Below are 230,686 nucleotides of genomic sequence, written 5' to 3'. Positions count from 1 at the left end.
GCCGGTAGCCTCGCGGATACCCGTGTGCAGGGCCGCGCCTTTGCCCTGGTTTACGGCGTGCTGGAGCAGGCGCAGACCCATCTCGGGGTAGCGGGCAGCGTAGGCATTGATTACCTCCGAGGAATTGTCGGAGGAACAATCGTTGACCAGGATTATCTCCTTGCGGATGTTATTGACCAGCTGCAGTTCCCGCAGCAAATCTAGAATTTGGTGGATTGTACGGGCCTCGTTATAAACCGGAATAACGATGGATAACGTTTGAAACTGAACGCTAGGTGCAAAAGGGGTAGAAGCTGAGGTCATCAAGGGGTCGGGCAAAGAATGAAGAGGCCATTAGAGCCCTGGCTTAGGCGTGCATCATATGCCGCTTCCACCAGTGCTGAAACACAATAAGCGCCCAGATACGAGCATGAACGTCGCCGGGGTTGCGCGAAAAAAGTTGAGTTTTCAGGGCCCTAATACCGTCTACGCTGAAGATTCCCTGGGCTTCAATGAAGTCATCCGAAAGCAGGTCGTCCTCAATCAGAGGGCGCAGTTCGTTGCGGAACCACTTGAGCAGAGGCACTTCGAAGCCGTGCTTGGGGCGCTTATAGAGTTCCTCGGGCAGCATGGGCCGGAAGGCATCCTGCACGATCTTCTTCTTCATCTTCGCGTCAATCTTGCTCTCGACGGGCAGCGAGAAGGCGAAGTTCACTACGTTGGGGTCCAGGAACGGGGGGCGCACCTCCAGGGAGTTAGCCATGCTCATCAGGTCCACCTTGGCCAGCATGTCGTAGGGCAGCACCAGATTCATGTCGGTGAGCAGCACTTCGTTCAGGTCGCCATCGGCGTGCAGATGCTGGAGAATATCCTTCCGGCGCTTCTCGGCCAGCTTCTTGCCCACCTTGCGGCGGCTGTCGACGCTGAGCAGGTTGCGGGCATCTTTCTCACTCACAAACGAAGCCCAGTCCCAGTACCGGTCTTTTGGCCCGCTGAGCATACCGCGCGAAAAACGCTGAAACTGCCGGATGCGGTTGCCGAAAAACGAGTTGCGCGACTTAGGCAGCACGTCCCAGAGCAGGTTCAGCCCCGTGACGGCCTCGGCCTTGAAGCCGCCCTGCCGCACCTGAAACTCGCCCATGTGCTTGTTGTAGCCGGCAAACATCTCATCGGCCCCGTCGCCCGACAAAGCCACCGTGGCCTTCTCGCGGGTCCGCTTGCTGAGAATGTAGACCGCCAGGGCCGAAGAATCGGCAAACGGCTCGTCGATGTAGTCGAGCACGTCGAAGATATGGTCGTAAAGGTCCTGGTTGGTGAGCGAGAAAACCGTGTGGTTGGTTTTGTAGCGCTCGGCCACCAGCTTGGCGTACTTGGTTTCGTCGAAGAAGGGCTCGTCGCGGTAGCCGATGCTGAACGTATTCAGGTGCTGGGTGTGGCGCGAGGCCAGGGCCACAATTACCGACGAGTCGATGCCCCCGCTGAGGAAGGCACCCAGGGGCACGTCGGCCACCAGGCGGCGGGCCGTGGCGTCGTCGAGCAGGGAAACCAGCTTTTTCTGCTGCTCCTCGTAGCTGAGCTTGGTTTTGGCGACCTTCTTGGGGTCGTACGGAATCTTGTAATAGCGCTTCTTGACCACTTTGCCTCCCTTAATAAAGAGGTAGTGGCCGGGCAGCAATTTCTTGACGCCCTTGAAAATGGTGGCCGGGCCGGGAATGTAGTTGAGCTGCAAATAATGGCTCAGGGCTACGTAATCGAGCTTGCGCGGTACGCCCAGGGCCAGCAGCGACTTCATCTCCGAGGCAAAGAACATTTTGTCTTCGTCGCGGTACACGAGCAGGGGCTTCTCCCCCATCCGGTCGCGGGCAATGAAGAGCGAATCTTCCTCCTTGTCGTAGATGGCCAAGCCAAAAAAGCCGTTAAGCTTTTTCAGAAAGCCCCGGCCTTCCGAGATATACAGGTTCAAAATTACCTCGGTATCGGTCTGGGAGTGAAACTTGTGGCCCTTCTTGATGAGCTTTTGGCGTAGCTCCTTGAAGTTAAAAATCTCCCCGTTGAAGACAATCGTGTAGCGGCCCGACTCGTCGGACATCGGCTGGTTGCCGTCGGCCGTGAGGTCGAGAATGGCCAGGCGACGAAAGCCCAGACCACAACGGTCGTACACAAAATGCCCCTGAGAATCAGGCCCGCGGCTAACAATAGCGTCGGTTGAGGCATGCAACGCGGACAGCGAGCGGCGTCCTGCGTCGGTAAAAGCGAATACTCCGGTGATTCCACACATAATTGGCGGGCAAAAGTACGAACTCTGCGCACTTACTTTCTGAAAAACTTAGCAGTGCGCCCCCGCAACCAAAGCCGTGCCATGCTAGTAAACTCATCTAACTCTTCCACCCTTTAGCTATTCCTGACCAATGGATCTTCAGCAGCAAATGGATTTACAACAGCAGTTTGAAGCCGCAGTAGCGCGCGTAGACGGCCTGCCGGGCGACAAAGCTGCCGCTCATATGACCGAGCTCTACGGACTCTACAAGCAGGCTACCGAGGGCGACCATGATACCAAAGGTGAAGTAGTCGGCGACGACTCGCCCGATAACCCGAGCGGCTACGCAGGCATGTCGCAGGCGCAGTGGGACTCCTGGAGCAAGTTTAAAGGCGTCAGCGAGGACGATGCCAAGCGCCAATACGTAGAGAAAGTAAATGCGTTGGCCGGCCCCGTTGGGGAGCAGCCTACCATTATTACCGGCAACGGCCAGCCCAGCACCGCTTCCATGGTAGGCGGCGCCGATGCGGCCTCCGGCCCCGAGGTAGAATCCGACGACAACTCCACTACTTCCCAGCAGCCCAGCACCCAGCCCGGCGTGTCGCAGGGCGGCCTGCGCGGCGACATTACCGCCGGAGCTCCCTACGGCGGCGAAGACAAACTCAAAGGCGACCAGTCGTAACCACGGGTTCGACGAATCTCTCGGATTTTGTGGCCGACACGGCCGTTTTGCACCGTTCGGCTCATTTGGCTCATTTGGCTTATTCGGCTTATTCAGAATCCAAACGAAAGACAAAGCCAACCAAAAAGGCCACCCGCTTGGGTGGCCTTTTTATATTGAAGTACCAGCCCCCAAATCCGGCTAGTGCGAGAAACCCGTCGAATCCGTGGATCAGGCTAGAAGATTTTGCCCGGGTTCAGAATACCGTGCGGGTCAAATACCTTCTTGATGCCGCGCATCAGCTCCAGGTTGGTTTCCTGCAGGGCAATGCCGATGTAGCCTTTCTGCACCAGCCCAATGCCATGCTCCCCGCTGATAGTGCCGCCGAGCTTGACGCAAAGCTCGAAAATCTCGGTAATCGGCTGGCGCAGGCCCACGTTCCACTGCTCGTCGGTCAGGTTGCCGCGGATGATGTTCACGTGTAGGTTCCCGTCGCCGGCGTGGCCGTAGCACACGCTCTTGAACCCGTAGCGGGCCCCAATTTCCTTCACGCCCCGCAGCAGCGTGGGCAGCTCAGCCCGGGGCACCACGGTGTCTTCCTCCTTATACACGGAGTTGTAGCGCACCGAATTGCCAATGTTGCGCCGGATTTTCCAGAGCTCGTCCTTCTGCGTAGCATTGTCGGCCAGCAGTATTTCGCCCACGTCGTAGCGCTCCAGCACCCCGTATACCTGCTCAGCTTCCTTATAAAGCTGGTCCATATCCTGCCCGTCGAGCTCGATGAGCAGGTGGGCCTTGATGTCTTCGGGTAAGGTGAGCGGGATTTTCAGATAGTCCGACGACCAGGCTATGGCCTCGCGCTCCATAAATTCCATGCCCGAAGGAATTACGCCGGCCCGGAACACGGCCGACACGGCTTCGGCGGCCTGCTCTTCCCGCCGGAAAGGCACCAGCATCAGAATATTGTGTTGCGGGTAAGGCAGCAGCCGAAACACAACCTTGGTGATGATACCCAGCGTGCCTTCCGAGCCCACCATGAGCTGGGTGAGATTGTAGCCGGTTGAGTTCTTGAGCGTATTGGCCGCCGTCCAGATAACGTCGCCGGTAGGCAGCACCACTTCTAGGTTCAGGACGTAGTCGCGGGTGGTGCCGTACTTCACGGCTTTGGGGCCGCCGCTGCTGTGGGCCAGGTTGCCGCCCAGTGAGCAGCTACCCTTGCTGGCCGGGTCGGGCGGGTAAAACAGGCCGACTTCCTTTACCGCCACCTGGAACGCCTCGTTGATGACGCCCGGCTCGACGGTAGCCTGCAGGTTGCGCTCATCAATCTGAATAATGCGGTTGAGCCGCTCGGTGCTCAGCACCACGCCGTGGTGCACGGGCAGGGCCCCGCCACTCAGGCCCGTGCCCGCGCCCCGGGCCGTGACGGGCACGTGGTGCTCGTGGCAGAGCCGCACAATTTTACTAATTTCCTCAACGTTGCCGGGACGAAGTACCACGTCCGGGGCAAAATGCAAATCTTCGGTGTGGTCACGGCCATAGTCGGCGTACACGTCGGCTTCTACGCGCTGGGCAGTAAGCACATACGCTTCGCCCACAATTTGCTCGAAGGCGGCCACAAGGTCAGGAGTCAGCGGTTGGAAATTCATATATAGACGGCAGAATGAACGATTCACGTATCTTTGTCCCGATGCGGGAACACCTTACGAAGGTACAGTATTCACTCCAACAGCTGCGTTGGTGGCCACTGCTACTGCTTTGTGTCTTAGTCCTACTGGCCAGCTGCGGGGGCTCCCGCCAGCTCAACCAGCGCAACGGCCGCTATTATTCGGCCCGCGAAATGGCCCGCCTCAAGGCCGAGGAGCGCCGCCGCCGCGGTGGGGCCCGACCCGTGGCCAAGGCCAAAACCAAAACCTCGGCCCCGACGGGTAAGTCCAAAATTGTGGTGAAGCGGGCCAGTACGCCCGCCACCGTCTCGCGCGACCTAGCCACGGTTATTGAAGCAGCCCGCTCCTACGAAGGCACCCCTTACAAGTACGGCGGCACCACCCGTTTGGGCATGGACTGCTCGGGGCTCTTGTGTGCCGCCTTCGCCGCCATCGACGTGCAGATTCCCCGCTCTTCCAATGAGCAAGCCGTGTGGGGCACCCCGATAAAGCCCCAGGACTTGCAAGCCGGTGATTTAGTATTTTTCGGAGCTTCACCTGGCAGCGGCACAATCACGCACGTGGGCCTAGTGACGGAGGCCAGCCCGGAAAGTGTGCAGTTCATCCACTCTTCCAGCTCGTTAGGAGTAGTTGAGAACAGCTTGGAGAGCGACTATTATCTGAGTCGCTTTATCAAGGCGGTGAGGCCCAGATTGTGAATTTCCCTCTTACCTTTGTGGTAGAAAACCCCTGGTACGGGTACCGTTCACCAAAGACAAAGATTTGGTAACGGACCCGGTGAAAAACGTCCTTACTTTTGCGTTCCTTTTCAGTTTAAGCCTCCTCTTTTTTCACCTACTTACCCATTTATGAAACACTCACGTTTACGCCTCTTACTCTTGCTGGTGTTGACGCTGTTGTCAGCCCCGGCGGCGTGGAGTCAGGTAACCACTTCGGCCATGAACGGTGTCATCACCGACAAGTCCGGAGCTGGTTTGCCAGGCGCGACGGTTATTGCCGTTCACACCCCAACGAACACCCAATACGTGTCGCCCACGAACTCGGAAGGCCGCTTCAACATCAGCGGCATGCGCGTAGGCGGTCCGTACTCCGTCCGCGTGACCTTCATCGGTTACAAAGACGCGGCTCGTGACGGCATTTTCCTGACGCTGGGTCAAAACCTGCGCCTGGATATCAACCTGAGCGAGGCAACGACGGAACTGGCCGACGTAGTAGTTCGGGGTCAGCGCGACAACATCCTGAACTCGGACCGCACCGGCTCGTTGACATCGGTACAGCGCGAGCAGATTGAGCGTCTGCCTTCGATCAGCCGGAGCCTGAACGACTTCACCCGCCTGACTCCCCAGGCCAACGGTGCTAACGTAGGTGGCGGTAACAACCGTCAGAACAACTTCACCGTCGACGGTTCCGACTTCAACAACAACTTCGGTATCGGCGGCAACCTGCCCGCCAACGGCTCGCCCATCTCCCTGGACGCCATTGAACAGATTACCGTCAGCGTAACCCCCTACGACGTGCGCCAGTCGGGCTTCGTGGGTGGTGCCATCAACGCCGTAACCCGCTCGGGCTCGAACAACTTCTCGGGCTCGGTATACACCTACTACCGCGACCAGAGCTTCATCGGCAACAAGATTGCCAACGAAACCTTCGACCTGTCTCAGTCCCGCTTCAACCAGTACGGCTTCCGTCTGGGTGGTCCCATCATCAAAGACAAAGTCTTCTTCTTCGTTAACGCCGAAATCGAGAAAAATACCGTTCCCGGCCAGACGCGCGTAGCGGCTACCGACGCGGCTCCTTATGGCTCGGCTACCAACATTGCCCGCCCGAAAGCTTCCGAGCTGGACGAAATCGGCAACTACCTGCGCAACACGCTCGACTACGAGCCCGGCCCCTACCAGGGCTACGACTTCGTCAACACGCGGAACAAGCTGCTGGCCCGCATCGACTGGAACATCAGCCAACGTCACCGCTTCAACGTGCGCTACAGCCAGACCGAAGGCAAAAACCCGAACTTCCCCAGCACCTCGTCGAGCCCCTTGACGCAGTTTGCCACCGGCACGGGCCGTACCGACCTGAACGCCCTGTTCTTCAAGAACGCCGGCTACTACCAGGAAGCTAACTTCTACTCGCTGGCCGCTGAATTGAACTCCACGTTCGGCAGCAACATGGCCAACACGTTCCGGGCTACCTACACCAAGCAGAACGACCCCCGCACCTCGGATTCGAAGATTTTCCCCTTCGTAGACATCCTCAAGGACGATGGCGCCGGCAACCTGACGCCCTTCACCTCGTTCGGTTACGAGCCCTTCACGCTGGGCAACCTGCGTAACGTAGAAATCTACTCGTTCCGCGACGACTTCTCCTGGGTTCTGGGCAAGCACAACCTGACCCTGGGTGGCCAGATTGACCTGAGCACCACCAAGAACGGCTTCCAGCGCTTCGCCGCCAGCTACTACCGCTTCAACTCGTTTGAAGACTTCAAAACGGCCAGCGACCCCAGCCTGACGCCCGCTCAGCGCGCCGCCGCTCTGCCGTCGGACTTCGCCATCACCTACTCGCTGGCTCCGAACTTCGCCCAGGCTTTCCCTTCGTTTAAGTTTGGCCAGTACTCGTTCTACGCCCAGGATGAATACTCGCTGTCGAACACTTTCCGCCTGATTGGTGGTTTGCGTGCCGACTACATCACCTTCCCCGAGGCCCTGAAAGAGCACCCCCTGGTATCGGCCCTGACCTTTGCCAACGGCGAGAAAATCAACACCGCTACCCTGCCCGCTTCGAAAGTTCTGTGGTCGCCCCGTTTGGGCTTCAACTGGGACGTAGAAGGCAACGCTACTGTGCAGCTGCGCGGTGGTTCGGGTATCTTCACCGGCAAGGTTCCCTACGTATGGATTGTAAGCCAGGCTGGCGACGCTGGTCTGCTGCAGGTAACCCGCACGTTCTCGGGTAATGCCGTAAAGGATTTGCGCGGCACTCCTAACTCGTACCAGGGCTTCCAGGCCGACCCCGGTTTCTACCGTCCCGAAACCGTTCCGGTGGCTGGTACGGTAATCCCGAACCCAATTTCGGCCGTTGCTCCTAACTTCAAGTTCCCCCAGACCTGGAAGAGCAGCCTGGCTGTTGACGTGAAGCTGCCCCTGGGCATCGTGGGCTCGATCGAAGGTATCTACAACAAAGACCTGAACACGGCCATCTTCCGCAACCCCAACCTGGTGGATCCTCGTCCGCTGAACGTGGGTGGCTACCCCGATAACCGCCTGATCTATCCTAGCGCTGCAACCGACAAGTTCATCAACCCAATCAGCAGCGCTGGTCAGGCAGTTAAAAATGGTACGGCTAACGGCCAGGCCTTCAACACGATTGTACTGGACAACGCTACCAAAGGCTACTACTGGTCGGTAACGGGCAAACTGGAGAAGCAATTCGACACCGGCCTGTTCGCCTCGGTAGCGTACGTGCGCAGCGACGCCCGCAACCTGTTCGACGGTGGTGGCGACCAGCCCCTGTCGTCGTGGCAGCAGAACCCCTCGGTAAACGGTTCGAACAACCCCCAGCTGAGCTACGCCAGCTACGTAGTGCCAGACCGCGTAATTGCTTCGCTCTCGTACCGCAAGGAATACCTCGAGCACCTGGGCACGACCGTGTCGCTGTTCTACGAAGGCAGCCAGGGTGGCCGTTTCTCCTACCTCTACAGCACCGACTTCAACCGGGACGGTGCCAACGCTGACCTGATCTACATCCCGAAGGACGCCTCGGAAATCACCTTCGTACCGAAATCGGTAAACGGTGTAACCGTATCGGCCCAGGAGCAGAGCGACCTGTTCTTCAAATACGTGGAGCAGGACAAATACCTGAGCAAGCACAAGGGTGAGTACGCTGAGCGCAACGGGGCTCTGCTGCCCTGGCGCAACCAGATCGACGTGAAGCTGCTGCAAGACCTGTTCGTGAACGTGGGTGACAAGCGCAATACCCTGCAGCTGAGCATCGACATCTTCAACGCCGGCAACCTGCTCAACAACACCTGGGGCACCACCCAGACGATCAACGCCAGCTCGGTTCTGATTCCGGCCAGCACCCTGACGCCCGGCAGCACGGCCAAGCCTACCTTCACGCTCCAGCTGGACCGTGGCAACTTGGTAAAGGAAACTTTCCGCCGCACGCTGAGCCCCTCGTCGACCTACTACTTCCAGTTGGGTCTGCGCTATATCTTCAACTAAGCTTTCTTCAGCCTAGTCCCAAAAGCGGGTGGAACAGTGTTCCACCCGCTTTTTTTGTGGCTTAGTATCAAGCTGATGTACTTTTTGTGCGTTTTTTTATTCCGTAACACTTGCACATTGTAAATCGGCCCTTACCTTTGCATCACAATTCCACGGTAGATGACTGCGGAATAAAACAAAAAGGGGGATTAGCTCAGCTGGCTAGAGCGCTTGCATGGCATGCAAGAGGTCATCGGTTCGACTCCGATATTCTCCACCAAAAGCCCAACCTGACCGGATGGGCTTTTTTGTTGCCCATCCCCTACGCCGCGTCGGCTAACGAGCCATAAAAAAAGCCCAACCGGTCAGGTTGGGCTTTTTTGGGACTAAAGCGCTGCTTTACACGAATAGGCCGTCGACCGACAGGTACCGCTCGCCGGTGTCGTAGCAGAAGGTCAGGACGCGGCTACCCTGCGGCATCTCGGGCAGCTTCTTGGCCACGGCCGCCAGGGAAGCCCCGGACGAAACGCCGATGAAGATGCCTTCTTCGCGAGCGGCGCGGCGGGCCATGTCGAAGGCTTCCTGCTGGCTCACCTGAATCGTACCGTCGAGAATTTCGGTGTGCAGGTTGGCCGGTATAAAGCCCGCGCCGATGCCCTGAATGGGGTGGGGTCCTGGGGCGCCGCCGCTGATAACGGGTGACAGTTCGGGCTCCACGGCGAAGGTCTTCATATTCGGGAACTCAGGCTTGAGAACTTCAGTCACGGCCGTGATGTGGCCGCCGGTGCCTACACCGGTGATGTGATAATCGAAGCCCTCGGGCGCGTCGCGCAGGATTTCCTGAGCCGTCGTTTCGGCGTGCACCTTGATGTTGGCCGGGTTTTCAAACTGCATGGGCATCCAGGCGCCGGGCGTGTCGCGCACTATCTCGTGGGCTTTTTCGATGGCGCCCTTCATGCCCTTTTCGCGGGGCGTCAACTCCAGATTGGCCCCGTAAGCGGCCATCAGGCGACGGCGCTCAATAGACATGGACTCGGGCATTACCAACGTGAGCTTATAGCCTTTCACGGCGGCTACCATGGCCAGGCCGACACCGGTATTGCCGGAGGTGGGTTCCACAATCAGGCTGTCGGGGGTGAGCAGGCCGTCTTTTTCGGCTTGCTCAATCATGGACAGCGCAATCCGGTCTTTAATGCTGCCCCCGGGGTTGGCCCGCTCCAGCTTTACCCACACTTCAACGTCGGGGCGGTCGGCAAACAGGCGGTTCAGACGCAGCAGGGGCGTATTGCCAATGGTATCAAGAATGGTGTTGGCTTTCATCTGATGAAATGGGGAAAAGATGAGGTTGGGAAAATGAATGAAGCAACAGGTTGAGACGGGAAGCGCAGAACCGGCAGGCCCGCAAGGCCCGGGCCGAGGGCGGCAAAGCGCCGTTGGGTCAAATGGAGAAGGTAATATCAGCTGAGGGGTCTTCCGAACGGGTCACGTGAATTTGGGCCCGGTGGTAGACGCGGGAGTGGGACGGCACGCTCTCGGTCAGCCACACGTTGCCGCCGATGATGCTGTGGCTGCCCACCACCGTGCTGCCGCCCAAGATAGTGGCCCCGGCATACACCACGGTATGGTCTTCGATGGTCGGGTGGCGCTTAATGTTGGCCAGGTGCTTGGCCACGCTCAGGGCCCCGAGCGTGACGCCTTGGAAAATCTTGACGAAGGCCCCGATGACGGCCGTTTCGCCAATGACGATGCCCGTGCCGTGGTCGATGCAGAACGAGGGACCAATCCGGGCACCGGGGTGAATATCGACGCCGGTGCGGGCGTGGGCATACTCGCTCAGCAACCGCGGTACCCGTGGCACCCGCAGTTGGTAAAGGGCGTGCGCAAAGCGGTGCAGGGCAATGGCGTAGAAGCCCGGGTAGGTGCTAATAACCTCTTCGCTGCCCTGGGCGGCCGGGTCGGCCGCCACAATGGCGGCCGCGTCCTGAAGGAGCAGCTCGCGCAGCTGGGGCAGGCCCTGCATGCAGGTCAGGGCAATGTCCTCGGCCTCGGCCGGGCGTAGTACGGAGCGCAGCAGTTCGGCCAGCTCGGTTTGGAGCTGGTGCAGCACGGCCTCAATGGCGTCGGTGCTGCTAAGGGGCCGCGGGGCCCGCTCCGGAAACAGCACCTGCAGCAGCTGGTCGGCGAGCAGGCACAATTCCTGTCCGGGTAAGGGAGCGGAGGCCTGCTGGTGGGCAGCAGCCAGGGACTGAATAAAAGCGGCGTGCATTGGGGAAGGCAAAAAAGGTGCGGCCCGGACGAAAAGGAGCTGCTTACGACGGCAATATAGGGTCCGGGGCGTATGCTGCAACCAAGGGCCGGCCGGAAGGTTTGCAACACAACCGCTCCGACCTGCCTTGCGTTAGGTCTACAATAACCTACCCGTTCCAACCTCTTCACCTTACCCCTACCCTATTATGGCTGATACCTCCATCACCAAAATCGACTCCCGATTCTCGCCCAAAGGCAAAGACGGCGAAAAATACCTGGCTTCCGGCATTCACGTGGCCATGCGGCTCTGGGAAAACGAGGAGCCTGGCGAGGCCAAAGAGGCCGTGACCCGGCCCTACGAAACGGTGGGCTACGTGCTCAGTGGCAAGGCCGAGCTACACATTGAAGGCCAGATGGTGCTGCTGGAGCCCGGCAACTCCTGGGTAGTGCCCAAGGAAGCGTCGCACGCCTATAAGGTGCTGGAAACCTTCACGGCCGTAGAAGCCACCACTCCACCAGCCCAGGTACACGGGCGCGAAGACGCTTAACAACAGCCTCACTTCGTCTATATTTGGGAAACGCCGGGCTCCAAAGAGTTCGGCGTTTTTTATTACAGCTATTTGCACTTATCCCATTAACAATTTAACTCGCTCGGTTTGTACAGCTAATTATCTTACCCTTTAGCCAGTGGCATTAGCCCTGAAGACCGGTGCAATTCAAATTATGGCGCTACATTCTTACAAATCTATATAACAATTACTTAGCTAAATCTTTTTGTTATATTATGGCGCCTCTCGCCGCCAGACTGGAGGAATACGCAACCGGCGTTATTCGGTCAAAATTCGGGAGGCGAAAAACAGAATTATTCCTAACCTAAATGGGCCAAAACCCGTTCAGGCCCCAACCGCTCTTTCTCAATCTGGCTATGAAACACTTCTTACCCCAAGCCATCTACGGCTTTTTCCTGGTTCTGCTTACCGGCAGCCTGGCTACGGCCCAGGCCCAGGCGCTGTACGTGAATGACGGCGCCCGAACTGGCGACGTGTATACCAGCGCCGCCGGCAACGACGCCACGGGCAACGGCAGCACGACGGCGCCCTTCGCCACCGTGGCCAAGGCCTTGGCCAGTGCCGACGGTGCCACAACTACCATCTTTATCGACGCGGGTACGTACCCCGAGCGGGTGGTGCTCAACAAGAACATCAACCTGCAGGGCGTGGACACGGCCCGCACGGTATTTGACGGCGGTCTAGCCCCGAGCGACGTGCAGACCCGGGAAACCGGCATTTTTATTACGGCCACCGGCGGCACCCCGGCCAGCCCCGTGACTATTGCCGACCTGAAAGTACGGGCCTACGACTACGGAATTCAGTGCGACAACCAGAGCAACCACGTCAACTTTCTACTCGAGGACGTCGCCACCACTGAAAACCGGCAGTTTGGCATTTACTGGAACGGCTACCCCAACTATACCGAGAATATCACCTTCCGGCGGGTGCGGGCCACCAAAACGGCCTTGGACCCAAACACGCGCAACAACGGCGCCGGACGGGGTCTGTTTCTGGTGAACGGCAGCAAAATCAACATCCTGATTGAGGACGGCGTGTTTGAGCAAAACCGCCGCGCCGGTATCGACGTCAACGACGGCAGCGTGAGTGGGCTCGTTATCCGGGGCTGTCGCCTGGGCTTTAACCTGGGGCCGGCCATTGCGGTGCTGGGCGCCGCCGGCCTGCGCGATGGTGACGGGAACTACACCACGCCCGCCGCCCTGATTGAAAACAACTTCGTGCGCAACAACGCCTCTAACGGCCTGGAGCTGAAATCGTGCACGGGCACGGGCCTGAGCAGCGGCCCGGGCAGCTTCGTGGTGCGCAACAACTACGTGGTGCGAACCATCGGAGCCCCCACCAACCTGACCGAGGACAACGCCGGTATTGCCTTTATTGACCGGGACCGGAACATCATCGTGACTGGTGGCGGGGTAACCAGCGACCTGAAAACGGGGGGCGCATACATTGCCAACAACATCGTGCGGGGCTACCTGGCCGATGCCCTGCGCACGTTTGTCAACATCAACGGCTTTGGCGTGGTGCTGGAAGGAGGTAATAACAAAGTATTCGGCAACGTAATAGCCCAGTGCCAGCGCGGCGTGCAGGTGCAGGACCGGCCGGCCAACAGTTCCAGCTCAACGCCGTTTTTCGACATTGACCGCAACGCCTCCCTGATTTCCAGCGCCGACAGCATCCGCAACAATCGGCTGGACTCGTGCACGACGGCGGTGCGGGCCGTGAACCTGGCCAATGTGCTGAATGCTTCGCTCAACTGGCTGGGCAAGGCCCAGGCCACCGCTATTCGGGGCACTAACGGGCAAAATGGCCTGGTTATCACCCTGGGTGGCCCGAGCACCAATTTCGCCCAAGTGTCGTCCCTGGCCGCTACGGGCCGCGTCGACTACTCGCCTTTCATGCATACCGGCACCGACGCCGCCGATGCCACGGGCTTTCAGTGCGACGTGAGCTACGTGCACGTGGATGGTTTTAGCCCCAATGCCGGCGCCAGTGGCCGGCTGCAGGAAGGCCTGACGGCCGTTAGTGAGGGTGGCACGGTGGAAGCCGTAGCCACAACTTACGCCGAAACGGCCACGATTGAGAAGAGCTTACGCCTGACCAACGACGGGGCAACGACCATTCAGAACCTGGTGCTCAATGCGCCCGGCAAAACGGCCACGCTGGGCGCGGCCTTCGACCTTTCCGGCGTGCTGACGTTGACCAACGGTCTGCTCAGCACCTCCCCCGCGGGCCTGCTGACGCTGCTGGCGGGGGCCAGCGCCACAACCGGCAATACCGGCTCCTACGTGAGCGGGCCGCTGCGCAAGCTGGGCAACACCGGCTTTGTGTTTCCGGTGGGTAAGGCCGGCGTGTGGGCCCGGATGGGCATTTCAGCGCCGGCTACGGCCGCCTCGGCTTTCACGGCCGAGTATTTTGCCGCCCCTTATGCCAACCAAACGGCCACTGACCCGCTGAAGCGAGTTAGCGCCGTAGAATACTGGACTCTGGACCGCACTGGCTCCACGGATGCCGTCAGCGTGCAGCTGTTTTGGGAAGACGGAGGCCGGAGCGGCATCGACGACTTTTCCAGCAACCTGCAAGTAGCCCGCTTCGACGGCAGCACCTGGGTAACGGCGGGTAATGGCGGATTGGGTGGCTCACAGACGGCTGGCTCCGTGGCTTCGGCCGCCCCGGTAGCTACGATGGGCCCATTTACCCTGGGTTCGGCTACGCCCCCACTGCCGGTGGAATTGATCAGCTTCACGGCCCAGGAGCGCAAGCGGGGCACAGTTGTGCTGGATTGGCGTACCGCTTCGGAACGTAACAATAAAGGCTTTGCCGTAGAACGCAGCTTCGACGCCAAAACCTGGCAGCAGCTGGCCTTTGTGGCCGGCCACGGCACGACGAGCACGACCAGCACCTATTCCTACCTGGACCAGACCATCGGGGCCGCTTCCCAACTCTACTACCGCCTGCGCCAGATTGATTTCAACGGCCAGGTGTCTATTTCGCCGGTTGTCAGCCTCACCCGCGACGGTGGGGAAGCACGCACTACCACAGTGGCCCTGGCTCCCAACCCAGCCTCATCCTACACCGTAGTGCAGCTCTCGGCTCCCGCTACCGGGCCGCTGCAAGTCACCGTCACCGACCTGACCGGCCGCCTGGTACTGCAGCAGGCGCTGATTGGCGCCAATTCGCAACTGCGCCTACCCGCCGCCCTGCCGGCGGGCACGTATCTGGTACGGGTCAACGGCGCGGGTATTACCGGCAAAGCGCTGCGCCTGGTAAAGCAATAACCGGTTTCGCAAATGATTATCAACACTACGGGCCGCCTTCAGACGAAGGCGGCCCGTAGTGTGTAAAGAGGTAGCAGCCCCACTCAGCGCATCAGCTCGATACGCTCAATCCGGTCCCCGATTTCCAGGCGGCTTACCACGTCCATGCCACTTACTACCTGGGCAAAAATGGTGTAGCGGCCGTCGAGGTGGGGTGTGGGGGCGTGGGTAATAAACCACTGGCAGCTCTCGGTGTCCTTACCGGCCGAGGCCAGGCCCACGGCGCCTTCCCCGTAGCGGAGGTCGGCAAACTCGGAGCGCAGGTTGTAGTCGGAGCTGCCCCAACCGTCGCCGCGCGGGCAGCCGCCCTGGGCCACGAAGTTGGGCACCACGCGGTGGAAGTTTTTGCCATTGTAGAACCCCTGCCGCGCCAGGGCCACGAAGCTGGCCACCGAGCCGGGCGCCTCATTGACGAGCAATTGAAAAATGACCGGGCCCTTGCTGGTTTGAATCAGGGCGCGCTGCCCAGCCGGAATGGCCTGCACCAAGCCCCAGTCGATGGGGTGAGTAGCGGAAGTAGCCACCGGAAAGGGCGCCGTAGGCTTGTTTTCCAGGTAGTCAATGGTTTGCTGCAACGACTGCCAGGCTTCCAGGTCGCGGGGCAGCACCAGCTTCTCGCGGGCCAGCTTCAGGAAGTCGGCGTTGGCAAACACCCGGCGCATGTCCAGTTTCGGGTCCCGGATGGCCTCGGCGGCCGTACCCATCACGGCCACGTCGCCGCCGCGGATGGCGCGCTGCATGGCCAGGGCAAACGTGGACTGCTGCTCGGCCGGAAAGCTGGGCAGCCGCCGCATGGCTACCAGGGCCTCGATGCCGTAGGTGCCGATTACCAGGGGCTGCCCGGTAGCAAAAGTGGCCTGGGTTACGAAGTCGTAAGCGGCCGGGTCCTCGCCCAGGGCTTTGAGCAAATACCCTTTTTCGTAGGGATTCGCCGAGCCGACAAACCGCTCCTGCACGGCCGCCCGGATGGCATTCTGCTCGGGCCCGCCCAGTTTGAGGGCCGTGGCCAGCAGCGTGGCGCGGGGGCGCCAGGCGGTGAGCTTGTTGGCTTTTTCCAGAAAAATAGAGCCGGGCTCCCCCGTAGCGTGAGCCAGAAAAAACTCGGCCGCAGCCAGCGCCACGTGCTCGTGCGAATCGGTCAGGGCGGCCCAGGCGGCTTCTTTCACGGGCGCGTACTGGGCCGCCGTCATGGCCCGCAGGGCGCTGATGCGCACCCGGTAATCAGAGTCGCGGCGGGCCAGGGTGGCCAGCACGCCCGGCACCGTGGCCGACTGGTTGGCCTTGCTCAGGGCAGATGCCGCGGCACTGCGCACGGCGTAGGCGGGGTCGGCCTGGGCGGCGCCGGCAATAGCGCCAGCGTAGGAGTTTAGGTTCAGGCCCCGGGTGCGGGCCAGGGCATTGGCCGCCGCCAGGCGGGCCCGGTACGGATTGGCCGGGTTCAGGAGCTGAATCAGCCGGCCCACGGCGGCCTCCGACGTTACGCCGCGCAGCCCGGCCCGGTACAACCCCCAGGCCTGCCCATTGAGCGTAGCTGTATCGGCACCCAGGGCGGCGGGCAAGCGGGCAAGCATGCTCAGGCCGTTTTGCGACACGCAGCGCCCCAGGGCTTCGAGGGCGTATTGCCGGGCCAGGGCGTCTTTTTCCTGAAATATCCGTTCCCGCAGCGCTATTTCGGCCGTCGAGTCGCCGGTTTGGCCCAGGGCGTAGGCCGCCGCCACACGCACGGCCGGCTCGGGGTCGGCGAGGCGGGCGGTGAGGGCACTGATGGCCTCCTTATCTTGCACCGAAGCCAGGGCCAGGGCCGCTTCGCGGCGGTAGAGCACCTCGGGCCGGTCCAGGAAAGGCAGCAGGGCGGCGGTTTGACGCGCGTCCTGGGCCGTGGCAATCTGCCGCAGGGTGGCATCGGTAAACTTATTAGGGCCCGTGGGAGCCGTAGCGGTGCGGGCCGGAGCCGTGCAGGCGGCCAGGCCGGCGCCCCAACAACTTAAGATAACCGCAGTGCGGGCCAGCCGGCCCAGTGGTGAGTGGTTCATGGTTGCCCAAAATAGCCAATTTCCGCGGGCTGCCGGCCTATTTTACCTCCAAACTGCCAACTTCGGCAACCCAGCTGCTGCCGGCCTCAGGAAGTCGCCAGGGCCGGACCCACTTCGGCCAGCAATGCTTCGAGCTGACTGAACAGCACTTCGTTGCCGGTTTGGTGGTAGCTGGCCAGGGCCTGCTCGTAGCCGGTCAGGTCGTAGAGAAAAGCCTTGACGTTGTCGGCAGTAAGGGCCTCGAAGTGGCGGCCGTAGCCGAGCTTTTCCACCTCGGCCGCGTTGAGAAACTGCTCGAACTGGGCCGGAATCGGGATGGCGCAGATGGGCTTGTGCAGGTACACGGCCTCGCTGATCAGGGAAAAGCCGCCGTTGGTAATAATGGCCCGGGCACTGGCCAAATCCTCAATAAAGCCTTGCTCACTGAAAGCGCGCAGCTGCACGTTGCCGTGGGTTTCCTCCTTATTGAAGCCGTACACCCGGAATTCCTGCCCGGGCAGCTGCTGCAGCATGGGCACCAGGTCTTTCTGGTTGGTGGCCGACTGATACACCAGCACGTGCTGGCCAGTACGGGGCCGGGCCGCCAGGATTTCGGGGCGGATAATGGGCGGCACCAGGGTGGTATTGGCCTTGATGACGGGCAGCTGGAAAAAGGTCGTGACCAGGTAGTGGCGGCTGCGCGGCAGCTTGGCCCGCACAATCTGCCGGGCCAGGCTGAGGTTGCCCCGCTCGGGCCGGGGCACCGCAATATCGAGCTGGGCCCGGCTGATAATCTGCATGTTGTCGATGCTGATCAGCGGCAGGCGGCGCCAGCGGGCAAAGAAGTAGCTGAACGACTCGAAGTCGGAAATGACCAGGTCGGGCGTAAAGTCGCAGAGCAGCTCCCGGTACTTGGCAAAGTTGACACGCAGATTTTCCGGGGCCGCGCGCAGGGTCAGGGCCGCCGTGCGCGACTTCGACACCGTTAAATCCTTGTAGGCCAAATGGAAGCCGCGGATTTCGTGGACCCGGCCGGGAAAGTTGGCCGACAACACCTGGAAGGCCCGGGCGCTGCTGACCACGCACACGTTGTGGCCCTGGCTGAGCAAATGCCCGATAACGACCTTGCTGCGGGTGGCGTGGCCCAGACCTTCGCCGGGGACGCCGTAGAGAATATTCATGCGGGAGAGTTGGCTGCTTACGGAGGCCAAATAACTGAAATGTCGGGCAGAGCTTGGCAGATTCGGGGCCGGGTTCTTTTCTTTGACACCCTTCCGCGGCCCGGCGCCGTACTTTCGGCGTGGTTTTGGATTCGCGCCCCGGCTCCGGCCCTTCCCGATTTTTTTCCTTTCTGCCCTATGACCCGCCACTTTTTCCTTCGCTCGGCCCAGGCCCTGCTGGCCGCCGCCACCCTGCTTACCTCTGCCTGCACCGCCCCGCGCCTGATGACGATGTCGGGCAAAGTGACGCCCAAAGGCGAGTTCAAGGCCGGCGGCAACCTGGCCTTCAACGTGCCGACTTCCACCATCGGCAAAACGGGCTCGGCCGTGAAAGAAGCCGCCGAGCAGCTGCTCAGCCAGGAAAAAGTGGATTACGGCACCTCCGGCGAGCTGGTCGATAAGCTGCAGATTGCGGCCCTGGCCTACGCCCTGGACCCGGTGCAGCCCTCCTCCGACCTGTACGTGCGCTACGGCGTTATTGACCGGCTCGACGTGGGCTATAAATACGCCTTTGGCTCCCACGTCTTCGATGCCATGTACCAGTTTCTGGGCACTACCGGCACACCCGAGCGGCCCGGCGGGGCGGCCGGCGGCATGTACGGCAGCATCGGGCTGCAGTTTGCCACCCAGCGCGCCAAGCTGCCCGATTTGCCCTTCCTCGACAACATCAACAGCCTGCTGCAATTCACGGCCAACCGCAACGACCTGATGGTGCCGCTCGTGTTCAGCCATTCCTTCGGGCCGGAAGAGGAAATCGGGGCCATTTCCTACGGTGTAGTGTACGCGCACACGTTTTTGCGCTACGGCTTCGAGCCCCGGAACATTTACACCAACAACCAGCTGATTCCGAGCCTGCCGCTGGGCAAGCAGGATTTCTCCTCGTACGGCGCGTTCCTCAATGCCAAGCTGGGTTTCCGCTACGCCTACGTGGTGCCGGCCCTGGCCCTGTATTACCAGAACTACGGCCAGTATCAGCTGCTCAACAACAAGACTACCAAGCTCAGCGGCATCACTTTTATTCCCTCCATCGGCCTGCAGTTCCGCATCCCGACGGGCCGCCGCTAAGAACTTTAATCAGCCAGGCAAGCCCGCTGGCCCGTTTGGGGCGGCGGGCTTTTTCGTGCTTACTGAACCCGGCGGGCCCAGGGCCAAACCACGCGGTAGGCGGCCCGCCCGGCGCCGACACTTTACCGCGTGCCGACTTTTTACTAACTTCCGCTCTTGGCTTTGGTTTTTTTCTCTCCGCATGCTCCATTTTTACCTTAACAATCAGCGTATCCGCACCGACCAGCCCGCGGGCAGTACGCTCCTGGATTTTGTGCGCTACCAGCAGCACCTGAAAGGCACCAAAATCGGCTGCCGGGAGGGCGACTGTGGGGCCTGCACCGTACTGGTGGGCGAATTGCAGCCCGACGGCAGCTTGCAGTACCAGTCGATGACGTCCTGCCTGACGCCGCTGGGCAATGCCCAGGGCAAGCACATCGTCACGGTGGAAGGCATCAATGCCGCGGCCGGCACGCTCACGCCCGTGCAGCAGGCCATTGTGCAGGAAGGCGGCTCGCAGTGCGGCTTCTGCACCGTGGGCTTCGTCATGTCGCTCACCGGCCACAGTATGAGTTCCAAGCCCGCCACCACCGAAACCGGTCTGGCCGCCATCGACGGCAACATCTGCCGCTGCACCGGCTATAAGTCGCTGGAGCGGGCTACGGCCCAGCTCACCGCGCAGCTGGCCGAGCGCCCCGCCAGCAACGTGGTGGACTGGCTCAGCGAAAAGCAGTTTGTACCGACTTACTTCAAGGACATTCCCGCCCGCCTGCAGGCCCTGAAAGCCGAGCTGCAGAACCAGGCCAGCAACCAACAACCAGCAACCAACAACCAGCTCCTGGGCGGCGGCACCGACCTCCTGGTGCAGCGCCCCGAGCACGTGCGGGCCGTGCCCGTGCAGCTGCTCTACGACCAGCCCGATTTGCGTGGCATCCGCCGCGAAGCCGACGGCCGGGTGGTATTGGGCGCCGCTACCACGGCCGAAAACCTGCGCTCCTCCCCGCTTATGCAGGAGCTGTTTCCCGGCTTGCACGGCTACATGAAGCTGGTATCCTCCACGCCGATTCGCAACATGGGCACGGTGGCCGGCAACTTCATCAACGCCTCGCCCATCGGTGATTTGACCATCTTTTTCCTGGCCCTGAATGCTACCGTAACGGTGGGTGCCCTGGGCCGGCCGAGCCGGGAAATTCCGCTGCGGGAGCTCTACAGCGGCTACAAAACCCTAACCAAAACGGCCGACGAGCAGGTGCTGGACATTCGCTTTACAGCTCCCCAGCCCGGCGACTTGTTCAACTTCGAAAAAGTATCCAAGCGCACCCACCTCGATATTGCCAGCGTCAACTCGGCCATGTGGCTGCGGGCGGATAACGGCTTTGTGCAGGAAGCCCGGGTTTCGGCCGGCGGCGTCGGGCCCACGCCCCTGCTGCTGGCCCGCACCTCAGCCTATCTGGCGGGCAAGGAAATTACGGCCGACACCGTAGCCGCGGCCCACGAAATTGCCCAGACCGAAATCAGTCCCATCAGCGACGCCCGCGGCACGGTGGAATACAAGCGCCTGCTGCTGCGCCAACTGCTGTTTGCCCACTTCCTGCAGTTTTTCCCCGAGCGCCTCAGCTTCCGCGAGCTGGTGTAAACAGACTGTCGTTCCGAGCATTCTGCGCATCAAGTAGAGCCCGAAGAATCTCGCGTGCTGACGTTGTTTAGGCTGTCATCCTGCGGCGCAGCCGAAGGACCTGCCCCCCTAGCCCACTGAAGGTTATACCAATGCACCAATGCCTTTTGTTGCTGATGCGGCACTGGGCCTGACGTTGAAGGAAACTTGTCACCAAGGCCAGGAAGGACCTTCGCTTTGCTCAGGATGACAGAGGATATTGCCCGCAAGATTTCTCCCGCGGGCCTTTCTGACGCTCCAACCTTTTTGAACCACCCTCGAACGGCAGCTCCCACCGGCCTGCTTTTCTTCCCGACTACTTCCTCCCATGAATCACCTCGACCCGGTGCGCCACGTGCGCGGCGAATCCCAATACCTGGATGATGTTCCGGTGCAGCAAGGCACCCTGTACGCGGCCGTGTTCGAGTCGCCGCTGGCTCACGGTGTGCTCAATGGTCTCGACCTGAGCGACGCCCTGAACGCGCCCGGCGTGTACCGCATCCTGACGGCGGCCGACATTCCCGGCGACAACCAGATTGGTGGTATTGTGCCCGACGAACCTCTGCTGGCCGAGGGCCACGTCCACTTCCGCGGGCAGCCCGTGGCCCTGGTGCTGGCCGATACCGAGCACCAGGCCCAGGCCGCCCTGGCCCTTATCCGCGTCGATGTTGATCCGCTGCCCATCATCACCGACCCGCGCGTGGCCGCGGCCCAGGGCGAGCTGATCGTGCCGCCCCGCACCTTCAGCCTCGGCGACCCGGACGCCGTGTGGAGCCAGTGCGCCCACATTTTCGAGGGCGAAGCCGAATCCGGCGGGCAGGAACACCTCTACATCGAAACCCAGGGTGCCTACGCCTTCCCAACCGAAATGGGCGGGGTGCGCATCATTTCTTCGACCCAGGGCCCCACGGCCGTGCAGCGCCACACGGCCCACGTGCTGGGCGTGGGCATGCACCAGGTGGAAGTCGACGTGACCCGCCTCGGCGGCGGCTTCGGCGGCAAGGAAGACCAGGCCACGACCTGGGGCGCCCTGGCCGCGCTGGGCGCCTTCGTGGTGCGCCGCCCCGTGAAGCTGGTCCTCGACCGGATGGCCGATATGCGCATGACCGGCAAGCGCCACCCCTACTCGTCCGACTTCCGCATCGGCCTCGACGAAAACCTGCGGATTCTGGCCTACGAAGTCACCTTTTACCAGAACGCCGGGGCCGCCGCCGATTTGTCGCCGGCGGTGCTGGAACGGACGCTGTTTCACGCTACCAACGCCTATTTCGTGCCCAACGTGCGGGCCACGGCCTACAGCTGCCGCACCAACTTACCCCCCAACACGGCGTTTCGGGGCTTCGGTGGTCCACAGGGCATGTTCGTGATGGAGTCGGCCATTGTGAAGGCGGCCGAAACCCTGGGCGTGGCCCCCAGCGAGATTCAGCGGCGCAACCTGCTGCGCGAAAACGACCTGTTCTCGTACCGGCAGCCGGCTGAAATGTGCAACGCCGAGCTGGCCTGGGACACGGCCGCTCAGCTCTACGACCTACCCAAGCTGCGCGCGGAGGTAGACGCGTTTAATCAGCAGAATGAGCGTTTGAAAAAGGGCTTGTCGGTGATGCCGATTTGCTTCGGTATTTCCTTCACCAAAACGCCGATGAACCAGGCCCGGGCCCTGGTACACATCTACACCGACGGCTCGGTGGGCGTGAGCACCGGCGCGGTGGAAATGGGTCAGGGCGTGAACACCAAAATTGCCCAGGTAGCGGCCCAGACGCTGGGCATCTCGATTAACCGCATCAAGGTCGAATCGACGAACACGACGCGGGTGGCCAACACTTCCCCATCGGCGGCCAGCGCCACCGCTGATTTGAATGGCAAGGCTACCCAAATGGCTTGTGAGGCCCTGCGGGAGCGACTTTTGCGCCACGCCGTGCTGGAATACACGCTGAATTACGAAGGGCTGGAAATCCGGGACGAAGAGGTGCTGGCCGCCGGCATTCCGGCCGATACGAACTGGGACAAGCTGGTGTCGTCGGCGTACTGGAAGCGGGTCAACCTGACCGAAAACGCCCACTACGCCACCCCCGACATTCACTTCGACCCGGTCACGAACCAGGGCTACCCGTTTGCTTACCACGTCTACGGCACGGCCTACACCACCGTGACGCTCGACTGCCTGCGCGGCACCTATACCTTCGATGCGTTGCGCATCGTGCACGACTTCGGCGAGAGTATGAACCCGCATATCGACCAGGGCCAGATTGAGGGCGGGGCGGTGCAGGGCATTGGCTGGATGACGATGGAAGAGCTGATTTACAACGAGGAAGGCCGCCTGCTCAGCAACTCGCTCAACAGCTACAAAATCCCGGACCTGTACTCTGTGCCCCAGCGTATCGACGTGCATTTTCTCGATACGCCGGGCCACCCGCGGGCCATCCTGCGGTCCAAGGCCGTGGGGGAGCCGCCGCTGATGTACGGCATTGGGGCCTATTTCGCGGTGCGCGACGCCATCAGCGCCTTCCGGCCCAGCCACCGACCCGCATTTTCGGCGCCCATTACCCCCGAAAAGGCTTTGCTCAACCTCTACCCCAGCGGCGTGGCCGAGGAAGTGGTGCAGCTCACACCCGGTGCCACGGTAGCCTAGCGTTTCATTGTTGGCCCGGGCGGACCGGCTTTGCAAAAAGGCGGGCCGCCCGGGCCTTTTACTTTTGAGTCTAATTTTGTGGCGCCGTTTTCCGCTTCCCCTTCCCTCCCGCGCGACTTTCCCGTGTGGCAGCACGTGGCCGACTGTCTGCGCCGAAACCAGCCCGTAACGCTGCTGTGCGTGCTGAGCAGCTCGGGCAGCAGTCCGGGCCGGCAGGGCTTTAAGATGAGCGTTGCCGCCGATGGCATGGCCGGCTCTATCGGTGGCGGCATCATGGAACACAAGTTTGTGGAGCTGGCCCGGGCCCGGATGCAGGAGGCCAATGCGGAGTTAATGATTCGGCCCCAAATTCACCGCAAGGAAGCCCCCGAGGACCGCTCCGGCATGATTTGCTCGGGCGAGCAGGTACTGCTGCTCTACCCCGTGCCCTCCACCGATTTGCCACAAGTGGAAGCCACAGTAAATACTTTGGAGCAGTTCCAACGGGCTGCGCTACGCATCACGGCTACTGGCCTAGTTGTGGCTACAGCCGATGCTGGCGCTGATTTTTATGCCTACCGCCCCGGCCCCGACTGGGAATACCGCGAGCAGTTGGGTTTTCGGGACTTTCTGACCATCGTGGGCGGTGGGCACGTGGCCCTGGCCTTGTCGCGGGTGGCGGCCACGCTCGATTTCGAAATAACGGTGCTCGACGACCGGGCCGGACTCAATACCCACCAGCAAAACCCCTACGCCCACCACAAGCGCACCGTGCAGTACGACACCCTGGCCGAACAGGTGCCGCAGGGACTCAACCAGTACGTGGTGATTATGACCTTCGGCTACCGGCCCGACGAAGTGGCCCTGCGCCAGCTGCTAAGTCATCAGGTGAAGTATCTGGGCCTGATGGGTAGCGCGGCCAAAATAAAGGAGCTGCTGGGCAGCCTGCTTGCGTCGGGCTACTCTGCCGCGGAGCTGGCCCACCTGCGCGCCCCCATCGGAATTCCGATTCACAGCCGTACGCCCGAGGAAATTGCCATCAGCGTGGCCGCCGAGCTGATTCAGGTGCGCAACGGCGGTTGAAAGACCGTCATGCTGAGCACAGCGTAGCGCAGTCGAAGCATCTCTACCGCTTCGTTGCAGCAAAAAAGACCGTCATGTCGAGCCCTAGCGAGATATGACGGTTAATTAGTCTTACTACTGACTAGCTCCTTCGAGGTAGCCTTCGGTGAAGACGTGGTACTGGTCGAAGATGGAGCGCACGGAGCGGCGCAGTATCATCTCACCTTGGGGCCCGGGCGGCACGGTTACGCCCGAGGCGTAGCCATTCCAGACGGCGCGGTTGGTGCGGTTGTCGATGAGGGTGACCAACAGGGTGCCTTCGGCCAGCACCATGCGCACGGGTTGGTAGCCCTGCCGCACTTCTTTGGGCGTTTCGTCGTCTTCCACCATCCCCGAGGTCATCCAGCGGGTCATGTCTTCCTGGGCGTAGCCGCGGAACGCCATGTCGCCCTCAAAGAGCCGGAACATTACCAGCAAATCGGGACGGTTGCGAGCCGGCTTGTAGCCCTGCACCCGCATGCGCGTCCGGATAGCGTCGCGCAGAATCTCGCCCAGCTTACTGGAATCGGCGGCCAGGCCCTGGCCCGTAACAAACTCGTAAGTGCGGTAGCGGCGGAAGTTGCCGGTATAACTATAATCAGACTCGATACGGGCCTCCCGGGCCGCAAAACAGCCGGAAAGAGCCAGGGCAAGCCCGAAAAGCAGAATAGAAGTCCGTTTCATGCGCAGCAAATCACTTGGGGGGATGTTCATCCTAAGATACGATATCCTAGACCCTTATGTATTGATTTGCCGGCAAAAAAGTCGCAAAAAATTTTGTTTTCGGGCTTTCTGCCGTCGGCAGCGGGGTTCTAGCCCGGCAGTTGTATCCTACCGATACCCGGCGGCCTGCAGGGCAAACAGCTCGGCGTAGCGGCCATTGCGGGCCAGCAGCTCCTCGTGGGAGCCGATTTCGACAAACTGCCCGTTCTCAATTACCAGAATTCGGTCGGCCATGCGCACGGTGCTGAAGCGGTGGGAAATAAGCACGGCCGTCTTGCCCTGGGTCAGGTCGGCGAAGCGCTGGAAGACCTCGTGCTCGGCCCGAGCGTCGAGGGCAGCGGTGGGCTCGTCGAGAATCAGCAGCTGGGCATCGCGCATGTAGGCCCGGCCCAACGCAATTTTCTGCCACTCGCCCCCGCTCAGGTCCACGCCCCCGGCGAAGCGGCGGCCAATCATCTGCTCGTAGCCGGCGGGCAGCTTCTTAATTACGGTGTCGGCCAGGCTCTGGGCCGCGGCCGACTGAATCCGGCCCTGGTTTTCCTTTTCCTCGATGCGGCCCACGGCCAGGTTTTGGCTGGCCGAGAGCTGAAACCGCACGAAGTCCTGGAAAATCACCCCGATTTCCTGGCGCAGCTCGGCCGGGTCATACTCGCGCAAATCGTGGCCGTCGAGCAGGATGCGGCCTTCCGTGGGGTCGTAGAGGCGGCTGAGCAGCTTGACCAGCGTGGTTTTGCCGGCCCCGTTTTCGCCCACCAGGGCCAGCTTTTCGCCGGCCCGCAGCGTGAAGTTCAGGTTGCGAATGGCCCACTTACTAGAGCCACGGTACTGAAAGCCTACATTTTCAAATTCGAAGCCCCGCCGAATCGGCCGCGGAAACGGCCGCACCGCCTGGCCCTCGGCCCGCACGATGCGGGGCTGCAAGTGGAAGAAGTCGAAGAAATCCTGCAGGTAGAGCGCGCCTTCGGCCACGCTGCTAAACCGACTCAAAATGCCTTCCAGCAAGCCCCGCATCCGGGCAAAAGAACCCGACAAGAATGTGAGCTGCCCGATGGAAATATGGCCCCGGATGGCCTGGGCAATGATGTAGAGGTAGGCCGCGTAGTAGCCGGCCGCGCCCACGGCGGCAAACAGCGCCCCCCAGCCGGCCCGCCGCACCACGAGGGCTTTGTTTTTCTGGTAAAACTCGGCGGACAGGGTTCGGAACCGCTCAATCAGAAAGCCTGACAGCCCGAAAATCTTTACTTCCTTGGCCGTTTCGTCGGAAGCCCCGGTCTGGCGCAGGTAGTCCAGCTCCCGGCGCTCGGGCGTCCAGCCGTGCACCAGCGAATAGCTACGCTCATTAAAGTGCGACTCGCCCAAAAACGCCGGCACTACCGCCACCAGCAGCAACAGCAGCAGCCACGGATTGAAAGCGGCCAACCCCACGGCCAGAAACACCATCGTGATGATATCCTGGGCCTGAGACAGAACCTGCGACATGAGCACCGTGCGGGAAAGTGTCTGGCGGCGGGCCCTTTCGAGCTTGTCGTAGAACACACTGTCTTCGAACTGGTCGAGGTCGAGCTGGCCGGCGTGCTCCATCAGGCGCACCGAGGAGCGGTTGGCAAACAGGTCGCCGAGCAGACTATCGAGCAGAGCCACACCCCGGCCCAGCACGTCGGAGAGAATAGCCAAACCGAATTCCAGCCCCACCAGCCCGATAATGGGCGTAACCGAGCCGCCCGGCTGGCGCGAAAGGCCGATAACAGTATCCAGAATCAGGCGGGCCACATAGAGCATGGCCACCGGCAAGGCGGCCCGCAGCAGGCGCAGCCCGATGTTGCCCAGGGTCAGGCCCGGGCTGGTTTCCCAGATCAGGCGCAGAAACTCGGGCAGGTTTTTTAGGGCCGACACCCTTTCGCGCACACTCAGGGCCGGCTTGCCGTCGGGCCGGGGCCGCTTGGCCGATATTTTCGCAAACTTTTTGGATAACCAGGACATAGCCGGAGCTACGTCACACTTCGGGCCGGAGTTGAGAGGCGGCCGTTTTGGCAGGGGCAGCCGAAGGTATCCGAAGCTGCCGGGATGAGTGCAGCATGGGAGAAGCTGTATTACGATACTTTTTCTTTAAAGCTTCCGCCTCGTCCTTGTCCAGATTCTTTAAAGCGTTCCGGCTTGGCCGGAACAGTTTTTTAGTAGTGTTGGTGGTTTCTCAGCAAGCAGAAACCATAGCACGTTGAACGGCACACAATACTTACTTTAACGCAAACCCCCACTTCCATGGCCTGTGTAGTAATCCGTAAGTCCCACTAAAGGCCAGCGCCCGACCCTGGTATTGCCCAGATGCCTACACAGCAAGAGCGGACCAAATGGCCCGCTCTTGCTGTGTGCTGCGGTGCTGCCGCGTCGTGCCAGGAGCTTACTCCACCGTCAGGCGCAGAGCGCGGGTACCATTGCGCACCACGTAAATGCCCGCGGCCAGCCCCGCCGGCAGCTTCAGCGCGGCCGTACCGGCGGCATCAGTTGTGGCCGAAGTCACCGGGCGGCCCAGCGCGTCCAGCACCGTCACCACCGTACCCGGCTGGCCCCCCGTGAGGGTGGCCGCGCCGCCGTGGGTGGGGTTGGGGTACAAGGTTAGACTGGTCGCCACGGTACCTGTCAGGTTCACGGTGCGCACGGGCGAGTAACTGAACGTACCATCTAGGTCCACCTGCTTGAGGCGGTAATAGAGCTGGGTGGCACTAGCGGGCAGTTCGGCGTCCGGTAGCATGTAGCGGCGGGTAGTGCTGCTGGTGCCTGCCGCGGCCACCGTACCGATACGCTCGAAGCTCGTGCCGTTGGCACTGCGCTCTACGTCGAAGACTTTACTGTTCATTTCCGAGGCGGTGGCCCAGTCCAAACGCACGGTCCCGCTGCCCTGTGGCGTGGCTGTAAAGGCCTTCAACTCTACGGGCAGCGGGTTAGTGCTGCTGCCCAGCGTCCAGACCGAGAAGTCAACAATGCCGGTTTTGGTGACGACGTTGCCGGTGGCCGTGGTACCCGACTGCGTAATCCAGGGCGCCGTGCCACTCACTGACTTCAACAAGGCCAGGTTGGCAGCGGGAATGCCGTTGAGTTCGTGGGTGAAGTAGGCAAAATCCATTGTCACGTCCAGGCCCGTATTGGTGGCGGGCTGAATGTCGAAATTGCGCAGGATGCTCTGGCTCGTGCCGGTTAGGTCCAGGGCCGTGCCCGTGGTGCGCGTGACCAGCGTTGCGCCGGGTGCGGTGGAGCCGGCGGCTGGCGTCAGCGTCAGGCCCAGGCCGGCGAAAGTCTCGGCAGTGCCGGGGGCTAGCGTCCGGTTCACGGCCACCTTGCCTAGTACGTAGCCGGTTTCACTCTCGCTTAGGCTGGCCGTGCTGCCTAGGTTTACCTGGTAGCTGGTCGTCGTCAGGGTGCCGCTGGTCAGGGTTAAGGCCCCGGCCACGGTCAGGTCGCGGGCCAGCTGCACGGTGCCGGCGGGCTTGGCCACGGTGAGGGCGCTGAAGAGCGTGGCCGTGCTGCCGCCCAGGGTTTGGGTAGCGGCGCTGCCCACGAAAGCCACCGTGCCGAGCAGGTCCGCCGTGCCGTTGTTGAGGAAATTGCCGCTCACTTCCAGCGTGGCCCCGCCAGCCAGCGTCAGGCGACTGTTGACGTCGATAGTCAGGTCGTTGACGGCGGTGGTGCCGGTAGCCAGCGCGGGGTAGTTGGTCAGGCCCGTCGGAACAACGGCGCTGATGCCGGCCGTGGGCCCTTGCCCGTAGCTCCAGTTGGCGCAGTCGGCGGGGTCGGTGCTGGCCCGGCCGGTCCAGGTGGTGCTGGTCAGTACCGGAATGCCCACCGTCACGGTGGCCGGGGCGGTCGATATCGTGCCGTCGAGAGCCGTCACGGTCAGGGTTACAGCGTGCGGGCCCAGGTCGGCGCAGGTAAAGGTGTTCGGGGTCACGCTGCGTAGCGCGATAGTACAAGCCGAGGTGCTGCCGTTGTCGATGGCGGCGGGCGTGAGGGTGGCGGTACCGTCGGCGGCCAGCAGCAGGGTAGCCGCCTGGGCCACGGCCGTCACCGCGCAGCGCGGCACCGCCTCGTAGGCACCCTGGTCGTAAATGGCCACGCGGGCATTGCCCACGATGTCGGCGCCGGCGGTATTGGCCGTAGCCGGGTCGCTGGCATCAATCGCCGGGCTGCCCGGCAGCAGCGACAGGCCGTCGTCGAGGGTTCCGAAGAGGGCATCGGGACCGGCTGGGCTGGCCCCGTTCACAAACCGTGGGTCGGTCGTGCTGATGTTGGTGGCTTTGGCGGCGTAGGTAGAGGCCGTAGCCGAGTAGTCGCCGACCGTGGAATTGGCCACGGTGACGACGCTGGGAGTGGAATACTCAAACAGGTTCTCCTGGTTGGCCGGGCCGCCGGTGTTATTCCAGAGGATGCAATTGGTCAGCGTAATCGGACTATTGGTGGAAATGCCGCCCCCGCCATACGTAAAGCCGTTAACGGTGCCCACCTTGGTCACGCTGTTGCCGGTGAGTGTGCAGTTCGTCAGCGTCGCCGTAATTCCGGGATTTAGTTGGATGGCACCGCCCAAATTGGCGGCCACGTTATTGGTGAAGACGCAATTGGTCAGTATAAACTGGGTGCCGCTCACGGCGTCGATTGCCCCACCGGCTGCCGCGCTTCTGTTGCCGCTGAACGTACAGCCGGTCAGCGTCAGGGTGGAGTTACCGTAGCAGTACAGCGCACCGCCTTCGCTGGTCGCGGTGTTGTTGCGAAACGTGCAGCCCGTTAGCGTCGGCGAGGAGTCGTCATTGCCGAACATCGCGCCGGCACTCTGTGCGGAGTTGCCGTCGAACGTGCAATTAGTCAGCTGGGGCGAGGAAGCGTTATTGAATATCGCGCCACCGTAATAAGTGCAGGTATTATTGCTGAAGGTACAGCCCGTGAGCACCGGCGAGGAAGCCGCCTCGTTATACATGCCGCCGCCACCGTCGCGGAAATACCCCTGGAATCGGCTATAAAAGGAGGCCGTGTTGCCACTCAACGTGCAGGTGGTGAGCATCGGCGAGGAGGCATGGTTGTACATGCCGCCATACAGGTTGTTGTTAAGGATGCAGCGGGTCAGCCTGGCAGCGGAAGCTGCCTCATTATACATCCCGTTGTAGCGGTTGTTACTGAGTGTGCAGTCCGTCAGCGTCGGCGAGGAAGCGGTATTGTACATGCCGTCGCGCTGGTTGTTGCTCAGCGTGCAGCCCATAAGGGTGGGCGAGGCGCTGGCGTTGTACATTCCTTCGCCCTGATTGTTGCTGAGCGTGCAGTTGGTCAGCGTCAGCGAGGAGGACGTGTTGTACATCCCGGCGCCGGAAGAGGCCAAGTTGTCGCTGAAAGTGCAGCCGGTTATGGTCGGCGCGGCAATGTTGTACATCCCCCCGCCGCTGTTGTTGGGAAGGCTATTGCCGAAGGGGTCGACGTAAGTAGCGCGGTTGCCGCTGAACGTGCAATTGCTTAGGACCACCGTGGCAGAGGCATTGTACAGGCCGCCACCAATGAGCGCCGAGTTGCCGCTGAACACGCAGTTGGTCAGCGTCGGGCCCGAGCCGGAGGTGTTGGTGAACCCGCCGCCCCGGCTGGTGGCCGCGGTGCCGCCGTTGGCGTTGCCGCCGCGCACGCTCAGGCCGTCGAGCACGGTGGCCGGACTGACAGGAATGCTAGCGCCCGTGAGCACCGAATAGGCATTCTCAGCATTATTGCTGAACACGTACTGGTCGTTGCCGTTGAAGTCGCCGCTCAGCACGGTCTCGTGGCCGGCCGTGCGGTCGGCCAAGGCTGCCTCAGTGCCCGCGAAGCCGCCGTAAATGCTCACCCCACTCTTGAGCTGGAAGGTGCGGGTACGCAAGTCCGTGGGAACGGTGTTGCCGTTGTACGCGGGCGTGTAGGTGCCCTCGGCCACCCATATTTCGACGACAGTCGCACCACAACCGCCGGTGGTCTTCGCCAGCCGCAGCGCGTCGGACAGCCGCGCGATGGCCGTGGCCCAGGTGGCGCCATTGCCCGGCGTGGTCACGGCCGCATTCACGTACAGGCGGGTGCCGCCGGCGCATTGAAATTCATAGGCCCCGGCATCGGGCAGGCCGGAGCGGGGCGCCCCGGTAATGTCGGTAACGGGTGTGGTGGGGGTACCGCTGCTGCCAAGGTCCACGGCTGGGCCGGCTTGCAGGGCCAGTCCGTCGTCGGTGGTGCCGAAGATATTATCGGGGCCGTCGGGGTCGGCCGCATTTACAAAGCGCGGGTCGGCCTTGCTGATGGTGGAGCTGGAGCCCGAAATATTGGTGGTACCCCCGCCGAATCCGGCGACGTAGTCGCCCACAATAGAGTTGCTTACGCTGGGCGAAGCAGTGGTGGTCGCTTTGTAGATGTTCTGCTGGGCCGGTGTGGCAGCGGTGTTGGTGTTGTTCCAGAGAATGGCATTGCGAACCATCCCCCCGGTACTCGTATCAAAGAAGAGCCCGCCCCCGTTGCCAGTGGCGGTGTTGCCCGTGAGGGTGCAGTTGACGAGGGTGGACGAAGAAGAACTGCCCGTAAAATATCCCCCACCGCCCGCGGCCGCGGCGTTGCCGACAAAGATGCAGCTGAACAGTGCCGGCGAGGCGTTGATATTATACAGGCCGCCGCCGTTGGTGGCCGCAGTGTTGCCGCTGAACACGCAGTTAGTCAGCGTCGGGGCAGAGCTGCTGGCCGCTATGCCGCCGCCGAAGGTGCTCGTGGCCTTATTGCCACTAAAAAGGCACCCGGTTAGCTTCAGCGAAGTAAGGGTGCCGCCCGCGGTGTTGATGCCCCCGCCGCTGTTGGCCGCGTTGTTACTGAACGTACAGTTGGTGAAGGTGGAATTGGCGGCCGAAGAATTCGTGAGTCCGCCCCCGTTGGTAGCCGCCCGGTTGCCGCTGAACGTGCAGCCGGAGAGCGTCAGCAAGGTGCTCGTGCCGGAAACCATGCCGCCGCCCGTAGAGGTGGTGGCATTGTTGCTAAAGGTGCAGCCAATCAGCTTCAGTGCGGAGGAGATGCCGTATAGCCCGCCGCCGCTGAGAGCCGCGTTGCCGCTAAACGCGCAGTCGGTCAGCGTGAGCGTAGAGCTGTTGCTGCCGAGCCCGCCAGCAGAACCGGGCGGCAAGGTTGCCGTTCCCGCTACCATCGGCGCACCAACGGCATTGCCGCCGCGGATGCTGAACCCGCTGAGTCCGGTGGCCGGGCTGGCGGGAAGGTTCGTGGCCAGGAGCACATGGTAGGCGTTTTCGCTGTTGCCCGTAATAGCCAGGTTGCTGCCACTGCCAGTGGTTACGTCGTCGCCGTTGAAATCCCCGCTGAGGATGGTTTCATGGCCGGCCGTGCGGTCAGCCAAGGCCGCTTCGGTGCCCGCGAAGCCGCCGTAGAGACTCACCCCACTCTTGAGCAGGAAGGTGCGGGTGCGCGGGGCCGCAGTGGCGGCAGTGCCGGTGGCGTCGAAAGCGGGCTTATAGGTGCCCTCGGCCACCCATATTTCCGTCACGGTGGCGCAGGTACGGGCCTTTTCCAGCGCGTCGGCGAGACTGATATAGGCAGTGGTCCAGCTCTCGCCGGTGCCATTGACCGTCAGCGTAGGGTCGGCTTTCACGTACAGGCGAGTGCCGGTGGGGCACTGCGCCCGCGCCGCGCCGGGCAGCAAGGGTAGCAATAGACCGGAGCCGGCCAGGCAAAGGCGTAGGGAGTAGGCCGCGCGGGCGGCCCAAGAGTAGCGTTGTTGCATGCAGCGTGTGGGGTGCCAGGTCCAGGGGGAGAAGGCCAGGACGGAAGCAGTTGCTGCTAATGCCCAGTAGGGAGAAACGGTTTGGATAATTCCAGCAAATATACAACCCGCCCTATAGTACGACCTAAGCTTAAGCAACTTTCTACCAGCACTCTCGGCCCCTGTAGCAGACTAGTCCGGGAGGCGGCAGACGCAACAACGACGGTTTGAGGTTTGCTTGGCCCGTGGAAAGACACGACCCTTGGCGTGAACAGTATTACGTTCCGCGGTAGTGGGTCATATTATGCTTTGCTCCGGAGTCGGAAGGCGGCTGTTTTGGCAAGGGCAGCCGAAGTATCCGGCGCGGCCGGCACGAGTTCGGGCAGGAGAAGCAGTCGTACCGTTCCTTTTGCGGTAGAGCTCCGCCTAGTCCTTACCCAAATCTGCTCACGCGCTTCGGCTTATGGCCGTAAGGCTTTTTTAGCGTTGTTGGTGGCCTTTTCGAAAGTAGAACCTACAGCCCGGTGAGCGGCACCCGCTGCTCAACGTTAACGGCGACAACCGTTTTGCTGAGTACCTTACTGCCTCGATGAAACCGCCTTTGTCTTCTATTCTTTACGGGGAAGTGCTATTGACCAATGGCGTAATGCTGGCCATACTGGGAATATTGTACGGCAGCGGGTGGTTGTTTGAAAGCCTCGGGCTGCTCCTGGTATTTTTGTTGGTGGCGGTACTCTTTGCCTTCCTCGAACTGGCGCTTTGTCTGCGTGCTCTCCTCACCGGCCAGTTCCTGGTGGCCCGAATCTATGGTACCTTGTTTGTGCTAATCGCCACACTGGATTGGTGGCTGCTTGAGCAGGCCCAATAGATTAGCTTCGTTTTGTGCAGCGTGAAGGATGTAAACGCAGATACTGGCTCGGTCAAGTTCAGACGCGAATACCTAGATGGCGTCCAGCCCCGGCAAGCCGAGCAGACCAGCAGCCTGCTGCGCCACGGTTTTGACACTGGCGACGTCCGGACCGGTGATAGTCAGATGGCCCATCTTGCGGCCGGCACGCGCTTGTACCTTGCCGTACAGATGCAGGTGCGTCCCCGGCAGGCGCAGCACGGAGTACCAGTCTGGATCCTGTTGCTGACCGCTGGCGGCGAACCATACATCGCCCAGCAGGTTGAGCATGATGGCCGGGGAATGCTGGCGGGGCTGCGGCAAGGGCAAGCCCGCCATGGCATGCACCTGCAGGTCAAACTGCGACACGTCACAGGCATCGAGGGTGTAGTGGCCGCTGTTGTGCGGACGAGGGGCCATTTCGTTGACCACCAGACCGCCGTGCTCACTGCCGTCGTCCACCACAAAAAACTCCACGCACAGCACCCCGACATAGCCCAGGTGATGCGCTACGGCAACGGCCGCCTCGCGGGCCCTCGTTGCCAGGGCGGACGGCATATTTCCGTCGTAGGCGTGGGTCACGGCCAAAATGCCGTTGACGTGCACGTTGCGCTGCGGGGCGAAGCTGACGACTCGCCCGTCCCAGCCACGTGCCACGAGCACCGAACACTCGGCGGTAAGCGGCAGCATCTTTTCCAGCACGCAGGCCACGCCGCCCAACTCCGCCCAGGCAGCGGCCAGTTCACCGGCGGTCTTGACGCGGACCTGGCCCTTGCCGTCGTAGCCCATGCGCGCGGTTTTGAGGATACCGGGCAGCAAATCAGACCGCTCGGCCTGAACGGCCTGCAGCTGGGCCGGCGTTTCAATTACCGCATAAGGCGCGCAGCTTACCCCCGACACGGCCGCGCAGGCCGCGAAGTGGGCTTTTTCCTCGATGCGGTTTTGGGCAATGCCCACTACGGCCGCACCCGGCGCCACGGGGCGGGTCTGCGCCAGTGTTTGCAGGGCCAGGGCGGGCACGTTCTCAAACTCGGTGGTAATGGCCTGGCACAGGTGGGCCAATTGCACCAGCCCGGCCGGGTCGTCGTAGCCGGTCTGGATATGGTGGTGACTCACCCGCCCGGCCGGGCTTTGCGCGTCAGGGTCCAGCACGGCGGTAAAGTACCCCAGGCGCTGGGCGGCATGCACAAACATCCGGCCCAGCTGGCCGCCCCCCATCACTCCCAACGTCGCCGGCTGGCCAGCGGCGTCCACACTGCCCGGAAAAACGGGGGTCATGGCTGTAACGTGGCTACCGTCGTTCATACCGGCAGGGTCATGGCGCGAGCGGCTTCGGTCTGTTCGGCGCGAAACGCCTGCAGCTTGGTTGCCAGGCCCGGGTCGTGCAGGGCCAGCAGGCTGACGGCGAACAGCGCGGCATTAGCCGCCCCGGCATTGCCGATGGCAAACGTGGCTACTGGCACCCCTTTGGGCATTTGCACGATGCTGTGCAGCGAGTCCACTCCCTGCAAGTGGCGACTGGCCACCGGCACCCCCAGCACGGGCACGGTAGTTTTGGCGGCCATCATACCCGGCAGGTGGGCTGCACCGCCCGCGCCGGCAATGATGGCCTGCAAGCCGCGCGGACCGGCCTGTTCGGCGTAGGCAAACAAGTCGTCGGGCATGCGGTGGGCCGACACCACGCGCGCTTCGTGGGCCACGCCAAAGTCCGCGAGAATCTGCACGGCATGCTGCATGGTGTCCCAGTCGCTGCTGGAGCCCATGACAACGCCGATCAGTGGCGTGCCCGGGGCGGCGCTGGGAGTGTCAGATGTGGAATGGGTACTCATAGAGCCTCGTAAATGGGGCGGGGCCGCCCCGGGTGGTACATGTTTTTACGCCATTTCCCGACAATCTCATAGTTGGTAGCAGCCGTCAAGATGAGGGCGCACGATATGTGGAAGGGAGAAACAACGGTAGGAAGCGCTGATCGGCCGGGGTTAACCGGCCGGCGAAGCGTCTCGCAAAACTACCCTTTCCATAAACGGCATGGGGCTGGGGCAGATTCGGCCCTAAAGATAGGGAACCGATAGACGGGTAGGTAGGGCTGACCGCGGCCCGTAGCGACTTAGGCTGCCAGTACTAATTCGACCGTTTGCCTGAACGAGCATGCCTTGCCAGCACCTACTGCCTGATAACTGGTTAGAAGTAGTTACTCCTGCCGCTCCCCGCCTGGCCGCTGGGCCTTCGCCTCGCGGGTGACGCGGGTGACGAAATCGGTCTTAGCGAGCCGATACGCGACGCGCGCATGCCGGTGTTGGACCGCTAAGGCCTGCTTGAGTTGTGCATACTCCTGGGCCACGGCGGGATGCTGGCGCAGGTAGTCCCGAAAATAGAGCCGGTCCCACAGCGCATGCTCCGGTGGGGCCATATGCACGTGGTAGGTCTGCGCTTTCGGGTGGGCCGGGTCGTAGCCTCTCACGAACACGAGGTAGGGCGGATTACCGTCGGTCTGCCACATGAACTCGTAGCCGATTTCCTGCATCCGGGCGATGCAACCGGCGGGCTCGTTTGCTCCGGAAGGCTGTTCTATGAGTAGGTCAAGGGTGTCTTTCGCCGACAGGCCTGGTACCGCGGTGCTGCCAAAGTGCTCGATGCGCACATTCGCTGGGCCTAGGGCTGCCGCAATCCGCTGCCGCTCGGCCCGAAATAGGACCGGCCACTGCGCATCGTAAGGAGAAATCTCGACCGGATACAGCTGGCCAATTTCGTCTTGCGTTAAGTCAGCTAGTTTTTTCATCGCCGTAAATTACCCCCGTTTCGTTTTCCGACCGTTTTCTTGAACGCAGCTCCATACCTTGCGGCCCCCTTTTCGAACCCACCCAACCGGTTCAGAACCGTGCCGCGACCAGCCAGAAACGCAGAACAGACTACGCAGCAAGGCCCGCCTCCCCCACCATGAAACTACTCTTGAGTTGCCTCCTGTTTTTCAATTTGCTGTGCTTCCTGCTCTTCGCCCTGGATAAACGCAAAGCCCAACGAGGCCAGCGGCGCATTGCCGAAAAAACGCTGCACCTGGCTACGCTGCCCGGCGCAGCGCTAGGCGCGTGGGCAGCTATTTTATTGCTCCATCATAAAAACCGCAAAGCCGCTTTCTGGAGCGTTACCCTGGGGCTGACGCTGCTGCAAGGTGCCGTTCTCTATTTCACGTTGCCCTATTTTCAGGGGCAGTTCTAACCGGGTCAAACGGCCGCCTGCGCGAGGCTGGACCATGCGTAAGTTACGCACCGAGAATTCCTGCGCCGAAGCGGTTAGTTGATACGGTTCAAAAACCCTCCTTTCGCTGAGCAGGCAACAGTTAGCAGACCAAGCTCACGCTTAGCTTATTTAGATTGAGCGGCAGCTAAGGTTTCCAGATACGCCTTTATGGCGGGCAAGGCTGCTCCTTGGGTCATGTCTAGCACGGCCACGTGTTCGAGGAGAACGGCCTCATCGCACGCGGCATACAGTGCGAACCATAAGCACTCCTCCACGTCGTCGTGCCACGTCGTCATTACATCATGCGGTGGCAAGTATAGAGCTTCGACCTCTCGAAAAACAATTTCTTCGTCGAGCAAGTCGTGGACCCACTCGCCCGCTGCTCCGACGGAGCAGACCCACGCTACGTCGCGCAGCAACAGTTTGGCAACCACTTCATCGGCATAGGTGCGGCGCTTCTCCTCGGTCACTAGCACGCACAGCCACCCCCATTGCGGCAACTGGTCTAGCCAGTTGCGGTCGGTACGGTATTCGACCAAGGAAACCGTTCGATTGTTGATTACCATCACTTTCACATAAACCTACAAAGTCCCATAGCTAATGTTCAACCCCTCGTTTACCTTACTGGGCGGCTAATACGGTTTCCCACACGGCGGCGGAAGTCATGGCCAAAGCGGCTTCGCTTAGCTTTTCATAGGTATCAGTAGGCTGGTGATAATGCCTGAAAAGTGGGGCTTGCGCTAAAATTTCCCGAAGTGCCCATATGTCCGCCTGCTGCTCAATGGCCTGGAAATAGTGCTGCGCGACAGCAATATCTTGGTCCGTAATGCAGGTTATAGTAAAGGCATCACGCAGCCCGGCTTGGCGAAAGGGCACATGGTCGGCGGTATTGGTTATGAGTTGGCCAAACCGGTTGGTACTAACGCCCTGGCGGCGGGCAACTGCTTCAAACGTGCTGAGTAGTGAGCCCCTATGCGAAGTATCCACGGGCCACAACGCCAGTTTATCACCCATGCCAACCAATTCCAGGTTGAGCAACCCGGCTAAGTTCATGGTACCATAGTGGGCAACGTAGGCGTGCGACCCTTTCAACCCGGTTTCCTCTTCGTCGAAAAAGAATACCCGCAGACCGGCGCTGCTACGGGCTTCTTGGTGCTTGCGAATAACATCAAGGCAAACGGCAATGGCCGAGCCATTGTCATTAGCACCGGCTGAAGTAAGCACGCGGTCAAAATGAGAACCGACGCCGATTTTACCTTTGGTTCGGCCTAGATCGACCACCAGATTGTTACCACTCGCATAGGGCTGCTCAACATAGCGGACATCCAGCGCGTCGAGGTGTTCAATAATGAGTGCTCGGCGCGTGGCATTTGGCTGGTCATCGAGTACTTTGACGATTTCTTGAAGCTTCATACACTAAACGTAGTGTTTACTTTCCTCCTGCTGGCGCGGCAAGGAATTAGCAGGTGAAAATAATGCGATGCAGAAGTAAACCTAGTAGGCTGCATGCACTGTCAGTGTTTTTAGCGAAAGGGTAATTTTGCATAAGCCAGAGACCCTTTTATGGGCTATAAACCACGAACTAAGCCTTATTATAGCAGCGGGGGAATAAAATTACCCGAAAGTCTTTTGCGGACGTAACAGCAAGCCACTGCTTACCAAAACGACCGTTTGGCTGAACGGTCTAATGGGCTTTGGAAACACCACTTTGGGAACTATCACACACTTGCGTGGCGATGTCGCTGAAGTGCGCGAGGCAGTTGAGCGGAACCATGGGGTAACTCACATAGCCGTAGTCACAGGAGCGGAAAACGGCAAACTGAGCGGCGGCCCGGGCAATGCCATTGCCTTTTTCAGGGCACTGATACATCCAGATGGGCAAGGAAAAGTTGTTGGGCCAAGAGCCTAATACCGAGGTTTGCTTGTTGAAGTCCGCGTAGGCTACCACCTTCCGGTGGTACACAAATATTAGGCGTGTGAAGAGATTGGGCACGTCGGGACCGTCCCAGTGGGTGCCCATCTTGGCGTTAGCATACTCCCCGCCTTCCTCCCCCTTGAAGAAGTACACCGTGTCCCAGGCAAAGTCCGTTGCCTTGCTTAAGTCCAGCAGCAAGTGCCCTCCGCGCAAGGACTGTACCGGTGCCAGTTGCTGTCGAATCTGCTGGGTCAGCCGCTCGTTTGTTGGGTCCGAACACCCAGAGAGGGCAACTACAACCGACATCACCAAACCTAACCAGCATAACGGGAAAGCTTTCATGTCGGAAAGGTAAGAGGCTACCTGTTCAAGGATATGCTCCTTTGGGTGAACCGCTGCCCATGCACACCTGCTTGCATGGCAAAGTATCCCTACGGCCCAGTTTGAGTTCAAGAAACTGGTTCACTTTGCAAAGTTCAGAAAACTCGGATTGGCGATGAGTTTTCTGAACTCTTGGCTTTTCGGACGACTGGGGTAAAGGCAGGCCCGCCGCGGCGGCTGCTTCACGCCACGCCGTGCTGAACGTTGTACATCATTTTTTCAAATTCAAAAAATACATGTACAACATCGGCTTGTCACTTGTGCATGTATTTTCGAAAAGCTGATTATTTATGTACAAGCTTCTATGCCGCGCCGCGTACTTCCTTCTACCAATCTGCTAGCCCGGGTGCGGGCTTGGTTCGGGCTTAATCAGCCTGGGTTGGCACTCTATCTGGGCGTAAGCCTGGATATTGTTCGTTCCGCCGAATCGGGGCGGCGGGAGCTTACGACCAACTTGCGGCTGGCCCTGCGCCCCCTGCTGCTGCACCTGCCGCCGGGTGCCCCAGCAGCGGAGCCACCCCCAAAACGTGTTTTCGGATGAGCGGCCACCCGGGCTGCCCGCGTCATGTGCGACGAGGCCACGGCCGAAATTGACTTCCAAATCAAGACCTACACTACCCAAGAAGCCCAGAGCGAGCTGACCGATACCTGCGCCAAGTGGACGGCTACCCGCAAGGCCGCCAAGCTCGTCAAGATGAATGCCCGGATAGCTTCCCAGGACATTCTGCTGGCTACCCCGGGCCTAGATGCCGCAACCCTGCAGGAGGCCACCAACGAGCGGGCCGCCCTGCTGGTGCAGCGCACGGGCCTCAGCAAAACCAAGAGCCTGGCATCGGGGGTGACCCGCTTCTTTATCGGCGTCGATACCGAGCTGATGGCCCAGCAGGTAGCAAAGCTTACGACCGTGAAGCAGGGTATTGCCGTGCACCGGGACACGCTGTCGGCGTAGCACCTCACCAGTTAGCCTAATAGCACACAAAGAAGCTCCGGTTGCCGACGCAGCCGGGGCTTCTGCGTGGTTTCATGTTTCGGCTGGCCTTTTTTTCTTCTGTCATCCTGAGGCGAAGTCGAAGGACCTTCCTCGCCTACCCCACTAGAGCTAACACCAACGCAAAAAGCCCTTTGCCATATAACCGGCAAAGGGCTCTGTCAGGTTGAAGAACGTTGGTCACTGAGACGAAGAAGGTCCTTCGCACTGGGGACGCCCGATGAGGGATGACCGGCGGCGGACAGCCGAAGAAAGGCCAGCTCGCGCGAGGCTTTGCGCTGTTGGGCCTGACCTTTCTTCGCACCTACAACGGCCGCGCCCGGATTTTCTACGACCTTTGCGCCCGAATCGAGTTTGCCTGCATGCAGCCCACCCCCCCTAAAGTATACACGGCCGGTTTCTGGCTGATGTGTTTGTCGTCGTTCCTGTTTTTCATGAGCTTCAACATGCTCCTGCCCGAGCTGCCCGCCTTTCTGACGCGGCTGGGCGGGGCCGAGTACAAGGGCTTCATCATTGCCTTATTTACCCTCACGGCGGGGCTTTCCCGGCCCTTTAGCGGCAAGCTGGCCGATACCGTGGGCCGGATTCCGGTGATGGTATTCGGCTCGTTGGTGTGCTTCGTGTGTGGCTTTTTCTACCCTTGGGTCAGCACCGTGGTGGGGTTTCTGGGGCTGCGGCTGCTGCACGGGTTCAGCACGGGCTTCAAGCCCACGGGCACGGCCGCCTTCATTGCCGACATCATCCCCTACGAGCGGCGCGGTGAGGCCATGGGCCTGCTGGGCGTGGCGGGCTCCCTGGGCATGGCCGCGGGCCCGGCCCTGGGGCCCTACATTACGGCGGCCACGTCCTTGAACACGCTCTTTTATGCTTCGTCGGGCCTGGCTCTGCTGAGTTTGGCCGTGCAGGGCACCATGACCGAAACCCTGCCCCACGAGCAGCGGCAGCGCTTTAGCTGGAGCCTGCTGCGCCTGGAGTGGAACGAAGTGCTGGAGCCCCGGGTGTTGTCGCCGGCCCTGGTCACGATGCTCTGCCTGTTTCCGTTCGGCGCCATTCTGACCGTGGTGCCCGACCAGAGCGAGGCGCTGGGGCTCGACGCGGCCCACAAAGGCTTGTTCTACACCTGCTACACGCTGGCTTCCCTGCTGGTGCGGCTGGTGGCCGGCCGGGCCTCCGACAAGTACGGCCGCCTGCCGGTGCTGCGCCTTTCGACCACCATGATGGTCGTGGCCCTGGGGCTGCTGACGCTGGTGGAACACTCAGTGCCCCTGTTTCTGGGTGCGGCCCTGCTGTTTGGCCTAGCCACGGGCCTGAATTCGCCCACGCTCTACGCCTGGACCGTAGACCTGAGCCACCCGGCGCGGCGGGGCCGGGCCGTGGCCACCATGTACATTGCCCTCGAAGCCGGCATTGGCCTGGGCGCCCTGCTGGCCGGCTGGATTTTCGCCAACCAAACCAGCCACCTGCCCTACGTGCACGCTCTGAGCGCCGCCTGCACGCTAGCGGCCCTGGTCTACCTGCTGTGGGGCGTGAAGAAGCCGCAGCCCGTAACCGCCTAATATTCCGTTTGGCCGGCCGCGGGATTTACCCCACCTTTGAGGTTACTTTTCCTTGTCCGACAGTCTATTGCGTATGATATTAACCTCTACCCGAGTGTGGCTAGCCGCCGCCGTACTGCTTTTTACCACTCCCCTACTGGCCCAGAAGACGGCGCCGGCGCCCATCGTGTACGGCGGCGTCACGGCGGCCGACTTCACGCCCCTGCCCCAGGCCGACAGCACCCAGGCGCCGGCCGAGTACCTGTGCGACTACGGCACGTCCAAGATTGAGGGCGGCCGGGGGCAGTTTCAGGTAATCTTCGAGCGGACCACCCGGCTGCGGATTCACCGCAAAGCCGGCTACCGCTACGCCACCGTGCGGGTCCCGCTCTACATGCGCGACGGCAAGATTGAGCGCCTCGTGCGCCTGCGCGGCATGACCTACAACCTGCAGGATGGCCGCCTGGTTAAGACCAAGCTCAACCCGGATGCGCTGTTCCGGGAGGAGCTGGATAAGAACCATCTGCAGTACACCTTTACCATGCCCGAGGTGCGCGAGGGTTCCATCGTGGAGTTCAGCTACGTCATCAACTCCGACTTCATCTTCAACCTGCAGGACTGGCAGTTTGAGCACCGCATTCCGGTGCGTTGGAGCGAGTACCGCGCTTTCCTGCCCCAGTTTTACACCTACAAAACCATTACCCGCGGCTACCTGCCCTTCGTGGTGAATGAGTCGCTGACGGTGCCGTACGCCACCACGTATACCAGTGAGAGCGTGGGCATGATCCAGGGCACCGAGCAACACCTGATGGCCCTGGCCCAGCAGTTGCGCTGGGCCATGAAAGATGTGCCCGCCTTCCACGACGAGCCATTTATGACCACGCCCACCGACTATTTGCGCAGCGTGCACTTTGAGCTGGCCGGCGTCAATTTCGACGGCACCTACCGCGACCTGACCGGCCAGTGGCAGGGCATTTGGGAGCGGCTCAGCACCGACGACGAGTTTGGGGCCGCCATGACCAAGCCCACTCCCGCCCTGCAGGCCCAGGCCCAGGTGCTGCGGCAGCGCTTCCCCTCCGACTCGCTGGCCCGGGCGGCCGCCGTGCTGGCCCTGGTGCAGCGCAGCGTGGTCTACAACGACGAGCAGCGTATTTACGCCTCGCAGCCCCTGCGCCGCACCGTGGAGCGCCGCCTCGGCAACTCGGCCGACATCAACCTACTGCTGGTGCAAACCCTGCGCGCCGCCGGCCTGCCCGCCACCCCTTTGCTGCTGAGCACCCGCGACCATGGGCAAGTGCAAATGGACGTGCCCGTCATCAGCCAGTTTAACTACGTGGCGGCCCACCTGAAGCTGCCCGGCCGCCCCGATGTACTACTGGACGCCACCGAGCCTCAGCTGCCCCTGGGCATGCTGCCCGAACGCTGCCTCAACGGCGAAGGCCGCCTGGCCGACGCCTCCGGCCGCTGGGTGCCGCTCAAAGCCACCGGCCGCTACATCGACTACCGCACGGCCCGCCTGCAGCTTAGCCCCAACGGGGAGCTGACGGGCACCGTGAAGCTGGAATACGGGGGCTACGCTGCCGTGGCCGCGCGGCGGCAGATCCGGCAAACGTCGGCGGCCAGCTACCTGGGCCAGCTCAGCCGGCGCTGGCAGGACTGGCAGCCCACCAAGCCCGAGCTACTGCCCGACTCGCTGCCCAAGCCCCTCAGCGTGGAGCTGCACCTGCAACATACGCCGGCCAACGCGGAGGCGGCCCTACTGTATCTGCCCCTCTTGAATCTGCCCGACGCGCTGCCCTACGATTTCAAAACCGAAAACCGCATTTATCCGGTCAATTTCGGCATGGCCCGGGAGCATGTCACGGTGGTTACCCTCACCTTGCCCAAGGGCTATATCGTGCAGGAAATTCCGGCCAAGCTCACCATGGAGATTCCCGGGGGCACCGGCCGCTACGTGTACCAAGTGACCCAGCCCACGCCGGGGTCGGTGGAGCTGACGGCCCGGCTGCAGCTCAACCGGGCCGAGTACAGCTCCCAGGAATACGGGGCCCTGCGCGAACTGAACCGCCGCATTATCGCCAAACAAAACGAGCCCCTGGTCCTCAAGCGGGTGCCGTAGCCGGCTCTGGCCGGGCCCGCCGCATAAAAAATGCGGCGTGAAGAAGTCATGAAGCTTGCAGTATTCCCGGATTTCTGCATCTTTAACGTACAATTATCCGCCCTTTCCGCTTCGCCTTTATTTACTGTTTGATCCTGTTGCTTGGCCGCTAGTTCGGCTAGAGCCTTGACTGCTATTTTTCTCTTCTTTTTCTCCTGTACTTTCTTAGTATGATAACACGTTTACTGCGTCCTATGGCCGTGGCTGGCGTATTGGCGGGCTTTATTAGCCTGCCTGCCCTGGGCCAGAATGAGCCTATTAAATTCGGTAAGATTGATGAGCGGGACCTGACCGGCGCCAACTTCGTGGCCGACAGCGCCGCCGAAGCCGTGGTCCTCTGCGACTTTGGCCGCACCCGCTTCGAGGTTTTCGAGGGCGAGTTCCGCTACGTGCTGGAGCGCGTCACCCGCATCAAAATCCTGAAGAAGTCGGGCTATGACTGGGCTACGGTGCACGTACCGCTCTACCGCAAAGACGGCAACTCGGAAAAGCTCTCCAACCTGCGCGGCTTCACCTATAACCTGGTCAACAACCAGGTAGTGAAGGAAAAGCTCGAACAGTCGTCTACTTTCACCGAGCAAACAACCGTCAATAACTCCGTGCGCAAGTTTACCCTGCCCAACGTGCGCGAAGGCTCGATCATCGAGTACACGTACTTGGTTAGCTCCGACTTTATCTTCAACCTGCACGACTGGCGGTTCCAGCGCAGTATTCCAACCCGCTGGAGCGAGTACCGCGTTGCCATTCCCGAATACCTGGATTACAAAATGCTGCTGCAGGGCTACGAACCCCTCGCGACGCAGGAACGGGCCGAAACCAATACCCAGTACACCATTGCCGGCTCCGACCCCGTGGTGGCCCAGGTAACCAACTACCGCTGGGCCATGAAAGATGTACCGGCCATGCACCGGGAGCCTTTTATGACCACGCCCGACGACTACGTGGCCCAGATGGATTTTGAGCTAGCTGGTACCCGCATGCCGAAGCAGGGCTACCGCAGCGTGACTAACTCCTGGGAAAAAATCAACCAGATTCTGCTCGAAGACGACAATTTTGGGGGGCAACTGGGCCGCGGGGGCTTCCTGAAAGAGCAGCTGACGGCCCTGCTGGCCAAGAATCCTAACGCGCCGGAACGCATTGCCGCCATTCACGACCTGGTGCGTAAGGCGGTAAAGTACAACGGGGCGGACCGCATTTTCGCCACTACAACCGTCCGTAAGGCCTACGACCAGCACAACGGTTCGGCCGCCGACATCAACCTGCTGCTGATTGCGGCCCTGCGCGAGGCGGGGTTGCAGGCCAACCCCGTCCTGCTCAGCACCCGCGACAATGGCATGGTCAACCAGAACTTCCCGCTACTGTCCAAATTCAACTACGTGGTGGCCCACGTGGCCCTGCCCGAAGGCAAGGAAATGCTCGTGGACGCTACCGAGGAGATGATTCCCTGCGGCATGCTACCCCCGCGCTGCCTGAGCGGCACCGGCCGCCTGATTATGCCCGAAGCCGCTAAGTCGCGCTGGATTGATCTGCAGCCAACCCAGCGCCACATGGAGTACCGCCAAGTAACGCTGACCCTGGACAACCGGGGCGGCTACACCGGCAAGATTCACCAGGAACACGCCGGCTACTCGGGCGTCAGCACCCGGGAGAAGCTTCAGAAAAACGGGGAGAAGAAGTTTATTGAGGAAATCGTCAGCAGCCACGAAGGCTGGAGCATCCCGAAGTACACCTTCAAGGAGCGGGAGCTGCTGCACAAGCCCCTGGCCGTCGACTACGAGTTTACCATGCCCGGGGCCGACGCCCCGGTGGGCACGATTTACCTGAGCCCCATGCGGCAGTTTACGGACGAGAAAAACCCGTTCAGCCGCGAAGACCGCCGCTTCCCGGTTGACTTCGGAGCCCAGGTCGACGAAACGGTGATGTTGACCATTCAGCTGCCGGCCGGCTACCAGGCCGAGGAGTTGCCCAAGCCGTCCATCGTGGATCTGCCCGATAACGGGGGCCGCTTCTCCTACACCGTGGCCGACAACGGGCAGGGCACCGTCCAGATTGCCAGCCGCATGAGCCTGCGCAAGCCCGTGTACATGGCCGAGGAATACGCCTACCTGCGCGAGTTCTACAACCGTATGCTGGCCAAGCAGGCCGAGCAGATCGTCCTGAAAAAGAAGTCATGAGCCGGTTTTATGCATCCCTAGCCGCCCTGCTGCTGGCGGGCGGCTCGGCCGTGGCCGGGGGCAGCACGCCCAGCTACCCCGTGGCGGCGCTGCCCGCCGCCCTGCGCGAAAATGCCCACGCCGTAATTCGCAACCAGGAGCAGACTCTGGTGGTGAAGTCGGCGAGCCGCTCGGTGGAAACCGTGCGCCGGGCCGTTACGATTCTGGACGAAGCCGGGGCGGAATGGGCCACCCTGACCGTGTACTACGACCAGCTAAACTCGGTGAGCTACCTGCGCGGTACGGTATATAATGCCGCGGGCCAGGCGTATCTGCAACTGCGGCCGGCCAACGTGCGCGACTACGGCCTCTCCGACGGCTTCAGCCTGGCCTCTGACGGTCGGGGCCGCATTGCCGATTTGCGCCAGCCCACCTACCCTTACACGGTGGAATACGAGTACGAGGTAGTTTCCAATAATCTGCTGTTTTATCCTGCGTGGCACCCGCAGCCGGAAGAGCAGCTGGCGGTGGAAAAAGCCTCGTTCCGGGTGCTGACGCCCACCGAACTGCCCCTGCGGTTTCAGGAGCAGCACCTGCCCGCGGGCGTCACGGCCCAGCACACCCTGCAAGGCACTACCGACGTGTACCAGTGGCAGCTGCAGAACCTGGCGGCGCTGGAAGAAGAGCCCGACGCCCCGCCCATGCACCTGCTGACCCCGGCTGTTCTGACGGCGCCTTCCAACTTCGAGGTGCAGGGCCACCGGGGCGCGGCCACCTCGTGGCAAACGCTGGGCCAGTGGAGCTACGAGCTGAACGCCGGGCGCGACGAGCTGCCGGCCGCCGTGAAAACCAAGATTGCCGCCCTCGTTCAGGGCGAACCAGACGAGCGGGCCCGTATTCGGAAAGTATACGAGTTTCTGCAGGCCAACACCCGCTACATTTCCATTCAGCTGGGTATTGGCGGCTGGCAGACGTTTCCGGCCGCTACCGTTGCCGCCACCGGCTACGGCGACTGCAAGGCCCTGACTAACTACTGCAAAGCCCTGCTGCAGGCCGCCGACGTAACGGCCTACTGCGCCCTGGTCCGGGCCGACGCACCCGATATCCGCACCGAGTTTCCCAGCACGCAGTTCAACCACGTGGTGCTGTGCGTGCCCCTGACCAAAGCTGCCAAGGCCGACACCGTATGGTTGGAATGCACCAGCCAAACCAATGCCTTTAACTATATGGGCAGCTTCACCGGCAACCGGCACGCGCTGCTCATCACGCCGGCCGGGGGCAAGCTGGTGCGGACTCCCCGCTACGGCATGGCCGAAAACCGCCAGGAGCGGCGCGCCGACGTTTACCTCGATGCCCAGGGCAATGCCACGGCCACCATCCGGACGCTGCGCACCGGCCTCGAGCAGGAATATGCCAACGCGCTGCTGCACAACTTGTCGGCCGTTGAGCAGAAAAACAAAATTGCCGACCGCTTGCCGCTTTCCGGCTTTACCATCACCAAGTTCAACCTCGCGTCGGGAGTTGCTACTCCCATTCCCACGATGGTCGAAACCCTGGGCTTGACTGTGCCCAACCTGGCCCCGCCCAGCGGTAAGCGGGTTTTTCTGACGCCCAACCTGCTCAGTCGCAGCTCGTCCTTGCCCGCGGCCGTGGGCGAACGGCAGGCTGACATCTGGCTCGACAATGCCTTTGTGCATTCCGACACCATCCGGATTCACGTCCCGGCCGGGCTGAAGCCCGAAAGCCTGCCCGCCCCCGTCAAGCTGACGACTGCCTTTGGCACCTACACCAGCCAGGTGCAGACCCTGCCCGACGGCACCCTGCAGTACGTGCGGCAGCTGCGCATGCCCCAAACCCGCTTTGCCCGCACCGAATACGCGGCCTACGTGGAGTTCCGGCGCAAAATCAGCGCGGCCGATAAAAGCCAGCTGGTTTTCGTTAAAACCGAATCCTAACCTACCGCATAGACGCTGCGAAGCCCGGCCGGATAATACTTCCTGGCCGGGCTTTTTGCTTTTCCGGCTCTCCTTCTGCGGCCCCCAACGCAAACCGGCAAGGTTGTGGAATATGCCTCCATACGTTTACTCAGTCCCCACCTTTTTTCTTCTCGGTGACCATGACTACTGCCTGTGCCGCTGCTCTTACCGCCAGTTTGCTCTGGGCTCAAACCCTTGCCTTGCCCACCTCGCCGGCCTCGCCCGCTTACTGGCACGCCCTGACGCCAACCCAGGCCAGGCACCTCGGCAAGCCCCAAATCCAGCCGCGGCAGTACCGGGTATACCGGCTCAGCCTAAGTGCCGTGCGCCCCATCCTCGCGGCCGCTACCACCGCCCCGACCGGACCGGAGCTGCAGCTTCCGCTGCCCGATGGTACCCTGGCGACGTTCCGGATGCGCACCACGACGGTAATGGCGCCCGAACTAGCCGCCAAATACCCGGAGCTGCAAACCTACGCCGGGCAGGAAGTAAACCGGCCCACCAATGAAGTGCGCCTGGAAATCACGCCCACCGGCCTGCATGCGCTGCTGATTCGGCAGGGCCGCACCTATCTTATTGAGCCTTACGGGCCAGCCAACTCGCAGTACTATCTCTGCTTTGCCAAAGACAGTTTGCCGCCCGGCAGCAAGCAGCCGTTTGAGGTCCCACCGGCTTCTGCTCGCTAGAGCGCTGATTAGGAGGAAGGGAAATTCGCCCAGATGCGCCGGCGCACTGGCAAAAAGTCTATATTAGGGCTTCTGAATCACCTGCGAACATTCTTCATTCCCTTACTCTACTTTATGTTTTCACCCTTTACGAAATCACGGCGCACGTGGCAACCGGCTTTGATGGGCGGGTTGCTGGCGGTGCTGGGGGCTTCCCATGAAGCTTCCGCCCAACGCGTGCTGTGGGCCGATGATACGCAAGCCCCGCTTGCGGCCCACAAAACCACTTCTGCTCTGCGTCAGTACCGCCCCGTAACCTTCCAGCTGGAGGCGATGCGCAGCGTATTGCAGCAAGCCCCCGCCGAAAAAGGCGCCGGCGCCCGCAACTCGTCCACCGTGGTGTCGCTGCCCCTGCCCGACGGCTCGTCGCAGCGCTTCCGCGTGGTGGAAGTGCCCGTGATGCACCCGGCGCTGGCCGCCCGCTACCCCGAAATCAAAACCTACGCGGCCCAGGGCATCGACGACCCGGCCGCCACGGCCCGCCTGGATGTGTCGCCCGCGGGCTTCCACGCCATGATTACGCGCCCGCAAGGCCAAACCGTCTATATCGACCCCGCCGCCCAGGGAGACAATGTACACCACTTGGTGTTCGACCGGCAGTCGATGAACCCCTCGAACCTGGGCCGGGTGTGCCTGAACTCCGAGCAGCAGGACTTTGACCTGCCGCAGCCCGCATCTTTCCAGCGGATTCCCAACGGAACCCAGCTGCGCACCTACCGCCTGGCCCTGGCATGCACGGGAGAGTACGCCGCTACCAAGGGCGGCACCAAAGCCGGCGCGCTGGCCGGTATGGTCACGACCATGAACCGCGTCAACGGCGTGTACGAGAAAGAAGTGGCTGTTCGGCTGGTACTCATTGCCAACACCGACCAGGTCATTTATACCGACGCCTCTACTGACCCCTTTACCAACAATGACGGCTTTGTGCTGCTGAACGAAAACCAGCGCACCATCTCCACCATCATCGGCGACGCCAACTACGACATCGGCCACGTGTTCAGCACCGGCGGCGGCGGGGTAGCCCAGAAACCTTCGGTTTGCTTGCCGGTCAACTCTACCTACACCCAGGGCAAAGCCCGCGGCGTAACGGGCCTGACCAACCCCGTGGGTGATGCCTTCGACATTGACTACGTAGCCCACGAAATGGGCCACCAGTTTGGCGGCGACCATACTTTCAACAGCAACACCGGCAGCTGCGCCGGCGGCAACCGCTCGGCCGTTTCGGCCTACGAGCCCGGCAGCGGCGTGACGATTATGGCGTACGCCGGCATCTGCTCGCCCCAGGATTTGTCGCCCAACAGCATACCCTACTTCCACTCCCGTAGCTTCGACCAGATTGTGGCCCACATCACCGGCGCCGGCAACTGCGGCGTGGTAACGGCTACCAACAACACGCCCCCGGTGGTCAATGCCGGGGCCAACTACCGGATTCCGTTGCGCACGCCGTTTACGCTGACCGGCTCGGCCACGGATGCCAACAACGACGCGCTGACCTACTCCTGGGAGCAGTACAACCTCGGGCCGACCGGCGCGCCCCAACAGCCCGTGGATGACGCGCCGATTTTCCGAGTCTTCTCCCCCACGGCTTCGCCTTCGCGCACGTTCCCCAAGCTGTATAATATACTTACGAATACCGACACGATTGGCGAAGTTCTGCCGACGTACGGTCGGCGGCTGATTTTCCGCCTCGTGGCCCGCGACAACCGCGTGGGCGGGGGCGGCGTGGACTACGACTCCATGCACGTAGTTGTAGTGCCTACGGCCGGGCCTTTCCTGGTAACTTTCCCCAACGCTGCGTCTTCCACGCCCATCCGCTGGTTGGTCGGGGCTCCGCAGCAAGTCAACTGGGACGTGGCCAACACGACGGCGGCACCCATCAACGCGGCCAACGTGGACATTATGCTCTCGACCGACGGGGGCCGTACTTTCCCGACTGTGCTGCTGGCTAACACGCCGAACGACGGCAACCAACTGGTGACCGTGCCCCAGGGCGTAGCGGCCACTTCCCAGGCCCGGATTAAAGTACAGGCTTCGGGCAATGTCTTCTTCGATATCTCGAACAACGACTTCGCCATCGTGGTGCCTGCGGCGCCTACGTTTTTCCTGACGCCGACCACGGCCGCGGGTACCACGCCTTCAATTTGCCCCGGCACTTCCACGACTCTGAACGTAGCTGTTGGGCAGCTGCAAGGTTTCTCGGGCGCCGTGACCTTGTCGGCCGCCAACCTGCCGGCCGGGATGACGGTGAGCTACGCTACGCCCACGCTGAACCCGGGTGGCACTACCACCGCTACCATCACGACCACGGCAGCAACTCCTTCGGGCACGTACGTAATAAACTTGGTAGGCACCAGCGGCAGCCAAACGCAGCAGCAACAGTTCCTGATTACTGTTGAAAAGTCGGCTACGCAGGCGGCTACGCCCATCACCCCTACCGCGGCGGGTCGGGCCACTCTGCGGCCCCGCTTTACGTGGGCATCCGTAACCAATGCCACGAGCTACGAGCTTGAAGTAGCAACCAACTCGGCATTTACTACGCCAATTGTGGCTCTGACGAGCGTCACGGGCACGAGCTTCACGCCCAGCATCTCGCTGCAGCCCAACACGACGTACTACTGGCACGTGCGCGGCGTCAGCCCCTGCGGCGCGGCACCCTTCTCTGCTACGGCTCAGTTCCAGACGGGAGCCGAAGTATGCCAGACGATTGCGGCCACCCAAGTGCCCAAAGCAATTGCGGCGGGTGCCGTTCGCACCGTTACTTCGGTTATCAGCGTGGGTAGCTCCGAGGTAGTTTCCAACGTGCGCATCCGCAACCTGGTGCTGACCCACCCCGATGTAAGCGAACTGACGCTGACGCTAACCAATCCGGCGGGTCGCTCGGTCGTACTGGTAGCCAATGCCTGCCCCGGCACGGCCGACATCAACCTGAACTTTGACGATGCCGCTACGGCAGCCCTGAGCTGCCCGCTGAGCAGCGGCGCCACGGTGCGGCCGGTAGGCAGCCTGGGCAACCTGGCCAACGACCCGGCTTCCGGCAACTGGACGCTGACCGTCAACGACAACAATGCCTCCAACGGCGGCTCGTTGCGTTCCTGGAGCCTGGAACTGTGCACGCTGGGCACGGTGCCCCCCGCTCCCTTCTCGCTGCAGACGCTCTACAATACCTTCAGCAATGGTACTGGCAAAGTGGACGTACTCTGGTCGGCTGACCCCAACACCAACGCTACGTCGTATGAGGTGGAGCGCTCCTTCCAGACCAACGCCAACTTCCAGCGCATCGCTACGGTAGCAGCCCCTAGCACGTACTACGAAGATCAGGTGTCGACTTCCGGCCGCTACTTCTACCGCGTGCGGTCGGTAAACACCATCGGCGCCTCGGCCTATACCAACGAAGCCAACGTGCTCAGCAGCCAGACGGCTACTCTGCTCAAAGGCATTCAGGTGTACCCCAACCCCAGCACCGGTATCTTCAAGGTGAATGTGGACAACGCCCAACGCGGGGCCGTGACACTGCGCGTAACCGACGCCATGGGCCGCACCGTCGCCACGCAGGCCCTGAACAAGGCTGCCTCACTGCTGCAGTACGACCTGGACCTGAGCAAGCTCAGCACCGGCGTCTACCAGCTGCACATCGACATGCCCGAGGGCACTGCGGTGCAGCGCCTGCTGAAGCAATAAGCAGCTTCAACTAACGCCAAAAAGGGCGGCTCCAGCACTGGAGCCGCCCTTTTTGTTTGTCGTTTCTGCGTTTCGCACTCGGGCTTTTGGCGGCTAAAACTTATACCGGGCTTGCACTTTTACTTCTGAGCGGCGTGGCCCCTGCAACTCTTCCAGCCCCGAGCCCACGGTGTTTTGGTGGCGGTAGTGCGTTTCGGCGTAGCGCAGCCACAAAGTCAGATGCTTAGAGCATTTTACCTCGGCAATGGCGTAGGCCCGGGTGCCCTGCCCGCTCAGGGCCGGCACCGAAAAGGCGTAGAGCACATCCTGCTCAAACACGTACTGCCGGGTGTCGAAGTCGTCGGTGTCGAAGAGGGCGTAACGGCCGCTGAGCTGCAGCACCCGACCGATTTTGACCGAGGCGTCCTGGGCCAACACGTAGCCGCTGCGCTGCGGTCCGTCGTCTTCGCGGTAGTGCGTGCCCTGCAGGCGGGTGCGCAAGCTCAGAATCAGCGTGGGACTGGTGTCGTAGAACAAAAGCAGGCTGCGGCGTTGGGTGGGCGCGGTCAGGGGTAGGTTGCGGCCGGGTGCCGCTACATCGTATTCCTTAACGCGGGTCCGAATCTGGGCGTAGAGCAGGCTGGTTTTGGATGGCGAAAACGCCACCCGCACCAGCCAGTCGTGGCCTTCGGTGGGTGTGCCGGCCTGGAATTTCAGCCACGGAAAGCTGAACTGGTCGTAGTAGGCCGACACTTCCCAGCGCGACACGGGCCGCACTTTCAAGCCCACGTACAGGCCTTTCTCGTTGATGTTACGGGTATTTTCGCTGAGCGCATTGCCATAAAAGGTGTGAAAGTCGCGGGCGTAGTTGCGGTAGAGCACCGACACGTCCACGTTGGTAGCCAGGCTGGCCAGCAGGCCGTTTACCGTACCAATACCGCCGCCGCTGGAGCGGGCCGTTTCGCCGAACAAAATGATGTTGCGAATTACGTAGCTGTAGTTGACGCCGATAGCCAGATTATGCCGCCCGCGAAACTCGAAGGCGTTGTAGAGCTCCGGCTGGCGCTGCAGGGGCTTGTCGAAGTGGGTATCAACTGCGGTGAGGCCGGCGCTGAAGTTGCTGCTGCGGCTGGTGTAGGTCAGGTTGCCGCCCCCGATGGTTTCGCGCAAGGCCTGACGGTTGGCCAGCTCGGTGGCCGTGCGGTGGAAGCCCGTAATCAGCAGGCCCGACGAAAACTCGTCGAATTCGGCCAGGGAGTCGGCGCTGGTTTGCACGTTGGCATCCACCCGCTTGCGCGACACGAAAGCCGAAGCCCGCAGCGTAGACGTCAGGTTGAAAGTGGCTGCCGCCCCGCGGAAAAACGTACTTTCCAGCACCGAGGAGTAGGGCCGCACACCCAGACTGCTGCGCCGGATGGTGGTAATGGTTTCGGCCCCCTTGCCCACCTGCAACCCCGACGACAGCAGCAGGCCTTGCCCAAATTGCAATTGATAGTCGCCCAAAGCCAGAGTTTTGAGCTTGCCCCGCTCCTGCAGCACGAAGTGGCCGGAGTAAAAGTCGGCGCCGTAGCGGCGGGTGCCCGGGCTCCAGGTCAGCGGCTCCCCGGCGTCCTTTTCGGCGGTGATGCCCAGGCTGAAGTCGCGCTGGTGGCTCACGCGGTAACGCACCAGCAGCTTATCCGGGGAGCCCAGGTAGCGGCTGGCGGGCTTGCCGGTGCTGGTCGTGTCGGGCGCGGCGTATCCTTGCCGGTCCTGCAGCACCCGCTCGTAGCGCACAAACAGGGCGTTATTATCTTCCTGGGCAATCCGCTGCCAGAGCGGGCCACGGGCGGCGTTGCCCAGGTTGCTTTGCACGGCCACGAAGGGCGACACCCGGTAAATGGTGCGCAAATCGAAGCCGTCCACGCTTTGCAGCTCGTAGAGGCTGATCAGGTTGCCCTGGGCCGCGCGGTGGTCGAGCAAAGCCGTAATCTGGGTTTCCGACAGCAAGAGCAATGCCCGCAGCTCTTCGCGGGTAGCGGTGTTCAGGTTCAGCGGCGTCTGGTAATAGAGCAGCAGGGTTTCGTAGAGGTCCTCGTAGGGCACCTGGTCACTCTGAATTTCGGCAAACAGCTCCTGCACCAGCCGGTCGAGGTCAGCCGGGGGGCGCACGTATTCCTGGGCCTGGGCCGGACGGGCGGCCAGCAGCAGCGTCAGGGCCGCCAGAGAAAGAAACGTGCGTTTCATTTCGCGGCCCGGTTAAGCTGCACCCCGATGGCCAGGTGCTGACTCAGCCCCAGGGCCGTGTGCCAGGCCGCGGCGTAGTCGAAGCGGAACTGACCGGCCTGCAGCCCCACCCCGCCGGTAGTCTGGCGGCTGAGCGTGGAAAAACCACCGCGCACGGCCAGCGCGTCGATTACCTGGTACTCGATACCGGCTTTGAAGTCGGCGGCCTGGTCCACGTCCTTTTCGGTTTCGGCGTTGAGCATCACCTTCCCGGTGGGCCGAAACGAGAGGCCGGCCTTGAGCACGGTAGGCACCCGCTCGTTCTGGTATTCGGCCAGCTTGGCCTGGTTCAGGTTGTACAGATACGCCCCGAAATACAGCTTTTTGGGCAGCACTTCGGCTTGCCCGCCCAGGGACACCGCTACGGCCCGCTTGCTGCCCAGCCCCTCAATACTGACCTGCAGCACGTCGAACCGGGCGCCCACGCTGATCAGGCTGCCGCGGTAGCCGTAGCCGGCCCCCAGGCGCTGCTCAGAGTAGAGCTTGTCGCCGAAGCGCTGGGCTTCGAAGCCGACCACGCCACGGGTGGCCTTGCCGTCGGTGGCGGGGCCGATGGGCAGGGCCGCGGCCAGCACGGCCGTGTTCAGGGCCCGGCTCAGGTAGCGGTTTTCGGCGTAGAAACCCACGGTCGGGCTGGTTACTTGGCCCAGGCCAGCCACGTTGTTGCCAATGGCCCAGACGTCGGTCAGCGTTACGGAGGCGTTGCCCAGACCGGCCGCGCGGGCGCCGCGCGTGCCGGGGCCGTTGCCTTGCGCGCAGGCCAGCGCGGTAGGGAGTAGCAAAGCAGGTAGAATAGCGTAGATTTTTAGCATAGGCCGCGGACAGACAGTTTTTTAGCTCCCTAAGTAGCTCAATGTTCAGCTAAAATGACGCATGTCCGGCCCGCTATTTTCCGGCCATCCGCAAAAAGGCCCCGACGCACGACGCGCCGGGGCCTTTGGGGCTAACAGAAGCAGTTTTGGGGCTTACATGCCCGCCGCAGCTTCCTCTTTTTCCTTGCCTTTTTTCTTCTTGACCTTGGTCTTCTGCCCGTCGTCGGTCTTGACTTTCATCTTGTCGACGTCGCCGAGCTGGTTCAGGGCCGAACCGCCGTTCTGCGGACCCACGCCGGGGTTGGGGCCGTTGTTGACGATGGTCATTTCATCGACCAGGGCCTTGGCACCACCCAGCTTTTCCACGCACCAGAGCACGTAGCGAATGTCCACGTTGATGCAGCGCTTCAGGTCCTTGTCGTAGGCCAGGTCGCCGGTCATGGCTTCCCAGTTGCCGTCGAAGGCAATGCCAATCAGCTCCCCACGGCCGTTGATAACCGGGGAGCCGGAGTTGCCGCCGGTGATGTCGTTGTCGGTGGTGAAGGCCACGTGCAGGGTACCGTCCTTGTCGGCAAAGCGGCCGTAGTCCTTGGCCCGCAGCAACTCATTTTCCTTGGTGGGCACCACGAATTCGGGGTTCGTGGGGTCTTCCTTGTCCAGAATGCCCTGGGCGGTGGTGTAGAACTTGTAGTCCACGGCGTCGCGGGGCGAATAGTCGCGCACGGTACCGTAGCTTAGGCGCAGGGTCGAGTTGGCGTCGGGCGAGTACACTTTGTCGGCGTTTTTGGCCCGCAGCGCAGCCACGTAAGCGCGGTTGGCCCGGGCCAGCGTGGCCTGGTAGCCCTGGATTTTGGGCACAATGTTCTGGCTGTAGTTGGTGTACACCGAGTTCCAGGTCTTGAAGGCCGGGTCGACCTCCAGCTTGGCTAGCGTCGGCGCGGCCAGGAAAGCGTCGGTCTTGGCCTTCGAGGTCAGGAAAGAGTTGGCAAACACGTAGTCGGCGTACTTGCTCATCGAGCCGCCGTACTGCTTCTGCACGGTCTGGAACACGTCGGGCAGCTGGGCCTTGGGCACGTCGGTGGCGTAGAGCTGCAGTAGGGCCACGAAGACCTTCTTATCGGTCGGGGCGTTATAGTCCTTGAAGTGCTCCTCGGCGGCTTCCTTCAACTCGGCGGCGGCTTTCTGCACGGCGGCTTTGTCGGCCTTGGGGTCTTTGAACAGGTTGTAGAGCGGGGCCATTTTGGCGGCAAAAGCCACGATTTCAGTGCCGTAGGCCGCTTCGTTCACGTACACCGAGCTCAGGTTGTACTCGCGCAGCCCAGCGTAGGCCTGGTTGATGTCATTCAGGGCCGAGCCGTAATTTTGCCCGCGGGTGGCGTCGGCCGCAATCCACTGCATGAGGGAAGCTTCCTCGGCCTTTTTCTGGTCCACGGTTTTGAGGCGCTTCATGCCCTCGTTCTGGCCGATGTAGTACTTCCAGTAGTTGGCAATGTTGGCATACTTGGAAGCGTACTTCAAGCGAATGGCCGGGTTGGCGTCCGAATCTTCTTTCCACAGCTTGAGCCGGGTGTCGCGCAGCTTGATGCGGGCCGGGTTGCTTTGGTCGAGGGTCAGCTGCAGACCGGCGGCGGGCAAGAAGCGCTGGGTGCGGCCGGGAAAGCCGAACACCATGGCAAAGTCGCCCTCACTGACGCCCTGCAAACTCACGCTCAAGTGCTTTTTGGGCACGTAGGGCACGTTGTCGGCCTGGGGGCCGGCGGTGGGCTTGTTGTTCTTGTCGGCGTACACGCGGAACATGGAGAAGTCGCCGGTGTGGCGGGGCCACTCCCAGTTGTCGGTGTCGCCGCCGAATTTGCCAATAGCCTCCGGCGGGGCGCCCACCAGACGCACGTCGCCGAAGCGCTGATACACGAACATGTAGTACTCGTTGCCGGCGAAAAAATCGCGCACGTAGGCCACGTACTGCCCGTTTTCCTTGGCGGCATCCGCCAGCTCCTTCTGGCGCTTCTGAATCAGCACGGTGCGCTCCACTTCCAGGGTCTGGGGCGTGATGCCTTCGAGCACCTTGCCCGTCACGTCTTCCATGCGCACCAGAATGTCCACGAACAAACCTGGATTGGTCTTTTCCTCGCTCTTGGTGGTGGCGAAGAAGCCTTTTTCCAGGATGTTGTTTTCCGGGGTGCTGTGGCTTTGCAGCGCGTCGTAGCCGCAGTGGTGGTTGGTCAACATCAGGCCCTGGCTGCTCACAAACTCGCCGGTGCAGAAACCGCCCAGCTGCACAATGGCGTCCTTGAGGCTGGCGTTGTTGATGTCGTAAATTTCGTCGGCCGTCAGCTGGAGGCCTTTTTTCTGCATGTCGGCGTAGTTGAGCCGCTTCACGTAGAGCGGCAGCCACATGCCTTCGTCGGCGCGGGCCGCTACGGGCAGCAGCAAAGCTACCAGCAGGAGCTTCGCCCAGAGTTTTTGTAACATGGGTGGGGAGTGGGAAAGTGGAAAAGAAACCCGGCCGGAGGCGGGGCTGTTTACTAAGCCAAACTTACGAAAAGGCCCGGCAGTTCTTTTTTCACCGGGCCAGTTCGCTCTTATCCCCTACTTTCGCCCTGCCGCGCATGTCCTACTTATTCCGTCAGCTTTTTCTGGGTTTGATCTGGGTGTACCGCAACCTGATTTCCCCCCTGACGCCGCCCAGCTGCCGCTACCAGCCCACCTGCTCGGCCTACGCGGCCCAGGCGGTGCAGAAGTACGGGCCCTGGCGGGGCGGAAAGCTGGCCCTGCGCCGCATCAGCCGCTGCCACCCCTGGGGCGGCCACGGCCACGACCCCGTACCCTAAGCCGGCAGGTTGCGTATAGGCTACTTCGTTTTGTTGGCCCTGGCCCGCCGGCCCGGGCTTTTTTCCGCTATACTTCTTTCACGCATGCGCTTATTTCTGCTAACGGCCTCTTTATCCACGGTTCTGTTTTCCACCAGCTGCTCCGAAGCCCAGAGCGACGACAAAAAAGGCAAGGGCGGCAAGAAAAAGGACCAAACGGAAGGCCTGGAAAATAACCTCATCGAGAGCAGCATTCCCGGCCTGCGCAAGGTGGGGGCCCTCAACGGCGGCGTGCCCGAAAGCTCGGGCCTGGCCCGGGCCGAAACGGCCGGCACCTTCTACACCCACGCCGACGCCGGCAACGAGCCCGTGCTCTACAAAATCGACATGACGGGCCGCCTGCTGGGCAAATCGACGCTGCCGTTTTCCAACGTGGACTGGGAAAGCCTGGCCCAGGACGACAAAGGCAACATCTTCGTGGTCGATGCCGGCAACAACAACAACAGCCGCCGCGACTTGGTGGTGTACCGCATCAACCCGACCTCAAACTCCCAGGACCTGAGCCGGTCCAACTTTAGCTACGCCGACCAGACCGCCTTCCCGCCCGGCAAGAAGGAGCGCAACTTCGACTGCGAAGCTTCGCTCTGGCACGCTGGCAAAGTGTACCTGTTCACCAAAGACCGGGGCGCGGGCCAGACCAGCAAGGTCTACACCCTCTCCGACCAAGCCGGCAACCAGAAGGCCCGGCTCCTGACCAAGCTGACCATTCCCGGCGAAGTCACCGGCGCCGACGTCAGCTCCGACGGCCACCGCATTGCCCTGCTGGCCCGCGAAGAGCTTTTCTTGCTGGAAGGCAACAGCTTCGAGGCGGCCCTGAAAGCCACGCCCCGCCGGATTTCGCTCAAGGGTGCCGGCCAAACTGAAGGCATCGTTTTCCACAAAGACGACAACAACAAGCTCTTCATCAGTACCGAGGAGGGCAACATCTACGAGTACTCGCTGTAGTAAGTAGCTAAGTTCAGAATCGTCCCCGTTGCACGTCAGGTCGAGCAGCGCGAGGCATCTCGCTCGGCTGACGTTGTTGGTATTATCGTTCCATAAAAAAGCCAGCGGCCGATTCAGGAGAGAATTGGCCGCTGGCTTTTTTTATGATTACCGGTTTTGATTACTGGACTTTGGCTACCGGCTTGTTCTCCTCCTGTCCCAGGTCACGCGGGGCGTAGCCATAGGGGTTATTCGGGTCCTTACCGGCGCGCAGCAGCACCCACAGGCCCACCAGAATCAGAGGGATGCTTAGGATTTGCCCCATGTTCAGCGGCAGGCTGTTTTCGAAAGCCACCTGATTTTCCTTGAGGTATTCGCCCAGGAAACGCTGCGTGAACAGGAATACTACGAAGAGCCCGAAGAGTAGCCCGCGGGGGGTGCGCTCCTTGGTGCGGTTCCACATAGCGTAGAGAATAGTCAGCAGCACGATGCAAAACAGGGCTTCGTACATCTGGGTCGGGTGGCGCAGCTCGTTCGGAATGTTGGTGACTTCGTGGTGAATCTCGTTGTAGCGCACGAATTTAAACGCCCACGGCACGTCGGTCACCTTGCCGATAATCTCGGAGTTAAACAGGTTGCCGGTCCGGATCAGGGCCCCGCCCAGGGCTACTACAATCACAATCCGGTCGAGCACCCAGAGGTAGTCGAACTTGTTGTTGCGGGCAAACAGCCAGCAGGCCAGCAGAATCCCGATGGTGGCGCCGTGGCTGGCCAGGCCGCCCTCCCAGATTTTGAGGATATCCAGCGGGTGAGCCAGGTAATAATCCGGGTCGTAAAACAGGCAGTGGCCCAGGCGGGCTCCCACTATCGTGCCCACCAGCATGTAGATGGTAATAACATCGACCCAGCGCGGCGATACCCGCTCCGACTTGTAGATGTGGGACAGAATGAAGGTGCCAAACACGAAGCCCGACATAAACAGCAGCCCGTACCAGCGCAGCGTCAGCGGACCGATTTGGGCAATGATGGGCGACACGTCCCAGGTGATAAAAGCAAGCATAGGGAGCATTGTTACGAAAAGATGGAAAGGACTCAAAGGTAGTCAGACATTCGGCTTGCCGGCAGGTCGGCTGCCGGGCGGCTCACTTGCTGACTTGGGCCAAGCCCGGATGCCGGGAGCAGCTCAGCGCGGGTCCAACGCGGCCGGCTGGCTCCCAAGATAAGGCTTGGCTTGATTGGTTGGGTTAGCGGAAGGCAGCACGGCACCGTCGCCGCTCAGCAGCAGGATTATTCCCAGCATGGCCGCGTAGCTGGGCCAGCGCAGCCACGTGGGCAGCAGCTGGCGTTCGGCAGAACCTTCACCAGCAAGCCGGGCGCGGACACGGCTGTAAAAAAAGGGCCGGGGCTGGGAAGGCTGCCGGGCCTGCCATTGGCGCAGCAGACTTTCCCATTCTTCGTCGGGGTTGGGGCGCGGGCGGGAGTTAGACATGACGCAAAGCGGGAGTTAGGTGGTGACGAAGGGTTTTGCGGGCCCGAAACAGCAAGGACTCCACCGCCGGCACGGTCGTTTTGAGCACGGCGGCTATTTCCTCGTAGCTCAGCTCCTGCTCGTGGCGCAGCGTAAACGCCACCTGCTGCTGCTCGGGCAGGCGGTCAATCAGGGCCAACAAGAGCGTCAGCTGCTGCTGCTCTTCCAGCTGCTGCTGCGGATGCCCCCGGTCGGCCGGCTCGTGCAGCACTTGGTTGTCGAAGCCCAGCAGACTCGTGAAGTAGGCGAAGCGCTTCTGGGCCCGGGCCCGGCGGCGGCTTTTCAGGGCCCGGGAGGTTGCCAGTCGGTAGAGCCAGGTGCTGAGTGCGGCCTCGCCCCGAAACCGGCCGATGGTCTGGTACACCTCCACAAAGACTTCCTGGGCCACATCTTCGGCCTCTTCCGGAGACCGAAGCAGAGCCAACACCGTGCGGTAAATCCGGTTCTGGTAGCGTTCCACCAACGTGCGAAACGCTACTTCACTACCCTGCTGCAGCTGCGCTACCAGTACGGCATCGGCCGCGGCGGCAGTACTTGGGGTAGTCGGCGGGGAACCGTGAACGATAGGCAGCGGCAGGGTATACACGGGGAAAGCAGGAACTGAAAAGATGGAAACGCTACTTGTTCAGTTTCCCGCGTTGGCCGTGAATACTGAGGGTATGCCTGCTTAGGTCACCTTGTTCGCTAAAACTTGCGCCCACCCTCCTACATTTCTTACACTCTTCTGTTAATCAATTAATTAATCTACTCAGAACCCGGCTCATCCTGGTACCCGGCGCTCAACTAGCTTCGGCCCGGTTCGGCTACAGGCTATTGAGTTCCTGGGTGAAGCCGCCGCTCAGAATCGGGAAGCGCAGCCACGAGCGGGGGTCCACGTTGTAGTCGTCGAGGTGGAAGGCCGGGGCAAACCGTTCCCGCTTCCACTGGTTGCGGGACCAGAGCGAGTAGAAGCGCTTCACGTAGGTCTTGAGCTGCTCCGGGTCGGTGTCTTTTTCCTCCTGCAGCAGCGTGGCGTACACCTGCTGCGGGCTTAGCCGGTTATAAAACGCTAGCCGCTCGATGCGGTTGAGCAGGATGTAGGGCATTAGGTCCCGCTCGTCGGTTTGGTTGTCTTCCTGGGGCCGCAGCTCGGCCGTGGGCTGCAGGGCATTCACGTGGCGCAAACCCGGGTAATTCAGCTCGGTTTCGGCCCAGCGTAGCCACTTTTTCACGAAGTCCTTATCCACGCCGGCAATGGGCGAGATGCTGCCAGCCGTGTCGCCGTCCATGGTGCAGTAGCCCACCGAGGCCTCCGAGCGGTTGGAGGTCGTGATGAGCAAGGCATTCTGCACGTTGGCCAGCAGCCAGATGGCGGGGGCGCGCACCCGGGCCTGAATGTTTTGCAGGGCAAGGTCGTCGGTTTGCCAGGTCAGCTCCCGGCCCAGGGCGTGCTCGATCTTACCCACGTAGCCGGTTACTTCCTCATCAATGCCCCAGTTGTAGAATACCGACCCGATGGAGTCGGCCAGCTCTTTGGCCGAGTTGAAAGTGTCGTCGGAGGAATTGACCGTGCCCTGGTAGGCACAGGTAAGCAGGTGGCCGGTAATTTCGCGCTGCCGCCGCCGCTGCTCCTCATCGGGCCGGCTGTGCGAGGCGTCTTTGGGGCCCGGCGCGGCCTGGTCAGGCTGGGGCGCGGCCGAGCCGGCAATCCGGGCAATGTCATCGGCGGTGAAGCAGCCGGAGCGGCGCATAAATTCGGCCGTCCCGATTTCCTGGGTGCCCAGGCGCACCATTTCGGCCACGCCCACGGCGCACATGCAGGAGTCGGCGCCCCCGCTCAGGCTGAGCACGAAGCCGCGGGTGCGGGCCTTGCGCATGTAGTCGAACAAGGCCAGACTCAGGGCCTGATTCAGCTCCCGGTACTCGTCGGGCGCGGGCAGCGGGGTAATGCTTTCAGCCGGCGCCAGCGGCGTGCTAAAGTCCACGTCCACGCACTCAATATCCACTTCTTTGAAGCTCAGCAGCTGGTTGCGCATCAGCAGATGACCGTTGCGGGCCACCAGAATTTCGCCATCGTAAATCATACGGCCCGCTTCGTTGCCGAGCAGGTTGGCGTAGAGGTAGGTGCAGTCGAAGTTGCGCGAGGCATTGAGCACCAGTTTATAGCGCACGTCGGTTTTGCTCATGGCAAAGTGGCTGGCCGACGGATTCACAATTAAATCCACCCGGCCCTTGAGGCGGCAGGCGGGCCGCTCGTTGTCGGGCCGCCAGGCATCCTCGCAGATTTCGAAGCCAAACCGCACGCCCTTGTGCTCAAAGACAAGGTCGCCGATGGGCCACTGCTGCCCTTCCCAGCTCACGGTGCTGGTTTCACCGGCTCGCCAGGAATTAAAGAAGCGGGGCTCGTAGTGCACTCCGTCGTTGGCCAGAAATTGCTTGGCCGCAAAGCCCAGGATTTCCCCGTCGCGCAGCACGGCCGCCGTGTTGTAGGTGCGCCCTTCGAGCCGCACCGGCAACCCTACGCACACCAGAATGCCTTCCGTCCAGGGCCGCACTTGCTGCAGATACTGCAGAGCCTCGGCGGCCAGCCAGTCGCTCAGAAACAGGTCTTCGCAGCCGTAGCCGGTCAGGCAGAGCTCCGGGAGGCACAGCAGCTCCACGCCGGCCGCCTTGGCCTGGTCCAGGGCTTCTTTGATGGTGCGCAGGTTGTGTTGCCAGTCAAACGGTATCTGATTAAGGGCGGCGCCGGCTAGTCTCATTATGCGAAAAACTTGGTTCTGGTTAACAACTGCTTTTGCTGGCGGTGGGTTGCCAAAAAATCCTTTGCGGACCTCTGCCAAACCACTGCGCACCGCTGCGGGAACCGTCGTTCAACGATATTTCCCGTAGCGGTGCGCAGTAGGTTCGCGGAGGTCCGCAGAAGGTTTACACGCCCAGCGCAGCCAGGGCCCGTTCGGCCGCCAGCTGCTCAGCCTGCTTTTTACTCAGGCCCATGCCCGTGGCCACCGGCTCGTCGTCCAGCAGCACCGTGGCCGAAAACTCCATTACGCCGCCCGAGCGGGGCTGCCCGGTCAAATCATAGCGGATGGTTTTGCCCTGGCGCTGGGCCCACTCAATGAGCTTGCTCTTGAAGTTGGCCGTGGTTTCAATCAACGATTTAACGTCGATAAATGGCTTGATCAGGCGGGTCAGCACAAACTTACGGGCCGCCTTGTAGCCCTGGTCGAGGTAAATGGCACCCACCAAAGCTTCCAGGGCGTTGCCGTTTACGGAGCGGGAGCGGGCGGCCCGGCCCTGGGCGGGGTCGAGCTGCACGAGCTTGTCGAGCCCGATTTTTAGCGCCAAACCGTTCAAACTTTCCCGGTTCACGATGCGGGAGCGAAGCTCGGTCAGGAAGCCTTCCTGCTCGTAGGGAAACTTCCTGAACAGGTACTCGGCCACCACCGCGCCCAGCACGGCGTCGCCGAGGAATTCCAGCCGCTCGTTGCTCTGGTGCCGGGCCGTGTCGCCCTGCTGCCGCACTACCGACGAATGGGTGAAGGCCAAATGGTAAAGCCGCACGTTGTCAGGCGTGCGGCCGATTACCGTAGCAATGGCTTGGCGAAAAGCTCGGTCTTGCCCCAGCAGCCGCCGGAAAAATCCGAAGAGCGGTAGTGGCTGACCTGGTCGCAGCATTAGTCGCGCAGCTTGCGGAATACCACCGACGTGTTGTGGCCGCCAAACCCGAAGGTGTTGCTCATGGCCACCGTCACGTCCCGCTTCTGGGCCTCGTTGAACGTGAAGTTCAAACGCGCGTCCAGTTCGGGGTCGTCGGTGAAGTGGTTGATGGTCGGGGGTACAATGCCGTGCTGGATAGCCAGAATGCTGGCCAGCGCCTCAATCCCGCCCGCGCCGCCCAGCAAATGGCCGGTCATGCTTTTGGTCGAGCTGATGTTGAGGTTGTAGGCGTAATCCCCGAACACTTTCTGGATGGCCTTGATTTCGGCCCCGTCGCCCAGCGGCGTACTCGTGCCGTGGGTGTTGATGTAATCCACTTCTTCGGGTCCGATACCGGCGTCGCGCAGGGCGTTTTGCATGACCAGCACCACACCTTCGCCCGTGGGGTCAGGAGCGGTAATGTGGTAGGCATCCGACGACAAGCCGCCGCCGATGATTTCGGCGTAGATCTTGGCGCCGCGGGCCTTGGCGTGCTCGTACTCCTCGATAACCAGGGCCCCGCTACCTTCCCCCAACACGAAACCATCACGGTCCTTGTCGTAGGGGCGGGAAGCCGATTCCGGGTCGTCGTTTCGCTCACTCATGGCCTTGAGGGCATTAAAGCCCCCTACCCCAGCCTCCGTAATGGCGGCTTCCGAGCCGCCGGTAACGGCCACGTCGGCCATGCCCAGGCGGATGTAGTTGTAGGCGGCCACAATGGCATCCGACGACGAGGCGCAGGCCGAAGTCGTCACGAAGTTCGGGCCCCGGAAACCGTTCTTAATCGAGATGTTCCCCGACGCGCTGTCGGCTATCATCTTCGGAATGAAGAACGGGTTGTAGCGCGGGGTGCCGTCGCCCTTGGCGAAGTTGAAGCACTCCTCCTGGAAGGTTTTCAGGCCCCCAATGCCCGAGCCCCAGATGACGCCGACGCGGTCCTTGTTGACGCCGTCAAGGTTGGCATCCTTGATGGCTTCGTCGCTGGCAATGACGGCAAACTGCGTGAACAGGTCCATCTTCCGACCTTCTTTGCGGTCGAAATAGTCGTCAGGATTGTAGTTTTTTACCTCGCACGCAAAGCGCGTTTTGAACTTGCTGGCGTCGAAGCGGGTGATGGCGGCCGCACCGCTTACGCCGCGCGAGAGCCCGTCCCAAAATTCGGCGACGGTTTTGCCCAGCGGGGTAATGGCACCAAGGCCGGTCACAACAACTCTCCGAAGAGACATAGGCGAAAGTGGAGACTGAATAAAAAGCAAAACGGCCGGCGGCGAGCCGGCCGGTAAGCACTAAAACAGGGTAGAAAGAAGCAAAGCCTTACTTAGCGTGCTCTTCCAGGTAGCTGACAGCCTGACCAACGGTGGCAATGTTTTCAGCCTGGTCGTCGGGGATAGACACGTTGAACTCCTTTTCGAACTCCATGATCAGCTCGACGGTGTCCAGGGAATCAGCACCCAGGTCGTTGGTGAAGCTCGCCTCGGGCGTTACTTCCGACGCTTCAACACCAAGCTTATCGATGATAATGGCTTTTACTTTTTCTGCAATTTCAGACATTTCCGTGGGGGTTTAGAGAAAACTCGGCACAAATAACACTAACTTCCCTAACATTGTCAAACCGGGGGCCTGTAATCTTGGCAGGGGAAGAATCTGGGGAAGGTGGTTTCTTTGGGCCTGTTGCGTGTGTAATTTTGTTCTTCCTTGTTTTTGGTAGTGCCTTATGAAAACGCTCACCCTGGATGTAGACTACGATTGTGACTTCGACTTGTTCGGCATTGTGTCGTCGAGCCGGGAGCACAAGCTGGCCTGGACGCTCAACAGCTCGCTGCGCCTGCGCCTGGTGAAGCAGCAGGACCTGATTTACGATTTATTTGCCCAGGGCCGCCTGGTCATCAGCAATTACCTGCACGCCACCGAAAACAGCACCCTGCGCCTGCTGCGCAACCGCTCGGTGGACCCTTCGCCGCTGAAAAAGCCTTTTTTGGCCCCCGATATCAAGGAGTACGACTACCTGATTCAGGTCAGCAACGGGGCCGGACCGCTGGCCCCGGAGGAATTGCTGGAGCAGCTCACCCGCCTGCCGGAGGTGCAGTACGCCTGTCAATTCGACCCGAATACGTTAAAATTCAAAGAAAATCTGCTCTTTTGAGCTCGCACAGTTGTGGCGGCTGGTTGGGCCGCACCGCAGGACCTTATTCCGTAGCCCTGATTTCCCGCAGAATAGCATTCTACCCGGGGAGTTTCAGTTCCGCGGGATGAGGTCCTTCGCTTGCCCTCCAACCGGCTCCGCTTTATAAACCCGAACCATACGCATGGAACCGACCCCTCATTTTAATAAAGTCAAAATCGTGGCCACCGTGGGCCCCGCCTCCAACACCTACGACAAGCTGGGCATGCTCATCCGCGAAGGTGTGGACGTGTTTCGCCTCAACTTCTCGCACGGTTCCCACGAAGACCACCTCTCGGTAATCAACACCGTGCGCCGCCTCAACAAGGATTTGCGCACGCACGTGGGCCTGCTGCAGGACTTGCAGGGCCCCAAGATTCGCCTGGGCGAAGTAGAAGGTGGCGGGGTGGAAATCAAGGCCGGCGACAAGATCAAGCTGGTGTGCGGCGAAAAGGAAATCACCACGGCTACCCGCCTGAGCACGATTTACCTGGGCCTGGCTCGCGACGTGAAGCCCGGCGACATGATTCTCATTGACGACGGCAAAATCGAGCTGCGCGTGCTGGCCACCGACCGCGACAAAGAGGTAGACGTGGAGGTAATCTACGGCGGCCTGGTGAAGCCGCGCAAGGGCATCAACCTGCCCGACTCGGAAGTGTCGGCCCCGTCGATGACCGAAAAGGACATTGAGGATCTGAAATTCGGCCTGGAAAACGACGTGGACTGGATTGCCCTCTCGTTTGCCCGCCGTGCCGAAGACATCCGCTTTATCAAGAGCCTGATTGCTGAAAGCGGCAAAACGGCCCGGGTTATTGCCAAAATTGAGACGCCGGAAGGCCTGCGGAACCTCGACGAAATCATTGCCCTGACCGATGCCGTGATGGTAGCCCGCGGCGACCTGGGCGTGGAGGTGAAGATGGAAGAGGTGCCGATGGCCCAGAAAATGATTGTGGAGAAGTGCAATAAGGCCGGCAAGCCGGTAATCGTGGCCACCCAGATGATGGAAAGCATGATTACGGCCCCCCGCCCCACCCGCGCCGAAACCAGCGACGTAGCCAACGCCGTTATCGACGGGGCCGATGCTGTGATGCTGTCGGCCGAAACGGCCGTGGGCGCCTACCCCGCCGAGGTAATCCGCTCGATGGTAGCTACCATTCTGAGCGTGGAAACCCGCATGCCGAGCCTGTTTAACCGCTGGCACCCCATCACGCCCGAGTCGCCCTCTTTCATGGTCGACAGCGTGCTGTCGGCGGCTTGCCACCTGGCCAAGAACACCGGCGCCAAGGCTATTACCGGCATGACGCACCGCGGCTACACGGCTTTCCAGATTGCCAAGTACCGGCCCAAAGCCAACATTTTCATCTTCACCGACAACCGCCCCCTGCTCACCACGCTGAGCCTGATTTGGGGCGTGCGGGGCTTTTACTATGACCGGATGCTGAGTACCGACGGCACCGTGTCGGACATCAAGTACGTGCTGACCACCACCGGCAACCTCAACAAGGGGGACGTGTTCATCAACACGGCTTCCATGCCCATCAACGAGAAGGGCAAGACCAACATGGTGAAAGTAAGCGTGGCCTAAGGCCGGTTTCCAGTTCTCATAAAAAGCCCGCCTGATAGTTCAGGCGGGCTTTTTTATGGGTATCAGCTTGGTTTAGGGCAACTTCTGCACCCGTACGGTGCGGGCAGCGCCCTCGGTAGTCTGCAACTGCACCAGGTAGATTCCCGCCGGCTGGTTACGCAACGAAACCGGTACGCTGGTTTGCCCGGCGGGCACGGCAGCCCGCCACACCAGGCGGCCTATGGCATCCTGCACCACTATGCTGGTTCCGGGCTGAGCCGGGGCTTCCAGTTGCAGCCACATGGTTTCGGTCACTGGGTTGGGGAAAGCCTGGAAACCGGGTGCCGACTGCGCCGGGCGGGCAGGTAGCAGCGTAGCAAAGTCGCTGCGGGTACCGCAGGTACTGGTGACGCCGCCGCGGGTGCGCGTGTAGTACCGCAGGGAGGTTTCGGCGGTGACCAAGTCACCCAGCCCGAGCTCGGGGGAAAAGCTTTGGCCGATGGTCATGGCATCCAGGCCGCGCCAGTACAAACCCGGGGTGTTGTTGTAGGTGTAAGGGTACATCAGTTGGTAGCCCACATTGCGGCTGGAGCCCATGCAGCCGCCCAGGGTTTGGTTCACTAGGCCCGTGCCAACCACCAGCCGGGGGTCGTTGCCAGTGGCAGAGGCCACGCGGTACTCGCCCGAAAGCATGGGCAGGGCCCCGAAAACAACGCTGAATTGTTTGGTTTGGCCCGTACGCAGCGAAATTGCCAGCCGCGCCTTCGCTACGTTCGTCATGCTGCTGCCCGCCGGAAAGCCGCACCCAGGCACGTTGTACGTTTGCGTGCGGCTCTGCTCCTGGTAGGTATAAATTAGGCTGTCGGCGGTTTGCTGCCGGGTTTTGATCTGGCGCAACTTGTAGGTGCGGGAACAGACCAAGCTACCGTAGCTGAAGGGCTCCTGCACGTAGCCCAGCTCGTCGCCAGGCTGCATATCGAAGATCTTGAGCGGGCTGTAGGCCGACTCCAGCAGGGGCGCGGGCAGCGCGGCCTGCACGTATTCCTTCGACGCACCCGAATACGGATATACCAGTTCGGTAGCCGACACCAGCCCGTAGCGCCGACTCAGGCGCACCACCTGCCCGTTGCTGAGCGTAATAGTGGCCAGAGTGTCGGCCACGGCCGGGCTGCCGAAACTCTGCAGGCCCCGGCTGCTGAGCGTCGCCGTGACTAGCGGACTCTGACTTGCCATCCAGGTGGTGCCTACGGCCACGCAGGGACGTAAGAGCAACGCAGTGGCACTCTGCCCCGCCGTGGGGTCGGCCGTGACCAGCAGCTGGTACTCAAAAGTGCCGGGGCGCCACTGCAGGCGGGCACCGAACAGGTTGTTGTGGCTCTTGTAGAAAGTACCCTCGTAGCCGCCCGGGGCCCGGCGCATCATGCGGTTAAAGGTAAAGACCGAGTCACCGGTGGTCGTAACATAGGCCGAGTCGACGCGGAACGTGTGTGCATCACTGCCGGCTTCGGCGCTGCTGGGCTGGTAGGCGTAGATCAGGCCCTGGCGGAAGGGTTTCCAGCTTTGGGCCTTTACAGTTAGTACGGAGGCGAAGAGGGCAGCTAATACTAACAGCTGGCGTTTTTTCATGGCTGCAGAAGTGGCAGAGACAAAACGTAATCTGTTGGCCAGCTTAGCGGCTGTGCTGCAGTTTTAGGTGTTGCACGCCTTCTGTGCCGCGCTGTACTTCGACTATATATAGCCCGGCTGCTACCTCGTGCAACGGCAGATTCAACTCCAGCTGCCCAGCCTGCAGGTCCCGAACCAGCACGCAACGCCCCAGCTTATCCAGCAGCCGGACGGTGGTAGCGGCGGCCGGGGCCTGTGCTAGGCGCAGCGTTACCAGCTCGGCAGCCGGGTTGGGGAATAAAGCCATAAGGGCTGCTGCCTGCGCCGCTTTGGTCGGCAGCAGTGTACCAAAGCTCGTGCGGCTGCCGCAGATCTGGTCGGCGCCATTCGCTGTGCGGCGGGAGTAGGTCAGCTGTTGCTCTGACTGCCGTAGGATGCCTACTCCGGGACTTAGTTCCTGCTTCCAGCCCGCCAGGTCAATTGCCGGAAACTCGGCATAGGTGCCATTCCCGCTTCTGTTACGATACAGCTCCTGCTGTCGTAGCAGAGCTGGAGCGCTGCAAGTCCCAGAACCCGTAGGCGTCGTTACGACTGGATAGCCAAGTAGCACCGTGTTGGAAGCGCCGGGCATCACCCGGTATTCGTAGGCCAGCAAGTCGGCACCGGCGGGAATCAGTGCTCCATTCGGCCTAGAACCGCCAGCCCACCGGCCCGTGCGCAGCGAAGCCGCCAGCCGTACCACCTGCACCGGCGAAACGGTTGGAAACCCAGTGCCGCCACAGTTCGGGGCCGAGCTATACGTGACCGAACTCTGCTGTTGAAAAGTATAAATCAGGCTGTCCGCCGTCAGCTGCCGGGTCAGAACCCGGCGCAACGACTGGCCGGTGTAGCAGGCAAACGTGCTGTAGATGAGTGGCTCCCGGTAGTAGCCCAGCTCGTTGCCGGGCTGCAGATCGAGCAGGGAGAGCGGGTTGTAATAGCTCCGGCCCGCCGGCGCTGGTCGGCGGGCCAGAGTCAGCACTTTGGCATTCGGTACGCCAAACAGCAAGTCCTGCGAAGCCGACACCACCCCGTTGTTCTTGCTCAGCACCACGGTAGTGCCCGAGCTACAGCGGAAAGTAGCCACGGAGTCCGTCACGCCGTCAAGCACCTGAGTACCGCGCGATACGAGCGTCGTGCTGACGCCATAATCGGTAAAATAGCTGCTCCAGGTGTCGCCTACCTTTGCAAACGGCTTCAGCACCAGCATCCGGTCCATCGTGTTGCCCATCGTCGGGCCGCCGTCCCAGTACAGGGCATAGGTACGCGCGGCCGGGTTGTAGCGCAGCTGCTGACCTAGTTTGTTGTTGCGCGACTTTTGCCACGGGTACACATCGAAGGGATTCGCGCGGCGCAAGGTGCGGTTGAAATAATACACTGAGTCGGCGCCCTGCACGCCGGCCGAATCTAGGCGCATGGTGAAGACGGTATCGGCGGAGGCTCCGCGGAAGGCGTGCACGTCTTGGTTGGGCCGAAAGGGTCGCCACTGCTGGGCCTGGGCGGCTTGTTGTCCCAAGCCAATACCGATAAGCAGTAAGGAGTATAATTTTTTCATCGACAAGGAGTTAAAGGTATCAATACCGGAAAATATAGAATAAAGCGCATAGCCGCACTATCAGCCTAAACTAAACAGAAAAGCCCCGGCGCTTGCGCGCCGAGGCTTTCATATAATAGAGCAGAAAAGTCAGTGGTGCTTAGGCAGCCAGCGACTTCACGAACTTAGCCAGCTTCGACTTGTTGTTGGCGGCTTTGTTCTTGTGAATGATGTTCTTCTTGGCCAGACGATCCAGCATCGACGACACTTTCTTCAGCAGCTCTTGTGCTTCGGTAGCATCGGTGGTGGCGCGCAGCTTCTTAACAGCGGTGCGGGTCGATTTAGCCTGATAACGGTTCAACACGCGCTTCGCTTCGTTGGAACGGATGCGCTTGAGGGCCGACTTATGATTTGCCATGGGTATGGTAAAATTGACGTTCTGCTCGAATTGGGTTCAATTGGGTTGGCAAAGGTAAGCCTTTGGTTTGAAATAACAAATACCTGTCCGGTATTTGCCTCTCCCCCACCCGATTTTGCTGGCAAGATACCTAATCCTGGCCCATTGCCAGCTGCTTTAGTGAGTATGGCCGCTGAGTTAAGTTAAAATCGGCTACTTGCGCAGACTGTGTTTTCCTCCGCTATGAAATTTCTCACCCGCACCATCTGGCTGCTTTCCCTGGTCAGCCTCTTTACCGATTTGGCCAGCGAAATGCTGTACCCAGTGATGCCCCTGTACTTGCGGAGCATTGGCTTTTCCATTGTCTTTATTGGGGTGCTGGAGGGTTTGGCCGAAGCCGTAGCGGGGCTGAGCAAAGGCTACTTCGGGCAGTGGTCCGACCGGCTGGGCCGGCGCCGGCCCTTCGTGCAGTGGGGCTACGGGCTCAGCGCGTTGTCCAAGCCCCTGCTAGCGGTGCTGGCCGCGCCGTGGTGGGTGTTCCTGGTTCGGGCCCTGGACCGGCTGGGCAAGGGGCTGCGCACCGGGGCCCGCGACGCGCTACTGGCCGATGAAGCACCGGCTGCCCAGCGCGGGGCTGTTTTTGGCTTTCACCGCGCCCTCGACACGCTCGGGGCCGTGCTGGGTCCGGCGGCGGCCCTGCTCTGGCTGAGCCATTATCCGGGACAATACCGGTTGCTGTTCGTGCTGGCCTTTGGGCCCGGGCTGCTGGCAGTCGTCATTACGCTGCTGGTGCGCGAAAAGCCCCAGCCGCCGTCGGGGCAGCCGATTCGGCCCTTCTGGGCGTCATTTGCTTATTGGCGGCGGGCCCCGGCCAGCTACCGGCGCATTGCCGGTGCGCTGCTCCTGTTTGCGGTGTTCAACAGCTCGGATACGCTACTGCTGCTGCTGGCGCGCCAGCAGGGCCTCTCCGACCAAGCCGTCATCGGAGTTTACATCTTCTACAACTTAGTTTACGCAGCCACGGCATTACCTGCCGGCCTACTGGCCGACCGCCTGGGTCCGGCCCGGGTGCTGACTGGCGGCTTGCTCCTCTTTGCCCTGGTATACGGGGGAGCTACTCAGGTGCATTCCTGGCTGGCATTCGGGATTTTGTTCGGCCTCTACGGGCTCTACGCCGCCGCTACCGAAGGCGTAGGCAAGGCTTGGCTAAGCCAATTGTGCGCGCCCACCGACAAGGGCGCCGCCCTGGGCACCTTTGCGGGCCTGAGCAGCCTGGCGGCGCTGGGCGCCAGCACCCTGACGGGCCTGCTGTGGCAAACGCTCGGGGCGCCGGTGGCTTTCGGCCTCTCGGCCGCGGTAGCCGGGGGCGTGGCCCTGTTTCTGGGCGCTGCGGCCCGCTCCCACAGCGCGTAGCCCCGCCGCGAAGCAAAGTTCACGACGGGGCTACGCCTTAATGGTTGGGTTGGCCGCACGCCTAATCCACCTTCTTCTCAATTTCGTTGGCCATGGTGCGGTGCGAGCGAAGCATGGGCAACGTTTTAGTTGCAAAAGACTTCACGGCCGGGGTTTCGGCTCCGTTGCTTTTCACCTCAAACATGGCAATATCCATCTTGTGGGCCATTTCCATGGCATCCATGTAGTCTTCGTCAAAGGCCTTGCCCGACTTGCTCATCAGCCGGTCGGCCATGGCCTGGTGCACCGGCATCATAGTCTGGGGCAGGGTTACGCCCAGGGGCGAGGCCACGGTTTTGAGCTCCTGAGTGGCTTTGGTATGATGGTCTACCATCATTTGCCCAAACCGCTTCACGTCGGCATTGGTCGACTTCTGGGTAGCCATCTGCCCCATCTGAATTTCCAGCAGGTTGCTGCTGGCCGCCGTCATCAGGAAAGTGGGGTCCTGCATGGTGGCGAAGGTGGCCATGAAAGCCGACATATCGGCCGCGCCGGCCGTACCACCCGCCCCGGCCATGCCGCCGGTGCCGCTAGCGCCCATTGAGCCCGAGGTAGAGCCAGTTGCGGAAGAACCCGAGCTCATGTCCGAGCCCGCCGCCCCGCTCGAACCCGCAGTAGAGCCAGAACCCATGCTGGAGCTCGTACCCGTGGAACTGCCCGACGTGGTACCCGAACTCATGCCCGTGTTGCTGCTGCTACAGGCGGCGCCCAAAAGCAGTACGGCGCCAACCAAAAGAGGGGGAATAGCTTTCGTGGTTTTCATAGCTAGATGGAATTGGTGATATTTTTTATACGAGCCATTAAATAATAAGCTGCTACTGTTCAGCATATTACCTGTATTTTACATCCTACCCCGACCAAGCCCCGGCGTGGGTTTCTTCGAGCTAAGCTGGGGCAACTTTCCACTGCTACCGGCGGTTTGCCGGGCAGGGACGCGTTGCCACGGTGAATATCGTATGCATGCCTACCATATTTGTACGTATCTTTCTGTAGCGGCTTGCGTCGCCGTTATTTAGTGCCTGCTTATGCCCCTTGTTGCTCACTCCCGCTACCAGCCCCCGTTTTATATGTTCAACGGGCACATTCAGACCATTGTGCCTAGCCTCTGGCGCTCCGTGCCCGACGTAACCTACCAGCGCGAGCGGGTCGAGACGCCCGACGGTGACTTCCTGGACCTCGACTGGTCGCGCCAACCCGCCGGAGTGGGCGCCGACACCCTGGCCATTGTTTCGCACGGGCTGGAGGGCGACGCCGGCCGGCCCTACGTGCGCGGCATGGTGCGGGCCCTCAAGCATGCCGGCCTCGATGCCCTGGCCTGGAACTACCGCAGCTGCAGTGGGGAAATGAACCGCCTGGTGCGCTCCTACCACCTCGGCGACACCGATGACCTGGACTTCGTCGTCCGCTACGCCCTGGCCACGGGCCGCTACCGCCGCATCTTCCTCACCGGCTTCAGCGCTGGCGGCAACGTGACGCTGAAATACCTGGGCGAAAACCCGGCCCGCGTCCCGCAGGAAGTGGCCCGGGCCGCCGTGTTTTCAGTGCCCACCGATCTGAAGTCCAGTTCCTACCAGATTTCCAAGCCCGAAAACCGCATTTATCTGGCCCGTTTCCTGAAATCGCTGCGGGCTAAGATGCGCCAGAAGGCCGAGCTGCTGCCCGGGCAGATTGACGTGGAAAATCTGGAGCTACTGCGCGACTTCCCGCAGTTCGACGACCGATTTACGGCCCCCATGCACGGCTTCAAGTCGGCCGACGACTACTACGAGCAGTCTAGCTCGGGCCGCTACCTGGCTTCCATTGCCATTCCCACGCTGCTGGTCAACGCCGAAAATGACCCGTTTCTGGCGCCCTCCTGCTTTCCGCGCGAAACCGCGGCCGCCTCGGCATTTGTCTTTCTGGAAACCCCGCCCGAAGGCGGCCACGTGGGCTTCGCCGAAGGCACCCCCGACGGCGAGTACTACTCCGAACGCCGCGCCGTGGAATTCCTGACGGCGGAAACGCCGGGGTAATGATTCATATGCTCAGGTGCTACTGTGTTTTGAATGTGCTAAATGTGAGAAATGTGGAACTAGGCCCTTACGAGCTTGCGAAGCCATCCGTCCTCTGAAATGTGCTGAGTGCCCCTAAGTAAAAAGCCCTTTCCCGTAGCAAACGAGAAAGGGCTTTCTGGTAAAAGAGCAGTTATCACTGGCAGAGGACGGATGGCTTCGGCTTGCACCTCGCAAGGACAGACAATTAGCACCTCAGCACATTCCGCACATGAGCACATTAAACCGTGTTGGGCACGAAAACTACTTTTTTGGTTTCGAAAAACTCCTCCTGGAAATAGTCACTCAGGTTGTGCACGTGCGCTACCAGGCCGGATTCTTCAATTTCCTCGGTCAGGTCGCCGCCTTTGAGGTAGTAGAGGCCGGTCGTGGCGTCGCCCGGGGATTTGTAGCGGTGGGCAATCCAGGGGTGAAAGGTGGCCAGGCGGGCCACGGCGCGGCTCACGACGTAGTCGTACTTGGCGCGCACCTGCTCGGCCCGGGTTTGCTCGGCCGTCAGGTTGTGCAGGCCTAGCGCCTGGGCCATGTCCTGCACCGCCCGGATTTTCTTGCCGATGCTGTCAACGAGGTGAAACTTCACTTCCGGAAACAGAATAGCCAGCGGCAAGCCCGGCAAACCGCCGCCCGTGCCCACGTCGAGCACCGAGGTGCCGGCGGGGAACTGCACCACCTTGGCAATACCCAACGAGTGCAGAAAGTGCCGCTCGGCCAGGTTATCCACGTCGGTGCGGGCCACGAGGTTGAGGCGCTCATTCCAGCTGCGAAACTCGGTTTCGAGTTGGGCGAAATGGCGTTTTTGTTGGTCGGTAAGGTCGGGGAAGTAGCGGGCCAGAATATCCATTGGGACAAAGATAGGCAGGCAAGGTGGTGACTGGTAAAATATACCTGTCCTCCTGAGCTTGCGAAGGACCTTCCTCCCCTACTCCACGGAAGGTTTTACTAATGTAAAAAAGGCCTTTACCAACGGTAGGCAGAGAGTCTTTTATGGTGAATAAAGCTTGTCACTCAGGGGAGGAAGGTCCTGCACTGCGCTACGCTGCGTTCAGGATGACAGGTATAATAAAAAAGCCCCGACTTACGGCGGGGCTTTTGCTCATCCTTAGATGATGTGCTTCTTGTTTTTTACCATGTCATAGAGCAGCTCCCGGGCGCGGTGCAGCTGGGCCTTTACAGTGCCGAGCGGGGCTTTGAGCTCGGTGGCAATTTCCTCGTAGCTCAGCTCATCGAAGTAGCGCAGCGTCACGAGGCGCTGGTATTTATCGGGCAGCCGCGAGACGACGTGCTGCATGATTTCGATTTTCTGGTTTTTGATGGCCGACTCCTGCGGGTTCAGGTTCTGGTCGCGGAAGTCGATGGTGATTTCGTCGCCGTTGTCGATCTTGATGGCCGAGTCAATCGACATCGTCTTGATTTTATTCTTGCGAATAAAGTCGATGCAGTTGTTGGTGGCAATGCGGAACAGCCAGGTGCTGAAGGCGTATTCCGGGTTGAACTTGTGCAGGTTGCGGAAAGCTTTGGCGAAGGCCTCGATGGTTAAATCCTCGGCGTCGTCGGGGTTTCGCACCATCTTGAGTACCACGTGGTACACTGGCTTCTTGTAGATCTGCATCAGCTCGGCGTAGGCCTTTTCGTCGGACTGCTCGACGGCAGCGCGAATCAGCTTGAAGTCGTGCTTGGCTTTGGCAGAGAACTGCTTCTGAATTTCCTGATTGTTTACTTCCATCGGAGGTTACGGTAGAGGAACAGCGAAATTCCCAGAGCTAGATAGTAAAAAAAATAAACAGCGTCGAGTACGGGCAGCAACATTACCGGCAGACGGTCGTCGAGGCGTTGTCCAAGCTTTGCGTACGAGACGCACATGACCGAAGTACGAATACCCCACAGGGCGGTCAAAGGTACCCAATCGGGGCGGGAAAACAGCAGCACCAACGTTGTGAAATAAAAAAGCAGATTAGTGCCAATAAAGTTTCCAATTCGCAATCTATCGGCCAGCCGGTAGCGCTTGCCGGCCGACAAATGCCGCCGCTTTTGGCGCCACCAGGCGGGCCAGGTTTGGGCTGGTTCGCTCAGCGTATGCGCCGCAGGCTCGGCCTCAACCGTCACCCGCTGCCCGTGGCGCACGGCATCCTGCACCAGCAGGTCATCGTCGCCCCCGAGGCTGCGGATGTGGGAAGCAAAGCCTTTGGTTGCGCGGAAACACTGCTGCGTATAGGCCAGATTTCGGCCCACGCCCATGTAGGGTTGCCCCCGCCACGCGAAGGACAAATACTGCGCTCCGGTGAGCAGGGTTTCAAATCGGATGAGTTTATTTAAAAATCCGGGCTCCGCGGCATAGGCCGAATACCCTAAAATTAAATCGGCGGGCCGGGCGAAGCCGCGCTGCATCAGCCGAACCCACTGATTAGTAGCCGGAATACAATCGGCGTCGGTAAAAAGCAGGTGCGGGTGGCGGGCTACTTTAATTCCGAGAGTCAGTGCATATTTTTTCGGCGACAACCCTTCCGGCGTCTTGTCGATGGTGACCAGGCGCACGTTGGGGTAGTACTGGGTGAGCTGCTGCACGTACAGGTACGTGTCGTCGCCGCTGCGGTCGTCCACCAGAATTATTTCGAAGCCGGCGGGGTAATCCTGCTGCAGCAAGAGCGGCAGCAGGCGGCGCAGATTTTCCAGCTCATTGTGGGCGCACACCAGGATGGAAACGGGCTCGGAGTCGATGCCGGGGCCGGGGGGCGGGGCGGTTTCGGGGCGCAGCGCGAAGGGCAGAAAGTAGTAGGCCGCGTAGCCCAGCTGCACCAGCACCGAGGCCAGCAGCAGCCAGATAGCGGGAGAAAAAGGAAGGGACAACGCGCAGAAATTGGGTAAGTGGGCAAAAGTACGGGTTCAACACGAGGGAACCGTGGTAAGGGTTTACCTTTGCAGATTATTACGACTTTCCCGCAGTGTCGCGGGGTGGTAAACCGCCGGGTCTCGCAGGGTCGTTCCACACGACCCGCGGCGCAACCCGGCGCTTGCCCCTGCGAAACGCTGCGGGAAACTGACTTGCCAGCATGACCTTCGATTTAGTAGCTCACGACCCCCAATCCAAAGCCCGCGCCGGGGTGGTGCATACGGCCCACGGTGCCATTCAGACGCCCATTTTTATGCCCGTGGGCACGGCCGGCACCGTAAAGGCCGTGCAGCAGCGCGACCTGAAAGACGATATCAAAGCCCAGATTATTCTCGGCAATACCTACCACCTATACCTGCGCCCCGGCCTCGACGTGCTGCGCGCCGCTGGTGGTTTGCACAAGTTCAACGGTTGGGACCGGCCTATTCTCACCGACTCGGGCGGCTACCAGGTGTATTCGCTCAGCGGCACGCGCAAAATCAAGGAGGAAGGCGTCAAGTTCCGCTCCCACATTGACGGAAGCCAGCACTTGTTTTCGCCGGAGGGCGTGATGGACATTCAGCGCACCATCGGGGCCGACATCATGATGGCCTTCGACGAGTGCACGCCCTGGCCCTGCGAGTACAACTACGCCGCCCGCTCCCTGGACATGACCCACCGCTGGCTCAAGCGCTGCATTGAGCGCTTCGACAGCACCGAGGGCCACTACGGCTACGAGCAGACCCTGTTCCCGATTGTGCAGGGCTCCACCTTTAAGGATTTGCGGGTGAAGTCGGCCGAGTTTATTGCCGAGCAAGGGCGCGAGGGCAACGCCATTGGCGGCCTGAGCGTGGGCGAGCCGGCCGAGATGATGTACGAAATGACCGAGCTGGTCTGCGACATTCTGCCCCAGGACAAGCCCCGCTACCTGATGGGCGTGGGCACGCCGGCCAACATCCTGGAAAACATTGCCCTGGGCGTGGATATGTTCGACTGCGTGATGCCGACCCGCAACGCCCGCAACGGCATGCTGTTCACGACGCAGGGCATTATGAATATTACCAACAAGAAGTGGCAAATGGACTTCGAGCCGATTGACCGGGAATTAGGCGGCTACGTGAGTACGTTTTACTCCCGCTCCTACGTTCGGCACTTGTTCCAGAGCCAGGAAATGCTGGGCCCCCAGATTGCCTCGATTCACAACCTGTCGTTCTACCTCTGGCTGGTGCAGCAGGCCCGGGAGCAAATTATTGCCGGCACCTTCCGCGACTGGAAAGACAAGATGGTGAAGCAAGTAATGACCCGGCTGTAATTTCTTAGTTGTTAGTTGTTGGTTGTCAGTTGTTAGGAGCAGACATCAGCATGAACTAACAACCGACAACCAACAACTAACAACTAAACTCCCAAGTGAAGCTCCTCGATAAGTACATACTACTGAAATTCCTCACCTCGTTTTTCTTCGTGGTGGTGGTGCTGGTGAGCGTTATCTGCGTGATTGACTTCACGGAGAAAAACGACGATTTTATTCAGCACAACCTCTCGGCGGGCAAGATTATTTCGGAGTACTACATCAACCTGTTTCCGTACTACGCCAACCTGCTCTCCCCCATTACGGTGTTTATAGCGGTGGTTTTCGTGACGGCCCGGCTGGCGGCCCGCACCGAAATTGTGGCGATTCTGGCCAGCGGCGTGAGTTTCCCTAGGCTGCTGGTGCCCTACTGGATGGGCGCTTTCGTCATTGGCGTCATCACCTTTGCTCTCATCGGCTGGGGCATCCCGATGGCCAACAAAACCCGGGTGGCCTTTGAGAAAAAGTACATCAAGAACCCCTACCGCTACGAGGCGCGCAACATACATATCAAGATCGGGCCCAAGGCCTACGTGTATATGGAGAGCTACGACAACGTGAACAACGTGGGCTACCGTTTCGCGCTGGAAACCATTGACGGCACCACGCTCAAGCGCCGCATGACGGCCGATGCCATTACCTGGGACTCGACGCGCCGGGCCTGGAAGCTCACCCCGCAGCTGGTGCGCACCTTTAACGGGCAGCAGGAAAAGCTGCTCACCCTGCCCGCCCGCGACACGACGCTGAACCTTTATCCCAAGGACTTTGCCAGCACCTGGCGCCTGTCGGAAACCCTGACCCTGCCCGAGCTCAACGCCTACATCCAGCAGAAAATTGACCGGGGCGCCGACGACACGCAGGTGTATTTGAGCGAAAAGTATGAGCGCTACGCCTATCCCTACGCCATTTTCATCCTGACCACCATCGGGGTGATTCTGAGTGCGCGCAAGTCGCGGGCCGGGGTGGGCGGGCAGATTGCGCTGGGTTTCGTGCTGGCCTTCGTCTTCCTGATTTTCGTGATTCTAAGCCGCAACCTGGCCCAGGTCGGCGACATGAGCCCCATGCTGGCCGCCTGGGTGCCCAGCATCATCTTCACCGGCATCGGCCTGGCTTTGTATCGTTTCGTCCCGCAATAACGGTGAATGAGTGAAGTGGTGAATGAGTGAGTTGTCTTGCGGAGTTGCGCCAATGGCGCCTCTGGCGCAAGTCGAACATTCACTTCACTCATTCACTCATTCACCACTTCGCTCTATGCTCAAAGACTACCTGCGTTTGCACTTTATTGTCCTGCTGTGGGGCTTCACGGCTATTTTGGGCAAGCTGATTTCGGTGCCGCCGGTGGAGTTGGTGTTCTGGCGCACGCTGCTGGCCTCGGCCGGGCTGGGCGTGCTGCTCACGGTGCGCAAGCAGGATTGGCGCCTGCCGCTGGCCCAGGCCCTGCGGCTGCTGGCGGTGGGGGCCCTGGTGGCCGTACACTGGATTACGTTCTTTCTGGCCGCCCGGCTCTCGTCGGTGAGCGTGTGTTTGGCGGGCCTGGCTACGCTGGCGCTGTGGACGTCCCTGTTGGAGCCGCTGCTGCTGTGGCGGCGGGTGCGGGCCTACGAGGTCGGGCTAGGCTTGCTGACGATGGTTGGACTCTACCTCGTGTCGCAGGCTGAGCTGGACCAGCTGCTGGGCCTGGGTGTGGCCATTATATCGGCGGGGCTCTCGGCGCTGTTTAGCGTGCTCAATTCCAAGCTGGTCAAGCAACACACGCCGCTCAAGCTCACGTTCTACGAAATGGCCGGCGCCTGCCTGAGCATTGGGTTCTTCTTCCCCATTTACTCGCGCTACTACACCGAAGGCGCCGGCCTGCAGCTGGCCCTCAAGCCGCTCGACTGGCTCTGGCTGCTGCTGCTGGCCGGCGTATGCACGGTATATGCTTTTTCCTCGTCGGTAGAGCTGATGAAGCGTCTCTCGGCCTTTGTTATCAACCTGACCATCAACCTGGAGCCCGTGTACGGCATTATCCTGGCCGTACTGATTTTCGGGGCCCGGGAAAAGATGTCGACTGGCTTCTACCTGGGCACAGTGGTCATCCTCTTCAGCGTGCTTATTCACCCCGTGCTCGACCAGTGGAATCAGCGGCGGGCCCGTCGCCAGCACGAGCCGGTACCGGAAGAAGTCGTCGTCACGAATCCGTAGCGCGGTTTTTAGTCGAGCGTACTGCCTCCCTGGGTCGCCAGCTCCTTGACGGGCACAATGAACCCTCGCAGCCACTGCGGCCGGGCCGGCGCCTGCCGGGCCAGCTGGGCCTGCCACTCTTCGTCGGTCAGCCGCGCGGGGCTGGTAAACTCGTAGTAGCTGAACACCCCACCCCGGGCCAGCACCGGCGCGCCCTCAATGTCGACTACCACGTAAAGAGCATCGACGGCGCCGACAGCCTCTTCCAGCACGGTTTGATTGAAGCTGTACACGTCGGCCACCAGCGCCATTTGCCGCTCCCGGTCGGGCAGCTGCTGGGTTTTGAGGATGCGGAACGTGAGGCTTTCCACTTCGCCGCCAATCCAGCTTAGCTTCTCCATTTCGTCGTACGTCAGCCGCTCGTGCTTGATTTCCTTGGCACTGAGGTCGCGCAGGCGGGTTACTAGCTCCCGGATTTCCTTGTTGAGCCCGGTTAGGTGCTCGGTGTTGGCCCGCAGGCGGGTCAGGCTGCGGTCCTGCTGGGTGAGCAAGGCCAGGGCGGCCTCCCAGAACGGCAGGTTGGGTTCCACGTAGCTCAGGTGGCGTGGGGACGGCGGCCCGCCGCTGGGTCCGCCGGCTTCGGCACCCGAAGGCTGCTCGGTGTAGAGCAATAGGTCGTGCTTCAACTCGGCCCAGCCGCCCAGGGCGGTGCTCAGGTTGCGCTTTTGCCAGGCCGGAGTGCGGGCAAACAGCGGCAGCTGCTGGGGTGCGGGGGCTGGCGCGTTTAGGGCCAGCAGCATCTGCATCGTTTTGGTGTAGAGGTTCTGGTCCCAGCCCTTGAAGCCGGCAAACTGCCGCTGCAGGGCCCGGAGCGTATCTGGGTAAGCGGGCCAATTAGCTGCTTCCTTATACTGGGTGAGCAGAATATCCTGGGCCGTGCGGTTACCAAAAGTGGCGAATACGTCGAGTCCTTTGGGAAACGGCCGCGGCGGATCTTGCCGGGGCTTGGACCGCAGCACGTTGGTGAGGCGGGAGAGAATTTCGCCGTCGAAGGTGTAACGGCCGGCCGTAAAGAGCAGCTTAGGCCGTTCTACAGCCACCATAGCATGGGCAGAAGCCCCCTTCACCCGGATTCGGTCGGAGCCGGCGGCAATGAGCTCCCGGCGGATGGCGGCCAGCGTGGCCGGAGCCGCCAGCTGGTCGAGCGACTGGCCGGCGTAGCGGGTTTTGAGCAGGCGCAGCAGGTGGGTCAACGAGCGGTTGTCCTCGTCGCCGACCAGCACATCCAGCACCTGGGTCAGGTTCTCAAAGCCCCGCTGCCCGCTTTTGCTGCCCGCCAACGCCTGGGCCAGCGCCACGGCCCGCAGCACGCCGGCATCGGAATCCAGGAATACGGGCGCCGAGTTCAGCCATTTCACCGTCCGGAAATAGCGGCGCGTGGTGTCGTTGCGGGTGTACATGCCCCGGGGCTTGCACACGGCGTAATCGAACAGAGAGTCCTGAAGCAGCACTGACTGTCGGCCTTCGGCGGCCGTGCACATGGCTACTTCCCGGGTCGCAGCATCGGCGTAGGCGCCGCTGGCCGGCAGCGGGGCCCCGGTAAGCAAAGCGCGGCCCACACTGTAGTACGCCACGGCCCACTCGGCCGCGTCCCGGGCCAGGGGCTGCTGGGCGCGTTGGGCCAGCTGTTGGGCCTGGCCCACGCCCTGGCTTAGCACCGTGGCCACCACCGGCCCCAGGCGCTGCTCTTCCACGTCGCTCAAAATGCCGTTGAGGTACTTATGCAGCAGCTGCAGCACCAGGTCGGTGGTAATAAAGTTGGGCGTATGGTCGTACTGGTTCTGGTCGTAGATGAAGAAGATCTGCTCCTCGCGGGTGGGCACCAGCACAAAGTTGTTACCGTTGAGCACGGTGCGCATGAGCGGCGTTACCAGCAGGTCGCGCTGGTTGACTACGTAGTCGAAGCCAATCATGGCATAGCCGTTTTGCCGGGCTTCGCGCTGCCGCAGCAGCTCGGTTTCGCGGGCGTGGACCCGTTGCACAAAGGCTAGCTCCCGGGGGTCCAGCGGCACCGGCAGCAGCGAGTCGGCGGGCTGCAGCTCCCGGCCGGTGCTGTCCGTAATTACCTCGCTCCACACGGGACGGTACCAGTTTTGTTTGCTGAAGTACTTGCGGGCCGTGGCGTTCAGAAAGCAGTAGCCATTACGGGCGTACACGGTGTTGCGCAGCAGCAGCAAGTCGAGGTAGGACTTGCCATCCAGGTTCTGGTCATAGTCGAACGTGGGCAGCGGGGCCTCGTGGGCGCTTTCGGGGCTGAATTCTTCGTAGTACTCTTCCGTATAATACTCTTTGATGTAGGGCCGCTGGTAGTAGCTGGTCAGCAGGCGCTTATCGGCGGCGGCCACCACGGGCACTATTTCCCCAAAGCCATTATCATGCGCCGAATCTGTGAGCTGGGGCGCGGGGGTGGCTGCTGCTTTTGCTGCCGCCGGAGCCGGGACTTGGGCAGCAGGCCGCCGCCAGAAAAACAACCCGGCGCCCAGGGCCACCAGAATTACCAAGGCCACTGCAATTATCGAATTACGATTCATAATCAACTAGTTAAATCTACACAAACTGCAAATATGCCGCGTCCAAGGAGCGGCTGTGGTACACAAATCGGTCGAGCACCAGACCAAACCCCTGCCAGTAATAGCGCCCCACCCAGTACTGGCCATCGGGCGCCTGCTCCAAGGTAAGCACAACGGTACGGGTATCCGGCGCGCGGGCCGGGCGGAAATATAGCAGGCGGTACACCACCCGGGAACCCAGCCAGCGGGGCACCCAGCGGCCTTGCCGGAGCTGGTACACGAACAAGCGCCGGCGCACCGTGGAGTCGAAGCGCGTGGCCTTTACGGGGCCCACCAGCAAATCAGGTTGTCCGTCGTTGTCCACGTCGCCCTGGGTGAAGCGGTACAGCGGAAAGCCCAGATCCAGCACCGTCGTGGTGGGCCCAATTGTCGTTTGCACCTGATATTCCCGGACGCGGGGCCGGTAGCGCAGCCGCACGGTAGCGCCAGCAGCCGGCAGCACCAGCTGGCGGGCAGTACAAGCGGCCGTAGTATCCGCTGCGGCTGCTACGCTTGGCAGCAATTGCCAGCCGGTACCGGCCGGGTCGGGCACCAGCCGTAGCGCGGAGGAAGCGCCTTGCAGCCGAGCGGCGAGCATAGCACGGGCGGTTTCGTCGGCGGGCTGGGGCACCGCGCCCCGCAGGCGCAGCGGCCGAATCCAGGTGGCCACCACGCGGCCGGCGCGCACGTCAAAATCGGCCTGGGCGGCCAGGTCGGCCCCCCGGCCCTGCTGGTCGAAAAGGAAATTGCCCAGGCTATAGAGAATAGGACGGCCCCGGTAAAACTCGGCCGCCTGCACCACGTGCGGATGCGCCCCCACCACGGCGGCGGCGCCGCAGTCGATAAGCATGCGTGCCTGCTGCCGTTGCTCGGGCCCGGGTTCGAAAGAGTACTCGGTGCCCCAGTGCAGGTATACAATGACGGCCCGGCGGGGAAACAGCGTTTTGTAGGCCGCCACCCGTTCGCAGAGAATTGTAAAATCCCGCCCGCACAGGCAGCCTTGACCCCGGGCGCTTACGTGCAGGGCCGAGTAGGCAAAAACGGCCACGCTGCTGTCGGGACCAAGCAAAGTAGGCAGGCAGCCAGCCAGAGAATCAGCCGCAAAGCCAAGCCCGACTAGCCCAGCTTGCCGCAATACCTCATGAGTTGTGCGCAACCCGGCCAGCTGCTGGTCGAGCGTGTGGTTGTTGGCCAAGGACAGCTGGGTAAACCCCAGCCGCCGCAGCCACCGTGCCGCCTGCGGCTGCCCCCGAAACGAAAACTGCTTGCGCACCGGCACCGCCGCGGAAGCCAAAGGGCACTCCAGGTTGCCGATTACGTAGCGGCTGGCCTCCCAGAGCCGCCGGGCAGTACGTTGCAGCCGGGCACTGTCGCGCCGCGCCGCCGCGGGTACGCCCCGGTCCAGGAGCACGTCGCCTACCACGCTGATGCGCAGCGGCGGCGGTTCAGCCGGCGCACAACCCGCCGCCAGCAGCCCGGCGGCTACCGGCAGCAGTTGGCACAGCCCGCGAAGCCGCTTTTCCAATGCTTGCCGGAGGCTACAGCGGCCCACTCCACACCTGATATTCCGACGACCACGTCAGCGGCGGCAGCTCACTATCCGGAAACAAGCCGTACACCGCCGAGCCCGAGCCCGACAGGCTGGCGTAGGTAGCGCCGGCGGCGTATAAGGCGGCTTTTATGTCGGCCAGCACCGGGTAATGCGGGGTCAGGGCGTCTTCAAAGTCATTGGTCACCGTGTCGCGCCAGGTGGCCATGGGCTGGGCCAGGCTTTGGCGCAGGTCGTGGCGGGGCGGGCGGGTGCCCACGCGGGCATACGCTTCGGCCGTGCTGATGTGCAGATTGGGGTACACCACCTGGCAGGCCACGCCCGTCAAATCAAGCGTAATGGGCGCGAATATGTCCCCTTTCTCGTAAGCAAAAACCGGCTTGTTCTCCACGAAAAAGGCGCAGTCGGAGCCCAGGCGGCGGGCGTACTGCTGGAGCTGCCCGGTGGTCAGGGGCAAGTCGAACAGCTCCCGCAGAGCCCGCAGCGCAAAGGCCGCGTCGCCGGAGCCGCCGCCCAGGCCCGCCCCGATGGGCACGGCTTTGTGCAAGTGCATCTGCACGGCGGGCAGGTCAAAATCCGCTTTGAGCAACTCGTAGGCCCGCCAGCACAGGTTGGTGGCCGCCTCACCCGGAATCGGGATGCCCGACAAAGTCAGGGCAGTGGCCGGGGCTTGCAGCACTTCCAGCGCGTCGCACCACGGCAGGGGCACAAACACCGATTCGAGGTTGCGAAACCCGTCGGGCCGCTGCTCCGTGACGTAAAGGCCCAGGTTGAGTTTGGCGTTGGGAAAGACGAGCATAAGCAGAACAGGCAGAGGCGGAAAGCAGAAAAATGAGCCCCAAACGGGGGCGGATTCAACCACCAGAAGCGGAAGTTGGACGCGCCAGGGCCCGGACACGCCGCAAGCTACGGCCTGCGCTGCATAAAAAGCATATTTTTGCCCTTAGCCCGCTCTCCGTGACCAGGGCTTTTATTACGCGTATGGCCGTTTCTGAATCCGCATCCTGGTACCCAAACTGGGGCAAGCGTGGGCTTGACCTTGTCGTGGCCCTGCCCGCGGCCCTGCTCACGCTGCCGCTGCTGCTGGGGGCGGCCCTGCTGCTGGCTTTCCAGAACCGGGGAGCCGTCCTGTTTCGTCAGCTCCGGCCGGGCCGGGCCGGCGCCCTGTTCACGCTCTATAAGCTCCAAACCATGTCCGACGCCCGCGACGCGGCCGGCCATCTGCTGCCCGACGCCCAGCGCCTCACCCGGTTGGGCCGCTGGCTGCGCGCTTCGTCCCTGGATGAGCTGCCCCAGCTCTGGAACGTGGTGCGCGGGGAACTGAGCCTGGTGGGCCCACGGCCCCTGCTGCCCCAGTATCTGCCGCTATACTCGCCCGAGCAGGCCCGCCGCCACGAGGTCAAGCCCGGCATCACGGGCTGGGCCCAGGTCAACGGCCGCAACGCCCTGTCGTGGGAACAAAAGTTTGCCTTCGACGTCTGGTATGTCGACCACCTGTCCCTGGCCCTGGACCTGCGCATTTTGCTGCTCACCGCGCGGCGGGTGCTCGGGGCCCAGGGCATTTCGGCCCCCGGCCAAGCTACCACGGAAGCTTTTACCGGCTCGCCGCCCGCTTCTTCTCCCCCTGTTGCATGACCCATTTCTTCACGCATAGTATTGCTGCATCCGACCCGCTGCCCAAGCTGGTGATATTCGGCGCCGGGGGGCTGGGCCGGGAAGTGCTGGTGCTGGCCCGGCAAATCAACGAAGCCCGCCCCACCTGGCAGCTAGCCGGCTTCTACGACGACCAGCGCCCGGCCACGGCCATCATCCACGACCTGCCCTACCTCGGTGACTCGGCCGCCTTGAATGCCACTACCGAGCCGCTACAGGTGATTATTGCCGTCGGCAACGGGCGCAGCCGGGCCACCATTGCCGGGCTGCTTACCTCGCCCCAACTCCGCTTTGCCACGCTGGTGCACCCGGCCGTGGCCTGCCAGCTCTACCAGCGTATTGAGCTCGGTGAAGGCTGCATCATCGGGCAGGGCTGCATTCTGACCACCGATATTCGCCTGGGCCGCCACGTGCTGCTCAACCTGGGCTGCACCATCGGCCACGACGCGGTGCTCGCCGACTTCTGCTCCCTGATGCCCCACGCCAACGTGGGCGGCGAAGCGTATCTGGAAACCGGCGTGTACTTAGGTACCAACGCCACCGTTATCAACCAGGTCCGCATCGGGGCCCGCACCATCGTGGGCGCCGGGGCCGTGGCCGTGCGCGACCTACCCGCCGACTGCACCGCCGTCGGCGTACCCGCCACCGTTATCAAAACGCATGCATAGTCAGGATTACGACCGAATCTTTCTTTCCCCGCCCCACCTCGGCCGTCACGAGCTCAACTATGTGCACAAGGCCATTGAGGATAACTGGGTGGCCCCGGCCGGCCCCAACCTTGCGGGTTTTGAGCAGGATATCTGCCAGTATACCGGCGCGGCCCACTGCGTGGCGCTGGCCTCGGGCACGGCCGCCATTCACCTGGGCCTGCTGCTGCTGGGTGTAGGGCCCGGCGACGAAGTGCTCTGCCCCTCGTTTACGTTTGTGGCTACGGCCAACCCGATTCTGTACCTGGGCGCCACGCCCGTCTTCGTGGATAGTGAGCCGACCACCTGGAATATGTGCCCCGACCGGCTGCGCGAGGCCATTGAAGACCGAATTCGGCTCGGCAAAAAGCCCAAGGCCCTGATTCTGGTGCACCTCTATGGCATGCCAGCTTTGCTGCCCCAGCTGCTGGCCATTGCCGAGGCTCACGACATTCCGGTGCTCGAAGACGCCGCCGAAGCCCTGGGCTCCCGCTTCGACGGCCGCCGCCTCGGCACGTTCGGCCACGTGGGCGTTTTCTCCTTCAACGGCAACAAGATTATTACCACCAGCGGGGGCGGCGCCCTAGTCACCAACCGGACCGACTGGGCCGAGAAAACCCGGTTTCTGGCCACCCAGGCCAAAGACCCGGCTCCGTATTATCAGCACTCCACGGTAGGCTACAACTACCGGCTCAGCAACATCCTGGCCGGTATCGGGCGGGGCCAGATGGAGCTTATCGACAGCCGGGTGAAAAGTCGCCGGGAAATCTTTGCCTGGTACGAGCAGAACCTGCGCGACGTGCCGGCCCTGCAATTTGGGCCCACCGAGCCGGCCCTGGGAACCTCCAACCGCTGGCTCACAGCCGTCACCCTCGACCCGGAACATACCTCCGTCACCCCCGAGCAAGTCCACCAGCACCTGGAAACCCACAATGTCGAGTCGCGGCCCCTGTGGAAGCCCCTGCACCAGCAGCCGCTGTTTGCCCACACGCCGCGCTACGGCCAGGCCGTCAGCGCCGATTTGTTTGCCCGCGGCCTGTGCCTGCCCTCCGGCTCGGCCATGACGGAAACCGATTTGCGCCGCGTGGCTGGAGCCCTGCGCGAAATTCTGCAGTCCTAATCTGGACTGTGATTTAGTACATACTCCGGCTACCCAGTACATAAAGTTCAGTGCCTAGCACAAGCCGTACAAAAAGCATGGCACGCAGTACAAACCTTAAGCCGGCAGTATATAGTGTCGAAGCCTGTGGATGGTGCTAAACGCGGCATTTTCCCCACGCATTGGGCAAGACAGCGTGCTTACGCGGCTAGGCGTCCCGTAACTTCCGAAGTACTGAGCCCTTTGGCACGTTGCATGGGGCTGCCAAACACTTTGCGCAGTACAAAATGGGTGGGCAGGTAGAATACGGCCAGCAGCGCCGTCATCCAGCACACCAAATATACCGGCGCGGGCAGCCAAGTCTGGGCGTGGGCATCATCGAAGCCGAAAACGTAGTTGATATTGACCGGGATTTTGGGGTCGGGCATGACGGTACCGGCAGCGGGCAGCAGGAAGTAGGCCACCAGGCACAGACTCCAGCCCAGGCCGGTCCAGGCCCAGAGGGCGCGCCGGTCGTACCCCAGGCGCTTCACCAGAAACAGCAGCAGAAACGGGAGCCAACCGTGGAAAAAGGAAAGCCCGCGCAGAAATAACGAGCGGTTGGGGTCAAACATGTAGCTCGTCATGCCCACCAAACGCATGCCCAGCAGTTCGCCCACGAAGTCGGCGCACCAGAAGGCCTGGGGCAGCAGGATGCCCACCGCGGCCATCGAGGCCGGCAGCGCCGACTCGGTCCACAAACTCACAAAGCAAAGGAGCAGGGCTACGTCGCAGAAGTAGAGGAAGTTGGTGGGGCCGTAGTTGAGGTAATACACCGGCACCATCACGGCCAGAAAGCCACTGACAACAAGCTTAAGCGAAAGAGGCAAGCGGGATGAAGCAGAAGCCATGAGCAAGTAAGTTGGGAAAGCGTGAAACGAAGCCGGACTAGCCAGCAATACACTGTTGTACTGCTGCGAAATACGACACCTTTCCGGCAAGCTTAACCCTAAAAAACAACTTTCCAGGACTTTTACTTTAGCCCATAATCAAACACAAAGGCCTTTATTTCAATGAATTACCCCTACTCAATCAGACTTAATAAATTGTATTCAACTATTAAATTGGGGCCGTTTATAGCTCAATCCAAGGCCTGCGCCAGGTCGGCTAGCAGGTCTTCCAGGGGCTCAATGCCTACCGACAGCCGCACCAATCCCACGGTAATGCCCAGCTCCCGCTGCTGCTCGGGCGTGAGGTAGCGGTGCGAAGTGCCCAGCGGATACGACAAGGACGAGTCGACCCCGGCCAGGGACGGCGCGAAGGGGAACCGTTTGGTGCGGTGCATCAGCTCGTTGACAGCTTCGGCTTCATCAGCCAGCAAAAACGACATCATGCCCCCAAACTGCCCGGCGCCCTGTTCCCGGGCCAGCGCGTGCTGCGGGTGGGCCTCCAGGCCCGGATAATTGACTTGCCGCACTTTGGGGTGGGCCGCCAGGAAGTTGGCAATGGCTAGGGCGTTGGCGCTGTGCTCCCGCATGCGCAGCCGTAGGGTTTTGAGGCCTCGCACGGCCAGCCAGCTTTCCATCGGGCTCAGCGTCAGGCCGTAAAACACGCCAATCTGCTTGAGGCGGGCCGCCGTTTCCGCGTCGCTGGTCACCACCACGCCAGCCGTTACGTCGCTGTGCCCGGCAATGTACTTGGTCACGCTGTGCAAGGTGATGTCGGCACCCAGCTCCAGGGGCCGGGTAATAATGGGCGAGGCAAACGTGTTATCCACCACCAGCTTCAGCCCGTGGGCGTGACACTCGGCGGCCAGGCGGCGCAAATCGGCTACGCGCAGCAGCGGGTTGCTGATGGTTTCGGCCAGCAGCAGCCGGGTAGTGGGCTGCACAAACTCCCCCAGCGTGTAGAGCTGCTCAAACGGCACGTAACTTACCGTGATGCCCATGCGGCTCAGCTCGGCATTCAGCAGCGACGAAGAGCCCCCGTAGATGTCGGCCGCGCACAGCACATGGTCCCCGGCCTGGCAGTAGGCCAGGATGGCGGCGAAAATGGCGGCCATCCCCGAGCCGGTAGCAATGGCCCCCACCCCGCCCTCGAGCTTGTTGACGGCCGCGGCCAGCTCGTCGGAGTTGGGGTTGCCGTTGCGCGAGTACATATACCGGCTCCCCGGCTCCCCAAAGTATTGCTCCAGTTCGTTCAGGTCGTCAAACTTGAAGACGGACGTCTGGTAAATCGGGGTGATTTTAGGGGTAATCTTCATGATTAGCGCGGAAACGGACGTATTTGGGGCCGCAAGATACGGCCGGGCGCAACGCCGGGCGCTATTTCATCTCCCGAATTTCCTTACTCAGGTCGGCCGCGGCCGGGCGGCCTTCTGGTAGCTTGCGCAACGCCGCCAGATATTGCTGGGCCTGGGTCTTATGGCCCAGTTCAATTTCTACCTTGGTCAGGTTGGCTAGGGTTTGCCAGTCGTTGGGCTTGCGGGTATTGGCCTGCTCAAACAGCTCCAACGACTTCTGCCACTCCTTTTTCTGGGCGTAGTACGTGCCCAGGTTGAAGGGCGCCAATGAGCTTTCGGGGTAGTATTTGCCCAGCAGCTCGGCCAGTTGCCGCACCACCTCGTCCGCTTCGGCATTTTGCATCTGCCAGTAGGGCAGCATGTACTCCTCCATGCTTTCGGGCACAAACACCTTCTCGGCCGCGGGCAAAGCCGCCCCATCCCGCCACCGCCAGGGTTTACCGCTGGCTTGCCGATCGGCTAGGGCGGCCGTCAGCACCTCGATTTCGGCGGCCGGTTCCTGGGTCATTTCGTAGGTTTTGGCTAGGCCAAAGCGCATGTCCAGCCGGTCGGGCGCCACCCGGATACCATCCCGCAGCGTGGCGCGGGCCGCCGCCAGCAGCGTGGGCTCGTAGCCTTTACTGATGGAGCCGGCGGCCTTTCCATCGGGCTTGCTGAACACCACCCCGCCTTTCTTGTCCGGGTCCGCGCTGACCACCACCCGGTAGGATTTCTTCAGTAGGTAGTTAAAATTGGCCACGTACCAGTCGGGGTCCTGGGGCTTTTTCTGCTGCCAAGTGGTCAGCACTTTCCGAACCTTGGCCGTATCCTGGGCCTGCATGGCCCGCCGATAATCAATCTGGTACGTCTGGGCGCGCCCGGCAACGGCAGTAAGAGCGAGCAAAGTGAAGGCAAGGAGCTTGCGCATAAATAAGGAATGAATACAAAACGGATGAGCACCGCAAGCTACTGATCCGTCGCACTTTTTTTCAGTTTGGCCGCTGCTTATTACCAAAAAAGTACGGCCACCAAAAAGCCCCGCACCTGTTGCCAGATGCGGGGCTTCCGTATTGTTGAGCCGTCAAGTAGCTTACGCCACTACGCCTTCGGCCAGTACAATCACATTGTTGCGGAGCACTTCCACCACGCCTCCTTCGATGCGGAAGGATTCGCGGCCGGCGGCACCCGTCACCGTGATGTCGCCCGACTTGAGGGCGCTGATCAGCGGAGCGTGGTTGTTGAGGACCTCAAACAGCCCGTCGGTACCCGGAAATTGCGCCGACACTACGTCGCCCTCAAATACCTTCCGGTCCGGCGTGATGATTTCTAAACGCATGGTATTAATGTGCTAATGTGGAAATGTGCTGGTGTGCTAATTAAATATGCTGATGTGTTAACCAGAAAATTCTGCCTTAGCACATCAGCATATTCAATCACATTCGCACATTAGATAAAATTACTTGGCTTCAGCCATCAGCTTGGCACCCTTGGCAATGGCATCCTCGATGGTGCCAACCAGGTTGAAAGCCGACTCGGGCAGGTGGTCGTAGGTACCGTCGATGATGGCGTTGAAGCCTTTGATGGTATCCTTGATGTCAACCAGTACGCCGGCCAGACCGGTAAACTGCTCGGCCACGAAGAAGGGCTGCGACAGGAAACGCTGCACCCGGCGGGCGCGCGTTACGGTCAGCTTATCCTCTTCCGAGAGTTCGTCCATCCCCAGGATGGCGATGATGTCCTGCAGTTCCTTGTAACGCTGCAGAATCTCCTTCACGCGCTGAGCCGTGTTGTAGTGCTCGGCACCGAGTACTTCAATCGACAGGATGCGCGAGGTGGAGTCCAGCGGGTCAACAGCCGGGTAGATGCCGAGCTCGGCAATCTTACGCGACAGTACCGTGGTAGCGTCCAAGTGGGCAAAGGTGTTAGCCGGAGCCGGGTCAGTCAAGTCATCAGCCGGTACATACACAGCCTGTACCGAGGTGATGGAACCACGCTTGGTCGAGGTGATGCGCTCCTGCATGGCACCCATTTCGGTAGCCAACGTGGGCTGGTAACCTACGGCCGAAGGCATCCGGCCCAGCAGAGCCGATACTTCCGAACCCGCCTGGGTAAAGCGGAAAATGTTGTCGATGAAGAACAGGATGTCGCGGCCGGCACCCGAGCCGTCACCGTCGCGGAAGTTTTCCGCAATGGTTAGACCCGACAGGGCTACGCGGGCCCGGGCTCCGGGGGGCTCGTTCATCTGGCCGAACACCAGGGTAGCCTGCGACTTGAGCAGCTCGTTCTGGTCTACCTTCGAGAGGTCCCAGCCGCCAGCTTCCATTGAGTGCTTGAACTCCTCACCGTACTTGATGATGTCCGACTCAATGAATTCGCGCAACAGGTCATTGCCTTCGCGGGTACGCTCACCCACGCCGGCAAATACCGACAGACCAGCGTAAGCTTTGGCAATGTTGTTTACCAGCTCCATGATCAGTACAGTCTTGCCAACGCCGGCACCACCGAACAAACCAATTTTGCCACCTTTTACATAGGGAGCGAGCAGGTCAATTACTTTAATACCCGTGAAGAGGATTTCCGACGACGTGGCCAGGTCCTCGAAGGGCGGGGGCTGGCGGTGAATCGGCAGCGGGCCGTCGCTCTTGGGCTGCGGGATGCCGTCGATGGCGTAGCCTACCACGTTGAACAGACGACCTTTCACGCCTTCGCCCGTGGGCATCGACATGGGGGCGCCCAGGTTCCGTACTACCGCGCCGCGGGTCAGACCTTCGGTCGAGTCCATGGCGATGGTGCGCACACGGTCTTCACCGAGGTGTTGCTGGCACTCCAGGATGACTACCTGGCCGTTGTCTTTCGTGACTTCGAGTGCGTCGAGGATATTGGGGAGCGTAGAGCCTTCACCCGCGAAGCTCACGTCCACAACGGGACCGATTACCTGGGTGATTTTACCGTTATTCGCCATTGCGAGTCTTTATGTAGATGGGTGCAACGTTTTCAGGGTGCAAAACTACGGCTTAATCCCGGCTTTGCCAAAGCCGGGCCGGAGTAAAGTTCGGGCCTTTTTTCCGACCCTAATCCACCCTGATTATCAACCTGTAAGCCCCAAAACGCAATATTTTGCGGGGAAGTACCCGAAAATTTCTGCAAAAATTTTTGCGGTAAAATTTGCCTTGAATGTTTCCCGTAGTACATTTGCACACCCAAACGGCACATCCACACCGATAGCCGCTTGGAAATTGTCCGATGGTGTAACTGGCAACACGCTTGATTTTGATTCAAGAAAGTCCAGGTTCGAGCCCTGGTCGGACAACCGACTACAGTAACGCGAAAGGCGCTGATCCTTCCTCCCCGGAAGAATCGGCGCCTTTCGCTTTTTCAGTTTCTTCCGTTTTCGCCCCCTTACCCCTCTCCATGGCTCAGCAGGTTAAAATCTTTGCAGGAAACGCTTCTCCTGAACTCGGCAAAGCAATTGCCGAAGCATACGGTACCCAGCTCGGTGATTTGAGCATTCAGCGCTTCGCCGACACCGAACTCGGCCCCAGCTTCAACGAAAGTGTGCGGGGCTGCGCGGTATTCCTTATTCAGAGCACCAACCCGCCGGCCGAAAACCTGATGGAGCTGATGCTGATGGTGGATGCCGCCAAGCGGGCCTCGGCTGCCTCGGTCACCGTGGTCATGCCCTACTTCGGCTACGCCCGCCAGGACCGCAAGGACAAGCCCCGCGTGAGCATTGGCGCCAAAGTCGTGGCCGACTTCATTCAGAGCGTGGGCACTGACCGCCTGATGACCTGCGACCTGCATGCGGGCCAGATTCAGGGTTTCTTCGACATCCCGGTGGATCATCTGGACGGGGCCACCGTTTCGGCTCCTTATATAAAGTCCCTGGGTTTGGATGATCTGATTTTCGCCTCGCCCGACGTGGGCGGCGTGGTGCGCACCCGCGCTTTTGCCAAGAAGTTCGGGGCCGAAATCGTGGTTTGCGACAAAATGCGCCTGCGGGCCAACGAAATTGCCTCGATGCAGGTCATCGGCGACGTGACGGGTATGAACGTGGTCCTCGTGGATGACATCGTGGATACGGCCGGCACCATCTGCAAGGCCGCCGAGCTGCTGATGGAGCGCGGGGCCAAGTCGGTGCGGGCCGTTATTACCCACGGCGTGCTCAGTGGCCCGGCCCACGAGCGGATCCGCAACTCGGTGCTGGAAGAGCTGGTCATCACCGACACGATTCCGCTGAAGCAGGAAAACCCCAAAATCAAAGTCATTTCCTTGGCCAACCTGTTTGCTCAGGCCATCCGCAACGTGGTAACCCACGAAAGCATCAGCTCCCTGTTTATCTAACGGGCAGCGTAGGTCGGGTTATATATAGCCGGAGCCAATTTTTGGCATGGTGTTGAAGAGGGGAGCTGAAAGGTTCCCCTCTTCTCGTTTTTATTTTCCGGCTATGAAATATTCTCTACTCCGTTCCGCCTGGGTTAGCCTGGTCTTCCTGGGCCTAGCCAGCAGTTGCACCACGACCGTTCACCTGGAGGCGCTGGCTCCGGCCTCGGTACCGATGCCCCCGACCCTGCAGCGTATTGCCACCGCCAACCGCATCCTGCCCGACAGCCGCCGCGACAAATTCTTCGACGTGCTGGAAGGAATTTTTACGGGGGAAGGGCCGATGGTGGACCGGGCCGGGGCGGAAGCCTGCGTGCTGAGTACCGGCGAGGCCCTGATGCGCAACAGCCCCCGCTTCCGCGTGACGCCGGCCAACCTGCAGCTCGTCGGCCGCACGCGCGAGTTTTTCCTGCCGCCCATGGCTCCCGACTACGTCCGGCGGGTCTGCCGCACCTCCCAGGTCGATGGGCTGGTGGTACTCGAAGCCTTCGACTCCGACATGCAGCTGCAGCGGCGCCAGGAAGAGCGGGTGATTAAGGAGAAAGACAAGCCCGACCGGAAAGTACTGGTAACCGTCGTGCACATGGACATGCGCATTGTGTCCGGGTTCCGCACCTACGGCCCCGAGGGGCTGGTGGTCGACCAGGCCCGGCAGGAAGACCATTTGGGCTGGAGTAGTGAAGGCGCCAGCTACCAGGCCGCGCTGGCCGGTCTGCCCGCCCCGGAGCGCTGCATCCGGGAAGTGGCCCTCCGCATCGGCGACCAGTATGCCCGCCGGATTGCGCCGTCCTACGTGCCGTTGTCGCGCAACGTCTACACCCGCGCCAAGAAGAATGCGCACATGCAGCAAGCCCGGCAGTGCGTGCAAGCCACCGACTGGACCCAGGCTGCGGCCCGCTGGCAGCAAGCCGCCCGCAACCTCAACCACGTCGTAGCGGGCCGGGCGTTTTATAATCTGGCCGTGTACGAGGAAATGAACAACCACCTGCCTGAGGCCATTGATTACGCCCGCAAAGCGGCTTACACCTGCCAAATGCGGCCGGCCGTAGCGTATCTGCGCGTGTTGCAGCAGCGGCAGCAGGCCGAGCAACTGGTGCAACAGCAAATGCTCCGCCCCTGAGCCAACCAGGTTGGTTTTGCCCGTGCTTGTCCCGACAAAGCGGAGCACGAGTTTTAATTGTCGGATAGTCCGTCTATCTTTGCGGCCCGTTTTGGGCTGATTGTCAGCTTGGCCGGGAAAACACACTTTTCTTTTTCTCAAAAACACAAGCTTATGAAAAGCCTCGAGATTGTAGGGTTTAAAAGAGCGAATCTCGGTAAGAAGGATGCGAAAGCACTGCGTCTTGACTCGTATGTTCCGTGCGTATTGTACGGTGGCAACGAGCAGGTGCACTTCTCGGCTCCGGCCATCCTCTTCCGCGAATTGCTGTACACCCCCGACGTACACGTTGTTGACGTGAACGTAGAGGGCACCGTATACCGCGCCATCGTGCAGGACGCTCAGTTCCACCCCGTGAACGAAATGCTGCTGCACGTTGACTTCCTGTTGCTGCAGCCCGGCAAGGAAGTGAAGATGGAAATTCCCGTGAAGTTCGTCGGCGTTTCGCCCGGCGTACTGGCCGGTGGTAAGCTGGTGAGCAAGCTGCGTAAGCTGAAGGTGAAGGCTCTGCCCGAAAACCTGCCCGACTACGTAGAAGTGAACATCTCGGACCTCGAGCTGGGCAAGTCCATCAAGGTAAGCAAGGTAGAAGCCCAGGGCTATACCATCCTGACCAACGGTGCGGCCCCCATTGCTACCGTAACCATCCCACGTGCCCTGAAAGGCCAGATGGCCGGCGACCGTTAATATCTCTCCGCGTTGCGGAAACCCATGGAAATCCTGTCCCGCTTCGGCGGGGCAGGATTTCTTGCGTTAAAACCCCGTATTTCGCCTTATGAAGTTTCTCGTTATGGCCCTGGGCAACATTGGGCCCGAATATGCCGACACCCGCCACAACATCGGCTTTATGGTGGCCGACTTTTTGGCCGCCAAACACGACGCCAAATTTGAGCTTAAGCGCCACGCCTTCGTCACCGAAATCAAGCATAAGGGCAAAACGCTAGTTTTGGTGAAGCCCACGACCTACATGAACCTGAGCGGCAAAGCGGCCCTGCACTACCTGACGAGCGAGAAGATTCCGAAGGAAAACATGGTCGTGGTAACCGACGATCTGGCCCTGCCCTACGGCAAGCTGCGGCTGAAAGGCAAGGGCTCGGCCGGCGGACACAACGGCCTGAAGCACATTCAGGAAACCCTCGGCACCGACGAATACGCCCGCCTGCGCTTCGGCGTGGATGCTAACTTCCCCAAAGGCCGGCAAGTGGATTACGTGCTGAACCCGTTTTCAGCCGACGAAAAAATCGACCTGCCCCTGCACGTCGAAAAGGCTGCCGAGGCTATCCTCTCCTTCGCCACCATCGGTTTGGAACGCACGATGAACGTGGTAAACACTCGATAAAATGTGCGAATGTGGGTAATGGGCTAAATGTGTCATTGTGAGACCGGAGGCCGAAGGCCAAAGCAATCCGTCCTCTGCAAGTAACTAATTCCCTTTTAGCAGAAAGCCCCTTACTACACGCTGTAGTAAGGGGCTTTTCGATTTAGAACACTCAGTCGGCACGTTTCCGGGGCCTAATGGCTTCGGCTAACGTCTTGCCGTGACGTGGTTTGCTTTACGCTACGTGGCTGCCGGGGCGTACGTGCTGGCCGGGCTGCATGAGTTGCAGGGCACCGTCGGCGTTTTCGGCCAGCAGCAGCATGCCCTGGCTCTGGATGCCTTTGATTTCGCGCGGCGCCAGGTTCAGCAGCACCAAGACCTGCTGCCCAATTAGGGCTTCGGGGATAAAGTGCTCGGCAATGCCGCTAACGATGGTGCGCTGGTCGAGGCCGGTATCCACGGTGAGCTTGAGCAGCTTTTTGGTTTTGGCCACTTTTTCGGCGGCTACCACCGTGCCCACGCGCAGATCCATGCGGCTGAAATCGTCGAAGCTCACGTCTTCCTTGGCGGGGGCAGCTACGGCGTTGGCCAGTTCGTTGGCTTTTTTGGTATCGAGCAGCTTCTGCACCTGGGCCTCCACGGTGGCGTCCTCAATCTTGTCGAAGAGCAGGGCGGCAGCGCCGATTTCGTGGCCGGCCTGTAGCGTATTGGGGCGGCCGGCCGTTTGCCAGCTGCCTTTTTCTACCCGCAGCATCTCGCCCAATTTCTCGGCTGAAGCGGGCAGGAAAGGCTCCATGAGCGTCACCAGGCCGGCGGCAATCTGCAGGGCCACGTGCAGCACGGTGCCGGTGCGGGCCTCGTCGGTTTTGATCAGCTTCCAGGGTTCGGTTTCGGCCAGATACTTATTGCCAACGCGGGTTAGGTTCATCAGCTCCGCCAGCGCGTCGCGGAAACGGTAGTTGTCAATCAGCTCCCCGATGCGCTGCGGAAATTCGGCCAGCTGGGCCAGGGCTTCCAGGTCGATGGGCTGTAGGTCGCCGCCGATGGTGGGCACTTTGCCGGCGAAAAACTTGTGCGTCAGCACCACGGCCCGGTTCACGAAGTTGCCCAGGTTGGCCACCAGCTCGTTGTTGTTGCGAGCCTGAAAATCCTTCCAGGTGAAGTCGTTGTCCTTGGTTTCGGGGGCGTTGGCGCAGAGGGCGTAGCGCAGCACATCGGCTTTACCAGGGAAATCAAGCAAATACTCGTGCAGCCACACGGCCCAGTTGCGGGAGGTGCTGATTTTGTCGCCTTCCAGGTTCAGGAACTCGTTGGCCGGCACGTTGTCGGGCAGGATATAGTCGCCGTGGGCCTTGAGCATCGCCGGGAAGATGATGCAGTGGAACACGATGTTGTCCTTGCCAATGAAGTGCACCAGCTTGCTGCCGCTGTCTTTCCAGTAGGTTTCCCAGGTGTCGGGCAGCAGATCTTTGGTGGCCGAGATGTAGCCAATGGGCGCGTCGAACCACACGTAGAGCACCTTACCTTCGGCACCTTCCACCGGCACGGGCACGCCCCAGTCCAGGTCGCGCGTTACGGCGCGGGGCTGCAGGCCTTGGTCAATCCAGGATTTGCACTGCCCGTAGACGTTGGTTTTCCAGTCGGCTTTGTGGCCTTCCACAATCCACTCGCGCAACCAGGGTTCGTACTGGTCGAGGGGCAGATACCAGTGCTTGGTTTCGCGCAGCACGGGCTGGTTGCCGCTGAGCATGGAGCGGGGTGAAATCAGCTCGGTGGGGCTCAGCGAAGAGCCGCACTTCTCGCACTGGTCGCCGTAGGCGTTTTCGTTGCCGCAGTTGGGGCAGGTGCCCACGATGTAGCGGTCGGCCAGGAATTGCTCGGCTTTCTCGTCGTAGTACTGCTGGGAGGTCTGTTCGATGAACTTGCCTTCCTCGTAGAGCTTTTTGAAAAAGCCGCTGGCTACTTCGCTGTGGGTTTTGGAGGAAGTGCGCGAATAGATATCGAACGAGACGCCGAACTCGGCGAAAGAGTCGCGGATGATGGCGTGGTATTTATCCACGACCTGCTGGGGCGTAACGCCCTCTTTCTGGGCCCGGATGGTAATCGGGACGCCGTGCTCGTCGGAGCCGCAGATAAACTTGACGTCGCGGCCGGCGGCGCGCAGGTAACGAACGTAGATATCCGCCGGCAGATACACGCCGGCCAAGTGCCCGATGTGCACGGGACCATTGGCGTAGGGCAGGGCCGCCGTGACGGTATAGCGCTGAGGATCAAGAGACATATGCAAAGAAAAAAGCGAAGGTTCAGTGAGTAAAAAAGCGGCGGCCCACGGGGGCTATTCGCTTGCGGGAGTGCAAAGAAACGAGGATTTGAAAGTATTAAGGTCGGGTTAAAACCTTAACATAGCCCAACAGGTAAATACATCTATATTTGAGCTGAACGGCGACGTTGCAAAACGCTGCATTTGTGTCAGCTTCTTACTCTTATTCCCCTTTGCCCCATGAAAAAGTCTGCTTCGGATCAGCCCGAGAAAAAGGCTAAAAAGGATCCAGCACAAAAAGCGCAGCGCAAAGCCGACAAAGCTACCGCCCGCGCCTCCAGTAGCCTGGTCGACAAGCGTCCCGAGAAGCAAGCCAGTCAGAAAAAGACTCTGAAGGCCGCTGCTAAGCAACTGCAGAAGGAGCTGGACCTGCGCATGAAGGAAGTGGTGGACCGCATCCGCAAAGAAACAAAAGCCAAGCTCAAGGAAGTGGTCAAAGACGCCACCAAGCGCCTAGACGTGGATACGGAGCAGCTCTTTAAAGAAGCCCTGCACACCATCGCGCGGCACTACGATGGCAAAGCCTCAGTAGCCGCTTCCGACAGTATTTCGACAGCCGATACCGCCAGTAAGGCTCCCGCCAAGCCGGCCGCCCCGCGCAACCGGTCGGTGGCCAGCACCAGCAAGCCCCGCCCCAGTGCCGCGCCGGCGGCGGTCCGCCCCAGCCGGGCGGCCAGCAATGGCAGCGCCCCGCGCCGGGACCGGAAGCGTCCGGCCTCGCCGGCCACTCCCAACGCCAACGCCGAGGCCAACGGCGAAAACGCCGCCAGCTAAGGCTGCCCTACTAATTTGCTGTTACCGGGCCGGTTTTCCTGCGGGAGAGCCGGCCCGGTGTGGTTTAGGGCAGGCGGCGCACGGTATCCACGGGGGCACCGTCGAGGCGGCGCAGGCGGGTTTCGGTGGTGGTATTGTTGGGGTCGTTGGTATTGACGTTTTCCACCCGCTGCCGACCATTGGAGCGGGCGGCCTGCTCCCGGATATCGACCCGGCCCGGGGTAGCATCCGGGGCCGAGCCGCCGTAGCCGGCGTTGCTGTTGTAGACCGCCTGCCGGTCGGCATCGGTGCGAATGGTGGCCGGCAACGGAGCCCGGTCTACTTCGGCGCTGCTTTCCTGGCTGGCCGTGCAGGCGGTAAGCCACGCGGCCCCCGCCACCAGGCAAAAGCGGCCGGCCGCGGCTAAAAATTGATATGACATGACGACAAGGTTAGGGCAGCCCGGCTGTGAGCTGCCCTTCTACAACGCGCAGCAAGACCCGGAAGTTAGCTTACCGTCGAAACTGGTACGACGGAGCTCATGGCCTGCCGGATTCCGTCCCACAGCGCCACCCGGGCCTGCATGCAGCGGGTAGCTACTTCGCGGCACTCTTCCCAGCTTTGCTCGGTGCTGCCGCACAGCTCGCGCACCATCTGCTCGGCCAGGGGCGTGTGCACTTCCTCGTCGAGCTGAATGTGGCGGTTGAGGTAGTAAATGAACGTTTCGAGCTGGCCGGGAAAGCGCTGGCTTAAATCAGCCACCAGGTGACGAAACATGTCGGGAATCACGTCCTCGCGGCCGAAGGTAAAGGCCGCGGCCACCGCGTGCGACTTACCCGAGTTGATGACGTTGAAGGTGCTGAGCACGAACTGCTGCACGGCGTAGGGCACGCCCGCGTGCAGCAGGGCCATTTCCACCGACTCCCCCACCGACAGCGCGTCGAGCAGCTTACGGATGGGCTGGGTGTCGGCCCCACACTCGTCCATGGCGCGCATGTAGAGCTCGAAGTGGCTGACGGGGCGGCCGTGCTGATCCACGTCGGTTTCTTCTTCCAGCACGATTTCGTTGATCAACCGGCGGGTAGCGGGATTACCGCGCGGCACCCAGGGTACCGTCACGCAGGTCAGGTCGCGCTGCAGGCTTTTGAGCAGCGACATAAAGTCCCAGACGGCAAAGACGTGGTGCTGCATGAACACGCGCAGGTCGTCGAGGCTCTGAATGCCTTGGTACACGTTGTGGGCCACCAACTGCTCCCGGGTGGAAGACAGCTGCTGCTGCAAGGTGTGAATTGGATCGACGGTGGTCATAAGTACGCAGTTAAAAGCGAAACAAAAGGCGGGGCCTGCCGGGCAAGAAGTCAGCCGGGCCGGATAACATAGCAGCCCGCCGAACGAGTCAGCGGGCTGCCTGGCACTACAAATATCGGGCACTTTTACTTGGCCTTTTCAAAAACCATTCCGTCGGAGTCCATGCAGTAGCGCTGGCCGGTGGGCTTGGGGCCGTCGTCGAAGACGTGACCCAGGTGGCCGCCGCACTTGGCGCACACCAGCTCGTCGCGACTCATGCCGTGGGAGTCGTCGGCCGTTACTTTCAGGCTGCTGTCGGTGGCCGGGGCCCAGAAGCTGGGCCAGCCCGTGCCGCTCTCAAACTTGGTGTCGGAGGTGAAGAGCAGGTTGTGGTCGGCGGCGCAGTAGTAAGAACCTTTTTCGTGGTTGTCGAAGTATTTATTATTGAAGGCCTGCTCGGTGCCCTGCTGGCGCAGAATGAAGTACTGGGCCGGGGTCAGCTGGGCTTTCCACTGGGCGTCGGTCTTGCGCACCGGAAACTCGTCGGGCCGGTGACTTACGGGCTGGGCCTTGGGGTAGGCTTTGGCCGCAGACGTGGGCCGGGTAGGTGCCTGGGGCTTCTCGGCGGCCAGATTCTGACGTTTTTGGGAGCAGGCCGAGCCCAGCGTCAGGGAAGAAAGAAGCAGGACCAGAAAGGAGGTGCGCATGAGTAAAGGAAGAAGGTGAACACAGCAAGAACAGCACCCTCAAGGCCGCCGCTCCTACCAGAAACATACGCGGCGGAGCTTCGGTTCGGTTTAGATAAGGCCGTGCCTTTCAGCCTGAATCAGCTAACATTTTGATAACTCGGACTTTTACGATTAGAAATGCGTACCTTTGCACCCGCAAAACCATCTGTATGCAGAACATTCGGAATATCGCAATCATTGCGCACGTTGACCACGGCAAAACGACGCTCGTGGACAAGATCATTCACGCCTCGAAGCTGTTCGACGAGCACCAGCAGTTCGACGACCTGATCCTCGACAACAACGATCTGGAGCGCGAGCGGGGTATCACCATCGTATCCAAGAACGTATCCGTCCGCTATAAGGACGTTAAAATCAACATCATCGACACCCCCGGTCACGCCGACTTCGGCGGCGAGGTGGAGCGGGTACTGAAGATGGCCGACGGCGTATTGCTGCTCGTCGATGCCTTCGAAGGTGCCATGCCCCAGACTCGTTTCGTACTGGGCAAAGCCATTGACCTGGGCCTGAAGCCCATCGTGGTGGTAAACAAAGTCGACAAGGAAAACTGCCGGCCCGACGAGGTGCACGAGCAGGTATTCGACCTGATGTTCAACCTGGGCGCCAACGAAGACCAGCTGGACTTCGTGACCCTGTACGGCTCCTCGAAGCAGGGCTGGATGAGCACCGACTGGAAAGTAAAAACCGACAGCATCATCCCGCTGCTCGACGCGGTAGTAGCCTCTATTCCCCCGGCTCCGACCCTGGACGGTACGCCCCAGATGCAGGTTACTTCGCTCGACTACTCCTCGTTCGTAGGGCGTATCGCCATCGGCCGCGTGCACCGCGGTACGCTGCGTGAAGGCGCCAACATGAGCCTGGTGAAGCGTGACGGCACCATCAAGAAAGTAAAAATCAAAGAGCTGCAGGTTTTCGAAGGCCTGGGCAAAAACAAGGTTTCCGAAGTTAGCTCCGGCGAAATCTGCGCCGTAACCGGCATCGAAGGCTTCGACATCGGCGACACCCTCGCCGACGCCGAGAACCCCGAGGGCCTAGCCGTTATCAGCATCGACGAGCCGACGATGAACATGCTGTTCACGATCAACAACTCGCCGTTCTTTGGTAAAGAAGGCAAGTTTGTGACCTCGCGCCACCTGCGGGACCGGCTGTTCAAGGAAACCGAGAAAAACCTGGCCCTGCGCGTGAAGGAAACCGATAAGGAAGACACGTTCCTCGTGTACGGCCGCGGTATTCTGCACTTGTCAGTCCTGATTGAAACCATGCGCCGCGAAGGCTTCGAGCTGCAGGTTGGTCAGCCCCAGGTTCTGTTCCGCGAGGACGAGAACGGCAACCGTCTGGAGCCCATCGAGCACCTCGTGGTCGACGTGCCGGAGGAAACTGCCGGTAAGGTTATCGAGCTGGTGACGATGCGCAAAGGCGAGCTGACCATCATGGAGCCCAAGGGCGACCTGCAGCACCTGGAGTTCAACATTCCGGCCCGCGGCCTGATTGGCCTGCGCAACAACGTGCTGACCGCCACCGCCGGTGAGGCCATCATGAACCACCGCTTCTCGGCCTACGAGCCCTACAAAGGCGTAATTCCCGGCCGTATCTCCGGTTCGCTGATTTCGATGGACACCGGTGCCGGCACCGCGTACACCATCGACAAGATGCAGGACCGCGGCGAGTTCTTCGTGGACCCGGGTGAGGAAGTGTACGCCGGCCAGGTTATCGGTGAGCACACCCGCCCCAACGATTTGACCATCAACATCCAGAAAGGCAAGAAGCTGACGAACATGCGCGCTTCGGGCTCGGACGAAAACGTGAAAATCGTGCCCAAGCGTCAGTTCTCGCTGGAAGAAGCCATGGAATACATCCAGAAGGATGAATACCTGGAAGTAACGCCGAAGTCGGTGCGGATGCGCAAAATCCTGCTCGACGAAAACGAGCGTCTGCGCTCGGCCAAGAAAGTCGACTAGTTTTCTAGTTAGTTAAGCAAAAGGGAGGCAGCCACCGGCTGCCTCCCTTTTTTGTTTTAGTGGCGCGGCGGGCAGCTACTTAACGGCCTTGGTTTGTTGTAGAGCTGCTTAGCTTGTTTCTCTGATGTCGTTCGAACCCTCTCTTTCCCCTCCTACCGGCTGGCCGCTAATGCGGCAGCGCTGGAGTCAGCTGCTGTTTGCACACTGGCCGGTGGCTCCGGAACTGCTGCGACCCTACCTGCCGGCCCGGCTAACGCTGGATTTGTTTGAGGGCCAAGCCTGGCTGGGTGTGGTGCCGTTTACGATGAGCCACATCCGGCCGCTGGGGCTGCCGGCCGTGCCCGGGCTGAATCATCTGCACGAGCTGAACGTGCGCACCTACGCTACCCTGGACGGCGTCCCGGGCGTCTGGTTTTTGTCGTTGGATGCCACCTTGAGTCTGGGCGTGTGGGCGGCCCGCACGCTGTTTCATTTGCCCTACCTGCACGCCCGCATGAGCCTGGCCGAAACCAGCGGCACGCTCCGGGCCGTGGCGCAGCGCACGCACCGGGGGGCAGCACCGGCCAGCTTCCGGGCCAACTGGACGCCGGGCGCGGCCCTGCCCAAGGCCTCGCCGGGCACCCTGGCTTACTTCCTGACCGAGCGGTATCATCTTTACACGGCGGGGCCCGATTTGCGCCGCGCCGTTGGCAGCCGTACGCTCTGGCGGGGGCAGCTCTATCATGAACCCTGGAGCTTGCGTGAGGCCACGCTCAGCGAGTGGGAGTCGACGGTGGTGGAAAGCCACGGGCTGCCAACGCCGGCGGGGCCGCCCCTGCTCCACGCGGCCGATACGCTGGACGTGTGGGTACGGGAGCTGCGCCGCATCTGAGCGGCAGCAGCCCGATACAGGTGACCTAGCGGGCAATGCTGAAGTCGGCAAAGCCCTGGACGGCTCCGCCGCGGCTCACCTCTACCCTATCGACGCGGGCGGCGGGCGGGCCTTGGTGGCACCAGGCCTCCAGAGCAGCCAAGGCGTCCGGAGTGCCTTCAGCCTCGATGGTGACGGTCCCGTCGGCGTTGTTGCGGGCGTAGCCGGTCAGGCCCAGGCGCTGGGCTTCGGCGCGGGTGCTCTGGCGGAAAAATACGCCCTGCACGCGCCCTTGAATTTCGAATCGACGGTGTTCTGCGGCCATAGCTGATAAAGCTCAAGAAAGTGCTTTTCCCTGCTACGGCTATTCGGCGGAATGGATGGGCTGCCGGCCGCGCACAAAAAAAGGTCTGGAGCAACTCCAGACCTTTTTTTTAACCAAGCAGAGCCGGGCGTATGCCGGCTACGCAATACTACTTGGCCGTAACGTCGGCCCGGATTTCGCCGCTGGGAGCCGCCGCGCTGTGCAGGTTGGCGTAGAGCTTATTTTCCAGCAAAGCCGCGGCCTGCTCGTTGCTGAGCGTAACCGTGCCGGTGATGGGCGACACGAAGCCGTTGTTGGTGCTGTTGTTGAAGCCGAAGGGCAGCGTAACCGGGCCCGTGGTGCCGGGAGCCCCGATGTGGAAGTGGCCGACGGTGGGCGTAATACCCGAGAACGTGACGGTGTACTTGAGCTCCTTGGTGGTTTTATTGTAGGTACCCGAAACCGTGCCGGTACCCGAAGACGTCACGGCCGGAACTTCCTGGGCGCCGCTGAGCGTGCCCGAAACCGTCAGGGGCGCGGGGGCCGCAGCCGTATCGTCGTCATCTTTGGAGCAGGCCGTAGCCGAAACCAAGCCGGCCAGCAGCACGAGGGAGTAGAGGAATTGCTTCATGAAAAGGGCAATAGAATTGAAAAGATGGGAAGTGTTTGATGCAAACCCGGCGGTACTGATAATGTTTAGCTTACCCTCCGCAGTTTCTTTTTTTTCGATTCTGCGGGAAGTGGTCGGCCTTCCGAAAATGCAATAGTCCGCCGGGCTGCCTACCGTACGAAAGGAGGGCGGCAGTCGGATTTCTCCCGTCTATTCTAACCCTTGTTGTGGTTGTGGGAGCCAGAGCGGCTACTGCCGCTGACGCACGGCCTCGAAGGTAAGCACGGCAGTGGCGATGCTCACGTTGAGCGAGTCGATGTAGCCGCGCATGGGAATGATGATGGTATGGGTGCAGGCCTCGCGCAGCTCGGGGGTCAGGCCGTCGGCTTCGGTGCCCATCACGAAGGCCGTGGGGCCGCGGAAATCATACTCCGTATAAGGCTGAGCCGTGGGCGTGAGGGCCGCGGCGTAGGTTTGAATTCCCTTTTCCCGGCACCAGGCCAGCACTTCTTCCCGGGTGGAGGCCACCGTGGGCACGGTGAAGATGCAGCCGATGCTGGAGCGGATGGCGTTGGGGTTGTAGAGGTCGGTGCGCGGGTCGCAGACGATGACGGCGTCGACGCGGGCGGCATCGGCGGTGCGCAGCACGGCGCCCAGGTTGCCGGGCTTTTCCACGGCTTCCAGAATCAGCAGCAGCGGGTTAGCGGGCAGCTCCAGGGTGCTCAGGCGGCGCTGCGGGGGCCGGGCCAGGGCCAGGATTCCGTCGGACCCTTCCCGGTAGGCCACCCGCTCAAAGACGGCCTTGGACACGGCAAACCACTCAACCTGGGCGCCCAACGTGGCTTGCAGCTCCTGCTGCCGCACCTCGCCGGCCAGCTCGGGGCACACAAACAGGCTGCGAATCTCGATGCCGGCCTGGTGGGCAATGGTCAGCTCCCGGTGACCTTCGATGATGGTGAGTTGCTGCTCGCGCCGCTCGGAGGCTTTTTGCTGCAGGCGCAGCAGGTTTTTGATGCGCGGATTCTGGGGACTGGTTATCGGGTCGAGGGCGGGCATAGGCTAAAGCGGGCAAGGACTGCCGCGAAGGTAAGCACCCGGCGGCGGTGTGACTTGCTGGGCGGCTCCCGAAGCGGTCATCTATTCTGCAAAGTGCTGGTCATAGATTCCAGAATAGATTCTGAATTTTCTGGTCGACGCCAGTGGCTAGGGCATCTGCCCCGAAGCCCGTAGGTTTGTAGCCTATGCAACTCAACCTGAACACCAAAATCCTGCTGGGCTTTGCCGTGGCGGCCGGCGTGCTGCTGCTCACGGCGGTGGCCTCATTTCTGAGCATCCGGCAGCTGGCCGTGCAAACCCGGCAGGTGGAGCATACCTACCGCGTAATTCAGGAGGCCGAGCAGCTCACCTCCCGGGTGCGCGACGCCGAGTCGCGGGTGCGGGGCTTTCTGCTCACGGCCGATACTTCCTACCTGCAGACCTACGAAACGTCGCAGGGGGAAGTAGAGCAGGGCTTTGCGCGCCTCACCCGCATGATGGCCGACAACCCCCGGCAGGCCGCCCGCGTGGACTCGATGCGGCAGCTGGTCGACCGCAAATTCAGCAACATGCGCCTGCTGCTCAACCGGGACCGTTCGATTACCAGCTCCACCACCCAGACGATTCTGGACACCGGCCGGCAAACGATGCGGGCCATTTTCGGCTTGTTTGAAGACATTAAGGCCAACGAGCTGGCCCTGCTGGCCGAGCGCAACCGCCAGCAAAACGTGTTCGAAACCATTGCCCCCATTACCATCATCGTCTCGGCCACCATTGCCATTCTGATGACCCTGTGGCTGTTTCAGAAAATATCCCGGGAAATAGCGGCCAACGAGCGGCTGCAGCAGGAGCTGGCCGCCATCAACCAGGCCACCAACCAGCGCATTCAAATCATCGAAAACCTGGCCAACCAAGTCGTGCAGGGCGACTACAAAGTCAAGATCAAAGACAAGGAAAAGGACAGTCTGGGCAACTTGGCCACCTCGCTCAACCGCATGACCCAAACCCTGGACGACACCTTTAGCGCCCTGCAGAACCGCAACCGGGAGCTCGACCAGTTTGCCTACGTGACGTCCCACGACCTAAAAGCGCCCCTACGCGGGGTAATGACGGTGGTAAAGTGGATTGAGGACGAGCTCAAGGCCGAGCTTTCGGACCAGATGCATCAGTACCTGGGCATGATGAAAGGCCGCCTGACGCGCCTGGAAGACCTCATCAACGGCCTGCTGGCCTACGCCCGCATCGGACGCACCGAGCAGAAGCTGGAGGAAGTAGCGGTGCTCGAGCTGGTGGAGGAAGTGCGGGAGCTGGTGGTGCCGCCCACGTTTGAGGTAAATATTGCCGGTGAGCTGCCCGTGCTGGTCACCGACCGGCTGAGCCTGCAGCAGGTGTTCACCAACCTGCTGAGCAACGCGGTGAAGTACCACCACCGGGGGCAGGGCACCATTACCATCAGCTGCACCGAGGCCAAAAAGGAGTACGAGTTTACCGTGGCCGACGACGGGCCGGGCATTGCGCCGGAGTACCACGAGAAGATCTTCCTGATTTTCCAGACCCTGCGGGACCGGAACACGGCCGAAAGCACGGGTATCGGGCTCAGCATTGTCAAGAAGATTCTGGACGAGCAGAAGGGCAGCATCCGGGTCAGCTCGGAGCCGGGGCAGGGCACGGCGTTTATTTTCACCTGGCCCAAGGTTTCGGTTACCGAAAAAGCAATCTAGGTGCTAGCTTGCACCGTTTTTCGGCTGCGCCCGCGCCCTACTCGGCCAGCAAAAGTATCCTCTTAACGTTTTGAGCTATGCGTTCGGTCCTACTGGTTGAGGATGACTTTTTTGACACGATGACCGTGCAGAAGGCCTTTGAAAAGTTCAGTATCCAGCACAAGCTCTACACGGCCTTCAACGGCCTGGAGGCCCTGGACCTGCTGCTGGGCCGCAATGGCGCGGAGCAGATTGAGCCCCGGCCGGAAGTGATTCTGCTGGATCTGAACATGCCTAAGATGAACGGGCACGAGTTCTTAGCCGAGCTGCGCAGCCACCCCGACCTGAGCGACATTCCGGTGTTTATCACCACCACTTCGGCCATGGATATTGACCGGGTGCGGGCCCAGGACCTGGGCGTGAGCGGCTACATTATCAAGCCTCTGGACTTCGAAACCGGCACCGATATGGTGGACAGTATCAGCCTGCTGGAGCAGCTGCTGAAGTAGTCATTCGAAGCCCTATTACCTTTACTACCAGGCCAATACTGCCGCTTTTTGAGCGCCGCGGTATTGGCCTGTTTCGTACCGGGGCCGGCTGAAAAAAGGCGACCCTGCAACTAATTAGCCCGGCCGTGGCATCTTTGGGAATGGATGAGGCGCGGCCCGTGTTCAGGCAGCGCCGTAGGCAGCCCGCTCGCCGGGTCTGTTTGGGGCGCAGCCGGGGCTTCATCCTACCCACATGCTTCCGGCGCCACGTTGGACTACTATCTGCTTCTCATGACATTCCGTTTTTATTTTCTGCTACTAGCACTGGGCGCGGCCACTCCCACCACGCTGCTGGCCCAGACTGCCCCGCGGGAGCTGAACAGCCTGCCCACCGTACCGGATTCGGCGCGGCGCCAGCCCCGGCAGCAACCCCAGCTTTCCCAGCAGCCCCAGCTCTCGGCGCCACCGAGCCAGCCGGTGCAGCCGGCCACTGCTCCGGTTCAGGCCTCCCCTATCCCGTCGGAAAACAGCCGCTTTGCCGTGGGCCTCAAGAATGGCACCGTATACCGGGCCTACGACGTGGAAACCAAGCAGCCGATTTTCGGGCGCTCCTACCTGCTGCTCGACGACCAGCGGCGCGTGGACCTGAGTGAAATCAGCTTCTACGAGGACGAAACCGGCCACTACGTGCGCACCACGCTGCCCAAGTCCTCGCGCGAGACGACGCTGCGCCGGGACCGGGTGGGCCGCCTGAGTTTGTATTCCCAGACCAGCACCCAGTACGCGGGCAACGGCTACAGTCCCTTCGGCTACGGCCGTTACGGGGGCTATGGCGGCTACGGGGGCTACGGCGGGCCGGTATACCGCACCGTCAAGACCGAGTACTTCAGCAAGGACAACGGCCCGATTCAGGACCTGACCGTGCGCAACCTTAGCATTGCCACTGCCGACAACCCCGGCAGCGCCGCCCTGCTGATGCAGGCCCGCAAGTACCAGACTTTCACCACGCTGAGCTACGTGGCCGCGGCCGGTGTGGTAGCCGCCGGGCTGTTTTCGACTTTGGCGCCCAGCCAATCGGGCTCGGGTATTTCCCCGCTCATTTACGCCGGTATTCCGCTGGCCATCGTGCCCATCGTGCTGGGCAGCAAGCAGCAGCAGAACATCAAGCAGGCCATTTCGCTCTACAACCGGGGCGCGGGTACGGAGTAAACCAGCAGGGCAACCCACCGCGCAAGCTGGGCGTAAGGTCAAGGGTGGAACTTACCCCCGCCGTTTGTACCGATTTTGCGTCCTGCCAGGCCCGCGCCCTGCGGGCCCACGAGCGGCTGTGCGCCGAGTATGGCGCCCCATTCCGGTTTTTCAGCACCAAGGATCCGCTCAGTGAGCTGATCAGTGCCCTACTTTCCCACCGCACCCGCAACCAGGAGTCGCACAAGGCCTACCAGCAGCTGCGGGCCGAGTTTCCGACCTGGGAAGAAGTGCGCGACGCGCCCACGGCGGCCGTGGAGCAGGCCATCAGCCCTTGCACCTGGCCCGAGCAGAAAGCCCCCCGGATTCAGGCCGTGCTGCGCGAAATCAGTGAGCGGTGCGGGGGCCCCTGCGACCTGTCGTTTCTGGCCGAAAAGCCCATTCCGGAGGCCCGGGCCTGGCTGGAATCCATTTCCGGAGTGGGCCCCAAAACCAGCGCGGCCACCTTGCTCTTCAGCTCGTTGCGCCTGCCGGCCATGCCCGTCGACAGCCACCACCACCGCGTGGCCCAGCGCCTGGGCCTGATTGGTCCCAAAGTGGGCGAAGGACCGGCCCATAAGCTGCTGGCCGCCCTGCTCCCGCCCGACTGGGACGCCCAGCAGGTGTACGACCACCACGAGGCCCTGATGTTTCACGGGCAGAAGTGCTGCTACTTTCACAGTCCGGCCTGCGCGCGGTGCGTGGTGCTCGACCAGTGCCCGTTTGGGCAGGCCCGTCTGGGCACCGCGGCTCCCGCTGCGGCCCCACTGCCGGCGGCGTAGTACCTTCGGGCTTCGTTTTGCCTTTCGTATGCCCGTTACGCTCCACCTCAAAGCCAAGCCCAACAGCCGCCAGAACCAGCTGGTAGTAACCGCTGACGGCAGCCTGAGCGTGCGGCTCAAGTCCCCGGCCCAGGACGGCAAGGCCAACGCCTGCCTGCTGGCGTATCTGGCCGAGGTGTTTGGGGTGAGCAAATCCAGCGTGGAGCTGCTGAGCGGGCACACGGCCCCGTTCAAAAAAGTACGGTTGGCCACGGTGGACGAGGCGGCCCTACCCGCAGTGCTGGCGCAGTACCGGGAATAATCGGGGCCCAGGCTCAAGTGGTTGCGGCCGGCCGAAGTTGGCAAGTAGGCCGCCCAGCCCACCGGTGCGTATAAGGGCCGAGCTTCCTTATCCGCCACACATGACTTTTCCAACCTGGGCCGTTGCCGGCTTCTGGGGCCTGGTTTCGGGCTCCGCCCTGGTAATCGGGGCCGCCATTGGTTACTACGCCAACATTGCCCCCCGCCTGATTGCCGCCGTTATGGCCTTTGGCAGCGGCGTACTGATTTCGACCTTATCACTGGAGTTGATGGAGGACGCCTACGATAAAGGCGGCCTCGACTCGACGGCACTGGGCTTCGTGGGCGGGGCGGCGGCCTATACGCTGGCCAACTGGCTGCTGGCCCGGTACGGGGCCAAGCACCGCAAACGCTCGGGAGACCACCAGAAAGTAGAGCGCGAAAAGGTGCAGACCGGCCAGAAGGAAGCTACTGAGCCCGGCGACGACAACGGCATGGCCCTGGCCATCGGGGCTCTGCTCGACGGAATTCCCGAAAGCATCGTCATCGGCCTGAGCCTGCTGGCCGGTGGGGCGGTGAGCATGGTGGCGGTAGTCGCCATTTTCCTGTCGAACCTGCCCGAAGGGCTGTCCAGCGCGGCGGGGATGAAAAAGGCGGGCCGCTCGGCGCGCTACGTTTTCCTGCTCTGGCTGGGCATTGCCCTAATTTCGGGCCTGTCGTCGTTGGCGGGCTACACCGTGTTCAGCCACTTTTCGCAGGAAGTGGTAGCCGCTACCACCGCCGTGGCGGCCGGGGCCGTGCTGGCCATGATTGCCGACACGATGATACCCGAAGCCTTCGAAACGGCCCATAACTTCACCGGCCTGATAACGGTACTGGGCTTTCTGGCCGCCTTTTTCCTGAGCAAGATGGAATAGCAGCAGGTAACTTAACGACCAAACCAAGAGGCCGCCGGAGTTTCCGGCGGCCTCTTGGTTTACCCTCTTTTCGGCCCTGCTGCCGCGGCCGGCATCAGACCTGCTGCTCTACGGCGTCGCGCACCTGCTCCTTACGGTAGGTTTGCTCAAATTCCTCGTCGATGTGGTAGGTGGACTCCTCGTGCTGGCTCAGGTCGAGGCCGAGCTCTTCCTGGGCGGGCTTCACGCGCAAGCCGAAAATCAGGTCGGTGACTTTGAGCAGCACCCAGGCGCCGACGAAAGTGAAGGTGATGACGATGGCCAAACCCAGCACGTGGTAGCTGAAAGTCGTCATGGAGCCGTGAATCAGGCCGACCTTATCGGCAAACACGCCGGTGAGCAGCATGCCCACGATGCCGCCCAGGCCGTGGCAGGGAAATACGTCGAGCGTGTCGTCGAGGCTGGTGCGGCTGTTCTGCCAGTGCACGGCGGCTTGGCTGATGAGGGCGGCCAGCACCCCGATCAGCACGCTTTGGCCGTAGGTGACGTAGCCGGCGGCGGGCGTAATGGCCACTAGGCCCACCACCGCCCCGATGCAGGCGCCCAGGGCCGTGGGCTTGCCGCCCCGCACTACCTCAATCAGCAGCCAGGCTACCAGAGCGGCGGCCGAGGCCATGTTGGTATTGACGAAGGAAAGAGCCGCCAGCTCGTTGGCCCCCAGGGCCGAGCCGGCGTTGAAGCCAAACCAGCCAAACCACAGCAGTCCGGTCCCCAGAATCACGTAGGGCACGTTGGGGGTTACAAACGAGGTTTTGCGGCCGTGGATGCTGCGCGGCCCGAGCACAATGGCGGCGGCCAGGGAAGCAATACCGGCCGAAATATGCACCACCGTGCCCCCGGCAAAGTCGAGCACGCCCCACTTGCGCAAAAAGCCCTCGGGGTGCCAGGTCCAGTGGGCCAGCGGGCAATAGATGAAGATGCAAAAGAGCACCATAAAGGCCAGATACGCCTTAAACCGGACCCGCTCGGCGAAGGAGCCGGTAATCAGGGCCGGGGTGATGATGGCGAACTTAAGCTGAAACGCAAAGAAGAGCACAAAGGGAATGTTGGGCGACAACAACGGATGCGGGGCCGTGCCCACGTTGCGCAGCATCACGAAGGTGAGCGGGTTGCCAATCAGGCCGTGCCAGGACTCACCGTAAGCCAGGGAAAAGCCCACGAAGTACCACACCAGGGAAATAACGCCCAGGGCCACGAAGCTCTGCAGCATGGTGGAAATGACGTTTTTGGGCCGCACCATGCCGCCGTAAAAAAACGACAGGCCCGGCGTCATGATGAGCACAAAGGCCGTGGCGGTCAGCATCCAGGCCATGTCGGCCGCGTTGAGGCTACCGGGCACGGCGCTAGGATGCGGCAGGTCGACGAAGGCGGCGACGGTGCTGAGGATGATGAGCCCGGCCAACGTCAGTAAACTATAGCTGGGGCGAAGGACTGTAGAACGACTCATATACTGGCGTGAAGATGACTACCTATCTGTTCGAAGGTCAATTTACGCTGACAAGCATATAAAATCTATACATAACCTTTAATTTTTAGGTCATATTTTCAAATACTACTCTTTTCAACTCATACCCACCGTATTTTTCGAAGCCATTTTCCAACAACTACCATTTGTTAGCCTTTTTACGCCTTTCAATTATTACACCCTGCTGAAATCATTGCCAACTGCTTTTGCAGATCTGCTAGTACAGAGCATAGACTTTTGTAGAATTCACGCAAAAGCGTCCCGTCTGCCAGCGGCAAACGGGACGCTTTCGAGTACTGATTTCGCACTAACCTATTGACTCAGGGCGCAGTACGCCTACTTTTTGCGTTTGAAACGGTAGTACTTACGGTACCAGCTGGCCGTTTTCTTCAGCAGGGAGCTGGCCGTTTCCTCAGGAAACATATTGATGCGGAAAATTTGAAACCGGTCGTCTTCCAGGTGCAGGCCGCCCGTGTCGGTGGCCACGCCGAAGGCAAAGCCGGCCTCGCGCACCAGGTGCTTGACCTGCTCGTTGAGGCCGCCGTAGGGGTAGGCAAAGGACACCACCGTGGTTTCGAGCTCCTGCTCCAGTTGCTGCTTGCTCTGGGCTATTTCCTGGGCCGCCTGCTCGGCGGGCAGCGTCGGCAGGTTGGGGTGGCGCAGCGTGTGGGCCCCAATTTCCCAGCCGGCGGCCACGAAAGTCCGCTTTTGCTCCAGGCTCATAAGCTCGCAGCGCGGCTCGGTGGGGTCGGCGTCCACGTCCCAGAAGTTGTAGCGCACCGTGGCGTCGCCGAGCAGGTAGATGACGCCGCGGTAGCCGTAGCGCTGCATCAGGGGCAGCAGGTTGGTGTAGTTGTCGGTGTAGCCGTCGTCGAAAGTCAGGATGATGGGCCGGGCCGGAAATTCACTCAACTCCTTTTCGCCGTTGGCAAAAGCCAGGTAATCCCGAAAGGTGATGGGCGTAAAATTCTTGCGCCGGAAAAACTGTAGGTGCTGCTCGAAGTTGGCTAACGTGACGAAGATGCGGTGCTTGGTTTGCAGCGGCTCCAGCGGGATTTTGTGGTACATCAAAATCGGAATGAAGCTTGGCACCCACTTTTTCATGACGGCCGAGCGGTACACGCCCAGCACCTGGGTTGCAATAGCGGGCAGGCTGTAGTCGCGCTGCACCCGGGCCTGCAGGACGGCCCCGACCGGGTACGGCGCCGCCAGAAACGTGCGGGCGTCGTCGAGCAGCAGCGGGTAGTCGACGGTGGTATCTTGGAGGCGGGCGGAAATGTCGCCGAAGTTGGAGGCGGCGGCCTGCTCGTAGGTGGCTTCCGTCACAAGGCCGGCGTAGCTGGCTTCACCCAGGGCCAGCAGGCTGCAGCCCGCGCCCAGGGCCTCAATGGCCACCCGCCCCGCTCCTACCACCAGGGCCGACTGCTGCAGCCACTGGGCCACATCTTTGGTAAAGCCCACGACTTCGACCCGCTCCCCAAACTCGGCCTGCAACTGCTGGAGAGCCGCTTTGCCGGCGGCGGGCAGCTGCTCCAGCTCGGCGCCCACCAGGGCCACCCGTAACACCTCAAACTCCCGGAGCAAAGCCGGAAACACGTGCTGCAGGAGCTGGGCCGCCCGCTCGCCCTTGCCCCCGTTGAAGCGCCCGATAAAGGACAGGCGCAAGGGCCGGGCCTGGGTGGCCAGTTCGGGCGTTTGGCTGGCAAAGCTCACGCCGTTGGGCAGGAGCACTATTTTCTCGGCCTGCATCTTCACCTCTTCCACCAAGTGGGTCTTGAGGTTGGCGCAAATGGCAATGACCCTGTCGCCGTAGATATCGAAGAGGCTGGTGGAGGTGTGCAGGTGCTGGCGGCCGTGCACCGTGGACACCAGCGGCACACCGGTGCCTTTCACGGCAAAATACGCCACCCAGCTGGCGGCCCGGGAATGAGCGTGCACCACCTCAATCCGGTGCTCGCGCAGCAGGCGGCGCAGCAGCAGAATGTTGCGCAGGCGCTGGGGGTGGCGGCGGTTGGTAATGGGTGCCTGCACGCAAAGCGCCCCGGTGGGCAGCTCGGCCATATCCGATACCATGACTACCTCGTGGCCCTGGGTCCGATGCGCCTCGGCCAGATGCACGGCGTAGCTGACGGAACCGGCAAAGAAATCGGCGGACAAGACGTGGAGAATGCGCATAGAGCAGAGAAACGGGAGTGGCCGGCAAAGGTACGAAAGCCGCGAAGCGGGCCGCCGGCAAGGCATGACGCCCCACACCGGGAAGCACCGGCCTTGGCCTCTTGCAGGCAAAAGCCGTAGCTTGCAGCTTCCATTTTAGGCGTACGTTATGGCGGCTTTGCCCAATCCTTCCGATTTACAACCTTTGCTCGACGCCCTGGCGTTTTCGCCCGAAAATGTGCCCTTGCGGCGGCACGTAGCCACGTTATTGCGGCAGGCGGGCCGCCTGGGCGAGGCCGAGGAGCACTACCGCACCGGCCTGCGCCAGGCCCCCGACGACGTGGAGCTGCAGCTGGGCCTGGCCGAAACCTACGCCGAGCTGCAGAAAACCTCAGCCGCCCTGGTCGTGCTGGAAGAATTGCTGCGCGACCATCCCGACCACGCCCGCGCCCACCTGCTGCACGCCCGGCTGCTGGCCCGCGCCGGCGGCCCCCCGGATGAGGCCCGCGCCGCCTACCAGCAGGCCCTGCAGCTCGACGGCAGCCTGCGCGACCCGGCCCTGGACGAGCAGCTGGGGTTGCGCCCAGCCGCCCAGCCCGCCGGCGGGGGCGCTCCGGCCGACTACTCCGCCAGCGTCTCGGCCGACTACGGCATCGATGAGCGAGCTTTGTTTGCGGGTTTGGAGAAGCCCAAAATCACCTTCCAGGACGTGGGCGGCATGGACGCGGTGAAGGAGGAAATCCGCCTCAAAATCATTCACCCGCTGCAATTTCCGGATTTGTACAAAGCCTACGGCAAGGCCGCCGGGGGCGGACTGCTGCTCTACGGCCCGCCCGGCTGCGGCAAAACCCACCTGGCCCGGGCCACGGCCGGTGAGGTGAAGGCCTCCTTTATCCACGTCGGCATCAACGACATTCTGGATATGTGGATGGGGCAGAGCGAGAAAAAGCTCCACGACCTGTTTGAGCTGGCCCGGGTGCAGGCGCCCTGCGTGCTGTTTTTCGACGAGGTAGACGCCCTGGCCGCCAACCGTCACGACTTGCGCCAGAGCGCCGGCCGCACCCTCATCAACCAGTTTCTGGAGGAACTCGACGGGGCCCGGCACTCCAACGACGGCGTGCTGATCTTGGCCGCTACCAACGCGCCCTGGCACCTGGACCCCGCCTTCCGCCGCCCCGGCCGCTTCGACCGGATTGTGCTGGTAACCCCGCCCGACGAGCCGGCCCGCGAGGCCATTCTGGAAGTGCTGCTGCGCGGCAAGCCCGTGGCGCCCGGCCTGAACCTGAAGGCCCTGGCCGCCCAAACCGCCGGCCTTTCGGGCGCCGATTTGCAGGCCGTGGTGGATGTAGCCGTGGAAGCGTGCTTGCGCGAGTCGATGAAGGCGGGCAAGCCGCTGCCGGTGCAGCAAAGCAACCTGCTGGCCGCCGCCAAGCAGGTGAAGCCCAGCACCAAGGAATGGTTTGCCACGGCCAAAAACTACGCGCTGTACTCGAACGAGGGCGGCAACTACGACGACATCCTGACTTACCTGGGCATTAAGAAGTAACTGCTGCCGCTATGCCTGACCGGGATGCTTGCGGCCCGCAGGCGGCCGCTCGTCCGGGTTACTCGCCGAAATAAAACTGCTAAAGTAGCCCGGCCCGTAAGCGCCGGGCTTACTTTAGCGGAACAGTGCCTTTGGGCCGTTCGCAATGCGGGCCGCCGCGCTATTCCGTTGTATTGCTCCCGTTAACCGCCTTATGAATTCGTATTCGAATATTGGCCGCGTCCAGCTCCTGCTTCAGCACCAACGCCCCGCCGACGCCGAGCAGGAAGCCCGCCGCCAGCTGCGCGACGACCCCGACAACAGTCCGCTGCTGTGCTTGCTGGCCCTGGCCCAAATGGCTCAGGAACAGCTGCCCGCCGCCCAGGCCACGGCCGAGCAGGCCATCCACCTCGACCCCGAAAACGCCTTTGCCTTCTACGTGCTCAGCGCCGTGCAGCTGCGGCAGCAGGATATTCCGGCCGCGCTGCTGGCTATTGAGGAAGCCCTGAGCCTTAACCCCGAGGATACCGACTACCAGCACGTGCTGGGCCAGATCCGCTTCCAGCAGGGCCAGCTGCACGCCGCCCTGCGGGCGGCCGAAGCCGGCCTGGCCGCCGACCCCGCCCACGTGGACTGCCTGGGGCTGCGGGCACGCTGCCTGGCCCGCCTCGGCCGCCGCGACGAAGCCTCCCTCAACCTGGATGAAGCCCTGCGCCAGGACCCGACTGACGCCGGTACCCACGCCGACCTGGGCTGGGTGGCCCTGGAACGGGGCCGGGCCAAGGAAGCCGCCAAGCATTTCCAGGAAGCCCTGCGCCTGAACCCCACCTCCGACTACGCCCGGGAAGGCCTGGTAGCGGCCCTGAAGTCGCGCTTTTGGCTCTACAACTGGTTTTACCGCTACACCGTCTGGACCCAGACGATGAGCCCCAATATGCGCCAGGGCATGTTTATCGGGCTGTTCGTACTCTCCCGGCTGGTGCCGGTGCTGCTGCCGCTGTACCTGGTGCTGGTGTACATGAGCTGGTTTGCCGAGCCGCTGTTTAACTCCCTGCTGCGCTTCAACCGCTACGGCCGCTACGCCCTCAGCGAGGAAGACACGCGCTACTCCAACCAGTTTCTGGCTTTGCTGCTCAGCGGCCTGGGTTTGCTCGGGGCGGGCTATTTCAGTGCGCTGCCCGTGCTTACCACCGCCGGCATCGTGGCCCTGGCTCTGCTATTTCCGCTGGTGGGTACCCAGCGGCAGTGGCAGCACAAGCGCCGGCAACAGTCGCGCTGGGCTGGCTGGGGCTTGGCGGCCGTGGGTGCCGTAGCCGTGCTGGCCCAGGCGCTGAACCTGCCGGCGGAAGGCGGCATTTTCCTGGCGTTTCTGGGCGGCACGCTGGCCTACATCTGGCTGATGGCCCTGCGCAGCTAAGCCTCTCGATTACAAGCCCAAAATAGCTCCTAGCACCCCGTTGACGACTTCGGCCATGCGTCGGAAGTCGAGCGTATCGATGGTGTCCGTGGGTTGGTGGTAGTTGGCGTTGCGCAGGAAAGACGTGTCGTTGATCATTAGGGCCTCGTAGCCGTAGCGCCAGTAGTTGCGGTGGTCGGAGAGGCCGGCCAGGCCCACGGCGCTGGGTAGGTTGATGCGCTGCACATCGAGGGCGGCGTGGGCCTGCATAAGCCGTTGCACCTGGGCCACAATGGCTTCCTGCCCTTCCTTGCCCACTACCGTAATGAAGTTGCCGGTGTTGGGGAAGAGCTTGGCCAGCTGCTCGTTGGGAAAGCGCTGGGAGCCGGGCTCATCACTGAAGTAGCCAATCATTTCGTAGCAGATCATAGCCCGCACGGCTACGTTCTGGTCGTGCAGGGACTTGGCGTGCACGGCGCTGCCCATGTCCTCGGTCCCGAAAAACGGTGGCTCTTCCAGCGAATAGGCCACGAAGTCGATGCGGCGGGTGAGGTTGGGCTTTTGGGCGTGCAGCAGGCGGGCCGTTTCGAGCAGGCCGGCTACGGCACTGGCGTTATCGTCGGCGCCGGGCTGGTCGCCGCACACGTCGTAGTGCGCCCCCACGATGATACGCTCCGCCGTGGCCGGGCCGAACGAGGCAATGATGTTGCGGTAGGGTTGCCCGTCGACTTTGAACGGCTGCTCCTCGACCCGGCAATCCAGCTTTTCGAACTCGGCCTTGATATAATCGGCGGCCTTGTTGAGGGAAACCGGGTGGCGGTAGCTGCGGGCCGGCCGCAGCTCGGTCAGAAACTCAACATCGGCGTACAAACGGTCCTGGTTGGCTTTCATGGCGTTGACTTGCGTGGTTGACGACACTTTGCGCCCGCGCTTCTGCCAGCCAACAACGACCAGCAACCCAACAACCAGCACCGCGGCGGCAATGAACAGAAGCTTCGGCATGCTGGTAGTGTACCCCAAAATCAGGAGTTGGTTATGGTCCGGCTCGGCAACAATTGCTCGGCAGCGGCCCGCAAAACAAGCCATGCCACCAACAATCGGCAGTAACAGCTAATTTAGCAAACTAACTCTGATGCGGGGGCGGCAGCGGCAATGGAGCAAACCGGTCGGGGCTTTGCCAGCCCGGCCACTGCGCCAAGGTGCCGGCAAACAACATCTGAATAAGGTCCTCGGGGTCCAGATTATGGGCCCACCAACTCAGGGACAGTTCGTAGAAATACTGCTCCTCCCCTACCCGGTAGTCGAGCACGACGCGCCACTCGTCGGGCCAGATCAAAAGCAGCGTTTCCGGGCCCCGCCGAAACCACAGGCCCGGCCAGCTGCTAATCAGGCCCGCGCGCAGCCGCTCCGCCAGCTCGTCGAGCTGGGCTTGGCAGGGAAAGTCGGCGTAGGCAGCCAGGGCCTCGGCTTCGGTAATGGGACCCTGCTCCCGCCGCTCGTCGGGGGTAAAGTCAACGTGCTGCCAGCCCCAGGTTACGTCCATCGGTACCGTCTTTGGTCGAGCGGCAAGCTACGCAAAGCTGGCGTTTTTGCTTTGCAGCCGGCCTAATACTGGCCTTCCACGTTGTCGAGGTACTTCTGGCCGGCGCCGGTATTGAGCAGCAGAATTTTCTCGTCGGGCCGCAGCCAGCCGGTACCGAGCAAATGGCGGGCGGCCATCCAGACGGCGGCGCCTTCGGGGGCCACAAACAGGCCTTCGAGGCGGCCCAGCTCCCGCATGCCTTCCACCATCTGCTCGTCGGTGATGCTGACGGCCGTGCCGTGCGAGGCGCGCAGCACGTCCAGCATGAGAGGTTCACCCAAGGGGCGCGGCACGGCCAGTCCGTTGGCAATGGTGGGTTTGCCAACGTAGTGGTGGGAGTTGGCCTGCCGGCCCAAATAGGTTTCAATCAGGGGGCAGCAGTTGGTGGCCTGCACGGCTACCATGCGCGGCAATTGCACGTCGGAAGCCAGCCAGCCCAGAGCTTTCATTTCCTGGAAGGCCTTCCAGATGCCAATCAGGCCGGTGCCGCCGCCGGCAGGGTAGAGAATCACGTCGGGCAGCTGCCAGTTGAGCTGTTCGGCAATTTCGTAGCCCATGGTTTTCTTGCCCTCGATGCGGTAGGGCTCTTTCAGGGTCGACACGTCGAGCAGGGCGCCATTGGCGTTGGTGTGGCGCACCCAGGCGGCGCAGTCGTTGATCAGGCCGTCAATCAGCTCGACTTCGGCTCCGTACCAGTAGCACTCCTCGCGAAACGCCTTGGGCGTGTGCCGGGGCATGGCCACCACGGCCCGCATACCGGCCTTGGCGCAGTAGGCGGCCATAGCCACGCCCGCATTGCCAGCCGTGGGCACGATGCAGCCCTCAATGCCCAGCTCCTTGGCCTTGGAAATAGCCATGCTCAAGCCCCGGGCCTTGAACGAGCCGGTCGGGTTTTTGCCTTCATCCTTGAGCACCAACGACTGCAGATCGTAGCGGCTGCCCAGGCGCTGCAGGTTCAGAATGGGGGTGAACCCCTCGCCCAGGCTGACGCGGTTTTCGTCGTGCAGCAGCGGCAGCACCTCGCGGTAGCGCCACATCGAGCCCTCAGTCTGGCAGATGCTGGCTTTGCTCAGGGGCTCGAGCAGGTCGTACACGGCCAGCAGCGGCATCTGGCAGCACTCCGACACCCGCTGCAGGGTAAAGGCCGAATGGGGCCGGCCGCAGGCGGAGCATTCCAGGGTCTGGATTCGGGAGGTGAGGGCAGTGCAGGTTTCCATAAACGGGGCTAGACGGTTGCGCTTTAGAACGGCAAGTAGCCCCGACGGTATGCGGAAACAAAATAGTGATTCGGAATAGGCTATTCCTTTTTCGAATAGTGCCGCTTCATGAATTGGACGAAATCCTTGTAGGGCAAGTTGTTTTCGGTGCCCCGGCGCTGGATGAAATTGAACTGCCGCCGCATGGCCAGCCCCCGAATCGGAACTTCCAGTAATTCTCCCGTCTCCAGTTCCTTGACTACCGCCTGCCGGGGCAAAAAGGCCAGGCAGGTATCCACGCGCACGAAGTTTTTGAGGGCCTCGGTGCCGCCCAGCCGCACTTTCACCGGCAAGTCAGGCAGCTTGAGGTGGTGCGCGGCCAGGGCTTCTTCCAGCACCGCCAGCGTACCCGAGCCGACTTCGCGCACGGCCAGGGGCACGTTGTGCAAGTCCTGCACGGTCAGGTTTTGCCGGTTCAGCGGGTTCTTGGCCGAGCACACGGCAATGACGTCGTCGGTCAGGAACGGGGTGTAGGTCACGTTGCTGACTTTGTTGATGCCCTCGATAATGCCCAGGTCAATTTCGTGGTCGAGCAGGGCCTTGAGGATATTTTCGCTGTTGCGGTTTTTGAGGGTGAGCTGGATGTTGGGGTGCTGGTGCAGATAGGCCGACAGCACCGGGGGCAGCACGTAGAGCGAAATGGTGGTGCTGGCCCCAATCATCATGCGGAAGCGCGGGGAATAGTCGGCGCTGAGGGCGGTAAACTCCTGGTGGAGTTCGTGCTGGAGCTGCTTGGCCAGCAATAGTTTCTGGTAGAGCAGCTCGCCGGCGGGCGTGAGCTTGACGGTGTTGCCGAGCCGCTCAAACAGCCCGATTTTGTACTCTTCCTCCAGGGCCTTCACGTGCTTGCTCACGGCCGACTGGCTCACGAACAGGTTTTGACTGGCCTTAGTGAAGCTCAGCAGGCGGGCCACTTCCAGGAAAATTTCGTGCTTGTAGGAGAGCATAAGGGTGGCAAGCTACACTTCTTGAGCGGGCGCAAGGCCGCGCCGGGGCTACCGACGCGCCCGGCCGCCGAAAGCTGCTTCTGAGCCTTAGTCCCGGATGTTGGCAGCCTGCTTCGAAACGATAGGAATAAATCAGTAAGTTTCAGCTTCCAAGTCCGGGCCCACGCGGCCGGCAGCCCTGCTACGTGGGTTTCAACCAGCTTGGGCGGCGGCCCAGTATTTCCCGAATCTTACCCAGCACAGTAGCTTATGGAGGCTTGGATAGTGGTAATTGTAACGGTCGTAGTGGCCGTTGTCTACCATGGGTTTAAGGACCGGCTCAAACGATTGGAGCAGCGCCTCAGCCAGCGGGAAACCGACCACGCCCAAGTCCTGGCCCAGGTGGAGCAGCTGCGCCAAGAGCTGCAGAAGCTCCGCACCGCGCCGCCCGTAACGACCCCGCCCCGGCCGGCCCCGCCCATTGCTACGGCTGCTGCGGCCACCGCAGCCACTACTGCTACCACTGCCGCGCCCGTGGTGGTGCCGCGGCCGGTAGTCGTGCCAGCAGAGCCCAAAGTAGCTCCGGCTCCGGTAGTTCCGCCAGCTGCACCTGAGCCGGCGGCACCCGTAGTGCCGCCGGCTCAGGTGCCCGTTCTGGCTGTTTCGCCTGCGGCCACTCCAACACCGCCGGTTGCGGCCCCGGTAATTCTGCCGGCCCCGGCTCCTACCGGCTCCAAACCTGAACCGCGGCCCGAGCCCGTCTTTACCCCGCCAGCGCCCCCGCGGCCGACGCCCCGGCCCGTTCCGGTGGAACCGGCCGGCCCCACGTGGTGGGAACGAACCGAACGGGTATTGCTCGACAACTGGACCGGGATTCTGGGGGCCGTGGTGCTGGTTGTCGGCGTCGGATTTCTGGGAATCTACACGGCGGTGCAGGTGACGCCGCCGGTGCGCTTTGCCATGATTTCGGGGTTTGCCGCGGCTTTGCTGGGGTTGAACTACTATCTGCGCACTAAGCCCTTTGCCGCCCGCCTGCACGTGTGGCTGCAAAGCAGCGCGGCGGCCATTTTCCTCTTTGCCTGCGTGGGAGCCAGCAGCGTGCCCGGCCTGCAGTGGGCCGCCCCGCCGCTCAGCTACGCCCTGCTGCTGGCGGGCGTCGTGGCCAACCTGTGGCTGGCCTGGACCAGCAGCCGGGAATCGGTGGCTACGCTGCACGGGGTGCTGAGCCTGGTGGCCCTGGCCGTCATTCCGCCCGATTTGCTGACTTTGGGCACGGCTGCGGCGGTTACAGCTTTCTGCATTGCCATTACCTACCGGCAGCAGTGGAAATACCAGTTGCTGCTGAGCATTCTGAGCTTTTTCGTTTTTCACCAATACTGGCATTTCAGCTTGGCTTTGCCCCTGACGGGTGGGGCCCGGGTAACGGCCATGAGCCTGGTAGTGCTGGTGGGCGTGGCCGCCGCCGTGGTGCAATACCGCCGCGTGTACGCCGATTCGCGCTTTGATGCCCTGCTCTTTGCCGCCCACGTGCTCAACTGGACCACGCTGGGCTTCAACCTCTACCAGTACAGCACCGGCTCGCCGTGGAAAACCATTCCGCTGGCCCTGGGCGCAGTACTGACCTTCTTCGTAGCGCGCCGGGCCCGGCAGCTGGGCATTCAGTGGCTGTTCCAGACCGACACCATCATTTCCCTGATTCTGGCTCTGGCCACAGCTTTTTCCCTGCAGGGCTGGCACGCTACGGGCCCCGTGGTGGGCTTGTTTATGCTGCTCGAAGCCCTGCTGATTGCCTTTATCATGGCCCGGGAGCAGGAAGTGCTGGTGTTTCGGGTGGCCACTGTGGGGGCTTTACTGGCCGGCTTGGGTCTGCTGGTGATGATAACCGCCCAGCTTACCCACTACTCGCCGGCCGAGCTGCACCGCAATGCCCTGATTGTGTTTCTGGCCGCTAGTTTGGGCGCGGGCTACTTCCGCCTGACCAGCGCCCAGCCCCTGCTTTCCCCTGCTGCGCCGGACTCCTCGACCAGCCAGGCGCTGCACCATGGTTTTGGCGGCCTCTTGGGGGTGTTGTACCTGGGCGTGGCGGCACTGGTAGTACAGGCGTTGTTTGGGGTAAAGAACCCGCCCGTAGGTTTGCTGATGGGCGGGGTGGCCGCCGCCGCCGGGGTGGTGTTTGGCCTGGCCCGGTGGCTGCGCGGCGAGCCAGCCTGGTTTCGTACCCTGCACTTGGCCGCCGGCCAACTGCTGCTCACCGTGGCCATCCTCGGCCTGCACAAGCTGGGGCTGGTGTGGCCCGCCACGGCCGCCGTACTTTACCTCGAAACCCTGACCTTGGCCTGGCTGCTGGGCCGCTTCACCGAAGTTGCGGCCGTCCGGATTTACTTGGGCGCAACGCTGCTGGCGGGCCTGTGGCTGCTGCTGAGTGCCGGCCCCGGGCAGCATTTGCCGGCGGCCAGCCTGCACCGCAACGCGGCGTTGCTACTCGGGGCCGGTCTGGTCAGCGCAGTATTTTTCCGCCTGCTTGCCCGTCAGCTCTGGCTCAGTGCCCAGGTCAGCACGGCGCCCGAGCGGAGCCTGGCTCAGGCACTGGGCGGACTGGGCGGAGTGCTGTATCTGGCGGGCGCGGGCGTGCTGCTGCGGGCGTTGTTTGGCCCGCAGCAGCCGCCGGCAGTGGCGCTGATAAGCGGCGCAGCCGTGGCGGCGGCGCTGGTTTTTGGGCTGAGCCGCTGGTTACGCGGCGGGGCAGAGTGGTTCCGGATTTTGCATCTGCTAATCGGGCAAATTCTAGTAAGCGTAGCCGTGCTGGGCCTGCATAAAGTGGGCCTGAACTGGCCGCTGACCACGGTGCTGCTCTACGCCGAGTTTCTGCTGCTGCTGGGCCTGCTGGCCTGGCGCCGCGAATGGTGGGTGTACCGCGTGCAGCTCTACGCTTCGCTGCTATTGGCAGTGCTCCTGCCCGTGGTGGTCTACAACGCGGGCCACCTGAGCTCGGAGCAACGCGCCCTGCTGCTAACCCTGGCTGCTTTGGCTACGGCGGCCACGCAGGCCACGCTGGCACGGTGGGCCGCCCCGGAGTACGATGTGCTGCCCTTTTCCTACAATCCGGCTTACCGCCTGCGGTTGCTGGGCACGGTGGCGGGCTTGCTGCTGCTGGCGGCTGGTGGCTTGGTGTACCAGCATACCTGGGCGGGCTGGGCGGCCGTGGGCGTGGCCGTAACGTTGCTGGCGCTGCGGCGCGTGGTACCCGTGCCCGGCCTGTGGATGGGCCTGCTGCTGGCCGCGGCCGGGTATTATCTGCTGCAGTGGTACCACGTGCTGGTGGCTAAGCCCCACCTGGCCGCCGGGGCCGCATTGGGGTATCTGCTACCCTTGGTGCTGCTGGCCACTCCGGGGCTGGCCTTGTCCTGGTGGGCGGCCCAGGCCCGCCACGTGCGCTGGTCCTGGCTCTACCTGCTGGCGCTGCACGTGGTGGTTATCGGCTGGGCTACGGCACCCTTTCCGCTGGCGGCCGTGGCGGTGCTGGTTTGGTGCGGGGCTGTGGCCCTGGCCGCCGGAGCCGCCCAGTGGCTGCGCCGCCGCTTCCCCGACCCTGCCGCCCTAACCCGCCAAGGCAATCCGGACCGCTACTTACTGCACGTAGCCTATGGTTTGCTGCTGTGGGCCCTGCTCTGGCACTTCACCGCGGTGATGAACGGTACGGCCGAGCTCTGGCACCTTCCGGCCCGGCGCCTTTCGGCCGCGGCCCTGGTGCTGGTGCTGACCGGCCTGGCTTGGCGCCAGCCCCCGACTACCGCTCCCGTGTACCGTAGTTGGCAGCTTCTGCACCCGTATTTGCCCGAGCTGACGGTGCTGTTTCTGAGCTTCACGCTCTGGGATGAAGTACCGCTCACCTGGCAGGCTCTGCTGTGGCTGGTTTTGGCCTTTGCCCTTACCCTGGGTGGCCGCCACCTGCCCGCCCGCCTGCGCCGCCTGCAGCTCTACGGCGTGCTGTTTTTCTGGCTTTCCGCCTTCTCGACGACCTCCGTGGCCCTGCGCTACCTTGCGCCCGGGCAGCTGCTGAGCATCCGGTGGCTGACCACGGCCGGGGCCGTAGCCCTGCAGTTTGCCTACGCCGCCCTGGCTTTGCAATCCTATGCTCCGGCCGAGCCGCTCTCCTGGCCTGCGGGCCTGAGTGGCCTGGCCCGCCTTGGCCAGCTCAGTTCCCGGCAGCTGGTGGCAGCCCTGCTGTACCCGGCTTTCGGGGCCCTTACCGTACTGCTCGTGCAGTCCTTCGACCGGTCGGTGCTCACGGTACTGCTGATGCTGGAGGTAGTGGCCCTATTCGTGAGCAGCCTGCTTTTGCGCCGTCAGGATTTCCGCTACGCCTCCCTGGCCGGCGTGCTTATCTGCCTGGTGCGTCTCGTGTTCTTCGACCTGAGTCAGCGCGGCACTATTACCCGGGCGGTGGTATTTATTCTAATGGGCCTGCTGCTGCTGGGCATGAATGCCCTCTACGCCCGCTTCAAGGACCGCCTCGCTCCGGCTTTGGCCACCGACGAGTCAGCCGAGGACGTTGCGCCAACTATGGGGCCCGACGAGCCGCAGCCCGCTTCTCCCGCAACCGAGTAAGCAGCCCGCTCTGCCGCTGGCACCAGGTATCAGCGTATGTCAGGAACGGGCGCCGACTTTTTTTGGGCTATGCCAAGCGGCTGGCCCCGGCTACCAGCTCCTGCAGCAAGGTGTGCCCCACGGGCCACTCATCTAACCCAGACGCGGAATTCAGGTGCCCCAGCGCCCCCACGTCGACCAGCCGGCTGCCCCAGGCTCGGGCAAACGCCGCGGCCCGCGCCAGAGTCACGTACTGGTCGTTGGTGGAAGCCACCACAATACTAGGAAACGGCAGCTCCCGCAGCGGCATAGGTGCAAAGCCGACGGCCGCAGCCGGAAAGTCGGCCTGCTCGGTGTCGGCGGGAGCTACCAGCAGGGCCCCGCGCACCTGGCTCGTGTTGTAGTGCCGGGCCCAGTAGGCAATGGTGCTGCAGGCCAGGCTGTGGGCCACCAAAACCACGGGGCCGGGCGCGGCCCGCACGGCCTGGGCCAGCGTGGCTACCCAGTCGGGGCGGCGGGGCGCGTCCCACTCGGGCTGCTCCACGCGCTGGTAGCCGTAGCGCGTCTCCCACTTCGTCTGCCAGTGCTCCGGGCCGGAGCTGCCCAGGCCGGGCACAGTCAGGATGGTGATATTCATACTCGAAGCGGCGCAATCGGCTTACTTGCCCGGCCCCGCCAGCAACCCAAACTCCTGCCGCAGGATGTCCTCGGTCAGAGCCCGGCGGCCCGGACCAAAGCTGCTCGTGGCTGGCTGGCCATCGGCGGGTTCCACATTCAGGGCAAAGAAATACACCTGGCCGGTTTGCTCCACCCAGCCCACAAACCAGCCGTTGTCTTGCCCCTCCCGCATGGCCCAGCCGGTTTTGCCCCGCAGCACCCAACCCGGCCCGCGGCTGAGTTCCAGCAGAGTTTTAGTCAGGTCCTGGTTGCGCTTACTAATGGGCAGTTTACCCTGCTGGAGCCGCTGCAGAAAGTCGATTTGCTCGAACTGGGTGATGCGCGAGGAACCTACCAGCCAAAACGAGTCGACGGTAGCGGGCGTCACCTGCATGCGCCCGAAGCGCAGCTTGGGCAGCCACTGCTGGTAGCGCTTGGCCCCCACGCGCCGGGCTATTTGCTGGTAGCAGGGCACGCACGATACCCGCAGGGCCTGGGCCAGACTCATATCCTGGTTCCACTGCGGGAAGCTGCGCTTTTTACCGTCCCAGCGGAACACCTCGGCCGTGTCGCGCACGGCCCCGGTTTCGAGGCCAATAAGTGTGTTGGGAATCTTGAACGTGGAAGCGGGCAAAAAGCCCTGCCGGCACCGCGCCTCGTCATAGGCCGTGTACTGCCCGGTGGCCCCATTCAACACCAGCAAGGAGCCCCGCAGTCCGTGGGCCGCGAAGTAGGAACTGAAGTCTCGCGTTTGGACCACCGGGCCGGGCACGGCCGAGCCGAGCAGCACCGCCAGGCCCAGCAACAGGCCGGCAAAACGCAGAAAGCGGAAGTGTAGCACGCAAAAACTGCCTATGGGGCCGCCGAACCCGGGCCGGCCGTGAATCCCAAACCAGGCTTAATACTACCCTTTTTTAGCATAACGCGGCATTATTCGCCCGTTATGGCCTCCAGGCGGGACAAGCTCAGGTAGTAATATTCCAGCCCGGGGTCCGGCGGCACCGCCTTGGTGTACTGCGTGTAGGTGCCCGTGAAGCTGACCGGCAACGAATCCTGGCGAAAGGCCTCGGGCAACGCGCCGCAGACAAAGCCCACAATCTGCCCGTTGGTGGTGCCGGCCACGCTGGAGCGAATGGTATATACCTGGTTCTGGGCGTCGTAGCGGACCAGGCCGCGGCCATCCACGTTTTCCTGGACGATAACCGAGCCGCAGCCCTCGGGCGTCACGACGTCGGGACGTTCGTCGGCGCAGGCAGTGGCCAGAACGGTGGCCAGGGCCAGGATGGGTAATGTCGCTTTCATTGTTTTTTCGCTAGGAACTGAGCAGGTCGGAAAAAGAGCCGGGCGCCAGCTATACGGTTGCACGCCGCCCGCGCCGCCGGCAGTTTCTTTCCAGACAAAAAAGCAGCCCGGCTGGTTTCGGCCAGCGTGGTGCAGGCGGCCCCACGAGAATAACCGTACCTTGGCCCGGCTTCCGCAAAACCTACGGCTGGGGTAAACCCGGCGGGCCCCACGGGGGTATATAATTTCTAATCACCCATCTTTTCGCTTAACCATTTTCATCATGGCTACTACCAATCAAGCCGCTGCAACTAACCAGACAGCCGAAGTTCGGACCGAAACTGCCCAGGAGGCCCTCTACCGCCGCGTTAAGCAGGCCCAGGAGCGCCGCCGCCAGAAGCGTAAGCGTATCCACGCTCACTAAGCGGCCCGACTTGCGCCCGAAGGCCCCGACTGTCCCTGCGGCAGTTGGGGCTTTTGCTTGTACCCGGGTGGGGTTGCTTAGTTGCGGGCTTCCACCCGGCCCGATTTTTTAGCACTACTGGTTCAACACCCGGCTACGGGCCCTTTTTCAATCATGCGCACTCCGCTTCTTTCGGGCTTGCTCGTGCTGCTCGCGGCCTGTGACCCGGCCCGGGAAGTACGCCTGCAGGTAGTCAACGACAGCCAGGAAAAGCAGGTGGATATTACCGTGCGCTGCGACGGAAAGCTGGTGCTGGATACGCTGGTGGCGAAATATAAAAGCGCCGACGACCGGTTGCGCCGCCGGCTGTATCTGCGTCCGGGTCTGCACCGCATCGTGGCCGAGTCGCGCCAGCAGCGCACCCGCCTCGATACCACCATCAGCACGGCCGAAACCAACGTGCTGGGCATCACCTTCCGCTACGATTCGCTCGGGCCCCGGACCCAGAAAACGTACTTTGCCGACGGGGCGGCAGGTGAAATTACCTTTCCGGCGTTTTACGTGCGCCGCTCCTTCCGCCTGTTCCAGTTCCAGACCCGCGGCCGGCTTCAGCCCTGATTGTTTTTTTGGCAAGTTGCGGCGTTCCTTTGCCGCATGATCAAAGCCCTTTCCTGGCTGCTAGCGGGGGCCCTGAGTGCCACCGCCTGCCAACCAACTCCCGACCGTGCCGCCCCCGCAACTGCTACTACTGCTGCCGCGGTGACCAACGAAGCCCAGGCCCGCGAAGCCGTAAATTCTTACCTGCAGGAGATGCCCGAGGGCGGCGAGTACAATTTCGACTCGGCTATGGTCATGCAAGCCGATAGGAACTGGCTGGTGCTGGTACCCAGCATTCCCGGGGAGGGCCGCAAACCCAATTCCGCGGCTTTCACCGTTCATAAGCAGACCGGCGACATCCGGGTCCAATTTCTGCCCCGGGCAGGCAAGTAGGGGTTAGTCGGAAGCACTACTCCGGGCTCCTAATAGAATTGCCGCAGGCCTTTTGGCTGGTTTGTGGGAGTGCGGCGGCCGTACTGTTGCCCGGGGAAACTGTAGCCTCCCGGCCCGCGGCGCCGGCCGGTTTGTATTTGCTGCCGTACTTTACGCCCATGAAAAAAGTCCTTCCTTTCCTGCTGCTCGGGGCGGCCGGCCTGTTCGGCAGCTGCCAGCAGAAGCCCGCCACCGACTCGGCCACCCCGCCCACTGCCGATACCATTGCCCCCCCGGCGCCGGCCACCGGCACGGCCGTTTCCACCGAGGCCGAAGCTCGTACTGCCATTGGCCGCTACGTGCAGGGCTTGCCCAACGCCAAGCTCTTCGTCGTCGACTCGGCCACCGCCTTCGAGGTAGATGACCACTGGCAGGTGCTGGTGCCCCGCACCGACTGGGCCGGCCGCATGCCCAACAAAGCCGCCTTCGAGGTCAACAAGTCGACCGGGGCGGTGAAGACGCTGATGGTTAAGTAACCGCGCTGTTTACCCACAAAAAAGCCCGAATCAAGTTTGATTCGGGCTTTTTTGCTTGTTCGACAGAAGCTGGTTACTGCTTGTTGAGCTGGTCGCGGTGTTCCTGCTCGGTGTCGGGCTGGTTGCGGCGGTCGGCGTGGTCGTCGGTACCGTTGATGAAGTCTTCGTCGCCCTTGGCCAAGCTGTGCAGGTGGCGGATACCGTCGCCCATGGTCACGCCGGCTTCCGTGTCGATGGTGGGCGAAGAGGTGGCGGGGTCAATGGGGTTGGCGGCTGAGGCACCAATAGCGCCGGGCGTATTGTCCGTTTTGGTATCGGTCTTCTTATCGGTTTTCTGGGGGGAATTGGCCATGGCTTTACTCGGGTAAGCTGCGGGAAGCAGCGGGGTTGGAAATAGAAAAACAGCCCGGGGAGCGGGCCGCTTTTCTATACGCCGGAAGCAAGCCGCGGTTTTGACCCTGCCCTTTTCCGGGCTTATTGGCGCTTACTGCACCACCAGCTGCTGGGCCGTGCCCTCGCACTGCACAACGTAAAGCCCGGCGCGGAGCCCATTTAGGGTGAGCAGGGCCTGGGTGGCACCCGCCCGAAGGCTCTGGGTACGCACCACCCGCCCGGTCCCGTCCACGAGGCGCACCTGCCGCTCGTGGGCGGCCGGGGCCAGCGTGGCTTGGGCGGCGCCCTGCGCGGGGTTGGGCCACAGCGTCAGAGTGGGCGCGGCCGAGGTGGTGACGCGGGCCAGGTAGCCCGTGGGGTTGACCAGGCCCCCGCGCAGGCTGGCCAGGGAACCGAAGCGGGCGGCGCTGCCGAAGCTGCCCACCGCGTACACGCTGCCCCCGGCCGCCAGAGCCACTCCTGTGCTAGAATAGGAATAATTGCTCCCGGCACCGCTGAGGGCCCAGCTCCACTTGCCCAGCTCATCGAGGCGGGCCACAAACAGGCTGTAGGGGTCCGTTGGGGCCACCAGATGGTCGCCGAAGGCAACCGCGTCGTTGAGGGTACCCGTGAGCACGCAGGCCCCGCCGGGTTCGAGGGCCAAGGCCACGCCCGTGGCACTGCCGGCATTGGTAGCCGAGGCCCACTGCCACTGCCCGGCCGAATTGATTTTGGCTACGAAGGCTTTGGTTTCCTGGCCCGAACCAGCCACAGAGAAGCTGCCAAACCAACTTTCGCCGGCGCAGCTGCCGGTGAGGTAGGCGTTGCCGGCCCCATCCACGGCGAGGTCGGTGCCCTGGTCTTCGTAAGCACTGCCCGCCTGCCGCACCCACTGCCACTGGCCCGCCGGACTGAGCTTGCCCACGAAGATATCCCCCTGCCCCCCATTTTGCCCGTACCCGATAACCAGCAGCTGGGTACTGCCGAAAATGGGACGCTGGCTGCGGTACGCCCCACTGACGTACACGTTGCCCGCCGCGTCCACCCCGATACCCTTGCCTTCATCTTCGGTACTACCGCCCGCGGTGGTGGTCCAGAGCAGGCGTCCATCCGCCGACACCTTGGATACAAACACGTCGGAAAACCAGTAGGCCAGCATACGGCCCGTTACGTAGGCATTGCCGGCCGCATCCACGGCCACGCTGTTGCCCTGGGCCTGCGAGGCTCCTACTCCCACGGCCCACTGCCACTGGCCGTCGGGACTCATACGGGCCACAAAGGCATCAGAGCCGCCCCAGGTAAGCGTAGTAAAGCCGAAAATAGCGTTTCGCCCGCAGGCTCCAGTAATGGTAATCGTGCCGTTGGGCAGCAAGACCAAATCCTGGCTTTCCTCGGAGCCTAAGCCACCGCCCTTGGTGGCCCAGAGCCACTGGCCTTCGGCCGAGCGTTTGGCTACGAACACATCGGTACTACCATTACTGAGCAGCTCGCTAGTGCCAAAGCGCACGGCCCCGCTGAAGGTGCCCGTCACGTATACATTACCGGCCGCATCCGTCGCGACGGAGGTAGTGCGGGAGCTGCCGCCCAAACTAGGCGCCGCCGCCCACTGCCACGTGCCGGCGGCGGGATTGAGCTTGGCCAGCAGCATCGTGGGCGTGCTCGAGGGACCGGGCCCCAGGTTGGCGCTATTATCCAGCGTCTGGCTGCCAAACTGCAGGTAAGGTCCGTAGAAAGAACCCGCTACGGCCAGGTTTCCGCTGCCGTCGAGGGCCAGGCCCAGCGGCGTGCTGCTGCTGCCGTAGCTGGCACCGGGGTACGCCACCGACTGCCACTGCCCCGTGGCCGACACCCGGGCCACGGCCAGGGTATTGTCGTCGCGCCCGGCCACGTACACGCCGCCGTTCGGGTTTAGCACCAAAGCGTTGGCGTTGCTGTAGTAGCTGTTGCCCTGGGTGGCCCACTGCCACTGGCCCTGGGTGTTGAGCTTAGCCACAAACTTATCGGCCCCGGAAACCCGCAGCGTGAAGGGCCCAAATGTGGCGTTACTCCTGAACTGCCCGGCGAAATAGGTGTTGCCGGCTGCATCCACGACTAGGTCGCCGGCAAACTCGGTGTCGAGCCCGCCGGCCCGCACGGCCCACTGCCACTGCCCCTGGGCACTGAGCTTGGCCACGTACAGGTCGAGGCTGGAATTGGTGCTGCTGCTGTAGCTGTTGGTAAGCGTGACCGAGCCCAGCGTGACGGTGGCGCCGCCAAAGGAGCCGAGCAGGTACACGTTGCCCGCGGCGTCGGCCGCTACGCCCGCGCTGTGGTACAACCCGGCCGACGACCGGGCCTGCCCGGGCATTGCTACGGCCCACTGCCACTCGCCGGCCGGGGACAGCTTGCCGGTAAAGCCCGCCGTGTAGCCGTTGCTATTAGTCAGGGTAAGGCTGCCGAAGCTGGCGGTGGAGCTGTACTGGCCCGTGACCAGCACGTTGCCCGCGGCATCGAGGGCCAGGCTGCGGCCAAACGAGTCCCCTTCCCCACCGGGCACCTGGACCCACTGCCACTGCCCGGCCGACGAGAGCTTGGCCACGAAAGCCCGGGGCCCGTAGGTGCCGGGAATGACAAACTCGCCAAACCGCGCCTGCTCCCCGTCAGAGGCCATAAACGAACCGGTTACCAACACGTTGCCGCTGCCATCGACGGCAATATCCTCGCCGATGTTGGTGACGTCATTGCTGTACGCTTTGCCGGCTCCGCCGCTCACGGCCCACAGCCATTGCCCGGCGGGAGACGCTTTGGCCACAAAAACGGCCGCCAACTCCCGGCCGCTGGTCAGCACCTGGGCCCCGAAGCTGATGGTGCCGCTGAAGGTGCCGGTCACGTACACGTTACCGGCCGCATCGAAAGCGGTGCTGGCCGCCTGGGCCGTGCCATTGTTGACCCCAATACCGGGGCCGACCGTCGTGGCCGACTCAAAAACGGGTACTTGGGCCGCGGCCAGCCCGGCACTGCCCAGCAGTAGCACGGCAGCCAGCAGCCAGCAGGGTCGGCGAAACAGAAAAAGGGTGCTAAAGAGCACTAATCGGGTAAAGTTTTGCCTCATCCGTTCGGGGTTGCAGTTATTACTATTTTACAAATTCACTGATCTTCTCGCACGCTACTACACCGCCTGTAACAACCTTATTCTTCTCCCGGGCACGCATCAACACTCAGGCAGAGTCAAAGGTCCGACACGGAATTGTTATTTACAAACCAACAATCCAAAATACACATTTGCAGCACTATATGCAGCATCTTTCCATTTTGCGGCCCAGCTTACTTCCTTGCTTCTTCCTCCCTACCGCCCAAATCAGCCGGGAAGTAATAAGACATTCCGGCTAGAGCAACGCAAAGGCTTCACTACGGCAATAGTACAACATATAAACTTTATAGTATTATCCCTCCCTAGGCCCGCCCACCGGCCGGCTCGGCCCGCCGCATAGGCACCCAGCAGCCTACTGGGCTGGGCTTGCCTTCAGGCCGGGGAGTGGCGGCAGCAACAACCTGTTGGAATGCAGGGCGTAGGCTATGAAAAGCTCTCCGCTCAATCAGCCACAACGTCCCGCTATTCTTTATGAACAACCTACAACCGCAGCCCACCCCGGCGCTGCCTCCGGCCTGTGACCCGTCGCGCCGTCAATTCATTTCCCAAACTGGCCGCGGCCTGCTGGCCGTCAGCGTGGCCGGCACCCTGGGCGTGCTGCCCGCTACTTCGGCCGCCGCTGCCGTCGACCAGGCCACGGACCTGGTGCTGCAGCAAGGCCCCACCGACGTGAAGCTGCCCGAAATCAACGCCAAGACCGAGCCTAAGAGCGGCGGGGTGCCCAACCCCCAGCCCGTAGACCAGCGCGTGGGCTACGCCGTGGTGGGCCTGGGCCACCTCACCCTGGAGGAACTCCTGCCGGCCCTGTCGCAGTGCAAGAAGTCGAAGCTGGTGGCCCTGGTCAGCGGCGACGCCGACAAGCTGAGCAAGGTGGCCCGGCAGTACGGCATTTCGGCCCAGAATTGCTACAGCTACCAAACCTACGATACCCTCAAGGACAACCCCGCCGTCGACGTTATCTACATTGTGCTGCCCAACTCCATGCACGCCGAGTACACCATTCGCGGGGCCCGGGCCGGCAAGCACATTCTCTGCGAAAAGCCCATGGCCAACTCGGCCAAGGAGTGCGAGCAGATGATTGAAGCCTGCCAGAAAGCCGGCAAAAAGCTCATGATTGCCTACCGCATTCAGTACGAGCCCATGAACCGCAAGGTGCAGGAGCTGGTGCGCAGCAACGCCTTCGGCAAAACCAAGATCATCGAGGCCACCAACACCCAGAACCAGGGCGACCCAAACCAGTGGCGGCACAAAAAAGCCCTGGCCGGCGGTGGGGCCCTACCTGATATTGGCTTGTACTGCCTGAACACCGTGCGCTTTTTGCTCGGCGAGGAGCCCACCGAAGTAGCGGCCCACGTCTACACCACGCCCAATGACCCGCGCTTCACCGAAGTCGAGGAAAATATGCTCTTCACCCTGCGCTTTCCCAGCGGCGTGCTGGCCAACTGCGTGACGGGCTACGGCAGCTACACCTCCAAGCGCTACCGGGTGCAGGCCGAAACCGGCTGGATTCAGATGGACCCGGCCTTCAGCTACCACGGCCTCAAGCTGGAGCGCGCCCACGCCCCGGAAGGCACCCAGCAGCGCGAGCAGGTGGGCATAGCGGAGAAAAACCAGTTTGCCCTGGAAATGGACCACTTCTCCGACTGCGTGCGCAACAACAAAACGCCCTACACGCCCGGCGAGGAAGGCCTGCAGGACCAGCGCATCATGGAAGCCCTGTACCAGTCGGCCAAAAACGGAGGCAAGCCCGTGAAGCTCAAGCACGACCCGGCCAAACTCGACGCCTTCCGCGGCACACTGCCCACCGAGCACCAGAGCTAGGCGTGGGACGTATTGCCCACTAAAAAGCTCCGGCCAGCATTGGTCGGGGCTTTTTTAGTGGGTTTCTAATTACCCCGCCGCAGCCTGTGGCATGTTTGCCAGCGGGGGCTTTTTTGCCAGGGAGTGCTACAGAATACTGAAGATGATGGGCAGTTCGTAGGGCACGGCCACGGGCTGCCCGGCTACCACGGCGGGCTCCCAGGCCGGCATCCGCGTCAGGGTGCGGACAACAGTTTCCTCCACGCCAGCTCCCAGGGCCTTTAGCACCTGTACGTTGGTTACCCGCCCCGTGGCATCCACGACGAACTGCACGCGGCTGTGGCCTTCCACCTGGTTGCGCAACGCCAAAGCCGGGTAGCGGATATTCGTGTCGAGCCACTGCTGCAGCGCGGCCGGCCCGCCGATAAAGCGGGCGGGCCGCTCGAAGGCAAACCAAGCCGTGTCGCGGCCGGCGCGGGTGTAGCAGTGGCCGGCGGTGCGCACTCCGACTCGGTAGGTTTCCGTGCGCATCAGCCGCCCCCCCGGGTACCAGGCCCGCAACGGGCCCTGCCGGCGCCCCCGCTCGTACGCCAGCTGCCACCGCGGCCGGCCGCTCGGGTACCAGGCCCGCACCACACCGTGTAGCTGGCCCTGGCGGTAGGGGTAGCTGGCCACGCGCCGGCCCGTGCGGGCGTCCCACTCCGTACTCAGGCCCTGGCGCTGGCCGGTCCGGAGCTGACTATACCGCTCCTGGTGCAGGCGCCGGCCGTCAAGCCCATACGTGGTAATACTGCCGCCGGGGCCCTGCTTTTGCACTACGGTATAGTAGGCGGCCGAATCGGGGGCGGCGGTGGGGCGGCCGGCGCGGGTGTAGTAGGTGCGGCCCGCGGACTGAGCCGCCGCCGGAGCTGAGGCCAGCAACGTGACGAGCAACAGACTGTAAACAAAAATCAGGAAGCGCAGCATGTGGAATCGGGAAGGAAGTGACATCAGACGAGTGGTTGATGCCGCTTTCCCTCTGATTCCACACCAGTTCGTATGTCTAACTCCCGTATATATTTCGCCATTCCCGAGCCCTGCCACCAGGATTGGGCCCAAATGACGCCCACCGAGCGGGGCCGGTTTTGTCAGGCTTGCCGCAAGGAAGTGCTGGACTTCAGCGCCACCGACCCGACCACGATACTGAGCATTCTGCGCCACGCCCCCGAGGGCAGCGTATGCGGCCGTATTCCAACCCAGGTGCTAGCGCAGAGCCGGCAGCAGGCGGAAACAGCCGCGCGGCGCCCACACTGGCCGGGGCTGAGCGGGGTGCGGCGGTGGCTGGCGGCGGTAAGTGTGCCCCTGCTGGCAGTTACCACGCCTTTGCTGGCCCACCCGGTAGCCGTGCCGCACGCCGTGGCTCCAGGGGCTAGCTCCCGCCCCACCACCCTGCAGTTGCGCGTGTATGACCCGGCCACCGGGCAGGGCGTGGGCTTTGCCACCGTGCAGCTTTGGTTAGCCAATTCGCTCTTGCTCACCGCCCAGGCCGAAGCCGATGGCACCCTGCAACTGGCCTTACCCGACAAGACCGACACCCTGCGCCTGCTCGTGCAGATGCCCGGCTTCCGGGCGGCCGAAGAACAGCTGCAGCCCGGAACCGTGCGGGGTCCGTTGGCCATTCCGCTGCAGCGCGGCGCTACGGAGCTGCCCGTAGTGCGCAAGGCGGCGGAAGCGCCGGTACAGCAACGTACCATCCTGGGCGGGGCCATTAGCACCTATGTCGTCGTGGAGCAAGCCCCGCTCCAGCGGCTGACCCGGACCCCAAAGCGGCTCTTTGAGTGGCTGCGCCGTAAGGCTAAGCCGGAACAGTAAGCCCAATAGCCAGCAACTTTCCTACACCCTTCTCTATTACCCACGCCCCTCTCCTACCAGCCGAACACACCCATTCGAGACTCGGGTTTCAAGGCTGCCTCCGGCCCAATATCGACTCTTAACCCGAGGCTATAGGCTCCTTCAGATACCCCGCCAGCACGGCCGCCTCGGCCCGCAGTCCGGCCAAGCGGGCCTCCAGCAGCCGGTGCAGCACGGGGCTACCCTCGCCTTCCAGGGCCTGCTCGGCTTCGGCCGTGGTGGCTTCTACCCAGCATTGGTGCCGCTCAGCTTCGGCCGGAGGTAGTGTAGCTAATAATGCCGGGGCGGCCCGCAGCCAGCTAAGGGCGCGGCGGGCCCGGGCCTGCCCCCGCTCCAGGCGCCGCAGGAGCTGCTGGGTTTCGTGGGCCACGGCCGCGGCGCGGGTGTGCAGCGGCGTGGCCTGCTCTGCACTCAGCGCTGGCAAGGGTGCGGGCGGACCGGGCGGCGGCAAGGCCTGGGTGAGCCAGGCCAAAATTATTCCGGCCGCGGCAGGCAATACCCGCTGCCCGGCTTCTATCTTCGTGACCAAGTGCCGCGACACGCCTAGGGCGCCGGCCAGCTGCGCCTGGGTGAGGCCCAGCCCGGCACGAATAACGGCAAGGTAGTGCGGAGCGGGAGCAGGAGTTGAATAGCGGGGCATGGGTGCAGTTGTCTCCTCGTTTGGCTGTTTTGATTTTTTAGAGACAAGCAGCTTGTCTCCTTATTCGCCAACTACGGATTTTAGGAGACAAAGAATAATTACGACGCTTATTTACGGGCCGTCTTCCTGCATTCAGGATGGTTATCGAGCAGCACCAGCCCGCTGCCTTGGTCGTTGCTGCCAGCATTCTTAGCAGGTTTTGGGAAGCAACAGTAGCGGATGACTCCTGGAGCGTCATGCATCGGTGCGGCCGACTCGCCGGTTAGCTCGGCCTTTTTCCCGCTTCGGCCGGCTTCTCTCGCCTTTTGCGGGCTCTGCGCACACGGCAGATATGGAACTGGCAAGGAGGCGCTCCGCAGTTTCAGCATAGCCGGCGCGGCATATTTGCGCCAACCTCGTAACATTGCAGGTGCCACCTTTCAATACTGCCATGCCTGAACCGGACAACCTCGGCCGTAAGATTCTGAGCTTCTTCATTACGGACGCCGAGCCGGCCCGCCCCGGCGCGGCCCCGGCCCCCGCAGCACCCGCCGGGGCAGGCATGCCCCCTGCGCCGGTGCCTACCGGGCAGCACGACAGCAAGTTTGCCGAGCACCTGGCCGGCGTGCTGGCCAAGAACAACCCGCCCGGCCCCGATTACTTTGAGTTTCGTGAAACCCTGCGCAGCCTCACCAGCCTGGATTTGAGCGAGGAAAAGCAGTTTCAGGCGGCCTGGGCCAGCTTCAAGGCCATGGGCGGGTCGGCCAACGTGACGGCCCTGACCACCACCGGGCAGCACTACCTCACGGTACTGGGGGCCGACCGCGACGCCTTTGCCAAAAGCGTTGACGAGGCCATTAACGAGCGGGTCGGGGGGCTGCAGAAGGAACAGCAGCAGCTGCAGGCCGACAACGAAGCCCTGGCCCGGCAGCTGGCTGAGATTCAGCAGAAGCAGGCCGCCAACAATGCCCGCCTGGCGGCCATCGGCGGCGAAATAACCGAGCAGAGCGGCCGCCTCAACCAGAACCGCCAGAACTACGAGGTGACTTACGCCCACTTCGCCCAGCAAATCGAACAAGACCTGCAGAAAATCACGCGGTACCTGCGGTAGGTGGTGAGATGCTGAAATCGTGAAATGGTGAGTTGTCGTGCTAGCGGCGCAAAATGCGCAAAGCTGCGCCAGTCGAACACCAAACGCACCATTTCCCCACCCGAACAGCAAACTCACCATTTCACAAGTTCACCATTTCACAATTTCACCACTTCACAGAATGGCAACTCCTGACTTTACGCAGCTTGGCGGCTCCACGGAGGCCGAGCGCCGCTCCTTCTGGTCGCGCCCCGAGGGCGTGCTGGGCCTGGTGGTACTGGCCGGACTGGTTGGCACGGGCCTGTTTTATTTTAATGAGGTCGTCAAATTTCTGATTGAAGTGGCCACCAACACCCTGCACCTGGCTTTGCTGCTGGGCGCGCTCGGGCTGCTCGTGTTTCTCTTCACCAGCCGCGACATCCGCACCGGGCTGTTCTTTCTGTTCAAGACCCTGATGCGCAAAATCACCGGGCTCATCATTCAGCTCGACCCCATTGCCATCCTCAAAATCTACATCGAGGACCTCAAGCAGAAGCGCCAGAAGATGCAGGGCCAGATTGATACCCTAGCCGGGCAGCTGGTCAAGCTCAACAAGAAGATCAACGAGAACAACGAGGAAATCAAGCAGAAATTTGCCGAGGCCAACAAGGCAACCAGCATGGCCGCCAAGCCCGGCATGAAGGAAGCCGCCCAGCTGGCCACCATCGAGGGAGCGGGCCTGCAGCAGATGAACGAGAAGCTGCTACCCCTGCAGCGCAACATCAAAATGGTGCTGGCCTTCATGGAAAAGGTGAACCAGAGCGCCGACTACATCATCAAGGAAACCGAAATCAAGGTGCGCCTCAAGGAGGTGGAATACAAGATTGTGAAGGAAAGCTCCAACGCGCTGCGCACCGCCGTGAGCATTTTCAAGGGCGACCCCGACAAGAAGTTTTACTTCGACGAGTCGATGGAATACATCCAGGACGATATGAGCCAGAAGCTGGGCGAAATGAAGCGGGCCATGGATATGTCGATGGACTTCATCAACTCCGTGGACGTGCAGAACGGCATCCTCTCCGACAAGGGCGAGGCCATGCTGCAGGCCTACAACCAGGGCGAATTCAAGCTCGTGACCCTCGATGCCAAGCCCGAAGTGCCGGCGCCCAGCTCCTCCGAACCCTACCCCGCCAAGGATGCCGGCTACCGCGACCTGCTCAACTAAGCCCAGCCGGGTCTTGCGTGCGGAGGTTGTTTACCCTGTCGTCCTGAGCTTTGCGAAGCACCTTCCTTGCCTACCCCACTACGACTTGTGCCAACGTGACAAAGCTCCTGACCGCGCAGGTACCAAATATCTCACGTTGAAGAAAGCTTATCACTCAGGCGAGGAAGGTCCTTCGCAAAGCTCAAGATGACAAATAGCGAAAATGTCGTCTTGAATACTTCTACATTCCCAACTCCCTAATTCCTTTCTTCATGCAGCGTATTACTCTTGCCGGCCGGCTGATTATCACCCTCGTGGTGGTGGCCGCCGTTTATTTCGGCTTCCGCCACTTCGTGGGCAACAAGGCCCCGGACTCCGCCACCACGACTACCGCGCCCGTCTCGCCGGGGGCGGCCCCGGGCACCGAAGCCAGCGGCGACTACTCGACGACTGAGCCCGGCACCTCGGCTTCTACTTCTACGGCGACGGCTACGGCGACGGCTCCGGCGTTTAGCTACGAAGCTCCGGCCCCGGTCAACGGCAAGCTCAAGGGCGTGGTGGAGCTGGGCGCCAGCGGCTTCAACTCCTTTATTGTGCGCATCGACAAAAGCCGGAACTGGAAGCTGGAAAAAGCGGAGTTTGGCAACAGCCTGGTAATGGAAAATATGTCGTCGGACGACGACGTGCGCAAGGGCCTGAAGTCCTACATCGGGCAGATGCTGGACTACGGCGTGGGCGGCCGCGACATTCATTTCGTGGTCAGCTCCGGCGCCATCAAGGCCTCGGGTACGGCCAAGATTATCAAGGCTTTGAAGGATTTGAATTACGTGGTCAACACCGTGACACCGGAGAAGGAAGGCGTGCTGGGTCTGCGTTCGGTGCTGCCGGCTTCCTTTGCCGACAAGTCGTTCGTGACGGACATTGGCTCGGGCAACACCAAGATTTCGTGGCTGAGCGGCGGCGCACCCAAGTCGGTGGAAACCTACGGGGCCAAGTACTTCCAGGACAATGTGGACGACGCCACCGTGGCCGCCGACGTGAAAGCCAAAGCCCAGCAAGTACCCCAAAACCTGCGTCAGACCTGCTTTATCATTGGCGGTGTGCCGTTTGAAATGGCCAAGAAGGTGCGCAACGGCAAGGAGCGCTACACCGTGCTGCAAGCCGCCGACGCCTACCAGCTCGATAACGCCAAGTCGAAGGCCGGCCTCAACATCTACAAGTCCATTGCCGAAGCTACCGGCTGCAAGCAGTTCGTCTTCGACTGGGACGCCAACTTCACCATCGGCTATCTGCTCACGCTGCCCCAGTAAGTGCGGGATAGTGAGCTAAATGAAAAAGGCGGGGCGCAGGCTCCGCCTTTTTTGTGTTTGGAGCCGGCTCATTAAGTCAGTTACCCGTGGCCGGTACGCTGCTACTGCAGGTCGGGGCCAATGAAGCTGCGGAAGGCTTTGCGGTAGGATTCGCTCACGGGCAGAAACCGGCTGCCGATCTGCACCTTGTCCTTGAATACGGCGTCGATGCCCTCCAGGCTTACGATGTAAGAATGGTGAATCCGGATGAAGTGCGTGGCGGGCAGCTGCTGCTCCAGGGTTTTAAGCCGCTGCAGGCTCACGATGCGCTGCTGGCGGGTGTGGATGGCCACGTAGTCTTTCAGGCCCTCCACAAACAGGATGTCGGTCTGCCGGATCTTGACGAGGCGGGTGCCATCCTTCACGAAGAGAAACGGCGCCGGCTCGGCCGGCAGCGGCACCGCCGGGGACGGTACCAGACCGGTTGGGCCCGGAGCAGCACCGGGCAGCAACCGGGCCTGGGCCTTGTGCACGGCCCGCAGAAACCGTTCCAGCGTAATGGGCTTGAGCAGGTAGTCGACCACGTCGAGGTCGTAGCTTTCCAGGGCGTACTCGGAGTAGGCCGTGGTCAGAATCACCAGGGGCTGGCGGGGCAGAATCTTGAGCAGAGCCAGGCCGGTGATTTCGGGCATCTGCACATCGAGCAGCAGCAGGTCGATAGGGTGACTGCTGAGCTCCTGCAGGGCCGCCAACGGGCTGGCGCAGGCCGCGTGCAGGGTCAGGAACGGCACTTTCTCCACGTAGTCGGCCAGCAGCTTCCGGGCCATGGGTTCATCATCCACAATCAGGCAACGCAACATCAGGCCAGGGTTAGGGTGAGGTGGACGCGGTACTCAGCGGGGCTGTCGTCTACCCGCAGCGCGTGCCGGCCGGGGTAGTGCAAAGCCAGGCGGCGGTGCAGGTTTTGCAGGCCCGTACCCGCGGCGGCTGGTACCGGGGCGGCTGGTACCGGGGCGGGGTGGGGCAGCCGGCCGTTGGCCACCGTGCAAACGCACTCGGGGCCGTGCAGCCGGATCAGCACCGAAACCCAGGCATTAGGGTCGGTGGTACTGACGCCGTGCTTGAAGGCATTTTCCAGAAAGGTAATGAGCAGCAGCGGGGCAATACGCACCCCCTCCACCGGGCCCTCAACCACGAACTGCACGGCAATCGGGGCGTTGAGGCGCAGCTTTTCCAGGCTCACGTAGTTCTGCATGTACTCGATTTCCTGACTCAGGGCCACGGTAGCGTGGTTCGACTCGTAAATCATGTAGCGCATCATCTGGGCCAGCTTGGCCACCACCTCCGGCGTGTTCGGCGACTGGGTGTAGGCCAAATAGTAGAGGTTGTTGAGCGTGTTGAAGAGAAAGTGGGGGTTGATCTGGGCCTTGAGCAGCTTGAGCTCGGCCGTCAGCTGCTCGTTTTCCAGGGCCTTGGTGCGGGCGTCGAGGGCAAACCAGCCCACCACGAAGTGCAGCATGCTCAGGAAGGCCACGATAAACAAGGTACCCACCACCACCGACAGCACGAAGGCCCCCGATTCCATGTAGCTCTGCTGCATCTGCCCCACCGCCAGCTGCCGCTGCACCGCCACGCGCAGCGCTACCACCAGCGTGAAGGGAGCGGCCAGCTCCAGCAGGTAGCGCCCAAGCTGCTGCCGCCGCAGTCCCCGGGGCAGCAGGTAGAAGAAGTTGAGGTAGCCGATAAGCAGGTTGCTCACCAGCGGCACCAGCGAGTTGGCCAACGCCAGCCGCCAGCCCGCCTCCCGGCTGATCTGGTAGAAGTAAAACGAAAAGTAGACGCCCCAGAACGAGAGGTGCAGCAGTAGCACCCGGTGGCGGCGAAGAAGCCCGAGCATGGCAGTAGTGGCAGATGGGGCCCCCAAGATACCCGCCGCGCCGCCCGCAACCTGCACGCCCCGCCGGATTTTCGACCGTTGCGGCCTTTCCCTCGACCCTTGGGCCAGCAGTAGCCACCGAGTCCAGGGAAGGCCAATGGTTGAGCAAAGCCTGGTGAAAGCCGAGTAAACCGCCACAATGGTCGAATAGGGCGGGACAATTGATGGCGCTGCTCGTACTTGGCTCCCGTCTTTTTCCCTCACCTTACTCTGTACGCCATGAAACTTCCCGGCTTACTACTGGCCCTGAGCCTGACGAGCACCGCGCAGGCCCAGTCTGCGGTGCTTACCACCGACACGCTGTTGCTCACCCCGCGCCGCAGCGTTGATGGGCAACTTATCCAACCCTTCTCGGCCCGCTACACCATGCTCATGCGCCGCGAGGGTCAGGAAAAGCCCGTCGGCAGCGTGGCTACCTCGTACGAATACCTTACCCGGCCGCAACAGGGACTCGCGCTCAAGCGGTCCGTCATTTCCTTTCCCACCGGCACCATCGTCGACAGTGGCACCGTGGACCGCCGTACGCTCTACCCCCGCGCCCACCGCTCCCACCAGCCCAACAGCCGCACCCTGACCCTGGACTTCGCCGGGGCCCGCGTCACGGGCTTCAACCAGGTGGGCCCCCAGCGCACCGCCGTCGACCTGACCACCCCGGCCGCCCTGTTCGACTCCTTTTCGGCCGACCTGGTGGTGCTGGCCCTGCCACTGCGGGCCGGGCAACCCTTCAAGTTTGCGCAGTACGTGTACGAGAAGGGCGGGCAGGACTGGGTGCGGGGGCGCATTGTGGGCGCCCAGCCCCTGCCCGCCCCCGACGGCAAGTCCAGCCGGCCGGCCTGGGTGGTGCAAACCTTCGGCGCCGATAAAAGCACCGTCACCTACTGGCTCGACGCCCCGACCCGCCGGCTGCTGCAGGTCGAGTTCGTGCGCCCCGGCCGGGAGCTGATTATGCGACTGGCGGAGTGAACTTGTATAAACTGTGCATAACGAAGACGCTCATTTCAAACTATTCCAGTACGGGTAGGCGGACGAGTCCAGGAAGTGAAGGCGGGGCGCAGGCTTCGCCTTTTTTGTACTTGATGGGGAGTTCATGGCTACCATAGAAAGCAGTGTGGGAGTATTGGCGACTTCTAGCCGTACCTGTCGGCAAAATCCTGCCCATCGGTGAAGTAGGCTGGGTTGACGTAGCTAATGACGCCTATCTGTGAATTCAGTAGCATTTTCAGCTCATCCAGGCATTCATCCTCGGCTTCTTCCTCCACGTCGACGATTACGCTCATAACCAACTGTCCATCAGAGGTAAAACGTGCTCCAACCACCACGTATCGGGTTGGAGTACCCACCCCAAGGTTCCAGTAGAAACTACAGACTGCCGCAGTATTTTCAGCGTAATATTCCAGCATTTCATCTTCGGAGCCAAACGTGTACTCAGGATTATTATAGGGAGTATCCCAACACCCGTAGTCGCCATCAAGCGGTTTGTGTGTAGGAGCATAATGGTCTAGCACGGTATACACGGTGCTTTTCGTGCGACTGTTAGCCAGTACACTACAGACGATTTCCGAACGGGAGTGCATTTCCATGCTGTAATAGTGACTGTTATAACTTGCTGCACTTAATTAGGTGCTCGAGCTCAGCTATAAATAACTACAAACATCCTCCTTTTTCTATACCTTCCCGCGTCCATTTTCTTCTCCCTATCCTTATGCTTACCCGCCGCTTATCTCGCCTGCCTTTGCTGGTGTTGCTGCTATTGCTATGCGCCTGCTCCAAGTCGGGCCCCAACGCTGATTCCAGCCCCGAGGGCGAGGAAATCAGCCCCTACCAAAACATTGTATTCACCTTCGACGAGCCCGTGGGCGAAGGCCGCGTGAGTCGCTGGGACACGCTGCAGTACGTGGAGTTTGAGCCCGCCGTGCGCGGCAAGTTCAAGTGGACCAGTGACCGGGAACTGACCTTCTCCCCTTCCGAGCCCTTCCGGCCCGCTACGGCCTTTGCCGCCCAGTGGCGGCCAGTGGCTTTGGAAGCCCTCAAGCTCAAGAAGGAGCCGCCGCTGAGCAAGCGCAAATTCCACACCCCGGGCCTGACGATGCACGAGCCCCAGCTGTTCTGGAGCCAGAGCCGGCGGGTGGCGGGCACGGCCGAAATGCGCGCCAACCTGCTCTTCAACTACGCCGTGAAGCCGGCCGATATTCAGCCCCTGCTCAAAGTAACCCAGGACGGCAAGCCCGTAGCCTTCGAGGTCGTGTCGGCGGAGGCCGACAGCATCGTGGGCGTGGCCCTGACCCAGGACGTGCGCCCCGGCTCCCCCATCACCCTGGAGCTGGCCCCCGGCCTGCACCCCGTGGGCTCGGACCGGGCCACGACTACGCCTCTCACCGCGCAAGTGGCCGTGCCCGACCAGCAAACCCTGCTCGTGCGCGAAGTGGTGGCCTCTATCGTGGACGGTGACCCGGTCATTACGGTGCTCACCAACCAGCCCGTATCAGCGGCGGAAATACCGGCCCTGCTCACCGTGGAGCCGGCCGTGGATTACTCGGTGGAAGCCTTAGAAAGCGGCTTTACTCTGAAAGGTGGCTTTGATGTAGACAAGACCTACCAGATTAGTTTGCGCAGCGGGTTACGCGGAGCCCTGGGCGGGCAGCTTCCGGAGCCCTTCACCCAAACGGCCGCCTTCGTGGAGGAGCGGCCCAGTCTGAGCTTCGCCAACGGCGACAAGGCCATGTACCTTGACGCGCTGGGCACCCGCAATCTGGGCGTGCGCATCGCCGAAATCGAGAAGGTGCAGGTCACCATTGCCAAGGTCTACGCCAACAACATTCAGCAGCTCTTGCGCGGTGGCCAGCAGTACGGCTACGACTACGACGAGGAAGGCGGCGAAGAAGGTGACGGCGGCGACGGTGGCTACGAAGACAAGTCGTACAACTACTACGACGTAGAGCAGCTGGGCAACGTGCTGACCGAGCGCACCTACACCGTGGCCGGCATGCCCAAGGAAAACGGGATGCGCCTGCTCAACCTGAGCTTCAAGGACCTGGAGTTTACGGGGCCAATGAAAGGGCTGTACGTGGTGAAAGTACAGGATACCGAGCGGCAGTGGCTGCAGGTGAGCAAGCTAGTGTCGGTGTCGGATATCGGCCTGATTGTCAAGCAGGGCAAGGCCGGCCGCACGCTGGTATTTGCCAACTCGATTCGCAGCGCCAAGGCCCTGAGCGGGGTCAACGTGCGCTTCGTAAGCTCCAACAACCAAGTCATCAGCAGCGCCACCACCAATAGCGCCGGCGTGGCCGTCTTCGACAGCACCGCCGCTACCAGCCGCTTCCGCCTGACGATGGTCACGGCCCAGCGCGAGTCGGACTTCACCTTCCTGAATTTGCCCACGAGCCGGGTGGAAACCTCGCGCTTCGACGTGGGCGGCCTGCAAAGCAACGCGGCCCGTTACCAAGCCTTCCTCTACGGCGACCGGGACCTGTACCGCCCCGGCGACACGATTCAAACCAACACCGTGATTCGTACCGAGGGCTGGCAGGCCCCACCGGCCAACCTGCCGGTGAAAATCCGCCTGCTGCTGCCTACTGGCAAGGAATACGCCAACCTGCGCAAGAAGCTTTCGGCCGACGGCTCCTTCGAGTCGCGCTTTATCCTGCCCGCCGGCATCATGACCGGCCTCTACACGCTGGAAGTGCTGACCGGCAACGACGTACTGCTCACCTCACGCACCATTTCGGTGGAGGAATTTATTCCCGACCGGCTGAAGGTGACGGTGAAAGCCGCGCCGGCCGTAGCGGGTCCGGGCCAGGCGGTGAATGCCAACATCACGGCCGTGAACCTGTTTGGCCCGCCGGCATCCGACCGGAAGTTTGAGGTGGAATTCTCGCTCAAGGAAAAGCCGTTTACGCCCAAGAAGTACGCCGACTACAACTTCTACATCAACACCGGCGAAAACAAGCGCCGCGGCTACGGCTACGAGGAAAACACCGCCATTTCCGACCGGTTCGAGAAAACCGTGCGCGAAGGCACTACCGACGCCAGCGGCAACGGCACGGCCACCTACGAGGTACCCGATTACGAAGACCTCGGCACGCTCGAAGGCTCGGCCTTCGCCACGGTGTTCGACGAAAGCGGCCGGCCTGTGAACCGCCTGGCCACCTTCGAAGTGCAGACCCAGCCGGTGATGTTCGGCATTCAGAACCTGCCCGAGCTGGTCAGCACCCGCCAGGCCCAGACCCTGCGCTTCGTGGCCCTAACGCCCAAGACGGCCCAGCCCGCCCGGGCCGAAGCCCAGATCAAGGTGGTGCGCCTGCTGTGGGAAACGGTGATTGAGCGCCAGGGTGGGCGCTACCGCTACACCTCGCAGAAGCGCGAGGTAGCCATCCTGACCCAGAACCGCACCATCGACGGCATGTTCACGCTCGACTTCACCCCGGCTTCCTCGGGCGAGTACGAGGTGCGCATTGCCCGCCCGGGCGCGGCGACCTACGTAGCCAGCCATATTTACGCCTACGGCTACGGCGACACCCAGAGCAATTCCTTCGAGGTCAACAACGAGGGCGAGGTGACGATTGAGGCTGATAAGGAGAAATACCAGCCCGGCGAAACGGCCAAGCTCCTGCTCAAAACGCCCTTTGCCGGCCGGGTGCTCATCACCGTGGAGCGCGACAAGGTGCTCGACCATTTCTACGTCGATACCGATGAGAAGTCGGCCCGGGTGAGCATTCCGATTCGGGGCAACCACGTGCCCAACATCTACGTGACGGCCACCGCCATTCGCGAAATTACCGACAACCGCCTGCCGCTGACCGTGGCCCGGGGCTTCGTGCCGCTGACGGTGGAAAAGCCCGGCGCCAAGCTGCCCGTGGCCCTGACCGTAGCCGAGCAGAGCCGCTCCCAAACCTGGCAGACCATCGAGGCCAGCACCGCGCCGGGTGCGGCCGTGACCTTTGCCGTGGTCGATGAGGGCATTCTGCAGATGAAGGATTACCGCACGCCCGACCCCTACGCCTACTTCTACCAGAAGCGCGCCCTGGAGGTGAATGCCTACGACGTGTACCCCTTCCTGCTGCCCGAGCTGGGTACCAGCTCCTCCGGCGGCGACGGGGCCGACCTCTCGCGCCGCACCACGCCCGTGCCCTCGCGCCGGGTGAAGCTGCTGGCCAAGTGGAGCGGGGTGCTGCGGGCCGATGCCAACGGCAAAGTGCGCTACAAAGTGCGCATTCCGCAGTTCAGCGGGGCCGTGCGCGTCATGGCCGTGGCCTATAAGGGCGACGCTTTCGGCTCGGCCGAGCAAACCATGCGCATCGCCGACCCGGTGGTTATCAGCACCAGCCTCCCCCGCTTCCTCAGCCCCGGCGATACGATTGACGTGCCCGTGACGCTGACGAACACGACAGGGAAGGCAGCAAAAGCTTCCGTTACTATTGCTACCACAGGTCCGGTTCAATCAATTCAAACCGGTGACGCCATGACGAATGAAGCGCGGTTTGCGTCGTTGCCAGCCAACAAGGAAACGCAGATTCGCTTCAGGCTTTTTGCCGGCCGTAGTCCACAGACGATTCCCGCTACCAGCATTATTGGTAATGCCTCCGTTAAAATTACGGTCAGTGCAGACGGCAGCAAGGAGCAGTTCACCGAAACCATTGAAATACCCGTCCGCCCGGCTTCCCCGCTGGAAAAGGTATCCGGCTCGGGCGTGGTGCAAGGTGGTCGTAACCAGGCGCTGAACCTGAAAACGGCCTTCATTCCCTCTACCCTGCGCAGTCAGCTGGTGGTGAGCCGCTCGCCGATGACGGAGTTTGCCAAGGATTTGCGCTACCTGTTGCAGTACCCCTACGGCTGCCTGGAGCAAACCGTGTCGGCGGCTTTCCCCCAGCTCTACTACGCGGATCTGACGGCCACGCTCAGCCAGAAAACCGGCAAGCAGACCAAGGGCACACGCTTCAACCCAAACTACAACGTGCAGGAAGCCATCCGCAAAATCGAGTCCCAGCAGCTCTACAACGGCAGCCTGAGCTACTGGCCCGGCGGCGACTACGACAACTGGTGGGCCACCACATACGCCGCCCACTTCCTGCTCGAAGCCCAGCGCGCCGGCTTCGAAGTCAACAAGAGCCACCTCGACAAGGTGCTGCAATACCTGCAAGCCCGCACCCGCAAGCGCGAAACCGAGGAGTACGACTACTTCGACGTGAGCACCATTGCCCGCCGTAAGGTCATTGCCAAAAAGGAAATTCCCTATAGCATCTACGTGCTGGCGTTGGCCGGCCGCCAAGATCCGGTGGCCTTGAACTACTATAAGTCGAACCGGCAGCTGCTGGCCCAGGACTCACGCTTCCTGCTGGCAGCGGCTCAGGCCGTGGGTGGCAACCAGAAAGCCTACCGCGACCTGCTGCCCACCACCTTCACCGAAACGGCCGCTCACCGCGCCTTCGACGGCTCGTTCTACTCCCCCATCCGCGACGAGGCCCTGGTGCTCAACTCCCTGCTCGAAGTTGACCCCGGCAACGCCCTGGTGCCCAAGCTCACCCGCCAGCTCAGCCGGCAGGTCAAGCAGGCGTCGTGGCTCAATACCCAGGAACGGTCCTTTTCGCTGCTGGCCCTGGGCAAAGTAGCCCGCCAAAACGCCAAGAGCACCGCCACGGCTTCCTTGCTGGCCGATGCCCGGGAAATCGGCAAGTTTACGGGCACGGATTTGACGGTGAATAACGTAGCCAACCGCCAGGTAAGCCTACGCACGACGGGCACGGGCAGCCTGTATTACTTCTGGGAAACTGAGGGTGTGTCGGCCACCAACACCGTGCGCGAGGAAGATTCCTTCCTCAAAGTGCGCCGCGACTTCCTGGACCGTAACGGCAAACCCGTCAGCAGCACTACTTTCCGGCAAAACGACTTGGTGGTGGTGCGCATCACGATTCAATCGGCCACCGCGGCCGGGGAAGTGCCCAACGTGGCCATTACCGACCTGCTGCCCGCCGGCCTGGAAATTGAGAATCCACGCATCGGGGCCGTGCGCGACATCGACTGGGCCACGGACGCCGCCACGCCCGACTACCTCGACATGCGCGACGACCGGATCAACCTGTTCACCACCGTCACCCCCGGGGGCAAGTCGTTCTACTACGTGGCCCGGGCCGTGTCGAAGGGCACCTTCCGCCTGGGCCCGGTGAGTGCCGACGCCATGTACAACGCCGAATACCACAGCTACAACGGCGCAGGCGTAGTGCGGGTAAAATAGTAGCCAAACAGAACGTCATGTCGACCAGCGGGAGACATCTCGCGTGCAATAGTAATTTCAGTTACTGCTGCGCGCGAGATGCCTCGCTAGGCTCGACATGACGTTCTACCAGCAAATCAGCGCTTCTCTATGGTCAACCTGCGCGTTATCCTTATTGCCTTTGCCGTCATGTTTCTGGGCTTGATTCTGTGGATGGGCTACTTCTTTTACTTCCGCACCGATGGCCGGGGCCACGTGCTGCGGGTCGCCGACAACCCCGCAGCTGCCGCCCGGGGCCAGCAGCTACTCGGCCGCGCCGACGCCCTGCTACAGCGGCAGCGCTACAACCAGGCCCAAGCCCTACTCGACTCCCTGCGCGACGCCGATGCCAACCCGGCCATGTTTATCAGCACCGACGAGCTGATGCAACGTTTCGACACGCTGCGGGTGCGCCGCGCCCGGCCGCAGCCGGCTCCGTAGTGCCGCCATGGGTAGCTCCACCGCAGCTTTTTGCTTGCGTCACCCGTACCTATTTCTGTCACCAGCCCACAGCCGGCCGCCGTCGCGGTCGGCTGTGGCATTTGGGGCTATTACGGTATAGTTCAGCTACTCTAATTTCGGTATTCCCATGCGCATCCGCCGTTACTTTGGTTTCCGGCTTCAAGCCATACTGCTTCGCCTGGTGCTGCTGCTCAGCGCAGTGCTAGCTTACTCTTCCCTGCAAGCCCAGGGCATCACCACGCTCACGGCCGCCGACAATGGCCGGCAGGTGCAGCTGAACGTGGGCGACCAGCTCGTTATCCGGCTCCCTACGGCCGCCCCGCGCTATGGCTGGCGGCTGGCCCAAAATTACCCGGGCCAACTGCTGGTAACCAGCAGCCACACGCTGCCGGGCATGAGCAGCGGCGTGCCGGGCGCCCCGGCCACCCACGAAATTCACATGCAAGCCATTGGGCCGGGGGGCTTCGATTTGGCCCTTGTGTCGGCAGTGCCAGGCTCGGGCTACTTCCCGCTGGGGAGCTTTTTCCATGCCTACGTCACGATCAATCAGCCGGGCGTGGCCAAAAACGTGAACATCAGCGAGTATGGCAACCACGGCCAGGTAACGGTTAACAAGGGCGACCAGCTCCTGATTAAGCTGGGCACCACCGTGGGCTCGGAGTATGCCTGGGAAGCAATTCCCAGTGAAGGCAACATTGTGCAGCTGGTCGGGCAGCAGAAAGAAGAACCCAAAAAGAAGAAGGCCAAGCCCGGCAGCGCCCAGGAAGTGGCGTTTCAGTTTCAGGCCCTGAACCCCGGACAAACCACCGTGCGCTTTATCTACCGCAACACCACCAACAACGAAGCCCCACCGGCCCGCGACTTTGAGCTGGCCGTAACCGTACCTGAGCCGCCCCGGTAGGCCGCCCCACGGCGTGGTTGGCTCACCAAAAAAGCCCCTCTTTCCGGCCGGAAAGAGGGGCTTTTTTGGTGAGCCAACTATAGAATTAGCTCTACTGCACCACTACGGCGGTAAAATAGCGCCGGTCGGAGTTGGCGTCGGGGTTAATGGCATCAACGGCCAGCGTGAAGGTATTGGCCGGTCGGGTGGTGGCATTGCTGGTGGCGCCCACTATTTCGGTGTCGGAGAGGGTCGACGAAGGCACGTTCACCGAAGCTACCCCATCGGTAACGGGGAACGTCCCAACGAGCTTGGTTTTGGCGGCACCGGCTACCGAATAGCTGCTTTCGATGCGCACACTGGTAGCACTGCCCACGATGCTCACTTTGAGCGAGAGGTTACCGGCCTTTTTGTAGTCGGCCGTGACTTTGTCGATGTTGTCGTCGAAGATGATCTGCGACTTGGGCGTTATCGTGTATTGGGGGTCATCTTCTTTGCAGCCGGCCAGCACCAGGGCCATAAACAGCAGCAGAAAATACGGAAACGTCTTTTTCATGAAGAGAAGCTAAAAAACAAGTCGGGGAAAACCGGCCGGCCACGTTGCCGCGCGGCCGGCCGGCGTAAAACATCAGCTATTTGCCCGGGTCCCAGAATACGCTGGGCACAATCAGGCTGGTGCGCGCCGGGGTATTGGTGGGGTTGGCGGCCCGGTCGGCATCCGAATAGGGCAGAATCCGCAGGATGGCCGTGGTCTGGGCCGATGCCGGCAACGCCAGCTGCGGGAAGCCCGTGCGGCGGTAATCCACCCAGGGCTCCGAGACGACGCCAAAATTGGCCACGTATTTTTCCTCGATGATCTGCTGAATAGCGTTGGTGGCCGTAAGCGCGGGGCGGGCCGCAATGTAGGCCGTGCGCGCCGCCGCGGGTATCTCCGCCATGGTCATGGAAGCCGTAATACCCGCGTCGAAGGCCGTTTTGGCGCTGGCCAGGTTGCCGGTGCGGGCGTAGTACTCAGCCAGAATAAACTGGTACTCGGCGTAAGTCAACATCCGGATGGGAGCCGAGCCAGCGTAATCCTGCAGGCCGGTACCCGTGCGGGCCCCTCGCAGGTAGGTGTGCATGCGCGAGAAGTCGGTGCTAACCGCAGCGCCGGCCCCGTTGGCGGCACCCGTATACTGGCCTGCGCCGCCAAACTCGGTGAAATACGTGGTGCGCCGCGGGTCGGCTTTGGTATTCATGATACCTACCAGCGTGGCGCTGGGGAAAAACTGGTTGGCCCGGGACGACCGTTCGAACTGGTCAATGGGGTTGGTTTTACCAACTACTGCCTCGAAGCGTAATTGAAAGTTGTCAGCCTCACTGCCCATTACCGGCGCCTGGGCAGCCAGCAAATCCCCGATACCCTTGGTGGCGTCCGCCGGGAACTTGGGGTAGTAGTGAACATAGAGCCGCATTTTCAGCGTGTTGGCAAACTTTTCCCACTTGACCAGGTCACCACCGTAAATCAGGTCTTCCGCCGTAGGCTTCAGGGCGCTGGGCTTTTTCAGATCGGCCACACCCGCGTCGAGCAACGCCAGGATGCCTTTGTACACGTCCTCCGACTTATCGTACTTGGGCGCCCCGTTTTCGACAAACTTCAGCGCCTCCGTGAAAGGAATATCCCCGAAGCAGTCGGTAGTAACGCCATACAGGTAGGCCTGCATGATCTTGGCAATACCAGCATATACTGGGCTGGTTTCCTGGGTGGTGTTAATCAGCTGCTGCATGTCGGCCAGGCCCGTGGCGTAGATGCCAAAGCGGAACGCGTTATTCACGTCGCTGCCCGTAATCACGCCCCGGTCGTACTGCACGGGCTGCTGGGCGCTGCCTCCCTGCCCGGCAAACTGCTGCACGATAAGGGAAGTGAAGCGGTGCAGGTCGGAGCCGGCCATAAAGCCCAGCTGGGTCTGGGCGGCCACCAGCACGTTGCCGGCCGGGGCCGCTACCACCGCGTTGGGGTTGTTGTTCACGTCCAGAAAACTGTCGCAGGAGCCCAAAACGCCTACTGCACCAGCCAGAACGATATATTTTGCGAAACGAAACGTCTTCATTCAGATGATGGGCTAGGAGATTAGAAAGTAAGGCGGATAGAACCGCCGTACATCTTCGACTGGGGCAGGGAGTTGAACTCGAAACCCTGCGAGTTGCTAACGCCGGTCGTGTTTACTTCCGGGTCGATGTGGGGAATGTTGGGCGCATAGAGGAACAGGTTGCGGCCGTTCACGCTCAGCTCTACCCCACCCAGGAAGGTTTTATCGGTCAGGCTGCGGGGCAGCGAGTACGACAAGGCTACTTCCCGCAGGCGCAGCCACGAGCCATCAAACACGGCAAACTCGTAGGGGCCCGAGCCCCAGAGGTCGGTGAAGTACTGCTCCGCCGTTACCTGCACGTTGTTCTGCACAAAGGTGCCGTCGGCCTGCTTGATTACGCCATCAATGATGTAGGTCCGGTCCCGGTCGGCAGTTTCTTTGCCCACACCGTTGCGCCGAATGTCGAACACGTTGCGCGACACGACGTCGCCGCCCACCCGAATATCGAGCAGGGTGTTCAACGTCAGCCCTTTGTAGGTAAACGTATTGGTAATACCACCCGTCCAGTCGGGGTTCGGGTCGCCAATTACGCCGTTGTCGAACTGCTGCTGGGTACGGCCCTGGGCATTGAGCAGCAGCGGCCCGGAGTCGCCGTCCTGACGCAGGAACTTGGAGCCGAAGATGACTCCGTACGGCTGGCCGGCAATCAGGCGCGTGCCAGGTGTCGTGAAACCGCCCAGTTGGATGAAGGAAACGCCGGGAGCCAGCTCCAGTACCTTGTTGCGCACCCGCGAGTAGTTAAACGAGTTGCTGTAGGTGAAGTCGCCGATTTTGACCGGCGTGGTGCTGATCATCAGTTCCACGCCGCGGGCTTCCGAGGTACCAATGTTACGGTTCACGCTGCTAAAGCCCGAAGTGGCCGAGAAGGGCACCGCGAAGATGATGTCCTTGCTTTTCTGCACGTAGTAGGTGGCCTCCAGGGCTACGCGGCCCTTGAACAGGCGCAGGTCGACGCCGCCCTCGTAGCTGGTCGTAAACTCGGGGCCCAGGTCCACGTTGCCGCCCACGTTGCTGTAGGTCAGGCCCACCTGCCCCTGGAAGGGGTAGTTGATGGCCGGGCCGAAACCATCCGTTACGCTGGTCGTCTGGAAGGTAGTGTTGGTGCCGTACACGGGGGCCTCGCGCCCTACTTGCGCGGCGGCGGCCCGAATCTTGAACTGGTCGAGCACCTTGTTGTCCTTAAGCATCGGCACCGCGTCGCTCACCACAATGCTGGCCGAGGCGCCGGGGTAGAAGTAGCTACGCTTGTTGGCACTGAACGTCGAGGAGTAGTCATTGCGGCCCGACAAGCCCAGAAACAGGAAGTCGCGGAAGCCCAGCTGCAGGTCGCCGTAGAAACCGACCAGGCGGCGGGTGGTTTTCTCGGAGAAGGGCGTGTAGTTTTTCGTGTTGGAAATGTTGTTGAAGCCCCGCACCTGAATGTCGGAGCCCACCACGGCCAGGTCGTCGGTGCGGCGCTGGTTGATTTCGTTACCCAGCAGCAGGCGGGCCGTGAAATTCTCGCTGATGTTGCGCCGAATGTTCAGGGTCAGGTAGGAGCTCAGCTCGCGGCGGTTGTAGGTCTCGTCCTGGATGTTGCCCACCACGGAGCCGCCGCCGGAAGAAGTCGTGGTGATGCCGCGGCTGTCGCGGGCATTCACGTACTTGTATTGCTGGGAATAGGTATCGGTACCCAGCTTGTAATCCAGCGAGAGCCAGTCGGTGAAGTCATAGCCAATGCTGACGTTACCCACCACCCGGTTTACCTCGTCGTCGTAGGTGTTGTTCTTGATGGTCCACAGCGGGTTGTCGCTGGTGCCGAAGAATGTGTTGTTGGCAGTATAAGTACCCACGACGGCCGCGTTCTGCTGCCCGCCGGTGGGCTGCTCATACGGATACCGGAATACGTCGTACGAGCGGGGCAGCACCCAGGAGTGGAAGAAGGGGTTGGCCAGCTGGTTGCCCTGCGGCGTACGCTTCGACACGCTGTTGGAGAAAATGACGTTGGTGCCAGTCCGCAGCTTGTTGGTCAGCTGGGCATTACCGTTGAAGGTTACGGTGTTACGCTTCAGGTCATTGTTGTCCAGAATCCCGGTTTCGTGCAAGTTGCCGTAGGAAGCGTAGTAGCGCGTGCGCTCCGTCGCGCCCGACAAGGCCACGTTATTCTGGAAGTTGGAGCCCGTCTTGAAGATATCAGACACGTTGTCCGGGTTGATGGCCAGGGTTTCGTCCTCGCCCCGGAAGTTCTGCACCGTCTGGCCCGTCACGCGCGGCCCCCACGACATCTGGCTGATGCGGTTAAACGTGCCGTTGATGCCCTGTCCGTAGGTGTTCTGGTAGTCGGGCAGGCGGCCCACCTTCACGATGTTGTAGTTGGAAGTAACCGTAATGGACTGCTTTTTGGAGCCCAGCGTCGCGCCCTTTTTGGTGGTAATGATGATGGCGCCCGACGCGGCCCGAGAGCCGTAGAGCACGGCGGCAGCCGGCCCTTTCAGGATGGACACCGTCTCAATATCGTCCTGGTTGATGTCGATGGCGCGGTTGGAGTTGGCTACCCCGCTCTGCAGCGTGTTGCCACCACCGCCGTTGTCAATCGGAATACCATCCACCACGAACAGGGGCTGGTTGCTGCCGGTGAAGGTGGTCATGCCGCGGATAAAGATGTTGGAGGAAGCCCCCACCATGCCGCTGGAACCCTGCACTCGCACGCCGGCCACCTTGGCCGTCAGCGAGTTGACTACGTTGGTGGAGCGGGCCTGCACCAGCTCCTGCGATTTTACTTCGGCAATGGAGAAGCCCAGAGCCTTTTTGTCCTTATCCCCGCCCAGGCCCGTCACGACTACTTCGCCCAGCTGTTTGGAGTCAACGGCCAAGCCGATGTTAAGCTGGGTTTCGGAGCCAATGGGCCGCTCGGAGGAAACATAGCCTACCGAACTGAAAACAATCGTACCGCCCTCGGTGGGCACGTTCAGCGTGTAGGTGCCGTCCGAGTTGGTTGATACCCCGTTGGTGGTTCCCTTCAACAGAACCGTTACGCCGGGGAGGCCCTCACCCGACGTACGGTCGGTAACCCGCCCAGACAGGCTCCGGCTCTGGGCCGTGGCTTGCTGGAGCAGAGTGAGCATAAGCAACAGGCTTATGAGTAAAAATTTTTTCATGCAGAAAAGGGTTTGGTGAGTGATAAGTGACGCGAAAAAACTCATGTTCTCCCTTGGCGAACTACGGCAACCAAAGGCCCAGCTGACTTTGATTTGTAACAAAAGTCAGCACCCCAAACCGGCAGGGCTGCAACCTAGCTGGTTTGTTATCTGAGCGTAACATAAGCCAAATTCCTTAGTGAAATCTTAAACACCAAAGTTTTGCACTTGTTTTTTCGCAACAAAAACCCCCTTTTATTGCGTCCAGCACAACAGCTCTGCCTTATTGTCGAGTTATCATTAAGTGCAAAATGAATAAACCGTGAAGCCCAGCTGAGCTGCCTGCGGAACGGTAGCCGGGCACCAGCCCCGGGACTGATTAAGCCCCTGGAGAGCGGCTGACGTTGGCGCAACCATTCTGCTGGCAGCTGGTCTTTGGCAGTTTTGCGGGGCAAACTGGAATCGGCGGGCGTATCTTGCACCCCTTATGCGCTGTGCTTAAACTGGTGGCTACTCTGACAATAAAACGTGCGGCACGGGCCTTACTGGCCACCTTAGTGCTGGTCGCCCTGCTCGGGGCAGGCCTCGACGCGGCGTTTCCTTTGCCGCCCGCCCCGCAGTACTCGCCCATCGTGCTGGCCGCCGACGGTACGGTGCTGCACGCCTTTCTGAACCCGACCCAGAAGTGGCGCCTCAAAACCGAGCTGCGCGAAATCACGCCGGCCCTGCGCGCTACCATTCTTGAAAAGGAAGACCGGTATTTCTACTACCACCCGGGCGTCAATCCGCTGGCCCTGGTGCAGGCCGTGGGGCGCAATTTGTTTGGGCGGGGCCGCACCACCGGGGCCAGCACCATCACCATGCAGGTGGCCCGCCTGCTGGAACCCAAGGAGCGGACGGTGGGCAACAAGCTGCTGGAAATGCTGCGGGCCCTGCAGCTCGAAGCGCACTACAGCAAGGCCGAAATTCTGCAGCTTTACCTGAATCTGGTGCCCTACGGCGGCAACATCGAAGGCGTGAAGTCGGCGGCCCTGCTTTACTTCCAGCAGCCGCCCGACTACCTTTCCCTAGCCCAGACCGTGACTCTGGCCATCATCCCTAACCGGCCCCGGGGCCTAGTGCTGGGCCGCCACAACGAGGCCATCCGGCAGGAGCGCAACCGGTGGCTGCGCCGCTTCGGCCGGCAGGGCCTGTTTCCGCGGCAAGATGTGGAAGACGCCCTGCTGGAGCCGCTCGACGTGCAGCGCCACGCGGCACCCACGCTGGCGCCCCACCTGGCCCGGCGCCTGGTGCGGCAGTTTCCGGGCCGGGCCAGCGTGGCCTCCACGCTGCAGCGCGGCAAGCAGGCCAAGGCCGAAGACCTGACCCGCAACTACGTGCGCCGCCTCCACGAGCTGGGCATCAGCAACGCGGCCGTGCTGGTCGTCAACAACCAAACGCGGGCCGTGGAAGCCTACGTGGGCTCGGCCGATTTTCAGGACAACGTCACCAAAGGCCAGAACGACGGGGTGCAGGCCGTTCGGTCGCCGGGCAGTACGCTCAAGCCCTTTCTGTACGCCCTGGCCCTGGACAAAGGCCTGGTGACGCCCAAGCTGCTGCTGCCCGACGTGCCCACCAACTTCGGCGGCTACCAGCCCGAAAACTTCGACAAGCGCTGCAACGGCGAAGTGCCCCTGGAACGCGCCCTGGCCTATTCGCTCAACATTCCGGCCGTGCGGGTGCTTTCGGAGCTGGGCGTACCCACCTTTACCACCCAGCTGCGGGCCGCCGGCTTCCGAACCGTAGCCAAACGTGCCCCCCACCTGGGGCTGAGCACCATTCTGGGCGGCTGCGGTGCTACGCTGGAGGAGCTGACCAACCTCTACGTGACCCTAGCCAACGGCGGCCGCTACGCCCCGCTGCGCCAGGCCAGGAAGAATGAAGCCCAGGCTGAAAATCAAAACCAAAAACAGCCCGCCAAACCAATTCAGAGTTCAGAATCCGGAATTCAACATTCCCAATTATTCTCCGACGGCGCGGCCTTTCTCATTACCGACATCCTGGCCCAGCTTACCCGCCCCGATTTGCCCGTGGGCTACGAAACCAGCATCCGCCTGCCCAAGATTGCCTGGAAAACCGGCACCAGCTACGGCCGCCGCGACGCCTGGAGCATCGGCTACAACAAGGAATACACCATCGGGGTGTGGGTCGGCAACTTCAGCGGGCAGGGCAGCCCGGCCCTCACCGGCTCCGACATTGCCACGCCCCTGCTCTTCGATTTGTTCAACGCTCTGGCTTACAACTCGCCCAACAACTGGTTTCAGCCGCCCGCCAGCCTCGATTTCCGGCTGGTCTGCGCCGAAACCGGCCGGCCACCGGGGGAAAACTGCCCCAACCAGATTATCGACTATTTCCTGCCCGGCGTGTCGGCGGGGTTGCGCTGCCAGCACCAGAAAGAAGTGCTGCTCTCGGCCGATGGGCAGTATACTTACTGCCGGGCCTGCGCCCCGGCTACCGGCTACCGGCGGGAGCTGTACCCCAACCTGCTACCGGAAGTAGCCGCTTTCAAGGAAGCCCAGGGCATTCCGTACCGCCGCCTGCCGCCCCACAACCCCGCCTGCCAGCTCGTGCGCGGCAGCCGCGACCAGGCCCCGAGCATTACCTCGCCCTTGGCCAACACCGAGTACGTGCTCAACAAGGGCGAACAGCAGCAGCTCCTGCTCAGCTGCACCACCGACAACGAAGTGCGCCAGGTGTCGTGGTACGTCAACGACCAGTTTCTGCGCACGGCCCCGGCCACCGAGCGGATTTTCTTCCGCCCGCCGCCCGGAGCCCTCAAAATTTCCTGCGCCGACGACCACGGCCGCAACACCGATATCCGGATTGTGGTCCAGGAATTCTAGTCGGGACCTGCTTGAGCTTCGCCGTTTTGCTCCTTTGCCTTTCGGGCCAGGTAGTGGCCTGGGCTGCCCGAAAGGCTCATTCTGCTTGGTTAAGCCGCAAGGGGAAAGCGGATAATTATAGCAGTTTGGCATGCTTTCCATAACTTATAGTTATACCACAAAGTCATACTAAACCACCCTCAAATATCTACATAAACAGGTATCGTACAGACCATTGAAGTCAAATTCACCAAAATTATATACTTCGCCAGCTTATAACTTGCAATTATAAAATTCCTGCTATTACCTTTGTAGCACCAATTCTTTACCCATCAAAGGATTGTTTTTATACAGAGGCGTGGAGAGACAGGCTCAACGAAGCGCCGGCAACCATCCGCAAATGCGGAACGGTGCCAAGTCCTGACCATATAAAAACAACAACGCCGTGAAAACCTTGTCCAACGCCCGCACTTTCTCGACCACCTCCGCTGCTCTACAGCATGGATGTTGTGGCATGATGTGCTGTCCGTGTTGGTAGCAGGCCACGCCCCCTCCTTTTCCTGCCCGTGCCCTAAGCTCCGCTAGCTGAGCTGCTCCCGCACAACCCGTTTTCCGACTACCGCAGGATAGTCGGCCCTGGCTTACACAACCCATTTGTGCCCCGGGCTTCCTACCGCCGGCTTTTCCTCGCTGGAAAAGCCACATCCTCCCCGCATCATGCAAGTAGCCTCAGAGGCGCTGGTCATTGGCCTGCGTCAGCAGCTGGCCGGGCATTCAGCCTTGGAAGTACTCACGGCCGTGGCCGCGCAGTTTCCGGGTCAGGCCATTTTCTCGACTTCCTTCGGCCTCGAAGACCAGATTATCACCCACCTGATTTTCGAGCACAACCTGCCCATCAAGGTCTTCACCCTCGACACGGCCCGCAACTTCCAGGAAACCTACTCTACTTGGAATAAAACGCTGCTGCGCTACGGTAAAGCCATTGAGCCCTACTTCCCCCAGCAAGCCGCCGTGGAGCAGCTCCTGCTCGAAAAAGGCCCCAACAGCTTCTACGACAGCGTGGACAACCGCAAGGAATGCTGCGGCATCCGCAAAGTAGAGCCGCTGCGGCGGGCGTTGCGGGGCCAGCAGGCGTGGTTTACCGGCATCCGGGCCGAGCAGTCGGCCAACCGCCAGGACATGCACGCCGTGGAGTGGGACGCGGGCCATCAGCTCCTCAAGTTTCACCCCTTGTTCGACTGGACCTTCGAGCAGTGCTGGGACTTCGTGCACGCACACAGCATCCCGTTCAACCCCCTGCACCAGCAGGGCTTCGTGAGCATCGGCTGCGCGCCCTGCACCCGGGCCATCCGGGCCGGCGAGGATTTCCGGGCCGGACGCTGGTGGTGGGAAGACCAGTCGGCCAAGGAATGCGGGCTGCACAGCACCCACAACGGCCCCGACCCAGTGGTCGAGCCCGTCAACGCTTTTACTCTGGGCTGAAAAACAGAACGTCATGTCGAGTAGCGCGAGACATCCCGCGTGCTGACGTTGCCAAACCAATTTGATTACTACTGCACGCGAGATGCTTCGGCTGCGCCTCTGCATGACGACCTACTTAAGCGAACCTAGCATGAGTACCCCTCACTTCGATTACCTCGACCGGCTGGAAGCCGAAGCCATTCATATTCTGCGGGAAGTTGCGGGCCAGTTTGAGCGGCCGGCCCTGCTGTTTTCGGGTGGCAAAGACTCCATCGTGCTGACGCGCCTGGCCGAAAAAGCCTTCCGCCCCGGCCGCTTCCCCTTCCCGCTGGTGCACGTCGATACCGGCCACAACTTCCCCGAAGTGCTTAAGTTCCGCGACTCCTTGGCGGCCGAGCTGGGCGAAAAGCTCATCGTGCGTAGCGTGGAAGATACCATCAAGCGGCAGCGCCTGCGCGAGCCGGGCGGCAAGTTCCCGAGCCGCAACCCGCTGCAAACCTACACCCTGCTCGAAACCATCGAGGAGTTCCAGTTCGACGCCTGCATCGGCGGGGCCCGGCGCGACGAGGAAAAGGCCCGGGCCAAGGAGCGTATCTTCTCCGTGCGCGACGAGTTTGGCCAGTGGGACCCCAAGCGCCAGCGGCCCGAGCTCTGGAACGTGTACAACGGCCGGATTCAGCGCGGCGAAAATGTGCGCGTGTTCCCGATTTCCAACTGGACCGAGCTCGACGTGTGGCGCTACATTCAGCGCGAGAATATTCCCCTGCCCAGCATCTACTTCGGCCACCCGCGCACCTGCGTGGTCCTGCCCAGCGGCCAACTCCTGGGCCTCAACGAGCACCTGCGCCTCGACGAAACCGACGAAATCGTGGAGCGGCAAGTGCGCTTCCGCACCGTCGGCGACTCGACCTGCACGGCCGCCGTGGAAAGCGACGCGGCTACCATCGACGACATCATTGAGGACCTGCTCAGCGCCAAAGTCAGCGAGCGGGGCGCCACCCGCCTCGACGACAACATCTCCGAAGCCGGCATGGAAGACCGCAAGCGCAACGGCTATTTCTAACCAATTAGTTGTCAGTTGCTAGTTGTCGGTTGTCAGTTTTTTCTGCTGGCCGATACCGAACAACCGACAACGAACAACCGACAACTAACCTCATGGATCTTCTCCGATTTATTACCTGCGGCAGCGTTGACGATGGCAAAAGCACGCTGATTGGCCGTTTGCTCTACGATTCTGACTCGGTGTCCTTGGACGTGCTGGCGGCCCTGGAAAACCGGCCCACCGTGCACGGCACCGTAGATTTGGCCTTGCTCACCGACGGCCTGCGCGCCGAGCGGGAACAGGGCATTACCATCGACGTGGCCTACAAGTATTTTACCACGCCGCGCCGCAAGTTTATCATCACCGACGCGCCCGGCCACGTGCAGTACACCCGCAACATGGTCACCGGCGCTTCGACGGCTGATTTGGCCATTGTACTGGTTGATGCCCGGCAGGGCGTGGTGGAACAGACCCGCCGCCACTCGCTGATTGCCTCGCTCGTGGGCATCCGGCACTTTGTGCTGGCCGTGAACAAGATGGATCTGGTGGGCAACGACGAAGCGGTATTCGACCAGATTGTGGCCGACTACGCCGCCGTGGCCGACCAGCTCAAGCTGCCCCAGGTGACGGCCATTCCGATTAGCGCCTTGCTCGGCGACAATATCGTGGCCCGCTCCAAAAACCTGGGCTGGTACACCGGCCCGAGCCTGCTGGAGCATCTGGAAAGCGTGCCGGCTTTCGAGGAAGCCAGCATTGCCGAGCCCCGCTTTCAGGTGCAGTTCGTGATTCGGCCCCAGACCGACGACTACCCCGACTACCGCGGCTACGCCGGCCGCATCCAGAGCGGGGAGTACCGCCGCGGCGACCGGGTCCACATCCTGCCCAGCGGCCAGGAGTCGGTGATTGAGGCCATTGAGGTAGATCAGCAGGAAGTGGAAAGCGCCGCCGCACCCCAGGCCGTCATCATCCGCCTGGCCGACGACGTGGACATCAGCCGCGGCGACTCCATCGTGCCCGTCGGCAGCCAGATTCACGTGGCCAAGGAGCTGGAAGCCACGATTTGCTGGATGGACGAGCGGCCCCTGTGGCCCGGCCGCAAGCTGCTCGTGCAGCACCACTCGTCGGTGGTGAAGGCCGTCGTATCGGCCATTACTTATAAGGTGAACGTGCGCACGTTTGGCCGCGCCGCCACTGAGTCGGCCCAGCTGAACGACATCGTCGGCATCCGCCTCAAAACGGCCAGCCCGCTCGTGGTGGATTCCTACCAGCAGAACCGCGCCACCGGCGCCTTTATCCTGGTCGATGAGCTCAGCGGCGACACGCTGGCCGCCGGCATGGTCGACGCCATGCAGAACAGCTTCGTGCCCGAACCATTGGGCTTCACGATTTGAGAACTGAGAATTGAGAACCTAGAGCTTAGACTAATGAAACGTCTAGGCACCTCCATCAAATTATCAGACTGCGCCTTGGCGGGTCGTCGAAAAGACTTTGAGCGCTTCACCAGAACGAGTCTAAGCTCTAAGTTCTAACCTCTGAGTTCTAAGTTCTAACCTCTGAGCTCTAACAAAATGTCCAACTTCCTAACTCCCCTACCCCGCCTGACCGTGCTCGGCGCGGGGCCCGGCGACCCGGAGCTCTTCACGCTGAAAGGCGTGCGGGTGCTGGGCGAGGCCGACGTGGTGCTCTACGACGCGCTGGCCAACAACGACCTGCTGACGTACGTGCGGCCCGGCGTCCCGCAGATTTTCGTGGGCAAGCGGCGCGGCCTGCGCAGCTACGGGCAGGACGAAATCAACGCGCTAATCGTGGAAAGCGCCCGGCGCTACGGCCACGTGGTGCGCCTCAAGGGCGGCGACCCGTTCGTGTTTGGGCGGGGGCGGGAGGAAATGCTCTACGCCGAGCAGCACGGCCTGCGCACCGACTACGTGCCCGGCATTAGCAGCGCCGTGGCGGCGGCCGGCAGCGTGGGCATCCCCGTGACGCACCGCGGCAGCAGTGAGGGCTTCCAGGTAATCACGGCCACCACGGCCACCGGCGAATTGTCGGCCGCCGTGACCGAGGCGGCCCGCTCCCGCACCACGACCGTGATTCTGATGGGCCTGAGTCAGCTCGGGCGCATCGTGGAGATTTTCGCGCAGCACGGCCAGAGCCAGACGCCGGCGGCCATCGTGCAGAACGGCACCTTGCCCACAGCCCGGCTCGTGACGGGCCCGGTGGGTGAGCTGCCAACGCGGGCCGCGGCGGCGGGCCTCGAAGCGCCGGCCATTATTATCATCGGCGAAGTGGCCCGGCTGGCCAAGGCCGAAGCGGCGGTGCCCACGGTGTTTGCCGAACTGCTTTCCTACGCTGAGGTAGCCTGATGATATAAGAACGTCATGTCGAACGCAGGGAGACATCTCGCGTGCTGACGTTGCAATGCTACTTGATTACTACTGCACGCGAGATGTCTCGCTTTGCTCGACATGACGGCCTTATGCCGGTCCGACCAACAACGCCTTTCCAGCTTCCGATTTCCTTTCCCATTCGCCATGAGCCTTCTTTCCCAAGACCAAGCGCTGCCCCTGGGCCTCGACGATAACACGTTGCAGCGCCTGACGACGGGCCTCTCCGACCAGCAGCTCATCTGGCTGAGCGGCTACTTCTACGGCCGCACTTCGGCGGGCCGCAGCGAGGTGCAAAACGCCCTACAGGCCCAGGCTGCTCCGCAACCAGCCGCGCCCGAAGCCCCGGCGGCCAAGCTCACGATTCTCTACGGCTCCCAGACCGGCAACAGCAAAAAAGTGGCCCAGCAAACGGCCGAGAAAGCCAAGCAGCGCGGGGTGCAGGTGACGGTGCAGGACGTGAACGACTACGCCACCCGGGCCCTCAAAACCGAGCAGCAATTGTTGCTCGTTGTCAGCACCCAGGGCGAAGGGGAGCCGCCGGTGGCGGCCGAGGAGCTGCACCAGTTTCTGCTCAGCAACCGCGCCCCCAAGCTGCCCGATTTGCGCTACTCGGTGCTGGCCTTGGGCGACAAAAGCTACGTGCAGTTCTGCCAGACCGGCCGGGAATTTGACGAGCGCCTGGCCGAGCTTGGCGCCCAACGCCTGCTGGAGCGGGTGGAGTGCGACGTGGACTACCAGGAAGCGGCGCAAACCTGGGCCGACCGGGTCCTGAACGTCATTGCCGCCGAGGCCAACGCCGGCGGCGTGGGCAGCCACTCCGGCCACGTAATAGCTACCGAAACCCTGACGGCGCCGGAACCGGCTGCCTATTCGCACCACAACCCCTTCGAGGCGACGGTGCTGGAAAAGATTCAGCTCAACGGCCGGGGCTCCAGCAAGGAAACCTACCACCTGGAGCTGTCCTTGGCCGACTCGGGCCTGCACTATGAGCCCGGCGACGCACTGTCGGTGGTGCCCCGCAACGGGGAGGAGCTAGTAGCCGAAGTGCTGCAAGCGGCCCGCCTCGACGGCGCCGCCCCGATTCAGCTCTCGGGCGTGGACTTTGAGCTCGGCACGGCCCTGACCCAGAAGCTGGAGCTGTCGGTGCTCACGCGCGACGTGCTGGAACGCTACGCCGCCGCCGCCCCTCTGCATAAGCCGCTGGCCGACATCGTGACGGACATTCCGCAGCTGCAAAAGTACGTGTACGGCCGCGACGTGGCGGATTTGCTCCGTGAATTCCCGGCCGATTTGTCGGCCGAGCAGCTGGCGACGGTGCTGCGGCCGTTGCCGGCCCGGGCGTACTCTATTGCCAGCAGCTTGCTCGTGCACCCCGACGAGGTGCACCTGACGGTGGGCGCCGTGCGCTACGCCGCCCACGGGCGCACCAAGCACGGCGTGTGCTCGTCGCACCTGGCCGACCGGCTCGAAATTGACCACACGGCCCGCGTCTTCGTGGAGCGCAACGAGTACTTCAAGCTGCCCCAGGACGCGGCTACCGACATCATCATGGTGGGCGCGGGCACGGGCGTGGCCCCGTTCCGGGCCTTTGTGGAGGAGCGGGTGGAGCTGGGCGCCGAGGGCCGCAACTGGCTCTTCTTCGGCAACCCCAACTTCACCACCGATTTCCTCTACCAGACCGAGTGGCTGCAGCACCTCAAACGCGGCACCCTGCGCCATCTGGACGTGGCGTTTTCGCGCGACCAGGCCGAGAAAATCTACGTGCAGCACCGCCTGCTCGAAAAGTCGCGGGACGTGTACGGCTGGCTCGAAAACGGGGCCCACTTCTACGTCTGCGGCGACAAGGCCCGCCTGGGCTCGGCCATTCAGGAGGCGCTGCGCCAGGTGGTGCAGCGCGAAGCCGGCTGCTCGGCCGAAGACGCCGCCGATTACCTGCGCGCCCTCAAAAAGCAGCGCCGGTATTTAGAAGATGTGTATTAGCAGCCTTCAACAGAACGTCATGCCGAGCAGAGCGAAGCATCCCGCTCGGCTGACGTTGCCACGGTATTGTCATGCTGAGCGGAGCCGAAGCATCTCTACCGCAATGCTATTCAAGTGGCAATCCAACGAAGCGGTAGAGATGCTTCGGCTCCGCTCAGCATGACCGTGGGGAGAAGTTTTTGCTCCCAAAAATCCCCCCTTACTACCCTTCTCTCCATCAACTGCCTTTCCACTGCTATGAAAACCCTGGATTATCTGAATCGATGTTGTAGCCGCACCTGAAAAACTGTGCGGCCGGATGTGGCTGGCTTTGTGCCCCCATCCGCTGCTTCCTTTCAATCGTGCTTGCTACATCATGAGAAAAATACTTACCGCTTCCTTACTTACCCCGATTCTGGCGGTGGCCAGCGTGGCCCCGGCCCGTGCCCAGGACGCCATCATTGCCATCAGCGGCGTGGTGCGCGAGAACGGGACCAACCAGCCGTTGCCGGGCGTGAGCATCAGCGTAAAAAACGGCGCGGTGGGCGTGCTCAGCGACGGCAACGGCAACTTCGCCCTGAAAGCCAAGCTGAAATTTCCCTTCACGCTGGTTTTCAACATGCTGGGCTACGACGCCAAGGAAGTCGAAATCGTGAATGCGACGAACCTCGTGTCGGTGGCCCTGGAATCGAAGGCCCTGCTGACGAACGAGGTGGTGGTATCGGCCTCACGGGTGGAGGAAAGTCGGCTGAAGTCGCCGGTGGCCATTGAAAAGCTCGACATCCGGGCCATCAAGGAAACCCCGGCCCCAAGCTTTTACGACGCGCTGGAAAACGTGAAGGGCGTGCAGATGACGACCAGCAGCCTCACGTTTAAAGTGCCCAACACCCGCGGGTTTAACATCCCTAACAACTTCCGCTTCATGCAGCTCGTGGACGGCGTCGACATGCAGGCGGCCACGCTGGGCGTACCGCTGGGCAACGCCATTGGGCCGACCGAGCTGGATATTGCCAGCGTGGAAATTACGCCGGGCGCCGCCTCAGCGCTCTACGGCATGAACGCCATCAACGGCATGGCCAACCTCACGACCAAGAGCCCTTTCGTGTACCAGGGGCTGAGCGTGTACCAAAAGCTGGGCGTGAACCACGTCGACGGCAAAGATTACGACCCGAGCCTCTTGACCGAGTCGGCCGTGCGCTGGGCCCAGGTGTTTGGCAAGCGCCAGCAGTGGGCCTACAAGGTCAATGGCTCGTATTTGCAGGGCACCGACTGGCTTTCCGACACCCAAACCGACCAGAACCCGCAGAACCTGAACGCGGCCAACCCCCGCTTCCCCGAGCTCAGCGGCGCCGACAACCCCGCGGCCGACCTTTGGAACCGCTACGGCGACGATAGGAGCGGCAACGTGTCGGTGCCCATCACCTACAACGGCAAGACCGAAACCTTCAACGTGCGCCGCACCGGCTACTACGAGAAGGACCTCATCAACCCGACGGTGCGCAACCTCAAGTTCGACGGCAGCCTGCACTACAAGCTCACGGATAAGGCCGAGCTGTCGTACGGCTACCGCTACGGGCTGATGGACGGTATTTTCCAGCGCGGCAACAAGATTCAGCTCAAGAACGTGACCGTGCAAAGTCATAAGCTCGAGCTGCGCGGCGCCGACTTCGTGGCCCGGGGCTACGTACTGGTCGAAAACACCGGCGACTCCTACAACCTCAACCCGCTGGCCACCAACCTAGACCTCAACAACGGCTCGAACAGCGTGTGGGGCAACAAGTTCAAGGCCGAATTGCAGAAGCAAGTGGACGCCGGCGTGGATTTGGCCGCCGCCATGAAGCTGGCCCGCACCGCCGCCGACGCGGGCCGCGTGGAGCCCGGCACGGCCGCCTTCGAGCAGCTCAAAAACACGATTACGGGCATCAACAACTGGGACATTGCCGTGAACGTGCCCGGCGCCCCCGAAACCGGCGGGGCGGCCCTCTGGCAGCGCAGCCGCACCTACCACGGCGAGGCCCAGTGGAATCTGGGTAAGCGCATCGAGTGGGCGGACGTGCTGCTCGGCGCCGACGCGCGGGTGTACGAAGTCATTCCCGACGGCAACAACTTCGTGGACTTCAGCAAGCCGCTCTCGGACCGCACTACGCCCGGCGGCGAGAATCAGTACTACAAGAAAGTCGGGGCCTTTGGGCAGGCCACCAAGCTGCTGCTCCACGACCGACTCAAGCTCAACGCCTCCTTGCGCGTGGACTACAACCCCGAGTTCAGCCCCAAGCTCAACCCGCGGGTGGCGGCCGTCTACACCATTGCGGAGCGGCACAACCTGCGCGCTTCCTACCAGAACGGCTGGCGCTTCCCGGCCTTATTCGAGGCCCTGAGCTTTGTCAACAACGGCTCGGTGCGCCGCGTGGGCGGCCTGGCCCGGGTGAATGACGGCATCGGCTACCTGGAGAATTCCTACACCCTCGTCTCGCTCGACAACTTCACGGCCGCCGTCAACAAGGACGTGGCCGCCGACCCCAGCGGCACCACGGCCGAGAAGCAGGCCCGGGCCGCGCTGAAAAACCGCGCCGTGCTGCAAGTGGCCAACCTGCCCACCATGCAGCCCGAGCAAATCAACGCCTACGAAGTGGGCTACAAGAGCGTGCTGCTCGACAACCGCCTGGCCCTCGACCTGGACGCCTATTACAATGAGTACACCGGCTTCCTGGGCCAGGTGGAAGTAGCGGTGCCCAAGTCGGGCCCAGTCGGCTCCGATGCCTCGGTGCTCGACATGCTGGCCCGCGCCAAGCAGGACCGGTACCGCGTGTACACCAACGCACGTAACACCTACCGCAGCTACGGCTCGGCCCTGGGCATCACCTACAACTTCTTCCAGAAATACACCGTGGCCGGCAACGTGAACTACAACGCCCTGGCCAGCAACGACCAGGCCGACGTCTTCGTGACGGGCTTTAACACGCCCAAATGGGTAACCAACGTGAGCTTTGGCAACCGGGAAATTGTGCGCAACGTGGGCTTCAACGTGGTGTGGCGCCGCCAGAACGCCTTCCTCTGGGAAAGTCAGCTGGCCAACGGCCGGATTCCTTCTTACCAGACTGTCGACGCCCAGGTAAACGTGCGGGTGCCGGCGCTGAAATCCACCATCAAAGTGGGCGGCACCAACCTGCTCAACAACCGCTACGTGCAGTACGCCGCCGGCCCCACCATCGGCGGCCTGTACTACGTGGCTTTGACCTTTGACAACACGGTAATCCGCTAACCCCACCCCCGGACCCTCCCCTCCGGGAGAGGGGCTTATTTTACTACTCATACAGACACTAATCCAACTACCTGATACGTCTGCCCCCTCTCCCAGAGGGGAGGGTCCGGGGGTGGGGTCCACGCCATGAAACGCCTCTTTCTCCTTCCGCTTTTCCTCCTGGTCCTGGCCGCTGCCCCATTGCGTGCCCAGAAAGAGTACGTGCGCGAGCAGCAAACCTGGCTGGGCGTGTTCAACCAAACGCGCTTTTCCCAGCACTGGGGCTCCTGGACCGACTTGCACCTGCGCCTGCACGACCATTTCGTGCAGGAACCCTTTCAGACCGTGGCCCGCTTTGGGCTGACCTACTACCTCACCGACGACGTGCGCCTGACCGGCGGCTACGCCTACGTGCACCACTTCCCCGACGGAGCCCGCACCATCGGGCAGGCCGAGCACCGGCCCTGGCAGCAGGTGCAGTGGTTTACCAAGTTTCCCAAGGCCCGGCTCATGCAGTGGGTGCGGCTGGAGGAACGGTTCCGGCGCACAATTCGCAGCAACGAGCGGCTCGACGAGTTCGACTTCAACTACCGCACCCGCTACAACGCGGCCCTGTTTCTGCCCCTTTCTAAGCGCGGCTTCGAGCCGGGCGGGGTGCAGTTTATGCTCAACAACGAGGTGATGATGAATTTCGGCAAGGAAATCCGCCTCAACTACTTCGACCAGAACCGGCTCTTTGCGGGCCTGGTCTACCAAATCAACAAGCACGCCCAGCTCCAGGGCGGCTACATGCACTTGTTTCAGCAGCTGCCCGCCGCAGGCGTGTACCGCAACCAGCACACCATCCGGGTTTTCTACTTCCACAATTTCGATTTGCGGCCCGCCGTAGCCTCGGCGCCCACTCCTACTTCTCCCGTAACTCCCCAACCGTAATGGCTGAGACTATAAAGCTTTCCGAAGTCGAGCACGTCAAGGATGCCAGCAACTATTTGCGCGGCACCATCGACGAGAGCCTGCAGAACCGCGTAACGGGCGCCCTGAACCCCGACGACACCCACCTGATTAAGTTTCACGGCTCCTACCAGCAAACCGACCGGGACCTGGAAAGTGAGCGGAAACGCCAGAAACTGGAGCCGCTCTACTCCTTCATGATTCGGGTGCGGGTGCCCGGCGGCGTGGCCTCAGCCGACCAGTGGCAGCGCATGGACGCGCTGAGCGACGAGTACGCCAACGGCACGCTCAAGCTCACCACCCGCCAGACTTTTCAGCTCCACGGCGTATTGAAGCGGGATTTGCAGCAAACCATTGCCGGCTTCAACCAGGTGCTCATGGACAGCATTGCAGGCTGCGGCGACGTGAACCGCAACGTGATGTGCAGCGCCAACCCGCGGGAATCGGAGCTGCACCGGCAGGTGTACGAAACCTCGGTGGCCATCAGCAACCACCTCACGCCCCGCACCACGGCCTACTGGGACTTGTGGCTGAACGGTGAGTCGACCTACTCCAGCGCCATCAACGAGGGCGAGCAGGAAGACTTCGAGCCGATTTACGGCAAGACGTATCTGCCCCGCAAGTTCAAAATTGCCCTGGCCGTGCCGCCCACCAACGACGCCGACGTGTTTGCCAACGACATCGGCCTGATTGCCATTGCCGAAAAAGGCCAGCTGCTGGGCTTCAACGTGGCCATCGGCGGCGGCATGGGCATGACCTTCGGCATGAGCGAAACCTACCCGCGCCTGGCCGACCTCATCGGCTTCGTGCCCGCCGATAAGGTCGTGGACGTCTGCGAGAAAGTGCTGACCATTCAGCGCGACTGGGGTAACCGCGAAAACCGCAAATTCAGCCGCCTCAAGTACACCATCGACAAGTTCGGCCTCGACGCGTTTGTGGCCGAGCTGCACCAGCGCCTGGGCTATGAACTTGCGCCAGCCAAGCCGTACAAATTCGAAACCTCCGGCGACGCTTTTGGCTGGAACGGTGGCAAGGACGGCAAGGCCCACGTGACGCTCTTCATCGAGGGCGGCCGGGTGTACGACAAGCCGGGTTACTTGCTCAAAACGGCCCTGCGCGAAATTGCCGGCTTCCACTCCGGCGAGTTCCGGCTGACCGGCAACCAGAACCTGACCATTGCCAACGTCGAGCCTCGGCACCGGCCCCGGCTCCAGGCTATTCTGGAGGAGCACGGCGTGTGGAGCCGCACCGAAAAGCAGACCGCGCTTCGCCTTAACTCCCTGGCCTGCGTTGCGTTAAACACTTGTTCCCTGGCCTTTGCGGAAGCCGAACGCTACCTGCCGCAGCTGCTCGACCGGATTGACCAGGTCATCCGGGCTAATGACCTGACCGACGACGGCATCCTGATTCGGATGACGGGTTGCCCCAACGGCTGCGCCCGGCCCTACCTGGGCGAAATCGGGCTGGTGGGCAAAGCTATTGGCCGATATAACTTATACTTAGGGGCTAACCACGCCGGCGAGCGGCTCAACAAGCTCTACCGCGAGATGCTCGACGAGGACGGAATCCTGCGGGAGCTCACGCCCCTGCTCGAAGCCTACGCCGCCGAGCGGCAGCCCGCTGAGCGCTTCGGCGACTTCGTGGTGCGCCGCGGCGTGGTGGCCGCTACCACCCACGGGCAGAACTTCCACGCCTAGCCCCGGGTTCTGTCTGCTCCGCTCCCCGCTCCTACCCGCTCCCTTTCTTTCGCCTGCCAAAATTACCTTTTCATGACCTCCTCGCCCCTTCCTTCCGAAGCAGCCTTGCCGCCGCTGGCCCCGCCCGCCGCGGGGGTGCCCGCGGGCAACAACCTGTTTCCGGTGTTCCTGAAGCTGGAAAAGTTTCGGGTGCTAGTGGTGGGCGGCGGCGCCGTGGGCCTGGAAAAGCTGGCCGCCATTCTGGGCAACAGCCCCGCCACGGCTGTGACGGTGGTCAGTGAAACCTTCCTGCCGGGCATTCAGCTGCTGGCCGAACAGCACCCGCAGCTGCAGTTGCGCCACCACGCCTATACCCACGTCGACTTAGTGGGCCACGACATCATCTTCGTGGCCACCGACAACCCGGTGCTCAACCGCGGCATCAAGGCCCACGCCACCGAGCTGGGCCTGCTTTGCAATGTGGCCGACACCCCCGACGAGTGCGACTTTTACCTGGGCTCTATCGTGCAGAAAGGTGACTTGAAAATTGCCATTTCCACCAACGGCAAGTCGCCGACGGTGGCCAAGCGCCTGCGCACGGTGCTGGCCGACGCCCTGCCCAACGAGCTGCAGGAAGTGCTGCAGCACATGACCATCATCCGGGGCAAGCTGGCCGGCGACTTTGCCAACAAGGTCAAGTCGCTGAACGCCGTAACGGCCGAGCTGGCCGGCGGACCGGCGTACGAGTCGCCGGCGGCGGCGCGCTGGCGCAAGATTGCCACGGCTTCACTGCTGGCCTTTGCGGGCATGCTGGTGTTCAATATCCTGTCGTACTACGTCACCTGGGACCAGGTGTGGGGCGTGGCCTCCAACGCCCGGATGTTCTACATCTTTGTGGCCATTGGCTTCGGGGCCCAACTCGTGGATGGGCTGCTGGGCATGGGCTACGGCGTCGTCACGGCCATCAGCTTGATGAGCATCAATATTGCCCCGGCGGCGGTGAGTGCCAGCATTCATACCGCCGAAATGTTTGCCAGCGGGGCCTCGGGCTACCACCACTACCGGTTTGGCAACGTGAACAAGAAGCTGTTCAAAGTCCTGCTGATTCCGGGCGTGCTGGGCGCCATTACGGGCGCGTATCTGCTTTCCCGCTTCGGTGAAACCTACGGCACCTACGTCAAGCCCCTGCTGGCTCTCTATTTGCTACTATTGGGCCTGCGCATCCTGACCAAAGCCTTCAGCAAGCCCACAAAAGGCCGCACCAAGCACAAGAAGCTGGGGCTGCTGGCCGCGGCCGGCGGCTTCCTCGACTCCTTCGGCGGCGGCGGCTGGGGCCCTTTGGTAACCAGCACCCTCATTGCCGGGGGCCGCACGCCGCAGTACGTCATCGGCTCGGTCAGCGTCACGGAATTCTTCGTGACCTTCGCCAGCGCCGTTACGTTCTTCGCTACCATCGGCATCACCCACTGGCAGATTATTCTGGGCCTGGTGGTGGGCGGCATTGCGGCGGCTCCGTTTGCAGCCCGCCTGGCCGGCCGCATTCCCACCCGCTGGATGTTCGTGGGCGTGGGCCTGATGGTGATAGTGTGGAGCCTGTGGGCGTTGCGCAAGCTGTTTATGTAAGCTCTAAGCGGCCTTACTCCCGCTCTACCGGAAACCAGATGCTCACGGTAGTACCCTGGCCTTGAGCCGACACGATGTCGGTGGTGCCGCCGAGCAGCTTGACCCGGTCCCGGATGGTTTTGAGCCCAAACCCCTTGCTGCTGAGGCGCTGGGGGTCGAAACCACGGCCGTTGTCCTGAGCGGTGAGGCGAATGGCCCCTTCTTCGCGGGCCACCACCACCCGGGCCGTGGTAGCCTGGGCGTGCTTGACGATGTTGTTGACCAGCTCCTGCACCAGCCGGTACAAGGCCAGTTCCAGGTATTTGTCCAGCGCCGGCGCAATGCCCGTAACCTGGCACTGAATCCGCAGGGCCCCGTGGCTCATGTGCTGGCACACGTCATTGATGGCCGCGGCCAGTCCGAAGTCCTCCAGCGTGGTCGGAATCAGCTCGTGGGAAATGGTGCGGGTGGCTTTGATGGCCTCCGACAAAAACTGCCCGGCCCGCTCTTTGGCTTGCAGCACCTGCCGGAAGGCGGGGCTCTCGGGGAAGGGCTGAATTTGCTCCAGGTGTAGCTTGGTGGCATAAAGCACCTGCGCCAGCCCGTTGTGCAGGCTCTCGGCGATGCGGCGGCGCTCAAACTCCTGGGTTTCGAGCACGGCGTTGAGCAACTGCTTCTGCTGGGAAAGCTGCAGAGCCAGGTTCTCCTTTTCCAGGCGCTTGATGTCGGTAATTTCGCGGGCAATGGCCAGCACGCTCTGCACGGAGCCGTCCTCGGCCGTTTCGGGCACCAGCCGGGAGTAGAAGTGCTTGAGGCCCGTGGGCGTGGGGGCCGAGTTGTAGTGGTCTTGGGCCTGGCCCGTTTCGAGCACCAGGCGCAGCTTGGCCATCCAGGGGCCGGCTATTTCCTCGGGGTGCTGCATTTCCCGGTTGGTCTTGCCCAGCAGCTCGGCCAGGGACTTGCCGCTGCGCTGGCTGAAGGCGGAGTTGGCAAAAAGCAGGCGCAGGCTTCGGTCCCAGCGCGTGATAAGGTCGGGCGTATTCTCCACCAGGGTCTGAAACTGGCTGACACTTTCGCGGGCGTCCTTTTCGGCCTGTTTCATCTCCGTCACGTCCTGCACCGTGCCGTACACTTTCACTACCCGCCCCTGCTCGTCGCGCTCCACTTCGGTGCGGGTTTCGACCAGGCGCACCGTGCCGTCGTGGTGAAGGATGCGGTGCACCATGCCAAAGCGCGGCAGCAGCTGCGACATGGTCAGCCGCTGCATAAAGATTTCCTGATCTTCCGGGAACATGGCCGTCAGGCAGCTCTGCGGCGTGGGCGTGTGGCTCTGGGGCTCCAGGCCGTGAATGCGGTAGAGCTCGTCGCTCCAGTACACGTGCCCGGTGCTCATCTCGGCCTCGAAGCTGCCGATGTGCCCGATGGCCTGCGACTCTTTGAGGCGCTGGTGCTCGCGCTGCAGCTCATTGCGCGAGGCTTTCACGTCCCGGATGTCGTAGAACTGCACGATAACGCCGGCCGCCGTGGGCGTAACCGACATATACACCCAGTAGCCCAGCGTGCTGCACAGATACTCGGCTTCCACGCGCTGCTGGGTAGCCAGGGCGCGCCGGATCAGGTTCCGGGCTTCGGGGCTGACGACGGCTTCGGCGTGCTCAATGTTTTTGCCCAGCAGCTCGGCCGGGGTGCGCCCCAGCAGCTGGGCAGCCTGGCGGTTGAGGTAGGTGAAGTCGCCGGCCGGGCTGAGCTCCACGTAGGCTTCCTGAATGGTGTCGAGAATGGCCTGGGCCTTCTGCAGCTCCTGCACCAACTGGCGGTTGTCGTGGGCCAGGGCCTTGCTCAGCTCCACCTCCCGGCTCAGGTCCGTAATCTGGAGGCCCTGCTCCACCAGCTCCGTCACGTCACTCACCTTGCTGATGAGGTAGTGCACCGAGCCGTCGGGGTCCAGGGCTGGGGAGTTGAGCACGCTCCAGTACTTGGTGACAAACGGCTGGGCCGAGCCCGGAGTTGGCGGGGGCAGGTCGTAGCGCTGAATGGGCAACTGCTCGGGCTGACCCGTGCGCAGCACCCGCTGGTAGGACTCCAGCAGCCGCGAGCGGCCCAGCACCGAGGAGTGGTCCGGATTGGCCGGAAACACGTCGGCAATAGACCGGCCTACGAGCTGCTCCCGCCCCATAAACGTAGCCGCCAGGTAAGCATTGCTGGCCGTGAGCACCACAAGCTCCGGCGACAGTAGCAGGTACGGGTCGGGAAGGGTTTCGTACACCTGCAGCACCTCGGCGCTTAACAGTACAGGGGGGAAAGGAGAGGCCGACATCACTTCAGCGGGAGGGCAGTAATAGGAACTCCAAGAGGCGTACCCGGAGCCAAGCTCAACCGCAGCGCGGCCAAGTCTTTCAGCAACCGGCTAGGGAGTCAGAATGTTAGCCGGCCGCGGGTCTTACTGCGGACTTGCCGTGGCCGGCGCGGCCTGGGCCTGCAGCAGCCACTCGGTAGCGCTGCCCTCGTCGGTGGCGTAGTGCAGCCGGTAAGGCAAGCCGGGGCCGCCGGGCAGCACCTGGGTCTGCAAAAACTCCTGGGCCCCGGCCAAATGCTCGGGCGACACCAGATAGCTGAAGTGCAATGGCCCGCCAAACTTGGCCGCTACGGCGGGAGCAAACTCCTCGAACAGCCACTGGGTAACGCCGGGCAGAAAGCTGGGCCGGCGACGGGCGTCAATCAGCCAGAACCGGCACTGCTGCTCGGTTACGGCCTCCACGGCCCGGTAAATGCGCTTGACCTCGGCCTCGTGGGTGGTGGCCAGCCAGCGCATGACCAGAATATGTAAATCGGACCGGTAGGATAAGTCGACCAGCGGAGAGGGAGACAACAGGTGCATACTAGGGGAGAAAGTCGGCTCTTTCGAGCCGCATACGCAGGCCGGGCCCGCCGGGATACATGCCCGCCCCGGCTTGCCGCGTGCAACCCCGGCCCCCGCCGGCCGACTTTGGAACCACTTAGCCACCGGAGCCGGGGCTACATGAGTCTGGCAACCAAACCGCATAACTTTTCCGCGGCACTTCGGTTTAACAGGCTTGTGGCTGCTTCCGCTCCCTGGCGAAAGCAGCTGGCCGGGGCAAAACGTGCCCGCTGCCGCTTTTACTCCGCAGCACTGCGCCCCGGGCCCCAGACCGCCGCGCCGGCTGCACGCCGTTCTATTCTACCGCCGCGCCGGGCTCCCACCCATTTCCCGCGCCCGGCACCCTACGCTTATTCTCTGTGCTTCCCGGCCCTCGGCCGGGGTCTGCACCCGTGTGCGCCTCCTAACGGAGTCGTTTAGTTTGCCCGCTATGAAAAAAAATCAACAAGCTATTTGGTCGTTGCTAGGCCTTTTTCTGCTTGCCCCTTTCCTGGCCCTGGGCCAGCCCACCGCGCCCCCGCCTACCGGGCCCTACACACTGGAGCAGTGCCTGCAGTTTGCCCTCCAAAATCAGCCCCTGCTGCGCCAGGCCCGCATCGATGAGGAAACCGCCGAGGCCAACATCCGCATCGGGCTGGCCGGCTGGCTGCCCCAGCTCAGCCTCAACGCCACCGGTCAGCACTACTTCCAGCTGCCCTACACCGTGTTTCCCAACGCCGAGGGCGTGAACGTACCGCGCCAGATTGGCCTGCGCAATACCTCCACCGTGGGCCTAGGCGCCACCCAGGCCCTTTACAACAACGACGTGCAACTGGCCCTGCGCAGCGCCCGGCCCGCCCGGCAGCTGGCCCAGCAAAACTCCACCAACGTGCGCATCGACGTGGTGAGCGGGGTGAGCAAGGCGTTCTACGACGTGCTCCTCAGCCAGCGCCAGCTCGACGTGCTCAGCGAGGATATCGTGCGGCTGCAGCGCAGCCTCAAGGACGCCAAGGCCCGCTACGACGCCGGTATCGTGGATAAGATTGACTACAAGCAGGCCGAAATCCTGCTCAACAACTCCATCGTGGCCCGCAAGCAGGCCGTGGAGGCCATCAAGGCCAAGTCGGCCTACCTCAAGGAGCTTATGGGCCTGGCCGGCGTGCAGCCCCTGGCCTTGCAGTACGACACGCTGCGCCTGATGCAGGACGCGGTGGTGGATACGGCCGTGGCCGTGGAATCGGCCAACCGCATCGAAATCCAGCAGCTCCAGACCCAGAAGGCCCTGCAGGAAGCCCAGATCAGCTACTACCGCTGGGGCTTTCTGCCGTCGGTATCGGCCTTCGGCAACTACAACGCGGCCTTCCAGAACAACAACCTGGGCGACTTGTACAGCCAGCGCTTCCCGAGCTCCTACGCCGGCTTGCAGCTGAGCCTGCCCCTCTTCCAGGGCGGGCGGCGCCTGCAGAACCTGCGCCGCGTCCGGCTCGGCGACCAGCGCCTCGACCAGGACATTATTGCCACCCGCAACCGGATCAACACCGAGTTTGAGCAGGCCCTGGCCACGTACAAGGGCTATTACACCGACTACCTGATTGGGCAGCGCAACCTGGCTTTGTCGAAGGAAGTGTACTCGGTGGTGGACTTGCAGTACCGGGAAGGCATCAAGACCTACCTCGACGTGATTGTGGCCCAAACCACGCTGCGCACCGCCCAGCTCAACTACTACAGCGCCCTGTTCCAAGTGCTCAGCAGCAAAGTAGACCTGCTGCGCGCCCAGGGCAGCCTGCCGGTTTCTTATTAAAGAACTCAGAGCCCAGAAGTTAGAGCTTAGACCATTCAAGTCTACCCAAAGCCTGTATTCTGGGCTTCGCCAACACCCTCCGTTTCTGCTTTTCCTGCTTCTAAGTTCTGAGTTCTACCCTCTGAGCTCTATAGAATAGAATTACCCGATATGAAAAGAACAATTCTTGCCCTCTCCTACGCTGCCGGCCTGCTGACCTTCGCCAGCTGCGGCTCCAAAGAGGCCGACAAGGCCGCCGGTCCGCCGCCGGCCACGCCCGTGACCCTGGTAGCGGCCCGCACCACCGACGCGGTGTATTACGACGAGTATCCGGCTACCGTGGTGGCCATCAACAACGTGGAGCTGCGCAGCCAGGTGGCGGGCTTTATCACCGGCATCTTCTTCAAGGAAGGCGACGTGGTGACGAAGGGCAAAACGCTCTACGAAATCGACCGGCGCAAGTACCAGGCCGCCTACCAGCAGGCCCTGGCCGGCCTGCGCAGCACCCAGGCCGTGGTCCAGAACGCCAAGGTGAACCTGGACCGCTACCAGCGCCTGGTTCAGCAGGATGCCATTGCCCGCCAGATAGTGGACAACGCCGCCACGGCCTACGCCACGGCCCAGAGCCAGGTGGCCGTGGCCCAGGCCGGCGTGGCCGCGGCCCGCACCGACCTCAGCTACTCCCTGATTACGGCCCCGTTCTCGGGCCGCATCGGCATTTCGCAGGTGCGCCTGGGCTCCCAGGTGAGTCCGGGCTCGACGCTGCTCAACACCATCAGCGGGGAGGACCCGATGGGCGTCGACTTCGTGATTACCGAGGCTGATCTGGCCCGCTTCGTGGACTTGCAGCGCCAAAGCGGCGGCAAGTCCGACTCCACCTTCCGCCTGGTGCTGCCCGACGGCACCCGCTACGACCAGCCGGGCAAGATTCTGGCCATCGACCGGGGCGTAAACCAGCAAACCGGGACCGTGCAGATCCGGGTGCAGTTCGGCAATCCTAAGCGCCAGCTCAAGGACGGCCTGAGCGCCGTGCTGCGGGTGCTCAACCGGCAGTCGGGCCGCCGCCTCGTAGTTCCCTTCAAGGCCGTGGTCGAGCAGATGGGTGAAAACTTCGTCTTCATCGCCGGCGACTCCAGCAAGGCCGTGCAGCGCAAGGTGCAGCTCGGCCCCCGCCTGCGCGACCAGATTGTGATTATGGAAGGCATCAAGGAGGGCGACAAAGTGGTAACCGAAGGCCTGAACCGCCTGCGCGACGGCGGCCAGATTACAACCGCCGCTCCGGCCCCTGCCCCCACCGCCGCCAAGTAGCTCCCACTCCCCTCCTCAGATGAGGAGGAGTGCCCGCAGGGCGGGGTGGTTGACCCCGCCCGAACGACTAGTTAGGTCACTCGTTTGACCGATTTGCTCAAACGAGTCACCAAATCGCTCACTCGTTTGAGCAAAACAGCCAAACGAGTGACCAAAACGCTCACTCGTTTGAGCAAATCGGTCAAACGAGTGACCAAAACAGCCAAACGAGTGACCAAAATGCTCACTCGTTTGAGCAAAACACCGATTCGAATCACTAAAACACTCTTAGCTAAGACCGTTTTGGTCTTAGGTATCGCCGAAATGGTCTTAGCGAAGACCAAAACACCGATAGCTAAGACCGAAAATGCCTTAGCTAAGACCAAAACGGTCTTAGGTATCGCCGAAATGGTCTTAGCTAAGACCAAAATTGCCTTAGCTAAGACCGTTTTGGTCTTCGCTACGCCCTGAACAGCCTTACGAGCAGTACTAATGATTGCAGAAACCTTTATTCGGCGCCCCGTTACGGCCATCGTCACCTCCCTGGTGATTGTGCTGGTCGGGGTGCTGGCCATCCTGAAGCTGCCCGTGGGGCAGTACCCGGAAATCACGCCGCCCACGGTATCGGTGAGCGGCACCTACACCGGCGCCGACGCCCAGACTGTGGAACAAACCGTGGCCACGCCCGTGGAAGTGCAGGTCAACGGCACGCCGGGCATGACCTACCTGCAAAGCAACAGCACCAGCAACGGGCAGATGAGCATGACGGTGAACTTTGAGGTCGGGACCGACATCAACATCGCCGCCCTCGACGTGCAGAACCGCGTGGGTATCGCCCAGCCGACGCTGCCCCAGGAAGTACAGCGCCTGGGCCTGGTGGTGCGCAAGCGCAACCCCAGCATTCTGATGCTGGTGGCCATGTACGCCCCCAAAGGCAGCCACAACACGACCTTTCTCGACAACTACGCCAACGTCTTTATCAAGGACGCGCTGCTGCGCACCAAGGGCGTGGGCGACATCGTGAGCCGGGCCGACGACTTCTCGATGCGCGTCTGGCTCAACCCCGACAAGCTCAGCCAGCTGGGCGTAACGGCCCAGGAAGTGACGGCCGCCATTCAGGAGCAGAACGCCCAGATTGCGGCCGGCTCCATTGGGGCCCCGCCCGCCCAGACCGGGCAGACCTTTGAGTACATCGTGTTCGTGAAAGGCCGCCTGACCACGACCGAGGAGTTCGGCAACATCGTGGTCAAAACCCGGCCCGACGACGGCTCGGTGGTGTACCTGCGGGATGTGGCCCGGGTGGAGCTGGGCAAGTTCAACTACTCGAGCAACTCCTTCGTGGACGGCAAGCGGGCCGCCTACCTGCTCGTGTACCAGGCCCCCGGCGCCAACGCCCTGCAAACCTACCAGAACGTGGTGACGACCATGAACCAGCTCAAGAAGCAGTTTCCGACCGACCTCGACTACGTGATTCCCTTTGAGGCCGCCTCGGTGGTGAAAGTGTCCATCAACGAGGTGCTGCACACCCTGGTGGAGGCCCTGCTGCTGGTCATCGTGGTGGTGTACCTGTTTTTGCAGAGCTGGCGCTCCACCCTGATTCCGGTGCTGGCCATTCCGGTGTCCATCATCGGCACCTTCATCATGTTTATTCCCCTGGGCTTCACCATCAACACCCTGACCATGTTCGGCTTTGTGCTGGCCATCGGCATTGTGGTCGATGACGCCATTGTGGTGGTGGAAGCCGTGGAGCACAACATGAACGAGCGGGGCCTCTCGCCGCTGGACGCCACGCTGGCGGCCATGCGCGAGATTTCGGCGCCCGTTATTGCCATTGCCCTCATTCTGGCGGCGGTGTTTGTGCCCGTGGGCTTTATTCCCGGCATCACCGGCCGCCTGTATCAGCAGTTTGCCATCACCATTGCCATTTCGGTGATTATCTCGGCCTTCGTGGCCTTGTCGCTCACGCCGGCTTTGTGCGTGCTGCTGCTCAAGCCCCACAAGCGCGACGAGAATTCGACGGGCCTCGACAAGTTCTTCTACAAGTTCAACACCTGGTTTGACAAGGTGACGGGCAAGTACGGCAACGGCGTGCAGCGTGGTATCAAGAATGCCCGCTTCGTGGTCATTATCCTGCTCTGCATCGTGGCCGGCACGGGCCTGCTGTTCAAGAATAAGGCCTCGGGCTTTATCCCGACCGAGGACGAAGGCCGCCTCATCGTGACCTTCAACCTGCCCGAGGCGTCCTCGACCGAGCGCACGGTGAGCACCCTGCACGAGATTATGAAGGAGCTCAGCCAGGTGAAGGGCATTGCCCACTACGCCGGCCTGGGCGGCCTGAACGCGGTAAACTTCTCGTCCAAGTCGAACAGCGGCACCGTATTCTGCCAGCTCGAGCCCTGGGAAGACCGCAAAGACAAGGAAGTGCAGCTCCAGGGCCTGATTGCCACGGTGACCCAGCGCCTGAGCCGCCTGCGGGAAGCCAACGTGGTGGTCATTTCCCCGCCCGCTATTCCGGGCCTGGGCAACACCGGCGGCTTCTCGTTCGTGCTCCAGGAGCGCGAGGCCGGCGGCGACATCAAGAACTTCGACGCCCAGCTCCAGAACTTCCTGGGCGCCTTGCGCAAGCGGCCCGAAATTGCGGCCCCGTTCTCGTTCTTCACCGCCAACACGCCCGGCTACCAGCTCACCATTGATCGGGAGAAAGCCAAGAAGCTCGGCGTCTCCATTTCCGACATCGGCACGGCCCTGCGCACCTACCTGGGCTCGGCCTACGTGAACGACTTTACCGTCTACGGCCGCAACTTCCGCGTCGTGACCCAGGCCGACAGCATGTACCGCGCCGACATCTCGAACCTGGGCCAGTACTACGTGCGCAACAGCAGCGGCGGCATGGTGCCGCTAAGCACGCTCACGACGTACAAGCGCACCGAAAGCGCCCCGCTGATTTCGCACTACAACCTGTTCCGCTCGGCCGAAATCAACGGCAACCCGGCCCCCGGCTATTCCTCCGGCGACGCCATTGCGGCCCTCAAGGAAGTGGCCGCCCAGAGCTTGCCCCAGGGCTACGACTTCGAATTCTCGGGTCTGACGCGGGAAGAGCAGCTGGCCAGCGGCCAAACGGTCTACATCTTCGCCTTGTCCATTGCCTTCGTGTTCCTGTTCCTGGCGGCCTTGTACGAAAGTTGGTCGGTGCCCTTCTCGGTGCTGCTGGCCGTGCCCCTGGGCGCCTTCGGCGCCATCCTGGCCCTCACGTTTTTGCCCAAGCTCACCAACAACGTCTACGCCCAGATTGGTCTGATTACCCTCATCGGCTTGTCGGCCAAGAACGCCATTCTGATTATCGAGTTTGCCAAGGAGCGGGTGGATAAGGGCATGCCGCTGGTGGACGCTACCCTGGAAGCCGTGCGGTTGCGCCTGCGCCCCATCGTCATGACTTCGTTGGCCTTTATCCTGGGCGTGCTGCCGCTGGTGTTTGCCTCCGGCGCGGGCGCCCAGAGCCGGCAAACCATCGGCTGGACGGTACTCGGCGGCATGCTGTCGGCTACTATTCTGGCTATTTTCATCGTGCCGGTGCTGTACGTGCTGATTACCCGCCTGGCTTACGGCAAAGCCAAGCTGGCCGAAATGGAAGCCAACTACAAGCCCGACGCCGACGACCATAACCTGCCCGGCCACGACCAGGACCGCCTCAACCCCGGCCCCGACGACCCCAAGCTGCTGCCGGCCCACTAAGCTTATCTTGCCAGAGCAACCGTCATGCTGAGCGCAGCCGAAGCATCTCTCCCGCAATGGTAATTAGATTACTGTGGCGGGAGAGATGCTTCGGCTGCGCTCAGCATGACGTTCTTTTTGCCTTGCTTTTATTTCAATCCTGCTTCCCATGACCAACTCCCCCGACGCCACGCTACCCACACCCGCCCAGTTTGATGCCCTCGTCCGCGCCCGGCGCAGCATCCAGCCGGTTCAGTTTGAGCCCGGCCGCGTGATACCCGACGAAATTGTGCAGCAGCTGCTGGAAAACGCCAACTGGGCCCCCACCCACAAGCGCACCGAACCCTGGCGCTTCGTCGTGTTTAAAGGGGCTGGGCTGGCCAAACTGGCCGAGTTTCAGGCCAACCTGTACCGGCAGCAGGCCGGGGAGTTTGTGGACGAGAAGAAGGCCCAGAAGCTGGCGGCCAATCCGCTGCTGGCCTCCCACGTCATTGCCATTGGCATGAAGCGCCACCACGTGCTGCCCGAAATCGAGGAAGTGGAGGCCGTGGCCTGCGCCGTGCAGAACCTGCACCTATCGGCCGTAGCGCACGGGGTGGGCGGCTACTGGGGCTCGGGCGGCATTACGTACGCGGAGGAAGCCAAACCCTTTTTTGGCCTGGGTCCCGAGGACAAGCTGCTGGGTTTCTTCTACCTGGGCTACGTGCAGCAGCAACCGGGCCGCAACCTGCGCAAGCCCATCGAGGAGAAAGTAACCTGGGTAACGGAGTAAGCCTCGCCGACTAAGAAAAATGCCCCGCCGGAGTCAGACCGGCGGGGCATTTTGGGCAAGTACACTTCCGTGAATTCCCCTGCGAGGCCGGCTAGCCGCTTATGGACGCCTGGTCGGAGCTGCGCCCAGCCAAATTTACTACGGGCTACACTAGGCCATGCCGCTCAGCGTTAGGGCAGGGCTAGTATAGCCTGATGTATGTGGATAATTTGTAAGCCCTTTGCCCTGCTGCTGACCGGCAGCCTCGCCCTGCTGCTGGCCGGCTGTATCGACCAGATTGACGCCGATTTGCCGGAGCCGCCGAAGAAGTTGGTCGTCAATTCCATTCTGACGCCCGACAGCGTGGTTCGGGTGCAGGTGAGCCGCGTGACGAGCCCGCTCGACTCGTCGGCGCGGGTACTGACCGGGGCCAAGGTCTACCTGCTGGTGCCGGGCCAAGTCGCCGTGCCGCTGAGCAGCCAGGGCAAGGGCCTGTACTCCTTGCCCACCGCCCCCACCAGCCAGACGGCCTACACCCTGCAAGCCGAGCTCGACGGCTACCCCCCGGTGCAGGCCTCCGACACGATACCGGCCCGGGTACCCATCGACGAAGCCTGGTATTCCTTTCCCACCGGCACCGACCGAAACAATGAGCTGCTGGGCACTATCGTCGTGCGCTTCACCGACCCGGCCGCCCAGACGAACTTCTACGAGCTCAGCTGCTACCAGGAAAACCAGGGCGTCTTGCTCGATGTCCGGGGCAACGCGGCGGTGACGGCCGAAGACGACAAGGAGTACGAGCCCCAGTCTTTGGTTTTTTCGGACCGGCTCTTCAACGGGCAGGCTTTCGAGCTGCGGGCCTCGTTTTTAACCCACGGCCACAGCGGCGGCGGATCCAGCCCACCCACTACCCGGGACCCGCTGCTGGTACTGCGCACGGTGAGCCGGGCCTATTACCAGTACCGCAAAAGCTGGACCCGCCACCTGTACAACCAGGGCACCAAAGGCGACACCTACAACCTGAACCAGCTGCTGTTTTTGGGGGACCCCAGCACCATGTATTCCAACGTGGCCGGCGGCTACGGGGTGGTGGTAGGCTATTCCCAGCAGACGATGCGCCTGCTCCCCCGCTAAGATGAAGCACCGCCGTATCCTCCGCCGCGGGCCGCTACGGGCCGCGGGCCTTATTTTACTGCTGCTCAGCGCCCCCCGCCTTAGCCCCGCCCAAAGCCGGATTACCCTCAGCGGCACCGTGCGCGACGCCCGCACTGGCGAAAAGCTGCTGGGCGCCGCCGTCTTCGTAGCCAGTGGCACCACCGGCACCACGACCAACGCGGCCGGCTTTTATTCCCTGACTCTGCCCAGCCAGGACTCGGTGCGCCTCACGGCCAGCTACCTGGGCTATCAGCGGCAAACCGTGGTGCTGCCCGCCCGCCAAACGGCCACTCGGAGCTTTGCCCTGACGGCCGACAACGAGCTGGCCGAAGTGCGGGTGCTGGCCGCGCCGGAGGCCCCGCTGGAGCGGCGGGTGGAAATGAGTACCCTGCAGATTCCGGTGGCCCAGCTGCGTAAGCTGCCCGCCCTGCTCGGCGAGCCCGACGTGCTGCGGGCTTTTCAGCTCATGCCGGGCGTGCAGGCGGGTCGGGAAGGCAGCGGGGCGCTGTACGTGCGCGGCGGCTCCCCCGACCAGAACCTGACCCTGCTCGACGACGTGCCGATTTACTACGTGAGCCACATCGGCGGCTTTCTGTCGGTTTTCGACGCCCACGCCATTAGCGACGTGCGCCTGATCAAGGGCGGCTTTCCGGCCCGCTACGGAGGCCGGCTGTCGTCGGTGCTGGACGTGCGCCTGAAAGAAGGCAACAAGCAAAAGCTGAGCGGCAATGCCGGCGTGGGCGTACTGGCCACGCACTTCGCCCTGGAAGGCCCGCTGAACAAGGGCAAGACGACCTTTCTCGTCTCGGGTCGGCGCGGCAACCTGGACTTGTTTTCGCGGCTGGCCAGCGCCCGTTCTTCCGGCGGCAAGAGCGTGGTGGGCTATTCCTTTTACGACGCCAGCGCCAAAGTCAGCCACCAGCTCACCCCGCGTGACCAGGTATTTGCCGCGCTGTATTTGGGCGGCGACCGGCTCTTTATCACCCAGAAGCCCCAGACCGTGCGCGGCGCCCAGGGCAACTTCACCTACCAGGGCGGCAGCAACCTGCGCTTCGGCAACGCCCTGGCCTCGGTGCGCTGGAACCGGGAGCTGACGCCCCGCCTGTTTGGCAACGCCACGGCGGCCTTTACCCGCTTCCGCTACGAAAACGGCCAGGACTACCACCTGGAAGACAACTCCCCGGGCAGCACCCGCACCGAGGACAGTGAGGCCCAGTTCACCTCCGGCGTCCAGGACGCGCAGCTCAAAGCCGATTTCGACTACTACCCCAGCCCCCGGCACCAGGTGCGGTTTGGGGCCAGCATTATCCGCCACGGCTTTACGCCCGGCGTCAACTTTTTCACTACCCGCACCACCACGGCCACCCAGGATACCACCTTCGGTTCGAGCCAGGTGGCGGCCCTGGAGCTAAGCGGGTACGCCGAGGACGAAATCCGGCTAGGGGCGCGCCTGTCGGCGAATCTGGGCCTGCGGGCCGTGCGCTACACCGTGGCTGGCCGCTCGTTTGGCAGTCTGCAGCCCCGGGTGCTGGCCACCTGGCTGGTGGGCGAGCATACGGCCCTGAAAGCCTCCTACGCCGCCATGCAGCAGTATTTGCACCTGCTCTCCAACAACGGCGCCGGCCTGCCCACCGACTTATGGGTGCCCGCCACGGCCCGGGTAGCGCCCCAGCAGGCCCAGCAGGTAGCGCTGGGCGTGGCCCGTACGCTTCCCCAATGGGGCCTGGAAGTTAGCGTCGAAGCCTTTGCCAAGCGCCTGCGCCACCTGATTGAGTTCCGGGAAGGGGCCACGTTCTACAACAGCTCCCAGGACTGGCAGGACAAGGTAGTAACGGGCGGGCAAGGGCGGGTGCAGGGTTTGGAAGTGCTGGTGCAGCGCAAAACCGGCCGCCTCACCGGCTGGGTGGGCTACACCCTGGCCCGCAACGAGCGGCGCTTCGACCAGCTCAACGACCAGCAGTGGTATCCTTATAAGTACGACCGGCGCCACGATGCCTCCATCGTGGTTATCTACGCCCTGAGTGCCCGCCTCACGCTGTCGGCCACCTGGGTGTACGGCACCGGCAACGCCCTGACCCTGGCCCAGGCTAACTACAACGTCATTAGCCCTAGCTACGGCTACACGGACAAGTCTTACATCCCCGCCAACCGCTACGACTACCGCGAAGCCGAAATCTACGGCCCCAAGAACAGCTTCCGGATGCGGGCCTACCACCGCCTCGACGTGGGCGCTACCTTCACCAAGGCCGTGCAACACGGGGAGCGAATCTGGCGCCTGGGTGCTTACAACGCCTACAGCCGCCACAACCCCTACTATATCTACTACGACCAAACCCCCGAGGGCCTCCGGCAACTCAAGCAGCTGAGCCTCTTCCCTTTTCTGCCCGCCATCAGCTACGAGCGGAGTTTCTAACGCCGGCCGGGCCCTTAATTACAAGGCTAGACCAGCTGGGCTGAAGTCCGCAGCCGTGCACTTCTCTTCTATTGCCAACGGCCGGCCCCGGCGAGTGAGGGCCGGCCGTTACGCGCTAGAGTGCTCCACCGCAAGCCGGGCGGCCAGGTTGGGCAACAGCGGCAACGTTCCCGGCAACGATTGCGCGAATAAAGAGCTGGACTGGTGGTTGTTCGAATCGTTATCGGGGTAGTATTAAGGTGGATTCCACCCAACGCCAAGCCCCGTTCTTATGCCAAACCTCTCCTCCCTGTGCCTCTCCCGCGGGGGCCGTGCTGCTCACTTTTGGGCCGTACTGAGCCTGCTGCTGCTAAGCCTGAGTGCCCGCGCCCAAACCTACAACGCCGTGGTGGCCAAGGACGGCACGGGCAGCTTCACCACCGTGCAGGCGGCCATCAACGCGGCGCCCACCGGCCGCACCACGCCCTACACCATCTTCATCAGGAATGGCAAGTACCGCGAAAAGGTGACGGTGCCGGCCAACAAGCCTTTCCTGCAGTTTATCGGCGAAAGTGTAGCGGGCACCATCCTGTCGTGGAACGACGCCAACACGCCCTCGTTTCCCGGCAACTCGTCCAGCTTTATCATCAACGCCTCCGACGTCAGCGCGCTGAACATCACCTTCGAGAATACCTACGGCGACGCCCCGCAGGGTCTGGCCATGTACATCACCGGCGACCGGGTGGCCTTCAAGAACTGCCGCTTCCTGGGTGGGCAGGACACGATGCAGCTCAACTCCCAGGCCGGCAACCGCAGCTACTTCAAGGAGTGCTACATCGACGGCGTGGTCGACTTTATCTTCGGGGCCGGCCGGGGCGTGTTTGAGCACTGCATCATCTACCCGCGCACCCGGCGCGACGGGGGCAGCGGCGGCTACATCACGGCCGCCAACACCCAGCCCGGCCTGCCCTACGGCTTCGTGTTCCGCAATTGCCTTATTCCCGACAACCGGGGCACGACGACCTACACCCTGGGCCGCCCCTGGCAAAACGACTCCGGCTCGACGCCCACCGACCGGTCCCACACCAAAGTCGTGTGGCTGAATACGACGATGGGCAGCACCATTAAGCCCGTCGGCTGGCAGGTGTGGGACGCCGGCACCGTGACCAGCGTTATTCAGTACGCCGAGTACAAAAGCCGGGACTTCAGCGGCAACCCGGTCAACGTCAGCCAGCGGGTGCCCTGGTCGATTCAGCTCACCGACGCCGACACCGCGCTGTACACCCGCGCGGCCGTGCTCGGCAGCTGGGACCCTTGCGCGGTGGTGCCCAACTTCTGCGGCCACCAAGCCCCCGACATTGCCGTGTCGAACTTCTGGGCCGTGAAAGGTACCGCTACGGCTCCTTCCACCATCACCTGGAACCTGAGCTGGCCCATTGCCGGCGTGCAGTACCAGGTATTCCGCAGCAGCACCCGCCGCGGCACCTACACCCCGCTGTACTCCACCACCTCGACCGTCGCCACGAACATCAACTTCGGCACCACGGACCCCGTGCCGGCCGCCGGCTCGTCGTACTTCTACTACGTGCGGGCTTCCAAAGCCGGCCTGGCTACCCACGTCACCGACACGCTGCAGATTTCGAGCACGCCGACCATTACCACCACCGGCGCGCTACAGGCTTTTGCGCAGGGCGGCGGGCAGCCCTCGGCCGCGCAAAGCTTCCTGGTGGCCGCCGAAAACCTGACGAGCGGGCTGCTCCTTGCCCCGCCGGCCGGCTTTGAGGTGTCGGCCAACGGCGGCGCCACCTGGCTGGGCAGCAGCGCCCCGCTGACGCTCAACCCGGGCGCTACCGGCAGCATCGCCAGCACCAGCATCAGCGTGCGGCTGAATGCAACCACCGGGGGCACTTCCGCCGGCAATATTACTCTCAGCAGCCCCGGCGCGGCCAGTCAGGCGGTGGCCGTGACGGGCACCACCCAGGCCGCCGCGCTACCGCAGTCGGTACCGCTGCTCTGGTGGCCCCTCACGCGCACCCCCCAGGACAGCACGGCCGTGCGCTCCAGCCGAATAGTAGCCAGTGTGCCCACCTTCCGCAAGTTTCAGCTTTCCAACGGCTCGGCTACGGCCACTATTCCACCCTACTCTACCCGCTACGGCCAGGCCTTTGCGCCCTCGGCCGACGGGGGCTGGACGGCGGCCGTGGGTGGCAACGGCGGCAACCTGAGCCGCACTTACTACGAGCAGTTCACGGTGAGCGGCACGGCCGGCAGCCCCACGCGCCTCGACTCAGTGTTGCTCAGCGCCTACGTTACGGGCTCGACCAGCAACACCAAGCTGGCGGTGGTCTGGTCGAAGTCGGGCTTCACGGCTGATTCGGCCGACGTGAGCGGGGGGCGGGGCCCGGGTGGCGCGCTGCTGAGCACGGCCAACGGGGGCTTTACCACCCCTATCCTCACCACCAACGCCAGCAGCCCCTACCGCCTGGCCCTGGCCGGGGCCACCGGCGTCACGCTGCAGCCGGGCCAGACGCTCAGCTTCCGGGTGTACTTCAGCTGCGGCTCGACCACCACCGCCACCCGCTTTGCCACGCTCAAGCACGTGGTGGTGAAGGGCGAGGCCGGCGTGGTCAGCAGCACCCGGGCCGCCCGTAGCAGCGTGCTGCAGTTTTACCCCAACCCGGCCGTCGAGCAGCTGACCGTGGTGCACCCGGCGGCCGGCGCCGGGGCCGAAGTGGCCCTCTACTCCCTGCTGGGCCAGCGTGTGGCCGTGGTGCATTGCGCCGCCGGCAGCCAGAGTACCCGCCTCAACGTGGCCGGCCTTAGCTGCGGGCAGTACCTGCTGCGCTACAGCGGCCCCGGCGGGCCCGTCACGGTCCGCATCAGCAAGCAGTAACCAGCAAAAAGGGTCAGCTCGGTAGCTGACCCTTTTTTTGTGCAGAACTGGGTAAAACAAGCAGCGGACTTTCTTAACCGTGGCCGTACGTGCTGCACTTACTGCACCATGAGGCGGACGGCCTGCTGACCACTGCGCACCAGGTAAAGCCCGGCTGGCAGCCCCGGCAAGTCCAGCTGCGTGGTGCCGGCGGCAAAGCGGCGCAGCACCTGGCCCTGCAGGCTCAGCAGCTGCACCTCGGCGGCCACGTCGGCGCCCAGCAGCTGCACCGTGGCGGTAGTGGCCGGGTTGGGGAAGAGTTGTAGCGCCGGGGCCGGGCCGCCGGACACGTAGCGTACCGGGGAGTGCGTTTCGGTGCCGTCCTGGTCCTGTTGCACGAGGCGGTAGTAGGCCGCGCCGGCTTCGGCATCAAGGTAGGTATAGTCGTGGGCGGTAGTAGTGGTGCCATGGCCGGCTACGAAGGCCAGGCGCTGCCATTGGTGCCCGTCGTAGCTTTTCTCTACGGTGAAACCGCGGCTGCTCAGTTCGGAGGCCGTGGCCCAGCGCAGCTGCACCTGTTGTGCATCCTGACGGCGGGCCGTAAACTGCGTCAGCTGTACTGGCAGCGGGATGGCGGCGCCCGTGGTACCGCCCCCGTTCAGGCGGATGCTCACCGAGTTGGCCGTGTTATTTGATGCCATTATGTCCAAATCGCCGTCGCCGTCCACATCGCCCGCAGCCACGCTAAAAGGGTCGGTGCCCACGGACACTTCGAGGCTTCCCGTAACGGCTCCAGTGCCCGAGCCCAAACGTATTGCCACGGTGCTACTGGTGGTGGTGGTTAGAAGGTCCACGTTACCGTCGGCGTTTAAGTCACCCAGGGCAACGTTCACTGGGCCTGAGGGCGCGGGTATGTCGGCGGTTGTGGTAAAAGTACCGTTGCCTGCACCTAGCCAAATATTCATAGTGCTGCTGCGGGCCACTACTATATCCAACTTACCGTCAGCATTTAAGTCGCCTAACGCGAGGCTACGGGTAAGCGAGCCGGAGCTGATATTAGCGGCATTGGTAAAAGTGCCATCGCCTACCCCCAGACGGACGCTCACCGTATTGCTGCCCGTATTGGCGACGGCGAAATCGGCTTTACCGTCGGCGTTGAAGTCGCCCACGGCTACGCTTTGCGGATTGGTGCCCACGGACACATTGGCGGCGCTAGTGAAGGTGCCGTTGCCCACCCCCAGGCGCACCCAGACGGTAGCGGCGCCGTAGTTAGCTATAACGAGGTCGGCTTTGCCGTCGGCATTGAAATCACCCACGGCCACGCTCTGTGGATTGGTGCCCATAGCCACGTCGGCCGCGTTGGTAAAAGTGCCGTTGCCCACGCCCAGGCGCACTGATAGGTTATTAGAACCAGAGTTGGCGACAATCAGATCTAGCTTGCCGTCAGCATTCAGGTCGGCCAGAGCTACGCCAATGGGGGTGCTGCCCACAAACACGTCGGCGGCACTAGTAAAGGTGCCGTTGCCCACCCCCAGGCGGATGCTCACCGTGCTGGAGCTGCTATTGGCTACGGCCATATCCAGTTTGCCATCAGCATTCAGGTCGCCAAAGACAGCTTGTTTAGGGCTGCTGCCTATGGATACATTGGTGGGGGCAGTGGTGAAGGTGCCCGTGCCCGTACCCAGGCGGACACTCAGTGTACTGCCGTTGGCGTTGGCCGTGGCAACATCCGTTCGACCGTCACCATCAAAGTCGCTCAAGGCCACGCTAATAGGGCCGATGCCCACAGTTACGTCGCCAGCGCTGGTGAAGGCGCCGGTACCCGTGCCCAGGAGCACCGAGAGGTTATTGGCACTACCCACCACCGCCAAATCCAGTTTGCCATCGGCGTTCAGGTCGCCCAAGGCCACGCTCCTGGGATTGCTGCCGGCAGACAAGTCGGTAACGCTGCTAAAGGTACCTGAGCCGGTACCGAGCAGGATCCGGACCGAGTTACTGCTGGATTTGACCACTGCCAGGTCCAGTTTACCGTCGCCGTTCAGGTCGCCGGTGGCTACGCCGTCGGAACCACCATTCACCACTACATCGGTACCGGTGGTAAACGTGCCGTTGCCGACGCCTAGACGGATGTTCACCAAGTTGGTGCTCACATTAGCCACTGCCAGATCAAGTTTGCCGTCGGTGTTGAAGTCGCCCACCGCTACGCCGGAAGGGGTAGGGTAAACGGCGACATCGGCGGCGCTGGTGAAGGTGCCCGAGCCCGTGCCCAAGCGAATACTCAAGACACTGTTAGCGTAGTTGGCCACGGCTATGTCTAAGTTGCCGTCGGCGTTGAAGTCGCCCAGCGCAACGTAGCTTGGGTTGCCGCTCCCGGCGACATCGGCGGCGTTAGTAAAGGTACCCGTGCCCGTACCCAAGCGGATGCTCACCGTGTTGCTGCTTTGGTTGGCCACGGCCAGGTCCAATTTGGCATCCCCGTTGAAGTCGCCTACTGCTGCACTGCTTGGAAAAGAGCCCACGGCCACATCGGCAGCCGACGTGAAAGTGCCGTTACCCGTGCCCAGGCGGATGCTGACGGTATTGCTGCCGGAGTTAGGCGTGGCCACATCCGGTTTGCCGTCGGCGTTGAAGTCGCCCACCGCTACGCCTCTCGGATTCGTGCCCACGGCCACATCAGTAGTGCCGTTAAAAGCGCCCGTACCAGCGCCCAAACGAATGCTGACCGACATACTGCCGAGAGTGGTTACGGCGAAGTCAGTTTTGCTGTCCCCATTCAAGTCGCTCACGGCTATGGCGTAGGGAAAAGAGCCCACTACTACTTCATTGGTGCCGGTGAAGGTGCCGTTGCCCGCCCCCAGGCGCACCGAGGCGGTAGCGGCGCCGTAGTTGGCCGTCATCAGGTCGGTCTTGCCGTCGGCGTTAAAGTCACCCACGGCTACACTCTGCGGATTCGTGCCCACGGTTACACTGGCGGCGCTGGTGAAGGTACCGTTGCCCATGCCCAGCCGGATGAGGACGTTGTTGCTATTGTAGTTGGCTACCGCCAAGTCCGGTTTGGCATCCCCGTTGAAGTCGCCTACTGCTACGCTGTAGGTGAGCGTGCCCGTGGCCACGTCGGCAGCATTGGTGAACGTGCCGTTACCCCTGCCCAGCCGAATATTCAGGAGGTCGTTTTGATTAAGCACGGCGAGGTCCGTCTTGCCGTCAGCGTTGAAGTCGGCCACCACCACGCTGTTGGAGCTGGCACCCACGGTCACATCGGCGGCACTGGTGAAGGTGCCATTGCCTGCGCCCAGCCGAATGCTCACCGTATTGTTCGGTGGGTTGGTCACGGCCAGGTCCGGTTTGGCATCCCCGTTGAAGTCGCCCACGGCCACGCTGCTCGGGAAATTGCCCACGGCCACATCGGGAGCCGAGGTGAAAGTGCCGTTGCCTACCCCCAGGCGGATACTGGTGTTGTGACTTCCGTTGTTAACCGTAACCAGATCCAGTTTACCGTCAGCGTTAAAATCGGCTACGGCCACGCTCTGAGGAGCACTGCCCGTGGCCACATCGGCAGCGTTGGTGAAGGTGCCGCTAGCCGTGCCCAAGCGGATGCTCACCGTATTGCTGCCTTGGTTGGCCACGGCCAAATCGACCCGCCCATCACCATTAAAATCACCCGTGGCCACCGCGCGCGGGTTGGAGCCCACCCCGACAGATTCAAATTCGGCGGCAAAGCGGGCCGTGCCGGTGGGGGCCTGGGCCGTAAACTGGTACTGGCTGGGCACCACGGCCGTACCATTGGCCTGGCTGCGGGCCTGGCTGGTCACGCCTACGCTCAGGGGTTCGCCCGGCAGGAAGTACCGGTCGGGCACGAAGCGGATGGTACTGGTGCCGCCGCCCTGGTAGGTGCCTGGCAGCAGGCCGCGCCACTGGCTTACCACGCGCACGGCATCGGGGGCGGCCGTCTGGGCGCTCATGGCTTCGGAAAAGGTGAGCGTCACGCCGTCCTGGCGCGGGGCGGCCGGGGCATTGGCCGCGGGCAGGCGGGTAACCAGCGTGGGCGCTTGGGCAAAAGTCAGCGCCGGCAGCAAGCTAAGGCCAACCAGCCGAGAGAAGATGTGTTGCATGCAATAGGGTCAGATACGCGCGAGGTTAACCCCGTAAAGTTCCGGCGAAAATACTTTCTCTCCAACGCACCTACCCTATTGCACTATTCCGTTTTTCTGCTAACCTTTCAACTACTTACCGCTACCCTATCCGCCTGGCCCGGGCCCCGTTACACACCGCGCTTATCCCCGCTCCGGCCACTTGTCTTATCCTTTACCTTCTTCCCCTACCCCCGTTATGTACGACGAACGGTACGACAACCATTTCCGGCGCCTGCGCGCCTCCCGCGACACGTTCGCGGCCTTTGCCGACTTTACCCTGGAGGCCCTCAAGCCCGCCTCGGTAGCTAAGCTCCTGCGCGACGAGCGCCCGGCCCTGCAAGCCGCCCTCGACCAGTTTCGCCTGGGCCTGCGCGGGCGCACCACGGGCAGCGGGCAGCGCCAGCGCGGCACCCAAACGGAGAACGAGGCCTTCGAGGACCTCAAAAAGCTGGTGCAGATCAACAATATCAGGCTGCTCCAGCCCCGCTTTCTCGAACACCCCGCCGAGGAGGTCCTGTTTTATCCCGACAAGCTCATCGGCCTTACCGGGGCCGCCAAAACCAAGCGCCTCACCCGCTTTGCCGCCTACGTGCAGCAGCTGGAAGAGCACTCCGACGCGGCCTTGCAAACTGCCGGTGCCCAAACCAAGGCCCTGTTGGCGGTTTACACGGAGGCCACTACCGTCAAAAACCGGGGTCAAAAGGCCGTGCAAGACACCATCTCGGACCTGGGCCCCGACGCGCTGGCACTGGCCGATGCCCTCTGGGACGTGCACTGCACTGCCCTCTACGTGCACCGCCGCGAGCCAGCTAAGGCCTCCACGTACTTCAACTATGCGCTGCTGCCGAAGCGTAATACTCAGCGGACGGCGGGCCGCAAAAAAACACCACCCCCTACTAACCCAGCCGAGTAAGTCCGGCACCGGTGCCCGGAGCCTACCGGGTATCCGGGAAGGCTCCGGCACCGGTGCCAGCTGTCTGCCGAATAGTGGGAACACCTTCGGCAGCGGTGCCGGAGCTCTGCAGGAAGCCCGGTATACGTCCGGCACCGGTGCCGCCTATCGGCCAGGTGCCTAACAGAAGCCCGGCACCGGTGCCGAAGGTGTTCCGGGCCTTCTTACCCCTTCAGGCACTGGTGCCGGAGCTTGGTTACTTCTCCAACGCGCCCCGCCTGGCCGATTACGGAAGGCAGGCGGGGCACGCCGGGGGCACGCCACCCGTTGGAACCTAAAAAAGCCCCGCCGACACGTAGTCGGTGGGGCTTTTCAATGCCGCAAGCGGGGCTTAGCTGAGCGTGTCCTTGATGTTGCCGATGATGGTGTCGGTCAGGGTCATCTGCTCGGTTTGGGCGTGGCCCTCGGGCACGGGTGGGGCCAGCTTGGGCTCCCCGCCCAGGGGCTGGGCCTTCACCACGTGGAACTCGCCCTTGCCGTCGATGGACTGGCCCTGGGTCCAGCGGCCGGCCGGCGTGTTGCCGTCGCCGCTGTTGATGTAGGTGCTCACGAAGGCGTAGTTGAAGTCCTGCACCTCCTTGGCCTGGGGGAAGGAGTTGGGAATCGGGTGCACGCCCTGCACGCCGCCCAGCTCCTCGATGACGGCCAGCCACTGGTTCTGGTGCATTGTGTCGCGGGCAATGAGGAAGCTCAGCATGTCCTTCATGCCCGGGTCGTCGGTCATTTCCCAGAGGCGGGTGGCCAGGACCCGGCCGGTGCTTTCGGCCATGACGTTGGCGTACATATCGGCGGCCGTGTTGCCGCTGCCCACCACCCAGGAGCCGTTAAACGGCACCCCGTTGGAGTCGACGGCCATGGCGGCCAGGCCCGCGGAGAGGAAGTGGCGCGGGTCCATGCCGCCGAGCACGGCCCCGATCATCTTGTCCTTGGCCATTTCATCCTTGAGGCTGGTGGGGGCTCCTTCCAGGTTGAGGGCCACGGCCGTGGCCAGCATCTCAATGTGGGCCATTTCCTCGGTGCCGGTTTCGAGCAGCATGTCGCGGTACTTCACCGGGCCCCGGGTGCCCCAGGCCTGAAACAGGTATTGCAGACACACCCGGATTTCGCCCTCGATGCCGCCGATGGCCTGCTGCAGCATGCGCGCAAAGGTGGGGTTGGGCTTCTCGACCCGGACTTTGTACTGGAGTTCTCTATCGTGATAAAACATAGTGGTGAAATGGTTTTGGTAGTGGAGTGAGGTTCCCGAACCACCGGGGCTGGACCTTTTCTACGGGACATTGCAGCGGGCTAATACCTGGCAAATACGGGTTTTGCGGTCGGCCAATACGGAATCGTGTCCGTATTAAGAACCATTATTCAGTTCTTGCTATATAAATTTCGGTTTGCCCATAACCTCCCCGTGCATGACCTGTTTTGCAGCGCCGGCCCGGCCCGCCGGCCCATCCCAGCGGCGACCTTGCCCCTGCCCAGCCTTCAAGCCGTCCTGTCGACCAGCGGGAGACGTCTCGCGTGGCCTCGTTGCAATGCCAGCTGATTCCCATTGCCAGCGAGCTGTCGGCCTGGGGTCGGCCTGACGCGCCGAAGTAGCGCACATACCCTTATGCGCTCCGTCTCTCCTTATCTGGCGGCCCCCGCAGCCCACGCTACGGCCCAGGCGCAGGCCGATGTGACTACTCCGGTTAGCCCGCCCCGCTCAACTAACCTAACTAGCAAAACTTAGTCGGTCACACTCCAGTATATACTAAAAAAGTTAGTAAATGTAAACCCCAACGCTTACCTTAGAGTCCTAATCTAACGCCTTTGCCATGTCTGACTTTGCGTATGCCTATGCCCGCCCTTCCGCCCTGGAAGCCCGTCCGGAGGGCAATTCCTTACTCTTGTCCGCCTTTGCCGAGGAGCAGGCCGCCACGGCTACCGGCTCGGCCTGCTTTTTCTGGGGCCGCCTGCGCGACTCCTGGCTGGCGGCCCGGGGCCTAAGCACCTTAGCAAAAGTGGTGGCCTCGCGCTTCGTGCCCCAGAGTGCCGCCCTGCGCGACCCCATCGTGACGGCCGGGGCCGGGCAGCTGCGCTTCGAGGCCTTCTCGTCGTGCAACGGCGTCTACGCCCGCCTCGACTTGAACTCCGAAGCCCTCGACGGCGAGTTCTTGAGCAGCGGCACCACCAACGTCGACTTCAACGAGCCCATGGTCAACGCCCTGGCCCGCATTGCCCGCACCGAGCCGGTTATCCTCTCCGTCGGCGACAAGGAAGTAACCCTGGAGCGGGCCGCCGGCAAGGTGGTGGAGCGCAAAGTAACCCTGCCCGAGCGGTGGATTAAGGGCCTGACCAGCGTGCAGGCCTACCTGGCCCTGATGGAGGAAAAGCTGCGCCTGACCCGGGTGCAGGCCCTGCAGCTGGTGCAGGGCCTGCCCGCCGGCACGGCCAAAACCGACTTTTTCCTGGTGCTGCGCGGCCCCCGGCCCAGCTTTTCGCCGGTGGGCAGCGCCGGCGCCGTGCGGGTGGGCGGCGTGCACCGGCTGCGGCTGCTGGAAGGCCTGCTCCCGCTCTGTGAGGCCCTGCGCGTGTACGCCACTCCCGACGGGCAGTCTTCGGCCTTCGTGCTGGAGCTGGGCGGCGGGCAGCGGTTTCTGCTGGCCCTATCGGCCGACGTGTGGCGGGGCTTTTCCGGGGAGGGCAACCAGCTCGACACCCTGATGGAGGAGCTGCCCGCCGAGTGGGTGGCGGGGGCCAACCGGCTGTTCCGGGGCAACGAGGTGTTTAATCCCAGCGTGTTTGCACTGGAAAACGACCTGGCGCCCAACACCGTCGACCGGCTCTGCGCCAGCCTCTCGGCCATGGGCCTGCTGGGCTTCGACCTAGCCGATAACCAGCACTTCTACCGCCGCCTGCCCTTCAAGCTGGGCCGCATCCTGGGCCTGAACCCCCGCCTGAAAAACGCCCGGGCCCTGCTCGATGCCGCCGACGACGTGCAGCTGGTGGGCGTGGGGGCCGGGGGCCGCACCGAAGCCCGGGTGCGCGGCACCGATGTGTGGCACACCGTGCTGGTGGGCGGCAGTGAGCCGGCCCGCTGCACCTGCCCCTGGTTTAGCGGCCTGCAGGGCCAGCGCGGCCCCTGCAAGCACATTTTGGCCGCCCAGATGCGCTTCGCCTAAGCCGTCAATAATTCAGTCAATAGTTATTCTGCTTCTAACATTGCGTGTATGAATATGTCCCACTTTGCCCCGGTCGAAGCCTTTGAGCACCTGGCCCGTCACCGCAGCCTGCGCGAGCTGGTCGATTTTCTGGTGCAGCTCGATAAGAAGGACGTGCTGGTCGTGCGCCAGAAAACCAAGGAGCTGCAGCGCGAAATGAACGACTGGCGCCGGCAGGACCGGTTTCCCCACGACCGGGGTGCCCAGCTGTTTCTGGCCGGCCTGGCCACCTACTCGCGCAAAGAGGCCCTGGGCCGCAGCTTCGATATTCCCTGGAACTTCCTGCACAATCAGCACCCCAAGCACAGCGAAGGGCACCAGGACCTGTTTCTGACCGTGCTGCGCCACGCCCGCCCCGCCTGGCTGACCGAGTGGCTGCAGCGCATTACCCGCAGCAACCCCTGGCAGGTGCTGAGCTACGACCAACTGCGCAGCCTGGCCGACGAGGGCCTGGTGGACTACGACCCGTGGCTGTTTGCCCAGTCGCTGGCCCACCTGCTGGTGCGCTACAACTGGCAGCGCAACGCCGTCAAGAGCGGCAACATTCACGGCTACGACCAGCAGATCCTGGCCTTTTTGCAGGCCGACCCGGTGCTGCTGAGCCGGGACCTGCCCCTGCTCTTCGACTTCGACACGATGGTAGATTCGGCCAGCACCTTTACCGACAAGGACCGGCGGGAAGTAAACTGGCTGACCTTGCTGGAGCAGTTGGTCAAGTCGGGCCACCTGGACCGGGCCGACCTGCTGGGCCGCTGCCTGCTGGCCTTGCGCCGCGACTTCCGCCGGCCCTTGCTGACGTGGTTTAAAAACCTGTTTCTGGCCCTGCAGCCCACGACGGCCGAACGGCTGGAGCGGCAAAACGAGTTAGTAGAGCTGCTTTCCCACCCCCTGCCTCTGGTCGTCAACTTCGCCCTCGACCAGCTCAAGGATCTGTGGACCGAACCGGGCTTCGAGCCGGCCCCGCTGCTGCTCTACGCCGAGGGCCTGCTCACCCGGCAGGATCTGAAAACGGCCTTGCGCAGCCTGCTGGGCGCTTTCGAAAAGCTCGTGAAGCGGCAGCCCAACCTGGCGCCCACCGTGGCCCGCCTTACCGTCTCGGCCCTGACCAATGCCGATGCCGGCGTGCAGGAACGGGCCGCCAAGCTGCTGGCCGGCCTGCTGGGCGCTAAAAAGCCCGTGCTCAGGGCCGACGAAGCCGCCGAGCTAACGGCTACCATCAGTCTCTACACCGACCTGCTCACGGCCGCCGCCCGCACCACGCTGGGCAGCTGGCTGGGGGCCACTCCCTCCACCGACCCGGCCTCGGCGGAAGCGGCGGTTTATGCCCCAGTAACGGACTTTGGGCCGGATATTTCCCCGGCCACGGCCCTGGCCCCAGTGGCCGACTGGCACGAGCTGCTGTTTCTGACCGGGCAGGTGGTCCAGCAAAACGAGCCGGCAGCCGTGGAGCGGTGGCTCGACGGCCTGCTGCGCCTGCGGGGGCAGTACCCGGAGGGCTACGCCCAGCAGCTGCGGCCCTACCTGCTGCAGGTGTTGCCCTGGGAGCTGAAAGGCAAAACCGAGGCTGAAGCTGCCATCATTCTGCGCGAAACCCGGTTTGCCGAGGGCCGCAACGGGCGGCGGGAGCTGCTGGCGGCCTTGCTCATCAGCTGGTTTCAGGGCTTTCCCGAGCTTAAAGTGCGGCAGGTGGGCGTCCACGACCAGAAGTACAGCAACCCCGACCCGCTGCTGCGGGTGGAGCAGCAGCGGCTGGCGGCCGTCGAGCAGCAGCTGCAGGCCGGCGCCGAAACGCTGCCCCTGCTGAGCACGCCCAGCCACGCCCCCTACTGGGTGGCGCCCTCCGTCTTGGTGCAGAAGCTGCTGGCCTACCAGGCCGCCGGCCACTTGCCCCAGGCCGCCGACCTAGCCCTGGCCCTGGCCCGGACGGCCTTCCGGGCCGATGCCGACGCGGCCGAGGCCCGGCAGCAGCTGCCCCAGCTTCAGCACGCCGAGCTGCGGGCCCTGCTGGGCTGGCTGCTGGCCCCCGCCGACGTGGAGCAAGCCCTGCCTCTGCTGACGCCCGCGGCCCGGGAGCTGGCCTCGGTAGTGCAAACCGTCGCCAAAAAGTTCGGGCAGCTCAACCCGTTCCGGCAGGCTCAGCCCGAGGCCAGTGTGCTGCCCCTGGCTGAAGCCCTGCCCTGGCTATGGGCCGTGGCAGCCCGCACCCGCCGCCCCACGGCGGTTTTCCCGGAGCTGGAGCCGCTCGCCGCCGGCCCCGGCGTGGCGGAGCCTTGGCACCCGACGTGGCAGTTTGAGCGAAAATCCAATACCTACAAGCAAAGCTGGAACAAGGAAAAGCCGGAAGTCACCACCGTGTGGCAAGAGTTGAGCGTCATTACCCAGCCGCCCGGCAAACGAGCCGCTTCGCCGCTGCTGCTGTATGCTTTGCACGCCGGTCTGCCGTACACTAATCAGTACTATCTATGGTCGGTAAACGCCGACCTGGGCTTTCTGCTCAGCTTGCTGCCCAACAACCCCGCCCCGCTGCACTGGCACTTGCTACGCATAGCCTGCCGTACCGACAGCCAGGGCTCGGAAGGCCGCGACGCGGTGCAGCAGTTTCTTACCTCCCTGCTGGTGCCCGGCCCGGCCTTCGATGAGAGTACCTCCGTCCTGCTGGCTATGGGCCTGGTGCATTATGCACCGGTATGCCGCGCCCTGGCTTTGGAAGTGCTGCTCTCGGCCATTGCCACGGGCCGCCTGCAGCCCACCGACCTGGGTGCGGCCCTGGGCAAAATCCTGGCTACGGAGTTTGCTCCCCTGCAGCGCCTCACCGACGGGCTGGCCCAGGCCCGCGCCATCGACCCGCTCACCGACGATGCCCTGCGCCAGCTGCTGAACGCGCTGCTGCCGCTCCTGCCCGCCGCGCCCCTGCGCAACACCCGCAAGCTCATCGAAGCCTACGCCGACCTGCAGGGCCGCACCCGCCAGCCGGTGCCGCCGGCTGTACAAAGCCGCCTGCGCGAGTGGAGCAGCTCGGCCACCCTGAAAAAGGCCGCTACTGGCCTCGTTACCGCCTAGCAATACCCGTTGCATCTTGTACTTTCGGCTTTCACCTCTCGCTCTGCCTATGAAAGCGTTTGTTTTGACCGCCCTGCTCGGTTTTTTCGCCCACGCTATGTCTGCCCAAAGCATTGTCTCGCTCTATTCGGGCACCATTCCCAACTCCATTGCCACCAACCTGCAGGAAAGCACCATCACGCTGGCCAACGGCGGAGTGCGGGTGTCCAACGTGGTGCAGCCCACGCTGCAGGTGTTCCGGGCCCCGAAGGAAAAAGCCAACGGTACGGCCGTCATTATCTGCCCCGGCGGCGGCTACGTGCGCCTCTCAATGGACCACGAGGGTACCGACGTAGCCAAGCGCCTCAACGACATGGGCGTTACGGCCTTCGTGCTCAAGTACCGCCTGCCCAACGACCAGAGCCAGGTCGACAAAACCACGGCCCCGCTCCTGGACGCCCAGCAGGCCCTGCGCCTGGTGCGGCAGCGGGCCGCTGAGTACGGCATCAACCCCAACCGGGTGGGCATTATGGGCTTTTCGGCGGGGGGCCACCTGGCGGCTACGGCCGGTAATGCAGCACGCCGGGTTGTCCCGGGTAACATAGCAGGTACCGTTAGCGCCACCTCAGCCCGCCCCGACTTTCAGATCCTGCTCTACCCGGTCATCAGCTTCACGGATAGTCTGGCCCACGCCGGCTCCCGCAAGAGCTTGCTCGGCGACGCGCCCACGGCCGACCAGATCCGGCTGTATTCTAACGAGCAGCAGGTCACCAGCCAAACGCCCCCGACCTTTCTGGTGCATGCCGCCGACGATAAAACGGTGAAAGTGCAGAACAGCCTGCGCTTCTACGAGGCCTGTTTGCGGGCTGGGGTACCCGTGGAAATGCACCTGTATCCCAAGGGCGGCCACGGCTTTGGCATGAACAATAAGACCACCAAAGACAACTGGACCGACCGGCTCCAAAACTGGCTCGATGCCAACGGCTGGCTGGTAAAATAGCCCTAAATGGGGCTTTTCGGCTGGGCCGAGGCAGCAAATCCTGGCGAGCTTTTCCGTCGTATAGGTTTTGGCACTGGGCCGGGGCGGCTTCCGTACTGGCACGGTGCTTGCAAAACACCTTCTCACAACTGAAGAAGTGTTCTGAAATCTTAAAGAACTTAAGTCATGAAAAAGGTCAGTTTGATTCTCGCCCTGGTAATGTTCTTTACCGCTGTGTATAGCAACATGGCCCAGGCCCAAAATGGTAAGTGGAGCCCCCAGGCTAAAGGTGCCGTCATTGGTGGTATCGGCGGGGCCGCTGCCGGTGCTATCATCAACAAGCGCAACCGCGCCGTGGGTGGCGTAGTAGGCGGGGTAGCCGGGGCTGGCGTAGGTTATGCCATCGGCAAGCACACCGACAACAAGCGTAAGAAGGCCGCCGCGGAAGCTGCCGCCCGTCAGGTAGCAGCCAACCGCGCCGCCGAAGCCCGTGCCGAGCGCGCCGCGCTGGCCCGCCGCGTAGCCGCCGCCGAACGTAAAGCCGATCTGGCCGCCCAGACTCAGAAACAACAGCAACAGTATCCCGTAATGGCCAATGGCTTCGCCGCCAACACGCCCATGATGCTGACTGCTGCTAACGGCCCGGTAGCCGCTGGTTACCTGCCGAACGAGTCGTACGGCGACCGTAACACGCCCTACTCGACCTCGGAAGTTCGTCGCAAGAGCTGGTAAGTCCGGACTTTGCTTAGTTTCGCCGACTCCAGCCCCGTGCCGGAGTCGGCGAAATTGTTTCCATCCCCCATCAAACCCCTAGACTGTATGAAGTCCCTTCTTTGGATGATGCCCTTGACGGTAGTTCTGGCTTCCTCCTGCACCAAAACGGCCGAAACGCCGGCCACTGCCGTGACGGCCCAAACGCTCGACCAACAGTTTATCAGCGCCTGGAACAGCAAAAACGCCATCCAGCTCGACACCCTGTTTGCCGACGACGTGCACTTTCTGCAGGGCGAATCCCACTTCCAGGGTAAGTCGGAAGTGTCGAACCGCTGGGTGCGCGAAACGATGGGCACTATTTCCAACCTGCGCCTCAACGTAGCCTCCTCCGGCACCGACGCTCAAACGGCCTACGAAGGCGGCACCTACCAGGTCGACGTCATTCCGACCACGCCGGGCACTCCCATGGGCGTGGGCGAAGGCAACTTCGTGCTGCTCTGGAAAAAGAACCCCAAAGGCGCCTGGAAACTCAGCTACGCCCAACTGGAAGGCCTGCCCGTGCGGGTGAAGTAGAAAAATCGGTTGGACTGTCGTTCCGAGCCCGGCGAGGAACCCTGCAGGCAAACTGGATTACCACTGCGGGCCAGATGTCTCGCTCTATTCGACCTGACGGTCCTAGCACAACCAAAAAAGCCCCGGCAGCAGCTGCCGGGGCTTTTTTGGTTGTGCTAAATCTACTTCTAAGCCGCCGCGGGCCGGGTCAGGTACTCCTCGCCGTCGTAGACCGGGGCCATGTTTTGCTCTTCGTCCTGGGTAAACAGCCGGGAGCGAATCAGGAACCGGACGCCGAGCGGAATTTCCAGCGAGAAGCTGGCGCCGCGGCCCTTTACCACGTCCACCGTGAGCTGGGTGTGTTTCCAGTACTCAAACTGGGCGGCACTCATGAAAAAGTCGCAGCCGTGAATCTGGCCCAGCCACACGTCGTTGGTTCCCACCCGAAACTCGCCCTTAGCAAAGCACATCGGCGAGGAACCGTCGCAGCAGCCCCCACTCTGGTGAAACATCAGTGGACCGTGCTCGTCGCGCAGCAGGTCGATGGTGGCTTCGGCGGCGGGTGTTACCAGGACGCGGGCGGTTGGGGAGTTTGCCATGGAAATTGGTTTTTGAAACATTAGAACGTCATGCTGAGCTGGTCGAAGCATCTCTACCGCAGTAGTAATCAAATTACTTTGGCGGCAGAGATGCTTCGACCAGCTCAGCATGACGTTCAGTTTGTTACGCCTTACTTACACTCAGCAGCCTAAAAGAAACCCAGCGGCTTCTGGCTGTAGCTGATGAGCATGTTCTTGTTCTGCCGGTAGTGGGCCAGCATCATCTTGTGGTTTTCGCGGCCGAAACCCGAGGCCTTATAGCCGCCGAAAGGCGCGCCGGCGGGGTAGTCGTGGTAGCAGTTGACCCACACGCGGCCGGCCTGAATGGCGCGGGGCACGGTGTAGAGCTCGTGCGCGTCGCGGGTCCAGACGCCGGCGCCGAGGCCGTAGAGCGTGTCGTTGGAAATTTCAATGGCCTCTTCCACCGTCTTGAAGGTCGTCACGGACACCACCGGGCCGAAGATTTCCTCCTGGAAGATGCGCATCTTGTTGTGGCCCCGGAACACGGTGGGCTGAATGTAGTAGCCCTCAGCCAGGGCCCCGTCTTCCTGGTGGTAGGCGTCGCCGCCGCAGAGCACCTCGGCCCCTTCGGCCTTCCCGATTTCGAGGTAGCTCAGGATTTTCTCGAACTGGTCGTTGCTGGCCTGGGCGCCCATCATGGTTTCCATATCCAGCGGGTTGCCCAGTTTAATGGCCTTCACCCGGGCCAGGACGCGCTCCATAAACTCATCGTAGATGTCTTCGTGCACCAGCATGCGGGAGGGGCAGGTGCAGATTTCGCCCTGGTTCAGGGCAAACATGACGGCGCCTTCAATGGCCTTGTCCAGGAAGTCGTCATCGGCATCCAGCACCGATTTGAAGAATACGTTCGGCGACTTGCCGCCCAGCTCCATGGTCACCGGAATCAGGTTTTCGGCCGCGTACTGCATAATCAGGCGGCCAGTAGTGGTTTCGCCGGTGAAGGAGGCCTTCTGAATGCGGGGCGACGAGGCCAGGGGCTTGCCGGCTTCCAGCCCGAAGCCATTCACCACGTTGACCACGCCGGCGGGTAGCAAATCCTGGAGCAGCTCCATGAGCACCATAATCGAGGCGGGCGTCTGCTCGGCGGGCTTCATTACCACGGTGCAGCCGGCGGCCAAAGCCGGGGCCAGCTTCCAAGTGGCCATCAGCAGCGGGAAGTTCCAGGGGATAATCTGCCCGACCACGCCCAGGGGCTCCTGAATATTCATCGACACGGTGGTGCTGTTGAGCTCGGTCACGTTGCCTTCCTCGGCCCGGATAACGCTGGCGAAGTAGCGGAAATGGTCGATAACCAGGGGCAGGTCGGCGTAGGTGGTTTCGCGGATGGCCTTGCCGTTTTCCACCGTCTCGACGGCAGCCAGGAAAGGCAGGTTTTCCTCGATGCGGTTGGCAATCTTGTTCAGAATGTTGCTGCGCTCGGTGGCCGAGGTTTTACCCCAGGTTTTGAACGCCTCGTGGGCCGCATCCAGGGCCAGTTCAATATCTTCCTTCGAGGAGCGGGCCACTTTACAGAAGGCTTTGCCATCAATGGGCGACGGATTTTCGAAGTACTGCCCCTTCACCGGCGCCACCCATTTGCCACCGATAAAATTGTCGTAGTGCGATTTGAACTGGGGACGGTCGACGAGGGTGATGGGTTTTTCTAACGTTTCCATGCGGTGGGTGTTTATGAGTGATGACTTACTCACAAGGTAGCTTCTGAAATTGCCAGAAAATATGTAGTATTCTCTCAACTAGCTCGGGGATAATCGCAAGTTGCCTTATGCCCTTTCTGCCACTTCCCGCCTGTTGCCATGAATCCACACCTGCTGCCCGCTTTACATGCCCAGGACGACCTGACCACGCTGGTCGAAAACCGCACGGTATACTCGCTCGACGCCTTTGAGCTCAACATCTTCGAAACCCACCAGAAGGCCCGGCGCGTGCCGCTGAGCATGGGCAGCCTGGTGCTGACGACGATGCTGCGGGGCAAAAAAGTGATGCACCTGAGCGGGCAGGCCGCCTTTGACTACCTGCCGGGCGAGTCGGTAATTGTGGGCGAGCAGCAAATCATGGAAATCGACTTTCCCGAAGCCACCCTCGACAACCCCACCCAGTGCCTGGCCGTGGCCATTCCCGCCGACACGATTCGCAACACCGTAGATTTGCTCAACGAGCGGTTCCCGCTGGCCGAAGACCACGCGCCCTGGCACCTCGACGCCCATAACAACGCCCACCTGACCAACACGCCCGAGCTGACTGGCACCCTGGAACGGCTCGTGCATTTGTCGCAGGAAACCCACGCGGCCAAGGACGTGCTGGCCGGCTTCACGCTGCAGGAGCTGCTGATCCGGCTGATGCAAACCAATGCCCGCCAGCTGATTTTCCAGAACTACGCCCAGCATCTGACCTCCCACCGCTTTGCCCAGGTGGTGCAGTACATCAAGCGCCATTTTACGGAGCAGATTACCGTAGACAAGCTCAGCGAACTGGCCTGCATGAGCAAGGCCACGTTTTTCCGCCTCTTCAAGCGCGAATTCGGCCTTACGCCAGTCGAGTACATCATCCAGGAGCGAATTGCGGAAGCCAAGCGCCTCTTGCGCAACCCGGTGACGACGGTGGCCGATGTGTGCTTCCGGGCTGGCTTTAACAACACGGCCTACTTCCAGACTATCTTTAAAAAGTACGAGGGTATCACGCCGGGCCTGTATAAAAAGCAGTGCGGATTGGGGTAACGACCTTACATCCAAATAAGGTCATGTCGAGCAAAGCGAGACATCTCGCGTGTTTCGTTGCTCGGATTCCGGCTTTTTATCTATAGCGTTGCGCTATGAAACTCCAGCTGCAAATTACTCTGGTCGCGGTCTTACTAGCAGCGCATACTAGCTCGGCTCAAAATGCTACCAGCCAGGATACACCTCCGGCCTATTTTCCGTTGGATAGCTTGGTCGGCAAATGGTTTGCCGGGTCCACGGAATACATAGAAAAGAAGCGCGTTTCTAAGAATACTGTTTCTGAAAGTCAGACCGGCGTGCTATGTAATGTCTGCCCGGAGTTGGACTTTCATACAGATTCAACGATTACCATAAAAGGCTCGGGCACCAACGAAATGCCGCAGGTTGATTGCCTCTGGAACGTCCGGGGCAACACACTCAGTATTCGTCCCTTTCCCCAAGCAACTGGCCGGTCGCCTTATTTATCGGCAGGGCAGTATACCGCTGCAACCAGGGTGGGCAAGAATTCTGGCTTGCCCGAATTGGTATTGACGAACAGCACAGGTACCCGTTACATTTTGCGCAGGATCGGAAAGTAAAAGCGGGGTAAAAACTTAAGCGGCTTGCAGCCTATGCAGACGGAACGGTTACTTTCACGCTGGAACCACACTCTCCCCTTTCCCTGCCTCCCGTGAAGAAAACCCTGATCCTGAGCGTCAGCTTATTGGCCGCTACGGCCAGCTGGGCCCAACAAGCGCCCCGCCTGACGGCCGCCGAGCCCGAACTCCCCTACCGCGCCACCGACACCAAAATCAACGCGCTGGTGCACACCAAGCTGGATGTCGGCTTCGACTACGCCAAGCGCCACCTCAACGGCAAAGCCTGGCTGACGCTCAAGCCTTATGCCTACGCCACCGATTCCCTGCGCCTCGACGCCAAGGGCTTCGACATCAAGACTGTGGCTTTGGTGGAAGGCACGACCCAGACCCCGCTCAAGTACGACTACGCCGACCAAAACAACCTACGCATCAACCTGGGCCGGACGATGCCGGTGGGCACGCCCTACACGGTCTACATCGAGTACACGGCCAAGCCCGACGAGCTCAAGGTGAAAGGCAGCGCGGCCATTACCGACGCCAAGGGCCTGTATTTCATCAACCCCGACAGCGCCGTGAAAGGCAAGCCCGTGCAGATCTGGACCCAGGGCGAGACGGAGGGCTCCTCCTGCTGGTTTCCGACCATCGACCGGCCCAACCAGAAGACGACTTCCGAAATCAGCATGACCGTGCCCGCCAAGTACGTCACGCTCAGCAATGGGCGCATGACGGGCTCCACTCCCGCCGGGGCCGGCTTGCGCACCGACACCTGGAAGATGGAATTGCCCCACGCGCCCTACCTGTTCATGATGGCCGTGGGCGACTTTAAGGTGTACGAGGACAAGTGGCGCGACAAGCCGGTGACCTACTATCTGGAGCCCAAGTACGCGCCCTTCGCCAAGCAGATTTTCGGTGACACGCCCGAAATGATGGAGTTCTTTTCCAAGCGCCTCGGCGTGGATTTTCCCTGGAATAAGTACGCCCAGATTGTGGCCCGGGACTACGTGAGCGGGGCCATGGAAAACACCACGGCTACGCTGCACGGCGAGTTTCTGCAGATGAATGCCCGCGAACTGCTCGACCGGGAGTACGCCAACAACCAGTCCGTCATTGCCCACGAGCTGTTTCACCAGTGGTTTGGCGACTACGTGACGGCCGAAAGCTGGAGCAATCTGACGGTGAATGAGTCGATGGCCGACATGAGCGAGGCCTTGTGGGCCGAGCACAAGTACGGCAAGGAAGCCGCCGACGCGCACCGGGCGCAGTACATCCGCAACTACCTCAACAACCCCAACAACTACTCGAAAAACCTCGTGCGCTTCCACTATGGCGACAAGGAGGAAATGTTCGACGGGGTAACCTACCAGAAAGGCGGCGCCATTCAGGACATGCTGCGCACCTACCTCGGCGACGAGGTCTACTTCACCGGCCTGAATCAGTATCTGAAGCAAAACGCGCTGGGCAACGGCGAAGCCCACCAGTTGCGCCTGGCCATGGAAGCCGCCTCGGGCCGCGACCTGAACTGGTTTTTCAACCAGTGGTACTACGGCGCCGGCCACCCCGAAGTCACGATTGACTACAGCTGGGACGCGGCCAAAAAGGTGCAGAGCGTGACGCTGAAGCAAACCCAGGAAGGCCCCGTATTTCAGCTGCCCCTGGCCGTGGATGTGTACGTGAACGGCAAGCCCGAGCGCCACATGGTGATGATGCGCCAGGCCACCGAAACCTTTCAGTTTGCGGCCAGCGCCAAGCCCGAGCTCGTCAACGTGGACGCCACCAAGCTCATGGTGTGGCTGAAAAAGGACAACAAGCCCCTGGCCGACTACGTGTACCAGTACAGCCACGCCCCGCTGTTTCTGGACCGGCGCGAGGCCATTATGGCCGCCAAGGACAAGCAGGACGATGCCGCGGCCCGGACCTTGCTGGTAAAAGCGCTGTCCGACAAGTTCTACAACCTGCGCTCCGTGGCCATTGAGGCCCTGAACCTGGAGAACAAGGCCACGGCCAAAGCGGCGGCCCCGGTGCTACGCAAGCTGGCCGCCGCCGATCCGCAGAACTCGGTGCGGGCCAACGCCCTGGAAGCGCTGGCCAAGCTCAAGGACAAGAAGGACGAAAAGCTCTTCACCCAGCAGCTCAAGAATGAGTCGTACCAGGTGAGTGGGGCGGCGCTGAGTGGCCTGGCCGCCGTGGCTCCGGCCAAGGCCCTGACCCAGGCCAAGTCGCTGGAAACGACGGAAAATCAGAACATCCTGGCCGCCGTCATCGGCGTGTACGCGGCCCAGGGCGGCGACGCGCAGTGGAATTTCGTGCGCGACAAGTTCGACGCGGCCCCGCTGCAGGCTCGCTTCGGCCTGCTCGAAGGTCTGTCGAATATGCTCGTGCGCCTCGACGACCCGGCCAACTTCAGCCAGGGCGTGGAGCGGGTGCGGGATTTGGCCATCCAGTTTAAGCCCCAGGGCGCTGCCGAGCCCCTCATTGGCCTGCTGCAAAGCGTGAAGCAGCGCAAAACTACCGGCCCCAACGTACCGCAAGCCCAGCAGGCCATCGACAAAGCCGTGGAAGAAATTCAGCAGGCCAAGTAGGCTGCCCGTCTTTCCCTGATTCGCAAAAGGCCCTTCACTGCGCAGTGAAGGGCCTTTTTGTATTTTCCCACCTATCACCCTGAGCAGAGCGAAGGACCTTCCTCCTTTACCCCACGACGGGAGGAAGCCAGGTGCGAAGCCATTGACCACAGACCAAGTCTGGCTACTACCACTTGTATACAAACCTGCTCGAAATGTGGAGCTTGCCTACTACGACATGTATACAAACTGTACTAATTATCAAGTCTGTCTACTACAGCCAGTAGACAGACTCGGCATTTTTACCAGGCTTGTCTACTAGAGCCGGTTCTTCGCAAAGTGCAGGATGACAGAATAGATAACGGCTGCCCGCAAGATGTCTCGTTGGGCTCGACATGACGTTCTGATGTTGATTCATGCCGTTATTTACCCCTCGTAGGAAATAGCGGCTACTTCCACCACTTCCTCTTTCGGACCCAGTTTCAGCGTGACCGTTTTGCCCAGCTTGGCCCCCACCACAGCACGGGCAATAGGCGCGACGAAGGCTACTTTACCGGCGGCTACGGAAGCTTCATCCACGCCCACGATGGTGAATTTACGCTCAAAACCAACTTTGCCGCCGCTCTGAGTGCGCAGCGTGACGGTGGCCCCGAAGCGCACTTCTTTGGGCGGCTGGGCTTTGGGGTCGACTACTTTGGCGCTGGCAATCCGGCTGGTCAGGTCACTGATGCGGCCGTTGTAGACCGACAGCAGGCGGGTCCGGTCGGCGTCGTTGTCGCGGTTGGCTTCGGCCTGGGCCCGCTCGGCTTCCAGTGTGACTAGTTCCTGGCGCAACAACTCCAGGCCCTGGGGCGTGACGTAGTTGGGCGTATTGGGCGGCAAAGCGGCCCGGGGCGGAATGATGGTCGGCGCCTGAACGTCGTCCTCTTTGGTAAATGCACGGCTCATACCAAGGCTAAACGCAAGGGCCGAAAACCCGGTTGTTTTCGACCTTTTTACCGGCCCATTTTCTTGCAGGGAGCTTAGGACCTCGGATAATACTGCTCGGCCAGAGCGGCTACCCGGGCGGCCCGGGCCCGGTCGTTGGTATCGGCGGCGGCCTGGTAGAGGTGCTGGAGCGTGAGCAGGTTCACCCCAATTTCGCGCTCAAACACGCCCGGCTCGTGTTGGCTGTAGTAGGCCAACGACTGCTGGGTCCGGTCGGTGAGCAAGTCGAACAGGGCGTGGGCGCGCTTTTGCTGCCCGAGCTTCACCAGGGGCGCAATCAAATCGGCATTGTTGTAGTCGAAGGGAATCGTGTCGTCGGGCATCACGCGCAGGCAGTGCTCCACCACTTGCCGGGCCTTGGCAGTTTCCCCGGCCCGCAGGTAGGCCTGCGACAACCGCGCAAACTGCTCCCGGTACTGGCCCGTCGTGCGCCGGATGGTTTCGTCGTAGTACACGCCGGGCCGGTTGAGGTTGCGGTAGGAAAACTTGCGCATCAGCGAGTCGAACAGCAGCTCCGTGGATACCGTGCCCACTTCCCGGGGCTGCACCTGCGGATTCTGAGCGGGCAGCACCCGGTAAGCCAGGCCTTCGAGCTGCAAATACTGGTCGAGGCCGGCGTAGTCCTGCTCCGGAATGCTGGTAGACAGGTATACCGGGCGCTGCCAGTCGTTGGTGGCCAGCAAATCGAGGATGACCAGCGTATTTTTCTCCAGGGCCTCCTTACTGGCCTGCCAGCTCATGCGGGCCACTACCTGCTGTTTTCTGGCCTTGGGAATAATGCCCAGCCGCCGTACCGCGGCCGTGTCCACGTCGAGGTAAAAGTTGGTAGTCGGGTAGGAAAGCAGGCTTTTGCCACTCTGAGTCTGAACCTGCAGCAAGGGACTGTTCTGCTTGACCAGCTGCAGGAATTCCTTCACGTTGAGGGCCGAGACGGCCGGATTCTCCACGTAGGGCAAGTAGTCGTTGGTGCCCTGCGAGTAGTCCTTATGCGCCAACGACAACGGCCAGGGCTTCGACTGGTTGGCCGGCTGCTTCATCTGGTCCACGTACCAGTCGGTGTTGAGGTAGCTGAGCACGGCCACGCGCACGTCGGGGCGGAAGTTTTCCACGTTTTGAGCGTACCACAGCGGAAACGTGTCATTATCGGCGTAGGTAATCAGAATGGCGTTGGGGGCTACGCTGCGGAGCATGTTCTTGGCCCAATCCAGGGCGGCGTAGCGGTTTGAGCGGTTGTGGTCGTCCCAGCCCTGGGTGGCCATGATGGCCGGTACCGCCAGCGCCAGCAGCGGGGCCACGACCAGTCGCAGCCGCTCGGGGCGCAGCGCGTAGCGCAGCAACTCGTGCAAAGCCAGCACGCCCAGCCCAATCCAGATGGCAAAGGCGTAGAACGAGCCGGCGAAGGTGTAGTCCCGCTCCCGGGGTTCGGTGGGCGGCTGGTTCAGATACAGCACGATGGCCAGGCCGGTCAGCACAAACAGCAGACCCACCACCAAGGCGTTGCGTCCGTCGCGCTTCACCTGGAAAAACAACCCCAACAGCCCCAAAACCAGCGGCAAAGCGTAGAAATTGTTGCGGGCCGGATTGTTGGCTAACTCAGCCGGTAGGCCGTTTTTGGAACTCCCCGGCCACAGTACGCCGGCCTGCTGCACGTCACTTTCCCGGCCCACAAAATTCCACAGGAAGTAGCGCCAGTACATGTGCCCCAGCTGGTAGTTGACCAGAAACGCCAGGTTTTGGGCCATAGTCGGCTTCTGGTCAGGCTGCACGTTTACCCAGTTTTGGTAGGCCCGCACGTGGCCCGGCTGGTTGCTGTAGAGCCGGGGCAGCAGCATCTTGTCCTGGTCGCTATACGTGGTTTCGAGGCGCCGCTCGGCCACCACGTACGTGTCGTGGCCCTGGGCGTCGTGGCTGCGCTCATAGCGCGGGGCGCCCTGCTGCTGGTCCACGGGCTGGGCATTGAACTGCGGGCCGTAGAGCAAGGGCCGGGAGCCGTACTGCTCCCGCTTGAGGTAGCTCACAAAGGAGAGTACATCCTCAGGGTTATTCTCGTCGAGGGCGGGGTTGAAGCCGGAGCGAATCGGCACAATGAGGTAGGTCGAGTAGCCAATCAGGATGAACACAAGGCTCAGCAGGGCCGTGTGCAGGCGCACCCGGCCGGTGCGCCGGGCCAGCCAGAAGCCCGCCCCGATAGAACCCACTAGCAGCAGTAGAAACAAAACCACGCCGCTGTTGAAGGGCAGCCCCACGGAATTGACGAAAAACACTTCAAAATCTCCTGCCACCGACGGCAACCCCGGAATAATACCCAGCAGAATAGCCAGCACCAGGGCTCCGCTCAAACCCAGCGCCAGCAAACTGCCGCGGGTGGTGGGCCGGGCCGTTTTGCGGAAGTAATACAGCAGGCCCAGGGCCGGCAAGGCCAGCAGGTTGAGCAAATGCACCCCGATGCTCAGGCCAATGACGTAGGCAATCAAAATCAGCCACTTGTCGGAATCGGGTTCGGTGGCGCGACTTTCCCACTTCAGCATCAGCCACACCACCACGGCTGTGCACAGCGAGGACATGGCGTACACTTCGGCTTCCACGGCGTTAAACCAAAACGAATCGGAGAAGGTGAAGGCCAGGGCCCCCACCAGGCCCGCACCCAGAATTTGCAGGGTCTGACTGGCGGTAGGCTGCTGGGTATAATCGGCACCGCGCAGCACCAGCTTGTGGGCCAGCATGGTGATGGTCCAGAACAGAAACAGCACGGTAAACGAGCTGCTCAGGGCCGAGAGGCCGTTGACCCAGGCCGCCACCTGAGCCGGGCTGCCGGCCAGCAACGACACCAGCCGGCCCAGCAGCAAAAACGTGGGCGCGCCGGGCGGGTGCGGCACCAGCAGCTTGTTGGCACTGGCAATGAATTCGCCGCAGTCCCAGAAGCTTACGGTGGGCTCCAGCGTGAGCAGGTACGTCGTCAGGGCCAGGCCGAAAACCAGCGCCCCGGCTAGATTATTGGCCTTTTTGTAACTCTTCAACATGGCTGAGGGTTTAGCACAACGCGGTTTCGTCCGGGCCAGTTGGCGCCGGATCCTGCCCCGACAGATACCGCGCCGCGGGCAAGCGTTGCCCGGCGCCATTATTTTAACTGCCTACCGGCCGGCGCTCTTGTGGCGGCCGGCTGTTTTCCGACCATGATTTCTTCTGCTTCCCAAGCCACTACCGCCCCCAAGGCCCACGCTGCTCCCGCCCTCACGCCCGGCCTGGTGTGGCTCATGGCCATAGCCTGCGGCCTGGTAGTGGCCAATATTTACTACAACCAGCCCCTGCTGGCCGATATTGGCCGCACGTTCCGGCTCACCGACAGCCAGGCCAGCCTGGTGGCCACGCTCACGCAGGTGGGCTACACGCTGGGCCTGTTTTTCGTGGTGCCGCTGGGCGACAAGCTGGAGCGCAAACGCCTGATTCTGGTGTTACTGCTGTTTTCGGCCGGCGCCATGGCCGCCGCGGCCCTGGCCCCGTCCTTTCTGCTGCTGATTGGGGCCAGCCTGCTCATTGGCATCTTTTCGGCCGTGCCCCAGCTGCTGGTACCCATGGCTGCCCACCTGGCCTCCGACGCCGAGCGGGGCCGGGTCGTGGGCAAAATCATGAGCGGGTTGCTGATTGGTATTCTGGCCTCCCGCACGCTGAGCGGCTACATCGGGGCCCACGGCGGCTGGCGGCTGGTGTTCGGCATCGGCAGCGGCGTCATGCTGGCCCTGGCCCTGGTGCTGGCTGTGAAATTACCCAAGGACCAGCCCGAGTTTGGGGGCACTTACGGCAGCCTGATGAAGTCCTTGGCCACGCTCACCCGCACGCTGCCGGTGCTGCGCAAGTCGGCCCTGACTGGGGCTTTCCTGTTTGCCTCGTTCAGCGTGTTCTGGACCACGCTGGTGTTCTTCCTGGAAGGCAGCCCCTACTTCTACAAGAGCGACGTGGCCGGCTTTTTCGGGCTGATTGGGGCCCTGGGCGCCCTCGCGGCCCCGTTGGCGGGCAAATCGGCCGATACGCGCGGACCGGCCTACGCCATCAACATCGGTATTCTGATGGCCCTGGTAGCTTACCTGGTCCTGGCCTTTGGCGGCTACCACTTGGCGGGCCTGATTTTGGGCGTTATCGTGCTCGATATTGGTGTGCAGGCGACTCATATTTCCAACCAGTCGCGCATTTTTTCCCTGGTTCCCGAAGCCCGCAGCCGCCTCAACACCATCTACATGACCCTGTATTTCATTGGGGGCTCGGTGGGCTCGTTGGTGGGCGGCACAGCCTGGCACCACTACCAGTGGCCGGGCGTGTGCGGCGTGGGTTTGGGCTTCGTGGCAGCAGCCTGGCTGGTCAACCGGTTTTACGGCAACGTCCGCCCTACCTAAACTCAACCACTCTTTAGGCAGCAAGCAGGTAAAAGCAAAAGAGCCGCTCCCGATTACCCGGCGCGGCTCTTTTATGCACCTATTTCTGTGGATAACTACGCTTCGGTGGCCATTAGGCGGCTGATGCACACACGCAAACTTTCCTGCCAGTGCGGAATGGCCACTCCCAGCTGAGTTTTGGCTTTGGTCTTGTCCATTACCGAGTAGGCCGGGCGCGTAGCCTTGGTGGGATACTCTGCCGTGCGAATGGGAATGGTTTTTACCGTCGTCCGGCTCAGCTCGAAGATGGCCGTTGCAAAGTCGTACCACGAGGTAACGCCCTCGTTGCTGTAGTGGTAAGTCCCAAACTGCTGGTTGCCGCTGGCAATGATGCTCAGAATGCAGCCGGCCAAGTCAATGGCGTAGGTGGGCGTGCCCAGCTGGTCCCAGATGACGCGCAGCTCGTCCCGCTCCCGGCCCAGCTTGAGCATGGTTTTCACGAAGTTGCCGGCGTACTCGGAATACAGCCAGCTGGTACGCAGCACGAAATACCGGCTGGTAAACTCCGCTACCGCCTGCTCGCCTTCCAGCTTGGTAAGCCCATACACGCTGATGGGGGCCGTTTCGTCGGTTTCCACCAGCGGCTGGTTGCCGGTGCCGGCAAACACGAAGTCGGTGGAAATGTGAATCAGAATCGAGTTGTGCTGGGCACAGAGCCGGCTCAAGTTGCCCGCCCCATCCCGGTTGACGTTGCGGGCCAGGTCCACCTCGTCCTCGGCTTTATCCACGGCCGTGTAGGCGGCGCAGTTGATGACGTACGAGGGCTGATACTGCGCAAAAAGGCCCTGTAGCCCGGCTGGGTCGAGAATATTGGCCTGCGCCTCGGGCAGAAAAACCAGGTCGGTCATGCTTCTTTCCCGCGCTACGTGCGCCAGACACTGCCCCAATTGCCCGGAAGCCCCAAAAACCAATACACTACCCATGAACTACGCCGCTAAGGAGGATTAAAATACTTTGTCCCGGCTCGGCTGCCCGGTGTGGAGCAGCGGAGCCGGGACAAAGTAAAATGGTTTTATCCGAGCCGCAAGGCGCGCTAGGGCTGGGGCCGCTTATTGCGGATGGGCTCGAAGCGGGTTTCCCGGGGCTGCTTTTCGCTCAGGTACTTCCAGTAGCGCAGCGGAATGTGCCGCCGGTGCAGCTTGATATTCTTGCGCTCCGGAATATTGACGTGGTCGAAATACGTCTGCCACAACACTTTAAACAGGGGTTCCCGCTCATCAAGCACCGTGGCCGACACCCCCCCCGAGCGGCGCGGTGCGGCCGTGTCGGGCTCAAACTGCACGATGTCGGTGCGGTGCAAATCGTAGTAGAGGCCGTAGTGCCGGCGCTGGTCGTAAATCAGCCAGCGCTGGTCGGCGTAGCGCTTGGTAAAGTGGGGCGCAATGAGGGGCAGCACGTCAAAATCGGGCTCGATGGTGGCGTGAAACAGCTCATCGGACGTTTTTTCGAAACGCACGAAAGCCTCCATGCGGTGCTTTTCGCGCCCCATCTGCTGCGAGAGGTGGGCCACGCGCCGCACGTTGTCGTTGGTGTAGTTTTCGGCAATGTCCTGGCTGGAGCGCATGGCCAGGTCTACGTACCGGAAAATGAGCAACTCCCGGTCGGCCTGCTCGCTCAGAAAAGCGTGAAACAGCCGCGTCCGGGCCTCCTCCTGCATGTGGTGCAACAGCCCCTCCCAGACCCGCGCCGCCGAAGCCTCGTGGGTTTCGACCAGCAGCGGCTGGGTAAACAGTCCGCCCTGCACCGCCCCTTCGGGCTGGATGCTGTTGGGCGCGGCCTTACGGTCATAAATGCTGAAGAGCACCGTCAGCAGCCCCTCGAAGGAGCCGTCGTAGGCGTAGTCCAGCGCCGGGGCCGTCAGCAGCGGAGCCGTGGGGCGGACGGCAGCGCGGGGCTTGCCGGCCTGGTTAGCGTGGTTGAGAGGAGTCAGGGAGCGGCTCATAGTAGCGAATTGGTGATACCAGCCGGCTTCAGGCGTCGAAAAAGCGCAGCAGCAACGCGTTTACGGCCTCGGCCTCCTCGTGCTGTACCCAATGGCTGGCCGGCAGGTAGGTCAGTTGGGCCTGGTCGCAGAGCAACAGGCTTTTTTCGGCCATTTCCCGCTTTAAAAAAGCATCTTTCACCCCCCAAATGATGTGCACGGGCACCGTCACCCGCCCCGCCGACTTAGTTTGGCGCGGAGCCCGCACGGCGGCCCGGTACCAGTTGATCATGCTGCGCATAGCCCGGGGCTGCTGCCAGGCGGCCACGTACTCGGCCAGGTCGGCGGTGCTGAACGTGCCCCGCCGGCTGCTGCCCACCAGCGCCTGCCGCCCAAAGGCCCAGTTGCGGCGGCGCACCAGCCACTCGGGCAACACGGGCAGCTGAAAAAAGAAGATGTACCAGCTTTTGCGCAACTGCTCCACGCTGCGCCGCAACGTGCGAACCATCACGCTCGGGTGCGGCACGTTCAGCACCGCCGCCTTGCGCACCCGGGTCGGGTAGTGCGCCGCCAGATGCCAGGTTACGGCCGCGCCCCAGTCGTGCCCCACAATAAAGGCCTGCTGCTCGCCGGCCGCGTCGAGCAAGCCCAGCACGTCTTGGGCCAGGGCGTCGACGCGGTAGTCGGCCACCCGGCGGGGCTTTTCGCTCAGGTTGTAACCGCGCTGGTCGGGGGCCCACACCCGGTAGCCGGCCGCGGCCAGCGCGTGCAGCTGCCGGTGCCAGGCGTACCAGAACTCGGGAAAGCCGTGCAGCAGCACCACGAGCGGTCCGTGCACGGGGCCGCACTGCACCACGTGCAGGCGGATTCCGTTCGTGTCGACGTAGTGGTGTTCGAGCTCGTAGTGCACCCTACGCTTTACCGCTAGCATAGCGCCGGGGTTGCGGTTGGGCTCAGGCGGCCTCGGGCCGGGTGGCCGTTTGGGCGTGCTGGGCGCGGGTTTTCTCGTGCAGCTGGCGCACAATGGGTAGCAGGTCGCTGAGCTTGCAGCAGCAAGCCAGACGGGCTACTTTTTCGGGTTTAGGCTCCGGGATGGCGGCCGACGCGTCGGCGGCGCGATGGGTGATAGTCATCATCGTGGTTGTTAATCAGGGAAGCGTGGAGGCAGAAGAAAAAGAGTGGTTTAATGCGTAGTAGCGGTTGGTGTAGCCTGTTCACAATTTCTTTCTTCCGACACCGGCCCCAGGCGCCTTAACTGGCCTGGGCAAACAAATCGAGCTGCTGGGTGACCAGCGCCGAGCGGACCGAACCCGCGCCGAATAAGATCTGGCGGCGGATGCTTTGCTCGTCGTAGTCGCGGGTTTCGAGGGCCTGGCCCTTGCAGGTAATAAAGTATTTGGCCCGCTTGAGCACCACTCCGAACTTGTGCAGGTGGTCGAGGCTGAGTGGCGAGAAGCGGCGGGCGGCCACGATGCGCTTGGCCGAACGGGCTCCTACCCCGGGAATGCGCAGAATCATCTCGTAGTCGGCCGAGTTGATGTCGACCGGAAACACGTGGCGGTTGCGCAGGGCCCAGGCCAGTTTGGGGTCAATTTCGAGGTCCAGAAACGGGTGCTCGGGGTCCAGGATTTCGTCGGCCTCGAAGCCGTAGAACCGCATGAGCCAGTCGGTCTGGTAGAGGCGGTGCTCCCGAATCACGGGCGGCTGGGTGACTTGGGGCAGGCGGGCGTCGCCGCTTACCGGGATGTAGCCCGAGTAGTACACCCGCTTCAGGCCGTAGCCTTTGTAGAGCGAGTCGGTGAGCTTGATGATCTGGTGGTCGTTTTCGGCCGAGGCCCCCACGATGAGCTGGGTGCTCTGGCCGGCCGCGGCGAAATTGGGCACCTTCTTGAAGAGGGCCTTTTCCTCCTTGTTCTGGGTAATCCCGTCCCGGATCTGGCCCATGGGGGTCAGGATTTCCTGGTAATTTTTCTCCGGGGCCAGGGTGGTCAAACTCAGCTCCGAGGGCAACTCGATGTTCACGCTCAGGCGGTCGGCGTAGAGGCCGGCTTCGGCAATGAGCTCGGGCGAGGCGCCGGGAATGGTCTTGACGTGGATGTAGCCGTTGAACTTGTGCTCGGTGCGCAGCTTTTTGATAATGCGCACCAGCCGCTCCATCGTGTAGTCCGAATCCTTGAAGATGCCGGAACTCAGGAACAGGCCTTCGATGTAGTTGCGGCGGTAGAAGTTCATGGTCAGATCCACGACTTCATCCACGGTGAAGGCGGCGCGCTTCACGTCGTTGGAGCGGCGCGAAACGCAGTAGGCGCAGTCGAAGATGCAGTAGTTGGTCAGCAGAATCTTGAGCAAAGACACGCAGCGGCCGTCTTCGGTAAACGAGTGGCAGATGCCCATGCCCTCGGCGTTGCCCAGGCCTTTGTTCTCGTTTTTGCGCTTGCCGCCGCTGCTGGAGCACGACACGTCGTACTTCGCGGCATCTGCCAAAATACTTAGCTTTTCCTGAATCCGCTCGTTCATTTGGGGCTGTTTGGAGGCTTAAAAATAGCAGATTGATCTTTTCTGCGCAATACTATACCAAGCTAATTTTTTTAGGAAATGGTTCCGCTCCCCGCCGCTTCTTTGCCAATTCGGCCCTGGCGGCGCACCACGCTAAGTTCGGAGCGCCGTACCCGGGCCACCGACTTTTTCGTCTTATCCGGCCCAGCTCTTGCAGACCGCCCCTGCTGCTTCGTAACTTGCCGAGTAGGGCTTTGCCGCCGGCTCTTTGGCCGGGCCGCCAGCCACCGTGTTGTTGCCGTTTCATGAACCATTGCCTCTGGTCTGCTCCCCCCGTGCTGCGCCGCCTCCTGGGGCTGCTGGCGCTGCTATTGGTAGCGGGCAGCGCCCGGGCCCAGCAGCCTGCCAAGCCCGTCGTGACGGACTCGATGCGGACCCAGCCCGAAACCCGGCGCGACTCCCTGCGCCGCCGCTTCGACCAGGAGCGGGTGCTCACGGGCCTGAAGGCCTATACCCGCCGCAAAACCATTGCCGGCAAGGCCGCCTCGGCCATCTTTAACTTCACCGAGCGCCAGGAAGACCGGGTCGGCATCGACGTGGAGCTGCTCGACCGGCAGTTTGACCAGCACAATTACAAAATCGTGCGCCGCATTGATATCCGGGCCCTCGACGCGTTTGGCTACAGCGTGTCGGACCCCACGCGGGAGCCGCGCAACATTCTGGAGCGCACCGGCAACAGCTTTCACGTGACGACCTCCCGGGCCCGGGTGCGGCAGTTGCTGCTGTTTCGGATGGGCGAAGAGCTAGCGCCCCAGGCCCTGGCCGAATCGGAGCGTCTGCTGCGCCAAACCCCCGAGCTGCTCGACGCCCGCGTATTTGTGGACGAGGAAACGACCACCCAGGACAGCGTCGACATCCGCATTATTACCAAGGACGTGTTCAGCATCGGGGCCAACTTCCAGCTGCGCGACGTGGGCGCGGGCGTGGTCGAAGCCGACGACATCAACTTCCTGGGCCAGGGCCACCAGGTGCGCAACCGTTTCGAGTACGGCCGCACCGAGCCCCAGTCGTGGAGCTACGAGGGCAGCTACGTGGTGCCGTTCCGCAACTTTATCAACGGGCAGGTGCGCTACCGCAACGAGTTTCAGTACCGGGAGCAGGCCATCAGCTTTTCCCGTGACTTTTACTCGCTCAATACCCGCTACGCCGGGGCCGTATCGGTGCGCCTCTCCCAGCAGGGCATCCCGCTGACCCTGCCCGACCAGCCCACGACGTACCTGCCGGCCGACTACAGCATCAAGGATGCCTGGCTGGGCCGCTCGTTTCGGCTGCGCAGTTATGATTTGGGCTACGAAAACCCCGCTCGTCTCATCGTCTCGGGCCGGATAATTAACACGAACTACACGGCCCGGCCCAACCCGGATTACCTCAACTCATCCTTGGTGCTGGGCACGGTGGGCTACAGCGTGCGGCGCTACTACAAGGACAAGTACCTGTTCGGCTTCGGCCGCACCGAGGACATTCCGACCGGCACGCTCCTAAGTTTAACCGCCGGCTACGACTTCAACGATAAGTCCAACCGCACGTATTACGCCCTGCGCGCGGCCACCGGCGGCTTCAGCCTGCGCAATGGCTACCTGTACTTGAGCGGGGAGTTTGGCTCCTTTATCCGACAGCGCGACCATGACTGGCAACAGGGCCTGCTCAGCACCGAGGTACTGTACTTTACCCGCCTTTACCACACCGGCAACTGGCAGTGGCGACACTTCTTCTGGAACCGCTCGGCCCTGGGCTTCAACCGCCTGCCCGGCGAGCAAGGCCTGCTCATCGACGGTAACCGGGGCCTGCGGGGCTTTTCTTCGGACATGCGGGGCACCAGCCGCTTCGTGCTCAACTACGAAACCACCGTCTTTACGCCCGTTTCCTTCCTGGGCTTCCGCGTGGCCGGCGTGGCCTTCGTGGATGCGGCCTGGCTGGCTAACAAGCCCGGCCAGGAGCTGCCCTTCCGCAACACGCCCTACACCGGTTTTGGCCTGGGCCTGCGCCTGCGCAACGAGTACATTGCCGTGCGCACCGTGCAGCTGCTGCTGGGCTTCTACCCCCGGGGCCAAACCACGACCAACGGCTTCCGCGTCTTCGAAAACGCCCGCCCCTACTACGACTTCCCCGATTTCAACTTCGCCCAGCCCAACACCGTGCGCTACGAGTAGTGAAGGAGCGAAGGAGCGAATGAGTGATTTTTTGTTCTCAGGGCGCGTTTGCGTCGCAGGATGGCGTTCCAACTTTCTGAATGCCAGTTGGCGCCTGTAACCCTCCATTCAGAAAGTTGGAACGCCATCTTACGGGCGTAACCCTTCGTTCAAAAAGTTGGAACGGCATCTTTCGGGCGTAGACCTGCCTTCCAAATGTTTGGAAAGAGGTCTACGCCCGAAAGATGCCCTTGCATTCCAGTGTAGTGCCATCTTTCGCGCGAAAACTACCGTTGCGTACGAGTGCTGGGCCATCTTTCGCGCGAAAACCAGCCTTGCGCACGAGTGTAGGGATGGTTTTCGCGCGAAACCTATCCTTACACTCGTGCGCAGTGCCATCCTACGCCCGAAAACCATTCTTACCATCGTTGGTAACGGCAGCTTTCTCGCATTATCCGGCCGTATGAGCATTGGGCGGACCCGCGCACGGTGTACCGCCCCGGATCGGCTACCTTTGCTCCAGCCCTACTTCACTACATCACTACTTCACTCCTTCACTGTATGCTTGCGCTAGGCGATTTTAACGAACTGGAAGTGGCCCGCGCGGTCGATTTTGGCTTGTATCTGACTTCCGACGACGGCGACCTGCTGATTCCGGGCAAGTACGTGCCCGAGGGTACCCAGGTCGGCGACTGGCTGCGCGTGTTCGTGTACCGCGACTCCGAAGACCGGCTCATTGCCACTACCCTGGAGCCCTACGTGCGCGTCAACCAGTTTGCGGCCCTCACCGTGCGCGACGTGAGCAGCGTGGGCGCCTTTTTGGACTGGGGCCTGGAAAAGGACCTGTTCTTGCCCTACAGCAACCAGTGGCGCAACCTGCGCCCCGGCCAGCGCGTGACGGTGTACGTGTACCTGGACGAAACCACGGACCGTATCGTGGCCACGGCCAAGTGGGACCGGTTCCTGAGCGAGGAGCCCTTCCCCGGCCAGACCGGCGACGAGGTGCAGCTCTTCATTGCCGCCGAAACCGATTTGGGCTACTCGGCCATCGTCAATGGTACCCACCAGGGCCTGCTGTATTACAACGAGGTGTTTAAGCCCCTGCGCCTGGGCGACACGCCTACGGGCTACGTGCGCCAGATCCGGCCCGACGGCAAGCTCGATATCAGCCTGCAAAAGCTGGGCTACGCCGAGGCCCTCGACGCGGCCCAGGTAATTCTGGACGCCCTGCGCAAGGCCAATGGCAGCCTGCCGCTCTCCGACAAAAGTGAGGCCGACGACATTTACCGCCGCCTGGGCATGAGCAAGAAAGTGTTCAAGAAAGCGCTGGGCTCGTTATATAAGCAGGGCCTGGTACAACTGTTGCCCGAGCAAACGCGTCTGGTAGAGGGAAAATAGTTGGCGTCGGGGCGTAGTCCCGGGCGGCAATCCTGCGTATGGTAGGCCGGCCTTTTCCTGGTCCAGCCGTTCCGCTTTCCGCTCCCTCTGCCCCATGAAACTCCAGAAAACTGCTCTTATTGCCGGCGCCAGCGGCCTCGTTGGCAGTCAACTGCTGCCTCTGCTGCTGGCCTCCGACCGTTACGCCAAAGTCATTGCCGTGGGCCGGCGGCCGGTGCCCATGGTACACCCCAAGCTGGAGCAGCGCGTGCTGGACATGGACCAGCTGGAGCAGCACCGCCTCTCGCTCATTGCCGACGACGTGTTCTGCTGCCTGGGCACTACCATGCGGCAGGCCGGCTCCAAGCAGGCTTTCTACAAAGTCGACTACCTGTACGTGGTGAAGTTGGCCGCCCTGACGGCGGCCAACTTCGCGGCCCAGTTTATGGTTGTGTCGGCCATGGGCGCCGCGGCCGATTCACGCTTTTACTACAACCGCGTGAAGGGCGAAATGGAAGACGCCGTGCGGCAGCTGCCATTCCGGGCAATTCATATTTTCCGCCCGTCGCTGCTGCTGGGCGAGCGGGCCGAAAAGCGGGCCGGGGAACGAATTGGCGCCGTCCTGCTGAGTGTGCTCAGGCCGCTGCTGCTGGGGCCGCTGCGCAAGTACAGAGGCGTACCGGCCGCTGCCGTGGCCCAGGCCATGCTGCGGGCCGCCGAAGATGACGGAGGCGGGATTAAAGTGCACTTATCGGATGAAATTGCGGTGGGCCGTACTTTGCGGCGCTAAGTCCGGGTGGGCTGCTTACTTTTGTCCACATTTCTCTAAGCAGTTCCCGAACGTATGAAGCGTATTTCCTCTCTCCTACTCGGCGTGATTTTGCTGTGCAGCACCACGCTGGTATCGGCCCAAACCAAAAAGAAGTCCTCCGGCGGGGGCTCTAGCTCGGGCTACAGCACCGGCATCGGCCTGCGCGGCGGGGGCTGGTCGTCGGGTCTGACCATCAAACACTTCATGAGCGGCAAAAACGGCGTGGCCCTCGAAGCCCTGGTGACCACCGAATACGCGGCGCGCGGGGCCCGGCTCACGCTGCTGGGCGAAAAGCACCTGGGCGTGCCCGACGTGCGCGGCCTGCAGTTTTACTACGGTGCCGGGTTTCACGCCGGCGCTTACCAGGGCCGCTACTATTTTGAAGATGCCCGTTTTTACCGCTACGGCCGCAAAAACAAGGACGTGTACGTGCTCTACAACTACCGCTACGACGACGCGACTTACGTAGCCATAGGCGCCGACCTGATTCTGGGCCTGGAGTACAAAATGCCCGAACTGCCCTTCGTGGTGGGCGTGGACTACAAGCCCTTCTTCGAGGTATTTCACGGCTACACCGGTTTCTACAACGACGCGGCCGTGAGCTTGCGCTTTACGTTCTAGCGCAGCGGACTTCGGCTCCTCCTATTGGCAAACGGCCCCGGTAACCCGGGGCCGTTTTTGGTTTGGGGCGGTTCTGCGGCCCAGGTAGTGCTCTGGCGCCCGAAGCAGCCTTTATCCGGAATTTGCCGGCCCATTTTACCTACAAGTCGGTATTGTAAAGCCGGTGGGTGGTCAGCAAATTTGTTCGTGCTTCAGCAGAGCATTAGCTCGCGCCTGCCTCCCTTCATCCACCACACCTAACGCACGTCCAATGAAAAAACCTTTACTCCTCTTGCTGGCAACGCTGGGCGCTTCCTGGTCCTCGGCCCAGGCCCAAACCGCACTGGCCGAACTCACGCAAGCCGCGGCCCAGCGCCAGTTTGTGCCGCGCAACCCGCTGGATGTCCCGTTTAATGCTGCCGACGCGGCCCGCTCCACAACCGTGCGCCGGAACACCCGCTCGACGGGCTACAACTGGATTACCTCTTCGAATCAGTGGACCTCGGCACCCAACAGCACGGCCCTGACCTACACGGCCCAGGCTCTGCTGCAACAGGCTATTTCGGTGGACTCGGCCACGCGGGCACCCCTCAACCGGCTGACTTATACTTACAACCCGACTGGCCAGGCCACCACCTCCCTCACCGAAAACTGGGTGAATTCGGCCTGGCAGAACAGCTCACAAACAAACTGGACTTACGACGCCCAGGGCCGCATGCTCAGCCAAACCTCCCAGACCTGGACCAACGGGGCCTGGGTAAACACGTTCCAGTATCTGTACGGTTACGATGCGCAGGGCAAGATGACGTCTTACTCGACCTTAACCTGGACCAACGGCGCCTGGAAAATAACGTCGGGCTACCAGATTATGACCACCTACGATACGCAAAACCGCCTGACGGAAGAAATGCAAAGTAACTGGAACAGCACCAGCCAGGTCTACGGGCCCAGCACCCGCTACCAGTACACCTACTCCGGTACTTCGGCCCTCTACAGCAGCTACGTGCTACAGACCTGGGTTAATACCGCCTGGGCAAACGCCTCCCGGGCCACAAACTTCATCTACGACACCCAGAACCGGCTCACGTACTACGAAAACCAGTCGTGGAGCAACAACGCCTGGGCACTATCCTCGCGCACCACGACCACCTACGCGGCCGGCTCCAACAACAACGTAACCGTAACGCAGAGCCTGGCCGGTACCAGCTGGGTTGATAACAGCCGCACTACGCGCACCTACGACGCCCAGGGCAACCAGCTAAACTTCTACGTCGAAATCTGGACTAATAACGCCTGGCAGCCGACTTCGGGCCAGCGTTACTTCGACGCCTTCAACTCTAACAACGACATTATTCGCCGCTTGTACCAGCGGGTTGACGCCACAAACCACGTCTTCGTCAACGCCAACAAGTTCTATTACTACGATTACCAGAGCTTTGTATTAGCCGCCCGCCCCGGCAGCCTGGCCGCCCAGGTAGCCCTTTACCCCAACCCCGCTTCCCGCACTGCTACCCTGCAGCTCAGCGGCTTGCAGCAGGCCGGAGCCGCCGCCCACGTTATGGTGCTCAACAGCCTGGGGCAGCCCGTGCAGCACCGGCAGGTCCGCGCCCAGGCCGGAACCCTGAGCTTGTCCCTAGACCTGAGCAGCCTGCCCGCGGGCCTGTACTCGGTGCAGGTGCAAACGGCCGAAGGCGCCACCGTGCAGCGCCTGGTCAAGGAGTAGCTTTTCGGTAAACCCTAACGCGCAAAACACCCCGCCAGCAGCTGCCGACGGGGTGTTTTGCGTGTTGGCTGGCAGGGCTCAAGGCCAGCTTTATGCTCAGCGCACCCGCACGTAGCGGTGCGGCCGGCCGTTGTAGTGGTAATACCCCGGCGCCGGCGCTACAATGACGGGCCGGGGCCGCACGTACACCGGCGGCGGGGGCACGACTACCACCCGCGCCGGCCGGGGCCGGTAGTAGCGCGGGCCGTAGCCGTAGTAGCGGGGCGGCGGGCCCACCACGGCCGTTTGGGCGGAAGCCACGCAGCTGGTCAGTCCTTCACTGACGAGCACCAACAACAAGAGAAACGGAAACTTCAGCAGCTTTTTCATACCACGAG

Annotated in this window: 173 protein-coding genes, 2 tRNA genes and 1 riboswitch (1 of these 176 only partly in view); of the genes, 94 read left to right on the top strand and 81 right to left on the bottom strand. The window is 62.0% G+C overall.

The annotated features are described in order from the left end of the window. Positions 1-303: the 5' portion of a glycosyltransferase family 2 protein gene (locus CLV45_RS01955; protein ID WP_100334716.1), read on the bottom strand. It extends 453 nt beyond the left edge of the window; 303 of the gene's 756 nt are visible here — the first part of the coding sequence; its start codon is at positions 301-303; its stop codon lies beyond the left edge, outside the window. A 43-nt stretch (positions 304-346) separates the two neighbouring features. Further along, positions 347-2,257 carry an asparagine synthase (glutamine-hydrolyzing) gene (gene asnB, locus CLV45_RS01950; RefSeq protein WP_100334715.1) on the bottom strand — a complete coding sequence of 637 codons (1,911 nt, stop codon included), beginning with the start codon at positions 2,255-2,257 and terminating at the stop codon, positions 347-349. Between the two features lie 130 nt (positions 2,258-2,387). Between asnB and CLV45_RS01945 the strand changes: the two genes are divergently transcribed. After that, complete coding sequence (locus CLV45_RS01945) at positions 2,388-2,918, top strand: acyl-CoA-binding protein (RefSeq protein WP_100334714.1); 531 nt, start codon at positions 2,388-2,390, stop codon at positions 2,916-2,918. A gap of 215 nt (positions 2,919-3,133) precedes the next feature. Here CLV45_RS01945 and CLV45_RS01940 read toward each other — a convergent pair whose 3' ends face one another. Further along, a complete protein-coding gene (locus tag CLV45_RS01940; RefSeq protein ID WP_100334713.1) occupies positions 3,134-4,543 on the bottom strand; it encodes an FAD-binding oxidoreductase in 1,410 nt (469 codons plus the stop codon). Positions 4,544-4,557: 14 nt separating this feature from the next. Between CLV45_RS01940 and CLV45_RS01935 the strand changes: the two genes are divergently transcribed. The 3 genes from CLV45_RS01935 (at position 4,558) to CLV45_RS01925 (ending at position 9,034) form a co-directional block, all read left to right on the top strand. Further along, on the top strand, positions 4,558-5,259 hold the full coding sequence (locus CLV45_RS01935; RefSeq protein WP_245882559.1) for a C40 family peptidase: 702 nt from the start codon (positions 4,558-4,560) through the stop codon (positions 5,257-5,259). 150 nt (positions 5,260-5,409) lie between these two features. After that, entirely contained in the window at positions 5,410-8,775 is a 3,366-nt protein-coding gene (locus CLV45_RS01930) for a TonB-dependent receptor (protein ID WP_100334712.1), read from the top strand. Positions 8,776-8,957: 182 nt separating this feature from the next. After that, positions 8,958-9,034: transfer RNA gene (locus tag CLV45_RS01925), tRNA-Ala, on the top strand. 119 nt (positions 9,035-9,153) lie between these two features. Here CLV45_RS01925 and cysK read toward each other — a convergent pair. Continuing rightward, positions 9,154-10,074 carry a cysteine synthase A gene (cysK, locus tag CLV45_RS01920; protein WP_100334711.1) on the bottom strand — a complete coding sequence of 307 codons (921 nt, stop codon included), beginning with the start codon at positions 10,072-10,074 and terminating at the stop codon, positions 9,154-9,156. 118 nt (positions 10,075-10,192) lie between these two features. After that, positions 10,193-11,020, bottom strand: a complete 828-nt coding sequence (locus CLV45_RS01915; protein WP_100334710.1) for a serine O-acetyltransferase — start codon at positions 11,018-11,020, stop codon at positions 10,193-10,195. A 187-nt stretch (positions 11,021-11,207) separates the two neighbouring features. Here CLV45_RS01915 and CLV45_RS01910 point away from each other — a divergent pair, with 187 nt between their 5' ends. Next, complete coding sequence (locus CLV45_RS01910; RefSeq protein WP_100334709.1) at positions 11,208-11,549, top strand: cupin domain-containing protein; 342 nt, start codon at positions 11,208-11,210, stop codon at positions 11,547-11,549. A gap of 377 nt (positions 11,550-11,926) precedes the next feature. Then, on the top strand, positions 11,927-14,845 hold the full coding sequence (locus tag CLV45_RS01905) for a T9SS type A sorting domain-containing protein (RefSeq protein WP_157807231.1): 2,919 nt from the start codon (positions 11,927-11,929) through the stop codon (positions 14,843-14,845). A gap of 83 nt (positions 14,846-14,928) precedes the next feature. Here the strand turns inward: CLV45_RS01905 and CLV45_RS01900 are convergent, their stop codons facing one another. Then, positions 14,929-16,917, bottom strand: a complete 1,989-nt coding sequence (locus tag CLV45_RS01900) for a peptidylprolyl isomerase (protein WP_100334707.1) — start codon at positions 16,915-16,917, stop codon at positions 14,929-14,931. An 86-nt stretch (positions 16,918-17,003) separates the two neighbouring features. Continuing rightward, a complete protein-coding gene (locus CLV45_RS01895; protein WP_100334706.1) occupies positions 17,004-18,077 on the bottom strand; it encodes an MJ1255/VC2487 family glycosyltransferase in 1,074 nt (357 codons plus the stop codon). A gap of 177 nt (positions 18,078-18,254) precedes the next feature. Here CLV45_RS01895 and CLV45_RS01890 point away from each other — a divergent pair, with 177 nt between their 5' ends. The 4 genes from CLV45_RS01890 (at position 18,255) to CLV45_RS01875 (ending at position 24,505) form a co-directional block, all read left to right on the top strand. Next, entirely contained in the window at positions 18,255-19,181 is a 927-nt protein-coding gene (locus tag CLV45_RS01890) for a hypothetical protein (protein WP_100334705.1), read from the top strand. A 181-nt stretch (positions 19,182-19,362) separates the two neighbouring features. After that, on the top strand, positions 19,363-20,796 hold the full coding sequence (locus CLV45_RS01885; RefSeq protein WP_100334704.1) for an FAD binding domain-containing protein: 1,434 nt from the start codon (positions 19,363-19,365) through the stop codon (positions 20,794-20,796). A gap of 346 nt (positions 20,797-21,142) precedes the next feature. Further along, positions 21,143-23,443 (top strand): xanthine dehydrogenase molybdopterin binding subunit, encoded by a 2,301-nt coding sequence (locus CLV45_RS01880; RefSeq protein ID WP_100334703.1) that lies wholly within the window; start codon positions 21,143-21,145, stop codon positions 23,441-23,443. Between the two features lie 78 nt (positions 23,444-23,521). Beyond that, the gene (locus CLV45_RS01875; protein ID WP_157807230.1) at positions 23,522-24,505 is read left to right on the top strand and encodes an XdhC family protein; all 984 of its coding nucleotides are present in this window, start codon (positions 23,522-23,524) and stop codon (positions 24,503-24,505) included. 114 nt (positions 24,506-24,619) lie between these two features. On the opposite strand, the gene CLV45_RS01870 is transcribed toward CLV45_RS01875, so the two are convergent. The 3 genes from CLV45_RS01870 to CLV45_RS01860 form a co-directional block, all read right to left on the bottom strand. Then, positions 24,620-25,207 (bottom strand): DUF4136 domain-containing protein, encoded by a 588-nt coding sequence (locus tag CLV45_RS01870; protein WP_157807229.1) that lies wholly within the window; start codon positions 25,205-25,207, stop codon positions 24,620-24,622. A gap of 147 nt (positions 25,208-25,354) precedes the next feature. Further along, entirely contained in the window at positions 25,355-27,226 is a 1,872-nt protein-coding gene (locus tag CLV45_RS01865; RefSeq protein WP_100334700.1) for an ABC transporter ATP-binding protein, read from the bottom strand. 418 nt (positions 27,227-27,644) lie between these two features. Continuing rightward, a complete protein-coding gene (locus tag CLV45_RS01860) occupies positions 27,645-33,011 on the bottom strand; it encodes a right-handed parallel beta-helix repeat-containing protein (RefSeq protein WP_100334699.1) in 5,367 nt (1,788 codons plus the stop codon). 568 nt (positions 33,012-33,579) lie between these two features. On the opposite strand from CLV45_RS01860, the gene CLV45_RS01855 reads away from it, so the two are divergent. After that, a complete protein-coding gene (locus CLV45_RS01855) occupies positions 33,580-33,858 on the top strand; it encodes a hypothetical protein (RefSeq protein WP_100334698.1) in 279 nt (92 codons plus the stop codon). A 72-nt stretch (positions 33,859-33,930) separates the two neighbouring features. Here CLV45_RS01855 and CLV45_RS01850 read toward each other — a convergent pair whose 3' ends face one another. The 3 genes from CLV45_RS01850 to CLV45_RS01840 form a co-directional block, all read right to left on the bottom strand. Next, on the bottom strand, positions 33,931-35,154 hold the full coding sequence (locus CLV45_RS01850) for a 5-(carboxyamino)imidazole ribonucleotide synthase (protein ID WP_100334697.1): 1,224 nt from the start codon (positions 35,152-35,154) through the stop codon (positions 33,931-33,933). Positions 35,155-35,177: 23 nt separating this feature from the next. After that, the gene (purE, locus tag CLV45_RS01845; RefSeq protein ID WP_100334696.1) at positions 35,178-35,705 is read right to left on the bottom strand and encodes a 5-(carboxyamino)imidazole ribonucleotide mutase; all 528 of its coding nucleotides are present in this window, start codon (positions 35,703-35,705) and stop codon (positions 35,178-35,180) included. Between the two features lie 362 nt (positions 35,706-36,067). After that, complete coding sequence (locus CLV45_RS01840; protein WP_100334695.1) at positions 36,068-36,655, bottom strand: GrpB family protein; 588 nt, start codon at positions 36,653-36,655, stop codon at positions 36,068-36,070. A gap of 158 nt (positions 36,656-36,813) precedes the next feature. On the opposite strand from CLV45_RS01840, the gene CLV45_RS01835 reads away from it, so the two are divergent. Then, the gene (locus CLV45_RS01835) at positions 36,814-37,092 is read left to right on the top strand and encodes a DUF1294 domain-containing protein (RefSeq protein WP_100334694.1); all 279 of its coding nucleotides are present in this window, start codon (positions 36,814-36,816) and stop codon (positions 37,090-37,092) included. A 146-nt stretch (positions 37,093-37,238) separates the two neighbouring features. Here CLV45_RS01835 and CLV45_RS01830 read toward each other — a convergent pair whose 3' ends face one another. From CLV45_RS01830 to CLV45_RS01820, 3 genes are all read right to left on the bottom strand, one after another. Beyond that, positions 37,239-37,679: a DUF7684 family protein gene (locus CLV45_RS01830; protein ID WP_100334693.1), complete on the bottom strand. Its 441-nt coding sequence runs from the start codon at positions 37,677-37,679 to the stop codon at positions 37,239-37,241. A gap of 55 nt (positions 37,680-37,734) precedes the next feature. Continuing rightward, on the bottom strand, positions 37,735-38,526 hold the full coding sequence (locus CLV45_RS01825; protein WP_100334692.1) for a M28 family peptidase: 792 nt from the start codon (positions 38,524-38,526) through the stop codon (positions 37,735-37,737). 271 nt (positions 38,527-38,797) lie between these two features. After that, a complete protein-coding gene (locus CLV45_RS01820) occupies positions 38,798-39,370 on the bottom strand; it encodes a hypothetical protein (RefSeq protein ID WP_100334691.1) in 573 nt (190 codons plus the stop codon). Positions 39,371-39,974: 604 nt separating this feature from the next. On the opposite strand from CLV45_RS01820, the gene CLV45_RS01815 reads away from it, so the two are divergent. From CLV45_RS01815 to CLV45_RS01785, 7 genes are all read left to right on the top strand, one after another. Continuing rightward, positions 39,975-40,358, top strand: a complete 384-nt coding sequence (locus tag CLV45_RS01815) for a hypothetical protein (RefSeq protein WP_100334690.1) — start codon at positions 39,975-39,977, stop codon at positions 40,356-40,358. A 401-nt stretch (positions 40,359-40,759) separates the two neighbouring features. Continuing rightward, positions 40,760-41,953, top strand: coding sequence for an MFS transporter (locus tag CLV45_RS01810; protein WP_100336922.1), 1,194 nt, complete (start codon positions 40,760-40,762; stop codon positions 41,951-41,953). Between the two features lie 73 nt (positions 41,954-42,026). Beyond that, a complete protein-coding gene (locus CLV45_RS01805; protein ID WP_100334689.1) occupies positions 42,027-44,051 on the top strand; it encodes a DUF3857 domain-containing protein in 2,025 nt (674 codons plus the stop codon). A gap of 209 nt (positions 44,052-44,260) precedes the next feature. Beyond that, positions 44,261-46,264 (top strand): DUF3857 domain-containing protein, encoded by a 2,004-nt coding sequence (locus tag CLV45_RS01800; RefSeq protein WP_100334688.1) that lies wholly within the window; start codon positions 44,261-44,263, stop codon positions 46,262-46,264. Continuing rightward, complete coding sequence (locus tag CLV45_RS01795) at positions 46,261-48,198, top strand: DUF3857 domain-containing protein (protein ID WP_100334687.1); 1,938 nt, start codon at positions 46,261-46,263, stop codon at positions 48,196-48,198. Before CLV45_RS01800 ends, CLV45_RS01795 begins: the two co-directional genes overlap by 4 nt. Positions 48,199-48,359: 161 nt before the next feature. Continuing rightward, positions 48,360-48,905, top strand: coding sequence for a hypothetical protein (locus CLV45_RS01790; RefSeq protein ID WP_100334686.1), 546 nt, complete (start codon positions 48,360-48,362; stop codon positions 48,903-48,905). A 114-nt stretch (positions 48,906-49,019) separates the two neighbouring features. Continuing rightward, positions 49,020-52,622: a reprolysin-like metallopeptidase gene (locus tag CLV45_RS01785; protein WP_170061799.1), complete on the top strand. Its 3,603-nt coding sequence runs from the start codon at positions 49,020-49,022 to the stop codon at positions 52,620-52,622. A 93-nt stretch (positions 52,623-52,715) separates the two neighbouring features. On the opposite strand, the gene CLV45_RS01780 is transcribed toward CLV45_RS01785, so the two are convergent. The 3 genes from CLV45_RS01780 to CLV45_RS01770 form a co-directional block, all read right to left on the bottom strand. Continuing rightward, positions 52,716-54,827, bottom strand: a complete 2,112-nt coding sequence (locus CLV45_RS01780; RefSeq protein WP_100334684.1) for a helix-hairpin-helix domain-containing protein — start codon at positions 54,825-54,827, stop codon at positions 52,716-52,718. Next, positions 54,824-55,648, bottom strand: a complete 825-nt coding sequence (locus CLV45_RS01775) for a hypothetical protein (RefSeq protein ID WP_157807227.1) — start codon at positions 55,646-55,648, stop codon at positions 54,824-54,826. The genes CLV45_RS01780 and CLV45_RS01775 overlap by 4 nt, the downstream gene beginning before the upstream one ends. Positions 55,649-55,831: 183 nt before the next feature. After that, entirely contained in the window at positions 55,832-58,150 is a 2,319-nt protein-coding gene (locus CLV45_RS01770; protein ID WP_170061798.1) for a S46 family peptidase, read from the bottom strand. Positions 58,151-58,287: 137 nt separating this feature from the next. On the opposite strand from CLV45_RS01770, the gene yidD reads away from it, so the two are divergent. Continuing rightward, positions 58,288-58,509: a membrane protein insertion efficiency factor YidD gene (gene yidD, locus CLV45_RS01765; RefSeq protein WP_100336920.1), complete on the top strand. Its 222-nt coding sequence runs from the start codon at positions 58,288-58,290 to the stop codon at positions 58,507-58,509. A gap of 84 nt (positions 58,510-58,593) precedes the next feature. Then, positions 58,594-59,493, top strand: coding sequence for a hypothetical protein (locus tag CLV45_RS01760; RefSeq protein ID WP_100334682.1), 900 nt, complete (start codon positions 58,594-58,596; stop codon positions 59,491-59,493). A gap of 160 nt (positions 59,494-59,653) precedes the next feature. Here CLV45_RS01760 and lgt read toward each other — a convergent pair whose 3' ends face one another. The 7 genes from lgt to CLV45_RS01725 all read right to left on the bottom strand — a co-directional run bounded on the left by lgt (position 59,654) and on the right by CLV45_RS01725 (position 66,226). Beyond that, complete coding sequence (lgt, locus tag CLV45_RS01755; RefSeq protein WP_100334681.1) at positions 59,654-60,532, bottom strand: prolipoprotein diacylglyceryl transferase; 879 nt, start codon at positions 60,530-60,532, stop codon at positions 59,654-59,656. Positions 60,533-60,655: 123 nt separating this feature from the next. Further along, positions 60,656-60,961 (bottom strand): hypothetical protein, encoded by a 306-nt coding sequence (locus tag CLV45_RS01750; protein WP_100334680.1) that lies wholly within the window; start codon positions 60,959-60,961, stop codon positions 60,656-60,658. After that, positions 60,954-61,586: an RNA polymerase sigma factor gene (locus CLV45_RS01745; protein WP_100334679.1), complete on the bottom strand. Its 633-nt coding sequence runs from the start codon at positions 61,584-61,586 to the stop codon at positions 60,954-60,956. Before CLV45_RS01745 ends, CLV45_RS01750 begins: the two co-directional genes overlap by 8 nt. Positions 61,587-61,803: 217 nt before the next feature. Next, entirely contained in the window at positions 61,804-63,738 is a 1,935-nt protein-coding gene (gene nadE, locus CLV45_RS01740; RefSeq protein ID WP_100334678.1) for an NAD(+) synthase, read from the bottom strand. A gap of 166 nt (positions 63,739-63,904) precedes the next feature. Continuing rightward, on the bottom strand, positions 63,905-64,654 hold the full coding sequence (rnc, locus tag CLV45_RS01735; protein ID WP_100334677.1) for a ribonuclease III: 750 nt from the start codon (positions 64,652-64,654) through the stop codon (positions 63,905-63,907). Beyond that, on the bottom strand, positions 64,654-65,901 hold the full coding sequence (gene fabF / locus CLV45_RS01730) for a beta-ketoacyl-ACP synthase II (protein WP_100334676.1): 1,248 nt from the start codon (positions 65,899-65,901) through the stop codon (positions 64,654-64,656). Before fabF ends, rnc begins: the two co-directional genes overlap by 1 nt. An 88-nt stretch (positions 65,902-65,989) precedes the next feature. After that, positions 65,990-66,226, bottom strand: coding sequence for an acyl carrier protein (locus CLV45_RS01725; protein ID WP_100334675.1), 237 nt, complete (start codon positions 66,224-66,226; stop codon positions 65,990-65,992). A gap of 163 nt (positions 66,227-66,389) precedes the next feature. On the opposite strand from CLV45_RS01725, the gene CLV45_RS01720 reads away from it, so the two are divergent. Beyond that, positions 66,390-66,818 (top strand): IPExxxVDY family protein, encoded by a 429-nt coding sequence (locus CLV45_RS01720; protein ID WP_100334674.1) that lies wholly within the window; start codon positions 66,390-66,392, stop codon positions 66,816-66,818. A gap of 163 nt (positions 66,819-66,981) precedes the next feature. Further along, positions 66,982-68,421 carry a pyruvate kinase gene (pyk, locus tag CLV45_RS01715; protein ID WP_100334673.1) on the top strand — a complete coding sequence of 480 codons (1,440 nt, stop codon included), beginning with the start codon at positions 66,982-66,984 and terminating at the stop codon, positions 68,419-68,421. Positions 68,422-68,493: 72 nt separating this feature from the next. Here pyk and CLV45_RS01710 read toward each other — a convergent pair whose 3' ends face one another. From CLV45_RS01710 to rpsT, 3 genes are all read right to left on the bottom strand, one after another. Beyond that, the gene (locus tag CLV45_RS01710) at positions 68,494-70,026 is read right to left on the bottom strand and encodes a T9SS type A sorting domain-containing protein (protein WP_100334672.1); all 1,533 of its coding nucleotides are present in this window, start codon (positions 70,024-70,026) and stop codon (positions 68,494-68,496) included. Between the two features lie 43 nt (positions 70,027-70,069). Continuing rightward, entirely contained in the window at positions 70,070-71,599 is a 1,530-nt protein-coding gene (locus tag CLV45_RS01705) for a T9SS type A sorting domain-containing protein (RefSeq protein WP_100334671.1), read from the bottom strand. 139 nt (positions 71,600-71,738) lie between these two features. Further along, positions 71,739-71,996: a 30S ribosomal protein S20 gene (rpsT, locus tag CLV45_RS01700; RefSeq protein WP_100334670.1), complete on the bottom strand. Its 258-nt coding sequence runs from the start codon at positions 71,994-71,996 to the stop codon at positions 71,739-71,741. Between the two features lie 222 nt (positions 71,997-72,218). On the opposite strand from rpsT, the gene CLV45_RS01695 reads away from it, so the two are divergent. Then, a complete protein-coding gene (locus tag CLV45_RS01695) occupies positions 72,219-73,388 on the top strand; it encodes an MFS transporter (protein WP_100334669.1) in 1,170 nt (389 codons plus the stop codon). 61 nt (positions 73,389-73,449) lie between these two features. On the opposite strand, the gene CLV45_RS01690 is transcribed toward CLV45_RS01695, so the two are convergent. Beyond that, positions 73,450-74,190, bottom strand: a complete 741-nt coding sequence (locus tag CLV45_RS01690; protein ID WP_157807226.1) for a DUF4142 domain-containing protein — start codon at positions 74,188-74,190, stop codon at positions 73,450-73,452. A gap of 262 nt (positions 74,191-74,452) precedes the next feature. Between CLV45_RS01690 and CLV45_RS01685 the strand changes: the two genes are divergently transcribed. Beyond that, the gene (locus CLV45_RS01685; protein WP_100334667.1) at positions 74,453-75,439 is read left to right on the top strand and encodes a YheT family hydrolase; all 987 of its coding nucleotides are present in this window, start codon (positions 74,453-74,455) and stop codon (positions 75,437-75,439) included. A gap of 259 nt (positions 75,440-75,698) precedes the next feature. Here the strand turns inward: CLV45_RS01685 and rsmG are convergent, their stop codons facing one another. The 3 genes from rsmG to CLV45_RS01670 all read right to left on the bottom strand — a co-directional run bounded on the left by rsmG (position 75,699) and on the right by CLV45_RS01670 (position 78,322). After that, positions 75,699-76,319: a 16S rRNA (guanine(527)-N(7))-methyltransferase RsmG gene (rsmG, locus tag CLV45_RS01680; RefSeq protein WP_211289887.1), complete on the bottom strand. Its 621-nt coding sequence runs from the start codon at positions 76,317-76,319 to the stop codon at positions 75,699-75,701. Positions 76,320-76,577: 258 nt separating this feature from the next. Then, positions 76,578-77,201, bottom strand: coding sequence for an RNA polymerase sigma factor (locus CLV45_RS01675; protein ID WP_100334665.1), 624 nt, complete (start codon positions 77,199-77,201; stop codon positions 76,578-76,580). Then, positions 77,192-78,322, bottom strand: coding sequence for a glycosyltransferase (locus CLV45_RS01670; protein WP_100334664.1), 1,131 nt, complete (start codon positions 78,320-78,322; stop codon positions 77,192-77,194). The genes CLV45_RS01675 and CLV45_RS01670 overlap by 10 nt, the downstream gene beginning before the upstream one ends. A 203-nt stretch (positions 78,323-78,525) precedes the next feature. On the opposite strand from CLV45_RS01670, the gene tgt reads away from it, so the two are divergent. From tgt to CLV45_RS01655, 3 genes are all read left to right on the top strand, one after another. After that, positions 78,526-79,656 carry a tRNA guanosine(34) transglycosylase Tgt gene (tgt, locus tag CLV45_RS01665; RefSeq protein WP_100334663.1) on the top strand — a complete coding sequence of 377 codons (1,131 nt, stop codon included), beginning with the start codon at positions 78,526-78,528 and terminating at the stop codon, positions 79,654-79,656. Positions 79,657-79,751: 95 nt separating this feature from the next. Continuing rightward, positions 79,752-80,828, top strand: a complete 1,077-nt coding sequence (locus CLV45_RS01660) for an LptF/LptG family permease (RefSeq protein ID WP_100334662.1) — start codon at positions 79,752-79,754, stop codon at positions 80,826-80,828. Between the two features lie 115 nt (positions 80,829-80,943). Beyond that, positions 80,944-81,876: a DMT family transporter gene (locus CLV45_RS01655; RefSeq protein WP_100334661.1), complete on the top strand. Its 933-nt coding sequence runs from the start codon at positions 80,944-80,946 to the stop codon at positions 81,874-81,876. 8 nt (positions 81,877-81,884) lie between these two features. Here CLV45_RS01655 and CLV45_RS01650 read toward each other — a convergent pair whose 3' ends face one another. From CLV45_RS01650 to ispE, 3 genes are read right to left on the bottom strand one after another with little or no spacing between them, the layout of a single operon-like run. Beyond that, entirely contained in the window at positions 81,885-84,446 is a 2,562-nt protein-coding gene (locus CLV45_RS01650; RefSeq protein ID WP_100334660.1) for a DUF3160 domain-containing protein, read from the bottom strand. A gap of 16 nt (positions 84,447-84,462) precedes the next feature. Beyond that, a complete protein-coding gene (locus tag CLV45_RS25135) occupies positions 84,463-85,989 on the bottom strand; it encodes a CapA family protein (protein WP_170061797.1) in 1,527 nt (508 codons plus the stop codon). 13 nt (positions 85,990-86,002) lie between these two features. Further along, complete coding sequence (gene ispE / locus CLV45_RS01640) at positions 86,003-86,812, bottom strand: 4-(cytidine 5'-diphospho)-2-C-methyl-D-erythritol kinase (RefSeq protein ID WP_100334658.1); 810 nt, start codon at positions 86,810-86,812, stop codon at positions 86,003-86,005. Between the two features lie 182 nt (positions 86,813-86,994). On the opposite strand from ispE, the gene CLV45_RS01635 reads away from it, so the two are divergent. From CLV45_RS01635 to CLV45_RS01625, 3 genes are read left to right on the top strand one after another with little or no spacing between them, the layout of a single operon-like run. Beyond that, complete coding sequence (locus CLV45_RS01635) at positions 86,995-87,648, top strand: sugar transferase (protein WP_100334657.1); 654 nt, start codon at positions 86,995-86,997, stop codon at positions 87,646-87,648. Next, positions 87,645-88,334: an acetyltransferase gene (locus tag CLV45_RS01630; protein WP_100334656.1), complete on the top strand. Its 690-nt coding sequence runs from the start codon at positions 87,645-87,647 to the stop codon at positions 88,332-88,334. The genes CLV45_RS01635 and CLV45_RS01630 overlap by 4 nt, the downstream gene beginning before the upstream one ends. Then, complete coding sequence (locus CLV45_RS01625; protein ID WP_100334655.1) at positions 88,327-89,472, top strand: DegT/DnrJ/EryC1/StrS family aminotransferase; 1,146 nt, start codon at positions 88,327-88,329, stop codon at positions 89,470-89,472. Before CLV45_RS01630 ends, CLV45_RS01625 begins: the two co-directional genes overlap by 8 nt. Before the next feature lie 179 nt (positions 89,473-89,651). On the opposite strand, the gene CLV45_RS01620 is transcribed toward CLV45_RS01625, so the two are convergent. From CLV45_RS01620 to atpD, 5 genes are all read right to left on the bottom strand, one after another. After that, the gene (locus tag CLV45_RS01620; RefSeq protein WP_211289886.1) at positions 89,652-90,341 is read right to left on the bottom strand and encodes a membrane-associated protein; all 690 of its coding nucleotides are present in this window, start codon (positions 90,339-90,341) and stop codon (positions 89,652-89,654) included. A gap of 230 nt (positions 90,342-90,571) precedes the next feature. After that, positions 90,572-91,693: a trans-sulfuration enzyme family protein gene (locus tag CLV45_RS01615; protein WP_100334654.1), complete on the bottom strand. Its 1,122-nt coding sequence runs from the start codon at positions 91,691-91,693 to the stop codon at positions 90,572-90,574. A gap of 61 nt (positions 91,694-91,754) precedes the next feature. Further along, positions 91,755-92,639 (bottom strand): tetratricopeptide repeat protein, encoded by an 885-nt coding sequence (locus CLV45_RS01610; RefSeq protein WP_100334653.1) that lies wholly within the window; start codon positions 92,637-92,639, stop codon positions 91,755-91,757. 162 nt (positions 92,640-92,801) lie between these two features. Next, entirely contained in the window at positions 92,802-93,047 is a 246-nt protein-coding gene (gene atpC / locus CLV45_RS01605) for an ATP synthase F1 subunit epsilon (protein WP_100334652.1), read from the bottom strand. A gap of 120 nt (positions 93,048-93,167) precedes the next feature. Further along, entirely contained in the window at positions 93,168-94,673 is a 1,506-nt protein-coding gene (gene atpD, locus CLV45_RS01600; protein WP_100334651.1) for a F0F1 ATP synthase subunit beta, read from the bottom strand. Between the two features lie 275 nt (positions 94,674-94,948). On the opposite strand from atpD, the gene CLV45_RS01595 reads away from it, so the two are divergent. The 5 genes from CLV45_RS01595 (at position 94,949) to pth (ending at position 98,589) form a co-directional block, all read left to right on the top strand. Continuing rightward, positions 94,949-95,021 (top strand) — tRNA-Gln (locus tag CLV45_RS01595). Positions 95,022-95,122: 101 nt separating this feature from the next. Continuing rightward, the gene (locus CLV45_RS01590; RefSeq protein ID WP_100334650.1) at positions 95,123-96,052 is read left to right on the top strand and encodes a ribose-phosphate pyrophosphokinase; all 930 of its coding nucleotides are present in this window, start codon (positions 95,123-95,125) and stop codon (positions 96,050-96,052) included. Positions 96,053-96,155: 103 nt separating this feature from the next. Next, complete coding sequence (locus CLV45_RS01585; RefSeq protein WP_100334649.1) at positions 96,156-97,211, top strand: DUF6340 family protein; 1,056 nt, start codon at positions 96,156-96,158, stop codon at positions 97,209-97,211. A gap of 153 nt (positions 97,212-97,364) precedes the next feature. Continuing rightward, positions 97,365-97,937, top strand: a complete 573-nt coding sequence (locus CLV45_RS01580) for a 50S ribosomal protein L25/general stress protein Ctc (protein WP_100334648.1) — start codon at positions 97,365-97,367, stop codon at positions 97,935-97,937. An 88-nt stretch (positions 97,938-98,025) separates the two neighbouring features. Then, positions 98,026-98,589, top strand: coding sequence for an aminoacyl-tRNA hydrolase (gene pth / locus CLV45_RS01575; RefSeq protein WP_100334647.1), 564 nt, complete (start codon positions 98,026-98,028; stop codon positions 98,587-98,589). Between the two features lie 214 nt (positions 98,590-98,803). Here the strand turns inward: pth and metG are convergent, their stop codons facing one another. Beyond that, positions 98,804-100,849 carry a methionine--tRNA ligase gene (gene metG / locus CLV45_RS01570; RefSeq protein ID WP_100334646.1) on the bottom strand — a complete coding sequence of 682 codons (2,046 nt, stop codon included), beginning with the start codon at positions 100,847-100,849 and terminating at the stop codon, positions 98,804-98,806. A gap of 219 nt (positions 100,850-101,068) precedes the next feature. On the opposite strand from metG, the gene CLV45_RS01565 reads away from it, so the two are divergent. Beyond that, positions 101,069-101,662: a hypothetical protein gene (locus CLV45_RS01565; RefSeq protein ID WP_100334645.1), complete on the top strand. Its 594-nt coding sequence runs from the start codon at positions 101,069-101,071 to the stop codon at positions 101,660-101,662. Between the two features lie 64 nt (positions 101,663-101,726). Here the strand turns inward: CLV45_RS01565 and CLV45_RS01560 are convergent, their stop codons facing one another. The 3 genes from CLV45_RS01560 to msrB all read right to left on the bottom strand — a co-directional run bounded on the left by CLV45_RS01560 (position 101,727) and on the right by msrB (position 103,635). Beyond that, positions 101,727-102,083, bottom strand: a complete 357-nt coding sequence (locus CLV45_RS01560) for a hypothetical protein (RefSeq protein ID WP_100334644.1) — start codon at positions 102,081-102,083, stop codon at positions 101,727-101,729. 65 nt (positions 102,084-102,148) lie between these two features. Continuing rightward, complete coding sequence (locus CLV45_RS01555) at positions 102,149-102,949, bottom strand: DUF3050 domain-containing protein (RefSeq protein WP_100334643.1); 801 nt, start codon at positions 102,947-102,949, stop codon at positions 102,149-102,151. 125 nt (positions 102,950-103,074) lie between these two features. Continuing rightward, positions 103,075-103,635 carry a peptide-methionine (R)-S-oxide reductase MsrB gene (msrB, locus tag CLV45_RS01550; RefSeq protein ID WP_100334642.1) on the bottom strand — a complete coding sequence of 187 codons (561 nt, stop codon included), beginning with the start codon at positions 103,633-103,635 and terminating at the stop codon, positions 103,075-103,077. 191 nt (positions 103,636-103,826) lie between these two features. Between msrB and typA the strand changes: the two genes are divergently transcribed. Further along, on the top strand, positions 103,827-105,635 hold the full coding sequence (gene typA, locus CLV45_RS01545; RefSeq protein WP_100334641.1) for a translational GTPase TypA: 1,809 nt from the start codon (positions 103,827-103,829) through the stop codon (positions 105,633-105,635). Positions 105,636-105,759: 124 nt separating this feature from the next. Next, positions 105,760-106,506: a YqjF family protein gene (locus CLV45_RS01540; protein ID WP_100334640.1), complete on the top strand. Its 747-nt coding sequence runs from the start codon at positions 105,760-105,762 to the stop codon at positions 106,504-106,506. 25 nt (positions 106,507-106,531) lie between these two features. Here the strand turns inward: CLV45_RS01540 and CLV45_RS01535 are convergent, their stop codons facing one another. The 3 genes from CLV45_RS01535 to CLV45_RS01525 all read right to left on the bottom strand — a co-directional run bounded on the left by CLV45_RS01535 (position 106,532) and on the right by CLV45_RS01525 (position 108,455). Beyond that, the gene (locus tag CLV45_RS01535) at positions 106,532-106,810 is read right to left on the bottom strand and encodes an acylphosphatase (RefSeq protein WP_100334639.1); all 279 of its coding nucleotides are present in this window, start codon (positions 106,808-106,810) and stop codon (positions 106,532-106,534) included. A gap of 148 nt (positions 106,811-106,958) precedes the next feature. Continuing rightward, positions 106,959-107,420 (bottom strand): CHRD domain-containing protein, encoded by a 462-nt coding sequence (locus tag CLV45_RS01530; RefSeq protein WP_100334638.1) that lies wholly within the window; start codon positions 107,418-107,420, stop codon positions 106,959-106,961. A 228-nt stretch (positions 107,421-107,648) separates the two neighbouring features. Next, a complete protein-coding gene (locus tag CLV45_RS01525; RefSeq protein ID WP_100334637.1) occupies positions 107,649-108,455 on the bottom strand; it encodes a TrmH family RNA methyltransferase in 807 nt (268 codons plus the stop codon). 185 nt (positions 108,456-108,640) lie between these two features. On the opposite strand from CLV45_RS01525, the gene CLV45_RS01520 reads away from it, so the two are divergent. The 6 genes from CLV45_RS01520 (at position 108,641) to CLV45_RS01495 (ending at position 113,827) form a co-directional block, all read left to right on the top strand. Then, the gene (locus tag CLV45_RS01520; protein ID WP_100334636.1) at positions 108,641-110,155 is read left to right on the top strand and encodes a sensor histidine kinase; all 1,515 of its coding nucleotides are present in this window, start codon (positions 108,641-108,643) and stop codon (positions 110,153-110,155) included. A gap of 77 nt (positions 110,156-110,232) precedes the next feature. Then, a complete protein-coding gene (locus CLV45_RS01515; protein ID WP_100334635.1) occupies positions 110,233-110,643 on the top strand; it encodes a response regulator in 411 nt (136 codons plus the stop codon). Positions 110,644-110,913: 270 nt separating this feature from the next. After that, positions 110,914-111,831 (top strand): hypothetical protein, encoded by a 918-nt coding sequence (locus tag CLV45_RS01510; protein WP_100334634.1) that lies wholly within the window; start codon positions 110,914-110,916, stop codon positions 111,829-111,831. A gap of 44 nt (positions 111,832-111,875) precedes the next feature. Beyond that, a complete protein-coding gene (locus tag CLV45_RS01505) occupies positions 111,876-112,631 on the top strand; it encodes an endonuclease III domain-containing protein (RefSeq protein WP_100334633.1) in 756 nt (251 codons plus the stop codon). Between the two features lie 28 nt (positions 112,632-112,659). Beyond that, on the top strand, positions 112,660-112,932 hold the full coding sequence (locus CLV45_RS01500) for a DUF167 domain-containing protein (RefSeq protein WP_100334632.1): 273 nt from the start codon (positions 112,660-112,662) through the stop codon (positions 112,930-112,932). Positions 112,933-113,032: 100 nt separating this feature from the next. Next, positions 113,033-113,827, top strand: a complete 795-nt coding sequence (locus tag CLV45_RS01495) for a ZIP family metal transporter (protein ID WP_100334631.1) — start codon at positions 113,033-113,035, stop codon at positions 113,825-113,827. 94 nt (positions 113,828-113,921) lie between these two features. Here CLV45_RS01495 and CLV45_RS01490 read toward each other — a convergent pair whose 3' ends face one another. Next, the gene (locus CLV45_RS01490) at positions 113,922-115,313 is read right to left on the bottom strand and encodes an ammonium transporter (protein WP_100334630.1); all 1,392 of its coding nucleotides are present in this window, start codon (positions 115,311-115,313) and stop codon (positions 113,922-113,924) included. 354 nt (positions 115,314-115,667) lie between these two features. Further along, positions 115,668-117,506 carry a polysaccharide deacetylase family protein gene (locus CLV45_RS01485; protein ID WP_170061796.1) on the bottom strand — a complete coding sequence of 613 codons (1,839 nt, stop codon included), beginning with the start codon at positions 117,504-117,506 and terminating at the stop codon, positions 115,668-115,670. A gap of 148 nt (positions 117,507-117,654) precedes the next feature. Between CLV45_RS01485 and CLV45_RS01480 the strand changes: the two genes are divergently transcribed. Continuing rightward, complete coding sequence (locus CLV45_RS01480) at positions 117,655-119,031, top strand: ATP-binding protein (protein WP_100334628.1); 1,377 nt, start codon at positions 117,655-117,657, stop codon at positions 119,029-119,031. Between the two features lie 193 nt (positions 119,032-119,224). After that, positions 119,225-120,427 carry a tetratricopeptide repeat protein gene (locus CLV45_RS01475; RefSeq protein ID WP_157807225.1) on the top strand — a complete coding sequence of 401 codons (1,203 nt, stop codon included), beginning with the start codon at positions 119,225-119,227 and terminating at the stop codon, positions 120,425-120,427. A gap of 9 nt (positions 120,428-120,436) precedes the next feature. On the opposite strand, the gene CLV45_RS01470 is transcribed toward CLV45_RS01475, so the two are convergent. From CLV45_RS01470 to CLV45_RS01455, 4 genes are all read right to left on the bottom strand, one after another. After that, on the bottom strand, positions 120,437-121,408 hold the full coding sequence (locus tag CLV45_RS01470; RefSeq protein ID WP_245882534.1) for a M28 family peptidase: 972 nt from the start codon (positions 121,406-121,408) through the stop codon (positions 120,437-120,439). A gap of 121 nt (positions 121,409-121,529) precedes the next feature. After that, positions 121,530-121,949 carry a hypothetical protein gene (locus CLV45_RS01465; protein ID WP_100334626.1) on the bottom strand — a complete coding sequence of 140 codons (420 nt, stop codon included), beginning with the start codon at positions 121,947-121,949 and terminating at the stop codon, positions 121,530-121,532. A gap of 62 nt (positions 121,950-122,011) precedes the next feature. Then, on the bottom strand, positions 122,012-123,205 hold the full coding sequence (locus CLV45_RS01460; RefSeq protein ID WP_100334625.1) for a threonine synthase: 1,194 nt from the start codon (positions 123,203-123,205) through the stop codon (positions 122,012-122,014). An 80-nt stretch (positions 123,206-123,285) separates the two neighbouring features. Beyond that, complete coding sequence (locus CLV45_RS01455) at positions 123,286-124,191, bottom strand: LysR family transcriptional regulator (protein ID WP_100334624.1); 906 nt, start codon at positions 124,189-124,191, stop codon at positions 123,286-123,288. Positions 124,192-124,440: 249 nt separating this feature from the next. On the opposite strand from CLV45_RS01455, the gene CLV45_RS01450 reads away from it, so the two are divergent. After that, on the top strand, positions 124,441-128,778 hold the full coding sequence (locus CLV45_RS01450; protein ID WP_157807224.1) for a hypothetical protein: 4,338 nt from the start codon (positions 124,441-124,443) through the stop codon (positions 128,776-128,778). A 67-nt stretch (positions 128,779-128,845) separates the two neighbouring features. Here the strand turns inward: CLV45_RS01450 and CLV45_RS01445 are convergent, their stop codons facing one another. The 3 genes from CLV45_RS01445 to CLV45_RS01435 all read right to left on the bottom strand — a co-directional run bounded on the left by CLV45_RS01445 (position 128,846) and on the right by CLV45_RS01435 (position 130,716). After that, complete coding sequence (locus CLV45_RS01445) at positions 128,846-129,394, bottom strand: RBBP9/YdeN family alpha/beta hydrolase (RefSeq protein WP_100334622.1); 549 nt, start codon at positions 129,392-129,394, stop codon at positions 128,846-128,848. A gap of 21 nt (positions 129,395-129,415) precedes the next feature. Beyond that, the gene (gene blaOXA / locus CLV45_RS01440; RefSeq protein ID WP_157807223.1) at positions 129,416-130,255 is read right to left on the bottom strand and encodes a class D beta-lactamase; all 840 of its coding nucleotides are present in this window, start codon (positions 130,253-130,255) and stop codon (positions 129,416-129,418) included. Positions 130,256-130,344: 89 nt separating this feature from the next. Then, on the bottom strand, positions 130,345-130,716 hold the full coding sequence (locus CLV45_RS01435) for a hypothetical protein (RefSeq protein ID WP_100334620.1): 372 nt from the start codon (positions 130,714-130,716) through the stop codon (positions 130,345-130,347). Positions 130,717-130,978: 262 nt separating this feature from the next. On the opposite strand from CLV45_RS01435, the gene CLV45_RS24770 reads away from it, so the two are divergent. The 4 genes from CLV45_RS24770 (at position 130,979) to CLV45_RS01420 (ending at position 132,603) form a co-directional block, all read left to right on the top strand. Then, entirely contained in the window at positions 130,979-131,119 is a 141-nt protein-coding gene (locus CLV45_RS24770) for a hypothetical protein (protein WP_157807222.1), read from the top strand. A gap of 153 nt (positions 131,120-131,272) precedes the next feature. Further along, a complete protein-coding gene (locus CLV45_RS01430; RefSeq protein ID WP_100334619.1) occupies positions 131,273-131,716 on the top strand; it encodes a hypothetical protein in 444 nt (147 codons plus the stop codon). Between the two features lie 36 nt (positions 131,717-131,752). After that, on the top strand, positions 131,753-132,088 hold the full coding sequence (locus tag CLV45_RS01425) for a hypothetical protein (RefSeq protein WP_100334618.1): 336 nt from the start codon (positions 131,753-131,755) through the stop codon (positions 132,086-132,088). 158 nt (positions 132,089-132,246) lie between these two features. Continuing rightward, complete coding sequence (locus CLV45_RS01420) at positions 132,247-132,603, top strand: hypothetical protein (RefSeq protein ID WP_157807221.1); 357 nt, start codon at positions 132,247-132,249, stop codon at positions 132,601-132,603. Positions 132,604-132,676: 73 nt separating this feature from the next. Here CLV45_RS01420 and CLV45_RS01415 read toward each other — a convergent pair whose 3' ends face one another. Both CLV45_RS01415 and CLV45_RS01410 read right to left on the bottom strand, forming a co-directional pair. Next, positions 132,677-132,955 (bottom strand): hypothetical protein, encoded by a 279-nt coding sequence (locus CLV45_RS01415; RefSeq protein ID WP_100334616.1) that lies wholly within the window; start codon positions 132,953-132,955, stop codon positions 132,677-132,679. A 132-nt stretch (positions 132,956-133,087) separates the two neighbouring features. Further along, on the bottom strand, positions 133,088-136,042 hold the full coding sequence (locus tag CLV45_RS01410; protein ID WP_170061795.1) for an SBBP repeat-containing protein: 2,955 nt from the start codon (positions 136,040-136,042) through the stop codon (positions 133,088-133,090). A 534-nt stretch (positions 136,043-136,576) separates the two neighbouring features. On the opposite strand from CLV45_RS01410, the gene CLV45_RS01405 reads away from it, so the two are divergent. After that, positions 136,577-137,926, top strand: a complete 1,350-nt coding sequence (locus CLV45_RS01405) for a Gfo/Idh/MocA family protein (RefSeq protein WP_100334614.1) — start codon at positions 136,577-136,579, stop codon at positions 137,924-137,926. Positions 137,927-138,052: 126 nt separating this feature from the next. Here CLV45_RS01405 and CLV45_RS01400 read toward each other — a convergent pair whose 3' ends face one another. Then, positions 138,053-138,895: an energy transducer TonB gene (locus CLV45_RS01400; protein ID WP_100334613.1), complete on the bottom strand. Its 843-nt coding sequence runs from the start codon at positions 138,893-138,895 to the stop codon at positions 138,053-138,055. A gap of 48 nt (positions 138,896-138,943) precedes the next feature. Here CLV45_RS01400 and CLV45_RS01395 point away from each other — a divergent pair, with 48 nt between their 5' ends. After that, on the top strand, positions 138,944-139,756 hold the full coding sequence (locus CLV45_RS01395; RefSeq protein WP_100334612.1) for a hypothetical protein: 813 nt from the start codon (positions 138,944-138,946) through the stop codon (positions 139,754-139,756). Between the two features lie 118 nt (positions 139,757-139,874). Here CLV45_RS01395 and CLV45_RS01390 read toward each other — a convergent pair whose 3' ends face one another. Next, positions 139,875-140,435, bottom strand: a complete 561-nt coding sequence (locus CLV45_RS01390; RefSeq protein ID WP_100334611.1) for a helix-turn-helix transcriptional regulator — start codon at positions 140,433-140,435, stop codon at positions 139,875-139,877. A gap of 430 nt (positions 140,436-140,865) precedes the next feature. Here CLV45_RS01390 and CLV45_RS01385 point away from each other — a divergent pair, with 430 nt between their 5' ends. From CLV45_RS01385 to CLV45_RS01375, 3 genes are all read left to right on the top strand, one after another. Continuing rightward, positions 140,866-141,525, top strand: coding sequence for a hypothetical protein (locus tag CLV45_RS01385; protein WP_100334610.1), 660 nt, complete (start codon positions 140,866-140,868; stop codon positions 141,523-141,525). Between the two features lie 160 nt (positions 141,526-141,685). Further along, positions 141,686-142,708, top strand: coding sequence for a hypothetical protein (locus CLV45_RS01380; RefSeq protein ID WP_100334609.1), 1,023 nt, complete (start codon positions 141,686-141,688; stop codon positions 142,706-142,708). A 251-nt stretch (positions 142,709-142,959) separates the two neighbouring features. Beyond that, positions 142,960-143,997: a hypothetical protein gene (locus CLV45_RS01375; protein ID WP_100334608.1), complete on the top strand. Its 1,038-nt coding sequence runs from the start codon at positions 142,960-142,962 to the stop codon at positions 143,995-143,997. Positions 143,998-144,098: 101 nt separating this feature from the next. On the opposite strand, the gene CLV45_RS01370 is transcribed toward CLV45_RS01375, so the two are convergent. Together CLV45_RS01370 and CLV45_RS01365 are read right to left on the bottom strand one after the other, a co-directional pair. Further along, positions 144,099-144,836: a LytR/AlgR family response regulator transcription factor gene (locus tag CLV45_RS01370; RefSeq protein ID WP_100334607.1), complete on the bottom strand. Its 738-nt coding sequence runs from the start codon at positions 144,834-144,836 to the stop codon at positions 144,099-144,101. Further along, positions 144,836-145,873: a sensor histidine kinase gene (locus tag CLV45_RS01365; protein ID WP_100334606.1), complete on the bottom strand. Its 1,038-nt coding sequence runs from the start codon at positions 145,871-145,873 to the stop codon at positions 144,836-144,838. Before CLV45_RS01365 ends, CLV45_RS01370 begins: the two co-directional genes overlap by 1 nt. A 258-nt stretch (positions 145,874-146,131) precedes the next feature. Here CLV45_RS01365 and CLV45_RS01360 point away from each other — a divergent pair, with 258 nt between their 5' ends. Beyond that, positions 146,132-146,875 carry a DUF3108 domain-containing protein gene (locus CLV45_RS01360; RefSeq protein ID WP_100334605.1) on the top strand — a complete coding sequence of 248 codons (744 nt, stop codon included), beginning with the start codon at positions 146,132-146,134 and terminating at the stop codon, positions 146,873-146,875. A 164-nt stretch (positions 146,876-147,039) separates the two neighbouring features. On the opposite strand, the gene CLV45_RS24765 is transcribed toward CLV45_RS01360, so the two are convergent. Then, on the bottom strand, positions 147,040-147,189 hold the full coding sequence (locus CLV45_RS24765) for a hypothetical protein (protein ID WP_157807220.1): 150 nt from the start codon (positions 147,187-147,189) through the stop codon (positions 147,040-147,042). A 425-nt stretch (positions 147,190-147,614) separates the two neighbouring features. Here CLV45_RS24765 and CLV45_RS01355 point away from each other — a divergent pair, with 425 nt between their 5' ends. The 3 genes from CLV45_RS01355 to CLV45_RS01345 all read left to right on the top strand — a co-directional run bounded on the left by CLV45_RS01355 (position 147,615) and on the right by CLV45_RS01345 (position 154,521). Beyond that, positions 147,615-153,140 carry an alpha-2-macroglobulin gene (locus CLV45_RS01355; protein ID WP_100334604.1) on the top strand — a complete coding sequence of 1,842 codons (5,526 nt, stop codon included), beginning with the start codon at positions 147,615-147,617 and terminating at the stop codon, positions 153,138-153,140. A 129-nt stretch (positions 153,141-153,269) separates the two neighbouring features. Next, the gene (locus CLV45_RS01350) at positions 153,270-153,599 is read left to right on the top strand and encodes a hypothetical protein (protein ID WP_100334603.1); all 330 of its coding nucleotides are present in this window, start codon (positions 153,270-153,272) and stop codon (positions 153,597-153,599) included. A gap of 148 nt (positions 153,600-153,747) precedes the next feature. Further along, on the top strand, positions 153,748-154,521 hold the full coding sequence (locus CLV45_RS01345) for a protease inhibitor I42 family protein (protein WP_100334602.1): 774 nt from the start codon (positions 153,748-153,750) through the stop codon (positions 154,519-154,521). 91 nt (positions 154,522-154,612) lie between these two features. On the opposite strand, the gene CLV45_RS01340 is transcribed toward CLV45_RS01345, so the two are convergent. The 3 genes from CLV45_RS01340 to CLV45_RS01330 all read right to left on the bottom strand — a co-directional run bounded on the left by CLV45_RS01340 (position 154,613) and on the right by CLV45_RS01330 (position 159,733). Continuing rightward, positions 154,613-155,056, bottom strand: coding sequence for a hypothetical protein (locus tag CLV45_RS01340; RefSeq protein WP_100334601.1), 444 nt, complete (start codon positions 155,054-155,056; stop codon positions 154,613-154,615). Positions 155,057-155,132: 76 nt separating this feature from the next. Further along, entirely contained in the window at positions 155,133-156,590 is a 1,458-nt protein-coding gene (locus CLV45_RS01335; protein WP_100334600.1) for a SusD/RagB family nutrient-binding outer membrane lipoprotein, read from the bottom strand. A gap of 20 nt (positions 156,591-156,610) precedes the next feature. Next, a complete protein-coding gene (locus tag CLV45_RS01330; protein ID WP_157807219.1) occupies positions 156,611-159,733 on the bottom strand; it encodes a SusC/RagA family TonB-linked outer membrane protein in 3,123 nt (1,040 codons plus the stop codon). A 569-nt stretch (positions 159,734-160,302) separates the two neighbouring features. On the opposite strand from CLV45_RS01330, the gene pbpC reads away from it, so the two are divergent. The 10 genes from pbpC (at position 160,303) to CLV45_RS01280 (ending at position 176,943) form a co-directional block, all read left to right on the top strand. Then, the gene (gene pbpC, locus CLV45_RS01325) at positions 160,303-162,627 is read left to right on the top strand and encodes a penicillin-binding protein 1C (RefSeq protein WP_245882532.1); all 2,325 of its coding nucleotides are present in this window, start codon (positions 160,303-160,305) and stop codon (positions 162,625-162,627) included. Positions 162,628-162,949: 322 nt separating this feature from the next. After that, a riboswitch (SAM riboswitch) is annotated at positions 162,950-163,041 on the top strand. 282 nt (positions 163,042-163,323) lie between these two features. Then, positions 163,324-164,088, top strand: coding sequence for a phosphoadenylyl-sulfate reductase (locus tag CLV45_RS01320; protein ID WP_100334598.1), 765 nt, complete (start codon positions 163,324-163,326; stop codon positions 164,086-164,088). A gap of 130 nt (positions 164,089-164,218) precedes the next feature. Then, positions 164,219-165,130: a sulfate adenylyltransferase subunit CysD gene (cysD, locus tag CLV45_RS01315; protein WP_100334597.1), complete on the top strand. Its 912-nt coding sequence runs from the start codon at positions 164,219-164,221 to the stop codon at positions 165,128-165,130. A gap of 92 nt (positions 165,131-165,222) precedes the next feature. Further along, positions 165,223-166,500 carry a sulfate adenylyltransferase subunit 1 gene (locus CLV45_RS01310; protein ID WP_100334596.1) on the top strand — a complete coding sequence of 426 codons (1,278 nt, stop codon included), beginning with the start codon at positions 165,223-165,225 and terminating at the stop codon, positions 166,498-166,500. Between the two features lie 177 nt (positions 166,501-166,677). Next, positions 166,678-167,469, top strand: coding sequence for a uroporphyrinogen-III C-methyltransferase (gene cobA / locus CLV45_RS01305; protein WP_100334595.1), 792 nt, complete (start codon positions 166,678-166,680; stop codon positions 167,467-167,469). Positions 167,470-167,637: 168 nt separating this feature from the next. Further along, positions 167,638-169,473: an assimilatory sulfite reductase (NADPH) flavoprotein subunit gene (locus CLV45_RS01300; RefSeq protein WP_157807218.1), complete on the top strand. Its 1,836-nt coding sequence runs from the start codon at positions 167,638-167,640 to the stop codon at positions 169,471-169,473. Between the two features lie 355 nt (positions 169,474-169,828). Next, on the top strand, positions 169,829-172,714 hold the full coding sequence (locus CLV45_RS01295) for a TonB-dependent receptor (RefSeq protein WP_100334593.1): 2,886 nt from the start codon (positions 169,829-169,831) through the stop codon (positions 172,712-172,714). A 126-nt stretch (positions 172,715-172,840) separates the two neighbouring features. Next, positions 172,841-173,626, top strand: a complete 786-nt coding sequence (locus tag CLV45_RS01290) for a DUF2490 domain-containing protein (protein ID WP_100334592.1) — start codon at positions 172,841-172,843, stop codon at positions 173,624-173,626. Continuing rightward, complete coding sequence (locus CLV45_RS01285; protein WP_100334591.1) at positions 173,626-175,341, top strand: NADPH-dependent assimilatory sulfite reductase hemoprotein subunit; 1,716 nt, start codon at positions 173,626-173,628, stop codon at positions 175,339-175,341. The genes CLV45_RS01290 and CLV45_RS01285 overlap by 1 nt, the downstream gene beginning before the upstream one ends. Positions 175,342-175,413: 72 nt before the next feature. Next, the gene (locus tag CLV45_RS01280) at positions 175,414-176,943 is read left to right on the top strand and encodes a TSUP family transporter (RefSeq protein ID WP_100334590.1); all 1,530 of its coding nucleotides are present in this window, start codon (positions 175,414-175,416) and stop codon (positions 176,941-176,943) included. Positions 176,944-176,956: 13 nt separating this feature from the next. Here the strand turns inward: CLV45_RS01280 and CLV45_RS01275 are convergent, their stop codons facing one another. Beyond that, positions 176,957-179,239: a PAS domain-containing sensor histidine kinase gene (locus CLV45_RS01275; protein ID WP_100334589.1), complete on the bottom strand. Its 2,283-nt coding sequence runs from the start codon at positions 179,237-179,239 to the stop codon at positions 176,957-176,959. Positions 179,240-179,362: 123 nt separating this feature from the next. Beyond that, a complete protein-coding gene (locus tag CLV45_RS01270; RefSeq protein WP_157807217.1) occupies positions 179,363-179,800 on the bottom strand; it encodes a hypothetical protein in 438 nt (145 codons plus the stop codon). Between the two features lie 451 nt (positions 179,801-180,251). Here CLV45_RS01270 and CLV45_RS01265 point away from each other — a divergent pair, with 451 nt between their 5' ends. From CLV45_RS01265 to CLV45_RS01230, 8 genes are all read left to right on the top strand, one after another. Next, a complete protein-coding gene (locus CLV45_RS01265) occupies positions 180,252-181,601 on the top strand; it encodes a TolC family protein (protein ID WP_100334587.1) in 1,350 nt (449 codons plus the stop codon). A 150-nt stretch (positions 181,602-181,751) separates the two neighbouring features. Continuing rightward, a complete protein-coding gene (locus CLV45_RS01260) occupies positions 181,752-182,888 on the top strand; it encodes an efflux RND transporter periplasmic adaptor subunit (RefSeq protein ID WP_100334586.1) in 1,137 nt (378 codons plus the stop codon). A gap of 84 nt (positions 182,889-182,972) precedes the next feature. Then, entirely contained in the window at positions 182,973-183,338 is a 366-nt protein-coding gene (locus CLV45_RS01255) for a hypothetical protein (protein WP_157807216.1), read from the top strand. Between the two features lie 21 nt (positions 183,339-183,359). After that, the gene (locus tag CLV45_RS01250) at positions 183,360-186,599 is read left to right on the top strand and encodes an efflux RND transporter permease subunit (RefSeq protein ID WP_100334584.1); all 3,240 of its coding nucleotides are present in this window, start codon (positions 183,360-183,362) and stop codon (positions 186,597-186,599) included. A 148-nt stretch (positions 186,600-186,747) separates the two neighbouring features. After that, the gene (locus tag CLV45_RS01245) at positions 186,748-187,350 is read left to right on the top strand and encodes a nitroreductase family protein (protein WP_100334583.1); all 603 of its coding nucleotides are present in this window, start codon (positions 186,748-186,750) and stop codon (positions 187,348-187,350) included. Between the two features lie 198 nt (positions 187,351-187,548). Continuing rightward, on the top strand, positions 187,549-188,463 hold the full coding sequence (locus CLV45_RS01240) for a DUF4249 domain-containing protein (protein ID WP_100334582.1): 915 nt from the start codon (positions 187,549-187,551) through the stop codon (positions 188,461-188,463). A 1-nt stretch (position 188,464) separates the two neighbouring features. After that, positions 188,465-190,897 (top strand): TonB-dependent receptor, encoded by a 2,433-nt coding sequence (locus CLV45_RS01235; RefSeq protein ID WP_100334581.1) that lies wholly within the window; start codon positions 188,465-188,467, stop codon positions 190,895-190,897. A 271-nt stretch (positions 190,898-191,168) separates the two neighbouring features. Next, positions 191,169-193,769, top strand: a complete 2,601-nt coding sequence (locus tag CLV45_RS01230; RefSeq protein WP_100334580.1) for a pectinesterase family protein — start codon at positions 191,169-191,171, stop codon at positions 193,767-193,769. Positions 193,770-193,867: 98 nt separating this feature from the next. Here CLV45_RS01230 and CLV45_RS01225 read toward each other — a convergent pair whose 3' ends face one another. Beyond that, complete coding sequence (locus CLV45_RS01225) at positions 193,868-197,860, bottom strand: T9SS type A sorting domain-containing protein (protein ID WP_100334579.1); 3,993 nt, start codon at positions 197,858-197,860, stop codon at positions 193,868-193,870. Positions 197,861-198,077: 217 nt separating this feature from the next. Between CLV45_RS01225 and CLV45_RS01220 the strand changes: the two genes are divergently transcribed. Then, positions 198,078-198,794, top strand: coding sequence for a hypothetical protein (locus tag CLV45_RS01220; protein WP_100334578.1), 717 nt, complete (start codon positions 198,078-198,080; stop codon positions 198,792-198,794). Between the two features lie 370 nt (positions 198,795-199,164). Here the strand turns inward: CLV45_RS01220 and CLV45_RS01215 are convergent, their stop codons facing one another. Then, positions 199,165-200,040: a manganese catalase family protein gene (locus CLV45_RS01215; RefSeq protein WP_100334577.1), complete on the bottom strand. Its 876-nt coding sequence runs from the start codon at positions 200,038-200,040 to the stop codon at positions 199,165-199,167. Positions 200,041-200,638: 598 nt separating this feature from the next. Here CLV45_RS01215 and CLV45_RS01210 point away from each other — a divergent pair. From CLV45_RS01210 to CLV45_RS01190, 5 genes are all read left to right on the top strand, one after another. Beyond that, positions 200,639-201,985 (top strand): SWIM zinc finger family protein, encoded by a 1,347-nt coding sequence (locus tag CLV45_RS01210; protein WP_100334576.1) that lies wholly within the window; start codon positions 200,639-200,641, stop codon positions 201,983-201,985. Positions 201,986-202,039: 54 nt separating this feature from the next. Further along, positions 202,040-205,084, top strand: coding sequence for a DUF6493 family protein (locus CLV45_RS01205; RefSeq protein ID WP_211289885.1), 3,045 nt, complete (start codon positions 202,040-202,042; stop codon positions 205,082-205,084). A 97-nt stretch (positions 205,085-205,181) separates the two neighbouring features. Next, entirely contained in the window at positions 205,182-206,063 is an 882-nt protein-coding gene (locus CLV45_RS01200) for an alpha/beta hydrolase (protein WP_245882518.1), read from the top strand. A gap of 165 nt (positions 206,064-206,228) precedes the next feature. Further along, positions 206,229-206,774 (top strand): glycine zipper domain-containing protein, encoded by a 546-nt coding sequence (locus CLV45_RS01195; RefSeq protein WP_100334573.1) that lies wholly within the window; start codon positions 206,229-206,231, stop codon positions 206,772-206,774. An 87-nt stretch (positions 206,775-206,861) separates the two neighbouring features. After that, entirely contained in the window at positions 206,862-207,329 is a 468-nt protein-coding gene (locus CLV45_RS01190; protein WP_100334572.1) for a YybH family protein, read from the top strand. 167 nt (positions 207,330-207,496) lie between these two features. Here CLV45_RS01190 and CLV45_RS01185 read toward each other — a convergent pair whose 3' ends face one another. Together CLV45_RS01185 and CLV45_RS01180 are read right to left on the bottom strand one after the other, a co-directional pair. Next, positions 207,497-207,907 (bottom strand): DUF779 domain-containing protein, encoded by a 411-nt coding sequence (locus CLV45_RS01185; RefSeq protein ID WP_100334571.1) that lies wholly within the window; start codon positions 207,905-207,907, stop codon positions 207,497-207,499. Between the two features lie 149 nt (positions 207,908-208,056). Next, a complete protein-coding gene (locus CLV45_RS01180) occupies positions 208,057-209,583 on the bottom strand; it encodes an aldehyde dehydrogenase family protein (protein WP_100334570.1) in 1,527 nt (508 codons plus the stop codon). A 138-nt stretch (positions 209,584-209,721) separates the two neighbouring features. Between CLV45_RS01180 and CLV45_RS01175 the strand changes: the two genes are divergently transcribed. The 3 genes from CLV45_RS01175 to CLV45_RS01165 all read left to right on the top strand — a co-directional run bounded on the left by CLV45_RS01175 (position 209,722) and on the right by CLV45_RS01165 (position 213,799). Beyond that, on the top strand, positions 209,722-210,642 hold the full coding sequence (locus CLV45_RS01175) for an AraC family transcriptional regulator (protein ID WP_100334569.1): 921 nt from the start codon (positions 209,722-209,724) through the stop codon (positions 210,640-210,642). A gap of 95 nt (positions 210,643-210,737) precedes the next feature. Continuing rightward, on the top strand, positions 210,738-211,220 hold the full coding sequence (locus CLV45_RS01170; RefSeq protein ID WP_100334568.1) for a hypothetical protein: 483 nt from the start codon (positions 210,738-210,740) through the stop codon (positions 211,218-211,220). Positions 211,221-211,312: 92 nt separating this feature from the next. Beyond that, positions 211,313-213,799, top strand: a complete 2,487-nt coding sequence (locus tag CLV45_RS01165) for a M1 family metallopeptidase (RefSeq protein WP_100334567.1) — start codon at positions 211,313-211,315, stop codon at positions 213,797-213,799. Between the two features lie 405 nt (positions 213,800-214,204). Here CLV45_RS01165 and CLV45_RS01160 read toward each other — a convergent pair whose 3' ends face one another. Continuing rightward, positions 214,205-214,726, bottom strand: coding sequence for a GreA/GreB family elongation factor (locus tag CLV45_RS01160; RefSeq protein ID WP_100334566.1), 522 nt, complete (start codon positions 214,724-214,726; stop codon positions 214,205-214,207). A 74-nt stretch (positions 214,727-214,800) separates the two neighbouring features. Next, positions 214,801-217,785: a glycosyltransferase family 117 protein gene (locus CLV45_RS01155; protein WP_245882516.1), complete on the bottom strand. Its 2,985-nt coding sequence runs from the start codon at positions 217,783-217,785 to the stop codon at positions 214,801-214,803. 153 nt (positions 217,786-217,938) lie between these two features. Between CLV45_RS01155 and CLV45_RS01150 the strand changes: the two genes are divergently transcribed. Continuing rightward, positions 217,939-219,153 (top strand): MFS transporter, encoded by a 1,215-nt coding sequence (locus CLV45_RS01150; protein ID WP_100334565.1) that lies wholly within the window; start codon positions 217,939-217,941, stop codon positions 219,151-219,153. 95 nt (positions 219,154-219,248) lie between these two features. Here the strand turns inward: CLV45_RS01150 and rfbD are convergent, their stop codons facing one another. The 5 genes from rfbD to CLV45_RS01125 all read right to left on the bottom strand — a co-directional run bounded on the left by rfbD (position 219,249) and on the right by CLV45_RS01125 (position 223,630). After that, a complete protein-coding gene (gene rfbD / locus CLV45_RS01145) occupies positions 219,249-220,115 on the bottom strand; it encodes a dTDP-4-dehydrorhamnose reductase (RefSeq protein WP_100334564.1) in 867 nt (288 codons plus the stop codon). 110 nt (positions 220,116-220,225) lie between these two features. Continuing rightward, on the bottom strand, positions 220,226-221,134 hold the full coding sequence (locus CLV45_RS01140; protein WP_100334563.1) for a TIGR03915 family putative DNA repair protein: 909 nt from the start codon (positions 221,132-221,134) through the stop codon (positions 220,226-220,228). A 28-nt stretch (positions 221,135-221,162) separates the two neighbouring features. Beyond that, complete coding sequence (locus tag CLV45_RS01135; protein WP_100334562.1) at positions 221,163-222,044, bottom strand: alpha/beta fold hydrolase; 882 nt, start codon at positions 222,042-222,044, stop codon at positions 221,163-221,165. 22 nt (positions 222,045-222,066) lie between these two features. Next, entirely contained in the window at positions 222,067-222,246 is a 180-nt protein-coding gene (locus tag CLV45_RS01130) for a hypothetical protein (RefSeq protein ID WP_157807215.1), read from the bottom strand. A 118-nt stretch (positions 222,247-222,364) separates the two neighbouring features. Next, positions 222,365-223,630 carry a putative DNA modification/repair radical SAM protein gene (locus CLV45_RS01125; protein WP_100334560.1) on the bottom strand — a complete coding sequence of 422 codons (1,266 nt, stop codon included), beginning with the start codon at positions 223,628-223,630 and terminating at the stop codon, positions 222,365-222,367. A gap of 314 nt (positions 223,631-223,944) precedes the next feature. Between CLV45_RS01125 and CLV45_RS01120 the strand changes: the two genes are divergently transcribed. From CLV45_RS01120 to CLV45_RS01100, 5 genes are all read left to right on the top strand, one after another. Then, positions 223,945-225,819 (top strand): BamA/TamA family outer membrane protein, encoded by a 1,875-nt coding sequence (locus CLV45_RS01120; RefSeq protein ID WP_100334559.1) that lies wholly within the window; start codon positions 223,945-223,947, stop codon positions 225,817-225,819. A 540-nt stretch (positions 225,820-226,359) separates the two neighbouring features. After that, positions 226,360-227,196, top strand: coding sequence for a CvfB family protein (locus CLV45_RS01115; protein ID WP_100334558.1), 837 nt, complete (start codon positions 226,360-226,362; stop codon positions 227,194-227,196). A 94-nt stretch (positions 227,197-227,290) separates the two neighbouring features. Continuing rightward, positions 227,291-227,965, top strand: coding sequence for an NAD-dependent epimerase/dehydratase family protein (locus CLV45_RS01110; RefSeq protein WP_100334557.1), 675 nt, complete (start codon positions 227,291-227,293; stop codon positions 227,963-227,965). 54 nt (positions 227,966-228,019) lie between these two features. Further along, positions 228,020-228,607, top strand: a complete 588-nt coding sequence (locus tag CLV45_RS01105; RefSeq protein ID WP_100334556.1) for a hypothetical protein — start codon at positions 228,020-228,022, stop codon at positions 228,605-228,607. Between the two features lie 250 nt (positions 228,608-228,857). Then, positions 228,858-230,309 (top strand): T9SS type A sorting domain-containing protein, encoded by a 1,452-nt coding sequence (locus tag CLV45_RS01100; RefSeq protein ID WP_100334555.1) that lies wholly within the window; start codon positions 228,858-228,860, stop codon positions 230,307-230,309. A gap of 96 nt (positions 230,310-230,405) precedes the next feature. Here CLV45_RS01100 and CLV45_RS01095 read toward each other — a convergent pair whose 3' ends face one another. After that, the gene (locus CLV45_RS01095; RefSeq protein WP_100334554.1) at positions 230,406-230,678 is read right to left on the bottom strand and encodes a hypothetical protein; all 273 of its coding nucleotides are present in this window, start codon (positions 230,676-230,678) and stop codon (positions 230,406-230,408) included. Positions 230,679-230,686: the final 8 nt, after the last annotated feature.

Source organism: Hymenobacter chitinivorans DSM 11115, assembly GCF_002797555.1.
GTDB lineage: Bacteria > Bacteroidota > Bacteroidia > Cytophagales > Hymenobacteraceae > Hymenobacter > Hymenobacter chitinivorans.
This window is presented reverse-complemented; position numbering and strand designations above follow the sequence as displayed.

Excerpts from the sequence above, each read along its gene's own strand:
- asnB (WP_100334715.1), bottom strand. The coding sequence starts at position 2,257 with ATGTGTGGAATCACCGGAGTATTCGCTTTTACCGACGCAGGACGCCGC.
- CLV45_RS01945 (WP_100334714.1), top strand. The coding sequence starts at position 2,388 with ATGGATCTTCAGCAGCAAATGGATTTACAACAGCAGTTTGAAGCCGCA.
- CLV45_RS01940 (WP_100334713.1), bottom strand. The coding sequence starts at position 4,543 with ATGAATTTCCAACCGCTGACTCCTGACCTTGTGGCCGCCTTCGAGCAA.
- CLV45_RS01935 (WP_245882559.1), top strand. The coding sequence starts at position 4,558 with ATGAACGATTCACGTATCTTTGTCCCGATGCGGGAACACCTTACGAAG.
- CLV45_RS01930 (WP_100334712.1), top strand. The coding sequence starts at position 5,410 with ATGAAACACTCACGTTTACGCCTCTTACTCTTGCTGGTGTTGACGCTG.
- cysK (WP_100334711.1), bottom strand. The coding sequence starts at position 10,074 with ATGAAAGCCAACACCATTCTTGATACCATTGGCAATACGCCCCTGCTG.
- CLV45_RS01915 (WP_100334710.1), bottom strand. The coding sequence starts at position 11,020 with ATGCACGCCGCTTTTATTCAGTCCCTGGCTGCTGCCCACCAGCAGGCC.
- CLV45_RS01910 (WP_100334709.1), top strand. The coding sequence starts at position 11,208 with ATGGCTGATACCTCCATCACCAAAATCGACTCCCGATTCTCGCCCAAA.
- CLV45_RS01905 (WP_157807231.1), top strand. The coding sequence starts at position 11,927 with ATGAAACACTTCTTACCCCAAGCCATCTACGGCTTTTTCCTGGTTCTG.
- CLV45_RS01900 (WP_100334707.1), bottom strand. The coding sequence starts at position 16,917 with ATGAACCACTCACCACTGGGCCGGCTGGCCCGCACTGCGGTTATCTTA.
- CLV45_RS01895 (WP_100334706.1), bottom strand. The coding sequence starts at position 18,077 with ATGAATATTCTCTACGGCGTCCCCGGCGAAGGTCTGGGCCACGCCACC.
- CLV45_RS01890 (WP_100334705.1), top strand. The coding sequence starts at position 18,255 with ATGACCCGCCACTTTTTCCTTCGCTCGGCCCAGGCCCTGCTGGCCGCC.
- CLV45_RS01885 (WP_100334704.1), top strand. The coding sequence starts at position 19,363 with ATGCTCCATTTTTACCTTAACAATCAGCGTATCCGCACCGACCAGCCC.
- CLV45_RS01880 (WP_100334703.1), top strand. The coding sequence starts at position 21,143 with ATGAATCACCTCGACCCGGTGCGCCACGTGCGCGGCGAATCCCAATAC.
- CLV45_RS01870 (WP_157807229.1), bottom strand. The coding sequence starts at position 25,207 with ATGAAACGGACTTCTATTCTGCTTTTCGGGCTTGCCCTGGCTCTTTCC.
- CLV45_RS01865 (WP_100334700.1), bottom strand. The coding sequence starts at position 27,226 with ATGTCCTGGTTATCCAAAAAGTTTGCGAAAATATCGGCCAAGCGGCCC.
- CLV45_RS01860 (WP_100334699.1), bottom strand. The coding sequence starts at position 33,011 with ATGCAACAACGCTACTCTTGGGCCGCCCGCGCGGCCTACTCCCTACGC.
- CLV45_RS01855 (WP_100334698.1), top strand. The coding sequence starts at position 33,580 with ATGAAACCGCCTTTGTCTTCTATTCTTTACGGGGAAGTGCTATTGACC.
- CLV45_RS01850 (WP_100334697.1), bottom strand. The coding sequence starts at position 35,154 with ATGACCCCCGTTTTTCCGGGCAGTGTGGACGCCGCTGGCCAGCCGGCG.
- purE (WP_100334696.1), bottom strand. The coding sequence starts at position 35,705 with ATGAGTACCCATTCCACATCTGACACTCCCAGCGCCGCCCCGGGCACG.
- CLV45_RS01840 (WP_100334695.1), bottom strand. The coding sequence starts at position 36,655 with ATGAAAAAACTAGCTGACTTAACGCAAGACGAAATTGGCCAGCTGTAT.
- CLV45_RS01835 (WP_100334694.1), top strand. The coding sequence starts at position 36,814 with ATGAAACTACTCTTGAGTTGCCTCCTGTTTTTCAATTTGCTGTGCTTC.
- CLV45_RS01830 (WP_100334693.1), bottom strand. The coding sequence starts at position 37,679 with ATGGTAATCAACAATCGAACGGTTTCCTTGGTCGAATACCGTACCGAC.
- CLV45_RS01825 (WP_100334692.1), bottom strand. The coding sequence starts at position 38,526 with ATGAAGCTTCAAGAAATCGTCAAAGTACTCGATGACCAGCCAAATGCC.
- CLV45_RS01820 (WP_100334691.1), bottom strand. The coding sequence starts at position 39,370 with ATGAAAGCTTTCCCGTTATGCTGGTTAGGTTTGGTGATGTCGGTTGTA.
- CLV45_RS01815 (WP_100334690.1), top strand. The coding sequence starts at position 39,975 with ATGTGCGACGAGGCCACGGCCGAAATTGACTTCCAAATCAAGACCTAC.
- CLV45_RS01810 (WP_100336922.1), top strand. The coding sequence starts at position 40,760 with ATGCAGCCCACCCCCCCTAAAGTATACACGGCCGGTTTCTGGCTGATG.
- CLV45_RS01805 (WP_100334689.1), top strand. The coding sequence starts at position 42,027 with ATGATATTAACCTCTACCCGAGTGTGGCTAGCCGCCGCCGTACTGCTT.
- CLV45_RS01800 (WP_100334688.1), top strand. The coding sequence starts at position 44,261 with ATGATAACACGTTTACTGCGTCCTATGGCCGTGGCTGGCGTATTGGCG.
- CLV45_RS01795 (WP_100334687.1), top strand. The coding sequence starts at position 46,261 with ATGAGCCGGTTTTATGCATCCCTAGCCGCCCTGCTGCTGGCGGGCGGC.
- CLV45_RS01790 (WP_100334686.1), top strand. The coding sequence starts at position 48,360 with ATGACTACTGCCTGTGCCGCTGCTCTTACCGCCAGTTTGCTCTGGGCT.
- CLV45_RS01785 (WP_170061799.1), top strand. The coding sequence starts at position 49,020 with ATGTTTTCACCCTTTACGAAATCACGGCGCACGTGGCAACCGGCTTTG.
- CLV45_RS01780 (WP_100334684.1), bottom strand. The coding sequence starts at position 54,827 with ATGAAACGCACGTTTCTTTCTCTGGCGGCCCTGACGCTGCTGCTGGCC.
- CLV45_RS01770 (WP_170061798.1), bottom strand. The coding sequence starts at position 58,150 with ATGTTACAAAAACTCTGGGCGAAGCTCCTGCTGGTAGCTTTGCTGCTG.
- yidD (WP_100336920.1), top strand. The coding sequence starts at position 58,288 with ATGTCCTACTTATTCCGTCAGCTTTTTCTGGGTTTGATCTGGGTGTAC.
- CLV45_RS01760 (WP_100334682.1), top strand. The coding sequence starts at position 58,594 with ATGCGCTTATTTCTGCTAACGGCCTCTTTATCCACGGTTCTGTTTTCC.
- lgt (WP_100334681.1), bottom strand. The coding sequence starts at position 60,532 with ATGCTTGCTTTTATCACCTGGGACGTGTCGCCCATCATTGCCCAAATC.
- CLV45_RS01750 (WP_100334680.1), bottom strand. The coding sequence starts at position 60,961 with ATGTCTAACTCCCGCCCGCGCCCCAACCCCGACGAAGAATGGGAAAGT.
- nadE (WP_100334678.1), bottom strand. The coding sequence starts at position 63,738 with ATGAGACTAGCCGGCGCCGCCCTTAATCAGATACCGTTTGACTGGCAA.
- rnc (WP_100334677.1), bottom strand. The coding sequence starts at position 64,654 with ATGCTGCGACCAGGTCAGCCACTACCGCTCTTCGGATTTTTCCGGCGG.
- fabF (WP_100334676.1), bottom strand. The coding sequence starts at position 65,901 with ATGTCTCTTCGGAGAGTTGTTGTGACCGGCCTTGGTGCCATTACCCCG.
- CLV45_RS01725 (WP_100334675.1), bottom strand. The coding sequence starts at position 66,226 with ATGTCTGAAATTGCAGAAAAAGTAAAAGCCATTATCATCGATAAGCTT.
- CLV45_RS01720 (WP_100334674.1), top strand. The coding sequence starts at position 66,390 with ATGAAAACGCTCACCCTGGATGTAGACTACGATTGTGACTTCGACTTG.
- pyk (WP_100334673.1), top strand. The coding sequence starts at position 66,982 with ATGGAACCGACCCCTCATTTTAATAAAGTCAAAATCGTGGCCACCGTG.
- CLV45_RS01710 (WP_100334672.1), bottom strand. The coding sequence starts at position 70,026 with ATGAAAAAACGCCAGCTGTTAGTATTAGCTGCCCTCTTCGCCTCCGTA.
- CLV45_RS01705 (WP_100334671.1), bottom strand. The coding sequence starts at position 71,599 with ATGAAAAAATTATACTCCTTACTGCTTATCGGTATTGGCTTGGGACAA.
- rpsT (WP_100334670.1), bottom strand. The coding sequence starts at position 71,996 with ATGGCAAATCATAAGTCGGCCCTCAAGCGCATCCGTTCCAACGAAGCG.
- CLV45_RS01695 (WP_100334669.1), top strand. The coding sequence starts at position 72,219 with ATGAAATTTCTCACCCGCACCATCTGGCTGCTTTCCCTGGTCAGCCTC.
- CLV45_RS01690 (WP_157807226.1), bottom strand. The coding sequence starts at position 74,190 with ATGAAAACCACGAAAGCTATTCCCCCTCTTTTGGTTGGCGCCGTACTG.
- CLV45_RS01685 (WP_100334667.1), top strand. The coding sequence starts at position 74,453 with ATGCCCCTTGTTGCTCACTCCCGCTACCAGCCCCCGTTTTATATGTTC.
- rsmG (WP_211289887.1), bottom strand. The coding sequence starts at position 76,319 with ATGGATATTCTGGCCCGCTACTTCCCCGACCTTACCGACCAACAAAAA.
- CLV45_RS01675 (WP_100334665.1), bottom strand. The coding sequence starts at position 77,201 with ATGGAAGTAAACAATCAGGAAATTCAGAAGCAGTTCTCTGCCAAAGCC.
- tgt (WP_100334663.1), top strand. The coding sequence starts at position 78,526 with ATGACCTTCGATTTAGTAGCTCACGACCCCCAATCCAAAGCCCGCGCC.
- CLV45_RS01655 (WP_100334661.1), top strand. The coding sequence starts at position 80,944 with ATGCTCAAAGACTACCTGCGTTTGCACTTTATTGTCCTGCTGTGGGGC.
- CLV45_RS01650 (WP_100334660.1), bottom strand. The coding sequence starts at position 84,446 with ATGAATCGTAATTCGATAATTGCAGTGGCCTTGGTAATTCTGGTGGCC.
- ispE (WP_100334658.1), bottom strand. The coding sequence starts at position 86,812 with ATGCTCGTCTTTCCCAACGCCAAACTCAACCTGGGCCTTTACGTCACG.
- CLV45_RS01635 (WP_100334657.1), top strand. The coding sequence starts at position 86,995 with ATGGCCGTTTCTGAATCCGCATCCTGGTACCCAAACTGGGGCAAGCGT.
- CLV45_RS01630 (WP_100334656.1), top strand. The coding sequence starts at position 87,645 with ATGACCCATTTCTTCACGCATAGTATTGCTGCATCCGACCCGCTGCCC.
- CLV45_RS01625 (WP_100334655.1), top strand. The coding sequence starts at position 88,327 with ATGCATAGTCAGGATTACGACCGAATCTTTCTTTCCCCGCCCCACCTC.
- CLV45_RS01620 (WP_211289886.1), bottom strand. The coding sequence starts at position 90,341 with ATGGCTTCTGCTTCATCCCGCTTGCCTCTTTCGCTTAAGCTTGTTGTC.
- CLV45_RS01615 (WP_100334654.1), bottom strand. The coding sequence starts at position 91,693 with ATGAAGATTACCCCTAAAATCACCCCGATTTACCAGACGTCCGTCTTC.
- CLV45_RS01610 (WP_100334653.1), bottom strand. The coding sequence starts at position 92,639 with ATGCGCAAGCTCCTTGCCTTCACTTTGCTCGCTCTTACTGCCGTTGCC.
- atpC (WP_100334652.1), bottom strand. The coding sequence starts at position 93,047 with ATGCGTTTAGAAATCATCACGCCGGACCGGAAGGTATTTGAGGGCGAC.
- atpD (WP_100334651.1), bottom strand. The coding sequence starts at position 94,673 with ATGGCGAATAACGGTAAAATCACCCAGGTAATCGGTCCCGTTGTGGAC.
- CLV45_RS01590 (WP_100334650.1), top strand. The coding sequence starts at position 95,123 with ATGGCTCAGCAGGTTAAAATCTTTGCAGGAAACGCTTCTCCTGAACTC.
- CLV45_RS01585 (WP_100334649.1), top strand. The coding sequence starts at position 96,156 with ATGAAATATTCTCTACTCCGTTCCGCCTGGGTTAGCCTGGTCTTCCTG.
- CLV45_RS01580 (WP_100334648.1), top strand. The coding sequence starts at position 97,365 with ATGAAAAGCCTCGAGATTGTAGGGTTTAAAAGAGCGAATCTCGGTAAG.
- pth (WP_100334647.1), top strand. The coding sequence starts at position 98,026 with ATGAAGTTTCTCGTTATGGCCCTGGGCAACATTGGGCCCGAATATGCC.
- metG (WP_100334646.1), bottom strand. The coding sequence starts at position 100,849 with ATGTCTCTTGATCCTCAGCGCTATACCGTCACGGCGGCCCTGCCCTAC.
- CLV45_RS01565 (WP_100334645.1), top strand. The coding sequence starts at position 101,069 with ATGAAAAAGTCTGCTTCGGATCAGCCCGAGAAAAAGGCTAAAAAGGAT.
- CLV45_RS01560 (WP_100334644.1), bottom strand. The coding sequence starts at position 102,083 with ATGTCATATCAATTTTTAGCCGCGGCCGGCCGCTTTTGCCTGGTGGCG.
- CLV45_RS01555 (WP_100334643.1), bottom strand. The coding sequence starts at position 102,949 with ATGACCACCGTCGATCCAATTCACACCTTGCAGCAGCAGCTGTCTTCC.
- msrB (WP_100334642.1), bottom strand. The coding sequence starts at position 103,635 with ATGCGCACCTCCTTTCTGGTCCTGCTTCTTTCTTCCCTGACGCTGGGC.
- typA (WP_100334641.1), top strand. The coding sequence starts at position 103,827 with ATGCAGAACATTCGGAATATCGCAATCATTGCGCACGTTGACCACGGC.
- CLV45_RS01540 (WP_100334640.1), top strand. The coding sequence starts at position 105,760 with ATGTCGTTCGAACCCTCTCTTTCCCCTCCTACCGGCTGGCCGCTAATG.
- CLV45_RS01535 (WP_100334639.1), bottom strand. The coding sequence starts at position 106,810 with ATGGCCGCAGAACACCGTCGATTCGAAATTCAAGGGCGCGTGCAGGGC.
- CLV45_RS01530 (WP_100334638.1), bottom strand. The coding sequence starts at position 107,420 with ATGAAGCAATTCCTCTACTCCCTCGTGCTGCTGGCCGGCTTGGTTTCG.
- CLV45_RS01525 (WP_100334637.1), bottom strand. The coding sequence starts at position 108,455 with ATGCCCGCCCTCGACCCGATAACCAGTCCCCAGAATCCGCGCATCAAA.
- CLV45_RS01520 (WP_100334636.1), top strand. The coding sequence starts at position 108,641 with ATGCAACTCAACCTGAACACCAAAATCCTGCTGGGCTTTGCCGTGGCG.
- CLV45_RS01515 (WP_100334635.1), top strand. The coding sequence starts at position 110,233 with ATGCGTTCGGTCCTACTGGTTGAGGATGACTTTTTTGACACGATGACC.
- CLV45_RS01510 (WP_100334634.1), top strand. The coding sequence starts at position 110,914 with ATGACATTCCGTTTTTATTTTCTGCTACTAGCACTGGGCGCGGCCACT.
- CLV45_RS01500 (WP_100334632.1), top strand. The coding sequence starts at position 112,660 with ATGCCCGTTACGCTCCACCTCAAAGCCAAGCCCAACAGCCGCCAGAAC.
- CLV45_RS01495 (WP_100334631.1), top strand. The coding sequence starts at position 113,033 with ATGACTTTTCCAACCTGGGCCGTTGCCGGCTTCTGGGGCCTGGTTTCG.
- CLV45_RS01490 (WP_100334630.1), bottom strand. The coding sequence starts at position 115,313 with ATGAGTCGTTCTACAGTCCTTCGCCCCAGCTATAGTTTACTGACGTTG.
- CLV45_RS01485 (WP_170061796.1), bottom strand. The coding sequence starts at position 117,506 with ATGCGCATTCTCCACGTCTTGTCCGCCGATTTCTTTGCCGGTTCCGTC.
- CLV45_RS01480 (WP_100334628.1), top strand. The coding sequence starts at position 117,655 with ATGGCGGCTTTGCCCAATCCTTCCGATTTACAACCTTTGCTCGACGCC.
- CLV45_RS01475 (WP_157807225.1), top strand. The coding sequence starts at position 119,225 with ATGAATTCGTATTCGAATATTGGCCGCGTCCAGCTCCTGCTTCAGCAC.
- CLV45_RS01470 (WP_245882534.1), bottom strand. The coding sequence starts at position 121,408 with ATGCCGAAGCTTCTGTTCATTGCCGCCGCGGTGCTGGTTGTTGGGTTG.
- CLV45_RS01465 (WP_100334626.1), bottom strand. The coding sequence starts at position 121,949 with ATGGACGTAACCTGGGGCTGGCAGCACGTTGACTTTACCCCCGACGAG.
- CLV45_RS01460 (WP_100334625.1), bottom strand. The coding sequence starts at position 123,205 with ATGGAAACCTGCACTGCCCTCACCTCCCGAATCCAGACCCTGGAATGC.
- CLV45_RS01455 (WP_100334624.1), bottom strand. The coding sequence starts at position 124,191 with ATGCTCTCCTACAAGCACGAAATTTTCCTGGAAGTGGCCCGCCTGCTG.
- CLV45_RS01450 (WP_157807224.1), top strand. The coding sequence starts at position 124,441 with ATGGAGGCTTGGATAGTGGTAATTGTAACGGTCGTAGTGGCCGTTGTC.
- CLV45_RS01445 (WP_100334622.1), bottom strand. The coding sequence starts at position 129,394 with ATGAATATCACCATCCTGACTGTGCCCGGCCTGGGCAGCTCCGGCCCG.
- CLV45_RS01435 (WP_100334620.1), bottom strand. The coding sequence starts at position 130,716 with ATGAAAGCGACATTACCCATCCTGGCCCTGGCCACCGTTCTGGCCACT.
- CLV45_RS24770 (WP_157807222.1), top strand. The coding sequence starts at position 130,979 with ATGGCTACTACCAATCAAGCCGCTGCAACTAACCAGACAGCCGAAGTT.
- CLV45_RS01430 (WP_100334619.1), top strand. The coding sequence starts at position 131,273 with ATGCGCACTCCGCTTCTTTCGGGCTTGCTCGTGCTGCTCGCGGCCTGT.
- CLV45_RS01425 (WP_100334618.1), top strand. The coding sequence starts at position 131,753 with ATGATCAAAGCCCTTTCCTGGCTGCTAGCGGGGGCCCTGAGTGCCACC.
- CLV45_RS01420 (WP_157807221.1), top strand. The coding sequence starts at position 132,247 with ATGAAAAAAGTCCTTCCTTTCCTGCTGCTCGGGGCGGCCGGCCTGTTC.
- CLV45_RS01415 (WP_100334616.1), bottom strand. The coding sequence starts at position 132,955 with ATGGCCAATTCCCCCCAGAAAACCGATAAGAAGACCGATACCAAAACG.
- CLV45_RS01405 (WP_100334614.1), top strand. The coding sequence starts at position 136,577 with ATGAACAACCTACAACCGCAGCCCACCCCGGCGCTGCCTCCGGCCTGT.
- CLV45_RS01400 (WP_100334613.1), bottom strand. The coding sequence starts at position 138,895 with ATGTCACTTCCTTCCCGATTCCACATGCTGCGCTTCCTGATTTTTGTT.
- CLV45_RS01395 (WP_100334612.1), top strand. The coding sequence starts at position 138,944 with ATGTCTAACTCCCGTATATATTTCGCCATTCCCGAGCCCTGCCACCAG.
- CLV45_RS01390 (WP_100334611.1), bottom strand. The coding sequence starts at position 140,435 with ATGCCCCGCTATTCAACTCCTGCTCCCGCTCCGCACTACCTTGCCGTT.
- CLV45_RS01385 (WP_100334610.1), top strand. The coding sequence starts at position 140,866 with ATGCCTGAACCGGACAACCTCGGCCGTAAGATTCTGAGCTTCTTCATT.
- CLV45_RS01380 (WP_100334609.1), top strand. The coding sequence starts at position 141,686 with ATGGCAACTCCTGACTTTACGCAGCTTGGCGGCTCCACGGAGGCCGAG.
- CLV45_RS01375 (WP_100334608.1), top strand. The coding sequence starts at position 142,960 with ATGCAGCGTATTACTCTTGCCGGCCGGCTGATTATCACCCTCGTGGTG.
- CLV45_RS01370 (WP_100334607.1), bottom strand. The coding sequence starts at position 144,836 with ATGTTGCGTTGCCTGATTGTGGATGATGAACCCATGGCCCGGAAGCTG.
- CLV45_RS01365 (WP_100334606.1), bottom strand. The coding sequence starts at position 145,873 with ATGCTCGGGCTTCTTCGCCGCCACCGGGTGCTACTGCTGCACCTCTCG.
- CLV45_RS01360 (WP_100334605.1), top strand. The coding sequence starts at position 146,132 with ATGAAACTTCCCGGCTTACTACTGGCCCTGAGCCTGACGAGCACCGCG.
- CLV45_RS24765 (WP_157807220.1), bottom strand. The coding sequence starts at position 147,189 with ATGAGCGTAATCGTCGACGTGGAGGAAGAAGCCGAGGATGAATGCCTG.
- CLV45_RS01355 (WP_100334604.1), top strand. The coding sequence starts at position 147,615 with ATGCTTACCCGCCGCTTATCTCGCCTGCCTTTGCTGGTGTTGCTGCTA.
- CLV45_RS01350 (WP_100334603.1), top strand. The coding sequence starts at position 153,270 with ATGGTCAACCTGCGCGTTATCCTTATTGCCTTTGCCGTCATGTTTCTG.
- CLV45_RS01345 (WP_100334602.1), top strand. The coding sequence starts at position 153,748 with ATGCGCATCCGCCGTTACTTTGGTTTCCGGCTTCAAGCCATACTGCTT.
- CLV45_RS01340 (WP_100334601.1), bottom strand. The coding sequence starts at position 155,056 with ATGAAAAAGACGTTTCCGTATTTTCTGCTGCTGTTTATGGCCCTGGTG.
- CLV45_RS01335 (WP_100334600.1), bottom strand. The coding sequence starts at position 156,590 with ATGAAGACGTTTCGTTTCGCAAAATATATCGTTCTGGCTGGTGCAGTA.
- CLV45_RS01330 (WP_157807219.1), bottom strand. The coding sequence starts at position 159,733 with ATGCTCACTCTGCTCCAGCAAGCCACGGCCCAGAGCCGGAGCCTGTCT.
- CLV45_RS01320 (WP_100334598.1), top strand. The coding sequence starts at position 163,324 with ATGCAAGTAGCCTCAGAGGCGCTGGTCATTGGCCTGCGTCAGCAGCTG.
- cysD (WP_100334597.1), top strand. The coding sequence starts at position 164,219 with ATGAGTACCCCTCACTTCGATTACCTCGACCGGCTGGAAGCCGAAGCC.
- CLV45_RS01310 (WP_100334596.1), top strand. The coding sequence starts at position 165,223 with ATGGATCTTCTCCGATTTATTACCTGCGGCAGCGTTGACGATGGCAAA.
- cobA (WP_100334595.1), top strand. The coding sequence starts at position 166,678 with ATGTCCAACTTCCTAACTCCCCTACCCCGCCTGACCGTGCTCGGCGCG.
- CLV45_RS01300 (WP_157807218.1), top strand. The coding sequence starts at position 167,638 with ATGAGCCTTCTTTCCCAAGACCAAGCGCTGCCCCTGGGCCTCGACGAT.
- CLV45_RS01295 (WP_100334593.1), top strand. The coding sequence starts at position 169,829 with ATGAGAAAAATACTTACCGCTTCCTTACTTACCCCGATTCTGGCGGTG.
- CLV45_RS01290 (WP_100334592.1), top strand. The coding sequence starts at position 172,841 with ATGAAACGCCTCTTTCTCCTTCCGCTTTTCCTCCTGGTCCTGGCCGCT.
- CLV45_RS01285 (WP_100334591.1), top strand. The coding sequence starts at position 173,626 with ATGGCTGAGACTATAAAGCTTTCCGAAGTCGAGCACGTCAAGGATGCC.
- CLV45_RS01280 (WP_100334590.1), top strand. The coding sequence starts at position 175,414 with ATGACCTCCTCGCCCCTTCCTTCCGAAGCAGCCTTGCCGCCGCTGGCC.
- CLV45_RS01275 (WP_100334589.1), bottom strand. The coding sequence starts at position 179,239 with ATGTCGGCCTCTCCTTTCCCCCCTGTACTGTTAAGCGCCGAGGTGCTG.
- CLV45_RS01270 (WP_157807217.1), bottom strand. The coding sequence starts at position 179,800 with ATGCACCTGTTGTCTCCCTCTCCGCTGGTCGACTTATCCTACCGGTCC.
- CLV45_RS01265 (WP_100334587.1), top strand. The coding sequence starts at position 180,252 with ATGAAAAAAAATCAACAAGCTATTTGGTCGTTGCTAGGCCTTTTTCTG.
- CLV45_RS01260 (WP_100334586.1), top strand. The coding sequence starts at position 181,752 with ATGAAAAGAACAATTCTTGCCCTCTCCTACGCTGCCGGCCTGCTGACC.
- CLV45_RS01250 (WP_100334584.1), top strand. The coding sequence starts at position 183,360 with ATGATTGCAGAAACCTTTATTCGGCGCCCCGTTACGGCCATCGTCACC.
- CLV45_RS01245 (WP_100334583.1), top strand. The coding sequence starts at position 186,748 with ATGACCAACTCCCCCGACGCCACGCTACCCACACCCGCCCAGTTTGAT.
- CLV45_RS01240 (WP_100334582.1), top strand. The coding sequence starts at position 187,549 with ATGTGGATAATTTGTAAGCCCTTTGCCCTGCTGCTGACCGGCAGCCTC.
- CLV45_RS01235 (WP_100334581.1), top strand. The coding sequence starts at position 188,465 with ATGAAGCACCGCCGTATCCTCCGCCGCGGGCCGCTACGGGCCGCGGGC.
- CLV45_RS01230 (WP_100334580.1), top strand. The coding sequence starts at position 191,169 with ATGCCAAACCTCTCCTCCCTGTGCCTCTCCCGCGGGGGCCGTGCTGCT.
- CLV45_RS01225 (WP_100334579.1), bottom strand. The coding sequence starts at position 197,860 with ATGCAACACATCTTCTCTCGGCTGGTTGGCCTTAGCTTGCTGCCGGCG.
- CLV45_RS01220 (WP_100334578.1), top strand. The coding sequence starts at position 198,078 with ATGTACGACGAACGGTACGACAACCATTTCCGGCGCCTGCGCGCCTCC.
- CLV45_RS01215 (WP_100334577.1), bottom strand. The coding sequence starts at position 200,040 with ATGTTTTATCACGATAGAGAACTCCAGTACAAAGTCCGGGTCGAGAAG.
- CLV45_RS01210 (WP_100334576.1), top strand. The coding sequence starts at position 200,639 with ATGTCTGACTTTGCGTATGCCTATGCCCGCCCTTCCGCCCTGGAAGCC.
- CLV45_RS01205 (WP_211289885.1), top strand. The coding sequence starts at position 202,040 with ATGTCCCACTTTGCCCCGGTCGAAGCCTTTGAGCACCTGGCCCGTCAC.
- CLV45_RS01200 (WP_245882518.1), top strand. The coding sequence starts at position 205,182 with ATGTCTGCCCAAAGCATTGTCTCGCTCTATTCGGGCACCATTCCCAAC.
- CLV45_RS01195 (WP_100334573.1), top strand. The coding sequence starts at position 206,229 with ATGAAAAAGGTCAGTTTGATTCTCGCCCTGGTAATGTTCTTTACCGCT.
- CLV45_RS01190 (WP_100334572.1), top strand. The coding sequence starts at position 206,862 with ATGAAGTCCCTTCTTTGGATGATGCCCTTGACGGTAGTTCTGGCTTCC.
- CLV45_RS01185 (WP_100334571.1), bottom strand. The coding sequence starts at position 207,907 with ATGGCAAACTCCCCAACCGCCCGCGTCCTGGTAACACCCGCCGCCGAA.
- CLV45_RS01180 (WP_100334570.1), bottom strand. The coding sequence starts at position 209,583 with ATGGAAACGTTAGAAAAACCCATCACCCTCGTCGACCGTCCCCAGTTC.
- CLV45_RS01175 (WP_100334569.1), top strand. The coding sequence starts at position 209,722 with ATGAATCCACACCTGCTGCCCGCTTTACATGCCCAGGACGACCTGACC.
- CLV45_RS01170 (WP_100334568.1), top strand. The coding sequence starts at position 210,738 with ATGAAACTCCAGCTGCAAATTACTCTGGTCGCGGTCTTACTAGCAGCG.
- CLV45_RS01160 (WP_100334566.1), bottom strand. The coding sequence starts at position 214,726 with ATGAGCCGTGCATTTACCAAAGAGGACGACGTTCAGGCGCCGACCATC.
- CLV45_RS01155 (WP_245882516.1), bottom strand. The coding sequence starts at position 217,785 with ATGTTGAAGAGTTACAAAAAGGCCAATAATCTAGCCGGGGCGCTGGTT.
- CLV45_RS01150 (WP_100334565.1), top strand. The coding sequence starts at position 217,939 with ATGATTTCTTCTGCTTCCCAAGCCACTACCGCCCCCAAGGCCCACGCT.
- rfbD (WP_100334564.1), bottom strand. The coding sequence starts at position 220,115 with ATGGGTAGTGTATTGGTTTTTGGGGCTTCCGGGCAATTGGGGCAGTGT.
- CLV45_RS01140 (WP_100334563.1), bottom strand. The coding sequence starts at position 221,134 with ATGAGCCGCTCCCTGACTCCTCTCAACCACGCTAACCAGGCCGGCAAG.
- CLV45_RS01135 (WP_100334562.1), bottom strand. The coding sequence starts at position 222,044 with ATGCTAGCGGTAAAGCGTAGGGTGCACTACGAGCTCGAACACCACTAC.
- CLV45_RS01130 (WP_157807215.1), bottom strand. The coding sequence starts at position 222,246 with ATGACTATCACCCATCGCGCCGCCGACGCGTCGGCCGCCATCCCGGAG.
- CLV45_RS01125 (WP_100334560.1), bottom strand. The coding sequence starts at position 223,630 with ATGAACGAGCGGATTCAGGAAAAGCTAAGTATTTTGGCAGATGCCGCG.
- CLV45_RS01115 (WP_100334558.1), top strand. The coding sequence starts at position 226,360 with ATGCTTGCGCTAGGCGATTTTAACGAACTGGAAGTGGCCCGCGCGGTC.
- CLV45_RS01110 (WP_100334557.1), top strand. The coding sequence starts at position 227,291 with ATGAAACTCCAGAAAACTGCTCTTATTGCCGGCGCCAGCGGCCTCGTT.
- CLV45_RS01105 (WP_100334556.1), top strand. The coding sequence starts at position 228,020 with ATGAAGCGTATTTCCTCTCTCCTACTCGGCGTGATTTTGCTGTGCAGC.
- CLV45_RS01100 (WP_100334555.1), top strand. The coding sequence starts at position 228,858 with ATGAAAAAACCTTTACTCCTCTTGCTGGCAACGCTGGGCGCTTCCTGG.
- CLV45_RS01095 (WP_100334554.1), bottom strand. The coding sequence starts at position 230,678 with ATGAAAAAGCTGCTGAAGTTTCCGTTTCTCTTGTTGTTGGTGCTCGTC.